At 50.6% G+C, this 212,413-nt stretch carries 196 protein-coding genes, 3 tRNA genes and 2 pseudogenes (1 of these 201 only partly in view); 91 read left to right on the forward strand and 110 right to left on the reverse strand.

The annotated features are described in order from the left end of the window. From K7X24_RS03855 to lrp, 6 genes are all read right to left on the reverse strand, one after another. Positions 1 to 423, reverse strand: partial view of an MFS transporter gene (locus K7X24_RS03855; protein ID WP_224553345.1) — the 5' portion only. 732 nt of this gene lie to the left of the window's left edge; the window shows 423 of its 1,155 coding nt (coding positions 1–423); its start codon is at positions 421 to 423; its stop codon lies off the left edge, out of view. Positions 424 to 738: 315 nt separating this feature from the next. Further along, on the reverse strand, positions 739 to 2,034 hold the full coding sequence (gene serS / locus K7X24_RS03860) for a serine--tRNA ligase (RefSeq protein ID WP_224553090.1): 1,296 nt from the start codon (positions 2,032 to 2,034) through the stop codon (positions 739 to 741). A gap of 103 nt (positions 2,035 to 2,137) precedes the next feature. After that, a complete protein-coding gene (locus tag K7X24_RS03865; RefSeq protein WP_224553346.1) occupies positions 2,138 to 3,481 on the reverse strand; it encodes a replication-associated recombination protein A in 1,344 nt (447 codons plus the stop codon). A gap of 7 nt (positions 3,482 to 3,488) precedes the next feature. Further along, entirely contained in the window at positions 3,489 to 4,100 is a 612-nt protein-coding gene (lolA, locus tag K7X24_RS03870) for an outer membrane lipoprotein chaperone LolA (protein WP_039489875.1), read from the reverse strand. A 247-nt stretch (positions 4,101 to 4,347) separates the two neighbouring features. Continuing rightward, positions 4,348 to 7,836: a DNA translocase FtsK 4TM domain-containing protein gene (locus K7X24_RS03875; RefSeq protein WP_224553092.1), complete on the reverse strand. Its 3,489-nt coding sequence runs from the start codon at positions 7,834 to 7,836 to the stop codon at positions 4,348 to 4,350. 114 nt (positions 7,837 to 7,950) lie between these two features. Continuing rightward, a complete protein-coding gene (lrp, locus tag K7X24_RS03880; RefSeq protein WP_005967536.1) occupies positions 7,951 to 8,445 on the reverse strand; it encodes a leucine-responsive transcriptional regulator Lrp in 495 nt (164 codons plus the stop codon). A gap of 582 nt (positions 8,446 to 9,027) precedes the next feature. Between lrp and trxB the strand changes: the two genes are divergently transcribed. From trxB to K7X24_RS03910, 6 genes are all read left to right on the forward strand, one after another. Further along, positions 9,028 to 9,990 carry a thioredoxin-disulfide reductase gene (gene trxB, locus K7X24_RS03885; protein WP_039276288.1) on the forward strand — a complete coding sequence of 321 codons (963 nt, stop codon included), beginning with the start codon at positions 9,028 to 9,030 and terminating at the stop codon, positions 9,988 to 9,990. 237 nt (positions 9,991 to 10,227) lie between these two features. After that, positions 10,228 to 11,994, forward strand: coding sequence for a heme ABC transporter permease/ATP-binding protein CydD (cydD, locus tag K7X24_RS03890; protein ID WP_224553094.1), 1,767 nt, complete (start codon positions 10,228 to 10,230; stop codon positions 11,992 to 11,994). Further along, the gene (cydC, locus tag K7X24_RS03895) at positions 11,994 to 13,733 is read left to right on the forward strand and encodes a heme ABC transporter ATP-binding protein/permease CydC (RefSeq protein WP_224553096.1); all 1,740 of its coding nucleotides are present in this window, start codon (positions 11,994 to 11,996) and stop codon (positions 13,731 to 13,733) included. The genes cydD and cydC overlap by 1 nt, the downstream gene beginning before the upstream one ends. A 33-nt stretch (positions 13,734 to 13,766) precedes the next feature. Further along, positions 13,767 to 14,471, forward strand: coding sequence for a leucyl/phenylalanyl-tRNA--protein transferase (gene aat / locus K7X24_RS03900; protein WP_224553098.1), 705 nt, complete (start codon positions 13,767 to 13,769; stop codon positions 14,469 to 14,471). Between the two features lie 113 nt (positions 14,472 to 14,584). Then, positions 14,585 to 14,803: a translation initiation factor IF-1 gene (gene infA / locus K7X24_RS03905; protein ID WP_002211347.1), complete on the forward strand. Its 219-nt coding sequence runs from the start codon at positions 14,585 to 14,587 to the stop codon at positions 14,801 to 14,803. Positions 14,804 to 14,938: 135 nt separating this feature from the next. After that, complete coding sequence (locus tag K7X24_RS03910; RefSeq protein WP_224553099.1) at positions 14,939 to 16,384, forward strand: PLP-dependent aminotransferase family protein; 1,446 nt, start codon at positions 14,939 to 14,941, stop codon at positions 16,382 to 16,384. Here K7X24_RS03910 and K7X24_RS03915 read toward each other — a convergent pair whose 3' ends face one another. The 3 genes from K7X24_RS03915 to clpS all read right to left on the reverse strand — a co-directional run bounded on the left by K7X24_RS03915 (position 16,385) and on the right by clpS (position 19,723). Continuing rightward, entirely contained in the window at positions 16,385 to 16,864 is a 480-nt protein-coding gene (locus K7X24_RS03915; protein ID WP_010306367.1) for a carboxymuconolactone decarboxylase family protein, read from the reverse strand. It lies immediately after the preceding gene. A gap of 235 nt (positions 16,865 to 17,099) precedes the next feature. Continuing rightward, positions 17,100 to 19,373 (reverse strand): ATP-dependent Clp protease ATP-binding subunit ClpA, encoded by a 2,274-nt coding sequence (gene clpA, locus K7X24_RS03920; RefSeq protein ID WP_224553101.1) that lies wholly within the window; start codon positions 19,371 to 19,373, stop codon positions 17,100 to 17,102. A gap of 29 nt (positions 19,374 to 19,402) precedes the next feature. Next, positions 19,403 to 19,723 carry an ATP-dependent Clp protease adapter ClpS gene (gene clpS / locus K7X24_RS03925; RefSeq protein ID WP_224553103.1) on the reverse strand — a complete coding sequence of 107 codons (321 nt, stop codon included), beginning with the start codon at positions 19,721 to 19,723 and terminating at the stop codon, positions 19,403 to 19,405. A gap of 545 nt (positions 19,724 to 20,268) precedes the next feature. Between clpS and cspD the strand changes: the two genes are divergently transcribed. Beyond that, positions 20,269 to 20,490, forward strand: coding sequence for a cold shock-like protein CspD (gene cspD, locus K7X24_RS03930; RefSeq protein WP_224553105.1), 222 nt, complete (start codon positions 20,269 to 20,271; stop codon positions 20,488 to 20,490). Between the two features lie 162 nt (positions 20,491 to 20,652). Here cspD and K7X24_RS03935 read toward each other — a convergent pair whose 3' ends face one another. Then, on the reverse strand, positions 20,653 to 22,317 hold the full coding sequence (locus tag K7X24_RS03935) for an ATP-dependent endonuclease (protein ID WP_224553106.1): 1,665 nt from the start codon (positions 22,315 to 22,317) through the stop codon (positions 20,653 to 20,655). Between the two features lie 327 nt (positions 22,318 to 22,644). On the opposite strand from K7X24_RS03935, the gene K7X24_RS03940 reads away from it, so the two are divergent. The 4 genes from K7X24_RS03940 (at position 22,645) to K7X24_RS03955 (ending at position 28,172) form a co-directional block, all read left to right on the forward strand. After that, positions 22,645 to 23,544 (forward strand): lysine exporter LysO family protein, encoded by a 900-nt coding sequence (locus K7X24_RS03940; protein WP_224553348.1) that lies wholly within the window; start codon positions 22,645 to 22,647, stop codon positions 23,542 to 23,544. Between the two features lie 188 nt (positions 23,545 to 23,732). Continuing rightward, positions 23,733 to 25,385: a hydroxylamine reductase gene (hcp, locus tag K7X24_RS03945; RefSeq protein ID WP_224553108.1), complete on the forward strand. Its 1,653-nt coding sequence runs from the start codon at positions 23,733 to 23,735 to the stop codon at positions 25,383 to 25,385. A gap of 138 nt (positions 25,386 to 25,523) precedes the next feature. Further along, entirely contained in the window at positions 25,524 to 26,549 is a 1,026-nt protein-coding gene (gene hcr, locus K7X24_RS03950; protein WP_224553110.1) for an NADH oxidoreductase, read from the forward strand. 186 nt (positions 26,550 to 26,735) lie between these two features. Next, on the forward strand, positions 26,736 to 28,172 hold the full coding sequence (locus tag K7X24_RS03955; protein WP_224553112.1) for a DUF2867 domain-containing protein: 1,437 nt from the start codon (positions 26,736 to 26,738) through the stop codon (positions 28,170 to 28,172). Here K7X24_RS03955 and K7X24_RS03960 read toward each other — a convergent pair. Next, positions 28,169 to 28,999 (reverse strand): N-acetylmuramoyl-L-alanine amidase, encoded by an 831-nt coding sequence (locus K7X24_RS03960; protein ID WP_224553114.1) that lies wholly within the window; start codon positions 28,997 to 28,999, stop codon positions 28,169 to 28,171. The genes K7X24_RS03955 and K7X24_RS03960 overlap by 4 nt on opposite strands. Positions 29,000 to 29,442: 443 nt before the next feature. Between K7X24_RS03960 and K7X24_RS03965 the strand changes: the two genes are divergently transcribed. Continuing rightward, positions 29,443 to 30,903, forward strand: a complete 1,461-nt coding sequence (locus K7X24_RS03965; RefSeq protein ID WP_224553116.1) for an MAC/perforin domain-containing protein — start codon at positions 29,443 to 29,445, stop codon at positions 30,901 to 30,903. A gap of 375 nt (positions 30,904 to 31,278) precedes the next feature. On the opposite strand, the gene K7X24_RS03970 is transcribed toward K7X24_RS03965, so the two are convergent. Next, complete coding sequence (locus tag K7X24_RS03970) at positions 31,279 to 31,602, reverse strand: heavy metal-binding domain-containing protein (RefSeq protein WP_224553118.1); 324 nt, start codon at positions 31,600 to 31,602, stop codon at positions 31,279 to 31,281. A gap of 229 nt (positions 31,603 to 31,831) precedes the next feature. Between K7X24_RS03970 and artP the strand changes: the two genes are divergently transcribed. The 5 genes from artP (at position 31,832) to artJ (K7X24_RS03995) (ending at position 35,768) form a co-directional block, all read left to right on the forward strand. After that, complete coding sequence (gene artP, locus K7X24_RS03975) at positions 31,832 to 32,560, forward strand: arginine ABC transporter ATP-binding protein ArtP (RefSeq protein ID WP_280927623.1); 729 nt, start codon at positions 31,832 to 31,834, stop codon at positions 32,558 to 32,560. A gap of 20 nt (positions 32,561 to 32,580) precedes the next feature. Further along, the gene (gene artJ, locus K7X24_RS03980; protein WP_224553120.1) at positions 32,581 to 33,312 is read left to right on the forward strand and encodes an arginine ABC transporter substrate-binding protein; all 732 of its coding nucleotides are present in this window, start codon (positions 32,581 to 32,583) and stop codon (positions 33,310 to 33,312) included. Positions 33,313 to 33,323: 11 nt separating this feature from the next. After that, positions 33,324 to 34,040 carry an arginine ABC transporter permease ArtQ gene (gene artQ, locus K7X24_RS03985; RefSeq protein ID WP_224553122.1) on the forward strand — a complete coding sequence of 239 codons (717 nt, stop codon included), beginning with the start codon at positions 33,324 to 33,326 and terminating at the stop codon, positions 34,038 to 34,040. Further along, the gene (gene artM / locus K7X24_RS03990; RefSeq protein WP_224553124.1) at positions 34,040 to 34,708 is read left to right on the forward strand and encodes an arginine ABC transporter permease ArtM; all 669 of its coding nucleotides are present in this window, start codon (positions 34,040 to 34,042) and stop codon (positions 34,706 to 34,708) included. The genes artQ and artM overlap by 1 nt, the downstream gene beginning before the upstream one ends. Before the next feature lie 328 nt (positions 34,709 to 35,036). Further along, entirely contained in the window at positions 35,037 to 35,768 is a 732-nt protein-coding gene (gene artJ, locus K7X24_RS03995) for an arginine ABC transporter substrate-binding protein (protein WP_224553126.1), read from the forward strand. 267 nt (positions 35,769 to 36,035) lie between these two features. Here the strand turns inward: artJ (K7X24_RS03995) and rlmC are convergent, their stop codons facing one another. The 9 genes from rlmC to nfsA all read right to left on the reverse strand — a co-directional run bounded on the left by rlmC (position 36,036) and on the right by nfsA (position 45,018). Continuing rightward, a complete protein-coding gene (rlmC, locus tag K7X24_RS04000; protein ID WP_224553128.1) occupies positions 36,036 to 37,169 on the reverse strand; it encodes a 23S rRNA (uracil(747)-C(5))-methyltransferase RlmC in 1,134 nt (377 codons plus the stop codon). A 123-nt stretch (positions 37,170 to 37,292) separates the two neighbouring features. Further along, complete coding sequence (locus K7X24_RS04005; protein WP_224553350.1) at positions 37,293 to 37,745, reverse strand: YbjO family protein; 453 nt, start codon at positions 37,743 to 37,745, stop codon at positions 37,293 to 37,295. Between the two features lie 207 nt (positions 37,746 to 37,952). Continuing rightward, the gene (gene potI, locus K7X24_RS04010; protein WP_039357800.1) at positions 37,953 to 38,798 is read right to left on the reverse strand and encodes a putrescine ABC transporter permease PotI; all 846 of its coding nucleotides are present in this window, start codon (positions 38,796 to 38,798) and stop codon (positions 37,953 to 37,955) included. Further along, positions 38,795 to 39,760, reverse strand: a complete 966-nt coding sequence (gene potH, locus K7X24_RS04015; protein WP_103970993.1) for a putrescine ABC transporter permease PotH — start codon at positions 39,758 to 39,760, stop codon at positions 38,795 to 38,797. Before potH ends, potI begins: the two co-directional genes overlap by 4 nt. A 14-nt stretch (positions 39,761 to 39,774) precedes the next feature. Then, positions 39,775 to 40,908 (reverse strand): putrescine ABC transporter ATP-binding subunit PotG, encoded by a 1,134-nt coding sequence (gene potG / locus K7X24_RS04020; RefSeq protein ID WP_039489921.1) that lies wholly within the window; start codon positions 40,906 to 40,908, stop codon positions 39,775 to 39,777. 205 nt (positions 40,909 to 41,113) lie between these two features. Then, positions 41,114 to 42,223, reverse strand: a complete 1,110-nt coding sequence (gene potF, locus K7X24_RS04025; RefSeq protein WP_224553130.1) for a spermidine/putrescine ABC transporter substrate-binding protein PotF — start codon at positions 42,221 to 42,223, stop codon at positions 41,114 to 41,116. A gap of 372 nt (positions 42,224 to 42,595) precedes the next feature. Next, positions 42,596 to 43,075 carry a YbjN domain-containing protein gene (locus tag K7X24_RS04030; RefSeq protein ID WP_039275494.1) on the reverse strand — a complete coding sequence of 160 codons (480 nt, stop codon included), beginning with the start codon at positions 43,073 to 43,075 and terminating at the stop codon, positions 42,596 to 42,598. Positions 43,076 to 43,370: 295 nt separating this feature from the next. Then, positions 43,371 to 44,282 (reverse strand): 30S ribosomal protein S6--L-glutamate ligase, encoded by a 912-nt coding sequence (gene rimK, locus K7X24_RS04035; RefSeq protein WP_224553131.1) that lies wholly within the window; start codon positions 44,280 to 44,282, stop codon positions 43,371 to 43,373. Between the two features lie 16 nt (positions 44,283 to 44,298). Next, positions 44,299 to 45,018, reverse strand: coding sequence for an oxygen-insensitive NADPH nitroreductase (nfsA, locus tag K7X24_RS04040; protein ID WP_224553133.1), 720 nt, complete (start codon positions 45,016 to 45,018; stop codon positions 44,299 to 44,301). Between the two features lie 425 nt (positions 45,019 to 45,443). Here nfsA and K7X24_RS04045 point away from each other — a divergent pair, with 425 nt between their 5' ends. Then, positions 45,444 to 45,710, forward strand: a complete 267-nt coding sequence (locus K7X24_RS04045; RefSeq protein WP_010277298.1) for a GrxA family glutaredoxin — start codon at positions 45,444 to 45,446, stop codon at positions 45,708 to 45,710. A gap of 74 nt (positions 45,711 to 45,784) precedes the next feature. On the opposite strand, the gene K7X24_RS04050 is transcribed toward K7X24_RS04045, so the two are convergent. Continuing rightward, positions 45,785 to 46,156: an inner membrane protein YbjM gene (locus tag K7X24_RS04050; RefSeq protein ID WP_224553135.1), complete on the reverse strand. Its 372-nt coding sequence runs from the start codon at positions 46,154 to 46,156 to the stop codon at positions 45,785 to 45,787. Between the two features lie 376 nt (positions 46,157 to 46,532). On the opposite strand from K7X24_RS04050, the gene K7X24_RS04055 reads away from it, so the two are divergent. The 3 genes from K7X24_RS04055 (at position 46,533) to deoR (ending at position 50,302) form a co-directional block, all read left to right on the forward strand. After that, the gene (locus K7X24_RS04055) at positions 46,533 to 48,221 is read left to right on the forward strand and encodes an aspartate:alanine antiporter (RefSeq protein WP_224553138.1); all 1,689 of its coding nucleotides are present in this window, start codon (positions 46,533 to 46,535) and stop codon (positions 48,219 to 48,221) included. Between the two features lie 607 nt (positions 48,222 to 48,828). Further along, a complete protein-coding gene (gene deoC / locus K7X24_RS04060; protein ID WP_040030907.1) occupies positions 48,829 to 49,497 on the forward strand; it encodes a deoxyribose-phosphate aldolase in 669 nt (222 codons plus the stop codon). A 31-nt stretch (positions 49,498 to 49,528) separates the two neighbouring features. Continuing rightward, positions 49,529 to 50,302: a DNA-binding transcriptional repressor DeoR gene (gene deoR, locus K7X24_RS04065; RefSeq protein ID WP_039537035.1), complete on the forward strand. Its 774-nt coding sequence runs from the start codon at positions 49,529 to 49,531 to the stop codon at positions 50,300 to 50,302. Here deoR and K7X24_RS04070 read toward each other — a convergent pair. From K7X24_RS04070 to K7X24_RS04085, 4 genes are all read right to left on the reverse strand, one after another. Continuing rightward, positions 50,299 to 51,504, reverse strand: coding sequence for a serine hydrolase (locus K7X24_RS04070; RefSeq protein WP_224553140.1), 1,206 nt, complete (start codon positions 51,502 to 51,504; stop codon positions 50,299 to 50,301). The two genes, deoR and K7X24_RS04070, sit on opposite strands and share 4 nt — an antisense overlap. A 288-nt stretch (positions 51,505 to 51,792) precedes the next feature. Continuing rightward, positions 51,793 to 52,452 (reverse strand): methionine ABC transporter permease, encoded by a 660-nt coding sequence (locus tag K7X24_RS04075; RefSeq protein ID WP_224553141.1) that lies wholly within the window; start codon positions 52,450 to 52,452, stop codon positions 51,793 to 51,795. Next, positions 52,445 to 53,461, reverse strand: coding sequence for a methionine ABC transporter ATP-binding protein (locus K7X24_RS04080; RefSeq protein WP_224553142.1), 1,017 nt, complete (start codon positions 53,459 to 53,461; stop codon positions 52,445 to 52,447). Before K7X24_RS04080 ends, K7X24_RS04075 begins: the two co-directional genes overlap by 8 nt. A gap of 81 nt (positions 53,462 to 53,542) precedes the next feature. Next, positions 53,543 to 54,388: a MetQ/NlpA family ABC transporter substrate-binding protein gene (locus tag K7X24_RS04085; RefSeq protein ID WP_103970998.1), complete on the reverse strand. Its 846-nt coding sequence runs from the start codon at positions 54,386 to 54,388 to the stop codon at positions 53,543 to 53,545. Positions 54,389 to 54,530: 142 nt separating this feature from the next. On the opposite strand from K7X24_RS04085, the gene K7X24_RS04090 reads away from it, so the two are divergent. Together K7X24_RS04090 and K7X24_RS04095 are read left to right on the forward strand one after the other, a co-directional pair. Further along, the gene (locus K7X24_RS04090; RefSeq protein ID WP_103860931.1) at positions 54,531 to 55,148 is read left to right on the forward strand and encodes a glutathione S-transferase family protein; all 618 of its coding nucleotides are present in this window, start codon (positions 54,531 to 54,533) and stop codon (positions 55,146 to 55,148) included. Between the two features lie 868 nt (positions 55,149 to 56,016). Further along, a complete protein-coding gene (locus tag K7X24_RS04095) occupies positions 56,017 to 56,370 on the forward strand; it encodes a hypothetical protein (protein WP_224553143.1) in 354 nt (117 codons plus the stop codon). Between the two features lie 282 nt (positions 56,371 to 56,652). Here the strand turns inward: K7X24_RS04095 and K7X24_RS04100 are convergent, their stop codons facing one another. Next, positions 56,653 to 57,819, reverse strand: a complete 1,167-nt coding sequence (locus K7X24_RS04100; RefSeq protein ID WP_224553144.1) for a PQQ-dependent sugar dehydrogenase — start codon at positions 57,817 to 57,819, stop codon at positions 56,653 to 56,655. Between the two features lie 223 nt (positions 57,820 to 58,042). Between K7X24_RS04100 and rimO the strand changes: the two genes are divergently transcribed. After that, entirely contained in the window at positions 58,043 to 59,356 is a 1,314-nt protein-coding gene (rimO, locus tag K7X24_RS04105) for a 30S ribosomal protein S12 methylthiotransferase RimO (protein ID WP_224553145.1), read from the forward strand. A gap of 182 nt (positions 59,357 to 59,538) precedes the next feature. Then, entirely contained in the window at positions 59,539 to 60,318 is a 780-nt protein-coding gene (sanA, locus tag K7X24_RS04110; RefSeq protein WP_224553146.1) for an outer membrane permeability protein SanA, read from the forward strand. Between the two features lie 9 nt (positions 60,319 to 60,327). Here sanA and yeiB read toward each other — a convergent pair whose 3' ends face one another. From yeiB to K7X24_RS04125, 3 genes are all read right to left on the reverse strand, one after another. Continuing rightward, the gene (yeiB, locus tag K7X24_RS04115; protein ID WP_224553147.1) at positions 60,328 to 61,503 is read right to left on the reverse strand and encodes a DUF418 domain-containing protein YeiB; all 1,176 of its coding nucleotides are present in this window, start codon (positions 61,501 to 61,503) and stop codon (positions 60,328 to 60,330) included. Positions 61,504 to 61,641: 138 nt separating this feature from the next. Further along, the gene (gene folE / locus K7X24_RS04120; protein WP_224553148.1) at positions 61,642 to 62,304 is read right to left on the reverse strand and encodes a GTP cyclohydrolase I FolE; all 663 of its coding nucleotides are present in this window, start codon (positions 62,302 to 62,304) and stop codon (positions 61,642 to 61,644) included. Positions 62,305 to 62,621: 317 nt separating this feature from the next. After that, entirely contained in the window at positions 62,622 to 64,304 is a 1,683-nt protein-coding gene (locus tag K7X24_RS04125) for a methyl-accepting chemotaxis protein (RefSeq protein ID WP_224553149.1), read from the reverse strand. Positions 64,305 to 65,005: 701 nt separating this feature from the next. Between K7X24_RS04125 and ptrR the strand changes: the two genes are divergently transcribed. The 5 genes from ptrR (at position 65,006) to K7X24_RS04150 (ending at position 69,286) form a co-directional block, all read left to right on the forward strand. Continuing rightward, positions 65,006 to 65,896 (forward strand): putrescine utilization regulator PtrR, encoded by an 891-nt coding sequence (gene ptrR / locus K7X24_RS04130; protein WP_224553150.1) that lies wholly within the window; start codon positions 65,006 to 65,008, stop codon positions 65,894 to 65,896. Positions 65,897 to 66,009: 113 nt separating this feature from the next. Next, on the forward strand, positions 66,010 to 67,131 hold the full coding sequence (locus K7X24_RS04135; protein WP_161529211.1) for an S-(hydroxymethyl)glutathione dehydrogenase/class III alcohol dehydrogenase: 1,122 nt from the start codon (positions 66,010 to 66,012) through the stop codon (positions 67,129 to 67,131). A gap of 42 nt (positions 67,132 to 67,173) precedes the next feature. Further along, complete coding sequence (fghA, locus tag K7X24_RS04140) at positions 67,174 to 68,016, forward strand: S-formylglutathione hydrolase (protein WP_318013121.1); 843 nt, start codon at positions 67,174 to 67,176, stop codon at positions 68,014 to 68,016. 181 nt (positions 68,017 to 68,197) lie between these two features. Next, complete coding sequence (locus tag K7X24_RS04145) at positions 68,198 to 68,842, forward strand: glutathione S-transferase (RefSeq protein WP_224553151.1); 645 nt, start codon at positions 68,198 to 68,200, stop codon at positions 68,840 to 68,842. A gap of 231 nt (positions 68,843 to 69,073) precedes the next feature. Then, complete coding sequence (locus tag K7X24_RS04150; protein WP_224553153.1) at positions 69,074 to 69,286, forward strand: KTSC domain-containing protein; 213 nt, start codon at positions 69,074 to 69,076, stop codon at positions 69,284 to 69,286. A gap of 64 nt (positions 69,287 to 69,350) precedes the next feature. Here K7X24_RS04150 and K7X24_RS04155 read toward each other — a convergent pair whose 3' ends face one another. Further along, on the reverse strand, positions 69,351 to 70,439 hold the full coding sequence (locus tag K7X24_RS04155; RefSeq protein ID WP_224553155.1) for an oxidoreductase: 1,089 nt from the start codon (positions 70,437 to 70,439) through the stop codon (positions 69,351 to 69,353). A 266-nt stretch (positions 70,440 to 70,705) separates the two neighbouring features. On the opposite strand from K7X24_RS04155, the gene K7X24_RS04160 reads away from it, so the two are divergent. Both K7X24_RS04160 and K7X24_RS04165 read left to right on the forward strand, forming a co-directional pair. Continuing rightward, on the forward strand, positions 70,706 to 72,217 hold the full coding sequence (locus K7X24_RS04160) for a sugar ABC transporter ATP-binding protein (protein ID WP_224553157.1): 1,512 nt from the start codon (positions 70,706 to 70,708) through the stop codon (positions 72,215 to 72,217). Positions 72,218 to 72,288: 71 nt separating this feature from the next. Further along, positions 72,289 to 73,209, forward strand: a complete 921-nt coding sequence (locus tag K7X24_RS04165) for an ABC transporter permease (protein ID WP_224553354.1) — start codon at positions 72,289 to 72,291, stop codon at positions 73,207 to 73,209. A gap of 586 nt (positions 73,210 to 73,795) precedes the next feature. On the opposite strand, the gene K7X24_RS04170 is transcribed toward K7X24_RS04165, so the two are convergent. The 4 genes from K7X24_RS04170 to yieE all read right to left on the reverse strand — a co-directional run bounded on the left by K7X24_RS04170 (position 73,796) and on the right by yieE (position 79,939). After that, complete coding sequence (locus K7X24_RS04170; protein WP_224553160.1) at positions 73,796 to 74,785, reverse strand: 2-hydroxyacid dehydrogenase; 990 nt, start codon at positions 74,783 to 74,785, stop codon at positions 73,796 to 73,798. 380 nt (positions 74,786 to 75,165) lie between these two features. After that, entirely contained in the window at positions 75,166 to 77,115 is a 1,950-nt protein-coding gene (cirA, locus tag K7X24_RS04175) for a catecholate siderophore receptor CirA (protein WP_224553162.1), read from the reverse strand. A 340-nt stretch (positions 77,116 to 77,455) separates the two neighbouring features. Next, entirely contained in the window at positions 77,456 to 78,931 is a 1,476-nt protein-coding gene (locus tag K7X24_RS04180) for an amino acid permease (protein WP_224553164.1), read from the reverse strand. A gap of 135 nt (positions 78,932 to 79,066) precedes the next feature. After that, positions 79,067 to 79,939, reverse strand: a complete 873-nt coding sequence (gene yieE / locus K7X24_RS04185) for a DNA-binding transcriptional regulator YeiE (RefSeq protein WP_040030890.1) — start codon at positions 79,937 to 79,939, stop codon at positions 79,067 to 79,069. 120 nt (positions 79,940 to 80,059) lie between these two features. Between yieE and K7X24_RS04190 the strand changes: the two genes are divergently transcribed. Together K7X24_RS04190 and nfo are read left to right on the forward strand one after the other, a co-directional pair. Continuing rightward, positions 80,060 to 81,133, forward strand: coding sequence for a YeiH family protein (locus K7X24_RS04190; RefSeq protein ID WP_224553166.1), 1,074 nt, complete (start codon positions 80,060 to 80,062; stop codon positions 81,131 to 81,133). Between the two features lie 68 nt (positions 81,134 to 81,201). Continuing rightward, positions 81,202 to 82,047, forward strand: a complete 846-nt coding sequence (nfo, locus tag K7X24_RS04195; RefSeq protein ID WP_224553169.1) for a deoxyribonuclease IV — start codon at positions 81,202 to 81,204, stop codon at positions 82,045 to 82,047. 114 nt (positions 82,048 to 82,161) lie between these two features. Here the strand turns inward: nfo and fruA are convergent, their stop codons facing one another. Genes fruA through fruB form a run of 3 tightly spaced genes read right to left on the reverse strand, consistent with a single transcriptional unit; the run spans position 82,162 to position 85,940 of the window. After that, positions 82,162 to 83,853 carry a PTS fructose transporter subunit IIBC gene (gene fruA / locus K7X24_RS04200; protein ID WP_224553171.1) on the reverse strand — a complete coding sequence of 564 codons (1,692 nt, stop codon included), beginning with the start codon at positions 83,851 to 83,853 and terminating at the stop codon, positions 82,162 to 82,164. 18 nt (positions 83,854 to 83,871) lie between these two features. Next, positions 83,872 to 84,810: a 1-phosphofructokinase gene (fruK, locus tag K7X24_RS04205; protein ID WP_014699594.1), complete on the reverse strand. Its 939-nt coding sequence runs from the start codon at positions 84,808 to 84,810 to the stop codon at positions 83,872 to 83,874. Further along, positions 84,807 to 85,940 carry a fused PTS fructose transporter subunit IIA/HPr protein gene (gene fruB / locus K7X24_RS04210; protein WP_212768527.1) on the reverse strand — a complete coding sequence of 378 codons (1,134 nt, stop codon included), beginning with the start codon at positions 85,938 to 85,940 and terminating at the stop codon, positions 84,807 to 84,809. Before fruB ends, fruK begins: the two co-directional genes overlap by 4 nt. 334 nt (positions 85,941 to 86,274) lie before the next feature. Here fruB and setB point away from each other — a divergent pair, with 334 nt between their 5' ends. Beyond that, positions 86,275 to 87,453 carry a sugar efflux transporter SetB gene (gene setB / locus K7X24_RS04215; protein ID WP_040030963.1) on the forward strand — a complete coding sequence of 393 codons (1,179 nt, stop codon included), beginning with the start codon at positions 86,275 to 86,277 and terminating at the stop codon, positions 87,451 to 87,453. Between the two features lie 10 nt (positions 87,454 to 87,463). On the opposite strand, the gene K7X24_RS04220 is transcribed toward setB, so the two are convergent. Then, entirely contained in the window at positions 87,464 to 87,718 is a 255-nt protein-coding gene (locus K7X24_RS04220) for a hypothetical protein (RefSeq protein ID WP_107333004.1), read from the reverse strand. 161 nt (positions 87,719 to 87,879) lie between these two features. Between K7X24_RS04220 and yeiP the strand changes: the two genes are divergently transcribed. From yeiP to mepS, 4 genes are all read left to right on the forward strand, one after another. Continuing rightward, positions 87,880 to 88,452, forward strand: a complete 573-nt coding sequence (gene yeiP / locus K7X24_RS04225; RefSeq protein WP_103860948.1) for an elongation factor P-like protein YeiP — start codon at positions 87,880 to 87,882, stop codon at positions 88,450 to 88,452. A gap of 87 nt (positions 88,453 to 88,539) precedes the next feature. Beyond that, complete coding sequence (locus K7X24_RS04230) at positions 88,540 to 89,526, forward strand: CobW family GTP-binding protein (protein WP_103940630.1); 987 nt, start codon at positions 88,540 to 88,542, stop codon at positions 89,524 to 89,526. Positions 89,527 to 89,564: 38 nt separating this feature from the next. After that, positions 89,565 to 90,266, forward strand: a complete 702-nt coding sequence (locus K7X24_RS04235) for a phosphatase PAP2 family protein (RefSeq protein ID WP_103860950.1) — start codon at positions 89,565 to 89,567, stop codon at positions 90,264 to 90,266. Positions 90,267 to 90,582: 316 nt separating this feature from the next. After that, positions 90,583 to 91,164 (forward strand): bifunctional murein DD-endopeptidase/murein LD-carboxypeptidase, encoded by a 582-nt coding sequence (mepS, locus tag K7X24_RS04240; protein ID WP_039357661.1) that lies wholly within the window; start codon positions 90,583 to 90,585, stop codon positions 91,162 to 91,164. 220 nt (positions 91,165 to 91,384) lie between these two features. Here mepS and K7X24_RS04245 read toward each other — a convergent pair whose 3' ends face one another. After that, positions 91,385 to 92,275, reverse strand: coding sequence for a LysR substrate-binding domain-containing protein (locus K7X24_RS04245; protein WP_224553173.1), 891 nt, complete (start codon positions 92,273 to 92,275; stop codon positions 91,385 to 91,387). 129 nt (positions 92,276 to 92,404) lie between these two features. Between K7X24_RS04245 and K7X24_RS04250 the strand changes: the two genes are divergently transcribed. The 7 genes from K7X24_RS04250 to yejF all read left to right on the forward strand — a co-directional run bounded on the left by K7X24_RS04250 (position 92,405) and on the right by yejF (position 100,562). Next, the gene (locus K7X24_RS04250; RefSeq protein ID WP_224553175.1) at positions 92,405 to 93,802 is read left to right on the forward strand and encodes an MFS transporter; all 1,398 of its coding nucleotides are present in this window, start codon (positions 92,405 to 92,407) and stop codon (positions 93,800 to 93,802) included. Further along, positions 93,799 to 94,422 (forward strand): glutathione S-transferase family protein, encoded by a 624-nt coding sequence (locus K7X24_RS04255; RefSeq protein WP_224553176.1) that lies wholly within the window; start codon positions 93,799 to 93,801, stop codon positions 94,420 to 94,422. Before K7X24_RS04250 ends, K7X24_RS04255 begins: the two co-directional genes overlap by 4 nt. A 29-nt stretch (positions 94,423 to 94,451) precedes the next feature. Continuing rightward, positions 94,452 to 94,661 carry a hypothetical protein gene (locus K7X24_RS04260; RefSeq protein WP_224553178.1) on the forward strand — a complete coding sequence of 70 codons (210 nt, stop codon included), beginning with the start codon at positions 94,452 to 94,454 and terminating at the stop codon, positions 94,659 to 94,661. A gap of 345 nt (positions 94,662 to 95,006) precedes the next feature. After that, complete coding sequence (locus K7X24_RS04265) at positions 95,007 to 96,815, forward strand: extracellular solute-binding protein (protein WP_224553179.1); 1,809 nt, start codon at positions 95,007 to 95,009, stop codon at positions 96,813 to 96,815. Positions 96,816 to 96,824: 9 nt separating this feature from the next. Next, positions 96,825 to 97,922 (forward strand): microcin C ABC transporter permease YejB, encoded by a 1,098-nt coding sequence (locus tag K7X24_RS04270; protein ID WP_224553181.1) that lies wholly within the window; start codon positions 96,825 to 96,827, stop codon positions 97,920 to 97,922. Further along, the gene (locus tag K7X24_RS04275) at positions 97,919 to 98,944 is read left to right on the forward strand and encodes an ABC transporter permease (RefSeq protein WP_039489992.1); all 1,026 of its coding nucleotides are present in this window, start codon (positions 97,919 to 97,921) and stop codon (positions 98,942 to 98,944) included. The genes K7X24_RS04270 and K7X24_RS04275 overlap by 4 nt, the downstream gene beginning before the upstream one ends. A gap of 1 nt (position 98,945) precedes the next feature. Further along, entirely contained in the window at positions 98,946 to 100,562 is a 1,617-nt protein-coding gene (yejF, locus tag K7X24_RS04280; RefSeq protein ID WP_010294805.1) for a microcin C ABC transporter ATP-binding protein YejF, read from the forward strand. Between the two features lie 41 nt (positions 100,563 to 100,603). On the opposite strand, the gene K7X24_RS04285 is transcribed toward yejF, so the two are convergent. The 3 genes from K7X24_RS04285 to rsuA form a co-directional block, all read right to left on the reverse strand. Beyond that, entirely contained in the window at positions 100,604 to 100,948 is a 345-nt protein-coding gene (locus K7X24_RS04285) for a YejG family protein (RefSeq protein WP_039485625.1), read from the reverse strand. Between the two features lie 382 nt (positions 100,949 to 101,330). Further along, entirely contained in the window at positions 101,331 to 102,521 is a 1,191-nt protein-coding gene (locus K7X24_RS04290) for a Bcr/CflA family multidrug efflux MFS transporter (protein ID WP_103940650.1), read from the reverse strand. 42 nt (positions 102,522 to 102,563) lie between these two features. Continuing rightward, on the reverse strand, positions 102,564 to 103,259 hold the full coding sequence (gene rsuA, locus K7X24_RS04295) for a 16S rRNA pseudouridine(516) synthase RsuA (RefSeq protein ID WP_224553183.1): 696 nt from the start codon (positions 103,257 to 103,259) through the stop codon (positions 102,564 to 102,566). A gap of 224 nt (positions 103,260 to 103,483) precedes the next feature. Between rsuA and K7X24_RS04300 the strand changes: the two genes are divergently transcribed. The 4 genes from K7X24_RS04300 to K7X24_RS04315 all read left to right on the forward strand — a co-directional run bounded on the left by K7X24_RS04300 (position 103,484) and on the right by K7X24_RS04315 (position 107,444). Further along, positions 103,484 to 103,723: a YecH family metal-binding protein gene (locus K7X24_RS04300; RefSeq protein ID WP_103940654.1), complete on the forward strand. Its 240-nt coding sequence runs from the start codon at positions 103,484 to 103,486 to the stop codon at positions 103,721 to 103,723. 2 nt (positions 103,724 to 103,725) lie between these two features. After that, the gene (locus K7X24_RS04305) at positions 103,726 to 105,504 is read left to right on the forward strand and encodes a DEAD/DEAH box helicase (RefSeq protein WP_130640628.1); all 1,779 of its coding nucleotides are present in this window, start codon (positions 103,726 to 103,728) and stop codon (positions 105,502 to 105,504) included. A 407-nt stretch (positions 105,505 to 105,911) separates the two neighbouring features. Beyond that, the gene (rplY, locus tag K7X24_RS04310; RefSeq protein WP_005967246.1) at positions 105,912 to 106,196 is read left to right on the forward strand and encodes a 50S ribosomal protein L25; all 285 of its coding nucleotides are present in this window, start codon (positions 105,912 to 105,914) and stop codon (positions 106,194 to 106,196) included. A gap of 99 nt (positions 106,197 to 106,295) precedes the next feature. Further along, positions 106,296 to 107,444 carry a DUF1624 domain-containing protein gene (locus K7X24_RS04315; RefSeq protein WP_224553185.1) on the forward strand — a complete coding sequence of 383 codons (1,149 nt, stop codon included), beginning with the start codon at positions 106,296 to 106,298 and terminating at the stop codon, positions 107,442 to 107,444. A gap of 77 nt (positions 107,445 to 107,521) precedes the next feature. Here the strand turns inward: K7X24_RS04315 and yejK are convergent, their stop codons facing one another. Further along, a complete protein-coding gene (gene yejK / locus K7X24_RS04320) occupies positions 107,522 to 108,529 on the reverse strand; it encodes a nucleoid-associated protein YejK (RefSeq protein ID WP_130622043.1) in 1,008 nt (335 codons plus the stop codon). A 220-nt stretch (positions 108,530 to 108,749) separates the two neighbouring features. Here yejK and K7X24_RS04325 point away from each other — a divergent pair, with 220 nt between their 5' ends. The 8 genes from K7X24_RS04325 (at position 108,750) to K7X24_RS04360 (ending at position 116,287) form a co-directional block, all read left to right on the forward strand. Next, positions 108,750 to 108,980 (forward strand): YejL family protein, encoded by a 231-nt coding sequence (locus K7X24_RS04325; protein WP_005967239.1) that lies wholly within the window; start codon positions 108,750 to 108,752, stop codon positions 108,978 to 108,980. Between the two features lie 14 nt (positions 108,981 to 108,994). Next, positions 108,995 to 110,743 (forward strand): LPS biosynthesis-modulating metalloenzyme YejM, encoded by a 1,749-nt coding sequence (gene yejM, locus K7X24_RS04330; protein ID WP_224553187.1) that lies wholly within the window; start codon positions 108,995 to 108,997, stop codon positions 110,741 to 110,743. 78 nt (positions 110,744 to 110,821) lie between these two features. Next, a tRNA-Pro gene (locus K7X24_RS04335) sits at positions 110,822 to 110,898 on the forward strand. Between the two features lie 187 nt (positions 110,899 to 111,085). Next, positions 111,086 to 112,336, forward strand: a complete 1,251-nt coding sequence (locus K7X24_RS04340) for an integrase domain-containing protein (RefSeq protein ID WP_224553190.1) — start codon at positions 111,086 to 111,088, stop codon at positions 112,334 to 112,336. Positions 112,337 to 112,635: 299 nt separating this feature from the next. Next, positions 112,636 to 112,851, forward strand: coding sequence for a helix-turn-helix transcriptional regulator (locus tag K7X24_RS04345; protein ID WP_014915001.1), 216 nt, complete (start codon positions 112,636 to 112,638; stop codon positions 112,849 to 112,851). 475 nt (positions 112,852 to 113,326) lie between these two features. Continuing rightward, positions 113,327 to 113,524, forward strand: a complete 198-nt coding sequence (locus K7X24_RS04355; RefSeq protein WP_224553356.1) for a host cell division inhibitor Icd-like protein — start codon at positions 113,327 to 113,329, stop codon at positions 113,522 to 113,524. Next, a complete protein-coding gene (locus K7X24_RS22140) occupies positions 113,517 to 113,684 on the forward strand; it encodes a hypothetical protein (RefSeq protein ID WP_411961331.1) in 168 nt (55 codons plus the stop codon). The genes K7X24_RS04355 and K7X24_RS22140 overlap by 8 nt, the downstream gene beginning before the upstream one ends. Then, positions 113,681 to 116,287 (forward strand): TOPRIM and DUF927 domain-containing protein, encoded by a 2,607-nt coding sequence (locus K7X24_RS04360; protein ID WP_224553192.1) that lies wholly within the window; start codon positions 113,681 to 113,683, stop codon positions 116,285 to 116,287. The genes K7X24_RS22140 and K7X24_RS04360 overlap by 4 nt, the downstream gene beginning before the upstream one ends. Positions 116,288 to 116,794: 507 nt before the next feature. On the opposite strand, the gene K7X24_RS04365 is transcribed toward K7X24_RS04360, so the two are convergent. Together K7X24_RS04365 and K7X24_RS04370 are read right to left on the reverse strand one after the other, a co-directional pair. Further along, entirely contained in the window at positions 116,795 to 117,568 is a 774-nt protein-coding gene (locus K7X24_RS04365; RefSeq protein ID WP_224553194.1) for a hypothetical protein, read from the reverse strand. Beyond that, on the reverse strand, positions 117,553 to 117,975 hold the full coding sequence (locus K7X24_RS04370; protein WP_224553196.1) for a hypothetical protein: 423 nt from the start codon (positions 117,973 to 117,975) through the stop codon (positions 117,553 to 117,555). The genes K7X24_RS04365 and K7X24_RS04370 overlap by 16 nt, the downstream gene beginning before the upstream one ends. A 452-nt stretch (positions 117,976 to 118,427) precedes the next feature. Between K7X24_RS04370 and K7X24_RS04375 the strand changes: the two genes are divergently transcribed. From K7X24_RS04375 to K7X24_RS04400, 6 genes are all read left to right on the forward strand, one after another. Further along, complete coding sequence (locus K7X24_RS04375; protein WP_224553198.1) at positions 118,428 to 118,673, forward strand: CopG family ribbon-helix-helix protein; 246 nt, start codon at positions 118,428 to 118,430, stop codon at positions 118,671 to 118,673. After that, positions 118,663 to 118,947, forward strand: a complete 285-nt coding sequence (locus tag K7X24_RS04380; RefSeq protein ID WP_224553200.1) for a type II toxin-antitoxin system RelE/ParE family toxin — start codon at positions 118,663 to 118,665, stop codon at positions 118,945 to 118,947. Before K7X24_RS04375 ends, K7X24_RS04380 begins: the two co-directional genes overlap by 11 nt. 58 nt (positions 118,948 to 119,005) lie before the next feature. Continuing rightward, entirely contained in the window at positions 119,006 to 119,365 is a 360-nt protein-coding gene (locus K7X24_RS04385) for a hypothetical protein (protein WP_224553202.1), read from the forward strand. A gap of 326 nt (positions 119,366 to 119,691) precedes the next feature. Beyond that, positions 119,692 to 119,853 (forward strand): hypothetical protein, encoded by a 162-nt coding sequence (locus tag K7X24_RS04390; protein ID WP_411961332.1) that lies wholly within the window; start codon positions 119,692 to 119,694, stop codon positions 119,851 to 119,853. Between the two features lie 172 nt (positions 119,854 to 120,025). Then, a complete protein-coding gene (locus K7X24_RS04395; RefSeq protein WP_224553203.1) occupies positions 120,026 to 120,334 on the forward strand; it encodes a hypothetical protein in 309 nt (102 codons plus the stop codon). A 532-nt stretch (positions 120,335 to 120,866) separates the two neighbouring features. Continuing rightward, positions 120,867 to 121,745 (forward strand): cell envelope biogenesis protein OmpA, encoded by an 879-nt coding sequence (locus K7X24_RS04400; protein WP_224553206.1) that lies wholly within the window; start codon positions 120,867 to 120,869, stop codon positions 121,743 to 121,745. Between the two features lie 168 nt (positions 121,746 to 121,913). Here K7X24_RS04400 and K7X24_RS04405 read toward each other — a convergent pair whose 3' ends face one another. The 4 genes from K7X24_RS04405 to K7X24_RS04420 all read right to left on the reverse strand — a co-directional run bounded on the left by K7X24_RS04405 (position 121,914) and on the right by K7X24_RS04420 (position 124,423). Beyond that, on the reverse strand, positions 121,914 to 122,384 hold the full coding sequence (locus K7X24_RS04405; RefSeq protein ID WP_224553207.1) for a GyrI-like domain-containing protein: 471 nt from the start codon (positions 122,382 to 122,384) through the stop codon (positions 121,914 to 121,916). A 141-nt stretch (positions 122,385 to 122,525) separates the two neighbouring features. Next, on the reverse strand, positions 122,526 to 123,248 hold the full coding sequence (locus K7X24_RS04410) for an alpha/beta fold hydrolase (RefSeq protein ID WP_224553209.1): 723 nt from the start codon (positions 123,246 to 123,248) through the stop codon (positions 122,526 to 122,528). Between the two features lie 241 nt (positions 123,249 to 123,489). Then, on the reverse strand, positions 123,490 to 123,819 hold the full coding sequence (locus tag K7X24_RS04415) for a DHCW motif cupin fold protein (RefSeq protein ID WP_224553211.1): 330 nt from the start codon (positions 123,817 to 123,819) through the stop codon (positions 123,490 to 123,492). Between the two features lie 67 nt (positions 123,820 to 123,886). Beyond that, positions 123,887 to 124,423 carry a rhodanese family protein gene (locus K7X24_RS04420; RefSeq protein ID WP_224553213.1) on the reverse strand — a complete coding sequence of 179 codons (537 nt, stop codon included), beginning with the start codon at positions 124,421 to 124,423 and terminating at the stop codon, positions 123,887 to 123,889. Positions 124,424 to 124,828: 405 nt separating this feature from the next. On the opposite strand from K7X24_RS04420, the gene K7X24_RS04425 reads away from it, so the two are divergent. After that, complete coding sequence (locus tag K7X24_RS04425; protein ID WP_224553215.1) at positions 124,829 to 126,229, forward strand: EmmdR/YeeO family multidrug/toxin efflux MATE transporter; 1,401 nt, start codon at positions 124,829 to 124,831, stop codon at positions 126,227 to 126,229. Positions 126,230 to 126,272: 43 nt separating this feature from the next. Here the strand turns inward: K7X24_RS04425 and K7X24_RS04430 are convergent, their stop codons facing one another. Next, a complete protein-coding gene (locus K7X24_RS04430; RefSeq protein WP_224553217.1) occupies positions 126,273 to 127,442 on the reverse strand; it encodes an MFS transporter in 1,170 nt (389 codons plus the stop codon). A 286-nt stretch (positions 127,443 to 127,728) separates the two neighbouring features. Next, positions 127,729 to 128,244 (reverse strand): outer membrane protein OmpX, encoded by a 516-nt coding sequence (ompX, locus tag K7X24_RS04435; protein WP_224553219.1) that lies wholly within the window; start codon positions 128,242 to 128,244, stop codon positions 127,729 to 127,731. Between the two features lie 377 nt (positions 128,245 to 128,621). Here ompX and rhtA point away from each other — a divergent pair, with 377 nt between their 5' ends. Continuing rightward, complete coding sequence (rhtA, locus tag K7X24_RS04440; RefSeq protein ID WP_224553221.1) at positions 128,622 to 129,509, forward strand: threonine/homoserine exporter RhtA; 888 nt, start codon at positions 128,622 to 128,624, stop codon at positions 129,507 to 129,509. On the opposite strand, the gene K7X24_RS04445 is transcribed toward rhtA, so the two are convergent. Further along, complete coding sequence (locus K7X24_RS04445; RefSeq protein WP_224553223.1) at positions 129,497 to 130,048, reverse strand: shikimate kinase; 552 nt, start codon at positions 130,046 to 130,048, stop codon at positions 129,497 to 129,499. The two genes, rhtA and K7X24_RS04445, sit on opposite strands and share 13 nt — an antisense overlap. A gap of 362 nt (positions 130,049 to 130,410) precedes the next feature. Here K7X24_RS04445 and dps point away from each other — a divergent pair, with 362 nt between their 5' ends. From dps to glnQ, 4 genes are all read left to right on the forward strand, one after another. Beyond that, entirely contained in the window at positions 130,411 to 130,914 is a 504-nt protein-coding gene (dps, locus tag K7X24_RS04450; protein WP_224553225.1) for a DNA starvation/stationary phase protection protein Dps, read from the forward strand. 390 nt (positions 130,915 to 131,304) lie between these two features. After that, the gene (glnH, locus tag K7X24_RS04455; protein WP_103941309.1) at positions 131,305 to 132,051 is read left to right on the forward strand and encodes a glutamine ABC transporter substrate-binding protein GlnH; all 747 of its coding nucleotides are present in this window, start codon (positions 131,305 to 131,307) and stop codon (positions 132,049 to 132,051) included. A gap of 26 nt (positions 132,052 to 132,077) precedes the next feature. Further along, complete coding sequence (glnP, locus tag K7X24_RS04460; RefSeq protein WP_103941307.1) at positions 132,078 to 132,737, forward strand: glutamine ABC transporter permease GlnP; 660 nt, start codon at positions 132,078 to 132,080, stop codon at positions 132,735 to 132,737. Then, positions 132,734 to 133,456, forward strand: a complete 723-nt coding sequence (gene glnQ, locus K7X24_RS04465; RefSeq protein WP_224553227.1) for a glutamine ABC transporter ATP-binding protein GlnQ — start codon at positions 132,734 to 132,736, stop codon at positions 133,454 to 133,456. The genes glnP and glnQ overlap by 4 nt, the downstream gene beginning before the upstream one ends. Before the next feature lie 51 nt (positions 133,457 to 133,507). Here the strand turns inward: glnQ and K7X24_RS04470 are convergent, their stop codons facing one another. The 30 genes from K7X24_RS04470 to dinG all read right to left on the reverse strand — a co-directional run bounded on the left by K7X24_RS04470 (position 133,508) and on the right by dinG (position 161,954). Continuing rightward, entirely contained in the window at positions 133,508 to 135,376 is a 1,869-nt protein-coding gene (locus K7X24_RS04470; RefSeq protein ID WP_224553230.1) for a M3 family metallopeptidase, read from the reverse strand. Between the two features lie 85 nt (positions 135,377 to 135,461). Beyond that, a complete protein-coding gene (gene ybiB / locus K7X24_RS04475) occupies positions 135,462 to 136,430 on the reverse strand; it encodes a DNA-binding protein YbiB (protein ID WP_224553232.1) in 969 nt (322 codons plus the stop codon). A 330-nt stretch (positions 136,431 to 136,760) separates the two neighbouring features. Then, a complete protein-coding gene (locus K7X24_RS04480; RefSeq protein ID WP_103157192.1) occupies positions 136,761 to 137,276 on the reverse strand; it encodes a tail fiber assembly protein in 516 nt (171 codons plus the stop codon). 10 nt (positions 137,277 to 137,286) lie between these two features. Then, positions 137,287 to 139,206 (reverse strand): pyocin knob domain-containing protein, encoded by a 1,920-nt coding sequence (locus K7X24_RS04485; RefSeq protein WP_224553234.1) that lies wholly within the window; start codon positions 139,204 to 139,206, stop codon positions 137,287 to 137,289. 2 nt (positions 139,207 to 139,208) lie between these two features. Beyond that, a complete protein-coding gene (locus K7X24_RS04490) occupies positions 139,209 to 139,790 on the reverse strand; it encodes a phage tail protein I (RefSeq protein ID WP_224553236.1) in 582 nt (193 codons plus the stop codon). Then, positions 139,783 to 140,886 carry a baseplate J/gp47 family protein gene (locus tag K7X24_RS04495; RefSeq protein WP_224553239.1) on the reverse strand — a complete coding sequence of 368 codons (1,104 nt, stop codon included), beginning with the start codon at positions 140,884 to 140,886 and terminating at the stop codon, positions 139,783 to 139,785. Before K7X24_RS04495 ends, K7X24_RS04490 begins: the two co-directional genes overlap by 8 nt. Next, positions 140,877 to 141,224, reverse strand: a complete 348-nt coding sequence (locus K7X24_RS04500; RefSeq protein WP_224553241.1) for a GPW/gp25 family protein — start codon at positions 141,222 to 141,224, stop codon at positions 140,877 to 140,879. Before K7X24_RS04500 ends, K7X24_RS04495 begins: the two co-directional genes overlap by 10 nt. A gap of 58 nt (positions 141,225 to 141,282) precedes the next feature. Then, the gene (locus K7X24_RS04505) at positions 141,283 to 141,864 is read right to left on the reverse strand and encodes a phage baseplate assembly protein V (protein ID WP_224553243.1); all 582 of its coding nucleotides are present in this window, start codon (positions 141,862 to 141,864) and stop codon (positions 141,283 to 141,285) included. Next, positions 141,861 to 143,021 carry a phage late control D family protein gene (locus tag K7X24_RS04510; protein ID WP_211024385.1) on the reverse strand — a complete coding sequence of 387 codons (1,161 nt, stop codon included), beginning with the start codon at positions 143,019 to 143,021 and terminating at the stop codon, positions 141,861 to 141,863. Before K7X24_RS04510 ends, K7X24_RS04505 begins: the two co-directional genes overlap by 4 nt. Beyond that, the gene (locus K7X24_RS04515; RefSeq protein WP_039493503.1) at positions 143,009 to 143,221 is read right to left on the reverse strand and encodes a tail protein X; all 213 of its coding nucleotides are present in this window, start codon (positions 143,219 to 143,221) and stop codon (positions 143,009 to 143,011) included. Before K7X24_RS04515 ends, K7X24_RS04510 begins: the two co-directional genes overlap by 13 nt. Then, complete coding sequence (locus K7X24_RS04520; RefSeq protein WP_224553245.1) at positions 143,211 to 144,140, reverse strand: phage tail protein; 930 nt, start codon at positions 144,138 to 144,140, stop codon at positions 143,211 to 143,213. Before K7X24_RS04520 ends, K7X24_RS04515 begins: the two co-directional genes overlap by 11 nt. Beyond that, positions 144,140 to 146,608 carry a phage tail tape measure protein gene (locus K7X24_RS04525; protein WP_224553359.1) on the reverse strand — a complete coding sequence of 823 codons (2,469 nt, stop codon included), beginning with the start codon at positions 146,606 to 146,608 and terminating at the stop codon, positions 144,140 to 144,142. The genes K7X24_RS04520 and K7X24_RS04525 overlap by 1 nt, the downstream gene beginning before the upstream one ends. 223 nt (positions 146,609 to 146,831) lie before the next feature. Beyond that, a complete protein-coding gene (locus K7X24_RS22075; RefSeq protein ID WP_094431851.1) occupies positions 146,832 to 146,975 on the reverse strand; it encodes a GpE family phage tail protein in 144 nt (47 codons plus the stop codon). Further along, positions 146,920 to 147,240 carry a phage tail assembly protein gene (locus K7X24_RS04530; RefSeq protein ID WP_224553246.1) on the reverse strand — a complete coding sequence of 107 codons (321 nt, stop codon included), beginning with the start codon at positions 147,238 to 147,240 and terminating at the stop codon, positions 146,920 to 146,922. Before K7X24_RS04530 ends, K7X24_RS22075 begins: the two co-directional genes overlap by 56 nt. Positions 147,241 to 147,379: 139 nt before the next feature. After that, entirely contained in the window at positions 147,380 to 147,676 is a 297-nt protein-coding gene (locus K7X24_RS04535) for a 2Fe-2S iron-sulfur cluster-binding protein (RefSeq protein ID WP_103160571.1), read from the reverse strand. Positions 147,677 to 147,732: 56 nt separating this feature from the next. Continuing rightward, entirely contained in the window at positions 147,733 to 148,257 is a 525-nt protein-coding gene (locus K7X24_RS04540) for a phage major tail tube protein (RefSeq protein WP_224553248.1), read from the reverse strand. Further along, complete coding sequence (locus K7X24_RS04545; protein ID WP_103941279.1) at positions 148,257 to 149,684, reverse strand: phage tail sheath subtilisin-like domain-containing protein; 1,428 nt, start codon at positions 149,682 to 149,684, stop codon at positions 148,257 to 148,259. The genes K7X24_RS04540 and K7X24_RS04545 overlap by 1 nt, the downstream gene beginning before the upstream one ends. Beyond that, positions 149,674 to 149,871 (reverse strand): hypothetical protein, encoded by a 198-nt coding sequence (locus K7X24_RS04550; protein WP_095699136.1) that lies wholly within the window; start codon positions 149,869 to 149,871, stop codon positions 149,674 to 149,676. Before K7X24_RS04550 ends, K7X24_RS04545 begins: the two co-directional genes overlap by 11 nt. Beyond that, positions 149,868 to 150,335, reverse strand: coding sequence for a Gp37 family protein (locus K7X24_RS04555; protein ID WP_103941277.1), 468 nt, complete (start codon positions 150,333 to 150,335; stop codon positions 149,868 to 149,870). Before K7X24_RS04555 ends, K7X24_RS04550 begins: the two co-directional genes overlap by 4 nt. 261 nt (positions 150,336 to 150,596) lie before the next feature. Continuing rightward, entirely contained in the window at positions 150,597 to 150,908 is a 312-nt protein-coding gene (locus K7X24_RS04560) for a hypothetical protein (RefSeq protein ID WP_103941275.1), read from the reverse strand. Then, the gene (locus K7X24_RS04565; protein WP_010294923.1) at positions 150,901 to 151,230 is read right to left on the reverse strand and encodes a hypothetical protein; all 330 of its coding nucleotides are present in this window, start codon (positions 151,228 to 151,230) and stop codon (positions 150,901 to 150,903) included. The genes K7X24_RS04560 and K7X24_RS04565 overlap by 8 nt, the downstream gene beginning before the upstream one ends. Next, positions 151,220 to 151,894 (reverse strand): hypothetical protein, encoded by a 675-nt coding sequence (locus tag K7X24_RS04570; RefSeq protein WP_224553249.1) that lies wholly within the window; start codon positions 151,892 to 151,894, stop codon positions 151,220 to 151,222. The genes K7X24_RS04565 and K7X24_RS04570 overlap by 11 nt, the downstream gene beginning before the upstream one ends. Then, positions 151,884 to 152,495, reverse strand: a complete 612-nt coding sequence (locus tag K7X24_RS04575; protein WP_224553251.1) for a transglycosylase SLT domain-containing protein — start codon at positions 152,493 to 152,495, stop codon at positions 151,884 to 151,886. Before K7X24_RS04575 ends, K7X24_RS04570 begins: the two co-directional genes overlap by 11 nt. A gap of 1 nt (position 152,496) precedes the next feature. Next, positions 152,497 to 152,826, reverse strand: coding sequence for a putative holin (locus K7X24_RS04580; RefSeq protein ID WP_210994540.1), 330 nt, complete (start codon positions 152,824 to 152,826; stop codon positions 152,497 to 152,499). Positions 152,827 to 153,045: 219 nt separating this feature from the next. Beyond that, complete coding sequence (locus K7X24_RS04585; RefSeq protein ID WP_224553254.1) at positions 153,046 to 154,413, reverse strand: TolC family outer membrane protein; 1,368 nt, start codon at positions 154,411 to 154,413, stop codon at positions 153,046 to 153,048. Positions 154,414 to 154,415: 2 nt separating this feature from the next. Further along, complete coding sequence (locus tag K7X24_RS04590) at positions 154,416 to 155,744, reverse strand: HlyD family type I secretion periplasmic adaptor subunit (protein WP_224553256.1); 1,329 nt, start codon at positions 155,742 to 155,744, stop codon at positions 154,416 to 154,418. A gap of 27 nt (positions 155,745 to 155,771) precedes the next feature. Further along, entirely contained in the window at positions 155,772 to 157,499 is a 1,728-nt protein-coding gene (locus K7X24_RS04595) for a type I secretion system permease/ATPase (RefSeq protein ID WP_224553258.1), read from the reverse strand. 17 nt (positions 157,500 to 157,516) lie between these two features. Further along, the gene (locus tag K7X24_RS04600) at positions 157,517 to 157,828 is read right to left on the reverse strand and encodes a protease inhibitor Inh/omp19 family protein (RefSeq protein WP_103182903.1); all 312 of its coding nucleotides are present in this window, start codon (positions 157,826 to 157,828) and stop codon (positions 157,517 to 157,519) included. 105 nt (positions 157,829 to 157,933) lie between these two features. After that, complete coding sequence (locus K7X24_RS04605; protein ID WP_224553263.1) at positions 157,934 to 159,346, reverse strand: serralysin family metalloprotease; 1,413 nt, start codon at positions 159,344 to 159,346, stop codon at positions 157,934 to 157,936. Between the two features lie 508 nt (positions 159,347 to 159,854). Beyond that, on the reverse strand, positions 159,855 to 161,954 hold the full coding sequence (gene dinG, locus K7X24_RS04610; protein ID WP_224553265.1) for an ATP-dependent DNA helicase DinG: 2,100 nt from the start codon (positions 161,952 to 161,954) through the stop codon (positions 159,855 to 159,857). Between the two features lie 149 nt (positions 161,955 to 162,103). Between dinG and K7X24_RS04615 the strand changes: the two genes are divergently transcribed. Then, entirely contained in the window at positions 162,104 to 162,949 is an 846-nt protein-coding gene (locus K7X24_RS04615) for a helix-turn-helix domain-containing protein (RefSeq protein ID WP_224553267.1), read from the forward strand. 52 nt (positions 162,950 to 163,001) lie between these two features. Further along, positions 163,002 to 163,649: a LysE family translocator gene (locus K7X24_RS04620; RefSeq protein WP_224553268.1), complete on the forward strand. Its 648-nt coding sequence runs from the start codon at positions 163,002 to 163,004 to the stop codon at positions 163,647 to 163,649. A 368-nt stretch (positions 163,650 to 164,017) separates the two neighbouring features. Here K7X24_RS04620 and idi read toward each other — a convergent pair whose 3' ends face one another. Together idi and bglX are read right to left on the reverse strand one after the other, a co-directional pair. Continuing rightward, a complete protein-coding gene (gene idi / locus K7X24_RS04630; RefSeq protein ID WP_224553269.1) occupies positions 164,018 to 164,575 on the reverse strand; it encodes an isopentenyl-diphosphate Delta-isomerase in 558 nt (185 codons plus the stop codon). A 100-nt stretch (positions 164,576 to 164,675) separates the two neighbouring features. Then, complete coding sequence (gene bglX, locus K7X24_RS04635; protein ID WP_224553271.1) at positions 164,676 to 166,982, reverse strand: beta-glucosidase BglX; 2,307 nt, start codon at positions 166,980 to 166,982, stop codon at positions 164,676 to 164,678. Positions 166,983 to 167,382: 400 nt separating this feature from the next. Here bglX and K7X24_RS04640 point away from each other — a divergent pair, with 400 nt between their 5' ends. Further along, positions 167,383 to 168,069: a glutathione S-transferase family protein gene (locus K7X24_RS04640; RefSeq protein ID WP_224553273.1), complete on the forward strand. Its 687-nt coding sequence runs from the start codon at positions 167,383 to 167,385 to the stop codon at positions 168,067 to 168,069. 75 nt (positions 168,070 to 168,144) lie between these two features. Here K7X24_RS04640 and pbpG read toward each other — a convergent pair whose 3' ends face one another. The 8 genes from pbpG to dusC all read right to left on the reverse strand — a co-directional run bounded on the left by pbpG (position 168,145) and on the right by dusC (position 175,353). Further along, positions 168,145 to 169,092, reverse strand: coding sequence for a D-alanyl-D-alanine endopeptidase (gene pbpG, locus K7X24_RS04645; protein WP_103861011.1), 948 nt, complete (start codon positions 169,090 to 169,092; stop codon positions 168,145 to 168,147). 149 nt (positions 169,093 to 169,241) lie between these two features. Then, entirely contained in the window at positions 169,242 to 169,751 is a 510-nt protein-coding gene (locus K7X24_RS04650) for a DUF6622 family protein (protein WP_103861012.1), read from the reverse strand. A 69-nt stretch (positions 169,752 to 169,820) separates the two neighbouring features. Next, positions 169,821 to 170,177, reverse strand: a complete 357-nt coding sequence (locus K7X24_RS04655) for an FMN-binding protein (protein WP_107333041.1) — start codon at positions 170,175 to 170,177, stop codon at positions 169,821 to 169,823. Between the two features lie 60 nt (positions 170,178 to 170,237). After that, complete coding sequence (cyaB, locus tag K7X24_RS04660) at positions 170,238 to 170,780, reverse strand: class IV adenylate cyclase (protein WP_224553275.1); 543 nt, start codon at positions 170,778 to 170,780, stop codon at positions 170,238 to 170,240. Between the two features lie 375 nt (positions 170,781 to 171,155). Beyond that, complete coding sequence (locus tag K7X24_RS04665) at positions 171,156 to 171,701, reverse strand: hypothetical protein (protein ID WP_224553277.1); 546 nt, start codon at positions 171,699 to 171,701, stop codon at positions 171,156 to 171,158. Positions 171,702 to 171,717: 16 nt separating this feature from the next. After that, positions 171,718 to 172,665, reverse strand: a complete 948-nt coding sequence (gene mmuM, locus K7X24_RS04670) for a homocysteine S-methyltransferase (RefSeq protein ID WP_224553279.1) — start codon at positions 172,663 to 172,665, stop codon at positions 171,718 to 171,720. After that, the gene (gene mmuP / locus K7X24_RS04675) at positions 172,658 to 174,070 is read right to left on the reverse strand and encodes an S-methylmethionine permease (protein ID WP_116585818.1); all 1,413 of its coding nucleotides are present in this window, start codon (positions 174,068 to 174,070) and stop codon (positions 172,658 to 172,660) included. The genes mmuM and mmuP overlap by 8 nt, the downstream gene beginning before the upstream one ends. Positions 174,071 to 174,420: 350 nt before the next feature. Beyond that, entirely contained in the window at positions 174,421 to 175,353 is a 933-nt protein-coding gene (gene dusC / locus K7X24_RS04680; protein ID WP_224553281.1) for a tRNA dihydrouridine(16) synthase DusC, read from the reverse strand. Positions 175,354 to 175,710: 357 nt separating this feature from the next. On the opposite strand from dusC, the gene K7X24_RS04685 reads away from it, so the two are divergent. Next, a complete protein-coding gene (locus K7X24_RS04685; protein WP_103971161.1) occupies positions 175,711 to 176,382 on the forward strand; it encodes an epoxyqueuosine reductase QueH in 672 nt (223 codons plus the stop codon). Between the two features lie 48 nt (positions 176,383 to 176,430). Here the strand turns inward: K7X24_RS04685 and K7X24_RS04690 are convergent, their stop codons facing one another. Continuing rightward, positions 176,431 to 178,026, reverse strand: a complete 1,596-nt coding sequence (locus tag K7X24_RS04690; protein ID WP_224553283.1) for an ABC transporter substrate-binding protein — start codon at positions 178,024 to 178,026, stop codon at positions 176,431 to 176,433. Between the two features lie 194 nt (positions 178,027 to 178,220). On the opposite strand from K7X24_RS04690, the gene pepT reads away from it, so the two are divergent. After that, the gene (pepT, locus tag K7X24_RS04695) at positions 178,221 to 179,450 is read left to right on the forward strand and encodes a peptidase T (RefSeq protein WP_224553285.1); all 1,230 of its coding nucleotides are present in this window, start codon (positions 178,221 to 178,223) and stop codon (positions 179,448 to 179,450) included. A 69-nt stretch (positions 179,451 to 179,519) separates the two neighbouring features. On the opposite strand, the gene gsiD is transcribed toward pepT, so the two are convergent. From gsiD to K7X24_RS04715, 4 genes are all read right to left on the reverse strand, one after another. Then, on the reverse strand, positions 179,520 to 180,431 hold the full coding sequence (gsiD, locus tag K7X24_RS04700) for a glutathione ABC transporter permease GsiD (protein ID WP_224553287.1): 912 nt from the start codon (positions 180,429 to 180,431) through the stop codon (positions 179,520 to 179,522). Positions 180,432 to 180,440: 9 nt separating this feature from the next. Beyond that, positions 180,441 to 181,361: a glutathione ABC transporter permease GsiC gene (gene gsiC / locus K7X24_RS04705; RefSeq protein WP_039480114.1), complete on the reverse strand. Its 921-nt coding sequence runs from the start codon at positions 181,359 to 181,361 to the stop codon at positions 180,441 to 180,443. A 108-nt stretch (positions 181,362 to 181,469) separates the two neighbouring features. Next, positions 181,470 to 183,014, reverse strand: coding sequence for a glutathione ABC transporter substrate-binding protein GsiB (gsiB, locus tag K7X24_RS04710; RefSeq protein WP_224553289.1), 1,545 nt, complete (start codon positions 183,012 to 183,014; stop codon positions 181,470 to 181,472). A 25-nt stretch (positions 183,015 to 183,039) separates the two neighbouring features. Beyond that, positions 183,040 to 184,941: a dipeptide ABC transporter ATP-binding protein gene (locus tag K7X24_RS04715; protein WP_224553291.1), complete on the reverse strand. Its 1,902-nt coding sequence runs from the start codon at positions 184,939 to 184,941 to the stop codon at positions 183,040 to 183,042. 480 nt (positions 184,942 to 185,421) lie between these two features. Here K7X24_RS04715 and moeA point away from each other — a divergent pair, with 480 nt between their 5' ends. The 3 genes from moeA (at position 185,422) to K7X24_RS04730 (ending at position 188,118) form a co-directional block, all read left to right on the forward strand. Beyond that, positions 185,422 to 186,657 carry a molybdopterin molybdotransferase MoeA gene (gene moeA / locus K7X24_RS04720; protein ID WP_224553294.1) on the forward strand — a complete coding sequence of 412 codons (1,236 nt, stop codon included), beginning with the start codon at positions 185,422 to 185,424 and terminating at the stop codon, positions 186,655 to 186,657. 2 nt (positions 186,658 to 186,659) lie between these two features. Further along, positions 186,660 to 187,412 (forward strand): molybdopterin-synthase adenylyltransferase MoeB, encoded by a 753-nt coding sequence (gene moeB, locus K7X24_RS04725; RefSeq protein ID WP_224553295.1) that lies wholly within the window; start codon positions 186,660 to 186,662, stop codon positions 187,410 to 187,412. A 106-nt stretch (positions 187,413 to 187,518) separates the two neighbouring features. Beyond that, positions 187,519 to 188,118: a nitroreductase family protein gene (locus K7X24_RS04730; RefSeq protein WP_103861051.1), complete on the forward strand. Its 600-nt coding sequence runs from the start codon at positions 187,519 to 187,521 to the stop codon at positions 188,116 to 188,118. Between the two features lie 195 nt (positions 188,119 to 188,313). Here the strand turns inward: K7X24_RS04730 and K7X24_RS04735 are convergent, their stop codons facing one another. Beyond that, on the reverse strand, positions 188,314 to 189,228 hold the full coding sequence (locus K7X24_RS04735; protein ID WP_224553298.1) for a lipid kinase: 915 nt from the start codon (positions 189,226 to 189,228) through the stop codon (positions 188,314 to 188,316). Positions 189,229 to 189,501: 273 nt separating this feature from the next. Between K7X24_RS04735 and K7X24_RS04740 the strand changes: the two genes are divergently transcribed. Then, positions 189,502 to 190,974, forward strand: a complete 1,473-nt coding sequence (locus K7X24_RS04740; RefSeq protein ID WP_039506840.1) for a sensor domain-containing diguanylate cyclase — start codon at positions 189,502 to 189,504, stop codon at positions 190,972 to 190,974. A gap of 94 nt (positions 190,975 to 191,068) precedes the next feature. Here K7X24_RS04740 and K7X24_RS04745 read toward each other — a convergent pair whose 3' ends face one another. Beyond that, entirely contained in the window at positions 191,069 to 191,809 is a 741-nt protein-coding gene (locus K7X24_RS04745) for a GntR family transcriptional regulator (RefSeq protein WP_010308003.1), read from the reverse strand. Positions 191,810 to 192,035: 226 nt separating this feature from the next. Here K7X24_RS04745 and K7X24_RS04750 point away from each other — a divergent pair, with 226 nt between their 5' ends. Next, on the forward strand, positions 192,036 to 193,385 hold the full coding sequence (locus tag K7X24_RS04750) for an adenylosuccinate lyase family protein (protein ID WP_039506839.1): 1,350 nt from the start codon (positions 192,036 to 192,038) through the stop codon (positions 193,383 to 193,385). A gap of 143 nt (positions 193,386 to 193,528) precedes the next feature. Beyond that, positions 193,529 to 194,950: a DASS family sodium-coupled anion symporter gene (locus K7X24_RS04755; RefSeq protein WP_010307995.1), complete on the forward strand. Its 1,422-nt coding sequence runs from the start codon at positions 193,529 to 193,531 to the stop codon at positions 194,948 to 194,950. An 86-nt stretch (positions 194,951 to 195,036) separates the two neighbouring features. Here K7X24_RS04755 and K7X24_RS04760 read toward each other — a convergent pair whose 3' ends face one another. Further along, positions 195,037 to 195,204: a YqaE/Pmp3 family membrane protein gene (locus K7X24_RS04760; RefSeq protein ID WP_010280855.1), complete on the reverse strand. Its 168-nt coding sequence runs from the start codon at positions 195,202 to 195,204 to the stop codon at positions 195,037 to 195,039. Between the two features lie 587 nt (positions 195,205 to 195,791). Between K7X24_RS04760 and K7X24_RS04765 the strand changes: the two genes are divergently transcribed. Beyond that, entirely contained in the window at positions 195,792 to 196,388 is a 597-nt protein-coding gene (locus K7X24_RS04765; RefSeq protein ID WP_010307991.1) for a YolA family protein, read from the forward strand. Positions 196,389 to 196,442: 54 nt separating this feature from the next. On the opposite strand, the gene K7X24_RS04770 is transcribed toward K7X24_RS04765, so the two are convergent. Next, entirely contained in the window at positions 196,443 to 196,922 is a 480-nt protein-coding gene (locus K7X24_RS04770) for a hypothetical protein (protein ID WP_224553299.1), read from the reverse strand. Between the two features lie 242 nt (positions 196,923 to 197,164). Between K7X24_RS04770 and K7X24_RS04775 the strand changes: the two genes are divergently transcribed. Continuing rightward, positions 197,165 to 197,551 carry a lysozyme inhibitor LprI family protein gene (locus K7X24_RS04775; RefSeq protein WP_224553301.1) on the forward strand — a complete coding sequence of 129 codons (387 nt, stop codon included), beginning with the start codon at positions 197,165 to 197,167 and terminating at the stop codon, positions 197,549 to 197,551. A gap of 60 nt (positions 197,552 to 197,611) precedes the next feature. Here K7X24_RS04775 and K7X24_RS04780 read toward each other — a convergent pair. Then, positions 197,612 to 197,688, reverse strand: a tRNA-Ser gene (locus K7X24_RS04780). A gap of 101 nt (positions 197,689 to 197,789) precedes the next feature. Between K7X24_RS04780 and mtfA the strand changes: the two genes are divergently transcribed. From mtfA to K7X24_RS04815, 7 genes are all read left to right on the forward strand, one after another. Then, positions 197,790 to 198,587, forward strand: coding sequence for a DgsA anti-repressor MtfA (gene mtfA, locus K7X24_RS04785; RefSeq protein WP_224553303.1), 798 nt, complete (start codon positions 197,790 to 197,792; stop codon positions 198,585 to 198,587). Between the two features lie 110 nt (positions 198,588 to 198,697). Continuing rightward, a tRNA-Asn gene (locus K7X24_RS04790) sits at positions 198,698 to 198,773 on the forward strand. Between the two features lie 179 nt (positions 198,774 to 198,952). Next, positions 198,953 to 200,254 carry a tyrosine-type recombinase/integrase gene (locus tag K7X24_RS04795; RefSeq protein ID WP_224553305.1) on the forward strand — a complete coding sequence of 434 codons (1,302 nt, stop codon included), beginning with the start codon at positions 198,953 to 198,955 and terminating at the stop codon, positions 200,252 to 200,254. Between the two features lie 71 nt (positions 200,255 to 200,325). Continuing rightward, the gene (locus tag K7X24_RS04800; protein WP_224553306.1) at positions 200,326 to 200,688 is read left to right on the forward strand and encodes a hypothetical protein; all 363 of its coding nucleotides are present in this window, start codon (positions 200,326 to 200,328) and stop codon (positions 200,686 to 200,688) included. A gap of 11 nt (positions 200,689 to 200,699) precedes the next feature. Continuing rightward, positions 200,700 to 202,643, forward strand: a complete 1,944-nt coding sequence (locus K7X24_RS04805; RefSeq protein ID WP_411961333.1) for a site-specific DNA-methyltransferase — start codon at positions 200,700 to 200,702, stop codon at positions 202,641 to 202,643. A 2-nt stretch (positions 202,644 to 202,645) separates the two neighbouring features. Beyond that, positions 202,646 to 205,555, forward strand: a complete 2,910-nt coding sequence (locus K7X24_RS04810; RefSeq protein ID WP_224553310.1) for a type III restriction-modification system endonuclease — start codon at positions 202,646 to 202,648, stop codon at positions 205,553 to 205,555. Positions 205,556 to 206,236: 681 nt separating this feature from the next. Beyond that, positions 206,237 to 206,416 carry a hypothetical protein gene (locus K7X24_RS04815; protein ID WP_224553312.1) on the forward strand — a complete coding sequence of 60 codons (180 nt, stop codon included), beginning with the start codon at positions 206,237 to 206,239 and terminating at the stop codon, positions 206,414 to 206,416. 149 nt (positions 206,417 to 206,565) lie between these two features. On the opposite strand, the gene K7X24_RS04820 is transcribed toward K7X24_RS04815, so the two are convergent. The 6 genes and pseudogenes from K7X24_RS04820 to K7X24_RS04845 form a co-directional block, all read right to left on the reverse strand. Continuing rightward, entirely contained in the window at positions 206,566 to 206,775 is a 210-nt protein-coding gene (locus tag K7X24_RS04820) for a DUF4926 domain-containing protein (protein WP_224553314.1), read from the reverse strand. Positions 206,776 to 206,792: 17 nt separating this feature from the next. After that, positions 206,793 to 206,990, reverse strand: a complete 198-nt coding sequence (locus K7X24_RS04825; protein ID WP_072035340.1) for a CPCC family cysteine-rich protein — start codon at positions 206,988 to 206,990, stop codon at positions 206,793 to 206,795. Further along, entirely contained in the window at positions 206,980 to 208,686 is a 1,707-nt protein-coding gene (locus K7X24_RS04830; protein WP_224553315.1) for a type VI secretion system PAAR protein, read from the reverse strand. The genes K7X24_RS04825 and K7X24_RS04830 overlap by 11 nt, the downstream gene beginning before the upstream one ends. Before the next feature lie 189 nt (positions 208,687 to 208,875). Next, positions 208,876 to 209,853 (reverse strand): annotated as a pseudogene (pilV, locus tag K7X24_RS04835) (shufflon system plasmid conjugative transfer pilus tip adhesin PilV); the annotation flags it as partial. Positions 209,854 to 209,983: 130 nt separating this feature from the next. Continuing rightward, positions 209,984 to 210,549: pseudogene (locus tag K7X24_RS04840) on the reverse strand (type 4 pilus major pilin). Positions 210,550 to 210,769: 220 nt separating this feature from the next. Further along, positions 210,770 to 211,009, reverse strand: coding sequence for a hypothetical protein (locus tag K7X24_RS04845; protein ID WP_224553319.1), 240 nt, complete (start codon positions 211,007 to 211,009; stop codon positions 210,770 to 210,772). A 100-nt stretch (positions 211,010 to 211,109) separates the two neighbouring features. Between K7X24_RS04845 and K7X24_RS04850 the strand changes: the two genes are divergently transcribed. Then, positions 211,110 to 211,508 carry an H-NS family nucleoid-associated regulatory protein gene (locus tag K7X24_RS04850; protein WP_224553321.1) on the forward strand — a complete coding sequence of 133 codons (399 nt, stop codon included), beginning with the start codon at positions 211,110 to 211,112 and terminating at the stop codon, positions 211,506 to 211,508. Between the two features lie 312 nt (positions 211,509 to 211,820). On the opposite strand, the gene K7X24_RS04855 is transcribed toward K7X24_RS04850, so the two are convergent. Next, complete coding sequence (locus K7X24_RS04855; protein ID WP_224553323.1) at positions 211,821 to 212,345, reverse strand: hypothetical protein; 525 nt, start codon at positions 212,343 to 212,345, stop codon at positions 211,821 to 211,823. Positions 212,346 to 212,413: the final 68 nt, after the last annotated feature.

Below are 212,413 nucleotides of genomic sequence, written 5' to 3' on the forward strand. Positions count from 1 at the left end.
GAGGTAATAAGCGATCATATAAGCAGCCAGCAGTTGCCCTCTCTGCGTCGGCGTTCCGCTACATAACAAAGCACTTTCGACCACGACCCAGATTAATGCACAGCCAATTCCGGCAAGGAAACGCCATAACAGCCAACTGCTGATATCCGGAGAAATACCGAGGCCAACGATCGCGATACCAAATAATAAAGCCGCGAAATAATAGCTACGGTTAAACCCATAAAGTTTGATTAATTTACCAGCTAGTAGCGTTCCAACCAGATTGCCGCCGAAGTAGGATGAACCAACAAGGCCAACCTGCCAGACAGGAAGAGATTGATAACTCAGCCAAAGTGGTACCAGGGTATTTAATACCGCAATACAAACCGTCAGCAGCAAGAGTCCGCAGAGCAATAACAGCACTGGGCGGGAATAAGCAGACATAGCGAAGTGGATAACCAAACAACCGGAGAAGAGTGAGCGCATCATGCCACTGCGTATATAAAAGTCAATCCGGGCAAAAAGTGCTAAAAGTCCTTTCTCAAATTATGGATTGAAAGAATTAATCAACACGAATAGGAAACCCGCTATGCTTAAAAACAGAAAGCCGCTACACCGCTGATTTTACATCAGTTTTAACTTAAAATTTAACTAATGCAGGTTGTTTAAAGGGGAGTAATTATTTTTACGATGAAAAAATATTACCGAAGCTACGGCATAAAAAAAGCGCCCTTAGGCGCTTGATTCAAATAACTGCGATTAGCCAATAAATTCCAGACCGCCCATATACGGACGCAGCACTTCAGGAACTTCAATACGGCCATCAGCCTGCTGATAGTTTTCCAGAACAGCCACCAGTGTACGACCAACTGCCAGACCAGAACCGTTCAGCGTGTGAACCAGTCGAGTCTTCTTATCGGACTTACTGCGGCAGCGAGCCTGCATACGGCGCGCCTGGAAATCCCACATGTTTGAGCAGGAAGAGATCTCACGGTACGTATCCTGTGCCGGCAGCCAGACTTCCAGATCGTAAGTCTTGGTGGAGCCAAAGCCCATATCACCCGTACACAGCAAGACCTTACGATAAGGTAAATTCAGCAGTTGCAGCACGGTTTCAGCGTGGGTCGTCAATTCTTCCAGCGCCTGCATGGAATCTTCAGGACGGACGATTTGTACCAGTTCAACTTTGTCAAACTGGTGCATACGAATCAACCCACGCGTATCACGACCATACGAGCCAGCTTCTGAACGGAAGCACGGCGTGTGTGCAGTCATTTTCAACGGTAAGGATTCTTCATCAAGAATCTCGTCACGCACCAGGTTGGTCAACGGCACTTCAGCCGTCGGAATCAGCGCATAGCTGCTGCTTTCTGCTTCTTCGCTCAGCGGAGTGGTATGGAACAGGTCTTCACCAAACTTAGGCAGTTGGCCTGTACCGTATAACGTGGCGTGGTTTACCAGATAAGGGACATACGCTTCCTGATAACCATGCTGTTGTGTATGCAAATCCAGCATGAACTGGGCAAGAGCACGATGCAGACGGGCAATCTGTCCTTTCATCACGACAAAACGCGCACCGGTTAATTTCACCGCAGCGGCAAAATCCAGCCCGGCAGCCATCTCACCGAGTTCAACATGATCGCGTACTGGGAAATCGTACTTACGTGGCTCACCCCAGCGAGTCACTTCCTGGTTCTGCGAATCGTCCTTTCCAAGCGGCACGGAGTCGTCCGGCAGGTTCGGGATCGTTAACGCCAAGTCGCGAATTTCATTCTGCAACTGATCCAGCTCGGCTTTCGCGGCATCCAGTTTTTCGCCTAACGTGTTAACTTCACGACGCAAAGGCTCGATATCTTCACCGCGTGCTTTCGCTGCACCAATCTCTTTCGATCGGGAGTTACGCTCTGCCTGCAGGTTTTCGGTTTCTACCTGCAATACTTTACGACGTTCTTCCTGCTTACGCAGGGTCTCAACATCCAGCTTAAAGCCTCTGCGAGCCAGTAACTTTTCGGCGACTGCGTCTAGCTCATTACGCAGTAAATTGGGATCGAGCATGCTAATCCTGTGCTTATGATTATCAAATGAAATGGTGGCGGACACGGCGCGCTACGCGGCCGGTTTCAGAAAATACCGTAATAACCTTACCGCAACGCTTAGTTCAACGGTAGCGTTTTGTCGGGCTATTTTGATCCTGAGTGGCAAGCCAGGCGAGCTTTTCACCAATTTTGCCCTCAAGGCCGCGTGAGGTCGGTGCGTAATAGTGCGTATCGGCCATTTCCGGCGGAAAATAGCTCTCTCCAGCGGCATAGGCATTGGGTTCATTGTGCGCGTAGCGATACTCTGCGCCGAGCCCCATTTCTTTCATCAACCGGGTAGGCGCATTACGCAGATGTTCGGGAACATCATAGTCTGGTTTCTCGCGCGCATCCTGCATCGCGGCTTTAAAGGCGCTATAGACGGCGTTACTTTTAGGGGCACAGGCCAGATAAACAATCGCCTGAGCAATAGCGCGCTCCCCTTCTGCCGGGCCGACGCGAGTGAAGCAATCCCAGGCGGAAATAGCGACCTGCATCGCACGCGGATCCGCATTGCCGACATCTTCCGACGCAATCGCCAACAATCGTCGGGCAACATACAGCGGATCGCCACCGGCGGTGATGATTCTGGCGTACCAATAAAGCGCCGCATCCGGCGAAGAACCTCTTACCGATTTATGCAACGCCGAAATCAGGTCGTAATAGCGGTCACCTTTGTTATCAAAGCGGGCACTACGCTCGCCAGCGATTTCGTTGAGGAGTACCGACGTCAGAACACTCATGCCCTGCGCGTCGATTTCCGCCATATCCGCCATCATTTCCAGGCTATTCAGCGCACGTCTGGCGTCGCCATTGACCAATTCGGCCAGCATTCGCGCGGTTTCGGCAGGCAAGACAATGTTCTGTCCGCCGTATCCTCGCTCGCTGTCGCTCATTGCCTGCTGCAAGACCTGCTCGATATCTTCCGCCGTCAGCGCTTTTAGCAAATAGACGCGGGCGCGAGATAACAAGGCGGAATTGAGTTCGAAAGAGGGGTTTTCCGTTGTCGCACCAATAAAGGTGATCGTTCCATCTTCAATATGTGGCAGAAACGCATCCTGCTGACTTTTGTTGAAACGATGGACTTCATCGACAAACAAAATAGTGCGGCGCCCTGCATTGCGATTTTGCCGGGCACGCTCAATCGCTTCACGAATTTCCTTGATACCGGACGTCACGGCAGAAATACGTTCAACATCCGCCTGCCCGTAATGCCCAATCAGTTCTGCCAGCGTAGTTTTTCCCGTTCCTGGCGGCCCCCAGAGAATCATTGAGTGCAACTGCCCTGCCTCAATGGCCCGTGGTAGAGGCTTACCGGCACCTAACAGGTGCTGTTGACCGATATACTGTGCCAACGTCGCAGGCCGCATACGCGCGGCCAGCGGTTGGAATTCATTATGGGAAAAATCAAGGGACAGATTGCTCACTCTGGCCTCACTGACGCTGGTCATCCAGCGTGACGCCTTTCGGCGGTGTGAACGTGAATTGCGCGGCATCAACAGCACCGTTTTGCTGGTTCTTCAGCACATAAGTGCTTCGCTGCCCATCTTGTTCCGTCGCGGTAAACTGTTTGATTGTGCCGTTTGTCGTCACATTAATCGCGAACTGCTTCAGGTTGCCGCTCGCTGATTTCGGCGTAAGCTCAAAGTCATCACCTTTCTGGCGCACATCGTATTTATTCCAGTCGCTGGTGTCGTTACGCGTGATCAGAATAAACGGCGTATTGCCTGTCGCATCTTTCAGCCACGTTGCCGTGACTTGTTCAACAAACGGATTGTAGAACCAAAGCGTTTTGCCATCAGAAATCAACGCACTTTCGTCGGGTGATGTGGTTTTCCAGTTAAATAGATTAGGACGTTTCAACCACAGTTCGCCTTCCCCCTCCTGCACCGCTGCGCCGTCAGCGCTGGTGACTTTCTGGCTGAAATTGGCGTGGAAACTGTTTACTTTATTGAGGCGACCCTGCAAATCTTTTGCCGCGTCCGCATAGACAGCGGTTGAGGTAACACCTGCAATCAGGCAACTGATTGCTAACCACTTTTTCATACGTATAATCCTTTGAATTTCTTAATATAACGAACCTTCATCTATCAAGGCCAGACGCTTTGCACAGCGCCTGTGTTCTTTACAGATCGGTGTTATTCGTCGAGCTACATTATCTATAGATCTATGTTATCTGAACCCACTCGGACGGTGATAGGTGAATTATCTGCTTATTGCCGCTTTTACGCTTCTTTGCATAAGGGCTGCTTACGCAGCCCTTAGTAGAATGACGTCAATCAGTACGGTATTCTCATTCCATCGATGGCGGTGCCAATACCTCGCGGTTACCGTTGTGTCCTGGAGAGCTGACAATACCCTGCGCCTCCATTTGCTCAACGATTCGCGCAGCGCGGTTATAGCCGATTCGGAACTGACGCTGCACGCCAGAGATGGATGCACGACGCTTATCGACGACAAACTCTACCGCCTGATCGAACAGCGGATCGAGTTCTTCATCGCCATCAAGACCGAGGCTTCCGCCTTCGGCATCGTCGCCACCACTGACAATATTATCGACATATTGAGGGCGGCCACGTGCTTTCCAGTCCTGAACGACGGCGTGAACTTCCTCATCACGCACAAAAGCGCCATGAACACGGACAGGTATCGAAGAGTTAGGCGCCATATACAGCATATCCCCCATCCCCAATAGCGATTCCGCGCCACCTTGATCGAGGATAGTCCGTGAGTCGATTTTGCTGGAAACGGTGAACGCGATACGCGTCGGAATGTTCGCCTTGATCAATCCGGTGATGACATCAACCGAAGGACGCTGCGTCGCCAGCACCAAGTGGATCCCCGCAGCACGCGCTTTTTGCGCCAGTCGGGCAATCAACTCTTCAACTTTCTTACCCACTGCCATCATCAAGTCAGCAAATTCATCGACCATCACGACAATATACGGCAGTTTTTCCAGCACTGGCGGCGTCATATCCATACTGTCAACTGGCTTCCAGAACGGATCGGGAATCGGGCGGCCCATTGCATTTGCCGTCATCACCCGTTCGTTGTATCCCGCCAGATTACGTACGCCAAGCGCCGACATCAGCTTATAGCGACGCTCCATTTCACCGACACACCAGCGCAGCGCATTGGCCGCATCCTTCATGTCGGTCACGACTTCCGTCAACAAATGCGGAATACCTTCGTATACCGAGAGTTCCAGCATTTTCGGGTCAATCATGATGAAGCGTACGTCTTCTGGCGTGGCTTTATACAACATACTGATGATCATGGCGTTAACGCCGACCGATTTACCCGACCCTGTCGTACCCGCAACCAGCAGGTGTGGCATTTTCGCTAAATCGGCAACGACAGGTTCACCCGCAATATCTTTACCCAACACAATCGACAGCGGCGATGGATTATCCCGGAACTGATCGCAGTCCAACACTTCTCGCAGATAAACCGTCTGGCGATGCGCATTCGGCAACTCCAGCCCGACGTACGGTCGGCCGGGGATAACCTCAACAATACGCACCGCGACAACCGACAGTGAACGTGCCAAATCGCGCGACAAATTCGAGATACGAGCCGCTTTAACGCCCGGAGCCAGATCCAATTCAAACCGTGTGATCACTGGCCCGGGAGAGTGATCGACCACATCGGCTTTTACTCGGAAATCAGCCAGACGCGCTTCAATCAGTCGCGCCGTCTGTTCCAGTGCAAAATTATCAACAGGCGCTTCGCTAGCCGGCGGTGGAGTCAACAAATCCAACGTTGGCAGCGGCGTAGTCGGTTTCTGCAACGGCTGTTCGTTACGCATCAGGAACGGGTGAATCAAACCATCCATTGCCGGATGATGCGTTGGTGTTGCCACTGTTTCCTGTTTCACGGCCTCAACAGGCGCTGACACTGGTTGTGATGGCTGACTAAACGTCAACGGGTTGTGCTCATCCTCGTCGTCCTCATCTTCACCAGCATGCATCGGCGGAAGCTCTGGCTCGGTGTTATAGGAAGGCTGTGAATAGGTCGATTCACTGAACGTACGCGGTTCAGGCTCGCGTTCATTCTCCGCACTAAACGGCGAGAATGAAAAAGCGTTGTGTGATGTAACAGGGTTTGGCTGAACGGGATCACTGATCGCAGGCGGTGCTATCGGAGCAGGGATTTCCTCATCGCGCTGCAACGCACTGTCGTCATAACGTGACTGCTGCTGTGCTGCGAAATCTCTGGCTAGCTGCGCTTGCAGAAGCGCGTCTTCATCATCTTCCTGTAACGGGTATTCATCACCATAACGCTGACGTTGCTGATCCAGATACGCTTGCTGCAATGCCGCTTCCTGCTGGGCGATGTCATCTGGTGTCTCTTCCTGATACACACCATTCGCCAATTCCGTTTCTACGCTACCGTTCTGCGCCTGCAACCTTGCTTGCTCTTCAGCCAGCCGCTGCGACGGCAGTTTGATTCCGTATGACGCCAGCTCGCGGCGGGTAGGAATACGTACCGGATTAGGACGCGGCAGCTCGGGCCCTACGCCGCGTTTAATCTGCGGATTATCATCGCCATCGGCACTGAACGCAGGCATAAAGGTGTTATTCGCATTGGAATCCGTATCACGCGCAAACTGTGGTGGCTCAGCAAACGGTTGAACCACTGGTGCCGTGACAATCGGCGGTACGGCACTCTCTCCGTAACTATTTCCGTAAGGTGCATACACACTGCTATGGAGTTCAGGCGAGGTTGCAATCTCTGGCATTGTCGCTGGCGTTTCAGGGACTTCAAACGAATACAGCGGCGGATTTAGCGACGGCGTCGAATCAATCGCGGATGGGGTAACAGGTGGCACAATGTCAGACGATGAACCAGAGAATACTGATTCTGGTAATGCTGAATCAGACACTGCCACACCAGACAATATTGACCCTGCCACTGGCGTTTCTGCGGAAAGGATCGGTTGTGTCGCTGTCGGTGCGTTCTCCGCTAACGGCGATGACACTTCTATCTGATTGTCTGCCGCCGTGTCGTTTACCGCATCAGCAACAGAAGGCGCAGAAAACAGAACATCATCGTCATCACGCTGTTGTGTTACTACCTCACCTGAGGCCTCATCGTGGCGCAGGTTAAGCACATCACGTTCATCCTCTTCACTATCGTTTTCTTCACGATAGTCCTCGTCGCGGCGCGAACGGTTTGACATAAACGTCAGACAGCCCAACACCCCCGCGCCAATTTTTTCAGCGATCGTTAACCATGACCAGCCGGTAAACAGCGTTAACCCTGCCCCCCACACGCACAGCAGAATCAGCGTTGCACCCATGCTGTTGAAACGCGGGATCATTGAGCTGCTCAACAGGCTTCCCAAAACACCACCGGAAGCAAAATAGTAGAGATCGTCAATATTCAACGCAGCCAGACCGCAAGAGGTCAGAATCAGCGCCAACGTCCCAATCAGGCGAAGTGAAAAGGTAAAATATTCAATAGATTGTTGGTTATCACGCTGACGGAAAGCCGCCCAGCACAGGGATAACATAATCGGTGGAATGGCATAGGCCAGTACGCCAAAAATAAAGAACAGCGTATCCGCCAACCAAGCACCCGCCACACCACCAAAGTTGTGGATAGGTTCATGCCACGCAGTTTGTGACCAACTAGGATCGGAAGGGCTGAAACTGAGTAGTGCGACACCGAGATAAACCGCAAAAAGTGCCACAACGATTAAAATCGCTTCAAGCAAGCGACGCGTTCCGCTGAGTTTTTTCAGGGTAACGTCTTTATCTTCTGTATATTCCTGGCTCAAGAGTCTCTCCAGGGGCCTGTAAGGTTTATGACAAAGCGCCGAGAAAACCCGGCGCTGGGACTGTATAAATTCACAGGAGTGTAGCTGAATTTATCGGGTTTTGCACCCACACGTTTACCGGGTCTTAATGACCAGACGGTTGCTTTGTTTCACTTCTTCCATCACCACATAAGTACGGGTGTCGTTTACGCCTGGCAAACGCAGCAGCGTTTCGCCCAGGAGTTTACGATAAGCAGACATGTCCGGCACACGTGTTTTCAACAGGTAGTCAAAATCACCGGAAACCAGATGACATTCCTGAATTTCTTCCAGCTTCTGCACCGCAGAGTTAAACTGTTCAAACACATCAGGCGCACCGCGGTTTAGCGTTATTTCAACAAAAACCAGCAGTGACGCATCCAGATAATGCGGGTTTAGCAGCGCTGTGTAGCCATTAATAAAACCCTGTCTTTCCAGACGACGCACACGTTCCAGACAAGGCGTTGGCGACAGCCCAACACGTTTGGAAAGCTCGACATTGGAAATACGCCCATCTTTTTGCAATTCGTTCAGGATGTTACGATCAATACGATCGAGATCTTTTCCTGGCCGTTTTTTAGTGTCTACCATTATTATTGTCTCTCTTCACTTTTCCCTGCCCCGCTTTACCCCGATAGACCTCATGTATCAGAGCTACCCTTAAAGAAGACACGCTGCCTATTTTGTATATCAACAGTCATTAACTTCTCGTTCTCGCCCCACGTATTGCTTACCCGCGAAGAAGACCATCACGTCATATCCGTGGCCCAAAGGCCTACCTGCGCAAAAACGAATAAAAAGCCGAGCTTTTAACTGTTCACATACAAAAAATTTCCTCTTACCCAGATGTTTTCGCAAATGCACAGCCGATTGTCAAAGCAAAACAACGAAAATCAGAAGAAACTGCCAGATTGGATAAGCCAGAGCCCTTCGCCAAGGTGACTTCAATCATTTTACTTATGAATGTGGCTGATTTTTCAGCGATTTGTCGTCACCATCGTCATTAACGATTAAACAAATAGCCAGCAACTTTTCTGCATACTTTTTTTACTCTTGTAATTTCCTTACAATCATTCGCATTGTCCGTGGTAGAGACTGTTCGTAGTAAAGAAACGTGTTTGTCGTAGGGACCGTTCATATGAACCTTATCCGCCGTCATGAAATGAGGAAAGCATGGGTACTGTTAAACATCACAAGTTATTGATTCTGGGTTCAGGCCCGGCTGGCTACACTGCTGCTGTTTATGCTGCACGGGCGAATTTACAGCCAGTATTAATCACCGGTATGGAAAAAGGCGGTCAGTTGACGACCACGACCGAAGTAGAAAATTGGCCGGGTGATGCCGATGATTTAACTGGCCCGCTGTTAATGGAGCGTATGCACGCACACGCGACTAAATTCAATACCGAAGTGATCTTCGATCATATTGAACGTGTTGATTTGCAGAACCGCCCCTTCCGTTTATTCGGTGATAGCGCCGAATACACCTGTGACGCACTGATCATCGCCACCGGGGCATCAGCACGTTATCTCGGCCTGCCGTCAGAAGAGGCCTTTAAAGGCAAAGGGGTTTCTGCCTGTGCAACCTGTGACGGTTTCTTCTACCGTAACCAGAAAGTCGCCGTGGTTGGCGGCGGGAATACCGCGGTTGAAGAAGCGCTGTATTTGTCTAACATCGCTGCGGAAGTGCATTTAATTCACCGTCGCGAGACATTCCGTTCAGAGAAGATTCTGATTGATCGCCTGATGGACAAAGTTAAAAACGGCAACATCATCCTGCATACCAATCGTACGCTGGACGACGTACTGGGCGATGACATGGGTGTAACCGGCGTTCGTATCCGCGATACGCAGAGCGACGCCGCAGAAGAGCTGGAGTTGGCTGGCGTGTTTATCGCTATCGGCCACAGCCCGAACACGGCCGTATTTGGCGGTCAGTTGGAACTGGAAAACGGTTATATCAAAGTGCAGTCCGGGATTCATGGCAACGCGACACAGACCAGCATTCCTGGCGTCTTTGCCGCAGGCGACGTCATGGATCACATCTACCGTCAGGCCATTACCTCCGCAGGTACCGGTTGTATGGCAGCACTGGATGCTGAACGCTATCTGGATGGGCTGACCGTCAACAAGTAAGAGCATACTCATAACGGAGCGGCAATAGCCGTTCCGTTTCCTTCCTTCTGGTTTGCCTTTCGCAACACAAAAATTGATCGCCTCACCCATTTCCCCTCTCCTTTTCGTTTGCAGCGCGTCCTTGTCGCGGTAACATGGCCTCATTCTGCGTGATAGAAGATGATTTTGTTAACTAACAGTTACATGAGAGTTATTTTCTGTTAAGCCCGTTTCTGCAATATAACGAACTGGTGCCTGATGAAAAAAACCCGACAGCAAGAACTGACCGCCTGGCTGAAACAGCAGAGTAAGCTGGCGCAACGTTGGCTACGGATTTCACTACTGCTTGGATTCCTGAGCGGGGCGTTAATCGTGGCACAAGCCTGGCTGTTAGCGACGCTGCTTCATGCCTTGATCATCGAGCACGCCTCTCGTGAATCCTTGATCTCCCCTTTCCTTCTGCTGATTGCCACATTTATTCTGCGCGCACTCAACAGTGTGCTACGCGAGCGTGTTGGTTTTCTTTGCGGACAAGCCGTTCGACAACAAATTCGTAAGCTGGTACTGGATCGATTGCAGCAGCTTGGCCCTGCCTGGGTACAGGGCAAACCCGCCGGCAGTTGGGCAACGATGATTCTTGAGCAGGTTGATGATATGCAGGATTATTACGCCCGCTATCTGCCACAAATGTATCTTGCCGCGCTGATTCCGCTGCTTATCTTAATCACGATTTTCCCGCTCAATTGGGCTGCTGGCCTGATTCTGTTTCTAACCGCCCCGCTTATCCCGCTTTTTATGGCGCTGGTTGGCATGGGCGCGGCGGATGCTAACCGACGTAACTTTCTGGCGCTGGCACGCCTGAGCGGACACTTCCTCGATCGCCTGCGCGGGATGGAGACTCTGCGTCTGTTCCATCGTGGCAAGGCTGAAATTGAACAAATCCGTCATGCTTCCGAAGATTTCCGTAGTCGCACAATGGAAGTGCTGCGTATGGCGTTTCTCTCCTCGGGTGTGCTGGAATTTTTCGCCTCCATTTCAATCGCCGTGGTCGCCGTCTATTTCGGATTCTCTTATCTCGGGGAACTGGATTTTGGTCATTACGGCATGGGTGTGACGCTCTTCGCTGGCTTTCTCGTATTGATTCTGGCTCCAGAATTCTTTCAGCCTTTACGAGATTTGGGCACCTTCTATCATGCCAAGGCTCAGGCTATCGGCGCAGCAGAATCGCTGGTGACTTTTTTGTCAGAGGAAGGCGAAACGGTCGGCTTTGGCACACAAGAATTCAGCAGCGATAGCGCCATTGCTATCCGAGCGGAAAATCTGGTTGTCCTCGCGCCAAATGGCACACCGCTGACCCAACCGCTGACGTTCGATATTCGCGCAGGTGAACGTATCGCACTGGTCGGCCTCAGCGGAGCAGGAAAAAGCTCACTGCTGAATGTCCTGTTGGGATTCCTACCCTATCGTGGTTCACTCACCGTCAACGGTCAGGCGCTGAACACGCTGACGCCTGAATCATGGCGTCAGCAGTTGAGCTGGGTCGGGCAAAACCCTCATTTACCGGAACAGACGCTCCGCAGCAATATTCTGCTGGGTAACCCGCAGGCCAGTATTGTGGAATTGCAGCAGGCGATTGAGCGTGCGCATGTACAGGAATTTTTACCGCAGCTCCCGCAAGGTCTGGAAACGACGATCGGTGACGGTGCGGCACGCCTTTCCGTCGGACAGGCACAGCGCGTCGCCGTTGCCCGTGCGCTTATTCATCCTTGTAACTTACTGCTGTTGGATGAGCCGTCAGCCAGTCTGGATGCCCATAGCGAAGATCTCGTCATGACGGCGTTGAATGGCGCAGCACGTTCGCAGACCACGCTGCTGGTCACGCATCAGCTCACCGAGATCGCCGAGTATGACGCGATCTGGGTCATGGACGGCGGTCAGTTAGTTCAACAGGGTGATTATCAAACACTCCGAGCCGAAGCGGGCCCCTTCGCGACGTTGCTGGCACAACGACAGGAGGCGCTGTAATGGCTCAGATGAAAACGATGCAGGTATTAAAACCGTTTCTGGCACTTTATCGTCAGCACTTCTGGTATTTGAGTCTGGGCGTGGTATTGGCTATTGCTACGTTGCTGGCCAGTATTGGTCTACTCGCCCTATCCGGCTGGTTTCTGGCGGGTGCCGCACTGGCGGGGATCGTCGGGCTGCTCACCTTTAACTATATGCTGCCCGCCGCTGGCGTGCGCGGTGCGGCTATCGCACGTACGGCCGGGCGCTACGGGGAAAGAGTCGTCAGCCACGATGCCACCTTCCGCGTTCTGCTGCGCTTACGTGTTTTCACTTTTTCTCGCATTCTTCCGCTCTCTCCGGGTGGACTGGCACAATTTCGTCAGGCTGAGCTGCTAAATCGGCTGGTGGCGGACGTCGATACGCTCGACCACCTCTATCTTCGCGTGATTTCCCCCATCGTCAGCGCATTCGCCGTCATTCTTATCGTCTGTTACGGCCTGAGCTTCATTGATGCCTCACTGGCTCTGACGCTGGGTGCCATTATGCTAGTACTGCTACTGTGCCTGCCGATTATCTTTTATCGGGCAGGAAACGGCATCGGGCAGGATTTGACCGCGCTGCGTGCACAATACCGCCTTCAGCTCACGACCTGGCTACAAGGTCAGGCGGAACTCACCGTCTTCGGCGCACTCGGTCGCGTCCGTCAGCAGTTGGCTCTGGTGGAAATCAACTGGCTGCGTCGCCAGCGTCAGCAGGCCAACCTTACCGGCCTGTCTCAGGCGGTGATGATTTTATGCAGCGGACTGACCGTTACTTTGATTCTGTGGCTGGCAGCCGATGGCGTTGGCGGTAATCCGCAGCCCGGTGCGTTGATTGCGCTGTTTGTGTTCGCCTCGCTTGCCGCCTTCGAAGCGCTGGCCCCCGTCACGGTGGCCTTCCAGCATATGGGACAAGTGATTGCCTCCGCGGCTCGGGTCGATCAAATCATTCGCCAGCCCGTTGATGTCACGTTCCCAGAGCATGGGCCAGAAACCTCGCGTGAGGCGTTGCTAGACATCTCACATGTCGGTTTCACGTATCCCGGTCAACCCCAGCCCGTGCTACAGAATATTACCCTTTCCATTCAACCGGGCGAGCATCTGGCGCTGCTGGGGCGTACCGGATGCGGGAAATCGACGCTATTACAATTGCTGACTCGGGCATGGAATTGTGAATACGGGGACATTACGCTGAATGGTCATCCCCTTGCCGAGTGGCGAGAAGAAGATCTCCGCGCCATGATGAGCGTGGTGCCACAACGCGTGCATATTTTCAGCGCCACGCTGCGTGATAACCTACTGCTAGCAGCACCGACCGCACGAGATGAAAAACTGGCCGAGGTATTACAGCAGGTTGGGTTAGAAAAACTGCTGGAAAACGAGGGGCTAAATGCCTGGCTGGGAGAAGGCGGTCGACAACTGTCCGGTGGCGAACAGCGCCGTATCGCGTTGGCACGTGCCTTATTGCACGACGCGCCGCTCGTTCTATTGGATGAACCCACTGAAGGGTTGGATGCAGAAACCGAAAAGCGTATTCTGCAACTGCTCCGCCAGCACTGTGCCGATAAGACGCTGATCGTCATCACTCATCGGCTATACGGCTTAGAGTCGATGGATCGCATCTGTATTTTAGACGATGGCAAAGTGATCGAACAGGGCAGCCATCAGGCTTTAATGGCACAGCAAGGCCGTTATTGGCAATTCCGCCAACATGTTTAAGGCAATTTCAGTGAAACACAACGTTTGAAAAATATGCGCTTATACCAGCTATCGTCTCAATCGCTTCAGTTTCCTGATCCGAATCATGCGCTGGATGACCCCAACGGCCTGCTGGCCGTTGGCGGCGATCTCTCCGTTGCCAGGCTGAAAGCGGCTTACCGACAGGGCATTTTCCCTTGGTACTCCCCCGGTGAACCTATCTTATGGTGGTCTCCGAATCCGCGTGCGGTTCTCTTTCCCGGTGAATTCCATCTCAGCCGCAGCATGAAAAAATTCCTAAAACGTCATACTTTTCATGCCACGCTCAATCAGGCATTTGATGATGTCATCCACGCCTGTGCGCATGAACACCATGATGGCACCTGGATTACGCCAGACATAATTTCAGCTTATCGCCAGCTTCATCAGGTTGGGAAAGCACATTCCGTCGAAGTGTGGCACAATGGCGCACTGGTTGGTGGGTTATATGGTATTGAACAAGGGCGATTATTTTGCGGTGAATCAATGTTCAGCCGCATGGATAACGCCTCAAAATATGCACTGCTGGCGTTCCAGCAGCATTTTATTCGCCACGGCGGTCATTTGATTGATTGCCAGGTGTTAAATTCCCATACGGCGTCACTGGGCGTGAGTGAAATTCCCCGCGAACGCTTTCTGCAACTGCTTTTCCAGTGGCAGGATATTGCCGTCGATGACGGCTGTTGGCTACCACAACAGCTCGCCGAACCGACAAGGTGATAGAGGAAATCGTGTAAATAACGCCCCAAACGTGAACGCTTCTTTACATAATGTCGGTTTTTCGGCATTATCTTGCGGTTAAAAAATAAAGGTAGTTAGACCTAGAGGATTCGATGGCCAAAGAAGACAATATTGAAATGCAAGGCACCGTGCTTGATACGCTGCCCAACACCATGTTCCGCGTTGAATTGGAAAACGGGCACGTGGTTACCGCTCATATCTCCGGTAAAATGCGTAAAAACTATATCCGCATCCTGACGGGTGACAAAGTCACTGTAGAGTTAACCCCGTACGACCTGAGTAAAGGCCGCATTGTCTTCCGCAGCCGTTAACCGGTTCGCTCATCGCTATTATTAGCGATATATGAGGATGTGACTCCCTCCCCAGCCCTTCCCTTCATGGCAAGGGCTTTTGTTTTTGGGGCAACCGTTTTAAGGTCAACAGCCTGCTTGTCATGGATTCCGCCTATGAAGCCTGACTCTCCCCTATTTTTCCCCCTTTCCTTTCAGGAAGGTACGCCGCTTTACCGACAGCTTTACGAGCGGGTGCGTCGAGCCATCAGCGTAGGCCTATTGTCTCCAGGTGACCGTCTACCTTCCGCACGTATGCTTGCGAAAGAGCTCGGCGTCGCACGCGGAACAATAGAACAGGCCTACTCGTTGCTGATTGCCGAAGGTTATCTTCAAGCACGCGGGCAAGCAGGAACGCTTGTGAATCCCGATTTATCCTTAGCACCAACGTCCGTTACCGATGCAACTATCCCCCCCTCAGCACCAGACGATGAACAGAACATACTGTGGCGTCCATCGCAACTGTTGCCTTTTCAAATGGGGGTTCCCGCTTTTGATGCCTTTCCGCGCAAACTCTGGGCTCGACTGGGCGCACGCTACCTTCGCAGCATGCAATTACCGGATTGGGATTACCCTGCACCTTATGGCTTGCCAGTGCTAAGAAACGCTATCGCCTCTTATCTGCAAGTGGCTCGTGGCATTGACTGTACCGCAAATCAGGTATTCATCACCTCGGGTTGGCGCGCTAATTTGCAACTCGCAGCACTAGCCTTACTGAAATCCGGGCAGCGCGTCTGGGTTGAAGATCCCGGCTATCCCCCCACTCGCCAGTTGCTATCGCAATCTGGCTTATGTCCGGTTCCGGTAAGCGTCGATCGCGAAGGACTCAACGTGGAGCGCGGCATCACGCTGGCGAATGACGCCAGTATGGCCGTTGTCACTCCCGCACATCAAAGTCCTCTGTCGATGTCGTTATCGCTCCCTCGGCGACAGGCATTATTGCAGTGGACAACCGAGCAGAACGCCTGGGTAGTGGAAGATGATTATGATGGGGAATATCGTTACGTCAGTCACCCGCTCCCAGCGCTCGCCAGCCTGGATCGCAATGGGCGGGTTCTGTATGCGGGCACCTTCAGCAAGGTGTTATTCCCGGGGATTCGGTTGGCTTATTTGGTTGTACCGCAGGCACAGGTTGCCACCTTTGAACACATCAGCCGAATTTTCTTCGCTTCCGCCTCGCCAACGATGACGCAGTCTATCGTTGCCAGCTTCATCTCTGAAGGCCATTTTGCCCGGCACATTCAGCGCACGCGACGCCTTTATGCAGAACGTCGCACCGCCACCATCGCTGCGCTACAAGGTATTTTGAGGAACCGTATACGCATCGATTCGCAGCCCGGCGGAATGCACTTAGTGTTACGCCTACCAGATCGCATTAGCGATCGGCAGCTTGCCGACCGCCTGCTGGCTCAGGGTATTGCCGTTCAACCGCTATCACGCTGGGCAGTCTCAGGGAATGGTGATAACGCGCTACTCGCCAGTTTCACCAACTGCGCCACGATGGTAGAACCGGAACGGCTTGCCACGTTGATCCTTGCCGAGCTTGAACAGCACAGGGGCTAATTAGCTCAGATTGGCTTTTTCCAAGCCATACAGCTTATCTGCAGAGCCGGGAACGACCTGAAACGCGACGCCCAAACGATTCCAGCCATTAATCGCGATAATCATGAAAGATAAATCAGCCAGATCTTCTTCTGACAGCTGTTCACGAACGCGCGTAAATACCTCGTCAGGCACACCGTGCGGCGGAAGATGAGTCAGCACTTCTGTCCACTCCAGCGCAGCACGCTCACGCGGAGAGAAAAGCGGTGATTCACGCCAGACAGCCACATGATGCAGGCGTAGCTCGCGCTCTCCATTAATCTTGGCTTCTTTAACGTGCATATCAACGCAAAATGCACAGCCGTTAAGTTGAGAAGCGCGTAGCGTAACTAGATGGCCTATTTCAGCCAGAAACGGTTTCTTGTGCAGAATATTATTGAACTCCAGATACTTTTTAGCGGCATCGGGAGACTTGCTGTAGTAATCAAGACGTTGGCTCATAGTGAACTCCAAAACGGGATAGGATGAAAGAGAAGAAAAACGGCCACATGCCAGCGACAATGCACAGGGCCGACTACTCGGTAGTCACGATTGTGCAAAATTTTGGCCTATCCGAAAAGATCCAAGAATCGTACTTTTAACTGGGCCATGATGAGAAATAGCGCACCAAAAGCGGTCGGCGCACCAGTAAAAAAGGGATGCCTCAGCATCCCTCTTAGATAACACACGATATTGATTAATTAATGCTTTCTGCTTTTCGCTTCTGCGCACTCACGAAGCCATACGTCAGCTGTTGCGTTTCTTTATCCAGTTCCACCGTCACAGAACCCCCATCCACCAGCGAACCAAACAGCAGTTCGTTGGCCAGCGGTTTCTTGAGGCTTTCCTGCATCACGCGTGCCATTGGTCGAGCACCCATTGCTTTGTCATAGCCTTTCTCTGCCAGCCAGTCGCGCGCTTCATCGCTCACTTCCAGCGACACGCCTTTCGCATCCAGCTGCGCCTGAAGTTCTACGATAAACTTATCGACAACCTGCTGAATGACATCGGTCGACAGATGGTTGAACCAGATAATGCCGTCCAGACGGTTACGGAACTCCGGCGTAAACACCTTCTTAATTTCTTCCATCGCATCAGTACTGTTGTCCTGATGGATGATGCCGATGGATTTACGCTGTGTTTCCCGCACGCCTGCGTTGGTGGTCATGACGACAATAACATTGCGGAAATCCGCTTTACGACCATTGTTGTCCGTCAGCGTACCGTTATCCATCACCTGCAACAGCAGGTTAAAGACGTCAGGATGCGCTTTTTCGATCTCATCCAACAGCAGCACCGCATGAGGATGCTTAATCACCGCATCCGTCAGCAGCCCGCCCTGATCGTAGCCCACATAGCCGGGAGGCGCGCCAATCAAGCGGCTAACCGTATGGCGCTCCATGTATTCGGACATATCAAAGCGCAGCAGTTCAATATCCAGCGCTTTGGCCAGTTGTAACGTCACTTCCGTCTTACCGACACCGGTAGGACCCGCGAACAGGAAGGAACCGACCGGTTTACGCTCCTGACCCAGCCCTGCTCGACTCATCTTGATAGACTCAGACAGGGCTTCGATTGCTTTGTCCTGCCCAAACACCAGCATTTTCAGGCGGTCACTGAGATTTTTCAACACATCGCGATCGCTGGCGGAGACGGTTTTCTCTGGAATACGGGCGATACGAGCGACAACCGATTCAATGTCACTCACATTGACCGTTTTCTTACGTTTGCTGACCGGCATCAGACGGCTGCGCGCACCAGCCTCATCGATCACATCAATCGCTTTATCCGGCAGATGACGATCGTTGATATATTTCACAGCCAGCTCTACTGCGGCACGAACCGCTTTCGACGTATAGCGAACATCATGGTGAGCCTCATATTTCGGCTTCAGACCATTAATGATTTGTACGGTTTCTTCCACGCTCGGTTCAGTGATATCGATTTTCTGGAAACGACGCGCCAACGCCCGATCCTTTTCAAAGATATTGCTGAATTCCTGATAGGTGGTAGAGCCAATAACGCGAATCTTGCCGCTGGAAAGCAGTGGTTTAATCAGATTAGCGGCATCGACCTGACCACCGGACGCCGCGCCAGCGCCGATAATCGTGTGGATTTCATCAATGAACAGAATACTATTTTTATCCTGCTCCAACTGCTTCAACAGCGCCTTGAAGCGTTTTTCAAAATCACCACGGTATTTGGTGCCTGCCAGCAGCGCGCCGATGTCCAGCGAGTACAGGGTGCACTCCGCCATCACTTCCGGTACATCGCCCTGCACAATACGCCAGGCCAGCCCTTCAGCAATCGCGGTTTTACCGACGCCGGATTCGCCGACCAGCAGCGGGTTATTTTTACGGCGACGGCACAATACCTGAACCGTGCGCTCCAGTTCCTTATCCCGGCCAATGAGCGGATCGATACCGCCAACGCGAGCCAGTTGATTCAGATTGGTGGTGAAGTTTTCCATACGGTCTTCCCCTCCTGCCTGTTCTTCATTGACGGGACTTTCAGGGTTTGGCGCCTGATCGGATTCTTCTTTACGCGTGCCGTGAGAAATAAAATTCACCACATCCAGACGGCTGACGTCATGCTTGCGCAGCAGGTAGGCGGCCTGAGATTCCTGCTCGCTAAAAATCGCAACCAGAACGTTGGCGCCAGACACTTCACTCCGACCGGAGGACTGCACATGAAAGACGGCGCGTTGCAATACGCGCTGGAAGCTGAGCGTCGGCTGCGTTTCTCGCTCATCGTCACTTTTCGGTAATGTTGGTGTGGTCTGTTCAATGAAGGCTTCCAGCTCTTGACGCAGCGCGGCTAAATCTACCGTACAGGCCTCCAGTGCTTCACGGGCGGCTGGGTTGCTGAGCAGAGCCAACAGCAGGTGCTCCACGGTCATAAACTCATGTCGGTGCTCACGCGCTTTGGCGAAAGCCATGTTGAGACTGAGTTCCAGTTCTTGATTGAGCATAGGCACCTCTCCCAATAAATCGCCTGACTTCAGGCTTTTTCCAGCGTACAGAGCAGCGGGTGCTCATTCTCTCTGGCATAACGATTGACTTGTACAACCTTGGTCTCAGCCACTTCAGCGCTGAATACGCCACAAATTGCTTTACCCTGATAATGCACCGTTAACATAAGCTGTGTGGCACGTTCAATATCATAAGAAAAGAACTTTTGCAGAACGTCAATAACAAATTCCATCGGGGTGTAATCATCGTTATTCAACACCACGTTATACATGGATGGCGGCTGCAATTTTTCTTTCTGTTGATCGACAGTCAAGCTTTCCGATTGTGACCACGTACTGTTGTTTCCCATTCTCTATCCACATCATGTAACGAATATCGCGATTCGCGACATTGGTCTATTTATTCCCAATAGATTCGAGAAGCAGGAAATGAACGCCTGCGACTTGAAAGATGACGGGTTATACCCTAAATAATTCAAGTTGTGTGAAGGCGGCAACCCCACGAGTCTCCAGGAGTTTACTCAAGTAAGTGCCTGGAGTGGGTAAGGGCAGTCAACGCACAAGCAGCTTGAAGTATGCCGAGTATTTCTACATTTAAAGTAGCACGTCTACTTTTTATTTTACCACCTGAGGAATGAAATGGTTCCCAGAAAGCAAAATTCAAGACCGATACCCGAGATCTTGATTACGCCACGCGGTTGCTGGCTCATCAATAGCGTTATCTGCATCAAACTTTAACAAACTCCCTTCCCCATCACGCGGTAGATCGCTTGACGCTGGAATCGATTTCACTAAAGTGTACGAATGAATTGATGGGGTTTTAATCAATTCGTATTCGTAGTAACCAAATAACCACACCTTACTGAAAAAATACTCTTGCGAAGGATGTCAATGCATGGAGACAGGTACTGTTAAATGGTTCAATAATGCCAAAGGGTTTGGTTTTATCTGTCCAGAAAGAGGGGGTGACGATATCTTCGCACACTACTCAACGATTCAAATGGATGGCTACCGGACTCTGAAAGCCGGACAGGTTGTCAGGTTTGATGTACATCAAGGGCCGAAAGGCAATCACGCCTGCCTGATCGTCCCGCACATTGTCGAGGCCGTACCCTGATCCCTTCTACACCCTACATTTTTACTCAGAACACGCGGCACTAAACAGTAAAAATTAATACAATGTGACAAATGCCGTTCATTACACTGAACGGCATTTTTTATCACGGCCGCAGCTGCGTTACTCTGCACAGTTACTTGTGAAACTCATCTACTTATGAAATTAATCTGCACGCCCGCGAGCCAGCCACAGCACGCGCGAGAACATGCCACGAATGAGCGGAGGGATCGCATCGGTGCCTATCGCTGCGGCCTCCATCGCCACTTCAATCGCCAGATCAGGTTTGGATGAACGATGGGTAGCCTTGATAATGACTTTGTGCATCGATAACGGCACTTTCTCCGGCAATTGTGCGATGCGGTGATAAACGTGGCTGAATCCCTCACGATACATGTAGTGCTCCATGTCTGATGCGGGCAAGACGGTCAGATGATCTCGCTCACTTTCATCCTGTACGATTAGTTGGCTCCTCGCCATTGCAGCATATTTTTTCCCCGCATCGTCACCATCAACCAACACATGCCATTCAATCCCCATACGACGTGCGAATTTCAGCAATGGCCGGAGGCCCGATTGGGCAAACTCAATCACTTTTACCCCTTCTGCCTCAAAATGATGGCCGCACTGGCGCGCCAGTTCATTCAGCATCCAGACTTCGGTCTCCCCTTCCACCAGCAGCCAACAGCGGGCAAAGAGCGAAGCTGGCCGATTCAACCGAATGTGAAACGCAATGCGTCGGCTATCTTCAGCATTCATCCCCTGACGGCCAATACGGAATGTCGCAACCCGTGAGGATTCGCGCACCAGACGGCACACCTGCTCCATCGGCACTAGCGACAGCAGCTCTCCTGAATTCGTGGTTGTGATCTTCTGGAGTGGCAACTGCACCAGAAGCCCCCAGGCGACGGATAGCATAATCGGGTGCAGCCGGGTTTCCGGGTCTTCAATCAGCAAAAGCGGACGCGCATGGGGATCCAACGCCACCGATCCTTTCGCCTGTAACAGCGTAGAAAACAATTCCAACAAGATAATTCGGCGACTACGGCTATTGGGATCGGCAATCAGGCGGTTGATGTTATCCAGCGATCGCCACGATTTACCGTTGTGCGTTCGCGCATGCCGATGATGGCGTCGGTCGTTACCCGTGGCGTTCTGCTCGGAAAAATAGTGCTCCAGCAGTTGCCGCATCGCCACTAACCCCTGACGCAACTCTTTATCCGTCAGCTTCTGCGGATTTTGCACCAGCTCGCGCATCAGTTGCTCAAACTGCTGGGCCAGCTTTTCATTGCTGTTATCTAACGTTGCTGCCAGCGTCCCAGACCGCAGGCGCCGCATAAAACGCGCGTCTCGCAGCCGCAACACTGGGTGCAGGCGGATAATCTCTCTGGCCAGTTCATCAATATCATCCAGCGGTATCGGGTGCCCGTCAGCATCCAGAAAGCTGCGCCAGGTGAAGACTGACTGGCTTTCGTCCACCTCACCTTCCAGCCGATAAAAAACGCGGTATAGCGACTCATTTCCCTCTATCCAAACGGGGCTTAACGAACGGTAGCGAGGGGATAGATGATGGCTGGGTGCTGTCTCGCAAAACGTGAAAATAACTTGAAGATGCTTTTCCCGGCTATTTTCATCTCCCGGTGTGAAGTGGAAATCCTGCATATCAAAATGATAAAGCGGCAACGTCGGTGCCAGCAGCAGCGAAAGCGCATCCAGCAGGCTTGATTTCCCCCAGGCATTCTCACCAATCAGTACATTGTTCTCGTCCAACGTCAGCGACAGACGATTGATTCCCCGAAATCCCAGGATTTCAATACTTTCCAGATGCATTCTTCTCTCCTGTAGCAGCAGCCTGCGAGTTTCTGCTGAAAAAACGCTCACCGTATAGAATATCCTGCCAGACAGCGCTTTACTCACCGCGATAATTTGTTTAATTTTAATAGATTATCGTTTTTCTTCCCGCCAAGTGTAGCCGATGAATCCCACGATGTTGTTAATGACAATATTGTTAACGCACGGTTTTGTGTTTCCGCCGTGCCGATATCTATCGGGGTAGAAATGAAGAAGAAAAGCCTCATTGTTTGACTACGGCAACCCTCGTCAATCCTAAAATACGGGTTAGCGCCGTTTTTCTCGCGTAAGGACATCAATTCTGTGATGTATTCAGGATTATTAATTATTTTATTACCGCTCATCATTGGCTATCTGGTACCGCTGCGCGGCAAAAAAGCATTACAGCTGATTAACCAACTGCTGAGCTGGATGGTGTACATTATTCTGTTTTTGATGGGCATAAGCCTAGCCTTTCTGGAAAATCTCAGCAGCAATTTGTTACTGATCTTCCGCTACACTGCCGTCTTCGCCTTCTGTATTGTCGCGGCAAACGGCATTGCTCTGTGGCTGTGGGAAAAACGCAACGCGTGGCGTAGCAAGTACAGAGATGAGGCGCCACCTTCCCGACTGCGAATGATCCTTGAATCGTGCAAACTCTGCGGCGTGGTATTCGGTGGTTTTCTGCTGGGCTTAACGCAATGGCCGGGATTCACCTACGCCAGCAAAGGCAGCGAATATGCACTGATCTTCCTGCTCTTTTTGGTCGGCGTTCAACTGCGTAACAGCGGGATGACGTTGCGCCAAATTGTTTTAAACCGTCGCGGTCTGGTCATTGCGCTTATCGTCGGTATCAGTGCGCTCGGTGGTGGCCTGCTGGCTGCGTGGATTCTGGGGCTGCCGCTGAAAACCGGTCTGGCGATGGCATCCGGCTATGGATGGTATTCACTGTCAGGCATTCTGCTGACCGATGCACTCGGGCCCGTCATCGGCAGCACCGCGTTTTTCAACGATCTGACTCGCGAGCTACTGGCGATTATGCTGGTTCCCGTGTTGGCACAGCGTAATCGCTCCTGTGCGTTAGGCCTTTGCGGTGCAACATCGATGGATTTCACGCTGCCCGTTTTGCAGCGCAGTGCGGGTATCGACGTCGTGCCTGCTGCTATCGTACATGGTTTCTTATTAAGCCTCGCGGCGCCAATACTGATGGCGCTATTTTCTTCATAAGCGCACACTAAACACCGTTTTCCCCCTCGTTTATGGGCTGTGATTGAGAGTGATTTTCATTGCCCATCACCAAACTTGCGCTAAATCAAATTTACCTAAAGTTGCAGTAAAAAAGCCTTTTTACCTGCCTCGGCTAACACTATGCTTTAAACAAGCATTTAAAATGCAACTTAAAAAAGGAAGTCATTATGTTTTGTGTGCAATGTGAACAAACGATTCGTACCCCTGTTGGAAACGGCTGCTCTTACGCGCAGGGCATGTGCGGCAAAACCGCAGAAACCTCCGATCTGCAAGACCTGCTGGTCGCTGTGCTGCAAGGGCTTTCTGCCTGGGCGCTGAAAGCGCGCGAGCTGGATATCATCGATCACGATGTCGACAACTTTGCGCCACGCGCCTTCTTCTCGACGTTGACCAACGTTAACTTCGATTCCCAACGCATTATTGGCTACGCACAGGAAGCCATTACACTGCGTGAGTCTCTGGCTGTTCGCTGCCGTCTGCACGATGCCACCGCGACCGTGGATCACCCAATGGCAGCCATGCAACTGGCTGGCAACGATATTCCGACCTTATTGCAACAGGCAGCGGATTTTGCGCTGGACAGCGATAAAGCCAGCGTGGGTGACGACGTTCACGGCTTGCGCATGCTCAACCTTTACGGCCTGAAAGGCGCGGCGGCCTATATGGAACACGCCCACGTTCTCGGTCAGTATGACAACGCGATTTATGCCGAATATCATGCTTTCATGGCATGGCTGGGCACGCAGCCATCCGATGTTGACACCCTGCTGAACAACGCAATGGGCATCGGTAAAATGAACTTCAACGTTATGGCAATCCTCGACCATGGCGAAACCAATGCTTACGGTCATCCACAGCCGACCTCCGTTAACGTCCGCCCGATTGCGGGTAAAGCAATTCTGATTTCAGGTCATGACCTGAAAGACCTGCGCATGCTGCTAGAGCAAACCGAAGGCACCGGCGTGAATATTTATACCCACGGTGAGATGCTGCCTGCGCACGGTTACCCAGAGCTGAAAAAATTCACGCATCTGGCGGGTAACTACGGCAGCGGCTGGCAGAACCAGCAGACTGAATTTGCCAAATTCCCTGGCGCGATCGTCATGACCTCTAACTGCATTATCGATCCAAACGTGGGTAACTATGGCGACCGCATCTGGACGCGCAGCATCGTTGGCTGGCCGGGCGTGAACCACCTCGAAGGCGACGATTTCAGCCCAGTTATCGAACAGGCACAAGGTCTGGCTGGTTTCCCATACAGCGAAATCGAGCACATGATCACCGTCGGCTTTGGTCGTGAAACGCTGCTGAGCGCTGCTGATACCGTCATCGATTTAGTAGCACAGAAAAAACTGCGCCACGTCTTCCTGGTTGGCGGATGTGACGGTAGCCGTGAAGAACGTAGCTACTTCACTGACTTTACGCTGAACGTTCCGCAAGACTGCCTGATCATGACGCTGGCCTGCGGTAAATACCGTTTCAACAAACTGGACTTCGGTACGCTGGAAGGCCTGCCACGTTTGCTGGATGTCGGCCAATGTAATGACGCCTACGCGGCAATTATTCTGGCTGTGAAACTGGCGGAAAAATTGGGCTGTGGCGTGAACGACCTGCCGCTGAGTCTGGTGCTGTCCTGGTTTGAACAGAAAGCGATTGTCATCCTGCTCACCCTGCTGTCCCTCGGCGTGAAGAATATCTACACCGGGCCGACGGCTCCAGGCTTCCTGACAGACAACCTGCTTGCCATTCTGAACGACAAATTCGGTATGCGAGCGATTACCACCGTTGAACAGGATATGAACACCATTCTGGCCGCTTGATGAATCAATGCGGACGGCGGAGCGCGTTCCTCGTCACGCAGCGTGAGGTGTCGGCATTGATGCCTCACGCTAAGCCTACTGTCTTATGGGCCGCCATTTTACACGCTTCACCGTACCCGTTTGTTATGGAGATTGATTATGACCATGCCCGCACTACAGATTGGGCCGACGCTGCTTTGTTCTAACCGCATGCAGGTACACTCGATTACTCAGGAAACGCCTGATGTTTGGACGATTTCACTGGTTAATCATGATTTTTATCCGTATCAGCCGGGTCAGTATGCGTTAGTCAGCATTGCCAACAGCGCGGAGACGCTACGAGCTTATACGATTTCGTCTTCACCGGGCCTCAGCCGTTTTATCACGTTGACGGTAAGAAGACTGGACGACGGTGTCGGCTCCCGCTGGCTGACCCAAGCGCTGAAAGTCGGTGACTATCTGTGGCTGTCCGATGCACAGGGCGAGTTTACCTGTGCCAACGCCGTCAGCGATCGCTACCTGATGGCAGCGGCAGGCTGCGGCGTCACGCCGATTATGTCGATGTGCCGCTGGCTGCTGGCAAACAAATCACAAACCGATATCCACGTTATTTTCAACGTGCGCAATCCGCTGCAGGTGATCTTCGCCAAAGAATGGCAGGATCTGGTGCAGCGTTATCCACAGCAGCTGCATCTGACGCTGATGGCAGAATTTGACGCTGCGCCCGGCTTCCTCTCTGGACGAATCAGCGGCGACCGGCTGGTCGAACACGTACCGGATATCGCCAGCCGCACCGTGATGACCTGCGGCCCAGCGCCGTACATGAACCAGATTAAGACCCTGAGTCAGCAGCTTGGCGTTGCCTCAAACCGCATCTTCAAAGAACAGTTCCGCCCAGCAGATGACGTGCTGGATGACGACGCCGATCAGCTCACGCTGACCATCAGTCGTCCGCTGAAAAATCTGCGCGTTCCGGTAGGAATCAGTCTGCTGGCAGCGTTGGAAGCCAATAAGGTGCCGGTTGTCGCCGCCTGCCGTGCCGGTGTTTGCGGAAGCTGCAAAACCCGCGTGCTATCCGGAAATTACACCACCAGTAGTACCATGACGCTAACACCAGCCGAGATCGAACAGGGCTATGTTTTGGCCTGTAGTTGCCAGCTGCAAGGCGACACCGTTCTGGCCTGATACGCCCGCGTTTTACCCCCTTCTGTCCGGTAGCCTTTGCTATCGGGCAGGTAGGCCGTGTTAAATTGCGCTTGGTTCCAGGCGAGTATTAATCCCATACTTTTCATCGCTTTTTGCCCTTTCCCGATTTGCCTTTTCGCGATTATAGTAAGCCATGGTTATATTTTGCTGTGGAGCCGCTGGCACATGACATCCCCCTCAGCCCCGATCCTGATTCTGGGCGCAACTGGCTACATTGGTCGCCATTTAACCGAACGATTGAGCAAACAAGGCAACCGAGTCATCGCTGCTGGTCGGAATACCGAATCCCTCGCGTCACGGAATTGGCCGGGCGTCGATTGCCAACAGGTTGATCTCGCTAAGCCAGAAAGCCTGCCTGAGGGTCTGTGGGGAGCGGAAACACTCTATTATCTGGTGCACAGCATGGGCGACGGCGCGGACTTCGTGGCAAGGGAGCGGATGACCGCCATGAATCTGTTGTTGGCACTGGCCTCCAGCCGCGTAAAACAGATTATCTATCTGGGATCGCTTCAGGCGAAAGACGATACCTCGCCGCATATGCAGGCGCGCCAGATCACGGGAGATGTTTTACGCAGTAGCGGCATTCCCGTCACAGAGTTGCGTGCAGGTATTATTATCGGTACCGGTTCGGCGGCGTTCGAGATCATGCGCGATATGGTCTATAACCTGCCGATACTGACGCCGCCCCGCTGGGTGCGATCTAAATCGTCCCCCATTGCGCTGGAAAATCTGCTGGTGTATCTGATCAATATCGCGCAGCACCCCACCACAGAAAACCGCATCATGGATGCCGCAGGCCCCGAATACATCAGCTACCAGACCATGTTCGAGCGTTTCATTCAGATCAGCGGCAAGCGCAGATTACTGATACCCGTTCCCATGCCAACGCATCTGGTGTCCGTCTGGTTCTTGCATTTGGTGACATCGGTTCCCCCGTCTATCGCCCGCGCGCTGATTCAGGGGTTAAAACACGATTTACAGGCCGATGGCCGCGAACTCCAGGCATTGATCCCACAAACGCTGATTAGCTTTGATGACGCCGTGCGCTTCACGTTGCAAAGCGAAATGGAGAGCGTACAGCAGGCAGACTGGGGCGATGACACCGAGGTCCGCGCACGCTGGAAGCCCAATTACGGCTTTTATCCTAAACAGGCGGGCCATACGATGGAGACGTCCGCTTCCAGTCCGGCGCTCTGGCAGGTCATCCAGCAGGTCGGCGGGAAAGAAGGCTATTTTTACGCGAATACACTCTGGAATATCCGAGCCCGGCTGGACGATCTCTGCAGCAACGGCGTGACTTACGGACGCCCCGAGCGTCCGACGCTGGAAGTGGGCGACAAGATTGACGGCTGGAAGGTTATTTCGATCAAGCCACAGCGTCAGCTAGTGCTGTTATTCGGCATGAAAGCTCCGGGGCTGGGTAAACTCAACTTTACCATCACCGATAAGGGCACTCACCGAACGGTGGATGTCCGCGCCCGCTGGCACCCTTCTGGGTTCAACGGGCTGGTCTACTGGTTTCTAATGATGCCTGCTCATCTGTTTATCTTCCGTGGTATGGCGGCGCGTATTGCGAAACTGGCAGAGAAGGAAACGATTTAGCGGCTGCCGTATTTTTCCAGCAGCGCATCAACGATCGCTTCGCTCTGTGCATCTGGCTGGCCTTGATAATTCTCAGGACGGAAATGCATCTGGAAAGCGGCAATCACCTGCCGCTTTTCGCGCGCCGTCATTATGTCTTGCACCGAGTAACCATAGCGCCCCAGTTTCTCCAGCAGAACCGCTTCATCCACCGGCTGCATCGGTAGTCGTTCGTTCAAATAGAATGCTACCCGCTGCGCATCCGGCCAGGCACCAATGCCTGCTTGCGCCAGCGCCTGCCAGGGGAACAGCGGCCCGGGGTCTTGTTTGCGCTGTGGAGCAATATCGCTGTGCGCCACCACGTTCTGCGGGGCAATCTGATAGCGGTCGACAATATCGCGGGCGATCGCAGTCACGAGCTGAATCTGCAAGGCGGTAAACGGCTCCCACGTATAGCCTGTTAGCGTGCGCTGATAGCCCGCGTTTTCGATCTCAATACCAATCGAAGAATTATTCAGTCGACTAAATCCGCGCCAGCTACTGGCTCCCGCATGCCAGGCAGCCTGAGATTCAGGTACCAGTTGCCAGGCAAGCGGCTTGCCGCGCTGCAAAGGTGGATGTGCTGGAATCAGATAATGGGCGCTGACATGCTCATCCGTCAGAATATTCAGCGAGGTGGCAAAGTCTTCCGCCGTATAGTGAATCACCAGAAAGCGGATACGCGATTCCTGCGCCCGCGACTGCAACCCGGTCTCCAGCACATAATTATTCTGTTCCTGCAACAAGGAAGGTGCTGACTGGCAACCCGCTAACAGCCCCAATACTATACAGAGCATCCATTTCAACATCGTTATTCCTCCACAGGCCTTTGTCACCCCATCGTTTGTTTATATCATTCATGTATCTGTCCCCATCGCTGGAGTGAACATATCAAAAACAGGCAATTACACAATTTAATTTACGCGCTACCAAGCAACTCTTTTGATACTTGCTGTTTATGCAGTCCTCAGCGTTGCCTGCTATAGGATTGAAATAGATCTCTGCCGCCCCTCGTAAAACACGAAAATTTATCATTTCGCCGAAAAAAAAATTAAATAAGAACACTCATTCACAGTTAAAAATATTCAGAACAGTAATATTATTCACACTATTTATTTAGTGGGTAAACTATAAAACACAAACATTAAACACACATAAAACAAAAAAACATATTTTTAAAAACAAACTAATATAAATAAACACCACGCTACAGTATTGGCGAACATTAATATTTTTAAATCAGGAGATTGATATGGATAACATTGCTTTTCCTAAAGGAAATATGAAGTATACAAACGACCACAGTCTAAAACTTCTACGACTACAATCATCATTAGGTGAAAATATTCTTCTCGGTGTCGAAGCGATTGGCCTAGGATATAATCCATTTATCCCGAATGCTGGATATGCAACCGTAAGCAGTGGAACTGTCCAACTGTTTGATTGGGCTCATGCAAACATGAAGAAGGTTTCCTTCATGCCAGAATTTGAGGTGCCAGAAGTGGTAGATGTGCAACAGGAAGATCGCTCAAGTTATAGAAATATCACAGGTAAAACGATTACAGAGTACCAAAGTAAACTGGCAACAAACGTTGCCATGAAAGGGAGCTACCATTTCTTTAGCGGATCATTGTCAATCGATTATGAAGAAAATTCATTGCGTAATGCCGAAAATGAATTCACCCGTATCCAGCAAACGATCAACCTCTGGTCTCTTCGATTGTACATTATTAAATCCTTGCGGAGTCTTATGAAAGCAGAGATAAGAGAACAGTTAGATGAGCTGGATACCAATAACCCTGATGCGATTAGTGTGTTTTTCAATAGGTTCGGCAGCCATTTTTTAACAGGTATAGTGATGGGCGCGCGCGCCACACTCGCCTCATCAACAGATAAACTCAGTGTCAAGCGAGATTACTCTATTTCCACAGTCGCCCAAGCCAGCTATGAAGGGTTAACCGGCCAATTAAGTGCAGAAAATCACACAAAATACGGTGAATCCATCTCCAGTTTTTCGCAGTATTCGACATCGCATCAGGAGGTACTTGGTGGTAATGGCAGTTTAGCAAGTGGGGTTTTTACTGGCAAAGAAGGCTATCAGAAATGGGTGGACAGTGTGGGTTCATCACCAGACTTTGTGGATTTCGTTCCTACAATGCCAATGGAAGAAATTTGGCTACTGTGTGAGAATGAGCAGCAAGCCAATGCAATGGCATCACACTACAATACCGTTTGGGCACCAGAACAATCCGCTAAATATAAAATAAACCCAAACTATATTAATGAGCTGATAGTCATTACTGGTGGCAGTTCAACGATCACCCCACCGTCTGGCTATACTAAAATCCCCTATGATTTGAACAAAGGCTCTGACGGAGATTTTATTTATCTTTGCTATCATGAACAAGAATGGATTTCTGATAACCCTAAACAAGCCATCACGAATATTCAGATCATTTACAATGATGAAAAAACACCCACAGGTTATATAAAGTTACCGCAAGATCTTAATAAAGGCGCAGATGGCGCTTATGTTTACCTTTGCTATAAAAAAGAGGATTATCATCTTGATACAGCAATCAAAAAAATCACCGTCATAGGCGGAAATAATGCCGACATCAATGCCCCCTACGGGTATAACAAAATACCTGGCGATTTAAACAAGGGGGCAGACGGTCAATACATCTATGTTTGTACATTTGTAGAAGTCTAAAACAGACTCGCTGCATTTTTGATTTCTCACGATAGTGGTTTCAATCTACGAATATAGCATTCATGTTCACCGTATCACACTCTCCCGAAGGGGAGAGTGTGATACGGTGAACTCACATGCCATCATCCACTTTCCTGTGCTTGATCTTTCAGCAACACGCCACTTCACGACAGAACGAACCCTTTTCACCTTTACCTATTGAGGTTCATCACGTCTTAGCGTACATCAATAGAAAACGGCAGTGAAAGACCCGATTAGCACCCTGCCAACAGCCCCACAGAGCATCCATTTCAACATCGTTATTCCACTATTATGTATTTTTTCCACACCACCTCTTTGCCAACTCACCATGTTATATCCAGGCGATTCTCATCACTAGCGGCGAACTTTTACCGCAGTACCGCTAACGGTCACCATCAGCATGCTGCCATCCTTCCCGACGGTTTCATAGTCAAGATCAATGCCCACAATGGCGTTCGCCCCTAAATCTTCGGCTTGCTCCTGTAACTCTTTGAACGCAATTTGCCGGGCCTTACGCAACTCTTTCTCATAGGCGCCGGAACGGCCGCCGACCACATCGCGAATGCTGGCAAAAAAGTCACGAAAGATGTTTGCTCCAAGAATAGCTTCGCCGGTTACGACGCCACAATATTCAGTGACGGTGAAACCTTCCAGACTTGGCGTGGTGGATAATTGCATGTCGTCTCCTTTCACTGCTTTTCTAATGAATGTTAAGCACACGTAAATATAAGTCGGCGGTACTGTTAGCACCCGCGATGAGAAAGCGAGCGCCCAGATTGTAAGCCGCTATTTTGTGCTATTATTTAATCAACAAATCGCTTATTGGCAAATTTTAACCCACGGTGATTGCATAACTATTCTGCCGACGTTAACATTCGCCGCATCAATGTCTATTCAATTCTTACGCATGAGTATTCAACTAAACGGCATTAACTGTTTCTACGGCACATACCAGGCACTATTTGATATCACCCTCGATTGTCCTGCGGGTGAAACGCTGGTTCTTCTTGGTCCCAGCGGTGCGGGAAAGAGCTCGCTGATACGCGTTCTTAATCTGTTGGAAATGCCGCGTTCTGGCAAGCTTTCCATCGCCGGTAATCAGTTTGATTTTCAGCGCACGCCATCCGACAGCGCGATCCGTGAATTGCGTCAGAACGTCGGAATGGTGTTCCAACAATATAATTTGTGGCCGCATTTGACCGTGGTGCAGAATCTTATCGAAGCGCCCTGCCGCGTGCTGGGGCTGAGTAAAGAAGAAGCGAAAGCGCGGGCGGACAAGCTGCTCACGCGCCTGCGCCTCAATGACTTTGCCGATCGCTTCCCTCTCCATCTTTCTGGCGGACAACAACAGCGTGTCGCGATTGCCCGTGCGCTGATGATGGAACCTCAGGTTCTGTTATTTGATGAACCGACTGCCGCGCTGGATCCAGAAATTACCGCTCAGGTCGTCAACATCATCCGTGAATTGGCAGAAACTGGGATTACGCAGGTGATTGTGACCCACGAAGTTGAATTTGCCCGTAAAACGGCCAGCCGTGTGGTGTATATGGAAAACGGCCGCATCGTTGAACAAGGGGATGCGACGCACTTTACCCAGCCGCAGACGCCTGAATTCGCTGGTTATTTGTCACATTGATTACTATCAGGAAAATGATAATGAAAAAATTGATTGTTGCAGCCTTATTCGCCGTTGGTGCCGCCTCTGCTAACGCCGCAGATACCATCCGTTTCGCGACTGAAGCCTCCTACCCTCCGTTCGAATTTGTCGATGCCAATAACCAGATCCAAGGTTTTGATATCGATCTGGCGAATGCACTGTGCAAAGAAATGCAGGCGACCTGTACGTTCAGCAATCAGGCCTTCGACAGTCTGATTCCCGGATTGAAATTCCGTCGCTTCGAAGCCGTCATCGCGGGAATGGATATTACGCCGGAACGTCAGCAGCAGGTGTCATTCACTCAGCCTTACTATGACAACTCCGCTCAGTTTATTGCCCAGAAAGGGAAAGTTGCCGATATCGCCGCGCTGACAGGCAAGCGCGTTGGCGTACAGAATGGCACTACCCACCAGAAATACCTGATGGAAAGACATAGCGATATCAAAACCGTGCCTTACGACAGCTACCAGAATGCCGTGCTGGATCTGAAAAATGGTCGTCTGGATGCCGTGTTCGGTGATACTGCCGTGGTTAACGAATGGCTGAAACAGAACGATGCGCTGGCAACCGTTGGTCAGAACGTGACGGATAAAGGTTACTTCGGTATCGGTCTGGGCATCGCCGTGCGTCAGAACAACGATGAGCTGCTGAAAAAATTCGACACTGCGCTCAACAAAATCAAGCAGGATGGCACTTACGAGACCATCTACAAAAAATGGTTCCAGCAGTAATCTGACGCTAAATGATTGAATTTCAACCTCTTGCAAGCGCCGCTGGGATGACCATCGGCCTTGCCGTTTGTGCACTGATGCTCGGCCTCGCGCTGGCGATGCTGTTTGCCGTTTGGGAAACTGTCCGCTGGAAAGCCGTTAGCTGGACGGGAACCGCGATCGTGACGCTGTTGCGTGGCCTGCCAGAAATTCTGGTCGTGCTGTTCATCTATTTCGGCTCTTCTCAACTGCTGATGATGCTGGCAGACGGGTTTACCCTGAATCTCTTCATCGTGCAGATTCCGGTAAAACTGGATATCGGCATGTTTGAAATCAGCCCATTCCTGTGCGGCGTGATTGCGCTGGCGCTGCTGTATGCGGCCTACGCCTCCCAAACGCTGCGCGGCGCGCTGAAAGCCGTCCCGCAAGGGCAATGGGAATCGGGTCAGGCGCTGGGGCTCAGTAAATCCGCGATCTTTTTCCGTCTGATCATGCCGCAGATGTGGCGTCACGCCCTGCCGGGATTAGGCAATCAGTGGCTGGTATTGCTGAAAGATACCGCGCTGGTATCGCTGATCAGCGTGAACGATTTGATGCTGCAAACCAAAAGTATTGCGACACGGACGCAAGAGCCCTTCACTTGGTACGTTGTCGCGGCGGCGATCTATTTGATTATTACGCTGTTAAGTCAGTATGTGCTGAAACGCATTGAACTGCGCACCACGCGTTTTGAGCGGAGGCCTTCCTGATGCTCGCTTATTTACCTGAGCTAGTAAAAGGCCTGCATACCAGCCTGACCTTAACTGCCGTTTCCATCGTCATAGCGCTGGTGTTATCACTGCTGCTGACTGTGGTGCTGACGCTCAAAACGCCTGTCATATCGCTGTTGGCGAAAGGCTACATTACGCTGTTTACCGGTACGCCGCTGCTGGTGCAAATCTTCCTGATTTACTATGGGCCCGGACAGTTTACTTCTATCCAGCAAATCCCCTGGCTGTGGAGCCTGCTTTCACAGCCGTGGCTGTGTGCAATGGTGGCACTGGCGCTCAATAGTGCAGCGTATACTACGCAGCTGTTCTATGGTGCGGTAAAAGCGATTCCCGCCGGACAGTGGCAGTCCTGTGCCGCGTTGGGCATGGATCAGAAGCAAACATTACGTATTTTGCTGCCGTTTGCGTTTAAACGCGCGCTGTCTTCTTATTCAAATGAAGTGGTGCTGGTGTTTAAGAGTACCTCACTGGCTTACACCATCACGCTGATGGAAGTCATGGGCTACAGCCAACTAATGTACGGTCGGACGTATGATGTGATGGTGTTTGGTGCCGCTGGGATTATCTACCTGTGCGTCAACGGGTTACTGACGCTGCTGATGCGCTGGGTCGAGCGTCGTTCGCTGGCATTCGAACGCCGTAATTAATCCTTATCGCATTTATCCACTTAGAAAGCAGGCTTTGATAGCCTGCTTTTTTTATGGCGTGCTGATGTAAAAACATGCAATAAATCGACTCGTTAATCATTTTAATTGCATATAAATTCAATCAATGGCATGGTAATCGCCATGACGTCGGAATCTTTCCGCACATATATTCATACCCTAAATAATTCGAGTTTCAGGAAGGCGGCAAGAGAAGGCATCCCGATGAGCTTACATAAGTAAGTGATTCGGGTGCGTGAACGCAGCCAACGCACATGCAACTTGAAGTATGACGGGTATGAACTATAAGAAAAACAGACAGGAGTAGGTAATGAAAAAATTAGTGCTCGCCACGTTACTGGCAGGAATCGCCTTCAGCGCCACCGCCGCAGACACCATCCGTTTTGCGTCATCAGCCACCTACCCGCCATTTGAGTCACTGGATGCCAGTAACGAAATCGTCGGTTTCGATATGGATCTGGCGAAAGCGCTGTGTAAGCAAATGCAGGCGACTTGTACGTTCACCAATCAGGCGTTTGACAGCCTGATCCCTGCGCTGAAATTCCGCCGCTATGACGCAGTGATTTCCGGTATGGACATCACGCCAGAGCGCAGCAAGCAGGTCGCGTTTACGCAGCCTTACTATGCCAACTCCGCCGTGGTTATCGCGCAGAAAGGCAAATTCAGCGACTTTGCCGCGATGAAAGGCAAACGTATCGGGATGGAAAACGGCACGACGCACCAGAAATACATGCACAACAAGCACCCGGAAGTGCAAACCGTTTCTTATGACAGCTATCAGAACGCGGTGCTGGATCTGAAGAATGGCCGTATTGATGGCGTATTCGGTGATACCGCTGTCGTCAACGAGTGGATCAAGACGAACCCTGAACTGGCAACGGTTGGCGAACATGTGACTGACGCAGAATACTTCGGTACCGGACTGGGCATCGCCGTTCGTCCTGACGACAAAGCGCTGCTGGAGAAGTTAAATAAAGCGCTGGATGCCATCAAAGCTGACGGCACTTACAAAACCATTAACGACAAGTGGTTCCCGCAATAAGGTTCACTTAGTTTAACGCGGTGTGATACACCGCGTTAAACTGTAGATAAAGTGTGTAGAGCGGTGATAATGGATAGATCGTAAAGACGCTGTAAATACGTCCCTGTACGCTCGGATTGCGCCATCCATGGCGCAAACGCTTTACTCTTCTATTCCATTATCACCGTTCTCGTTCCGTAAATGGTTTTATCAATACGGTTCTACGCTTCCACTTTTTACGCCTTTTATAGCAAATCCCACAAAGCATTCAGATGTCCTGACTTTGCCTTAGCCATCCTCACGCTTCAATAACGTCAGCACTTCATAGTGCGCTGTATGCGGGAACATATCGAACAGCTGTACGCGCAGCGCACGGTAATTCGCCAATTCCGTCATATCTTTCGCCATGCTTTCAGAGTTACAGCTGGAATAGAGAATATAGTCTGGTGCCATGCGGCTCAGGTAGGCACACAGTTCGCTGCCGATACCGCGGCGCGGCGGATTGACCAACACCAGATCGGGGATTTCCGCTTTAGCTGTCGCGAACTGTGTTGAATCCAGCGCCTGAAACTCCACCTGCTTCAACCCTAACTGTTCCGCAGAGCGACGCGCGCAGGCTATCGCCTCAGCGCTGATTTCAATGCCCGTCAGACGCATCTCAGGTGACGCACAGTGCAGGCCAAAACCCCCTACCCCGCAAAACAGATCCCACATGCTAGTAATATTCAGCTCTGCAACCCAATCGCGTGCCGTCGCATACAGCGCGGCTGCCACCTGCGGGTTCGTCTGGAAAAAGCTTTGCGGACGGATATACAGCGGCACCTGATTGAATTGTTCAGCCAACGCGGCAGCGTCACTCAGGATAATCTCCGTTTTCCCTTCCATAATCGCCTGATGTACAGGCTGGATATTGGCGGATATCACCTCAAGCTGAGGTAATTGCTGCTGTAGCCACGGCAATGCGGCACGCAACTGCGCAAGCTTCGTTTCTGAGCGCAAGACAAAACGCAGCATGAACGTACCGTGCTGCGTACTTTCCGTCAGCAGCAGGTATTTCAGTTCCCCGCGACGTCGAGCCACGTTATAAGGCGTCAGCCCTGCCCGAGCAATGAAGACCTTAAGCACATCGAAAACCGGCGCGAAGCTGGGCGGATAAAGCGGGCAATCGCAGAGATCCACCGTCGTTCCGTCACGATGCAGCATCCCCAGCAGCGGGCGTTCTACGCTGCCGCTCACCACCATTTTGGCTTTATTACGAAATGCAGACTGCGCGGAAGGTTGCACGGGCAACCAGCGCTGCACGGCGTGAGGGTGCAGCAAACCTTCAAGATGCTGCTGCTTATCAGACAATTGCTGCGGGTAGGCTTTTTCCAACCATTGGCAGGAACGACAGGTTCCCATGCTGTAGCGGGCACAATGCATAAAATCTAACTATTAAAATAATACGGAATGCGAGGATTATATCACTCTGGCGGCGTCACCCTGCGACCTTTTACTGATTCATGGTGACGCCAGCAGCCAGATTAGCTCATAAGAGAGAAATGCCTATTTCTGCCGCGTAAAAAAACGCTTACTGCGTCGTGGCAAAAACAATAAAACAATCACCAGAAGATCTGGGATCTTTTGCAACAGGAGCTGATGCAGCACAGCAGCATTGTTCTCTCCTGAGATATGAAATATCGCCGGCATAAGCTCACTGAGTGACGCCAGCAGCAGGTAACAAACCACGACGGCCTGGCAGGCCACATAACCCCATCGCCCCCAGTTCACTCCGGCCAAAGCGGCAAAGCCACAGCGAATTTCAACACTGACGATAATCAGCGATAGCAGTAACACCAGCGTTGAATCCCAGGCTTCCGCGTTGCTGCCAATCCAGCCGCTCAAATCGCTGAGTCCTAGCTCCCAGACAAGCAGCAGAATCCCCAAAACACGAGTAGCAATAATCGCAATCCCCGCCACCATCACGGGCACCGGGGCATAAACTTTGCGTTGTGTTATTTCCTTCTTCATATATAGAATTTCAACGCTCTCCCTTCATGCGGTATTTACCCGCCAAAAATACAGCATCAATATAAAGTCTGATGCCAATATAGAACTTGCTAGTCATACAAAACTTGATTGCCATACAAAACAGCAACGCCCCCATACTCTGGCGGCGTTGCTGGAAATCTTCGCTAGGCTAACAAATTACGATGAGAAATCGAATCAGCCGCGTCTCGCTTTTTGCATATCGCGATAGCGCTGCTTCTCTGCTCTCGCCATAAACCACCAGGCGATAAACCCAATAATACCAACGACTAGTAATATCAGGGAAGCCAAGGCGTTAATTTGTGGATTAACGCCCATTCTGACGCTGGAGAACACCAGCATTGGCAACGTTGTCGAGCCAGGCCCTGCGACAAAGCTGGCGATAACCAGATCGTCCAGCGACAGCGTAAACGCCAGCAGCCAGCCGGAAAGCAGTGCGGGAGCAATCATCGGTACCGTGATAATGAAGAATACCTTGAGCGGATTCGCCCCCAGATCCATCGCCGCTTCTTCAATCGAACGATCAAGCTCACGCAGACGAGCGCTGATCACCACGGTGACATACGCGGTACAGAACGTGACATGCGCCAACCAGATGGTGAACATCCCCCGCTCTGCTGGCCACCCAATGGCATGCCCTAATGCGACAAAGAGCAACAGCAGCGACAGACCGGTAATCACATCTGGCATGACCAGCGGTGCCGTCAGCATAAAAGCAAACCCATTGGAGCCACGGAAACGACCAAAACGCACCATGACCACGGCGGCAATCGTCCCAAGAATCACGGCCATTGTGGCCGACGCGGCAGCAATCGTCAGGCTCAGGAGCACCGCACTGATCATCGCCGTATTGTGGAACAGCTCGACGTACCAACGTGCTGACCAGCCAGCCCATACGGTCACCAGCTTGGAGCTGTTGAACGAGTAGATCACCAGCATCAGCATCGGCGCATAGAGGAACGTAAAGCACAGCACCAAAATCACAATACGCCACGGTGAGCGAACAACAGGTAAATTATTCACGCCTCACCCTCCGCCGTTTTACTCTGATGTTTGTGGAACCAGATAATCGGCATAATCAACAGCAGCAGCATGACGACGGCAACGGCAGATGCCACCGGCCAATCGCGGTTATTGAAGAACTCCTGCCACAGAATACGGCCAATCATGATGCTATCCGGCCCGCCGAGCAGTTCTGGAATCACGTACTCCCCTACCGCAGGGATGAAGACCAGCATCGAACCCGCAATAATTCCGCCTTTCGTTAAGGGGACGATCACGCTGAAGAAGGTTCTCAGCGGTCGCGCGCCCAGATCCAACGACGCTTCCACTAACGAATAGTCCAGCCGCATCAACGCGGTATAGATCGGCAACACCATAAACGGCAGATAGGAATACACGACGCCGATATAAACCGCCAAATTGGTGTGCAGAATGACCAGCGGTTCATCAATCACACCTAGCCACAGCAGGAAGTTATTCAGGATTCCGTTATTTTTCAGAATCCCCATCCAGGCGTAGACGCGAATCAGGAATGATGTCCACGATGGAAGAATCACCAGCAACAACAGGATATTACGCGTTGACGGTTTACTGTGCGCCACCGCCCAGGCCAACGGGTAGCCGATGAGCAGACAGCACAGCGTCGACACAGCAGCAACCTGAAGCGATTGCATATAGGCATCGAAATACAGCGGATCGTCCAACAAATGCAGGTAGTTCCCAAGGTTCAGGGAAATATCCAGTTTGCCGTCCAGCCACGAAACCAGATCGGTATAAGGCGGGATCGCCCGCGCCATCTCTGCAAGACTGATTTTGAACACGATCAGGAATGGCAGCATGAACAGCAGCAGCAGCCACAGATACGGCAGCGCGATGACCAGCTTGCGCCCGTGTTTTTGACGCCAACGCGCCATCAGTACACGAAGCCAGAGTCTGGCCTTGCCCGGTGGTTCCGCCGTGTTATGTTCGGGAAATGAAGTCATGGTATTCTTCCTCGCTACACCGTCAGAACGACACAGCTATCCGCATCCCAGCACAACCGGACCTCATCTCCCCAGGTCGGCATGCCTTTGCGATAGCGGTAGGCATTTTGTAACTGCGCGCTGATAGTTTGCCCGCTGTTGAGCCTGACGTGGTAAATCGACAAGTCGCCCAGATAGGCGATGTGGACCACTTCCCCTACCGCGAAGTTACAACCGTCGGCCGGAACCTCTTCGCACAACATGATTTTCTCAGGACGCAACGCGATGTAGACCGGAACACCATCGACCACCGAGACATCAGAATCCACCTTCAGCGGATGCACCAGTCCGGGGCTTTTGATGATCAGCGCATCGTCCTGACGTTCCTGCAAGATCCCTTCAAACATATTTACTGAGCCGATGAACTCCGCGCTGAAACGCGTGTTCGGGTGCTCATAAATCTCTTCTGGTTCGCCAATCTGTACGAATTTACCGCGATTCATAATGGCAATGCGACCCGCCATGGTCATGGCTTCTTCCTGATCGTGCGTCACCATCACGCAGGTCACGCCCACGCGTTCCAGAATATCGACGACTTCAAGCTGCATACGGTCGCGTAATTTTTTGTCCAGCGCTCCCATTGGTTCGTCCAGCAGCAGCAGTTTGGGACGCTTCGCCAGACTACGAGCCAACGCAACACGCTGACGCTGGCCGCCGGAAAGCTGATGCGGTTTACGATTGGCAAACTCCTGCATGTGCACCAGCGACAGCATCTCTTCCACACGATCTTTAATTTCTGCGCGCGGTAGCTTGTCCTGCTTCAGACCAAACGCGATATTCTTTTCCACCGTCATATGTGGGAACAGAGCATAAGACTGGAACATCATATTGATAGGACGCTGGTAAGGCGGCACCAATGACAAATCCTGACCATCCAGAACAATCTGCCCCTGTGTGGGAAGCTCAAAACCTGCCAGCATGCGCAGCAGCGTGGATTTCCCACAGCCAGAGGCACCCAGCAGAGCAAAAATTTCACCTTTATAAATCGTCAGGCTGACATCATCGACGGCGGCCTGACCATCGAACGACTTCGTCAGGTTGCGCACTTCCAGCAGCGGCGTGGCCGCTTTTTGAGGTTTTGATTGAGGGCGGGGGATCGCGTCATTCACTTCGCATTGCTCTCCGGCAAAAGCAGAACAAGTCACACCGTGGATGCCGCCATTCAGGGCTTTTGCATTCAGTAGTGTGACACAATATAGAGCGCGAACAGGCGGATTATCCGCCTGTTCTTTGCCACATTTTATACCCATCCATTCTCTGGTTGCTGAAACCAGCAACCGTCAAGCGCGTGGGTAACGATTCAGATCCAAGAGGCTATTTGCCGCTTTTAACCTTAGTCCATGCGCGAGTACGCGTACGGTCAATCTGAGGAGATTGCACTTTAAGCGTAAACAGTTTGGCACGCACATCCGCCGGCGGATAAACGCCTGGGTTATTACGAATTTCTTCGTTCACCAACGGTAAGGAGGCCAGATTACCGCTCGCGTAATACACGTGGTTACTGATTTCAGCCATCACTTCTGGCTTCATCAGGTAATCCAGAAACGCATAGGTTTCATCCAGATTTTTAGCATCTTTCGGAATGGCAAGAACGTCAAAGAATGCCAGCGCGCCTTCTTTCGGAATGCTGTACTGAATATTCACCCCGTTTTTCGCTTCTTTCGCACGGTTTCCTGCTTGCAAAATATCACCCGCCCAGCCTACCGCGACACAGATATCGCCGTTCGCCAGATCGTTAATGTATTGCGACGAATGGAAGTAGCGAATGCTCGGACGCAGTTTCAGCAGCAGATCGGTCGCAGAGGTGGTGTAATCACCCGGCTTGGTGCTGTTCGGATCTTTACCCTGATAGTTCAGCACGGTTGCAAAGATCTCTTCTGGCGCATCCAGGAAAGAGACACCACAACTTTTCAACTTTTCCAAATTTTCTGGCTTCAGCACCAAATCCCAGCTGTTAACCGGTGCATCAGCACCTAGTGCGGCTTTCACTTTCTCAACGTTATAGCCGATTCCCGTGGTCGCCCACAGGTAAGGCAGGGCATATTTATTGTCTGGATCGTGCTGTGCGATCAACTTCATCAGCTCAGGATCCAGATTTTTGTAATTCGGCAGTTTGCTCTTGTCTAATGGCTGAAACACTCCCGCAGAGAGCTGGCGCTCCAGGAAGCTAGCAGAAGGCACGACCAGATCAAAACCCGTGCTGCCCGCCATGAGCTTGCCTTCCAACACTTCGTTGGAGTCAAACACGTCATAGACGACCTTAATACCGGTTTCTTTCTGGAAATTGGCTAACGTGTTCGGTGCGATATAGTCGGACCAGTTATAAACATGCAGCGTTTTCTCTTCCGCAGATGCGGCGACGGACGCGGCCATCAGCAAGCCAGTAACAACACCCGATAGCCATTTTTTACGTTGGGTGAACATCCGTTCCTTCCTCCATACAAGGGGGTAATTCATGGGAGTTAATCTGTATCGTTCCGATACAAAATATGTCCTGCCACGCTATCCAACCGGTGAATGAGTATGCACCGATTTTTATTCGCTCAGACACAGACATAGCCCTGATTTCGCTGTCTGTGTCTTACAGGAATAAAGCATAACCCCACAACATCGTGCGCACCATACTTGAACGTAAAAAATGGGTTTTAACGATTATTTATTCACATTTTATCGATGTGATGAAGGCGTTTAGCGGTAAACAAAGAGAAATATCTGGCAATAATGCGAAATAACCAGAATAAATGGCGGTGAAAGGAAAATAAGTAAAACCAATTGCTGCCGTTGGCAGCAACCGTATCAATGCAGATGAGAGGTGGTGACTCTGGCAGCAGAGCCCTCTTCTTCCTCACCGATAAACAGCAGATTATTAGCGCCGGCCTCAAGGATCACCATTGAGATTTGTTCTTCGGACTGCTGCATGAAATGTCTGAATTGTTCCAACGTCATGCCAGCGGCCACGCTGAATGACTGGCAGACAATCAACTTCGGCAGGTTATCGTCCTGAACGTCGATAAATGCCTTGACGGTCAACGAGCTGGCATTGATTTGGCTCAGGTCGCCGACCAGAGGAATTAGCGCGCTGGGCTTCACTTCGGCAAGGGCAGAAAACAGGATTACGTTATCTACCAGATCAACTTTCGCATCGAACACGCCATCAAAATTTTGCATATGAGGAAGATGGAGCGCCTGACAGGAATCACATTCGAAATACAGAATGTTCAGTTGATCCAGCCACCGCCGTAGCATAGCCAAATCCGGTACGATGAGTGAATCCATCATGTTTGCCTCATACCTGCTGCCGTAAAGACCGCGTTATTGAAAAGAGAACACTGCTCACGCAGAAGCAATGTTAAAACAGAAACCACATTAAGCTAGGAGCCGCATTAAAACTGAAACAACGTTAAAAGCGGCACATAGCTTACGGAATATTACGCAACGATGCCATGATAAAAGTGCTTCATCGCCCGCTTTCTTCGTTCCGTTGTACGGCGGTGCAGTTTCAGTCTTAGCCCAATGCTCACGCCCCAAGGAGTAATACCCTATTTTAGGGTGCAGCCTTTGTTTCAGAAAGCTAACTTTTGATGATTGTTGCAGAGGTTGCGACACGCCTCTGAGTATTTTGTTCAATAAACTCAACCATCATACCAGCAATATCGAGTCCGGTTGTCGTCTCAATCCCTTCCAGCCCAGGGGAAGCATTCACTTCCATCACCAGAGGCCCTCTATCGGCACGTAAAATATCGACACCCGCCACATTCAGGCCCAGCGTTTTCGTCGCCTTGATGGCAATCGCACGTTCCTGCGCCGTAATTCTCACGTTATTCGCCGAACCACCGCGGTGCAGATTTGAACGGAACTCCCCAGCCTTCGCCTGCCGCTCAATAGCCGCGACAACCCGATTGCCGATCACAAGACAGCGGATATCTTTACCCTGTGCTTCATGCACATATTCCTGTACCAGAATATGCGCATTTAGCCCACGAAACGCATCAATCACGCTTTCCGCAGCCTGACGCGTTTCCGCCAAAACGACACCGATCCCCTGCGTGCCTTCCACCAGCTTGACAACCAGCGGTGCACCGCCCACCATCGCAATCAGGTCACCCGTATCATCCGGCGAGTGAGCAAATCCAGTGATCGGCAGATCAATCCCCTCACGGGCAAGTAGTTGCAGCGAATGAAGCTTGTCACGGGCACGAATCACCGCGACAGAATTATTCAGCGGGTAGCTTCCCAGCATTTCAAACTGGCGCAATACAGCCGTACCGTAAAACGTGATCTGTGAACCGATACGCGGAATAACCGCATCGAATCTATCCAACTGACGCCCGCGGTAATGCACCGACGGTGCTGCCGAATTGATATTCATATAGCAGGAGAGTGGATCAATAATCTCAACGCTGTGCTTGCGCGACTCGGCCGCTTCACGCAGACGTTTACAGGAATATAACGCCCCATCACGAGACAGAATGGCTATCTTCATAAATATCCTACAGATACTAACGTATCGCCCATCCTTGTTGATGTAAGTAGCCCAGCATGAAAGGACGTAACTCTTTTTTCAGCGTCCGTTCAACGTGCTCACTCCAGCTTTCACGGCGACTGCCGATACGTTGCAGGTAATATTCCACCATTTGCTGGTCATATTGTACCAGCACATCGAGGTCGAGCGGCTGATAAACATTTTCATGTAGCATCATAGCGGTTGGCATGCGTGGTTTCAGCAGCGGATCGGCGTCTGGATGGCCCAGACACAGACCGAATAGCGGCAAAACCTGCGGCGGCAGTTGCAGTAACTGCGTCACATCAGCAATGCGATTGCGGATGCCACCAATAAATACCCCGCCCAACCCCAGAGATTCGGCGGCAACCAGCGCATTTTGCGCCATGATAGCGGTATCGACACAGCCAATCAGTAATTGCTCCACCAGCCCAGTTTCCGCCTGTGGGAAAATTTCCACATGCCGGTGAAAATCGGCGCAAAAGACCCAAAACTCTGCCGCTTGCGCTATATAGGCTTGCTCGCCGGTATAGTGAACGAGCGTTTCACGCACGGCAGAATCGGTAATACGGATAATCGACGTACATTGTAAAAAACTGGAGCTGGACGCGCTTTGTGCGGAATTAATGATGGCGTGGCGTTGCTCATCCGTCACGGCCTGAGAGGTAAACGCGCGAATAGAACGGTGGCGTAGTAGCAAATCAATAGTCGGTGTCACACTGGCATCCTTCAGTCAGTAAAATTATTTCGTTATATCTATACCCTAAATAATTCGTGTTGCAGGACAAAATGTTAGCGTTTTGAACAACGCAAAGCGTTGGCCCTTTAGGGCGAGGCTCATCTATGGGCCTCGTAACGCGGCAAGAGAAGGACAAATTCGTCGGGAACGAATTTGTCCAGCCAACGCGCATGCAGCTTGAACTATGACGGGTATAATAGCTTCAGCAAATCGTTGTAACAGGTAATGACTACTTTTTTTCATCAATGAATGCGGGCATAGTATTGATAAATTTCGGTATAGTAGCGCAATTGGCAGTAACCTCATTAACCGTAATATCTTTAGCCGTGACCTTGTCTGCAACAGGCGTCACGCTATGAGGTTCAAGAATGAGAACATTTTTTTAATTTTACTAAGGAGTTTACATGTTCGCTGTAATTTTCGGGCGCCCAGCTTGCCCTTATTGTGTACGTGCGAAAGAACTGGCAGAAAAACTGGCCGAGCAACGTGATGACTTCAGCTTCCGCTATGTAGACATTCACGCAGAAGGCATTTCGAAAGAAGATTTGTCCAAAACGGTAGGAAAGCCGGTTGAAACCGTACCGCAGATTTTCCTGGATGAAAAACACATCGGCGGCTGCACCGATTTTGAAGCCTATGCCAAAGAGCATCTGGCTCTGTTCCAGTCATAATCATCAAACTGGCAGCATAAGAGCGCGGCGAAAGTCCGCGCTTTTTTATTTATGAGCTCAGAATAGAACCCCACTTAGCGAAGATAGCGTCGATACAGACTGCGCAAACATAGCACGCCCAAAGCACCCAGCACACACCAAAAGACCGCACTCATCACATAGGCCAATTCTTGCCAGAAAGAGCGCATCGGCGTATTCCACAAATGGAGCACCAGTAAACATACAGGCATTGCCGCCAATGCGCCAAACAGCGGATAAAGCAAACGACCACGAGCGGAAAGAAAGCAGGCAACCATACCGGGTAACAGAAAAAGCAACATCCCCGGGCTGCCGCGCAAACTATCATTTATAGTGACATCTGCCGTTTCAATTTTTTGACTCAAAAAAACCACGGTGAACAATAAAAAACAGCAGGTTGACCCCACCCAACCTTTACTTCTTGCCATAAATCGCCCCCTATCAACATGCCTCCCAACCTACATCAACCAGATACCGAAAACGTGCGGCCTGGTAAAAAGGATTGGTATCTCTATTCCCCGATATAAAAAACATGAGGCTTTGCTACGATTTATTCGACACACAGGTTGTCCGTAGGAAAAGACGACGACCTGCCGAATTTCTTCAACAGCGAGACCACAATCATTAAATTAAACAATAATTACACTGAACAATTTTTATCGGATAAATTATACTGAATGAGGCTGACTCCTTTCAGCTGACGCGCATTGATACCGTCACGGGAATTCATGCATTTCATGGCTAAATCTAGCCGCTATAATGAATAACATCAAGAACTTACTGGTAAACAACAAGTTACATTCCATGAATATAAACGTCGCTAATTTGTTAAACGGGAATTACATTCTGCTTTTATTCGTGGTTCTTTCATTAGGGCTCTGTCTGGGGAAATTTCGCCTCGGGCCAGTACAACTCGGTAATTCTATTGGCGTTTTAGTGGTTTCTTTATTACTTGGTCAACAACACTTTTCGATTAATACCGAAGCACTGAGCCTCGGTTTTATGTTATTTATTTTTTGCGTGGGCGTGGAAGCTGGGCCTAATTTCTTTTCTATTTTCTTCCGTGACGGGAAAAATTATTTCATGCTGGCGCTGGTGATGGTCGGCAGTGCCATGCTACTGGCGTTAGGTTTAGGCAAACTTTTCGGCTGGGGAATCGGCCTGACGGCGGGGATGCTGGCCGGATCCATGACATCAACGCCGGTACTGGTCGGTGCAGGCGACACGCTGCGTAATACTGCCAGTTTAGGTAGCCAGCTCGGTATTGAACAAGATTACCTGAGCCTGGGCTATGCGCTGACGTATCTGGTCGGGCTGGTCAGTCTCATTTTTGGTGCACGCTATCTGCCTAAACTCCAGCATCAGGATCTTCCTACCAGTGCACAGCAGATTGCACGCGAGCGCGGGCTAGATACGGACAGCCAGAGGAAAGTGTATCTGCCAGTCATTCGCGCCTATCGCGTTGGGCCTGAGCTGGTTGACTGGGCGGCAGGCAAGAATTTGCGCGAGCTGGGAATCTATCGCCAGACCGGTTGTTACATTGAACGCATCCGACGTAATGGAATTTTGGCCAGCCCCGACGGCGACGCCGTCTTGCAAATCGGCGACGAAATCGCACTGGTAGGTTATCCCGATGCGCACTCTCGCCTGAACTCCAATTTCCGCGATGGTAAGGAAGTTTTCGACCGCGATTTGCTGGACATGCGCATCGTGACGGAAGAGATCGTCGTCAAGAATCACAATGCTGTCGGCAAGCGCCTTAGCCAATTGAAGCTGACCGATCACGGCTGTTTTCTTAACCGCATCATCCGCAGCCAGATCGAAATGCCGATTGACGACAATGTCGTACTGAATAAAGGCGATATCTTGCAGGTCAGCGGTGACGCCCGCCGCGTAAAAAGCATTGCTGACAGAATCGGGTTCATTTCTATTCACAGTCAGGTCACCGACCTGCTGGCCTTCTGTGCTTTTTTTGTTATCGGCGTGATGGTCGGACTGATCACAATCCAGTTCAGCAACTTCACTTTTGGCATCGGTAACGCTGCCGGGTTGCTCTTCGCCGGTATCATGCTCGGGTTCCTGCGCGCCAACCATCCGACCTTCGGCTATATTCCGCAAGGTGCGCTTAACATGGTCAAAGAATTTGGCCTAATGGTCTTTATGGCGGGGGTAGGACTGAGTGCTGGTAGCACAATTAACCGTAGCCTGGGAGAAATCGGTATCCAAATGCTAGCTTCGGGGCTGATTGTTAGCCTGCTGCCGGTGGTGATTTGCTTTCTGTTTGGTGCGTATGTGCTGAAAATGAACCGAGCGCTGCTGTTTGGCGCCATGATGGGCGCACGAACCTGTGCACCCGCCATGGAGATCATCAGCGATACGGCACGCAGCAACATCCCTGCACTCGGCTATGCGGGGACCTATGCCATCGCTAACGTACTGCTCACCTTAGCGGGTTCACTTATCGTGGTTATCTGGCCTGAGCTGCCCGGCTGAAAAAATGTAAAAAATCGTCAATATTATTTTTTAAAAGCCAGAACTTTTTCTTTGCCCTAAAGTCTGAATAAGTGCCACTGCTTTTCTTTGATTCCCCTTATTGAGGAGCCCATCGTTCCCGCCTTTCAGGTTCAAGAACGATGGGCGTTTTCTTTTCTGCTTATACTCGTCATACTTCAAATTGCATGTGCGTTGGCTACGCTACTCGGCACACTTACGTGTACCTCGCCCCGTTGGGGCCGCTGCAAGCAGCGTTCAAATCTGCCCTTGGCAGATTTGTCACTCACCAGAGGCCAGCCGTTGGCTGGTCAAATTCGTTCCGACGAATTTGTCCTTCGCTTGCCGCATTATTCGGCCTTGTGGCCTCACCCCTTCGGGGTCAGCGCAAGCGCTGTTCAAAACGTTAACGTTTTGTCCTGAAATTTGAATTATTTAGAGTATACCTCTTCCCTATTTCCCGATATTCGCACATTTGGTATCACATTTACTTCATTTTTTGTTATTAAAATAACAAAATTTAATTTTGTTGTTATTTTTGTGACATTAAAATTATTGAGTGTCATAATTACGCTATCTGATTTCTTATCGATATCACCGAGGATTTACCATGACTGACTACGCACGCTACATCGACCACACCCTGTTGGCGGCCAATGCAACCGAACAGCAAATCGCCACCCTGTGCGATGAAGCGATCGCTCACCGTTTTTATGCTGTCTGTGTTAACTCAGGTTACGTTCCTTTAGTGGCCGAGAAGCTGAAAGGCACTGAAGTACAGGTATGCTCTGTTATCGGCTTCCCTCTTGGTGCAGGCCTGACATCCAGCAAGGCTTTTGAAGCGAAAGCGGCAATTGATGCCGGTGCCCAAGAAATCGATATGGTGATTAACGTTGGCTGGCTGAAAAGCGGGAATATTGCCGCCGTCAAAGCAGATATTCAGGCCGTGCGTGAGGTTTGCGCCGCTATACCGTTGAAGGTAATATTGGAAACCTGTCTGCTTGATGACGAACAGATTGTCCTGGTGTGTGAGATGTGTCGTCAGTTGGATGTCGCGTTCGTCAAAACGTCTACCGGTTTCAGTACGGGTGGCGCACGTGAAGAACACGTTCGACTGATGCGTAGCACCGTCGGCAGCGAGATGGGTGTCAAAGCATCCGGCGCGGTTCGCGATCGCCAAACGGCACAGCGTATGATTGAAGCAGGCGCCACGCGTATCGGCACTAGCTCAGGCGTCGCTATCGTTTCAGGTGAAACGGCCGCAGCAGGAAACTACTAACAACAAAAATAGCTTACTAGCAGGGAATTTTATGGAAACGCGGCGCGACGAACGAATCGGCAGACTGGCTCAGGCATTAAAGAAAACCGATAAACTCCATCTTAAAGACGCCGCACAACTACTCGGCGTGTCCGAGATGACCGTGCGCCGCGATCTGAATGCAGATTCCACCAGCGTCATGCTGCTCGGCGGCTACGTCGTTAGCGACCTGAAGAATAACGGTGTCACGAATTATTTTGTCTCCGACCAGCAGAGCAAGCACGTAAGAGAGAAGCAGGCTATCGGTACCGCCGCTGCCTATCTGGTGGAAGCAAACGATACCGTTTTTTTCGACTGTGGCACCACAATCCCCTTCATCATTGACGCCATTCCTGACGAGTTGCCCTTTACCGCGATTTGTTATTCCCTGAACACGTTTTTAGCGCTACAGGAAAAAAAGGCGTGCAGAGTGATTTTGTGCGGCGGGGAATACCATCCTGATAACGCGATTTTTACCCCGCTCAACCAGCGAAGCGAGCTGGACAACATCTGCCCGAATAAAGCCTTTATCTCTGCGGCAGGTATCGAACTGACTGCTGGTGCCACCTGCTTTAACTTTGCCGAACTGGGCATGAAGCAACGCGCGATGGCGACCGCGCAGCGAATTATTATGGTGGCGGATAGCAGCAAATTCGGTCAGATCAAACGCGCCTGTATCGGCCCGATGACGCTATTTGATACGGTCATTTCCGACAGCGCCCCGAGCGAATCCTACTTACGCTATTTTTCTAACAACGACATTCAGTTTATCCACCCAGGGAATTAACCGAATAACCCACCGAACCACTGCTGCACCTTCATCATCACCGTATCCCAGAGGCGGCTAAAGAAACCGGCCTCTGGAATATCATCCATCGCGACCAGTTCGCGCTGTCCGATGCTCTTGCCGTCCAGTTGGAAGTCGATAGTGCCGACAACCTGATTCTTGGTTAGCGGTGCGGAAAGCTGCGGCTGATTGAGCGTAAAGCTGGCTTTCAGGTTCTTCATTTGTCCTTTCGGGATGGTCAGCGCAGCATTCTGTGCGACGCCAAGCCGTGCCTCTTTCTCAGTACCAAACCAGACCCGCTGCGTGGTAAAAGGCGCATCCGTCTTGATAGGCGTTACCGTTTCGAAAAAGCGGAAGCCCCAGGTGAGCAGTTTTTCACTTTCACGGAAGCGAATGGCATCCGTTTGCGCCCCCAACACCACGGAAATCAGGCGCATATTACCTTCGGTGGCCGAGGCCACCAGATTGTGTCCCGCTCCGTTGGTATGGCCAGTTTTCACACCGTCTACATTCAGGTTAGTGCTCCACAGCAGACGGTTACGGTTAGGCTGCCGAATGTTATTGAAGGTGAACTCTTTTTCCTTGTGCAACGCGTATTCTTCCGGCACATCGCGAATTAGCGCCTGCCCTAATAGAGCCATGTCGCGCGCGGTGCTGTACTGTCCCGGCGCATCGAGACCGTGCACAGTCAGAAAATGCGTATTCGTCAGGTTAAGTGCCTTCGCATAATTGTTCATCAGGCTAACGAACGCATCCTGACTACCCGCGACGTAATCTGCCAGCGCGATGCTGGCATCATTGCCTGACTGAATGACAATGCCTTTATTTAACTCAGAAACGGGGATGCGGTCGCCAGGCTTAAGGAACATCAGCGACGAGCCACGCAGCGCCGGATTGCCCGTTGCCCAGGCATCTTTTCCGACGGTCACTTCATCCGTCGGACGAATTTTACCGGATTTGATCGCCTGTCCAATCACATAACTCGCCATAATTTTTGTCAGGCTGGCAGGGTCAAGGCGCTCATCGGCATTACTTTCTGCCAGCACTTTACCGCTGTGGTGATCGATCAAGATATAAGCTTTAGCATCAATCTGCGGCACCGCTGGCAACTGTTCCGCATAGGTGAATGGCACTAAACCAACAAGCAATACCGTACCTACAGAGAAAGACGTGAGTCTGGTCAGGAAAGGAGTTGTTTTCATGAGTTCGCCGCGATATCCATCAGTCGTTAAAAATTCTTAATTTTCAATATGTTTTGAAAACTTTAGTAACATACAAAGGTAACGCGTCATCTCTGGGATGAAAACCGTTCATTCTGTAAAGATAGTCAAAGAAATGAAAGCTTCTAAAAAAACGCAGATAAAAAAAGCACTTAGAAGAAAGTAAGGAATGTCTGAAAATGCAGACGGCAGGGCCGCCAGAAAAAATAGCGGATAGCACGAGGGACATGGCAGCACAGACGCCCTCGTGCCCAGCGGTTAGAAATACCCTTAGCGGCGTTCGCGCTTATCGGCACGTTTTGACAGCAAGTCACCCAGCGTCTGTACCACCTGCACCAGAATAACCAGCGCAATAACGGTAATCACCATCACCTCGGTTTCATAGCGGTAATAGCCGAAGCGGATCGCCAAATCACCCACCCCGCCGCCGCCGACAATGCCCGCCATCGCCGAATAACCGATGAGGCTCACCAGTGTAATCGTCAAGCCACGCAATAGTCCCGCTTTCGCCTCTGGCAACAGCACCGTGCCGATAATACGCATCGGGCTGGCTCCAAACGCTTCGGCCGCTTCCACGATACCGGGATCGATTTCACGCAGCGCGCTATCCACCAGACGTGCATAGAATGCGATCGCGGCGACCGACATCGGCACCGCCGCCGCTACAGGCCCAATCGTATTCCCCAACAGGATCTGCGTCAGCGGTAACAGCAGGACCAACAGAATCACGAAAGGAATAGAACGGATAATATTCACCAGCACCGTGCCAAACAGATAGACGGCGCGGTTTTGCCAGAACAGGTTCCTGTCGGTGACGTAAATCAGCAGCCCCAGCGGTAAACCGCCAATCACGGCAAATAGCGTGGAAATCCCCACCATTTGAAATGTCTCACCGAACGCTGCGACCAGATCGATCCATAAATCAGCCATGCAGCACCTCCACGTTCGCCGTTCTGACCTGAATATGCTCCACTGCTTCAGTCACTTTTCCGGGATCGGAAGGATGAGTCAGTAGTGCGACGAGTATGCCTAGCGCACGATTGCCGATGTATTCGATCTTGCCGTGCAGGATATTGACGGACACGCCAAAACGCGTCGCAACGTCCGACAGCACGGGTTGATCCGCCGATTCACCAACGAACAGAATCTTCAGTAGTGTGCCCTGTAAATCCACCAGCAAGCGAGGCGGCAATGCAAGATCGAGCGTGTGGGATACCAGTTGACGCGTAAAGGCGTGCTGCGGCGTCGCAAAAATATCGAAAACATCGCCCTCTTCCACAACCCGACCGCCCGTCATCACCGCCACCCGATCGCAGACCGCCTTAATCACGCTCATTTCATGAGAAATCAGCACGATGGTAATGCCCAGTTTCTCGTTAATCTCTTTCAGCAGCGCCAGAATAGCGGCAGAGGTTTCCAGATCGAGTGCCGAGGTCGGCTCATCACACAACAACACTTCGGGATCGTTGGCAATGGCTCTGGCAATACCTACACGCTGTTTCTGACCGCCGCTGAGCTGCGCCGGATAAGACGACGCTTTATCCGTCAGTCCCACCAGAGTCAGAATTTCCGGCACCCGGGCAGCAATCACCGCGCTGGATTTCCCAGCAGCTTTCAGGCTGAACGCCACGTTTTCTGCCACGGTACGCGTCTGCATCAGGTTGAAATGCTGAAATATCATGCCGATTTTTTGCCGCTGTTCTCGCAGCGGTTGCCCAGCTAATTCGCTGATGAGCACGCCATTGACGAGCACGCGGCCGGCAGTCGGTCGCTGCAAGAGATTGATGGTCCGCAGCAGCGTGCTTTTCCCTGCGCCGCTGGTGCCGACAATCCCGTAAACCTCGCCACGTTGAATGTGCAACGACACGTTGTCTACCGCGAGATTTTCTGGTTGCTTCCCTTGCAAGAAGTCAACGCTTACCCCTTCTAACTGAATCATTATCCGCAAACTCCTGACCTGAGCGGAAAAGAAGAAAGCCGGTCATAGACCGGCCAAAAGAGATTCTGTATAGCCTGAAAGTTACTGTGCGGGCGCTGGCGTTTTCGCCTGCATCCACTCAGGTTTCTGGAATTGGCTATACATCAACGCAGGATCGTTGATCACCGCGGCATACGCAGGTGATTCCACAATCGCTTTGGTATCTTTAACAAAGGGCTTATCGAGATCGTCGGTACGCACGGCAATAACATTTTTCAGGTTCTCATCCAGCGTTTCCAGCTTGATGGCCGATGACAGTTTCATACCGGACGCCAGCGCAAAATTACCGTTCACCAGCGATGCCGTCACGCTATCCAGCGTACGGGGTAACTGCGCCGCTTCCATCGGTTTGAAGACCAAGCCGCGCGGGTTTTCAAGAATATCTTTCTCAGATGCTTTGGTCGGATCGATATCAGCTTTGATCGTAATCAGCCCCATCGATTGTAGGAAACGCAGACCGCGTGCCAGATTGGTGGCATCGTTAGAGAGCGTGACTACGTCTCCTTTTTTCAGCTCATCCAGCGATTTGATCTTCTTCGAATAGAAGCCCATGCTGGCAGTAGGTACGATAATCAGTGGGGAAATTTTTAACCCTTTATCGGCAGCGAATTTCTCCAGATACAGCGTATGCTGGAAGAGGTTTGCATCAATGCTGCCGTTGGCCAGCGCCAGATTGGGCTGAACGTAATCGCTGAATTCACGCACGACGACCTTGTAGCCTTTTTTTACCAGCTCAGGTTTGATCGCCAGATTCACCATGTCGCCATACGGCCCGGGTGCCACGCCAAACGTGATCGTCTGTGGATCGCTGCTGGCCAGCGCCAGTTGCATCCCGGCAGCAAGCAGTGTGATGCCGAGAGCGGCGCGAACAGAATGCGTCAATTTCATTGTGTAACTTTCCTGTCTGAATGTAGCTTGCTGTCATTATTAAGAATGAAAAGTTAAATCATAAAGACTAAAAAGGCATATCATTATTTCTCATCGGCTGTCGCGGATAATCGGGACAGGCTTCACGAAGAAAGGGGCAACTATGATAACGATTTGGGGTCGTGATAACTCGACCAACGTAAAGAAAGTCCTGTGGTGTGCGGAAGAACTTGCACTGCCTTATCAGCATATTGCGGCGGGCGGACAATTCGGTCTTAACCATGAGGTCGATTATCTGGCGATGAACCCTAATGGCCTCATCCCGTGTTTGCGGGACGACGATCTGGTGCTGTGGGAATCCAATACCATCGTCCGTTATCTGGCGGCACAGTATGGTCAGGATTCGCTGTATATTGCCGATGCGGGCAAACGCGCCAGTGCCGAGAAGTGGATGGACTGGGCCACCTCCTTCGCCGTGTCTTTCGGGCCGGTATTCATTAATATAGTCCGCGTCGCGCCGGAAAAACGCGATATGGCATTGGTCCAGAAAGGCATCGCCGAATGCGAACGTCTTTTCGATATTGTCGATACCGTTCTGGCTAATCAGCCGTGGCTATCCGGCGATAAATTTGGCGTTGGCGACATTCCTTTAGGCTGTATTGCTTACGGCTGGCTGAATATGCCGATTGAGCAACAGTCGCATCCTCATCTGGAACGCTGGTATGAGCAACTCACCGAACGCCCGGCGTATCAGAAACACGTCATGATTCCGCTGTCTTAATCTAATGAACACCTTCCTGCTGTACGCTCGGCTTGCTTAAACACTTTACGGTTCTATTCTGTTGCTGCCGTTTCCGTTCTGCGAGTAGGTTGATCAACGGTTTGATAGGCACTTCGTAGTATAATGCCAGTAAGTTAAATAACTGACTGGCTTTTTCCTTAGCTTTTCGTATTTATAAAGTATTTCCTCCATATTATTTAGCGTAGTCAATGATTTTAACTGGGAAATGCTGGCAATCGAAATTGGCTTGTATATACCCACTCACCATGTTCTTTGCATTTTGCTGAAAATGAATATCCTGCTTTATACGAAGCGACAACGCGCAAGGACACACAGAACATAGCGAGGAAAAAACTGAGGAACTACTCTCGGAACGTAATGATAAGATATTATTTCTCTTGTTGAACATTAATTATATTCATTAACTCCGATTAATTTACAACCTCAATATTCATTGAATTACCCATATTATTATTTTGCTAAGTGTGCCATCACTACATTTTAAAACAATAAATACACTCAATCACCACTCATTATTTCAATAATTATCAAATCAGTGTAAATAATTTCATAGTAATTTTAAATTCCCACTTCAATATTCTTAAAAAAAAATAAAAATCATTGACAAATTTACATCCGGAAACTTAACTAAACATTAACCCTTGGGTTTTAAATATAATACATTTGTTCAACTAATTATTTATTGAAAATAAACTAGATACTACGATAAATCCATTACGCTCAGGTATTTCAGTCGTAACAATGTTTGCTGCACTATTGGCATGCGCGTTAGGACATGAAAATTGGGAAGTGAATAATAGTAATTTGATAATTAACATCATTACTCCATTATAGAGGAAGTCAAAATATGAATACTACGACCTTAGTTCATGACAAAAAAAAAGATAATCGCACAGTGCATTACCCTGTAAAAAACGGTATTGAAATCACTGCGGAAGATTTAAGTGAGTTACTTGAAAATCACATTACTGTGATAATTTTTATAAAAGATGGAGAATGGACACCCGCAATTCATGCGCCTATCCCTTCAGGATATGAATTAGCTAAAGTCATTACTATTAATAACGTGACCTCCGCTTCAACGCCCCCCGTTGAATTACATGTGAATGGAGAAACGATATTAATAGGACCCAATAAAGGCGGCTTTCTTTTCGCTTATTCTAAAGATGATAAATGGGAGATACACGGACTAGATTCGTAAATAACTTACAATAGAGTGCCATGTCATTTTTCAAAAACAGCGTGCTAATAGGACTTTAGCAACGCTGTTTTTACTTTTTCAGTATATAGAATATTCGTAAAGCTTGTGCTATCCCACCATTTTTCGACCCACTTTGTTTGACCCTATATTCTTCCTCACTGTACACTTTCAGCTCGATAGCATAGATGACCAGATATACAATTTCACTGCGAGTCGGTATTTTGGCCTTGATGTTAACACTTTTTACCCACTTGCTACCGAGACAGTTCGGTACCTGATGTTTTACTCCAGTCCGACTTTCAGCAGTTTACCATTGTCGTGATCGGTCAACAAATAGAGATAGCCGTCCGGCCCCAACCTTACGTCACGGATGCGTTCACCGCGGTCGCCTAGCAAGCGCTCTTGGGACGTGACCTTGTCACCATCAAGCGTCAGGCGAATCAGGTTCTTCTCTGCCAGCGCGCCGATGAAGACCGAATTTTTCCACTGCGGGAAACGATCGCTGTTATAGAACGCCATTCCGCTAATTCCTGGTGATTTTTCCCAGTAAAAATCAGGATTCACCATCCCCGCGATCTCTTTTCCTTTCGCTTCTGGAATTTTCAGCCCAGAATAGTTAATCCCATGCGTGGCAATCGGCCAGCCGTAATTTCCCCCTGCTTTAGGGATGTTGATTTCATCGCCGCCTTTCGGGCCATGCTCGTTTTCCCACAGCACACCAGACCACGGATTAATCGCCAATCCCTGTGGGTTGCGGTGGCCGTAAGACCAGATTTCCGGTCGCGCGTTAGGCGTATTCACAAACGGGTTATCGGACGGCACTTTACCCTCCGCAGTCAGGCGAACAATTTTGCCCTGTAATTTATCCAGATCTTGTGCAGTCGGGCGTTCGTTGTTTTCGCCCAGTGCAATAAACAGATGCCCTTGTCGATCAAAGGCCAGCTTGCCGCCGAAATGGTTACCCGTTGACAGTTTCGGTTCCTGACGGAAGAAGACCGTGAAACTCTCTAACCGTTTATTATCTTCAGAGAGCTTACCGTAGCCGACAGCGGTTCCCGCTTTACCCTCGCTCCCCTCTTCAGCGAAGCTCAGATAGATGCGCCGATTCTGTGCAAAATCCGGCGATAGCGCGACTTCCAGCAATCCGCCCTGTGATTTAGCGAAGACTTTCGGTACACCGGCTATCGGCGCAGACAGCGCACTACCCGCTTTCCATAAGCGTAAATTCCCGGCGCGTTCCGTAATCAGAATCCCCTGTTCTTCCGGCAAAAACGCTAATGACCACGGATGATCCAGCTTATCCTGCAATTCCGTCACCTTCGGTTCCGCCGCCAAGATCTGGCTGGAAAACAGCAACGTTGCGCTAAGCAGCAACCAATGCGGTGCAGCAGAAAATCGTCGTAACACGGTGTGTGAAGCAGAATCGCGAGGCATCAGGCGATAGGGCATAGCGTTGTCTCCATCCAACAAAAGTCCTGTAAATTTAGGCGGCAGGCGATGTTTGTGCAAAAAAACGGGGCAAGGTTTACATTTATTGAAGAAATTCAGCCGTTAAAAGCACCATCGCCGCAGTGATAAAATGCTGAGTTTTACACCACTGACTATAAGGATAATCAACTATGGTGTAGAATCCTCCGGTTTTTATTTTCTGTTTATTTTGTGAGCGAATAATATGCAACAACCACGTATCGGCTTTGTTTCCCTCGGTTGCCCGAAAAACCTCGTCGACTCCGAGAGGATTCTGACCGAACTGCGTACTGAAGGTTATCAGGTCGTCCCACGTTATGACGACGCTGAGCTGGTGATCGTCAATACCTGTGGTTTTATTGACAGCGCCGTACAAGAGTCACTGGAAGCCATCGGCGAAGCGCTGAATGAAAACGGTAAAGTCATCGTAACGGGCTGTCTGGGTGCCAAAGAAAACCAAATACGCGAAGTGCATCCAAAAGTTCTGGAAATTACCGGCCCGCACAGCTACGAGCAGGTGCTGTCACACGTCCATCAATATGTCCCTAAACCGGCGCACAACCCGTTTACCAGTCTGGTTCCCGAGCAAGGTGTGAAACTCACGCCGCGCCATTATGCTTATCTGAAAATTTCAGAAGGCTGTAACCACCGCTGTACGTTCTGCATCATCCCTTCTATGCGTGGCGATTTGGACAGCCGTCCAATCGGCTCGGTGTTGGATGAAGCAAAACGTCTGGTTGATGCTGGGGTAAAAGAGCTGCTGGTGATTTCTCAGGATACCTCAGCGTACGGTGCGGATGTGAAGCAGCGTATGGGATTCTGGAATGGTCAACCGGTCAAAACCAGTATGGCCAGCCTGTGTGAGCAACTGGCGTCGCTGGGCGTGTGGGTACGCCTGCACTATGTCTACCCTTACCCACATGTAGACGATGTCATTCCATTAATGGCGGAAGGCAAAATCCTGCCTTATCTGGACATCCCGCTCCAGCACGCCAGCCCGAAAATTCTCAAGCTGATGAAGCGTCCGGGTGCGGTAGAAAGAACGCTGGAGCGCATTAAGCGCTGGCGTGAAATCTGCCCGGACTTAACGCTGCGTTCTACCTTTATTGTCGGCTTCCCTGGCGAAACGGAAGAAGACTTCCAGATGCTGCTCGACTTCCTGAAAGAAGCCAAGCTTGACCGCGTAGGCTGCTTTAAATTCAGTCCGGTCGAAGGCGCAGCGGCAAATGAATTGCCAGATCAGGTGCCGGAAGAGGTCAAAGAAGAGCGTTTCCACCGCTTCATGCAGCTTCAGCAGGCGATTTCCACCCAGCGTTTGCAGGATAAAATTGGCCGTGAAGTGCTGGTGCTGATCGATGAAATCGACGAAGAAGGCGCGATTGGCCGCAGCATGGCTGACGCCCCTGAAATTGACGGCGCAGTTTACCTGAACGGCGAAACCGGCGTGAAAGTCGGTGACATCGTCAAGGTGAAGGTCGAACACGCAGACGAGTACGATCTGTGGGGTAGCCGCGTTTAATACGCTTATCACGCCAGCTCTTCCGCCCGAAAAGCTGGCGTTTTATTTTTACACCATCTCGCCCCGAACGCTGAAAATTCAATCAATAAACCGCCCATTCCTCGCCTGCGTCTTGCGTCACCCTGTCAGGTAAAGTAGCCTTGAGGCATGATTAGTCTACTCGCCTTACCTGAGGCATAAGCATGTGGAAACGCCTGACATTCGGTTTGTTAGCCCTCATTGGCGTGCTGCTGCTCTCTGCTTTTGCCCTCGATCGTTGGATCAGTTGGAAAACCGCGCCATTTATTTACGATGAGCTTCAGACCTTGCCGAAACGTCAGGTCGGCGTCGTACTGGGAACGGCAAAGTACTACCGTACCGGCGTGATCAACCAGTATTACCTGTTCCGTATGCAAGGGACGATTAACGCTTATAACAGCGGTAAAGTCAGCTATCTGCTATTAAGCGGTGATAACGCGCTACAAAGTTACAATGAACCGATGACGATGCGTCGTGATTTGATCGCCGCAGGCGTTCCGCCTTCGGATATCGTGCTGGACTATGCAGGGTTCCGCACGCTGGATTCCATCGTCAGAACGCGCAAGGTGTTTGATACCAACGATTTCACCATCATCACCCAGCGTTTTCACTGCGAACGGGCGCTCTTCATCGCGCTGCATCTCGGTATTCAGGCACAGTGTTACGCCGTGCCTTCCCCGAAAAATATGATGACGGTGCGGGTTCGTGAATTTGGCGCTCGTCTGGGCGCGCTGTTCGACCTGTATATCCTTAAACGCGAGCCGCGCTTTTTAGGGCCACAGGTGCCGATTCCTGCCGAGCATACCATTCCAGAAGATGCTCCGGATTATCCTGCTGTCCTGCCGGAACAGGTGCTTCCCGCGCCAGCGCAGCAGGTTAAACCGGAGCAACTGGCAAAACCCGAGCCCGAATCTGAACCTCACCACGAGCAGGCCGCACCGTAACGTCTTTCTCTACGCCGTTTTCCCTATCGCATTGGTGAGTTTGCGCCATAGCCATTCGAGCGGCCCCTGACGAAAAGAGCGCAGCCAGTAGTGAGAAAAGACCAGATTGACGATCCAAATAGCGGGAACCAGTGCCAGCAGTTGCAGGCGGCTGAACGCCATAAACAGGCCAAGCTGATTAAACAACACCACACAAATCAGCGTTTGCAGCAAATAGTTGGTTAACGCCATGCGCCCGACATCCGTAATCCAATACGTGATGCGCCATTGGCACAGCATGGCCCAAAAGCCGTAGCACAGCGCCAGATACCCTATCGCCTGCAAAGGTGAACTCAATTCACGCGGAATCTGCAATAACAGCCCGCTCCAGCGATATTCCCAACCCACCAGCCACTGACCCACCACGCCAATACTGTTAATTGCCACACCGAGCGGAATCAGCCACAGCGCAACCTTACGATAATGTGCCGTACTAAACTCACCTTTCAGCCAGCCGCTGCGCATCAACCCTGCACCTAGCAGCATCGACCCTGCCAGCAGCCAGCCGTACTGCACGCCCAGCGATAACAGACTTTCAATGAGCAGATCGACACGGTTCCCCCACGCTTCCGGGCCACCTAACGCCCGCCAGTAGGCTTCATAAGTGATATCTGCCATGTCTGGTAGCCAGAAGTGCCCCGGCTGCAAACTCAGAATCTGGCTCAGTACAAACAGCACACCAATCCCCACCAGATAGAGGATTGCCCCCATTCGCATTAACAATCGGCTGCTCTCCGCGTGACGAATCATGCCGTAACACACCAGTCCAATCAGCGCATAGTCGAGCAAAATGTCCCCATCCCACAGGAAAATGGCATGAATCACCCCGATAATCATCAGCCAGAACAGGCGTGCGTGTACCCAGTGTTTCCCGCGTGACAGCAGCAGCTGTAGTCCCGCACCAAAAAGAAGGGAGAAAAGCGTCAGAAATTTCGCCTGCGCAACCAGATCCATCGCTGCCCATGTTAAAGCATCAGATAATGTGGTTTGTCCCTGCCAGGCCGGGTTCAGGTATGCCGCATGCGGTAAGCCAAACGCCATAATATTCAGCAGTAAAATACCCAAAATAGCGATGCCGCGCGCGAAGTCCAGCGCCACGATCCGCGAGGATGGTGAATGAGGTGACGGTATAGTGTGAGAAGGCATACAAATTACATTTTCAAATCATCGAAGTCGCGATTGTATGCACAGATGGGAGAAAAGCGAAGAGGCTTGCTGATTTGGCGATGACCGATTTGACGATGACGAAGTGTATTTTCTTCATCATCGCCAATAAGAGATAGCTTAATTATGGTGGCGTACCGCGCGCAAGAATTCCTGACGCGTGTTCTGGCTGGATTTAAACAGCCCGCCTAACGATGTCGTAGTCGTGGCGCTGGTCGCATCACGAATGCCGCGCGCCTTCACGCAGTAGTGCACCGCATCAATCGAGACCGCGACATTGTTTGTTCCCAACAACGTTTGCAGCGCGACCAAAATCTGCTGAGTTAAGCGCTCCTGCACCTGAGGGCGCTGAGAGAAAAACTGGACGATTCGGTTGAGCTTCGACAAGCCGATAACGCCCTCTTTCGGAATATACGCCACAGTGGCTTTCCCATCGATCGTCACGAAGTGGTGCTCGCAGGTGCTGGTCAGGGTGATGTCCCGCACGGTAACCATTTCATCAACCTTCATTTTGTTTTCAATGATGGTGATTTTGGGGAAGTTGGCGTAGTCCAAACCGGAGAATATTTCATCAACGTACATTTTGGCGATACGAGTCGGTGTTTCAGCCAAGCTGTCATCGCCCAGATCGAGACTCAGCAAATTCATAATTTCCGTCATGTGCTCGGCAATACGTTGCTTACGCGTATCTCGATCCAGCAACGCCCCGCGCAGCGGCGTTTCTAGACCGCGTGCCAGCAGCGCTTCATGCACCATAACGGCTTCTTTACTTAGTGATGACATTATTATTCTCCTGCAGGTGTCACTATATCTATCGCACTGTCATGGCCTTGGTCAGACCCTAGCGCCGTCAACACTCTAGTTGAGAGAGTCACGATTATCCAGCGATTGTATGTCATGATTGTTGAAATAGATTCAAGTTATCAGGTGCAGCAGCTGTGCCTGTGTGCGGTCACAGAGCGAATAGAAAAGTCGATATTCAGTAATAAATATTCAGCGATAAACAAAAAAGCACTGAGAAAACAGCCCCAGTGCTTTTAACGATAAATCACCCGATTTTTACGGCCATCTCTATTCCGACGCCGCTTGTCATGAAATTATCAGAAGGTTTCCCAGTTGTCGTTAGCATTGCCCTTCTTACCGCCAGCGGCCGCTAATAGCATCGGCTTTTGCGTTGCTGGCGCTTTCTCCGCCAGACGCTGCTGAGGACGACGAAGTGCCTCTGAACCCGACAGTTGGAACACCGATACCGCTTCAGTTAACTGACGAGCCTGATCTTCCAGCGATGCGGCAGCAGCGGCAGATTCCTGTACCAGTGCGGAGTTCTGCTGTGTGACACCATCCATTTCGGTCACGGCCTGACCAATCTGGGTAATACCGCGGCTCTGTTCATCCGATGCCGATGCGATTTCGCCCATTAGATCGTTCACACGAGTAATGGCAGAAATGATGGAATCCATCGCTTCGCCGGTTTGTGTGACCTGATTTGACCCCATGTTGACGCGGGTAACCGATTCGGTGATCAGACTTTCAATTTCTTTCGCCGCCTGAGCACTGCGCTGTGCCAGATTACGAACTTCACCCGCGACGACCGCAAAGCCACGGCCTTGCTCACCGGCTCTGGCGGCTTCGACTGCCGCATTCAGTGCCAGAATGTTGGTCTGGAAAGCAATACCGTTGATCACGCTGGTGATGTCGGCAATTTTCTTCGAACTGGTCGTAATACTCGCCATTGTTGCCATCACATCTGCCGTGACGTCGCCGCCTTTCTTCGCCGCAACGGAGGCTTCCTGCGCCAGTTTAGTGGCTTGATGGACGTTATCGGCATTCTGTTTCACCGTCGCGCTCAACTCTTCCATGCTAGCGGCTGTCTGCTCTAGGGCGGCAGCCTGCTGCTCGGTGCGCGCAGACAGATCGTTATTACCGCTTCTGATTTCACTTGAACCTTGATGAATCGATGCCGAACTGTCACGAATGATGGAAACGGTATTCACCAGGCTCCCCTGAACCTCTTTCAGGTAAGGAATCAACTGTCCAGCACAGTTGCGGCCAAACTCTTCAAGCGGGTGACCAAGCTGCCCAGCAGCCAGCACTTGAAAATACCCTTTGATCATATTCAACGGCTTGACCAGATAGTGGACCAGGTAGCGATCCGTCAATAGTAGGATAAGCAACCCAAGAACCGCCGCCCCCAGCAGGATATAATTACTCCAGTCAACCAGACTGTAGACCTCATTCATTGATATCTCTGATGACGAGAAGATCGCAGTCTGGTATTTCTCCATACTACTGCCAAACGCTACGCTCAGTGGCGGGTACGTTTTACGGAAAAGCTGACGGAATTCTTCATGACGATTATCACGCGCGGCACTCAGCATCGGCGTTAACCCATTATCCAGAAGTTGGGTCCACGTCGCGATCATATTGTCTGCCGTTTCTTTATCGACACCGATATGCCCAACGGCTTTAAACGCGGCCAGTTGTTCTGACGTATTTTTAAACGCCGCTGTCGCAGACGTGAATACTTTTTCTGCTTCCGCAGTTTCACCGGTTTGCTGGAAATCCATAGAACGTAACAAGCGAGTAACCGTACGAAAATACTGGTCATTGCCTTTCACCAGCATCTCTACGTTTTTACGCTGAGTTTCGCCGGACTCCAATAGTGTAGTCATGCTGCTTAGTGAGGTAGTGGTAAAGAAAGACGCCCCCCCCCATACAGCCAGAAACAGACCCAATATTGTTAAAAGCATTGCCCTGATGGTGATATTTTTTAAAAAATTCACAGAAGACTCCTATAAATTATCTGGCGATTTTCCTCTGCGCTTTCTGCAAGATAGCCGCACATTTTTAATTGGAAATACGCCGGGTGTTACGTCATTTAATGAAGAGCAGAGGCTCTCATTAGTTAGAGTTATTTTCCTTTAATGACCAAAAGATACACTTCCTTACAATAACGATAAGATATTCCTACCATACATTAACATTATCGGCACTTTAGGCGGGCACTTTACGCCGTTACATCAACAAATGCGATAAAAATGAAGAATTGCGATAGTTTTTGGCTATTGCTCTGATACAACAATTTACATGTACATTTAACTGTTTATTTTAATTATCTATTTATTTTTACGCCTTCGCTATTGCGTCAGGGAAAATACGGATTTATTTTTCTGTGATTATTCTTATTTTTTTCATTCTGCCCTATTCATTAGAAAATATGTCCTATTCACAGCAATAGTTGATTGTGATGCTATTAATTCCGGCCGCGATCATTTTATCGCTTTTTTCTCTTTTTCCGTTCGAATATTAATCCTGATGATAATTACGCCCGTCATTTTCATCATTCCGAGCACATCTCATCGCGCTGGGTTTATGTTGCGTTCACGTTAGTGTGGCGTAAGCCAGTTGCGAAATGCGCAGCTTGCCGCTACACTTCACAAAAAATGAATAATCGAACACCAGTTCATTACGAAAAGAGAAAAATATGGATTTGACCCAGCTCCGCATGTTCTGTCTCGTCGCCGAAACGGGCTCCGTCGCGCGCGCCGCAGAGCAGCTTCATCGGGTACCCTCCAATCTGACCACGCGGTTGCGCCAGTTGGAACTGGAACTGGGCACCGATCTGTTCATCCGTGAGAAACAGCGCCTGCGCCTGTCCCCTATTGGGCACAATTTCTTATGTTATGCGCAGCGCATTCTGGCACTTAGCGAAGAAGCGATCAGCATGACGCGCACGGGTGAACCCGCCGGTAATTTCGCGCTCGGTTCGATGGAAAGCACCGCAGCAACCCGTTTGCCTACGCTATTGGCAGCTTATCATCAGCGTTACCCCAACGTTTCGCTGTCCCTGAATACTGGTACATCAGGGGAAATCATTGAACGCGTGCGGGCGGGAACGCTGGCAGCCGCGTTAGTGGACGGCCCCGTTGTTTACGATGAGCTGAATGGGTGTTCGTGTTTTGCTGAACGGTTAGTGCTGATATCTGACCCTGCACACGCCCCGATTACCCATGCACGGGATGCCAGCAATGATACCCTGTTTGCTTTCCGCCCCAGCTGTTCTTATAGAAAGCGCCTTGAGAACTGGTTCCGGCAGGATGGCGTCGTACCCAGTACCATCATGGAAATCCACTCATACCATGCCATGCTTGCCTGTGTCGCCAGCGGCGCCGGGCTGGCCATGCTCCCGTATGCCGTCCTCGAATCACTGCCCGCAGGCACGCGTGTTCAGGTACATGAATTACCGTCCGATATCGCCGCCGCGTCCACCTGGCTCGTCTGGCGACGCGATGCCTTCGGCCCTAATGTCGAGGCGCTTAAAAAGCTCATTATTGAACAGTGCAGCATTATTGAACCACCCGATCAGTCGGAATGAGCCCATTATTTTCCATGAACGACCCTTTTCAAGAGAGGACGACACAGCGATCAATGCCACGTCCTGTCATTCAATTTACTACCCATAACGGAATGCCATTAGGAGTCACCACCATGCAAATGATTAAAACCCGCGCCGCCATCGCTTGGGGTCCAAACCAGCCACTGTCGGTTGAAGAAGTGGATCTGATGCCACCGCAGAAAGGTGAAGTGTTGGTGCGCATCGTCGCAACCGGCGTATGCCACACGGATGCCTATACGCTGTCTGGCAAAGATCCTGAAGGCGTGTTCCCAGCGATTCTTGGCCATGAAGGCGGCGGGATTGTGGAAGCAATTGGGGAAGGCGTAACCAGCGTTGCCGTCGGCGATCACGTTATTCCGCTTTACACCCCAGAATGTGGCGAATGTAAATTCTGTCGCTCTGGCAAAACCAACCTGTGTCAGGCTATTCGCTCCACGCAGGGCAAAGGCCTGATGCCGGACGGCACCACTCGCTTCTCTAAAAACGGCCAGCCGATTTTCCATTACATGGGCACATCCACCTTCGCAGAGCACACCGTCGTGCCTGAAATTTCGCTGGCGAAAGTGAATAAAGAAGCGCCGCTGGAAGAGGTCTGCCTATTGGGCTGTGGCGTCACCACCGGGATGGGTGCCGTGCTGAATACCGCAAAAGTGAAAGCGGGCGATACGGTTGCGATTTTCGGCCTCGGCGGCATTGGTTTGTCAGCGATTATCGGTGCACAAATGGCAGGTGCCGGACGCATCATCGGTATCGATCTCAACACCAGCAAATTCGACCTGGCACGTAAACTGGGTGCGACCGATCTGATCAACCCGAAAGATTACGATAAGCCGATTCAGGACGTCATCGTTGAATTGACCGATGGCGGCGTGGACTTTTCCTTCGAGTGTATCGGTAACGTCAATGTCATGCGTTCCGCGCTAGAGTGCTGTCATAAAGGCTGGGGTGAATCCATCATTATCGGTGTGGCAGGCGCTGGCGAAGAAATCGCAACCCGTCCGTTCCAACTGGTCACTGGTCGCGTATGGCGCGGTTCTGCCTTCGGCGGCGTGAAAGGCCGTAGCGAGCTGCCAGGTATTGTCGATCGTTACCTGAAAGGCGAATTCCCGCTGAATGACTTCATCACCCACACCATGGGACTGGACGACATCAACACGGCATTCGATTTAATGCATGAAGGCAAATCGATTCGCTCAGTGATTCATTTCGGTTAATTGCACCACTGTCAGGAACAGAATAAAGGAGGCTGTACAGCGATGAATTCATCACTGGAACTGCTGGAAGAACACCGTATGTTTGGCGGCTGGCAACAGCGCTACCGCCATGTGTCAGAAACGCTGAACACCACCATGACGTTCAGCATTTATCTGCCACCGACACAGGATGACACGCCGCCGCCCGTGCTTTACTGGCTGTCTGGGTTAACCTGCAATGACGAAAATTTTACGACGAAAGCCGGTGCGCAGCGCGTTGCCTCCGAGCTAGGTCTGGTGCTGGTCATGCCGGACACCAGCCCGCGCGGCGATGGCGTAGCAGACGATGCAGGGTACGATCTGGGTCAGGGTGCGGGATTCTACGTGAATGCCACGCAGGCACCTTGGGCGGCACACTACCGGATGTATGACTATATCAGCAGCGAATTACCCGCGCTGATCCAGCAACATTTTAACGTGAATAGCCGTCAGTCCATCAGTGGGCATTCAATGGGCGGGCACGGCGCACTGATGCTGGCGCTACGCAACCCAGACCAATTCCTGTCTGCGTCGGCGTTCGCACCGATCACTAACCCCAGTCAGGTTCCGTGGGGGCGCAAGGCGCTTACCGCCTACCTCGGCGAGGATGAAACACAGTGGTTGCAGTATGACAGCTGCCATTTGCTGGCGAATAGCCAGAAGAAGCTGCCCATGCTGGTCGATCAGGGCGATTGCGATCAGTTCCTCCCCGATCAGCTGCAACCGGCGAAACTGGAAGCGTTGGCAAGCCAGTATGACTGGCCGCTGACGCTGCGGACACAGTCCGGCTATGACCACAGCTATTCCTTCATTGCTAGCTTCATCGAAGATCACCTGCGCTTCCACGCCCACTATTTGTACGCATAAATAGTTGTATGCATAATCGCGATACGAATAATGGGCTATGCTCATCTAGCTGATAACCGCACTCGGGGGATATCTCCCGAGTGCGGTTATCACTTCCCTGTTACAGCAAATCTCAGTAAAACAATCACACACCTGCACCGTACTGAATAACGGAACCAAGACAAATAAAAAGGAAATCTTGATGATATACGTTCATCACCTCGAAAAATCTCGCTCAACCCGCGCGACCTGGCTACTGGAAGAACTGGGCGTTGACTATGAAATCATTCGCTACGCCCGTGACCCAAAAACGTTTAGCGCCCCTGCGTCGCTCAAGCAGATTCACCCGCTAGGGAAATCGCCGGTGATTACCGATGGCGAGCTGACGATTGCCGAATCCGGAGCCATTGTGGAATACCTGATTGAGACTTACGGCAACGGTAGGCTCCGTCCACAGAGCGGGCAAGCCCTGCTGGATTATCGCTTCTGGCTGCATTTTGCCGAAGGTTCCCTCATGCCGCTGCTGGTGATGCGTTTAGTATTGGCGAAGACAGAGTCCGCACCGATGCCGTTTTTCATCCGCCCTGTCGCGCGCAAAATTGTACAACGTATCGAGCAGGCCTTTATTGTGCCGCGGCTGACGACACAACTTCAGTTCATCGAACAGCATTTAACTAAACAAGATTGGTTTGCGGGAGAGTCGCTCAGCGGTGCCGATATACAAATGGCTGTGCCGCTGATTTTGGCGAAAGCGCGTCTGGACCTCAGCCACTACCCGCATATTCAGCAATACATTGCACGGGCAGAAAGTCAGCCGAGTTATCAACAGGCTCTCACACAGGACTAAGGGGCTCAGAGCATCCTTCAACGTCAGTAGACTGTCGAGGATGTATGACAAAACCGCTTGATAAGCGACAGAGCAGGAATTCTGTGAGCGTTTACTGATTATTCATGATCGAATAAAGATATGCTGCTGTTTAACCCCGATATATTTCGAACCATAACACGATATGGGTAGAAAACTCGAAAAGTGGTATATCGTCAGGATGCGGTATTGATACGTTGGGAGTGATTAATTTTGCAGAGAAAACGAGTTTCATCAACAGAGTTGTTTTCCGTCGGATACGATGCAGAAAAAAGTCAGTTAGAAATCGAGTTGCTGAACGGGAGCATCTATCTCTACAGCGGCGTAGCACGCATGATTTATGAAGAGCTGATGGCAAGCAAGACGAAGTACCGTTACTACGCCAGCTTTATCAAAAATTCATTCCCCTACGAGAAAACGCAGTAGTCCTTAAAGATAAAAAACCGTGTTTAGGGCGGAGAATACTCTCCGCTCTTCTCTTTCCATTCGTTTATTTCTCGGTAGACTCAACGGCGTTAAACGCCGCCAGCAAGACCTCTTCATTGAGTGTCAGCGGCAGATAATGAATAGATTCTCCCGCCTGCAAGGTGCGAGCAATCACGGCCTGAAGCGCAGCGCGATCGTGAATATCCACATCCAACTCAGCCAGCGATGTAGGTAAACCAAACGCCTTGAACGCCGCTTTCAACTGGATCAATGTGTCGTTGTCACCCAGTAAGGCACTTTGCACCAGAATGCCATAAGCCACTTTGGTGCCGTGCAGGAAGCGTTCGGTTTGCGGCAACACCGTTAAACCGTTATGAACCGTATGCGCCGCGGCCACGCGGGTATAGCGCTCACCCAACCCGCCAACCATGCCACCGCCAGCAATGATCGCATCCACCACATCCAGAAAATCCTGCGTCAATTCACCACGCTCGACAGCTTCCAGCGCAGCGGCACTTTGTTGCAGCAATACGTTGCGGATATCCAGCGCGGCCTGTAAGCCCAGACGAACAGAAAGCGGCAGCGTTTCTGGCTGTGGGCTGAGAACGACAGCTTCATACCACTTCGCCAGCGTATCACCGACGCCAGCCAGCAGATATTCCACCGGTGCCGCCAAAATAATCCGTGGTTCCACCAGCACCAGATGGTTAGCATCAGTGAAAATCTCGAAACGCAACGCCTGCCCGGCATCGTTATACCACACGGACAGCGGCGTCCAGGCCGCACAGGTCGCTGCAATAGTCGGAATCGCCACCAGCGGCACGCCAATATGACGCGCGGCGACCTTCGCGGTATCCAACACCGCTCCGCCGCCGACGCCAATGACAACCTGGCACTCATCACCCGCTTGCGCCACCAGTTTTGCAACTTCTCCTTCGCTACAATGCGCGCCAAACTGAACGCGGCGGGCTGAAGGTGCATCAAATTCTGCCGGTAAATACGGTCGCGCCGCAGCAATTGCCCGCTCGCCGTAGATCCACAGCGCGTTTTTCAGCACGTCCGGTGGATAAAATTCCAGCAGCTTATCGATAGCGCCAGAGAAAGAGAAATAGTTGGCAGGGCCAACCTGTACGCGGACTGTCGTTGTATGCATGTTTGAATCTTCCTCGCCGCGCCCTCTCTTGAACACGGCTCTTATACTATGTTTGTCTGATAGATGAATCTGCTGCGCTACCCTATTGATAAACCCATCTTATTCACTTGCCGGCACCAGCTTAAGAACTTTTTTATTTAATTTATGCCTTTTCGTTCATAGCCAATAACTCTCAAACACTTGAAGCTGTATTAAATTCTCTGGGATATGTGCTACCTTTCTTTTCCGTTATTTCATGACCTTGACCGCCAAGAGCGTTACCGACCATGATTCCTACCTCCCAAAGCCGACTGGAAATGCACAACATTTCCATCTCCTTTTCTGGTTTCCACGCCCTCAAGCAGGTTAATTTCACACTGGAAGGTGGTTCGATTCATGCCCTGACTGGCGCAAACGGCGCGGGTAAATCCACGCTCATGACGATCTTATCAGGCGCTTACGATCACTATCAGGGCGATATTCTGATTAATGGTAAGCAGGTCGACGTTCATTCACCGCGTGATGCCAAGCGATACGGCATTCATCTGGTGCAACAGGAAGTCGATGTCGCGCTGGTTCCTACGCTGTCCGTGGCGGAAAACATTATGTTGGATACGCTGGCGCAGGACGGACATCTGCTGAGTTGGCCGCAGATCTATCGTCAGGCGCAGGCGCTACTTGATCAGCTTGGCGTTCACCTCAATGTTCGCCAACGGCTAGATACCTGCTCGCTCGCGGAGAAACAGCAAATTCTGCTCGCCCGCGCGTTATCCCACGAATGTCGCTTCCTGATTTTAGATGAACCCACCGCCCCGTTGGATCAGGCCGAAAGCGCGCGCCTCTTTGAGGTGGTACGCCGTTTACAGGCTGATGGCATCGGGATCGTGTTTATTTCCCACCGTATTCATGAGCTGAGCGAAATCTGCGATACGTTGACCGTTCTGCGTGACGGCGAGTTTGTCAGCAGCGGTGCGATGCAGGGGCTCAGCGGCGAAGAGATTGTAGAGAGAATGCTGGGGCATCGGCTCGACGATATCTTCCCGCCACGCCGAACAACCCCTTCCGCAGAAACGCTGCTTCAGGTCACCGGTTTACACGACGAAACGCTGCTGCACAATATTTCTCTCACGCTGCGCAAAGGGGAAATCCTGGGCATTGCCGGGCTGGCTGGCGCGGGGAAAACCGAGCTGTGTAAAGCGCTGTTCGGCGCAGAGCCCTGCCAGATCGCACAGGGTGAATACCGTGGTAAACCCTGGCGGCCGCATTCACCGCACCAGTCCGTCGAACAGGGTCTGGCGCTGGTTCCTGAAGAGCGGCGCAAAGAAGGCATTTTTATTGATGAATCCGTCACCATGAATCTCAGTATCACCGCCACCGATAGCTTTTCACGCTGGGGCCTGTTCAGCCGTCGCAAGGCTTTGGGCTGGGCAAAACAGATCGTTGAACGGCTGGCGGTTCGCACCACCGGTCCGGTGCAAAAGCTGGCGCGTCTGTCGGGCGGGAATCAGCAGAAAGTGGCTATCGGCAAGTGGCTACGCAGCGAAGCACAGGTTTTGATTTTTGACGAACCCACCAAAGGCGTTGATATCAAGGCCAAACAGGACTTGTTCACCCTGATTGACGGCCTCGCTCGTCAGGGTAAAGGCATTATTTATGCGTCGGGCGAGTTCTCTGAACTGGTCGGGCTCTGCGATCGCATCTGCGTGCTATGGGATGGCCGCATTGTCGCAGAGCTGAATGCCGCTGAGATTGACGAAGAAACCCTACTTTTATATTCAACTGGAGGAACTCCCGCGTGAGTCACCCACTTTCATCTAACGGGGCGCTCCCCTTCCGTCACCACGTTTTCGAGTTTCTCTATAAGTGGGGCATGCTGCTCACGGTTGTTGCGTTGATTGCTCTCTTTGGGCTGGCGTCGGACAACTTTCTCGACCCGTATAACATCATCAATATTCTGCGTTCTATCGCCATCGTTACGGTGATTGCCATTGGCGTCTCTATTTCGCTGTCAGTGGGCGGATTCGACCTTTCCGTAGGATCGACGGCCTCGTTAGCTAATGCGTTGGTTATCTCGCTTTTCGTCTGGCATGGATTTGGCACTACTGGCGCGATTGTCCTGACGCTGCTGCTATGTACGTTGGTCGGGCTATTCAACGCCTTCCTCATCGTCGTGCTGAAGATTCCCGATATGCTGGCGACGCTCGCCAGTTTGTTCGTCATTCAGGGCGTGGCGATGACCTACAGCTACGGCGGTTCCATCACGCAGAACATGGTGCTGCCGAGTGGCGAAATGGCGGAAGGCATCATTCCTGAATTCTTTGCCACGCTGGGCCAGGTGCCGGTTATTGTTGTCATCATGCTGGCTGTTACGGTACTGGTGCAGCTGTATCTGTCCCTCACCAAGCACGGCCGCCGGATGTATGCCATCGGCGGCAACCCAGAAGCCGCGCGGCTGGCGGGCATTCGCACGGCACGTTATCGGGTACAGGCGTACGTGTTTTCCTCACTGCTCGCGGCGTTAGGCGGTATCTTACTGGCATCACGCATCGGCTCTTCGCAGGTCAATGCCGGGGGCGGCTATTTGATGGATGCCGTTGCCGCGGCCTACATCGGTTTCTCGCTGGCGGGATCTGGCAAGCCGAACGCGCTGGGTACGCTGCTCGGTGCCGTTATTCTTGGTGTCTTGCAGAATGGGCTGGTGATGCTCTCCGTGCCTTATTACGCGATGGATATCATCAAAGGTCTGGTTCTGGCACTCGCGCTAGCCATGACGTATATCCAGAAACGCTAATAGCTATAGTTTTCAGTAACGTCTCACCTCCGCCCCGTCCAACTGATTCGGGGCGGATTTACAATACCGTCCATCTATACCCTAAATAATTCGAGTTTCAGGACAAACGTTAACGTTTGAACAACGCAGAGCTCGGGTGACAAATCTGCCGGGAGCAGATTTGAACGCTGCTTGCAGCGGCCCTTTAGGGCGAGGCCCACTATGGGCCGAGTATTTGAGCGCAGCCAACGCACATGCAACTTGAAGTATGACGGGTATATGCCTTTTCTCATTCATCGACGTCTTACTGCCGAAAAATATCACTGCATTCACTCTATTATTTACTTCCGTTATTATTAAGAAATAAATATTCCCTCACATAACCAAGAGGGCATTCGGAACAATCACAAATAATAATGTTTTCGCTTTAGGTCTGACATGCGCCGTGCTCATTCCCTGTCGATATAGCGAGAACGGAATAGATAATCGACCATGAAAGACTCAACCCGATGAAACATTCAATTTTGATAATCAATTAAAATTGATGAATATCATAATACCTCTGCCGGGCAATATTCCTTCATACCCGGCGAAATCAAATTACAGCTTATTTGTATCCATTCTGCTGAGCATACTCATCAATATTTTCAATCGTCTTTTCCATCAACAACTGCAACGATGAGGCGGAAGTCCAGGAGATATGCGGAGTAATCAGAAGATTAGGCAGGGTTTTCGCCGCAACCATTAATGGGTTGTCTTTTGCTGGCGGTTCCTGTGTCAGGCAGTCTAGCGCGGCACCGGCAATGGCGCGCTGCTGTAATGCCTCTGCCAGTGCGCGCTCATCAATCAACCCGCCTCTGGCGGTGTTAATAATAAACGCGGTGGGCTTACACAGGGCAAGCGTCTCTGCATTAATCAGATGCTGCGTGCTCTCATTCAGTGGGCAGTTGAGTGAAATCACATTCGCTAACCGCAGAACCTCTTCAAATGGCAGATACCCAGCGCGACACTGTGAGACACCTCTGCGCTCGGCAAAAATCACCTTCATCCCCAGCGCCTGCGCCAGCCGCGCGACTTCTCGCCCAATCGTCCCCGCGCCGATGATGCCCAGTGTAGCGCCTGCAATGTCCTTAACTGGATGATCAAAATAAGCAAATTGCGACTGGCTGGCCCAGCGGTCACTCAGTTGATCGCGATACCACGCCATCAGGCTGTGCTTTAGCGCAAAAATCATGGCAATCACGTGCTCGGATACGGCTTGCGTCGAGTAGCCCGGTACATTTTTGACCGTGATACCCAGTTCTTTAGCAGCAACAAGATCGATATTGTCAGTGCCTGTTGCCGTTACAGCAATCAACTTCAACGCAGGCAACGCAGCCAAGGTGTCTCGCGTTAATAGGGCTTTATTCGTGATGATAATGTGGGTGTCTTTTGCTCGGGCGATAACGTGATCAGGCGAGGTATAGTTATATTCAACCCATTCATGGTGGCACTGTGGACGCCTAAAACTCGTCTTTTTCAGGAAAATGGTTTCAGGCAGTGAGCCTTTATCCAAAAAGGTAATTTTTAACATCATCGTGCCCTGGTTGCTATTCATACACTGATTTCCGCTTGCAGATATCAAAGGCTCTGCGGTCGGCAATCACGACAGGTATTCTCATACAAAAATAATGAATTAAATTCTCTGTATGACACAAGACAACGAACGTATTAATAACGTTACACTTCCTGCCTCATTGGAAATCCATCACTCCGTAACGTGAAGCGTAGTCAGCATTAAAGCAATTAACAATACCTAATATAATGAATTTCATTCATCGACATTGTTAGCCACGATATTCAGAAATATCACAAAAACAATATGGCTGAATGACTAATTCATTTTTACCAAGGTTTTTAATCACGAAGCAGCACAGGAAGGAACAATGAAGAAAAGAGAAAATGATACGGGCGGTAAGCCCGTATCAAGAGCAGCTATCAGAAAGTATAATCCATAGCTATAAAGTAACGGCGACCTTCTTCGTTAAAGCTGTAGTCGTCATAGTTTAAATCTTTGTCCATAAGGTTCTGAACGCCCGCACGCCATTTGATCGCTTTCGTCATTTGGTAAGCAGTGCCAATGTCCCATAGAGTGTATCCACCCGAGGTTTTACTGGTGCTGGTTGTCGCTCTGCGCTGACCTGAATAGTTCGCCGACAGATAGAAAGACCAATCGTCAACAGGCTTCCAATCAAGTGAGCTATTGGCAGTATGCAGCGGCAGTGAACTTAATGGCTTGCTAGCCCCACTACTTAAATCGCGCCCATCGTTATAAGTGTAATTCAGCGTCAGATTTACCTGCTCACTAACGGGTACTTTTAGCTCGGTTTCCACTCCTCTCACGCGTGCTTTATTAACGTTGTAATAACGGAAAATAGGTTTACCATCGCTCGTTAAACCCGCATAGTTCGGGTAGGATTGTGCTTCAGTGACGCTACGTGTGCGATTAACTGTAATCATGTCGTTAACATCATTTTGGAACACAGTCAGGCTGGCATTAATGCCTTCAAGCCACCCCTCTTCACCTGCGTAATAAATGCCTAGTTCAACATTTTCGCTGGTCTCAGGCTTGAGGTTCGGATTCCCAATGACCTGGCAATCACCTCGGCATGACCCAGTCTGCCACTCAGGGCTAAGCTGTAATAAGGAAGGGGCTTTGAATGCATTAGCCCACCCCCCTTTCAGCGTAACGGTATCCGTCGCGTTATAAACCAGATAAACACGCGGGCTCCAGTGATCGCCATACTTTTGGTGATCGTCCATACGGATCCCTGTCGTTAACGCCAACGGTTCAAAGATTCTCCACTCATTTTCAACGAACAACGCACGCTGTGTGGCTGCGCTGTGCCCCGAACCCGTCAGGTTTACGCTATCCTGCAGTTTCTCTTGCCGCCATTCTCCGCCGAATGTCAGCATCTGGTTAATACTGCTCAGCGGTAGCACGACTTTACCATCGACGGAATTATTCTTCGCCGTAATCAGTCTTTCATTATAATTGTCGATTTTATCGCCATACAGACGTATTTCGGTATTCCCAAAATCCCACTTTCCGTTATGCCCAACCGAATAGTTTTTACGATCCAATCGGTTTTTATTCAGAGAGTCAGAATCGCGATCTTGGCGATCGTAGCCGTAACCCAAAGTCATATCTTGATTTTCAGCGGGCACTAACGCAAATTCTACGTTGCCATTACGATTGGTATAGCCTTCAATTCGGCCTGCCGTTCCACCTTGCGCGGTTGATGAACGCTGTGCATCATCTTTCTCTCGTTTCCCGAGATTGCCATACATTTTCACGCCCAACACATCGTCAACCAGCGGCCCGCTGGTAAAAAAATTACCGTTATAGCTATCTCCACGATCGCGATGTTCCTGAACAGTGCTGTCAACGCTGACGGTTCCATGCCAAGCTTTTCCAACTTTACGTGTGATAATATTCACTACGCCGCCGAGCGCATCTGAACCATAGAGTGATGACATAGGCCCACGCACAACCTCAATACGTTCAATAGCATCAACCGGTATCCAGTTGAGATCGAAGTCGTTATGACGGAATACCGCTGTTCGCGAACTAACGCGTTTACCATCAATTAAAATTAACGTGTATTCGCTACCCAGCCCACGAATGCTTACACCTTTACGATTATCCGCTTCATTAGTTAGCTGTATGCCGGGCACATCCTTCAGCACATCTTTCAGGTTCTGCACCGGTTTCTTTTTTAAATCGTCTTGGGTAATTACGCTGATGCTCGCTGGTGCATCTTTTAGATTTTGCTCGGTTGCAGAAGCAGTTACGACAACAACATCTTCTTGACCAGCAGCTATTGCCGATGAAGACGCGATCGATACCAGCGCCCATGCCACCGATTTTCTTATATTTATTGCCATGCGTCAGTGTCCTCAAAACGAATTATTTACATTGAATTTTTTTGTCTAACACATTGTAATGGGCAAGAGTAAATTGTAAATGAAAATTAAAATCATTTACATACGCAATAAAAATAAGAGAATTTTATTATTTATCCATATAAAACAACATATTAAATTTAAAAAATAATTATCAAATCGAGTTAATGGGAAATGACCCGACAAATAAAGGTGAATAAATTTGATTTAAATAAACATATCAAGATGAGGGGAAACATGGAGAGCAGCGCTGAAACAGAAAAAAACCAATAAAAAAAGCGACACCCGTCAGGGAGTCGCCCGTTAACCGCATTCTTACGATTTAGTCTTTATGATCGGGGTACGTCATATCCTGATACTTAACGAAACGCGTTCCACGATACAGCTTATAACCGAACCAAATCAGCAGGAACAGCGGGATACCGATGTACGTCGCCGTCACACCATACCAGTCGATTTTATCTTCCAGAAACGCCTGATAGTTTTGCCCCAGCGTGATGATCAGACAGAGCACAAACGCGAAGATCGGCCCGAGCGGGAAGAAACGCGATTGATAAGGCAAACGGTTCAGATCATGTCCTTGCATGACATAGCCACGACGGAAACGGTAATGGCTAATCGCGATCCCCAGCCAGGCAATAAAGCCTGTCATACCGGAGGTATTCAGCAGCCACAGGTAAACGGTTTGGTTGCCATATAAAGAAGACAGGAAACACAGCGCCGCTACCACGGTAGTGGCGTACAGTGCATTACGCGGCACACCGCCTTTTGACAGCCTGGCGAAAATGCGCGGCGCTTTACCTTCCGATGCCAGCGTAAACAGCATACGTGTAGAGGCGTACATCCCGGAGTTACCCGCCGACAGCACCGCCGTCAGGATGACCGCATTCATCACCGCCGCCGCAGACAGCAGGCCCGCATTCTCAAACACCAGCGTGAACGGGCTTACCGTAATGTCTTTTACATCATTACGCAGCAGGTTCGGATCGGTATACGGAATGATTAAGCTGATAATCAGAATCGCGAAGATGTAGAACAACAGAATGCGCCAGAAAACCTGACGGATGGCACGTGGAATATTTTTACTCGGCTCCTGAGATTCCCCAGCAGCTATCCCGATCAGTTCCGTCCCCTGAAAAGAGAAGCCGACGATCATCGCCACACCGATCATGGCAGAGAAGCCGCCAGCAAACGGCGCATCGCCAATTTCCCAGTTGTGGAATCCAGCATTTTCCGCACCGCTCATGATGCCCGTAATCATCATCACGCCAACGGCAATGAAAACGACGACCGTGACCACTTTAATCAGTGAGAACCAGTATTCCGCTTCGCCAAATCCTTTCACGGAAATGTAGTTAAGCAGGAACATCAGCGCCAGGAACAACGCACTCCAGATCCAGCCGGAGACGTCAGGGAACCAATATCCCATCACCAGTTGCGCCGCCACCAGATCGACCGCGATGGTCACCGCCCAGTTGTACCAGTAGTTCCAACCCAGCGCGAAACCGAACCCTTCTTCTACATAGCGGGAACCGTAGCTGGAGAACGAACCAGAAACCGGCATAAACGCCGCCAGCTCACCCAGACTGGTCATCAAGAAGTAAACCATCAGCCCAATCAAGGCATAAGACAGAAGTGCGCCACCCGGGCCTGCTTGTGAAACCGTCGCACCAGACGCGACAAATAACCCAGTGCCAATCGATCCGCCAATGGCGATCATCGTTAAATGCCGTGCTTTCAGTTCACGGCGCAGGGTCGGTGCGCCCTGTGTAGTTTGTTGAATATCGTGCTGAGCCATTGTTATCCTGCGTGCTCGTGCTAAAAATCGAGGCGGGATTGTAGCAAATAGCGTTGTGCTGAATAGTTAAGATCGTCGAGTTATAAGAGAGCTTAATAACTCGCGTCCGATTATTAGCAGCAGAAAATATTTTCGCTATGGCGTTTCGCAGCAATAACTCAAGAAACGCTGCAGCACATTTGAAAGATGCTTCTGTCGGTGATGAACCAGATACAGCGTCCGCGTGAGTTTAGGCAGCGGCACCTTCAACTCCACCAGCGAACCGGACGCCAACTGCTCGGCAATGACATGCCGCGACAGGCAGCTGATGCCAATCCCGTGGCGAACCGCATGCTTAATCGCCTCTGAATTACCTAATTCCATCACCAGATGGAAATGCGACAGGTGCGTCAGCAGCAGGTGATCCAGCACTTCGCGCGTGCCTGAGCCACGTTCACGCAGGATCCAGTGCGCATCCGCCAGCGCCGTTAATGAGGCAGAACCGCGGCTGAGCGGATGTTCGGGAGAACAAAACACCACCAGCTCATCTTCCAGCCAGGGCTGTGTAATCAAATCGGGGTGATGGCAAGGCCCTTCGATCAAGCCCAAATCGACACTGAATTCAGATACGCGGGTGATCACATCTTTCGTATTGCCAACATGCAGCTCCAGCGGAATGTCAGGGTAGTCATGACGATAGCGGGCAATCATCGCAGGCAATAAATAGTTGCCGATGGTGCTGCTGGCATAGACACGTAGCGCTCCGTTATCACGCCGGAACAGTTGCTCAATTTCCATCGACTGTTCAAGCAGTGCCAGTGCCTTGGGATACAGCAGGCGGCCATGTTCATTAACCACCAGACGTTTACCCACGCGGTCGAAAAGTTGAACACCCAACTGCCCTTCTAAATCCGCCAGAGCCGCGCTGACAGCCGATTGAGACAGGGCAAGCACAACGGAGGCCTGTGTCGTTGAACCACTTTTCAGGACTTCGGCAAAGACTTCCAGTTGACGTAACGTGATATGCATAGTGCGCTCTTTATCTAAAATACTTATAGGTTATAAATATATAATCAATTTCTCTTTTAATCTCATGGATTATAAGCTGGCTTCTCAATTTTCGGTACGGTCAGAATAGGCACCAAACCCATGGCTCTTCCTGCGACATTACACACGATAGACCCGCCCGATGGAGCAAAAGCGCGATTACCCGGTCTGCTGTTAGTAAGTTTAATTACTTTTTCGCTCCTCTGGCTGGCAAATATTCCGAAAATCGCCCATTGGGGACCGGGTTCGCTGACATTGGCGATCTTGAGTGGGATCGTGCTGGGAAATAGCGTTTATCCGCGTCTTCATCCGCTGTGTGACCCAGGCGTGCAGTGGGCCAAACAGCATTTACTCCGTTGGGGCATCATACTTTATGGTTTTCGCCTCAGCTTTCAGCAGGTTGCGGCCGTTGGCTTTACCGGTATTGCAGTCGATCTTACCGTCGTCACGTTGACGTTTTTACTCGCCTGCTGGATAGGCAAGCGCTGGCTGAAACTCGACAATGAGACCGTGATGCTCATCGGTGCTGGCAGCAGCATCTGCGGTGCGGCGGCGATCATGGCAACCGCGCCCGTGGTCAAAGCGTCCAGCAATGCGATTGCCGTCTCCGTTTCCACCGTGGTGATTTTCGGTACGACGGCGATGTTTTTGTATCCGTGGCTCTATCAGCTTAATCTCGAACATCACTGGATTGACGTCACACCGCAGATCGTAGGTCTGTACTTCGGCTCGACGATACATGAAGTTGCTCAGGTCGTTGCCGCCGGGCATGCCATCGATGGCGCGACGGAAAACATCGCCGTCATCAGCAAGATGCTGCGCGTGATGATGCTGGCTCCTTTCCTTCTCATTCTTGGGTTTTACCTGAAAAGAACGGCGCAAAAAAATGACGCGCAAGACGCGATTCCACTGATGTTCCCGTGGTTTGCGCTGGGGTTTATCGCCGTAGCCGCCTTCAATTCTTTCCAGCTACTTTCTCCCACACTCGTCACACAGCTGGTACAACTCGATAATGTACTGTTGACCATGGCGATGGTGGCGCTAGGGCTCACAACCCGATTCAGCGCCATCCAGCAGGCAGGTGCAAAGCCGCTGCTGCTGGCACTCGTTCTGTTTCTCTGGCTGGTCGTTGGCGGTGCGGGCATTAATCTGTTCTTCGAACATTTATTCGGCTAACGATAAATTATTTACCTGTTAACGTCTCATTAACCTGCATAATGTCTCCGTTACCAGAGGAGACCAACATGAAATACATCGGGGCGCACGTTAGCGCATCTGGCGGGGTCGATCAGGCCGTGATTCGCGCACATGAGATACAGGCGACGGCTTTCGCTTTATTTACCAAGAATCAGCGCCAATGGCAGGCCGCGTCGCTCAGCACAGAGGTCATCGACCGTTTTAAAGCCGCCTGTGAACAGTACGCCTATACGCCAGCACAGATTTTGCCGCACGATAGCTATCTGATTAATCTAGGTCACCCGGACGCCGAGGCGCTGGAGAAATCTCGCATCGCGTTTATTGATGAAATGTCGCGCTGCCAGCAGCTTGGGCTAAGCCTGCTGAATTTTCACCCCGGCAGCCATCTGAAACAGATAGAGGAAGCGGACTGTCTGGCACGTATCGCCGAGTCTATCAACATCGCGCTGGCGGAAACGGATGGCGTCACCGCCGTGATTGAGAATACCGCCGGGCAAGGCAGTAATTTGGGTTTCCGCTTTGAGCATCTGGCGGCCATCATCGACGACGTAGAAGATAAAAGCCGCGTCGGCGTCTGTATCGATACCTGCCACGCCTTCGCCGGTGGCTACGACCTGCGGACAGAAGCCGATTGCGAAGCCACCTTCTCTGAATTCGATCGTATTGTTGGTTTTCGCTATCTGCGCGGAATGCATTTGAATGATGCCAAAAGCGCGTTCGCCAGTCGCGTTGACCGACACCATAGCCTGGGGGAAGGCAATATTGGCAAAACCGCTTTCAGCTACATCATGAAAGATGCCCGTTTTGACGGTATCCCGATGATTCTGGAAACGATCAACCCCGATATCTGGGCCGACGAAATTGCCTGGCTCAAATCCGAAGCGCAGCGCTAACTAGCTTCTTGACTCCATAATAGTAAAAAGCGCCAGTTGGTTTACCCAACTGGCGCTCTCTCATTCACATCCTTGTGTTATGGCATTACTTTTTATTCACGATGATAATCAGACTTACGCGACTTTCGCCAGTTGTTCATCAGAACGTTTCAGCAGCGCGTACAGCACACCAGCCACTGCGGTTCCCGCAATGATCGCTAACAGGTAGCCAATAACTGGGGTAATCGCACCAGGAATCAACAGCACGAACAGACCACCGTGTGGTGCCATCAGCTTAGCGCCCACCGCCATTGACAGCGCACCAGTCAGTGCCCCACCGATGATGCAGCAAGGCAGAACGCGCATTGGATCACGCGCCGCGTAAGGAATCGCCCCTTCGGAAATAAAGCATAGGCCCAGTACAAATGCCGCTTTACCACCTTCACGCTCGGTCGGGTTGAATTTCTTGCTTGCCAGCACGGTCGCCAGACCCATTGCCAACGGTGGCACCATACCAGCTGCCATAACGGCGGCCATCGGCGCGTAAATCTGGCTACTGAGCAAGGTCGTACCGAAGACGTAAGCCACTTTGTTAACCGGCCCGCCCATATCCGTACACATCATCGCACCCAGGATTGCACCCAGAATCACCGCATTCGCCGTACCCATGGATTGCAGCCAGCCTGTCAGGCCAGTCAGGATTTTCGCCACTGGCGTACCAACGACGTAAATCATGATAAGACCCGTCGCCAACGTGGCGAACAGCGGGATAATCAGGATCGGTTTTAGCGCAGTCAAACTTTGCGGCAGAATCAGTTTATTGTTGATCGCTCTGGCAATATAACCCGCCAGGAAACCGGCAATGATCCCACCGAGGAAGCCCGCCCCCGTACTCACCGCCAACATCCCGCCAACCAGACCCGGCGTTAAGCCCGGACGATCCGCAATGGAGAATGCGATGTAGCCTGCCAGCACTGGCACCATCAGCGCAAAAGCAGAACCGCCGCCGATCTTCATCAGCGCCGCTGCCAGCGTACCTTCCTGTTTAAAGGCTTCAATACCGAAGACAAACGAGAGTGCGATACACAGACCGCCCGCCACCACCATCGGCAGCATGTAAGACACGCCGGTCAACAGGTGACGATACGGGCCTGCCCCGCCTTTCTGACCAGACTCGCTAGCGCTTGACGCACTGGCTTGCCCGGATGGCTGATATACTTTAGCTTCAGCCTGCGCTTTATCTAACTCCTGCGCCGTCTTCTTCAGTGCCAGTCCGGTCGACGTGCGATACATTTTCTTACCGGCAAACTTCGCCAGATCGACTTCAATGTCCGCAGCGACGATCACCAGATCGGCCTGTTCAACTTCTTCAGGGGTAATCGCATTGCCCGCGCCAACGGAGCCACGCGTTTCCACTTTGACCCACCAGCCGCGTTTTTTTGCTTCGCTTTCAATCGCTTCTGCCGCCATAAACGTATGCGCGACGCCAGTCGGGCACGCCGTTATTGCAACAATACGCTTGGCAGCTGCGGGCTGCTGAACAGGAGCTGACGCAGCGGCCTGATAGACCGTGGCTTCAGCCTGCGCTTTCGCCAAGAAGGCTTCCGGCTGCGAAACAGCCAGTTCGATATCACCGACATAAACCTGCTTGCCATTCAGTGCGCTATCTGCCGCAGCGGATGCACCCAGAACGATCGCCAGTTCAGCGTCGTTAGCTTGTTCTGTAAACGTCACCCCTGCTTTCGCAGCGGCAGCGCCGAGTAGGTTCTTCACCAGTTGGCTTCTCGCCAGGCCCAGTGATTTATCCAAAATCAGCAGCGTTTTCATTGTTTATCTCCTGCTGTATCAGTTAAAGGGTTTGAGGTCGACACGCGCCATCATTGCGGCCAACTGAGGACGATCGGTAATACCAACATTACTTTGGCTGACGGCCAGCGCTGAAACCGCCGTAGCCAAACGCAGAGTGTGCTCACTGGACTCACGCATTAATAAGCCATAAATCAACCCCCCAACCATGGAGTCGCCCGCACCTACCGTACTTACCACATCACAAGCCGGTGGCAATGCCCGCCACGCACCCGATGCGTTCACCCACAGCGCGCCTTCCGCGCCCAGTGAGATCACAACATGCGCGATACCCTGCTCACGCAGCGCGTGGGCGGCATCCACCACATCAGCCAGCGTAGGTAATTTACGCCCAGCCCATATCTCCAGCTCCCGGCGGTTTGGTTTCACCAACCAAGGAGAGGCTTTCAGTCCCGCCACCAGCGCTTCACGGCTGCTGTCGAAAATAATACAAGGACACTGCGTGCGCAGACGCGACATCCAGTCGGTAAACGCATCAGGATCGACGCCAGCAGGCAAGCTGCCGCTCACCGCGACCATGTCGAACTGCCCAAGCCAGCTCAGCGAGTCATTGACGAAACGCTGCCAATCCTGCTGTGTCACTTCAAAACCGGAAAAGTTGAAGTCGGTTACGTCGCCATCTTTTTCGGTTAATTTGACATTAATACGCGTACGTCCTGGCACAACCTGGAAACGGTTGGCAATGCCCAGCTCGCTGAACAATTGCTGAAAACCATCCTGATTGTCTTTACCCAGAAAGCCACCTACCGTGACATCAATCCCGAGATCTTTCAGCACCTTGGCAACGTTGATACCTTTGCCTGCGGCGTGCAGACCCGCAGTCTGAACCAGATTGACTTCGCCTTTCTCAACTTCTGGGCAATAGCCAACCAGGTCATAAGCTGGATTCAGGGTGATTGTGGCTACTCTCCTGCTCATGCTGCCCCCTCGCCCAAACCGGACGTAATCGCTTCGCCAATCGCGGCCAATGCTTGTTCTGCATCGCTACCGCTCGCGGTGAAACGCAATTTGTGACCTTTCTTCACGCCCAGCGCGACGACTTTCATCAGGCTGCGGCCATTTGCCGGTTTGCCTGTGCCGTCCAGATTGGTGACGGTGATGTCACTGCTGAACTGCTTGATCACGTTCACCAGCATGGTGCCCGGACGCGCGTGCAGGCCGTGTTCGTTGCGAATGCTAAATTCTGCCGTCAGCACTTCGCTCTCTTCCGGTACGTCGCTGGTCAAAAGGGCCAGCAGCGTCGGTGCGTCAGCCGTCAGCAGACGTTCCGCTTTTTGCGCAATCAGCAGGTTGCTCAGGTAATCAATCGGCGCAAAAGCCTGATCGTCAGCCGCAGCTACCGTCACCAGTAAAGCGACGTTTTCGCCGTCAACGCTGAAAGGCGTAGCCGGACGTGCCACCGCAGCCGCGCTGTTGAGGTTGCCGACAGCGCTATCGCTGAACCACACACCTTGCCCCAAATTCAGCGGCTTATTGCTGACTGCGGTGCTGACAAAGCTGGCGTCTGCTGCACCAACCTGCTGAAGACGGCCGGCGTTCAGTGCCTGAAGCGTCAACAGATTATCGGTCGCCACATCCAGCGCAATCAGTGAGGTATCAAAGCGGAACTCCGCCAGTTGCTGCTCGCCCATCAGCAGGCTACGCAATTCTTCTGCTGACGTTGTGCTTGCCAAACGTGCCGCTACGCGATCGTCGCTCAGGACGTGGGTCAGTTGACGCAGCAACGCAAGGTGTTCATCAGAACGGGCTGCAATCCCCAACACCACGTAGGCGGTTTGATCTTCACCCCAGGAAATACCCTGAGGAAATTGAAATACTTGAACCCCGGTCTTCAATACCAGATCGCGGGTATCGGTTGTGCCGTGAGGGATAGCAATGCCGCTTCCCAAATAGGTGGATGTTTGCTGTTCGCGCTGTAGCATGCCGTCGACATACCCTGCGTTAACGCACCCGGCCTCGGTCAGTGCTGAAGCAACAAGCTGGATAGCTTCCTGCTTATTACTGGCCGCTGCGCCCAAATGAATATCTTGCTGTGACAACTGGAACATGGCACTCCTCTCTTGCTGAAAGTTGAATCGTTTCAGCTTTTATGAGAAAAAAATGTGTCGATTGTTAGGGCGTTTCAAAAAAAATTCCGCTGAAACGTTTCAAAAGTCTCATTCTATTACGTCATTTATGCAAGCTTTCTACGCTGCTGACGTAACAGAACTTTGACATCACGCACATTTTAACGTGGATAACGCACAGCCCGCCAACAAAAATCACCGAATGGCTGAAGTCGTGCTGACGAAAAATAATGAAACAAGATTTCTGTTTCATTATAAACCCGAGTACTATGTCGCGCTCGACAGCCTCTGCCTATTTTCCAAGCGCTATCAATTTATGTTCACTCCTGCAAATACAACGCGACGTCCGCTCGACCTGACATCGTCAGCATTTTTAGTTATAGCCTTCCTGACCGGAACGGCCGGTGCCCTGCAACTTCCTACGCTCAGCCTCTTTCTTTCCAGCGAAGTACAGGTTCGTCCTTTCTTAGTCGGGATGTTTTATACCGGCAGCGCGGTTATCGGTATTGTCGTCAGCCAAATGCTGGCCACGCGTTCGGACCGTCAGGGCGATCGCAAATCGCTGATTTTCGTCTGCTGCCTGCTGGGCGCCCTCGCCTGCATGCTGTTTGCATGGAACCGAAACTACTTTATTCTGCTCTTTATCGGCGTGTTGCTGAGCAGCTTTGGCTCGACCGCGAATCCACAGCTTTTTGCGCTGGCGCGGGAGCACGCGGATAAAACTGGGCGTGAAGCGGCGATGTTCAGCTCCATCCTCCGCGCGCAAATTTCTCTCGCCTGGGTTGTCGGCCCGCCCATCGCCTTTGCGCTGGCACTGGGATTCGGCTTCACGACGATGTATCTGACCGCCGCGGTCGTCTTTATCTTGTGCGGCATTCTGGTCAAACTCTTTCTGCCTTCCATGCCCAAAGCCGTGGAAAAGACCACTTCCACACTGGAATCACCGCGCCGCAACCGCCGTGATACGCTCTTGCTATTCGTGGCGTGTACCTTGATGTGGACCTGCAACGGCATTTACCTCATTAATATGCCGCTGTATCTGGTGCATGAGTTGCATCTGCCAGAGAAACTAGCGGGCATCATGATGGGCGTAGCTGCCGGGCTGGAGATTCCGGTGATGCTGATTGCTGGCTACGTTGCCAAACGCTTCGGTAAACGCTTCCTGATGCGGCTTGCCGTTGCCTCCGGTTTACTGTTCTTCGGCGGCTTGCTGGTTCTCAATGGCGAAATAGCGCTGCTGGCGTTACAGGTACTGAACGCGATCTTTATTGGCATTCTGGCCGGAATCGGCATGCTTTACTTTCAGGATTTGATGCCAGGACAGGCAGGTGCGGCAACCACGCTGTTTACCAATACGACACGCGTTGGCTGGATCATCTCTGGCTCACTAGCTGGGATTGTTGCTGAAATCTGGAACTATCACGCCGTCTTCTTCTTCGCGCTGCTGATGATCACCGGCTCCATCTATTGTATGTGGCGCATCAAAGACGCCTGATCGCTGCACATTAAGGGGCGGTGTCGGCTTCCAGTTTCAGCAGGTAAATCATCGCCTCATCACGATGGCTGAAACACATATCCGCGCGCGGTTTTAGCCCCGCGCAAACCGCAGGCCGCAATGGCGAATAGAACAGCCCGCAACGCATCGCGTCATCAAGATGAATACAGGGCGTGTTTGCAGGTTTGCCGTGCGGCAGGCCCGGCATTGGCGTTGAAATCGATGCCGCAATACAGCAGGCACCGCAATGGGGGCGACAGTCCATCAGCAAGCTCTCCGGTGGGCTGACAAGAAGTAGAGAGCGCCACCATAACAGCCCTTCTACCAAAAACCAATATCAGCCCCTTCATCTTATACTTGCCTGAACTCTCCGGCGCGAGTAACGTGTCGCCACAAAAATCACACTCCTTATAGCAGGTAATTTTTATGGCAAGAGCGAACGAAGTTAAACGCGGAATGGTCGTTAACTATAACGACAAGTTATTGCTGGTAAAGGACATCGACGTCCAGAGCCCTAGCGCCCGCGGAGCCAGTACGCTGTACAAAATGCGTTTTTCTGATGTCCGTACAGGTTTGAAAGTGGAAGAGCGCTTTAAAGGCGACGACATTATCGATACCATCACGCTGACGCGCCGCACGGTCACCTTCTCTTATATTGACGGCGACGAATACGTCTTTATGGATGATGAGGATTACACACCTTACCTCTTCAAAAAAGATCAAATAGAAGAAGAGTTGCTGTTTATCCCTGAAGGCGGGATGCCGGGAATTCAAGTATTGAGCTGGGACGGCCAAATCATCGCGCTGGAACTGCCACAAACGGTCGATCTGGAAATTGTTGAGACGGCACCGGGCATTAAAGGCGCCTCTGCCAGTTCACGCAACAAACCTGCTACCATGAGCACCGGTCTGGTTATCCCCGTTCCAGAATATCTGAGCGCGGGTGAAAAGATCCGTATTCATATTCCAGAACGTCGCTACATGGGTCGCGCAGACTAACATTCTACATTGTGCTTCACGCACAATACTTGTCGCCGGATGACCTATCCGGCACACGTCAACCTTCCCCCGCATTAGGAGCCTACCGTGCTAACAAAAGTCAATTTGATTACAGGGTTTCTGGGTAGTGGAAAAACCACCACGATTCGGCATCTTCTGTCGCAAAAGCCTGAGGACGAAGTCTGGGCGGTGCTAGTCAATGAATTCGGTGAAGTGGGCATTGACGGTGCGCTACTGGCGGACAGCGGCGCGGTGTTGAAAGAGATTCCCGGTGGCTGCATGTGCTGCGTAAACGGCTTGCCGATGCAGGTTGGCCTGAATATGTTGCTGCAACAGAAGAAGCCCCATCGGTTGCTCATCGAGCCTACGGGACTCGGCCACCCGAAACAAATTCTCTCCTTGCTGACGAGTGATATCTATCAGCCCTGGCTGACATTACAGGCTACGCTGTGTCTGCTGGATGCGCGTCAATTGAGTGATGCTCGCTATACGGAAAATGAGAACTTCCGCGATCAGCTTGCCGCCGCTGACATTATTATCGCCAACAAGCGCGATACTTATACCGCCGACGATCTCGCGGCCTTACAGCAGTGGCAGCAGACAAGCGGCGCTGGTCGGCAAATTATCGAGGCTAATCAGGGAAACGTTGACAGGCAGCAACTCGATCAGCCTCGACACAACATACGTGAACTGCCGGATGGCACCCACCACCACGCGCATAAGCCAAAAAATAACTTGGCCGCGTTGCAATTACCGAGTGGACAATCCTGGCGACGCTCTCTCAATCAGGGACAGGGATACCACGCCTGTGGCTGGATATTCGCACCTGAAACCGCTTTTGATACCGCCGCTCTGCTGGACTGGGTCCGTCTTTCTCCCGTAAGCCGGGTTAAAGGGGTGATGCGTATAAAAGAAGGGACGCTCGTTGTGAACCGTCAGGGACACGATCTTCATATAGAAACCCGATCGGCGGCACCGATTGATAGCCGTATCGAAGTCATTAATGAAACACCAGCAGAATGGAATACGTTACAAGCCTCGCTGTTAAAGGCTCGTTTAGCTAACGTGGACTAAACTGGAGTTTTTTCGTCTTTGTTTGGATTTTTTGCCTTATGTCATTTGTTCGTTTTTCTTCTATTTTAATGCTCAATGTATTGGGCATCGGCCTGTTTTTATCCTGGTATCTACCGGAAAATCATGGTTTTTGGCTCACGCTCGACAGCCATATTTTTTTCTATTTCAACCGCCTCTTGGTTGATAGCCCGACGTTTTTACATCTGGTTGCTATTACTAATAACCGTGCGTTTGACGGCTGTGCGCTCGTTGCGATGGGGTTGCTGTATCTGTCGTTTTATCTAAAAGCTACGCCCACAGAGCGTCGCCGTTTGTTGATCCTCGGTGTTGTCATGCTGTTAACTGCCGTCGTGCTGAATCAGGCAGGACATTTATTACCGGTGCAACACGCCAGCCCGACCCTCTATTTTAGTGACGTCAACCGCGTATCAGATTTAACCGGCATTCCGACCAAAGATGCTTCATCTGACAGCTTCCCCGGCGACCACGGCATGATGCTGATGATCTTTGCTGCGTTTATGCTGCGTTATTTTACCCGCACCGCTTTCGCTATCGGTCTGGCCATCATGGTGATTTTCTCATTGCCTCGCATCATGATTGGTGCACATTGGTTTACCGATATTGCCGTCGGTTCGCTCTCCGTTGTTCTGGTCGGGCTAAGCTGGTGGCTATTAACGCCAGCAAGTGATGCCGCTATTGCCCTGTTAAACCGACTATTACCTAAAAAATCGACAGTATAAATTCACATGGTTTCAGATTTTTTACATCGACTTTTTTTAGCTGAATACATCATTAAATCTTATAAATAAAATAGTTAAAACTGCTCGCAATCCTGCTTCTGTTGCGGTAGTCTCGTTCAAGTTTGCTTTTTAGCGCATACTGAACTAGCGGCGGCAAGAGAAATAATGTGCATTCCGGCACACTTTCGCCGATGAGTGTTTGGCTAAGAAGAAACTCTGATTTAGTCTCGTTTTCGTTTGGCATTTATACCCCAATGAAATGGGGATACTACATAGCGATATTTATCGTTAAGGACAGCAAGGGAACATAACAACAATGGTCAAGTCTCAACCGATTCTGAGATATATCTGGCGGGCAGTGCCTGCCGTCGCGGTAGCAATGATGCTCTCCGCATGTGGAAGTAATAGTGCATACAACAATAAAGCTCAAACTGATATGCATGCAGTTAATGATAAAGATGGTCTTTTACTGCAAGCCTCTCAGGATGAATTTGAAGCACTGGTTCGTAACGTGGATATCAAATCCAAGTTACTTAACCAATATGCCAGTTGGAAAGGTGTTCGTTACCGTTTAGGCGGTGATAGTCGCCGTGGCATTGACTGCTCAGCTTTCGTTCAGCGCACCTTCCGCGAACAGTTTGGTATGGATTTACCGCGTTCAACTTATGAACAGCAAGAAATGGGCCAGCAAATTCAGCGCAGCAAACTGCGTGTTGGCGATCTTGTTCTGTTCCGTGCAGGTTCAACCGGCCGCCACGTTGGCATTTATCTCGGCAACGATCAGTTCGTCCACGCGTCAACCAGCAGTGGTGTCATCATTTCCAAGATGACCGAAGACTACTGGAATAAGCGTTATCAAGAAGGACGCCGTGTCCTGAGTAAAGGAAAAACCAGCTAAACAATATCTCTCCCTTGCTGTGATATTGTTCTGTTAATAAAAGACCTTTGCTGTTAGCCAACGAAACCAGACGACATCAACGCCGCTTATCACCATAAGCGGCGTTTTTTTATTTCACCATGACCCATTTCCGAAATTCGCTTGACCCTATCTGGACTTGCCCCAGCAGGATTATCAAAATCTTAGAGCGATACCTGACCACGCGGTCGGGCGGCTCGCGTCATGCAATACCCTGAGCTTCTTCCAAGATCCAGTCCACAAACGCCTTGACCTCTTGCCGCTGCATGGCACCCGGTTTCGTCACCACATAATAGGCGAACCGTGCGGGCCACGGTTTGTCGAGCACCTGCACCAAGCGTCCCGCAGCAATTTCATCTTCCGCATACTCTAACGGCACTAACGCAAGTCCCTGGCCAGCTTCCGCCGCACGGATCAACAGGAAGTCATCCTCAAACGCTGTACCTCGCTCGGCGCGAGGGTCTTCGGCAACCCCATGCGCTGCAAGCCAAAGCGGCCAGTCTGCACGATCGCTATCGTGTAACAACGGGTAAGCCAGGCAATCTTCAGGTTCTTTGAGTGTCGCATCCGTAGTAACCAATCCAGGGCAAGCCACCGGCACCAGTACAGGGGCCATCAGCCGAGTAACATCCAGACCTGGGTAGACACCCAACCCATGCCGCAGTGCTACATCGACACGATCTCGCCGCATGTCTACCACGGCAGAGGTCGCCTCGACCCGTACCTCAATATGCGGATGGCGATGGTTGAATCGGCCCAGACGCGGCACCAGCCATGATGCCGCAAAAGTGGCAACCGTGCTGACTGTCAGGGTCTGGCGGGCCTTAATCTGATCTAAAGTCTGCACTGCTTTTTCGATTTGCTCAAAAGCCTGAAGCAGCGAGGGATGAACATCAGCCCCCGCCTCAGTGAGCCGCAGCCCCTGGCGCTCTCGTGTGAAAAGCACCACCCCAACCCGCTCTTCCAGCACCCGAATCTGTTGGCTAACTGCGCCAGACGTCACGTTCAGTGCTTCAGCCGCAGCCTTGATGCTACCTCGCTGCCCAACCTCAACAAAGGTGCGCAACGCCAACAGTGGGAGCGATATTACCATCAGATTTAGTTTTCCTAAATTTCAAGAGAAGAAATGATCGTTTCCGATAACGGAGCCTAGCGCCCATCATACCGTCTGTTTAGAAGTAATAGATAGGTTTAGATAAAGTATATTAACTTGGGAGCTTATATGAACAATCCACGCTGGCGACTTTGCCTGATTCTGCTTTGCACGACGCAGTTCGTCGCCTTACTCGACTTCTCCATCACCATGATTCCCTTGCCGCAGATTCAGGACAGCCTAGGCTTCACACCGGGCGCATTGCAATGGGTCATCAATGCCTATGGTGTAGCCATTGCAGGGTTCCTACTGCTGGGTGGGCGTGCCGCCGATATGTTTGGCCGTCGGCGCATGTTCCTGATTGGGCTGGCAATTTTTACTGTCGGTTCTTTGCTCGGCGGTTTCTCACAGAGCCCTATGATGCTGATCGCCACCCGCGCCTTACAGGGATTTGGCGCTGCATTGTTTTCACCCTCTGCATTTTCATTACTTCTGGCCGTGTTTCCCGAACAGAGGCAGCGTAATCGTGCGCTTGGGGCCTGGACAGCCGTAGCTGCCAGTGGGTTTGTCGCGGGTCTGATTCTGGGCGGTATCATTACCGACTTGATGGGCTGGCGCTGGGTGTTGTGGATCAACGTCCCTGTCGGCCTGTTGGTCATCGCCTTGGCTGGTGCCTTACCGCATGGTAAGCCCGAGACCAAGACAATTGCCCGACAATTGGACATTGGGGGTGCGCTGCTGGTCGCCGCAGGTGCTGCAACATTGGTCTATGCCTTTGCCAATAGCGAACATGTCGGTCTGTCTTCTCCTGCCACATTCGGGCTAATCGGTCTGGCTCTGGGATTGCTGGCGCTGTTCATCTGGGTGGAAAGTAAGGTTGAAGCTCCGTTGATGCCTCTCTCTATCTTCTGGCGGCGTATGACGGGAGGTGCCAATCTGGTGTCATTGCTGGCGAATACCGCTCTAGGCCCGACCTTCGTGGTCATTGCGCTCTACATGCAGGAAATCCTAGGCTTCACCGCCACGCAGACAGGGCTGGGGCTGCTCCCGATGGCAACGGCCTTCACGTTGGCAAGTGCCTGGGCTGGCCCAGCACTGATCGCCAAGATGGACACCAAACCCGTCATTCTGGGCGGCCTGACGTTGTTCATCGGCGGGCTAGCTTTGCTGGGCGCATCACTGACGTCTGATGCCTCATGGAGCACATCCATCCTGCCCGGCACCCTGCTGGCTGGCATCGGTTACGGCATCGCGTTCCCCGCTTGGACGGTGGCTGGTATCGAAGGGATTGATGCCGTCGATCACGGTGTAGCTGGCGGCATGCTCACGACAACACAAGAGGTCGGTTCCGCCATCGGCTTGGCAGTTGGCGTCGCAGTCAGCATCGCGGTGCTCGCTAATGGGGGCAGCGCTGCGCAAGGCTTCAGCTATGCCGTCTTAGTGTCTGCTAGCTTGGTAGTGGTCGGTTTAGCCTGCGCGGCGCTTGTCCTGCCGAGTAAGACGGCCGTTGTGGAGATCGCACGATGATTCAGCTTTACACCGACAGCTCGCCCAACGGCTTCAAGATCACCATTGCTTTGGAAGAACTAGGCTTACTGTACACCTTGCACCACATCCACATCGACAATGGGGAACATAGGCAACCCGAGTTCCTGCGTCTCAATCCGCACGGGCGCATTCCTGTGATCAAAGACAACGAGACGGGAATCACATTGTTCGAGTCAGCAGCCATCCTACTGTACTTGGCAGAGAAAACGGGGCAACTACTCCCAGCAGAGCCCAGGAAGCGCTGGGAGGCCATCCAATGGCTGGTGTTTCATGCCGCAAGCGTTGGGCCGATCATGGGTCAGAGGGTGCATTTTGAGCTGTTCGCCCAAGATAGGCAGCCCGCCAACATCGCACGCTATCGTCACCTGACCCATGACGCGTTTGCCACATTAGATGCCCGACTGGCCGAACACCCTTATCTGGCTGGCGATGACTATTCCATCGCAGATATCGCCCACTTCGGTTGGACGCACATTGCGCGAGTCATCGATTTTGACTTCAGTGCATATCAGCACCTGACTGACTGGCATGAGCGTGTGGCGGCAAGACCCGCTGTGTGCAAGGGCATCACGCTCCCCACCCCTGCAACGGGCGCATGAATCAGAGACTACTCAAGGACATACTAATCATGACTGCTATCCAGGTTTCAGGCGGTGCTTCTTTTGCCACGTTTTCCACACATCCGGATTATCGGCGGATGTTAGCCCCTGACCGATTGACCATCGGAATATTCTTGCCGCTACGTTTCTACAAAGGCGATATGCGTGTGTTGGCTGAAGACGTGCTGCCACATTTCCCATCGCACGAGGAGTCGCCAGTGCTCGCAACTCCGTGGTGATAGCCTGAATGAGGGGGGCCTTTGCGCCCCCCTTAAACTGACATTTGTAGACGAATCCTTCCGATTTAAAGCCCCCAAATACCGCTGCTTCCCCCTCTTCTGCGGCATACTGCGCAAAATATGACTGACTCAACAACCTGAAACATTAGCAGGCCGTGATTAAGGTAGGATTATCACCTGATTTCATGATAAAAAGAAAACACGTAACTTCCCGATGGGAATGTTAATTATTTCAAGAACTTTATGCCGAGAAAATCGGCATTGTTGACGTTACGGTATGGCATGTCTGTCTGCATCAGACGATAACCAACCAGAGAACGTCCACTCGCAGGAGATTACCGTCAGATGTTAAAGCGCGTTATCGCTGCCGTATTGCTTTGCACGGCCCATCTTGGGGCGCATGCCGAGACGACTGAGAACAGCACCAGCTTTGCACTTTTGGGGGAACCCAAATATGCCAAGAACTTCAGCCATTTTGATTACGTCAATCCTGATGCTCCCAAAGGCGGTAGCATCACTCTCAGCTCACTGGGTACCTTTGACAATTTCAACCGTTACGCGCTACGTGGCGTGGCAGCGGCACGTACTGAACGCCTCTACGATTCGCTCTTTGTTTCCTCTGATGACGAACCCGGCAGCTATTATCCGCTGGTCGCCCTGACAACACGCCATTCGGCGGATTTCCGCTGGATTGAAATCGAGATGAATCCCAAAGCCCGCTTTCATGACGGCACACCAATCATGGCAGCTGACGTCGCGTTTACCTACAATATGTTTATGACGCAGGGCGTGCCGCAGTTTCGCATCTACTTTAAAGATGTCACCGCCAAGGCCGTTGCACCGCTGACTGTGCGCTTCGATTTTCCCGTATCCGACAAAAACCGCATATTCAGTCTGATGACATTGCCCATCATGCCGGAGAAATTCTGGAAGAATCATAAACTCAGCGATCCGCTATCGTATCCGCCACCCGCCAGCGGCCCTTACCGCATCACCGCCTATCGTACCGGCCAATATGTCACCTATTCACGCGTGAAAGATTATTGGGGTGCCGACTTGCCAGTAAATAAAGGCCAGTACAATTTCGATAAAATCCGCTACGACTACTATCTCGACGACAGCGTTGCACTGGAAGCCTTTAAAGCTGGAGCTTTCGATCTGCGTGAAGAAGGCTCGCCAAAGCATTGGGCGACGCAATATCAGGGCGGCAACTTTGCGCGCGGCTACATCATCAAACAGGATCAGGTCAATCAATCCGCTCAGTCTACGCGCTGGCTGGTATTCAATATCCAGCGACCGCTGTTTCAGGATAGACGCGTGCGTCAGGCGCTAGCGCTGGCATTTGACTTCAACTGGATGAACAAGGCGCTGTATTACAACGCCTATCAGCGTACCGACAGCTATTTCCAGAATACGGAGTATGCCGCTAAAGGCGAACCCAGTGCAGAGGAACTGGCATGGTTGACACCGCTGAAGGACAAGGTGCCGGCCGAGGTCTTTGGCCCCAGTTATCAACCGCCCTTCTCCGACGGCAGCGGCTATGATCGACAAAACTGGCTGAAGGCACTCAAACTGCTGGAAGAGGCTGGCTGGGAATTGAAAGATCAAAAGCTGGTCAATAGCAAAACCGGACAGCCGTTTACGTTTGAATTGCTGCTGCCAAGCGCCGGCAACTCGCAGTATGTCCTGCCTTTTCAACAGAGCCTGAAAAAACTCGGTATCACCATGAACGTGCGTAACATCGACAGCACGCAGTTCAACAGTCGCCTGCGCAAACGCGATTTAGATATGACGGCAACGGTGTACCCCGCGTTCATCTACCCCGATGACAGCCTGCAAATGCGCTGGAGCTCGCAGTATATCGACTCAACCTACAATACTTCTGGCGTCAGCGATCCCGCGATTGATTCGCTCATCGCGGAAATCGTTAAGCATCAGGGGCAGAAAGTCCCGTTGCTGTCATTAGGCCGCGCGCTGGACAGAGTCTTGACTTGGAATCAGCTCATGATCCCGATGTGGTATTCCAATCATGACCGTTTCGCCTATTGGAACAAGTTTGCTATGCCTGCTGTACGCCCGGCCTATTCGCTTGGTTTTGATGGCTGGTGGTTCGATACCAAACAGGCGGCTACGCTGCCCGCAGAGCGACGTTAAGGAATCAAAATGGGAACGTATCTGTTACGCCGCCTCTTGCTGGTCATTCCAACCCTGTGGGCGATCATCACAATTAATTTCTTCATTGTGCAAATTGCCCCCGGCGGCCCGGTAGATCAAGCCATCGCGGCAATTGAAATGGGCCACGGCAGTGGTTATACCGCCAGTAGCGGAATGGATGCCGGAATGGCACGAACAGGCACCAGCGGCGCGCCCAACATCGAGAATGCTTATCGGGGTTCGCGCGGGCTTGACCCGGAAGTTATCGAGGAAATCACCAAGCGCTATGGTTTCGATAAACCGATCCATGAGCGCTACTTTACCCTGCTGTGGGATTACGTGCGTTTTGACTTCGGCGACAGCCTGTTCCGTGGCTCTTCGGTGATGCAACTCATTAAAGAGAGCATGCCGGTTTCGATCACGCTGGGGCTGTGGAGTACGCTGATCGTCTACCTGATCTCCATTCCGCTTGGCATCAAAAAAGCCGTGAAGAACGGCACACCGTTCGATACCTGGAGCAGCACGTTAATCATTATCGGCTATGCCATTCCGGCGTTTTTGTTTGCGATCATTTTGATTGTGCTGTTCGCAGGCGGCAGTTATCTGGACTGGTTCCCGCTTCGAGGGCTGGTTTCCAGCAATTTTGACACCCTACCGTGGCACAGCAAGATTACCGATTACTTGTGGCATATCGCGCTACCGGTTCTGGCTTCCGTCATTGGCGGTTTCGCCACGCTAACGATGCTCACCAAGAACTCCTTTATGGATGAAATTCGCAAGCAGTACGTGGTTACCGCGCGCGCTAAAGGGCTGGATGAGAAGAGCATTCTCTACCGTCACGTATTCCGTAATGCCATGCTGCTGGTAATTGCCGGCTTCCCCGCCACGTTTATCAGTATGTTTTTCACCGGTTCGCTGCTGATTGAGGTGATGTTCTCGCTCAACGGGCTGGGTTTGTTGGGCTATGACGCCACGCTGCAACGTGACTATCCTGTCATGTTCGGCACGCTGTACATTTTCACGCTGATCGGCTTATTGCTGAATATCGTCAGCGACATCACCTATACGCTGGTGGATCCGCGTATCGATTTTGAGGGACGCCAATGAGCCGCTTAAGCCCGATTAATCAAGCGCGCTGGGCGCGTTTTAAAAGTAATCGTCGCGGTTACTGGTCGCTGTGGATTTTCATGGTGCTGTTTATCGTCAGTCTGTTTTCCGAATTAATCGCCAATGACAAACCGCTGCTGGTGAAGTATGACGGCCAGTTCTATACGCCGGTGCTTGTTGACCACAGCGAGCGGACATTCGGCGGACAGTTGGATACCACCGCTGACTTCCGCGATCCTTATATCGCCGAGCGTATTAGCAGCCACGGCTGGGCTATTTGGCCGCTGATTCACTACAGCTACGACACCATAAACTACGCCACGACAGCGTCCTTCCCGTCTGCGCCAGACTGGCAAAACTGGCTGGGCACAGACAGCCAGGGGAAAGACGTGGTCGCCCAGGTAATGTACGGCTTCCGTATCTCACTGCTGTTCGGTCTGGCGCTCACGATCCTGTCCAGCGTGATTGGTATCGTCGTCGGGGCGACACAGGGCTATTACGGCGGACGTTTCGACCTATGGGGGCAACGCTTTATCGAAGTTTGGTCCGGCATGCCGACGCTATTTCTCATTATCTTGCTGTCCAGCGTGATTCAGCCGGATTTCTGGTGGTTATTAGGCATTACTGTGCTTTTCGGCTGGATGAGTCTGGTTGGCGTGGTACGGGCGGAATTTCTGCGTACCCGAAATTTTGACTATATTCGTGCGGCGCAGGCGATGGGCGTCAGCGACCGCGCCATTATGTTCCGCTGCATGCTGCCAAACGCGATGGTCGCTACGCTGACCTACCTGCCCTTTATTCTTTGCGGCTCGATTACCACGCTGACATCGCTGGATTTTCTCGGCTTTGGTCTGCCGATGGGCTCGCCATCACTAGGCACCTTATTGTTGGAAGGGAAAAATAACCTTCAGGCACCGTGGCTGGGCATTACCGTATTTATGGTGCTTTCCATCGTGCTTTCCTTACTCATTTTTATCGGCGAAGCGGTGCGCGACGCCTTTGACCCCAGCAAGGCGCATTAATATGTCCAGTTCACCTTTATTGCAGATAGATAATCTCAGCATTGCCTTCCGCAAAGGCGATCAGGAGCAGCGCGTTGTCGACCAGCTTTCACTGGCAGTAAACGCAGGTGAGACGCTGGCGCTGGTCGGTGAATCAGGTTCGGGGAAAAGCGTCACCGCACTATCGGTGTTGCGCTTACTCCCCTCTCCGCCCGTGGTTTATCCGCAGGGGGATATCCGCTTTGCGGGGCAATCGTTGCTGCACGCCGATGAAAAAACACTGCGTCAGATACGCGGCAATCGGATTGCGATGATCTTTCAGGAACCAATGGTGTCGCTTAACCCTTTGCAAAGCATTGAGAAACAGCTGATTGAAGTGCTTTCGCTCCATCGGGGCATGCGCACCGAGGCAGCCCGCAGCGAAGTCATCACCTGTCTGGATCGCGTGGGTATTCGGCAGGCTAAAAGCCGATTGAATGATTTCCCGCACCAGCTTTCTGGCGGGGAACGCCAGCGTGTCATGATTGCGATGGCGTTGCTGACACAGCCGGATTTGCTGATTGCCGACGAACCCACAACGGCGCTAGACGTGACCGTTCAGGCGCAAATATTAAAATTGCTGAACGAGCTGAAGCAGGAGCTGGGGATGAGTTTACTGTTCATCACCCACAACCTGAATATTGTCCGTCAGTTGGCAGATAACGTGTCGGTCATGAAAGCGGGTCAGGCGGTGGAACACAATAGCTGCCAGCAGCTTTTCAGCGCACCGCAGCACCCCTACACGCGCCAGTTGCTGGATGCAGAGCCGTCAGGCGAGCCGCTTCCGGTAACGGATGACGGCGAACCTCTTTTGCGGGTGGAAAAACTGCACGTTTCGTTTCCCATCAAACGTGGTCTTTTGCGCCGTACCGTTGACGAAAAGCAGGTAGTGAACAATATCAACTTCACCTTGAGACGCGGCGAAAGCCTAGGTCTGGTGGGGGAATCCGGCTCAGGAAAAAGCACGACTGGATTAGCGTTGCTGCGCCTGATTCAATCACGCGGTGATATCTGGTTTGACGGCCAGCCCTTGCAAGGACTAACCCGCAAGCAAATGCTACCTTTCCGCCACCGGATTCAGGTTGTCTTTCAGGATCCGAACTCTGCGCTGAACCCGCGACTGAATGTGGAGCAAATTATTGCGGAGGGATTGACCGTCCATCATAAGTTAAGCAAAGAGGCGCTCGACCAGCGTGTGATTGAGGCGATGCAGGAAGTCGGGCTGGATCCCACGACTCGCTACCGCTATCCATCCGAGTTTTCCGGCGGCCAACGCCAGCGTATCGCTATCGCTCGTGCGCTGATACTGCAACCCGAGCTGCTGATCCTCGATGAACCCACGTCGTCGCTGGACAGAACGGTTCAGGCGCAAATTCTGGCGCTGCTGAAATCATTACAGGAAAAGCACAAAATAGCCTACCTGTTTATCAGCCATGACTTACAGGTTATCCGTTCTCTGTGCCATCAGGTTATTGTGTTGCGACAAGGCGAAGTGGTCGAACAGGGAGAATGCAAACAGGTATTCGCGCACCCTGCCGAACATTACACGCGGGAACTGCTACAGTTCTCATCCTATACGGCAGAAACGCAGTCGGCATAAAATGAGAGAATACCGCAGCGCCAATCTGCTGACGCTGCGGTTTAAAAGGGATATTGTGCCGATACGGACTCAGCGATAGCGACACCGACATTCTTCAGACGGCACATTGCTGTGCTTTCATCATTGCGATGCAAAAACAGACACGGTTCGCCTTCCCATTCCAGAACGGCGCATTCAACCTGTATTTCAGACAGGGATTGATTCAGCTGGCGCATGATGTTCCATGCGATATCGCCATCGTGGCTCAACAGTTTGAGGCCAATCAGGTTGTTGTCTTCTTCTCTGCCGCTCAGCGGAATCGGTTCAACATTGATACCTGCAAAACCCGATAACCAGCGATAACTTTGCGGCAAACGATGAACTACCGAAAGTTGGAAACTGTCCACTACTGTTTTCCTCAGGTAATAATTCACAAAATAGTAACATATTTATCATAGTAGCGTGTTCACACCATTTCTTGCCACTTTTAGCGAACAAAAAAACAACAAACACGCTTTTTCATATCGTGATAGTGGCTAACAGATCTGATTGCAAGGACTATTAATGCCAAATCGATCACGAATTTTTCTTCTTTTCCGGCTATATGTAACCTTTTCCATTTAATATCTCAACCCTTTTCAGCCTACTTGTTCACTTTTGGGTCAAATATTTTACATTAGCAAAACAAAAAATTATGCCTAGGTATCGCCTGAAGAAGGACAATCAGGAATAAGAGAGAACAGACTCAGATGCAGGAACATCTTTCCTGCATCTGAGAAGAAGGGAAAATCAGGACGCGGGAGAACGGGTTGCGTACAGATACAGCATAAAGGCACCTATCGAACAGATTGCCATCGATAGCACCATCGGCCAGGCGCTATTGAATGAGGCTAGCGATAGGATAACGCCTACAATCGCGCCCAGACCAAAGCGCAGCGTGCCAGCCAACGACGAGGCCGTCCCTGCCATATGCGGGAAATCATCGAGAATTACCGCCATCGCATTCGACGCCACCATCGCAATACAGCCGACAAACAGTGCCACGCCAAACACCAGCGGTAAGAAGCCGAGATCGAACAGGCAGACGATCACCAGCCATATTCCCATCACAAACTGAATGACCAGCCCCGTGCGGAACATTGCCATCGCACCCAGCCGTCGTACATTACGGCTGTTAAACAGCGTCACCACAAACAGAAAGACGACGTTCAGGGCAAAATAGTAGCCAAAATTCTGAGGAGAAACGCCATACAGATTGATATACACAAACGGCCCGGCACTCAGGAAGGAGAACATGCCGCAAAACGAAAGCCCGCTTGCCACCATATAGCTGAACACCCGCTTGTGGCGGAACAGGATGGCAAAGTTCCCGATGGTGGTGCGCAGATGAAATTTCTGCCGCTTAGCGGGTGGTAAAGTTTCTTTGATAAAAAAGAAAATCAGCGCTGACGCCAGAAAAGCCGCACCAGAGATCGTCCAGAAAATGGAATGCCAGCTAAACCACAGCAGCAGCCAGCCACCAGCAATGGGCGCAATGAGCGGTGCGACGGTCATCACCAACACGACAAATGACATCATGCGAGAAAAATCATCCCGCGAGAACATATCGCGCATCAGGGCATTGATCACCACTGCAGCCGCAGCAGCAGAGACACCGTGCAAAAAACGCATGTAGATCAGCTGCTCTACCGTTTGTGCCAGCGCACAGGCCACGCCTGCAAACGCAAAAACCAGCGTACCGCCGAGAATCACAGGCTTACGTCCCAGACTGTCCGCCATCGGCCCGTAGAACATCTGGCCAATCGCAAAACCCAGCACATAGGTGCTGAGCGTCATTTGGACATGCCCGTCCCCCACGCCAAACTCGTTAGCAATGGTCGGCAACGCAGGTAAATACATATCGATAGCTAACGGCATTAGCATCGAAATCAGGCCAAGAATAAAAATCAGCCCGAAATGAGAAGAGCGGCGTAATTGCACTAATAACTCCAGATTTAGAAAAAAGGTCATGCTATGCATGCATTATTTTACGCTGGCGACCTCCTCAGCACTTAACTCCCGGTATTCCCCCGGCTCCAGTTCGCTATCCAGACAGATGCCACCGATACGTTCGCGATGCAGCTCAACGACCCGATTCCCCACCGCAGCAAACATCCTTTTCACCTGATGATAGCGACCTTCGCTAATCGTCAGTCGAACAACATAATCCGTTATCTTCTCAAGCGTAGCGGGTTTGGTGAGGTTCTTCTCGTTATGCAGTTGCACGCCCGCCGTAAATTGCGTGGCGGTGTCCTCGGCCAGCGGCTGTTCGAGCGTCACCAGATACGTTTTTTCACACTGGTGCTTAGGCGAGGTAATGCGATGCGACCATTGTCCGTCGTCAGTTAGCAGTACCAGTCCAGTGGTATCAATATCCAGACGCCCCGCCGCGTGCAGTTTGTACGCCACCGGGACATCCATGAAATACAGAATGGTAGGATGATCGGGATCGTCCGTTGAACAGACGTAGCCCTGAGGCTTATTCAACATGAAATAGCGCGGGCCACTCTGTTGTTTCAACGGTTCACCATCAAACTCAACATTATGCTCAGGGGATAACTTGAACGCGCCGCTTTTTACCACTTCACCATCAACGGTAACACGCTGTGCGTGGAGTTCACGCGCTACCAGTGAGCGGCTAATTTCCAATTGCTGGGATAAAAATTTGTCCAATCGCATTAAAACTCACTACCTATCTCAAATAACTGCCAGTCTCAAATCGTGAGACCCTAAATTGTGAGACCGTAGTATAACGGGGCTTTACCCACTCGTCCTGCAATTCACCGCCCATAACTTGCTCTTTTTAGCCTGCCTTCAGGCTGTGTCCCCTTTGCTTATCTCTCGCGCCAGGTATTATCAACAGGCATAATAGGGGCAATTTTCTATCTTTTGAGGGCAACCGCATGTCATCTATCCACGGTCATGAAGTTTTGCAAATGATGCTCGCGTCCGGTGAGTCGTTTACCACTGAACAGCTGATTACTACCATAGAAGATCGCTTCGGCCGCGCAGCGCGTTTTCATACCTGCTCCGCCGAAAATATGACGGCCTCAATGCTGGTGCAATTTCTGTCTGAACGCGGGAAATTCATCCCGCACGATGCAGGCTTTACCACCAGCGCCAGTAAAATCTGCCAGCACTAGTTATGTCGTTCACACAGTCTGCCTCGTTCACACTACGGCCTTACCAGCGTGAGGCAGTTTCCGCCACACTCGACTATTTTCGCCATCATACCCAACCGGCCGTTATCGTTTTGCCTACCGGCGCGGGGAAAAGTCTGGTGATCGCCGAACTGGCGCGGCTTGCTCGTGGTCGTGTACTGGTGCTTGCACACGTCAAGGAACTGGTTGCGCAAAACCATGCCAAATACTGCGCCTTGAACTTGGAAGCGGATATCTTCGCGGCGGGGTTACAGCAGCGAGAGAGTCAGGGAAAGGTGGTCTTTGGCAGCGTGCAGTCCGTCGCGCGTAATCTCGACCAGTTCGATAATGCCTTCTCCCTTCTGATCATTGATGAATGTCACCGTATTAGCGACGACGATAACAGCCAATATCAACAAATTATCCAGCACCTGCAAAAAACTAACCCACAGCTGCGGCTGCTCGGCTTAACGGCGACGCCCTATCGACTTGGTAAAGGCTGGATATATCAGTATCACTATCACGGCATGATCCGTGGCGACGAACGCAGTTTGTTCCGCGACTGCATCTATGAGCTGCCGCTGCGTTACATGATCAAGCATGGCTTTCTGGTGCCGCCTGACAGATTAGACATGCCAGTAGTGCAATATGATTTCAGTAAGCTCGTCGCCCGCAGCAACGGGCTATTCAGTGAAGCCGACCTGAACCTCGAACTCAAGCGTCAGCAGCGTATTACGCCGCACATCATCAGCCAGGTCATCGATTATGCGCAAACGCGGCGCGGCGTGATGATTTTTGCGTCCACCGTCGAACATGCCAAAGAAATTACGGCCTTGCTACCGACTGGTCAGGCTGCGCTGGTCAGCGCCGATACGCCAGCAGCGGAACGTGATGCGCTGATTGAGGCTTTTAAACAGCAGTCGCTACGATATCTGGTCAACGTGGCGGTACTGACAACCGGATTTGATGCCCCGCATGTCGATCTCATCGCCATCCTTCGCCCAACAGAATCCGTCAGCCTGTATCAGCAAATCGTCGGGCGCGGTTTACGTTTGTATCCGGGGAAAACGGACTGCCTGATTCTGGATTACGCTGGTAATCCGCACGATCTCTATACGCCAGAAGTCGGTAACAGTAAACCGCATGCTGGTAGCCAACCGGTACAGGTCTTCTGCCCTGAATGTGGCTTTGCCAATCTATTCTGGGGAAAAACCACCCCAGATGGCGACATCATCGAACACTATGGCCGCCGCTGTCAGGGTTGGGAAATGGCGGAGAGCGGCCAACGCAAGCAGTGTAATTTCCGGTTTCGGTTTAAAGTGTGTCCACACTGCGGTGCGGAAAATGATATTGCCGCACGGCGCTGCCACCAGTGTGACGAAGTATTGGTCGATCCTGACGATATGCTGAAAGCGGCGCTGAAACTGAAAGATGCGCTAGTTCTGCGCTGTAGCGGCATGAGTTTCGAGCAGGGGCAGGATGCGAAAGGAGAATGGCTGAAGATTACCTACCACGATGAGGAAGGTGCCGAAGTTAGCGAACGTTTTCGTCTGCACACTACCGCTCAGCGTCACGTCTTCCTGCAACAATTTTTGCGTGTTCACCAACGCGCACCGGGAACCCCGTTTAACTGGCAAAATGCCGCTGACGTCATCGCACAGCAACCTTTATTACGCGCGCCTGATTTTGTCGTCGCCCGCAAACACGGAAAATTCTGGCAAATACGCGAAAAGCTCTTTGATTATCAGGGGCGCTTCCGCCGCGCCAACGAGCTCCGCGGCTAAGGCATACTCTAAATAATTCGAGTTTCAGGCAGGCGGCAAGTGAGGGACAAATTCGTCGGGAACGAATTTGACCAGCCAGCGGCTGGCCTTCGGTGAGAGACAGGATGTCTCTCATTTCATCCCGATGAGCTTACTCAGGTAAGTGATTCGGGTGACTGACAAATCTGCCAGAGGCAGGTTTGAACGCTGCTTGCAGCGGCCCCAACGGGGCGAGGTCCACGTAAGTGGGCCGAGTAGCGCTGCCAACGCACATGAAACTTGAAGTATGACGAGTAATTTTGGGATTCATTTGCCCGCAGAGCCATATTCCGCTAGAATTCAGCCCGCTTTTGTTCGCAAAAGCTGAATAGTCCCACCTGTTGCTGGGTCGCCTGTAGCAGGAATACTTTATATAAGTAGAGAAGAAAATGATTACTATCAAAGCAGAAGCACGTCAAGGTCAGGGTAAGGGTGCGAGCCGCCGCCTGCGTTCAGCTGGTAAATTCCCAGCCATCGTTTACGGTGGTTCAGAAGCACCAGTATCTATCGAACTGGATCACGATTCAGTAAAAAACCAAGAAGTGAAAGATGGCTTCTACGGTGAAACACTGATCCTGTCTATCGATGGCAAAGAAGTTCAAGTTAAAGTTCAGGCTGTACAACGTCACGTTTACAAGCCAAAACTGACTCACATCGACTTCGTTCGCGTTTAGTTTGCGCTGAAGTTGTTTTCCGGGACGCCGGAAAAGAAGAACGCCGCTTATGCGGCGTTTTTTTTATAAAAATTTATTCATTCACAAAGGAATGTGAACATGTCTCGTGATATCTCACAGCGACTTATCGCTATCGATGCCCTGCGCGGTCTGGTTATGGTACTTATGTTACTGGACCATGTACGGGAAACCTTTTATCTGCACCTGCAACTCGCCGATCCGATTGATGTAGCCAGCACCGACCCCATGCTATTCATCAACCGTACGCTGGCGCATTTGTGTGCTCCCGTATTTGTCTTTTTAACCGGACTTTCTGCCGCGCTTTATCATCAGAAAGTGCAAGATCGCCGACAAACCGCCCTCTTCCTGTTCCAGCGCGGCTTAATTCTCATTCTTCTTGAGCTCACGTTGATCAACTTCGCGTGGACGTTCCAATTCCCGCCACAGGTCATTTATTTACAGGTCATTTGGGCCATCGGCATGAGCATGCTGGCTCTCAGCGCGCTGATCTGGTTACCCTCTGGGCTGGTTTTGATACTGGCCATCGTTATCGTGGGCGGACATAACCTGCTGGACCCTCTGCAGGTTTCCGCAGACTCCATCTGGTCCATTCCCTGGGCAATTTTGCACGATCGCGGTTGGATAGACATCGGCGACACATTCCGTATGCGTACTTCATACCCGGTATTGCCTTGGATTGGCGTCATTTCACTTGGCTACGTGGCTGGGGCGCTATACCGAAAAGAGGTATTTCCACTTCAGCGCCAGAAAGCCCTGCTCACTCTGGCTGGGATCACGCTCGCGCTGTTCTTCGTTCTGCGTAGCCTCAATCGGTATGGCGAAAAACCCTGGCAGCAGGGCGATGTCATCACGCAGACACTCATGAGTTATTTCAACATCACGAAATACCCGCCATCGCTGCTGTTCCTCTGTCTGACGCTTAGCATCGGGCTTTGCCTGCTTGCCGTATTCGAACGTCAGCAGCAAAAGCGCTGGCTGGTGATGCTGGCGAGCTTCGGTGCCGCGCCGATGTTTTTCTATCTACTGCATCTGTATGTTTTAAAAGGGATGTATTTAACCGCTGTCGCGATCTGGGGGAAAAATCAGGGAGAATGGTTCGGCTTTTCCGCCGTCTGGCAATTGTGGGTGTGCACTGTGATACTGATGGTCGTGTTATTTTCGCCCGTTCGCGCGTTTGCCCGCTTAAAAGCCCGCCGCAGAGACATCCGCTGGCTTAAATACTTCTAATCACTATCGTTTCAAACCGTCATCAGCTACTGCCCTTTTCCTGAAGTAAGAAAAAGGGCAGCGTCTTCTGGTGCCGACTACTTACCGCTGCTCGTCCGACGCTGTAACTGATCGCGCAGATTCGGCGGCGTGCCTTTAATCGTCAACGTATCCGTCGCCGGATCCCAGAAAATTCGCTCACCGAGCAATAGCGCATCAAAATTCAGACTGATGCCGCCGCCGCTGCCAGCAAATTTGGTCAGTTGGCGCAGCGTCCCACGATCGGCAGGGAAACTTTCTTCCAGCTCATAGCCCTGATCGGCTGAAAACTGCTGAAAGGTCTTTTCGCCAAGCGGTGGCAATTCCTGCGACAGCGACGCCAGCTCGATTTCTTCGCCGGACTGCAATTGCTCATTGCAGTAGCTATATACCTGCTGACGATAATTCTGGCGCTCGTTTTTATCTAACTGTGCCTCATCACAATACTCATCGACCGCTTTCAGCAAGCCACGGTTTTGTGCTTTGGTGTCCAGCCCTTCTGACGCGGCCAGAAAATCCATGAAGAAGTCAGATACTTTGCGCCCGACGCGGCCTTTGAGGAACGTCAGATAGCGAGTGGATTCTGGATTAACTTCCCATTCCGTCAAATCGATACGCGCAACGATATCGGCATGATTGATATCCAGATAGTGCGTGGTGCTGATATCCAGCTGTTCATTAACTCGCATGCTGTTGCAGCTATTGAGCACCGAGATCAGCAAATACTCGACCGCCAGATAACGATACTGGCAGAACAACACGATACCGCCTTCAGCAAACGGGTACTTCGCCAGCTCGTCACGCAAGCGTCCGGTCGCAGCGCGTGAGAAACTTAGAAAATCCTCATCCCCTTTGCGACAAGCTCGCAGCGCATCCGCCAGCTCGCTTTGCTCATTAAACAGCCCATAGGCCTTACTCTTGGCGCTGTAGACGCGATGCAGTTCAGCCATCATCTCTTCTACTGCCGCATTGGTTGGCAATAGGGAATCACGTAACACCATTTCCAGCGTTTGTTCGTCACGTTTAATTAGCTGATGCAGGGCAATCTGGGCGATATCCAGACTCATGATAAACTCTCCTTTTGGCAAGGCGCGTATTCAAACACTGATACGAACGACCCGCAACACATTAAAGCTGGCCCTTTACATCTGTACGCGCGCTAAGCGTCTACACTACTTATTGATAAAAGCACGCCAGTGATAAAAGTACGTTAATGATAAAAGTGCAGAAAAGCATAAGCCTATACGGTAAGATAAGCGACTTTACCAGCTTGAGATACGCCATTTTATGCCACAATCATCCCGTTATAGTGACGAACACGTTGAACAACTGCTTTCTGAGATGGTCAATGTTCTGGAAAAGCACCACGCCCCAACCGATCTTGCTTTGATGGTGCTCGGTAACATGGTGACGAACCTGATTAACACCAGCATCGCACCTGCACAACGTCAGGTTCTGGCGCGTTCTTTCGCTGAAGCCCTACAGGCTTCGATTAAAAAAGCCGATAAAGCTCACTAAGTTTTGACCAACGTATGGTAACCAACCGTCAGCGCTACCGCGAAAAAGTCTCCCAGATGATCAGTTGGGGACACTGGTTCGCCTTATTCAACATTTTGCTCACTTTGGGGCTGGGTAGCCGCTACCTGTTTGTTGCCGATTGGCCGACATCCCTGTTCGGTCGACTTTACGCACTGGTTAGCTGGCTTGGTCATTTTAGCTTCATCGTCTTTGCTGCCTATCTGCTGGTTATCTTCCCGCTCACATTTATTGTGATGTCGCAGCGCCTGCTACGGTTCCTGTCTGCGGCGTTGGCAACGGCTGGGCTGACGATACTGCTAGTGGATGTTGAAGTCTTTACACGCTTTCACTTGCACCTCAACAGCACCGTTTGGGAACTCGTCGTCAATCCGGGACAGGGTGAAATTGCCCGCGACTGGCAGTGGATGTTTATCGGCATTCCGTTGATTTTCATGGCAGAAATGCTGTTCGGCACTTGGTGCTGGCAAAAACTCCGCAGCCTGAACCGTCGCCATTTTGGCAAACCGTTAGCGGGCGTTTTCATCTCGGCGTTCTTCGCGTCACATCTGATGTACATCTGGGCCGATGCGAATTTCTATCGCCTGATTACCATGCAGCGCGCCAACCTGCCGCTGTCTTATCCGATGACGGCGCGTCGTTTTCTGGAAAAACACGGCCTGCTGGATGCACAGGAATATCAGCGTCGGCTGATGCAACAAGGCAATCCTGAAGCCATGACAGTGGAGTATCCGCTCAGTCACATCTCCTTCCGCGATAGCGGCAGCGGCTACAACCTGCTGATGGTGATGATTGACGATACGCCCCCCGACGCCATACAAAACCGGATGCCGAATCTTTCGCGTTTCGCCGCAGAAAACGTGCGTTTTAGCGATCATTACGATTCAGGTTCTCAGCCAGACGCCGCCTTGTTTAACCTGTTTTACGGCCTCTCGACGACCTATATGGACGGTATTTTGAGTGCGCGTAAACCTTCTGCCCTGATCACCGCGTTGAGCCAGCAGGGCTATCAGTTTGGGCTATTTTCAGCAAACGGCTTCAACAGCCCGCTTTATCGTCAGGCGCTGCTTTCTGATTTCTCCTTACCTGCGCCACAGCAGCAAGGCAGCGATGCCATCATTACGCAATGGCAGGAATGGCTCAACCGCGATAATAACCCGGCGCCTTGGTTCTCTTACGTTGAACTGAGCAGCTCACCAAAAACCACAGATGGCAAAGGTGCTGAGCCTAACGGTCGCATGAATATTCAGGACGTTGACCGCCAGATTGGGAAAATCATTAGTACCCTGCAGGAAAAAAACATTCTGAATAACACGGTCGTCATCGTGACAACTGCACAAAACCAGAATGCCAATACCAGCAACGCGACACGTTTTGCCCGTACCCAGTGGCAAACACCGCTCATTGTTCACTGGCCGAACACACCTGCACAAACCATTACGAAAATGACGGACAACAAAGACGTCATGACCACGCTAATGCAGCGCCTGCTCCACGTTAAAAACAGCACGGATGATTATTCGCAGGGCGAAGACCTGTTCTCTGCCCAGCGGCGCTACCCGTGGTTGATTAACGGCAACGGCAGCACGCTGCTCATCACAACGCCGGATCAGCTCATCGTGTTGGAAAGCAACGGCAACTACCGAGCTTACGACATGAAGGGAAATCGGTTGAATGATGAGAAACCGCAGCTTGCCCTACTCTTGCAGGTACTAACGAACGAAAGGCGCTTTATTGCCAACTAACTGCCTAAATCTAAAGCAGTCGTTCCATCAGGCTATTGCAATAAGGTCAGGAAAAGGTAGTATAAATGCTCATAGCATCGGCACGTAGCGCAGCCTGGTAGCGCACCGTCATGGGGTGTCGGGGGTCGGAGGTTCAAATCCTCTCGTGCCGACCAAATACAACTTCGGTTAGTATCGTTTACTACCGGAAACCCCACAAGAACCCGCATTCTCACTGAGTTTGCGGGTTTTTTGTTGCCTGTTATCTATCGGCATACCCCGTTTACAGCCGGAAAATTTGGGACTACATTTGGGACTAAATCAACGTAGTCCCATAAAACCGTAGTCCCAAAGGTAACGATCATGGCAATTCAGGCAAAGCCCCTCACAAACACGGAAGTCAAAGCTGCTAAAGCAATAGACAAAGAATTGTCGCTACATGATGGTGGCGGGCTGCTATTGTTCGTCAAACCTTCCGGCACAAAGACATGGCGTTTTCGCTATTACCACCCACAGACTAAAAAGCGCACTACGTTGACGTTTGGCAGCTATCCGGCAATTTCTTTGGCTGATGCCAGACAAATGCGGGAAGCAGCCAAAGCTCTCTTAGAAAAAAGCATCGATCCACAATTCCACCAGCAACAGCAGCGTGAACAAGAACAAGCCATCAACCTAAACACGTTCGCCAAAGTTTCCGCCGACTGGTACGAAGTGAAAAAGTCTCAACCGCTGGCCGAGAACACCATTAAAGATATCTGGCGCTCGTTAGAAAAATACGTGTTCCCGTTCATTGGAACCTTACCGATCACCCAGCTTACCGCTCGTCACTTCATCACCGCGTTGGAACCGATACAGGCCAGCGGCAAACTGGAAACCGTCAAGCGGGTAAGCCAGCGAATTAACGAGGTGATGGATTATGCGGTTAACTCTGGGCTGATTCCTGCTAACCCCGCCGCCAAGATCCGCAAAGCGTTTCAGACGCCGGTGAAAACCCATATGCCGACCATTCGGCCAGAGGCATTACCTGGCTTGATGAAAACGCTATCGGTCGCCAGCATTGAGTTACAGACCCGCTTATTGATTGAATGGCAGCTACTCACCGTTACCCACCCTGCCGAAGCCGCTGAAACCCGCTGGAGCGAAATAAACCTCACAGAGAAAACCTGGACGATCCCCGTTGGCCGAATGAAGATGCGTCGTGATCACGCTATTCCCCTACCCCCGCAGGCATTAGCTATTCTGGACGCCATGAAGCCCATCAGCGGACACCGTGAATATCTGTTTCCTTCCAGTAAAGACCCTAAGCAGCCGATGAACAGCCAGACCGCTAACGCCGCATTGCGCCGTATGGGTTACAAAGGCGTACTGGTATCCCACGGCCTACGTGCCATATTCAGCACTGCCGCCAATGAAGAAGGCTTCCCGCCAGACGTGATCGAAGCCGCCCTCGCCCACGTTGATACTAACGAAGTACGCCGCGCCTATAACCGATCCACTTATCTGGAACAGCGCAAAATATTGATGTGCTGGTGGGGTGAATTTGTCGAAAAAGCAGCAACGGGAAAAGTGATGGCGTCAGAAGGAGCCAGAGGATTGCGCGCAGTTAATGGCTGACACTGTATTTACATATGGGGCAATAAACGGAACCAGAAAAACACACGGAATAAGAATGAATTTTTTCATAAACTGATTGCAAAACAGCGTTCAATCACCAGAATCATTTATTTGAGTAAGTGATTCTGGATTTTTTCACTTTATCTATCCCTGAAACTCGAATTATTTAGCTCATATCATTATTCCAAAAATTTACTTACCTTCCAATTTTAAACCTTAATTATCATACACCTCCCTCTAGAACCGTTTAACTATCTGCACTGACCGGACAACGCCGGTTTCATTGGAGATAAACACGTATGAACCTGTTAGACAGAAAAATCCTGTTAAAGAAAGAAGTGAAAGCCATTCTGCGCGTTAGTTCAGACAGCAGCTTTCAGGAAATGATCAATGCCGGAGAATTCCCCAAAGGGTTTCGGGTTGGCTTACGGCGCGTAGGCTGGTTCGAGGATGAAGTTAGCGACTGGTTGAAGCAACGTATTGCAGAACGTGACCAGCAAACCGAAACCGCATAAGCCGACACCTTCATTTTTATTGCCGCGATAGCGGCATATCGGAATCACAAAATATGATGATCCAAAAATCTGGCACTGGCTGGAACGGGCATTGTTACGCCAAAAATCAGGAAACAGCCTTTTTTATACACAATAGCGAGTCCATTTTTCTCTCTCTGAAAAATGCGCAACGCTTAGCAAACCCAATACAAAACGTATTGACGCTGGCGGGGCATCTGGCTTATCGTTTCACCGTTGCCGCAAAATCGGCGACCAGGTTTGACAGCCTGAATGTACAAGCGGACGACCGCTTTAGTTTCATGCGGTTTTTTTACGTCCGTAAACCAAGTTATGCCCAAATTATGGTGGGGCGTAATGGGGGAGCCTTCGGGCTCGCCGGTTTCTTGTACGCCGGTCTGTCAACCCTGTTACGTCTCACCACCCCGATTGACAGCGGAGTGGTGGGGTTTTCAATCCCGTACAAGAAGCCGCCGCTATGGTTGCTACCCCTACCCCGTTTCACCCTCATTTCACCTTTCTCTTTCTGGCGGTCTACCGCACAGCGCCGCACGACAAACCGCACCGTAAAGCCATTATTGCGCAGAATGAGCGATCCGCTCGTCAGCATTTTGAGCCCGATTTTATTCTGTTCTTTGCTGGCCGCCTTCCCGTCCAGGAGGTGCGCCATGTTTGATAACACGCCGCTGGAACAGGAAGAACTGATCGACCAGTATCGTGCGCTGGCTTATGCCATCGTGGAGTTAAGGGAACCGCAGGCAAAAGAGATCCTGATGTTCATTCTTGCCGAACGGCTCGATGCGCTCCACCGCGCGCAGGAGGACGAGGCCGCATGAGCAACACGTTCATTCAAGACGTGCGGACAAAAGCCAACGGCCATTGGGAGGGAATTTTGCAGCGATTAGGCATCCCAACCAATCGGCAGGAAAGCGAATGCCCCAACTGTGGCGGGAATACCCGCTACCGTTTTGACGATAAAGAAGGTCGTGGCACCTATTTTTGTTCTCACTGCGGCGCAGGAACCGGACTGGATCTGGTGATGAAAGTGAACAAATGTGATGCGTGGCAAGCAGCGGAACAGGTCGCCGAAGTGCTGGCGCTTACGTTGCCCGTCATTACTCCCGCCAGTGAAAAGCCTGATCATCGTCTAGTTACCGAACAGGTGAATTCGCTGGTGGCGAAAGCGGTATCCGGACAATCTGAATATCTGCGGAATAAGGGGCTGCAACGCCCCTCACTACTGCTGGATGAGGGTTCCCTGTTGCTGGCACTGCAAGACATGGACGGCACCACCACTGGCGCACAGCTTATCAAACCTAATGGTGAGAAAAAGTTGATTGCCGGTAGCCGCAAGAAAGGCGCATTCATTCCCGTTAGTACCCTACCCAAACACACGGACACCGTAATCATTGCCGAAGGTTACGCCACGGCGATTACGGCATCGTTACTGATACAGGGTGTCGCTATCAGCGCGTTAGATAGCGGGAATCTGATTCACGTTGCGCGGTCTTGCCGTGCTGTCTGGCCGGACGCCAAAATCGTCCTTGCAGCGGACAATGACAACAAACCTGATGGTAGTAACACCGGAAAAATCGCGGCTGAAAAAGCGGCACTAGCGGTAAACGGTTGGGTGGCGCTCCCGCCGACAACTGAAAAAGCCGACTGGAATGATTACTACCAGCAGCATGGCGCGGCGGTATCCATATCGGCCTTTGCTGCCTCACTTTATCTTCCTGGACAAAAACAGCAGTCGTCTTCCGGTTCCCCCTTAAAACCTTACGCAGATATTCGTCATGGCGGACTGTATTGGGTAGAGCCGAAGACTGACCATGACAGCGGCGACATTATCGAGCGTGAAAGCTGGCTGTCTGATCCTATTACGGTGTCGGGGATTGGATCGGATGAGTCAGAGCGTTATCTGGTTTTAAGCTGGACGCCAAGCGGTGAAAGCCAGCCCCGCACCGAAGCCATTCCAATGCGCGATATTGGCGAACGTGAAGGCTGGGCGCGATTACGTGCGGGTGGATTGGCAGTCACGGCCAAAGGCGGGTTACGGGCAATACTGGCCGATCACTTGTGTCGCAGTCATGCCGGTTGCCGCTGGGCAATTGCCAGCGCGACAGGCTGGCAGCATGGCGCTTACCTGATGCCGGACGGTTCAGTGATCGGCACGCCAAACATTCCCGTCTTATTCAACGGTAAATCAGGTGCCGCCAAAGGTTATGCCACCAGCGGAACGGCGCAAAGCTGGCGTGAAAACGTCGCGGCGCTAGCACAAGGTAATCCCTCCATGATGTTGGGGATCGCCTGCTCCTTTGCTGCGCCGCTTATTGGGCTGGTAAATGCGGACGGGTTCGGCGTCCATCTGTTTGGCGGTTCCTCTGCGGATAAAACCACCACCGGCAATATCGCCTCTTCTGTCTATGGCGATCCTAACGCACTTAAACTGACGTGGTATTCCACCGCATTGGGGCTGGTGAACGAAGCCGCCGCCCACAATGACGGCTTTATGCCGCTGGATGAAATCGGGCAAGGCAGCAATCGCAAAGCCGTGGCCGATGCCGCCTATGCGCTATTTAACGGCGTGGGTAAAATTCAGGGAGCCAGAGAAGGCGGCAACCGAGAGCTAAAACGCTGGCGAGCAATGGCGTTCAGTACCGGCGAGATCGATCTGGAAAGCTATATCCGCGCTGACGGTGGACGGGTAAATGCTGGTCAATTGGTGCGCCTGCTGAATGTCCCGATCACCAAAGCGACGGTATTTCATGGCTATCAGGACGGCAAAGCCCATGCCGACGCGATCCGTGATGCCAGTAACGCCCATTATGGCGCGGTTGGTCGGGCGTGGATCGCTCACCTTGCCAGCCAGAAAGAAAACGCGCTGGCAACCTACCGCGAAACAGAACGTCGCTGGTTATCACTCTTGCCCGATGATGCCAGCGAACAAGTGCGGCGTGTAGCATCACGTTTTGCCGTGTTGGAAGCCGCTTTATTACTTTCTGCCTCTTTTACTGGCTGGACGGCGCAGGAATGTCACGATGCGTTACAGCATAGCTTCTATGCCTGGGTAAATGAATTTGGCATGGGCAACCGTGAAGCCAAAGCCTGGGTAGAACAGGCCGATGCCTTTTTGCACCAGTTCGGCTACAGCCGTTATTTACCACACCCCAATCCTGATCCACGCGATTTACCCATCAAGGATTTGGCAGGGTATCGGGTGAAAAAACCTGGAGCCGATACGCTGGTGTTTCACACCTTCCCCGCCGTGTTCAATAACGAAATTGCCACTGGTGCCAATGCCGCTGCGTTTGCGCAGGTGTTGGCCGATGCTGGAATGCTGGACAAACCCGCCAAAGGCATCACGCGCAAATCACTGCGTATTGACGGCAAGCAGCCACGCTTTGTGGTGCTCATGACACTCGACGACGAGGAAGAGTAAATCACGCGTAAGGTAAAATAAGGTCGGTTCGGTAGGTTCAGTCGGTTCATTAATTTAATACATTGATTTATCGTTATTTTTATTTGAATAGTGAACCGACCCTGAACCGACTTTAGCCATTTTGAACCGACCTAACCAAACGCCCCTTTTCTGGCTGGCTTGGTGAACCGACTTTCACACCGCGTGAACCTACCCCTAGGTCGGTTCAATTCTGAAAATAATTACCCTATCTATCAATCAGTTGACTACGTGAACCGACTGAACCTACCGAACCGACCCACTTTTGCTTATCTATAAGAATTTGCGCACACAAAAATCATGCAGTGTTAATACATTGCCAGCGAGCAAGTACGCAAAATGAAACGGAGCTGCTACGATAAAATTCGCAATGTGGTTCGCAGTTGTGCGCATTACTATGCGAACTGCGTACCACGCTGCAACCCGCACCACGCCTCATTTCATTCAATTTGAAATCAATTTTTTGGTCGGTACGCATGTATAGAAATGCTATGGTTTTTGCGAAGTCGGCGCTGCGGGAGGTTGGGGAAGAGAAATGATGTTGACGATATGCGTACAAGAACCTTTATCAAAACGTAGCTCTCGGTCACCCCATTCCTCAAACACTCGGTTAGGCGACAACCCACCAATATCCCAAGGAATAAAGCCAGTACACACACCTTTTGCACGATCACCAAGTTTTTCGATGAAACATTTTTTCACTGTATCGTAAATCATAACATCCCCGTGCTTACGCATAGTACCAGACCACATAGAAGCTCCGAGGATCGTCTGTAGATTATCGCAAACAAGATGTTGGTATTTTTCTAACAAGAATCGATAGGCTGTAACACCTATTCTGGCAGAGTCATATGGAGGCTCAAGGTAAGCACCTTTGATCTGTTTTCCAAGACACTCTTTAGCATCCAAGCCTACGAACGGGAAATTATTATATGCAAACCGCCCGACAATACACGAATTGTCCGTATCATCAACAATCTGAATTTTGATGATATGTTCGGCAGCTTCAAATGCATTTGCACCTTCTTCATCCATTACACGCTCAATTTCTGCGATTTGATAATCTACGTTGTAAGAAGGTAAAAGGTACACAACAAGCAAATTATCGAACTCACCACCATTGGCACACAATTCAACGTAGCGGACGACATCGCCATCTTCAGTTGCGAAATTAAAGTTGTCTATAATCGAATAGCCGCCCAGAGAGAGCGGCATAATGTTCAACTGCTTGCTATAGTGTTCATCAATTAAAGAAGGTGCCATTGTTCTTTTTTGCGTTCCGATAGAACGTTTTCCTTGAGTTCATTGAACCTATTATTCATGAATTGTACAACAGCAGACTCAATTTTAGGAACTACTGACTCTTTAATGTTCGCAATCTCTGGATACTGCTCTTGTGGCTTTAGGACGAAGCGCAACTTATTGTTGCGAACAACCACTTCTGCCAACGGAGTAACAAGAGAGGTACTATTAGAAATTTGTTCTGCACGAGCTACATCACTTTTGAACGTGACGATGAAGTGCTGGCGGTCAGCTGTTTTACGGGACAACATACGGCGCACTTCGACAGCATCTTCATTATTGTGAAAACGCATCGGAAAGCTGTCGATAACCGCAGTATTGGTACGGATCGTTTGCATTGAACGCGTATTGTCATGATAGTTGAGCATGTTTCCACCTTAGCCGTTAACACAAATGTCATTACAGCGACCCCATCGGGGTTGAGAGGCTACGATAATGCCGTCGCAGCTTATAAATTAACGGATGATTCTCTTGACACCTGTTGATTAAATCTACATCAGACGTAAGATAATTGCAACCAACGTAACCGGCGAGAAGCCCTTGTAGCAAAGGCTTCTCGGTATTTCAGCCCTCTTTTTTTATCGTGCCATTCATACACCTCTCAGTGTCAGTAGCTGCGTTTCAATAACGCAACCACTTCTTACAATGCAGTTCATCGATCCGCTAAACTCATAGCTCTTAGCAGACAGCCAAATTAAATAACGAATAATCGACTTCAGAATTGGAAGCAACATCCCAAACACCATTAAGTAGCCACTTGCCTCTCTCTTCTCACCTCACTACAATGTATACAAAACGCACAATGTAGTGAGGTGGCAGTATGGGTGTCATGTCCGTTCGATTAAATGATGAAACAACTGCGCAGCTTGATGCGCTGGCTAAAGCTACGGGACATACTCGCTCTTTTCTGGCTGGACAAGCTATTGAAGACTATCTTGCGCGGGAAGCCTGGCAGATAGCGGAGATCGAGCAAGCCATTAAAGAAGCCGATGCGGGCGATTTTGTCTCATCAGATGAGATGAACAATCTGTTTAAAAAGTTAGGTACGGTAAGACATGGAAATTAAATGGCTGCGTAAAGCTGCGGCCAATTTGGAAGCCGAGTACCTCTACATCGCGCAGGACGATCCACAAGCCGCCAGCCAATTCGTAGATGAAGTCCAAAGGTTGACAGAATTACTACCGCAACAGCCAGCAATGGGAAGACCTGGCCGTGTACCTGGAACGCGTGAACTGGTGTTAACGCACTATCCCTACATCATCCCCTACCGTGTGAAAAATAATATGCTCCAGATTCTACGCGTCTTTCATACGCATAGACGTTTACCATCAAAATGGTGAACTACCGCCTTTTTGAATTTTAGCGCGCGCACATCCACCAACTAACCACCACTCAGCCATGAAAGACAACAAAAAACACGACCAACAATCAAGATCGTCCGGTTGGGGCGGGAAACGTGCTGGTGCAGGTGCTCCCGTTGGCAACACCAATGCGGTGAAACATGGAGAACGCAGCCGCCAGGCATTCTTTCCTTTGGCTGGTGATAATGGACAGTTCACGCCGTTGCAATTGCTACGTGTAAGAAACTTGCTCCTTGCTGAACGTGTCGGCGAATTGATGCACAGATCTCTTTCTTTGGGTACAGCCGAGTGGCGCGAGTTTATGTTGCTCGATGGGATTCTATGGCAACACACCCGAAAAATGATGGTATTGGAGCGTCGTAAAGCAAAATTAAATTTACAGCACAGACAGCGCTAAAAACCAGCGTATACAACGGGCGAGAGATAGCCATTTTAAACTGACTTTTCTCTATGGGACTACGATTGGGACTATGAAGTAAAAATCAAAAACACAAATTATCTAAAAATCATAATATTGAATAACAAATTCAATTTCTCTCGTGGTATCGTTTACTACCGGAAACCCCACAAGAACCCGCATTCTCACTGAGTTTGCGGGTTTTTTGTTGCCTGTTATCTATCGGCATACCCCGTTTACAGCCGGAAAGTTTAGGCATACGATTGGGCATACAATGCCTATATGCCTAAACCATGTATGCCTAAACCGGATTGTGGGGATGAATCATGGCACGACAAACCAGACCATTAACCAATACTGAAGTTAAAGCAGCCAAAACGGACGACAAGCCAGTAGTGCTTTACGATGGTGACGGACTAGAGCTACTGATTAAACCTAGGCAATGTGAAGCTCTGGCATTTTCGCTGAAAAATACGAGTTCCCGTTGATTGAAAGCCCACCGACTACACAACTTGTCGCTCGTCATTTTGTAATTATCCCGATAAACCAAATTTTTTACTAAGCTTTAGCAGCAGATTTATAATAAATATCAAAATCTTACTTCGCCATGTTAGAGACTTTTATCAATCGATAAAACATTTACTACCCAAGAGAAGTCAAATGAAATACATGATTAAAAATGGAGATAATGTTATTGGTACCACTGAATTAGAGTTAGGTGATCCTCCTATGGGCTTTGTGTTTGGTATTCTTGAGCCAACACATTTTTATACACCAGATGTCGATATAACTGGCTGTAGAGTGTACATTAATGAAACAAACGAAGAAATTGCCAGTAAATTCATTACTATCGAAGATCATTCAGAAGAGTTTGGCGAACAGTGTATAGAGATCACTATTTTAGTCAGATCAGCAGAAGTGTATGAAAAATTCTTCAAAAACCACTTGGAAAATTATGAAAAAATTTAGCCAAGCAGTCATTAACAAATAAGGTATGACTACCACAGCAGCTTGTAATAGAAATATTCTCCAGATTCTGTGCGTTCTTAATACACAGGCGTTTACCATCGAAACGGTAAACCATAACCCCACCAGCAATCATCAAGAATATCCGTATCCTTCCGATAATAAATATCCCAAACAGCCAAACCAATAACAGCACATTACGCAAAACTGATTGAGAATCTCAGTACAATTACAGGACTCACTCTGGCTTTTCATCGCTATAACAGGTTCATTTATCAGGAAAATCCACCTCGCATAAATACTAAAACGAATTTAAATGAAAAACCGAGGGTTTGCGAGATCATTGCCCAACGTGAATCGGTCATCAGCACTATTAGGTTTTTCCGCTTATCGGTTCGATTACACGCGCCGTTTACGTACTAACACAATATCCCGCCGATACAGCGTCAGGTTAATTGTCAGAATATTGGGATACGTAAAACGAAATCAACTCATTCCCCATAACCGTGGGGATTTTATATCAAGAGAAAGCGAAATGAAAAAATATGCAATTGCATTAATGTGCCTATTCTCAGCCTCGGCCTTTGCAGAAACCTATAAAGGCTATCCCGATATTCCAGGTACCGCAGTTGGCTTTGCCACGGAAATCGTAAGCTATACGCCAGGCCCCAATGTATCTTCGAGTTATAAAGTGCCGGAAAGAATACTTGGCGAACCTAACCGCTACAGCGCGAATGAAAATATACTTTCTCTCGGTGCAGCAGGTAGTGTTGTTGTACGTTTTACCCCATATGCAATTAAAAAGAGCGGCACTGCCGATGCAGATTTCTACGTTTATGAAGCAGGTACCTACGAATCGTGGGATGCCTACGTATCCAATGACGGCAGTGAATGGATCAAGGCCGCACCCGTGTTTCAGGCAATTAATCCTGCATCCGCTCAGACGACAACCAATCGTGGTTCTGTAATCGGATATGACGTTGACGTCATTGATTCCGAGTCTGATTCATTTACCTATCTAAAAATTATCGACACCAGTCTGTCGAAATATGCCGATTCACCGGGTGCCGATCTTGACGCAATCGTTTTGACGAGTGCAAAGGCGTTGGGAACGGAGGTATTTATTGATACCGACTCTCGTAATGGAAAAGTTTATAACCTGTATCAGAACGATATTACTGGCGCTGTAGGTGTCAAAACGATCAGCAAAGACAATACTGTCTCGTATGTTCCCTTCTCTACCGATGATTCGCTGAAGGCCATCGCGCTATCGTTACAAGGTGATTTCAATTGCGATGATGAAAAGGATATTAATGTTTTAGCAACGCGCAAGTCTGACGGGATTCAGTTAAACATCATCAAACAGCAGAATGGGACAACCATTAAGACTATCGATAACTCAGTGACTAAGTGATGCATTACAACAGGCATTCATTGAGTGCCTGTGATAATGCTAAATAACCTAACCATACTAGTGACATATAACGACCAAATATTTTCACAGCGCATTCACAGTAACTATGCAGGTGGCTCCGATATTCGTTATTTTTACTGGATGTCTAATTAGTCCCTATGAACAGGCTTAATTCGCCGCTTCAACAGACTGCCATATTTCAATTTCCCAGTTACCGTTGCTTCCACCGCACAAATAGCTTTCATAACATATCTCGCCAGCCGGTCTATACCCTTCGGCATGGATAGCTTTATAAAAATCATCCCAGGCTTTCGCAAAGTCACCATTCTCAACGATGGTATGCGTCACGGCATAAAGCCCACCGGGAATGATTTCCCTACGAATTCCCGTGCCTTCCGGCAATGTTGACGGCATCTCTTTGCACGTAATTGCCACATCTGCCCGTAATTTATCCGCTTCAACGCTGCTGGGGTCATCCCAGTAAAATGCCAGAGATTTATCGATGAAAAGATGGTGTTCCCTTGCCCACGAGAGTATCTCATCAAATCCCTGCGGTATTTTCTCGTAATAGGGGCCGACAACCCGAAGACTCAGCACTTCCATAGGTTCTGCCAGTTCAACTCTGATAGACACGTTCATGTTCTCCTGTATAGATAACGTTCGACACACGCTTAACCAGACTAACTGTAGTGTTATTAAGCGATATCAACAACAGGTTTCAAAACGAGCGACTTGCCATCGATAGTCGAATTGAACAGGGTAAATATTGACCTTTCCCCGTCACGCTTTCAGCAGGAACTCACTCAACTTTTCAACCTGAGAGAAGAAAGGTTCATGCCCAGCATCAAGGGTGTAAATGGTGCCGACATTCGCTTTTTCAGCCATTTGCTGCTGAAGTTTGGGAGAGATAGCTAGGTCTTTCGTGCAAACAATGTAAACCTTTGGCAAACTGATGAATCTTTCCGTCAATGTGACGGTTTCCATCAGAGGCTGGATGGGTTGCGGTTTAAATTGTGCAAGAAGAGTATCAACATCGCTTTCTGCGTAATCATTAAGGAACGTAGGCGCAATTTTTTCAGGAACCAGCGCCAAAACGCCTTTATCAAGGAGAGGCTGCGCAGCTGGCCCTTCAATACCCAGCTTCTGGCTTTGTTCGCCCAGAATAGCTACAGACTCGCCGTTTTGCGGGAGGATGCCGCAGACATAGATGAGTTTTTCAAACAGCTCTGGTGCAATCGACGCAGCTAGCGTGATAGCCGCGCCCCCCATACTGTGGCCAACCAGAGTCACTTTCCCCTGAGCAGACAGTAAGCTGGCAGCATCAATAATCTTACGGGCATAGGCATCGAGTGACACCGTAGCCACTGGTGTCTGATCATCACCACTTCCAGGAAGATCAATGGCTTTTACTGTATTACCTTCAGCCTTTAGCTTCGGTTGTATTTTGTTCCAGACCCATGCGCCCTGCCATGCTCCGTGTACCAGCAAAAAATTTTTAGACATTTTTACCCGCCTTAAATAGGTATAAGTGGAACTATTAAGAACCAGAGTAATGTCAAAAAACAGATACAGTTAATACTGATAAAGCCATAACAGAGGCTCTCAGTATAAAACCAACACAGAAAAATGATTTGAGCCAGATGGTGGCCTTTGTTGTAGACGGCAAATTGTTATGGAATCAGATCATAGTGAGATTAACTAAATCGAGGGCTACTCTCCGTCATTCCGAGTTAGCCCTCTAGCATCAATCAACAACGAACAGTTTAGCGCCAGTCTCGGTGTAGGAACGGTGGGCTTCCGCGTTATCTGCAACCTGATAGCTCATTCCCGGTTTGAGGACAAAAACACAACCATCATCTAATTCCGTATGAAGTTCACCTTCAAGGCACAGCAGAATATGCCCTTTAGAGCACCAGTGATCGGCCAGATAGCCTGGCGTGTACTCAACAATACGAACCCGAATATTATCAAAACGCTGTGTTCGCCAGTAGGCAATCCCCGTTTCCCCCGGATGTTCGGTGGGTTCTATTTGCGACCAGTCAGTCGTACCAAACGGAATGTTTTTCATGTCCATATTACTGCCCCCTGTTCTTTAACGTTATCGGTTAACACTCCGCTTACCGGCAAGCCATCCCGGCACATCAGCGTTTGGCGGTACGGTTCCACGGCATTTTCATCAACAGCCTTGCCATGCCACAAAAACCCGTCACACCAGCAAACAGCAGTCCTGCCCCGACAAAACCAGAGAACAGGAAGAAAGCGCTGTTTACGCTGTAACCCAGTAATACACCACCCAGAATTAGTACGCCAGCGGCGATTTGAACCTGCCGCATGAGTTCAATCGGCTGTTTACGATTCACTTCCGTCGGAAATCCTGCCTTTTTCCATGCGGCCATTCCCCCTTCCAGAAGCAATACCGTTGCGGGTGAAACCGCCTGCGCCAGCAAGTCGGCATTCTGCTCCGAACGCATGCCAGACAAACAATGAAAAATGACAACCTTCCCCTCCCTCTCATCAGCAGGAAGAACATACCCGACAGAGGAATTCAGTGGGTGCAATTTTGCCTGTGCGATGTGCTCGCGGGCATATTCTTCCGGCTGGCGAATATCAATGAGTACCGCCCCTTCATCTAACAATTTGCGAACCTGAGCGGGTGAGATAGAAACTGGTGTTGGCATGATCGTGATCCTCTTTTGAGCCGTTGAAACTCGTCATAATGCACTCGTTAAACACGGCATTCAGTCGACAAGGAAGGTGATATCGCCGATTGTTTGCGTCTCACCTTTAATTTAGAAAAATCTAATTAAGTAAAATCTAAATTAAATAATGGACACACGCAACAACTTTCCACGCAGGGAAAGCAATCCAGACTGGACATCGATTTAGCGACTGATACTCTGTAAATAGAAACGCTATTTTAAAAAACGACCATGCTGCCGCGATCGCACAAAATGGATCCGTAACGGTATGGATAAGTCACTGTATGAGTAAGTACCGTGCAAAAATAATGCTATTTACGAGCCACCTTGTGGCTCTGTTTACCGTGCCGACTGGGAAACTTGAGATACCGCCAAGATCGTTTCATGAAAAAATTAAAAGACACAGACTGGTATAAAAAGCGTTACTCCAACCGCGTTCTCTTCTGGAGAGAAATCTCACCGCTAGCCTTCCCGATCTTTATTGAAGGCCTTTGCGTCGTGTTGATGGGGGTTTTCAGCACCTTCCTGGTCAGTTGGCTGGGGAAAGAGGCCATGGCGGCCGTCGGTCTGGCCGATAGCTTCAATATGGTCATCATCGCGTTCTTTACCGCTGTCGCATTAGGGACCGCCGTTGTTGTCGCGTTCAGCCTGGGACAGCGCAATAGAAAGCAGGCGCGATCTGCCGCTCGTCAATCGATGTCATTACTGGTTCTGTCATCGTTTCTGTTGGTCGCGCTGGTTGAATTCGCCGGTTCAGCGATTATCGATCTGATCGCAGGACAGGCCGACGTTCAGGTTAAAGAGCTTGCCCTCACGTTCCTTCGCTGGACGGTGTGGGGCTATCCGGCTGTCGCCATCGCGCTGGTAGGCTGTGGTGCGTTACGGGGCGCGGGCAATACCAAGTTGCCCATGGTCATCAACATTGGGATGAACATTCTCAATATTGGCATCAGTAGCCTGCTGATTTACGGTGCATTTTCCTGGGATGGTCTTGGCTTTGTTGGTGCGGGTATTGGTATTACCATTTCGCGCTATATCGGCGCGGTATTCGTGATTCTGACGCTGATGCACGGATTTAACGGTGCGCTGCGTATTCCCTTCAAGTCTTACTTTGCGCCTTTTACCCTAACGATCCTCTATGAAGTGCTCAGTATTGGTATTCCCGCCAGTATTGAATCCGTGATGTTTAACATCGGCAAGCTCATCACCCAGCGTTTTGTGGCAGATATGGGAACCGAGGTCATTGCCGGAAACTTTATTGCTTTCTCCATCTCAACGCTGATCAACCTTCCCGGTAATTCACTCGGTGCCGCCGCCACGATTATCGTTGGCACACGTCTGGGGAAAGGCCAGATCATGCAGTCCACCCGCCAGTTGAAGCACATCTTCTGGCTGTCCAATATCGGTCTATGCGTACTTGCCGTCCTGTCGGTGCCGAGCGCCAGCTTTTTGGCATCGTTTTACACTAATGAACCGGAAGTTATTGAAGTGGCAAAACATCTCCTGTGGCTCAACGCGCTATTTATGCCCATCTGGGCGGCGTCCTGGGTGCTTCCCGCTGGTTTAAAAGGCGCGAAAGACGCCAGCTATACCATGTGGGTGGCAATGGCGGGGATGTGGGGATGTCGGGTCATCGCGGGATATATCCTCGGCGTGATGCTCGGTTTTGGCGTGATCGGCGTGTGGATGGGGATGTTCTTTGACTGGATTGTTCGCGGGTTCTTCTATTACCGTCGCCTGATGAGCGGGCGCTGGCTATGGCGCTATCGTCCACCGAAAAATTAATGATAGCGAGCGGGTTTCCGCTCGCTTATAACACAACAAACGGCTAGCGATTCGGGCTCTTCACCGGAGCAAAACGGGTCGCCATGATAATCAACACGACCACACCGACGGTCATAATCATCCAGGCCTGCTCCAGACCCGCCGTATGCTGACGTATAAAACCAGCCAGCAAAGGCATCAGGCTGGCAAGGATGTAACCACCGCCCTGTACAAAGCCCATCAGTGAACCAGTCTTATGCGATTCAGTCACCTGATCCAACGCCACGATGAGCGATAGCGGGAACAGCGCACCAATACCAACACCCAGCATGATAATGATGGGATACGTGAACGTCAGTGGAGCCACAATCAACCCAATCATCCCCACCAGCATCACGATCAGGATAGGAAGCAGCAGTTTACGTCGATCGGGAAAACGATTAATGAACGTTGACACCAACAGGCCAGAAATCACTTCTGTCAGCGTTAATCCGCCCAACATCAGGCCGCTTTGCATCGCATCTAACCCCAGTTGAATGTAATACGGCGGCAACCATGCCAGCACCAGCGTATACGCGCCCGTACCAATGCCGAAGAACACCATCAGCAGCCAGTCCATTCCGCTTCGGCGCGTTGCTACGACAGCCACCGCATCCTGTTTCGCGGTATACGCTTTAGGGATACACCGCCAGGCTACCGCAGCAACTAGCGCTACAATCCCCCAGCAGGCCAGCGCACTTTGCCAGCCCCACGCATTCGCCAGCGGAGAAACCGATGAAGCCGCAAACGCCGCTCCGGTCATAATCGCCGTGGTATAAAAACCCATGAGGAGACTGCTATGGCGACCAAAATGGAGTTTGATAAACGACGGCACCAGCGCCTGAATCAAGGCAATCCCGATTCCAGCCAGTGCGGCACTAGCCAGCAGCGCAATACCGCTATTCAGCCACCAGCGTGCGCTACACGCCAAGGCAATCACCACAATGCCCAGCGTGATCCCCCGATATTCACCGAGACGCGCCTGTAACTGACCGCCATATAACGCACACCATCCCATAGCGAACACCGGGAGCGTGGTTAACATCCCCGCCATGCTGTCATCCAGACCCGTTGCAGCCTGAATCTGATTCAGCAGTGGACCAATCCCCGCCAGAACAGGACGCAAATTCAGCCCCAACAGGATAATCGTGAAGAACAGAAAAGCCCGCGTGCGGGCCGTTGATGTCACTACCATGCATAACCTCAATAGCTTGAGCAAATCACTACGACTTGATGAACATTATCTTCACATAAAGAATCTTAACGTCAAGATAAAATCTTATGACAGACTGATACCGCATGTATTTGATCAACGCTGGCAAGAACGACGGGATATCGACCGACTGGAAAGTGACTGGATAAATGACTGGCGAAACTCGCCGTTGATTTAGCGCCATAAAAAAATCCGCCCTGAAAAGAGCGGATTCTTCCGACACAGCTAACAACCAACGCTGAGGGTAAGTAAACCCTACAGGGTTAGATTAGAAGCGGTAACCTACGCCAACAGCCCAGGCACCAACATCAACACTGCGGATACGGCTTTGTTCGTAACCAACATCCAGCGCAACGTCCTGAACTGGGTTGAACTGAACACCCGCACCGTAGGTGAAGCCGTAATCGTCGTTGCTGCTGTTGTTCAGACCGTTGGTAGCGTTATTCGTTACTTTACCGTGGCTGAAACCAACAACGCCGTACAGGCTTGCCCAGTCATTCAGACGATAAGCAGGACCAGCAGTAAAGCCCATATACTGGCCTTTATTGTAGTCGCTACCATCGCTGTTATTTTTTTCCAGGTAGGTGAATGAGCTAATAACACCCAAGGGGTTATTATCTTGCTCGTAACGATATTTCAGGTTAAAACCTTTAACTTTATTTTGTACGCCCTGAGCATCACCTTGAGCATAGCCTGCTGTTACAGTGCTTTGACCAGCGAATGCAGAACCTGCGCCAACGGCTAATACACAAGCCAGAGCGGAAAGACACGCGATTTTTTTCATATTTACAGCCCCAAATTCATTTTATGAAAGACTAACTAACGGAGTAAATATAACAAATAAATTCGGAACTTGCCGCCCTATAAATATTTACCAATTAGACTTTAGATGTAACAAACATTGTCAAAATCAACCTATCACACTAATTATATTGAGTTTTTTATTGTGACAGTTAGATTAAAAATAAATTCACCACACAGCAGTAAAACAGATAATTCCGAATTCCCCGCTCAGTTTGCATGCTAATTGTCTTGCGCAAAAACACACCAGTTAAATGATGCGTAAATAAAGGTCAATAAAAGTCAATTAACACCAGACAAGTTGTTTACAATTGGATATAATAACGACAGGAATGTTATGCTTGTTTTAAGGCCAAAAGAATGACCTTATTTTCCCGCCGTTCGACATCATTAGTCCCTGTATTGCTTATCGTTATCTCAATGCTTTCTATCCAAAGTGGAGCCGCTCTGGCAAAAAGCCTATTTCCGCTCATTGGGGCCACAGGCGTCACCGCACTTCGTCTGGGAATTGGTACGATCATTCTGTGCATCATCTTCAAGCCGTGGCATATGCGCTTTAGCAGTAACCGCCTGCCGCTGTTAGTTTATGGCATTACGCTGGGCGGGATGAATTTTCTGTTCTATCTCTCATTGCAGACGGTGCCGCTCGGCATTGCTGTCGCATTGGAGTTCACCGGCCCGCTAGCTGTTGCTATGTTAGCCTCACGCAGACCGATTGATTTTCTATGGGTTTTTCTGGCCGTTGCTGGGCTGTGGTTCTTATTACCACTGGGTCACAATATCGGCAATGTTGACTTGACGGGTGCGGCTTACGCCGTGGGTGCAGGTGCCTGCTGGGCGCTCTATATTCTATTTGGGCAAAAGGCAGGAGCAAATCATGGGCCGGGAACCGTCGCCGTCGGCTCTTGCATTGCCGCACTGATATTCTGCCCTATCGGTGCATATTATGCCGAGAGCACGCTATTTTCGCTCTCGATACTCCCGATCGGCATTGCCGTCGCCATCCTGTCCACTGCACTCCCCTATTCTCTGGAAATGGTGGCACTAACCCGCCTGCCTGCCAGAACGTTCAGCACGCTGATGAGTATGGAACCCGCTATTGCCGCCCTCTCCGGGATCCTTTTTCTCGGTGAACATTTATCGTTCATACAATGGGTGGCACTTATCTTTATTATCATCGCGTCAATCGGCGCAACGCTGACAATAAAACCTGCGGGCGCAGCCAAAGTGACGACTCAAGCAGAATGAGTGCGTATTTCCTTGGGGACGTGTTGCAGAAAAGTTTCACATTCCCGAGGAGAACGCAAAGTCATAAAACGGATATGGTGATAGCGAGGATCGGCTAAATCCGCCAAATACCGTTTCCGGTTTCTTGAATAGGTTTTCATTGTCCAGAGGATAATTGAATCCCGACTAAAGAAATTGCGGAGAAAAGACTCTCTATTACCCGTGCCGCTCCAGAGTTCCTCTTTGCGCCATGCACGAAGATAGGCACGCCGTACCGCCTGAAAAAGCGTGCGGGTAAAACAGTAGTCAACCCAAATCACGACATCAACATTGCGCCATTTGATATCTCGCGTTCGATTATAGTTGCCATCCAATACCCAGCTTTCAGGCTCCAGCGCACTTTCAAGCCGTTGAAAAAAATCGGCATCAGCCCGTTCTTGCCAGTCCTCCAGCCAAAACAATGCATCCATCTCAATGTACGGAATAGCCAGCTTTTCAGACAAGCGGCGAGCGAGCGTAGATTTGCCGCTTCCACTGGTGCCAATAATATTCACTCTCATTCGCCACAACTCCCTTTACTCGCACACACTATATTTAAGAAGAAAACGATATATTTTAAGAGGAAAACGATGCTGTCATTTTATTTAAGCAACAGCAGAGAATAATAATTATTTTCATCTAACCGATGATGATATTTATCAATATATGACATGATGTTTCAGTGGCAATTGAAATATTACGCTTACATCACCATTACCACATTATTGATATCAGATAAATCCTGACTACAAATACCCACACCATCGTTATGCTATAGCTATCCATTTGATAGGTGATTCTTTTCAATATTAATTTTTATCACTGCTATAATTAATCACATTGAACAGCAAGACTATCAATAATTAAAGAGAGGATAACTATTATGTCTACCGCCAAACTCGTGAAATCAGCACCGTCCGCACTGCTTTACACTCGCAATGATTTGGATGATAGCGTGAAGACCTCGACGATCGCGCTGTTAAACCAACTGGTTGTTGATTTCATCGACCTGTCATTGATTACCAAACAGGCACACTGGAACATGCGTGGTGCAAATTTCATCGCCGTCCATGAAATGTTGGATGGCTTCCGCACCTCGATTATTGACCATCAGGACACCATCGCCGAGCGCGTGGTGCAGATAGGTGGCGTTGCGCTGGGTACCGTGCAAATTGTGGGGAAACAAACCTCGCTGAAAAGCTACCCAACCAATATCCATAGCGTTCAGGATCATCTGAAAGCGCTGGCCGAACGTTATGCGACTGTCGCCAACAATGTACGCAAAGCAATTGGTAAAACAGAAGATGAAGCCTCTGCGGATATTCTGACTGCCGCATCACGCGATCTGGATCAGTTCCTGTGGTTCATTGAATCAAACATCGAATAATCGGCGTTATCGTCCCGCAAACGCGTCCAAGGCTGCTTAGGCAGCCTTTTTTCTGCCAGTCTCCCGACTCAAGCCGCCCTCTTTTCTGGCATAACCCGCACAAACCACGCATTTTATCCGTTAAGACGCTCAAAAAATTAGCTTTTGCCCGTATTAATTGGCCATAACGCTAATCAACGGTTGTTTCCCTTCTGTAAATCAGTTAATCATAGCAGCGCCTTGCCTGAGCGAATCGGAGGTGAAAATTTCACCGCTAGCAAGGCAATAAATAAAGCAACAGGTTAAGCACAGCGCAGGGTAACTGACTCAGGTTTCACTTTTGTACGATGTACTATGCTTAAAACGCCTGTAAAACAAAAAGCTCCCACAACTGCTAATAGGAAGGGTTTGATGAAATCACTACTTAAGGCCTCTTTGGCTGCACTGACGCTGATGATGAGCGTATCTAGCTATGCTGCTGAGAAAGAACTGATTGTCGCTACAGACACCGCTTTCGTCCCTTTTGAATTCAAACAAGGCGACAAGTACGTCGGTTTTGACATCGACCTCTGGGATGCCATAGCTAAACAGCTCAACCTGAAGTACACCCTGAAGCCAATGGACTTCGGCGGCATTATTCCTGCACTGCAAACGCGTAACATCGATCTGGCGCTTGCAGGTATTACGATTACCGAAGAGCGTAAAAAAGCAATCGATTTCTCTGATGGCTACTACAACAGCGGCCTGCTGGTGATGGTCAAAGCAGACAACAACGACATCAAAGGCGAGCAGGATTTGGCGGGTAAAGTGCTTGCGGTGAAGAGCGGCACAGGTTCCGTTGATTACGCAAAAGCCAATATCAAAACCAAAGATCTGCGCCAGTTCCCGAACATCGACAACGCCTACATGGAACTGGGCACCAGCCGTGCTGACGCCGTGCTGCACGACACGCCAAATATCCTCTACTTCATCAAAACCGCAGGCAACGGCCAGTTTAAAGCGGTAGGTGATTCTATTAAAGCCCAGCAATACGGCATCGCGTTCCCGAAAGGCAGCAACGAGCTGCGTGAAAAAGTGAATGGCGCCCTGAAAACACTGCGTGAAAACGGCACTTATGCTGAGATCTACAAGAAGTGGTTTGGCGTAGAACCTAAGTAATTGCCGATTTAATCTGGAGATATTCCATGCAGTTTGACTGGAGCGCCATTTGGCCTTCTCTGCCCCTCCTGATGGAAGGGGCAAAAATGACGTTGTTGATTTCTGTTCTGGGTCTGCTTGGCGGCCTGGTGATTGGCGTAGTCGCGGGTTTTGCCCGCGCCTACGGCGGCTGGTTTTCCAGCCGCATTTCGCTCGTTTTTATTGAAATTATTCGCGGCACCCCGATTGTTGTGCAGGTGATGTTTATCTACTTCGCCTTGCCGATGATGTTCACGTCCGTGCGGATTGACCCTTTTGCCGCCGCCGTGGTGACCATCATGATTAACTCCGGTGCCTATATCGCGGAAATTACCCGTGGTTCGGTATTATCCATTCATAACGGCTTCCGTGAAGCGGGCCTGGCGCTTGGGCTGTCTCGCAGCGCGACGTTACGTCACGTAATTGCCCCGCTCGCCCTGCGCCGCATGCTGCCACCGCTGGGTAATCAGTGGATTATCAGCATCAAAGATACGTCACTGTTTATTGTTATCGGCGTGGCCGAACTCACGCGTTCGGGCCAGGAAATCATCGCGGGCAATTTCCGTGCGCTGGAAATCTGGACTGCGGTTGCCATTATTTACCTGTGCATCACGCTGGTCCTCAGCTTTATTCTTCGTCGTCTGGAAAGAAGACTTAAGATTATATGATTGAATTTAAAAACGTATCCAAACACTTTGGCAAGACACAGGTCTTACACAATATCGATCTCACCATCGGTCAGGGTGAAGTTGTGGTCATCATCGGGCCTTCAGGTTCGGGTAAATCCACGCTACTACGCTGCATCAACAAGCTGGAAGAGATTACCAGCGGCGAGTTGATTGTTGACGGCCTTAAAGTGAACGATCCGCGCGTTGACGAGCGTTTAATCCGTCAGGAAGCCGGAATGGTATTCCAGCAGTTTTATCTGTTCCCGCATCTTACCGCGCTGGAAAACGTCGCGTTCGGCCCTATTCGGGTACGCGGCGTGAGTAAAGCCGATGCCGAGAAGCTGGCGCTGGAATTGCTGGCGAAAGTGGGCCTGTCAGAACGCGCTCACCACTACCCTTCCGAGCTTTCCGGTGGTCAACAGCAGCGTGTGGCCATCGCCCGTGCTTTAGCGGTTAAACCGAAACTGATGCTGTTTGATGAGCCGACATCGGCACTCGACCCAGAACTGCGCCATGAAGTGCTGACCGTCATGAAAGATCTGGCCGAAGAAGGCATGACGATGGTGATCGTCACCCATGAAGTGGGCTTTGCCCATAAAGTAGCTTCACGTCTGATCTTTATTGATAAAGGCCGCATTGCAGAAGATGGCGACCCGGAAACGCTGATTACGAATCCACCCAGCGACCGTCTACGTGAGTTCCTGCAACACGTCTCTTGATCAACAAGGGGGCTTTCGCCCCCTTTCTCTTACTCGCAATGTCAGCGAACGTTATGCCTGCGAACGCGGATATTCTCGTTCAATAAACGCTGCAAAATCCAGACACATCTTCTCGTCGCCCTGTTCATTATCCGCCAGCACGCGACTGCCATCGACCACGCGAATACGCGCAGACAGATCAAAATCAGCGGCAGGCTGAGGACGACCCGCCGCCTGCGCCATCGTGCTTTCCGCCTGTTGCCAGGCTTCATCGACCGTGAGATTGCAGGCATGCGCCAGATAAGCAGGATTGAAGCCCTCACCGGTCAGGCTACGCAGCGTATCGTCATGACTTACGCTATTGCCCGGATGCCAATAGTGTTGTGCCAAATCAGGGCCGATGGCCGGGTTATCCGTTAGGTAACCGTCACGTTGTAGGAAATAGCTGCGCGTCTGCTCCACCGCCATCAACGCCAGCAGGTATCCCTGATAAGAGCATGCCGACTCCATCGACAGCAAATGAGGAATCGCCAACGTTGGGCGCGGGCTACCGCTAATACCTAAAATACGCTGTTCGGTGTCGCGCGCCAGTTTCGTCATCGCCTCTGGCGTACGCGCGTCGTCATCCCACGAATAGAGCTGCCACTCAAAATACGGCACCAGCAGAATGTGTCGCTCACTAAAGGCTCGCATTGGCTGCTGCGTACTGATATCCGCACGGATCAATTCATCAGGAATCGTCTCTCCCTGCGCATTCTTTGCATAGCGTTTTAGCCAGTCAGCATCACCCAACAGGCTGTCGCAGAACATAGACTGCGTTTCCGCATAAGCCATTGAGGTTGGCGGGAATTCCTGTGAAAAACAGGGTGCGTTCTGCCGGATATTGGCAAAATGCGCGGCGTGCCCACCTTCATGGAACAGCGTATTAATGCCGCTGGCACCGCTGCCAATTTGATCCGGTTTTGCCAGACTGGTGAAATTAATCCGTGCCGGCACCCATTTTCCTTCCTGCACAAACGGCGGCACTGGGCCATGCATAAAACCGTTCTCGTACTTACCTTTGCGCACCAGTAAATCGAGCTGCATTTCTGCACCGTTAAATCCAATGCGCAGACGCTTAAAGCTATTGATCCAACGCTCCAGCGACGCAGAGAAAGGGAAGTAGGGATCGAGCTGGCGCGTCACATCGCCCGCGCTGGCATAGCGAATATTCCACGGCTGCAGAGCCTCTTCGCCCTTTTCATCCGCCAGATTTTTCAGGCTACGAGCATTCGCCTCACGCGTCTGTTCTTCAAAAGGATCGAGGATGGCAAAAAGCTGCTCCGGCGTCATCCGCTCCGTCTTGTTGACCTTATAGTCAAAATAGTTGCGGTAGCCCATCTGACGGGCGAAGCGGTTGCGCAGTGAAATCAGCTCAGGGAAGCCATTCTGTAACAGCCACTGCTCAAGATCGCGCAGCGCCTGCTGGGAACTTTGGCGATAAGCTTCGGTATCATTGGTCGTCTGATTGGTCAGCAGTTCTCCGAGCGAGGCTGAAACCCGTTTCCCCTTGGCATCCAGATGCGTCATTTCATAGGATTTACGCTTAGCGTATAACGCACTTTCGGCGGTGATGATTTCATCCATCAGCGCCTGAGCCTGCGGATCTTCAATCACATTGCAGTCAAAAAACCGATACCAGCCTTGCAAACCGTGTGACAGCGCCTGCTGTTGCTCATCACGCGGACTGTTTTCCAATGTCGCAAGATGGGTTCTGAGTTCAGCCAGACGCTGCGGCTGCGAAATAAAACGCTTATAGGCACTTTCTGCGGCGGAGAAACGCTCAGACACCTCATCGTTGCCCGTTCCCATATACAGTTGCCAAAACAGTTCTTCTTTCGCCTGATGAACCGCAAGATAGTCGCGATTCAAGGCGTTAAAATAGTCCGCTACCTGTTGCATGCTATTCCTTCTCTCTTCAAATGACAGCCGTCTGGCTGCGTGAAGTGGCGCGATAAACGCGTCCGAATCCGCTCCGGCAAACCGATCAGCCAAGGCGTTTCTTAATCGTGGCGACAGCCTGTTCCATTGTCGCCGCTTCACCGGCAGCAACCAAACAGCACGCCAGTTGCAGACGGATCGCCTGCGGTATGGCAATTTCACCCGTCAGGCACTGTACCGTCCAGCGTGCCGTGGTTGCGGCATCCTTCGCAATCGGCAATGCATCGGGTGCGACGCTGATCTCCTGCCGAAGTTGCAGCACGTTGGTATTTTGCTGATGGATAAAATGAATTTCCGGGCAGCGCTGCGGGTTGGCGTAAACCTCCCCTTCCGTGCCGTGCATCAGAAGCGCACGCCCGTTGATGTCATTAAAAAACGTCCCCACGCGGGAAACATACTCAGGGTGGGAAACGCTGGCAATGCGCAGCGCGTCGCTTTCACCAAACGGCGTCGCCACCTTAGCCAGCGTGTGGCTACTGTTACGCACCCCCATCCGCCAGCGCAGCTGTAACTGACGATCGATGGCTGAGCACAGCGTCGAGACAGGGATAAAGACCGGGCTGCCGTTATCCAACTCCTGCTGAGCCTGCCCGGCATTCTCCGCAATCGTCACGCCGAGATTACGCAAAATTTCGGCACTGGTAACACGGGTAGGATCGTCGCTGACACCGTGAACCACAACCGGAAAACCCAGTTTTGCCAACAGTAGCGCCAACAGCGGCGTCAGATTTGCCTGCTTCCGCGCCCCGTTATAGCTAGGAAGCACGATGGGTATAGGGAAGCCCGCAGGCGGGGTCAGGCGCAACACATGTTCATTCATCGCCTGATAAAAACCCAGCATCTCCGCTTCCGATTCACCTTTGATGCGAAACGCAATCAGCAACCCACCGAGCTCCAGCTCCGGCACATCACCACACAGCATTGCGCTATACAGTTCATAAGCCGTTGCCTGATCGACATCACGCGCATGATTTTTCCCGCGCCCCACTTCTTTGATAATTTTGGTGTAATCCATGTTGGCCTCTCATTTGCGGCGACACAGTAAAGAACTTATCAATGAAAATAACATGTTTACCGAGTTTCTGGTCACTCTGGCGCAGAGGAAATTGCTATTGCGCGGCTTGGTCGGTGGCGGGAACACGGTCTCTACTCCGTGCGGGGAAGTATTTAGTGAGTGCGTTCAGGTAATCAATGATGCAGTTGAGTTAAATTTTTCAACTGTAAGCTTGGCAACTGAATAAGGAAAAATGAGCTGAAAGTTTGGAAAACTTACCACTTACAGCTCAGTCGAGTTGATATTAATTCAGAGGAACTTGTTTTTCTGATTTACCATCCTTAGTATAATTTAACTAACAGGTTCTTCTGGCCATTCAACGTCGGGCGCTTTTGATGTATCAAGACGCATAATCAGCACCCGATATTTTTTCCATGCATTTAATGTGTTTTTTTCTTCTTCACTTACAATTCCTAAATCCACGGCATCTTGCAGGGGGGCAATCACTGCACCTGCGTTCCTTAGTAAACTTTCCTTTTTAATTTCAGCATTAACAACCTCATCATTTCGTGTTGTTTTTATTTTCTTCACAACATCATCTATAAATATAAAATTATTATTAATAGAAAAATCCCTAGGTAATTCATTGATTTCGACCACTGTAAAACCAGCTGGATATAATTGTGAAACATCTTCAGATATGGAATGGATAACACCATTATCTGAATCAATACACAGCTTGTATTTTTTCTTAAAAAAATTTAGTGATTCATAGAAATCATTCCCGCCTTCATCAATAAAATACTGTACAGACTCACCGTATGGCATTTCATTAGGGAAATATCTTTTGACTCTTTTTAATTCCATATTTCTATCCTCAGCCTGTAATCGTGCGCCATGCGCCATTGATATAAACTTGTAAAGGTCGATAGGTAAATTCAAGACCATAAGCCGTTCCTGGATGATGTAGAACACGCGTTACAACGCATCCTGTAGGAGCCTCATCCGGCCCATATTCACTAGTCCTCGGTGGGTTTACCGCTGCACCGCGCTGTACACTTTGCACATATCGGGAATCAGCTTCTATTTTTGTATAAGAACCTAAAATATTAGCAGTCAACGTAATATCTTTTGACCCATCAAACTCAACACCGTTAATTTTTCGCGGTGTCGCCAGCTTGGTAGCCGACACCGCGGTTCCTGCGACGGGTAATGCCCCAATATCAGCAGCGGTCGGTTTATCTTGATCGGTATAAATACGCGCCCATGGCCTTTCAAAACCGTGATTATCGCGAGCACTTCGGTATTTCAACCCACCATTCGCATAGTTGAAGTGAAACTGGGCGGCTGATGTTGAACCGGTATTTAACCCTATATGCCAAATAAGAGAGGCATCCCCTCCATTATCTTTTAAATAAGCACCTGTGGGGCTATTCCATGCAAGATCATCATTTTTATAAACGACACCTGATGAGCCCTTTCGGACATAATGATTATCGGCATCTGCTTTTGTTATAGCTCCAACATCTGCTGCGGTAGGCTTATTTGCCGTATCGTAATCCAACACCCAGGCAGACCATGCTCCTGAATATTGGGTTCGTTTGTAACAGCGGGAGTTGTTGTAAATACGGTAAACCTGAGTAATGCCAGCATGTTTCAGCACTTCCAGCGAACCGGCCTGCGCTTCTGGATAATTTTTGCCCGATGCTGCCTGCGCATTTACCGCCTGATGGTATAGCCCCGGTGTGGTATAGGTATTCAAATCAACAGCATTGCCGATAGATAACGATGCCGAGAAAATACCCTGAGAATTCACATCGATATCTGCCGTGCCGTCAAATGCCACACCAGCAATCTTTCTCGCGACGGCCAATTTTGTCGCGGCTGCCGCCGTTCCCGCCACTGGCAACGCACCAATATTTGCTGGCGTCAGGGCAATATTCGCCGTGCCATCAAACGGTACGCCGTTGATGGTGCGAGGCGTTGCAAGTTTTGCCGCCGCCTGAGCAACTGCCTTCTCTGGTAACGCACCTACATCAGCTGCGGTAGGTTTGTTTTTCGTATTGTAATCACGTCGCCAGCCAGGAGAATAATCAACCCCGTTATAGATATAAGTGAATTGTGCATTCGCTGAGTCACTAAGCCCAGTTGGCGTTGTTGAAGGCGTAGTTATCCTGATTGTCGTGGCATCGTGTTGTCCCATAACCTCAACCACGGAGCCAGCCAGTGGTATCTGACCACACTCTGTATCAGAAATGATTTTATTGTGGGTGTACGACCACGAACCACGACAAGCCCAATAGGCATGGACAAAAGCGCCCTGACTTTCTAACCAGCCAATAAACTCAGCCGTTGTCCATAAACCGGCACTTCCTCCAATAGGGATCGAGGAACTGTATGCACGCGATGAACCAAGATTGCGGTTAAACAGTTCTCTATCCAGAATATCCGCCCCGTTTTGGTCTTTCGCCAATTTCGTTGCACTAACGGATTTAACAAACGCCGTAGTAGCAACCTGCTGACTATTACTGTCGGTCGCAGGCGTTGGCGCTTTCGGCGCGCCTGTGAAGGTCGGGTTCTCCTTCGGCGCATATTGCGTATGCGGATCGGCGGCGGCGGCGTGTGTCGCCAGATCGCTGCCCGTTTTTTCCTGCTCTTTTTTCAAATAGCGGGTACGACTGGCCAATTCTTTAGCCTGTCGGTTTGAAACGCCGTCCGGTCCACCCACGACCGGATCCGACGTTTCGATTTGGTAAATGCCGTCAACCCATTGTGGGTTCTCTGACAAATTCGCCATGTTTAAGCGCTCCCATGATTGTAGTTACTGTCATATATTGCCGTCCGGTTGTAGCGGATAGGCACTTCCCAATATTCGATACTGGCCAAGTGGCACCGTGCCGGGGCAAACATCCCAATGGCATTGCGCAGCATCCTGGCCTGATCGTTGGTAATCGGTTGTTTTAGCAACACGCGATAGACCGCCCACGCTGCTTTATCGCCGTGCACATAAAGGTTGTTGTAAGTGGTTTCACCGTCGTAACTCAGCCGACCGATGTTCTCGATCAACGTGCTCTCGCCGAAGCCGAAACGACGGATGATCTCTTTAATGCTCCACGGCGTACCTTTACTGCGATGCAGATCGATAGCGGCCTTGATCAGCGCACGTTTAGAGTCATCCGATTCCGCCAGTTCCCAGCCGCCACCAAATAACGAGAACTGTTCTGCCAGCCAGGGCAACACGCTGCCGTCAGTGATATCGATCAGATAAACCAGCAAAGCATTCAGATCGATGTCATCGAAGCGGTCGGCCAATTCCGCCAGCGAACGAAAGCTGGCGTCAGCCGCCAACGGCGGTGGCAGCAGTTGTAGTGAATCAGCCATTAGACACCCCGACGACGCTGACATTGATGCCCGTACAGTTCGCCCATTCACTGTCATCAAGCACCATCAATGACGGCGAAACGAGCTCCACCTGATACACGCCGGGAATGGAAAGCGTGGCGATAATCTGGCTTGGGACAATGTCACGCCCCAGCGTGGCGGTGCGGGTTTCCACCCAGGCTTGTACCGCTTTTTCTGCGGTGGCCTGAACGACGCCAGCCTGTTCGCCGTTAAATAGCGTCAATTTGGCGCTGATGGCGTAATCAACCCGCGCGGGGGATTTGGCGGAAACAAAATCCGTCAGTGGACGCACCTGTTCGTCGGAGCAAAAACTTTCCACCAGCGAGAGCATGCTGCTGTCCGGCAAGCCAGTGCTGAGCAACGGATACAGCACCACCTCACCCGGTTCAGGTGACATCACCGCGACATCAACAATGTTTTGGTGTGCTCGCATTGCATGGAAGCGATACGCCAGTCTCGATCCCGCCGTACTGAACGATTCCGGTGCCAGTTGAATCCGTTCACGCAGGCGATCGTCATCTTCCTCGGCGGAACCGCCGCTGCTTTTGGTGATATTGATGACGCTTAAATCGCTGTCGCCAATCTCATCCAGCAGCGTACTGATCTGAGCAGGCAGCCAGTCATTGCCCACATCGCCACTTTCGGTACAGGTCGCCAGCACGGTGACACCGCTGCCGCTCGCTCTCAGCAGCGCATCGCTGTCGGTGGTGAAAATCACGCTGTCTGATGCACTAACGCGAGTGCCCGCAGGAATCAGCAGATCGCTGACTAACGGCGTTTCAGGGGTAAAGCGAAGTTCTGCACGCGCCGGCTGCGCCGCCAAACGGTAGACGCCAACCAGTTCTGCCAGATAATCCAGCATCGGTGCACGAGCAAACGCAACCAGGTTCTGCTTGGCGGCTTCCTGGACCGCACTACGCAATAAAGTTTCCCGGTAGGCAAAGAGGTTAATCAGCAGGCGTTCAGCCTGCGCCGGATAGAGCGTTTTCCCCGAATCAGCTTCATATTTCGCGATCATTTCGGCTGTAATCTTCGCCGCATCGCGTTCAATAAAATTGGGTTCTGTCAGCGCCATAACAACTCCGTGGTCTGTGTCGCGCCGTTAGCGGTTTTCCAGCTAACGTGCAGCGTCAGGTGAGCCCCATTCACAGAAGGTTTAACCGCCAGTAGCTGGCAGCGAGGTTCCCATTGTTTGATCGCTTCTACCGATTCCCGAACGACATGCGGGATCGCACGATCGATCGGATAATCGAGATACAGATGTAGATTGCTACCAAAGTCAGGCCGATGTGGGTCGCTGCCGCAGGGTGTCCGCAGGATGATGTGAATCGCCTGCATGATATCTGCCGTTCCTTCGACGATGTCGCCGGGACGTTGCAGCGCCGGTTGCCAAAAAACAGATTGAGTTTTCATAGGGGGCTATTGTCGCCCCCGGTGAGAGAAAGGAATATTAAAGCGGTTTAGGGAAACGTTAGTGCGAGTGGTGATTGGAGTTGCCGCCAGCGTCCATGACGCTGCCGCTGGCACTGACGTTGCCGGAGATACTGACATCACCGCTGAGGCTGGCACCGCCGGAACCGGACATCCCGCTCTCGTAGGTGAGTTGTCCTTGCACCAGTAGCTTGCCCGTCACCGTCGTTTCTGGCGCATTAATAGTGACACGCTGAGCGTTAACTACCACGTCAGTCCCGCTGCTAATCGCAATATGCTGCACGCCGCCGTTGATCGTTAACGTATGCGTTCGACGATCGTATTCAATATGTGCGCCGTCAGCGAACGTTACCGCCCTTTTGTCCTTATTTGCCAGTATTGGCACATCAACGGCGGAGTAAATCGCCCCCAGTACCAGGCCATCTTCGCCGTTGCCGTCCAGCAGAACTTCGACCTGCTCGCCAATATCCGGCAACCAATAATCCTTATTATTCTGCGTATTCCGCTGTAATACCGGCAGCCAAGCCGTACGTAGATTGTCACACTCAGGTAAACGAACACGCACCATGACGCGAGCCTCATCCACCGCGCTTATCGTGCCAATTCGACGAGATAAACTCATGGCAACACCTCCTTTTTACTCTTGACTGTCCGTGTTGTCTGGCTGCCATCCGGGTGGTATGTCACCAGCGTTTTTCCGCTATCCGACTTTCGCTTGCCCGCCGTAATCGGCCCGCGAATCAGCCCAATATCCGTGGTGTAACCACTGCCACGTTCCAGAACATGGCGAGCCGATTCGATCAACCAATGGCCAGAAAGTTGGCCGAACGACACCAGCTCAACTTTATTCCCCGCCGCCAACTGCGGGCTGCCCATCAATGTCATCGACCCCTTTTGTTGCTTTTCGTTGTGCGCATCCAATGCAGCATCCGTTTTCATCTTCGCTCCAGAAGCATCCGCCGCGCGCACGTTAACTTTCAATGTATCCGCACTGGTCTCAGCACCAGCAGACTTCATTTCGTTGTTCACGCCACCATTCGCTTCACAAACCACCAGTTTCTTTTCACTCCCTTTCTGATATTTCGTCTTAGCATTTTTATAGACGTGGCTGATCGTGTCGCTCAATGAAAAACGCGCGACGTCCGTTGGCTTAATTTGTCGAACAGACGCCTGATTACGCAGCGTTGCCAGATGGGAAAAAATCAGCTGGTCGCTGACCACTTTCACGACATAGCCATATTCACTGGCGAGCCGCTTTAGAAAAGCGACATCGGTTTCCGCATATTGCGTAACGCGATCGATCTTGATGATCTGAATCATCCCCACGAGCATCAACTGATGCTTTTTCGCGATGCGCGTCGCAATGGCAGCTAACGTCGTATCTTCAAAACCGCAGTTTGATTTGGTTCGCAACGCACGATTGACCGATGTCGCGACGCCGCGAATCATCACTTCGCTAGGCGGTGCGCTAACCTCAATTTCATCAATCGAGAAAGTACCGCAGTCAAACAGCATTTCACCGAGATAGCCTAGCTTGAGCGATAATGTATCGCCCGTACCGGGATACCACTTATCCATCCAGCGGCCATCGGTATCATCGAGCCTGACCTCGATCGAATCCGATTCATTCTTGATGCTATCGCTATACGTCACGCTGGTGACATACGGTGCGATATCATTGGTGATGTCTTTTTGCTGATACCACAGGGTGAACGCCGGTTGCAGTACTTCCGACACGGCGGGAGAGATCAGATTGAATTCTTCCGTTAACGCAGCCATGGTGGGGTGTCCTCCGCTTTACTGGCCTCAGCCTGTGCAATAATCGGAATCAGCACCACAATACCCGATGGCAACAGCGGCACAATGGGGACATGCGGGTTAGCGGCAATAATACGTGGGTAGCCAAGCGGATCGCCGTAATACCGATAGGACAAGGTATCCCACCGTTCACCCTGTGTGGTGATATGTTCAAGGTGCATATTGTTTAACCCTCTTCACGATTTCCGCAGTCAGTTTGCTTAGCGCAGGTTCAGCGCCTTTAAATGTGTCGCTCGCGGCATCAACATGTTTGCTGATGGCCTCCAGCTTCTCGATAACATTTTTGCTGTCGACGCCCTGCAACAAGTTGGCAACTTGCTTGACCTGTTTCAGCATTTCATTCGCCGCGTTATTAACCGCTGTCATTTCAGGCATCATCTTCTCTGCCTGAACCGCCGCATCAGAAATGGCCTCCGCCGCTTTTTTAAACGCCGGTTCCACCTCACTTAACGGGGTCAATACATTTCCGACTTGCGTTAGCAGCCCAGGAATTTGCAACAACGCGGTTTCGGGATTTTTCTTCATCCGTTTCACAATCTGTACGGTGGTTTTCACCGCCTTAAAGGCAGACTGCGCCTTCTTGGCATACGTGACGGCCGTGCGTAGCGAGGTCGCAAAATCGCTCACTTTCTCGACCGCCTTAGTGATTGCACTGACGTTGGGAACAGGCGTTTGTATCGCCGATGGCTTGAGCGGATTCTTCGGATCGCCAATATATTCTCGCAGCGTAAGCTCGGCATTCATTGCCAACACGTTGCCTTTCGCGTCGGTATGCTGGCTGGTCGAGGTCAGTGCCGTAATCACAAACCAGCCGCGATAATCCCCATTACCGAAGACCAACGCCATCGCCTGATGCGCCCGCATCGCCTCAGTCAACCGCTTCAACTCCACATCCGGCGTGCAGTACTGTTTGTGAAACACCAGGCTAATGCGAATCTCGTCCAGCTTCGCACCGATGAACTGCAGACCGGGTTTACCCTCAATGCGGCCATGCTCGGCATAATCTGCCCCGAATGACGTATTAAAGCCGTCCCAGTAGGCGGTCACTTTAAATTCAATATTTCCTAATACCGCAAACATCAGGCGTACCCCCTGCGCTCACGCTGAGCGAGCAGCTTGTTCAACATATTTTCCAGTTCATTCATGCTAAGCGTCAGCGTCTTCGTCATTTCAGGCGTTGGCGCAGCCTTCTGGCCGTTAAGATAAATGGTGGGTGAGAAAGCAACCTGAACACGCTCGGAAGGGGCTGCGGTGACTAACTTACCTTTCGCCCCACCGACAGTTGGTGTCAGTGCAACACGCTGTTGCGGCGTTGGCATTGTGGCCTCAGCCTTAGGTGATTCAACACGCGGTGTCGGCGGTAGTGACAATGCAGATACCGAGGTAGGTTTTAGAACTTGCGGAGCTACAGTACTGGCAGCCACAGATTGACCGCTAGCGTCGATAGACACGGTTTTCGAACCGATGCCCAGAAAATCTTTAACGCTATCGGGAATCAATTCGTCGATCGTTTTCAGGACGTTTTTTAGCTCAGGGAAAGCACTCGTCAGGCCATTGACTAATGCGTCGATAATCACGCCACCGAGGGCACTTAAACTGCCGGGAAGTTGAATGCCCAACTCGCTGACGGTATCGGCGAAAATGGAATACAGCACGCCGAATGGTGACCAATTGAGCAGTAAAGCGGTAATACCGACAACGCCGCCGGATACCGCATTATTGAGCACTTCCCATCCTGCATTAAAAACCTGACTGACTTGTGACCAGAGGTTTTTAAAGAATGCACTAATCGGTTCCCAATATCGGTAAATCAGATAAGCGGCTCCCGCGATTGCCGTTATTGCCAAGCCAATCGGATTCATCAGCAGCATACGGCCTAGAAACAATACTGCTCGACCCGCCATCATCAAGCCGCTACGTAACACACCGCCAAGCATGCGTGCTAATGTTCCGGCTCCGCCAACCAGCCAGTTCAATGCCGCGCCAAGCCCCTGCAAAAATCCCGTTGTTCTTAGCCCTGCGGAAAATAGTTGCCAGCCCGTCTTAATCTGTAAAATACCGTCCTTGAATGCCTGAAACGAAGATAACAGCGTGCGAATCCCCTGCCTCGCGCCACTCACCGCTTTCCCGAACATAAAGAAACTCGCAACGGTCACCACAATGCCGCGAACCAGTTCAGGGTTCTCGGCTGTCCAGGTCACCAACTGCTCCAAAATGGGGATCAACGCATCACTCAGGGAAACCAATACCGGCACCAGCGCTTCACCCACGTTGAGCGCAATATTCAGCAATGACGTTGTCATTTTCTGCCAGCGCCCAGTCAATGTGTCGTTTTTTTGGGCAAAATCGATATTCAACGTTTGGGTTGCGGCGGGGCTGTTCATCACCTGCTGGTTAGATTGATAGCTCGCCCAGTTTTGTTTCATCGACAGCGCATGATTGACGGCTTCTGGCGTGCGGAACACCTCCTGCAATCCATAACGCTGCATTAAATTTTGCTGCGCCCCCACATTTCCCGTATTGCTGGCCATCTCCCACTGTTTCCTGAATTGGCTACCCTTACTGTCGATAAGCTCAGTACCAATCAGAACCGAAGCGTCGTACTGTGAATACCCACCTTTCATATAGCTTTTTAGTGACGCGTTATAATCTACGCCCGCGTTGTAGTAGCTGTCAGCAATGTCGGTTCGTCCTACCGAATTCATGAAACTCCCCAGTCGGGCAGCCGTATTCGCTTCTGTATCCGCGCCTTTTGTCGCGCTCAGGCTGGCAACCAACTGGCTCAACGCCTGATTACCCGTCGCCCCCATCGTCATAAATCCTGGAGCCAGCTCGGTTGCATATTGCGTCATCGATGCCATAGAGAAACCCTGCTTGGTGCCCGCCAGCATGCGGGAGAAGGATTCCTCCAGTGCCTTCGCACCTTTCAGGTTAAACGCGTCATCAAGCGTGGTCGCGAGCGCGGTAAGATCGGGCAACGCCGTACCGGATGCCGTTGAGATTTTCCCCAACACTGCCGCAACATCCGTTGCCTGCTGCTGCGACATCCCGTTATCAAGCAGTTGTCCGGCACTGCTGAGCAACGCATCCGGCGTTTGGTTCACCTGTTGAGAATATTGACGCAGGCGCTGCCCCATCTCTTTTTCTTGCTCGCTCGACATCCCATGTGCAACTCTGATATCACGCAATTGCGCCTCAAATGACGCATAGCGTGTGACCGACGCCACAATAGGTGCCATCACTGAACCAAATGTCTCCTTTATTTCCTGGAAGCTTTCGATGCGCTCGGCATGGCTCTCACGTAGCGTTTCCTGACGTGACTGACTGCTCGCCAGCCGCTCCTGATTGATTTCCAGTTCAAGCCGCGACTGATTTAATTGGGATACGGTTTGTGTGCAAACAGCACCGAAACGCTCCAGCGACTGATTAAACTGCCGCTGCCGCTCCTGCGCTTGTTTGAGGCTATCGCTAAGTGACTGCAGCGATTTTTTTGTGTCATCCAGCGTGGCTCCAAACGCCCTGCCCAGCATGACACCGTTTAAAAGCATATCCACGGTTCACTCTCATTCAGAAAAGCCCCTTGTGGGGCGGATCGGAGACGGCGGCTTGCGCCGCTCCAGTTTGGTTTCCCCATCACAAACAGGGAGTAAAACGAGGAAAAGGACGGGTGATAAGCGGGATAAGAAGACAGGTGGTGAGGGAGAAAATGACCAGCGTCCTTATCGCTGGCCGGGTTAGGGTGGATGGTGGACTCATTAATCCTGTCAGTAATCAGTCTTCCTCACCGTTCTCACGTTTTATCTGTTCGCTGGCTTCATCCAGCCAGCGTTCAAAGTCGTCCAGTTCCAGCGCATCAATCTCACTCGGCTGAAAGCGAAACCACCTCGCCAGCAGGGCCTGTGCTTTCCACAGCAGCGCCGGCTGCGTTATCCAACCCAAGTAACTGCTGAAATCGTTTTTGCAGCACCATGTAGTCCTGCGCGTCCATCTCATCGATGTCTTCCGGCACCAGACCGGTCATGCGCGACAGCAGCGCGTCATCCCAGTTGCTTGGGTCATCGCTGATTTTTTTCACCGCTTTGATGTCTTTGACTTTCAGACGCTTGAGCGAAATGGATTCCACGCGTTGACCGGCAGAGGTGGTGTAAGGGAATTGCAGAGAATAGGTTTCAGTGTGCATAACGGCTCCTTAGTAAATGTCGGAAGCAGTATCGCGTGCGGCGAGGAATAACGATTTTAAAGTGAATTAGGAAACGAAACTGCCGGGTGTAAAAAAGGGGCCGAAGCCCCTTTCATTACGATAACGTGAACATAGGTAATTAACGTCGCAACTCTTCTTCTGCAAAGAAGCGAACAAAACAGTCGCTCAGTGGATAAGAGGTATCTGTCAGAAAGAACCCCGCGGCCTTCTGGTTATCATCTAAAAATGAACCATCGCTCTGATCAACCTGACCAGAGATCAATCGAGCCACAGATGACGAGTCTGATCCAGCTCGGCCAGAATACGGCAGAGAAATACTGGCTTCTTCTGCTGCATCCAAAATGTAAACATCTTCACGGCACTGGAAATGAATATTATTTTCCAAGTCGATAATATCAAATACTTTTGCTGACATAGTCACCTCACTGATTGATAGAAACGCCCGCCCCACAGGCGGATTTGAAAGACAAATTAACCGCCGATATTGGTACGATAGCTGTTCAGTTGATCCACACCGCCCACCATGAAGATGTTGGACATATAATCCAGCTCCAGCAGATCTTCATTGTTCATCACCTGCTTGATGTAGGTGCAGTTGAACGCGCTGCTAAAATCTGGGTTTTCGTGCTGTTTGAACGTGCCCAGCGGATTTTTTTTGAACATGATGGTCATGTACGTCACCAGCGGCACTTCTTCGATACGGCCTTGAGAGCCGTAGCGTTCCACGCTGGAACGGCACTGCAACGCCAATGATTGGTACGGGTTTGCCGCTGCCAGCATCGCTTCGCGGTAGAAGGAGTTCCATTTGATCTCGCCTTCCAATTTATCGAAACCCGCAGGCAATTCGATCTTGCCGACCATCCCCAGCGCTTTGTGCTCCTGCATGATCATGGAGACATCCGGCAGTTTGATTTCCTGCGCACGCCCCAGCAGGTTGGTGCCGTTGATGTAGATATTGGCGTTGGTAATACGGTTTACTTCAATTTTCCCGGCCATCAGTTAGTGCCCTCCAGCGTTACCAGGTATTCCGAGGTGATCTCCGTCTCAAAGGTCAGACGCTCAAGCGGCGGCGGCGGAGTGAATTTGTAGTTAAGCAACAGGTGCCCTGCCGCCAGTTCGGTTTGCTCGTTACGCGCAGCATCGAACCAGCATTTGAAGCCCAGCAATGCGCCGTCACCGATCAGCTTGCGACCGTAGGCGTTGACGGATTCCACCAGAGCGTCGATCAGCGCCTGATTGATCGGCATGTCGATATACTGCTGACTGAAATAACGGATGGATTCGTTAATCACATCGCCAGTACGACGCACGTTTTCGAAGTTCTTCATGTGCGTCACGGTTGGCCAGGCAGCGGTGCGATTGCCCCACAGGCGCAGGCCGGAACCATAGCTGTTGAAAATGGTGCTGATGCCCTGCTCGTTCAGCAGGTTCACTTCACTCTGTGGATCGTCAATCATCGCGGACAACTGGCGCTCTACGCCGGTGATCCCTTTGATTTCCTGATTGGATGACGACCACCAGAAACCTTTTTCCAGATCGACTTTGGCACGCAGACCCGCAGCACGCGCCGACAGCGGCTCCAGACGTTCACTGTTGGTTTCCGCGTCGTACACTTTTACATGCGGATAGCACAGACGAGCACGTTCAGAACTGGTGTTGAAGTTGATCGTGCCTTCCGGGCCACGGCCGCTCAGCGCCTGCGCAAACGTGGTGCCGATTGGCGCATCGATATAGGCAATCGCGCCCAGTTTATCGGCCAGCGAGATCAGCTCGGTCGTTACACTATTTTGCGTACAGAACACCGGTGAAATCAGAATCTTGGCAAAGAAGCCGTACAGGTTGTAGGTATCGTTCAGCAGCTTCATACCGGTGCGTTTGCCCGCGGCATTGATGCTGCCGATGATGTCGGCGGCAGTCACTTTCGTGACATCAGCAAAGTCATAAGACGCGCTAACTACGGCAGCAACATCAATATTTTTACCCAGATTTTTCAGGACGCCGGTTTGCGCATCCAGCGTATAGTCCTGACCTTCGATAAACGGCTGACCGCCTTCTGCCGCTGTCAGCACCAGCTTGGCAACCACACGGTTTACCAGTTGTGCCGTACCAGTCGCTTTGTCAAACGTGACTTTTTCTGCGCTCACAGACGATTTGTGTTTCGCCGGATCCAGCACGTTGATGACCAGAACCGTACCCGCACCATGATCGTAAATCGCATCCAGCGCCTGCGGGATGGTATAGCCGCCGAACTGGCTACCAAACTGTGCTGCGTCTTTTTCGGACAGGCACAGCGTAATGTCATTTACCGCACCCTGCGGCGCCGTACCAATCAGCCCAATCACCGCAGATTTGACGGTTTTCACCGGACGAGCACCGGTTTCAACTTCAATTGTTTCTACACCATGTAAATAATTAGCGGCCAAGGGTCACCTCCGTTGCGCTATCAGCCAGAATCTGATCCGCGACAGGCAGCAAATAGCCCAGCGCGACCAGCGTTTTCACGTACTCATGATCTGCCGGCAGTTCAGTCACCTGAGCGGGCCAAAGCAGAATTTCCTGACCATCTGCCAGCGTGACGCCGCTGGCGGGGCCGGTGTAGCGGTATTTCATGCGTCTTTCTCCTCATAATTAACCGTGGTAAGCAGCGGACCATCCGTCTGCTCGCGGTCTTCGATAAAAAGGGTTTCTGTGGTGCAATCGATGGCGTAATGCCAGCGTCCTTCGGTGTGACCAACGTAACGGTCACGTACTAGCCGAATACCGCGATGACAGTCAGGCAGTCGGTATCCTCCCAGCGCCTGACGGACGGTATCGAGTGTGGCCAGTACGCCGTCTTCGCCATCCAGCTCCGGTAACAGCACGGCAACCATCAGTTGTGGTCGTTGCGTCTGAACCGGAGAATCCACATCTTCCGGTGCGGAAAATTCGGAACCGCGATACCCCACCAGCACATCGCCAACAGTCAGAAGGTCTGGCCCGATCAGAATGTTTTCTGGACAGGACGCAATCCGCCGTGCCGGTAAGTGCTGTTGGAGGCGGGCTATCACCGCATCGATAATTGGTCTGGTATTCATATCCGTTCACCCGCTGTGTTGATGGCACACTGTTTTGGTGGCGCATCGTGTTGATGGCGTTAGTATCCGGATAAGGGTTGGCTGCGGCTTTTAATCTGTTTTAGAAAAAATAGCGAAGTGATTTATTTGAGAAAAAACGACTAATACACTGAATAATAAAAATTATTTCGATAAAAAAACGCCAGCACAACCGTGCTGGCGTAAAGGAATATGACAATATCGATAACGTGCAAAGACAGAAAAGAAACCAATGCAATGGGATTACCGATCCCAATATTTTTCCGGCCGGGCGATGCCAACCATACAGTCAACCGCATATTCCACGACATCTATACCAAGGCGGGTAAGATTCGCCAACCAGACGCCACCTACCTCTTTGGTCAATACGGCCATCTTGCGATCGGCCAGATAATCCAGTGCATGACGCAGCTCCGGCTCTGAAGCATCGGCATACAGCCGCTGCATCAGCGCTAGCAGGAACATTTCATTCGCGGTGTAAGGCCGCGTTTTATTTAATGCGATGAGCAAGTGCCAACGCATCGATTCCTGTCGGATACGCTGCGTATCAGCCATGATTGCCTCCCGAATACCGCTGCTGCACCAATTCCAGCTTGTTATAAAGCGCATCCAGTTTGGCTTCGATGACCGTCTGACCACGGATGTAATCCTCACGTCTTACATAAACCAGTGGTAAATCGGCGCGGAATTCCAGAAATTCACGCTCCAGCCGCGTCCATCCCTGCTCGCTCTTCTGGCGAGCATTCTCCAGGGCGGCGAAACGCTCGTTCAGCCGCTTTTCAATCTGCGTGAGCAAAATCCGACCAGCGGCAAACAGGAAGCTCATAAACGACAACAACAGGCCGACCAACGACCAGAATTCCACTTCAATCTTCACGTGTTACCTCCCCTGCCTGTTGTAACGTTTCGATGTAATCCAGCAGCGCGTTAACCTGCGCACTCAGCGCTTGATAGCGCTCTCCGTTGTCGCTGATGTTGGCGAGAATATCGCGCTGGGAGACACCTGAACGTTGTAATTCGGCGTCAGCGGTTGCGCTGGCACCGGACGCTGCGCCAGTGCGGCGGGCAGCGGCGGTAGCGTCTGAGGTACTGTCGGTGGACAGACCGAAAGCGGCGTTGTAGTGCTGCACGAAGCCACGAGTAAACACGCACTGCACAGGCTGAACTTTGCCTTTTTCGTCAATGTATTGCTGAGTAACATGGTCAATTTTCCGTTGTAGAGCGGCGTTATCCGCCGACAGTTTTTGACGCGCTGCGACATAGCGCTGTTCGAGTTGATTCCCACGCTCTACCTGTTGCTGGTATTGCTCCGCCGCCGCACGTAATAGCTGGTTCTGGGTTTCAGCCTGCTGCTGCTGTAGCAAGTTGAATGCCGCCTGCTGTTTCGCCAGCGCGGCATCCCCCAGTGCCTGCGCCAGTTGATAACCCTGATTACGACCGGTCAGATAGACCGCGAGTAGCAACACCACGACAAGCAGGACGGCGACCATACGTGGCGAAAGAAAGGATTTCAGACTATTGATAAACAGACTATTCCACACAGCTCGCCCTCCCCCAGCTCAAATACCGTGGCGCCAACTGATGCAAAATACGATCGGGATAATGGCGGTTTTCACGCCAGTTGGCGGCACTGCGTCCGGCATTGACGGTTTCCACATGATCGAACCAGCGGAGTATGTCCTTCTCAGCGATCTTCGCGCGTTGCTTATCACGCTGTAACCAGCCAAGCCCGCCGTTGTAGGACGACAAGGTCATCGCCATACGTTCGCAGTCGTTGCTGGCGCTGATTCGTGTCCACAGCCAGCGATCGTAGCCCGTCAGAGCACGGATAGCCCAGGCAGGATTAAACGGTTGATTAGCGCGAAGTTCAGGAACGATACCGCTAAACCAGTCGGCGGTGGTCGGCATAAACTGCGCCAGCCCTTGTGCACCGACGGGTGAAACGGCTCGAGGATTCCAACCGCTTTCCTGATGCAACTGCGCCGCAAAGTCAGCAATCGGGGCATTCATACCCCAATCCAATCGTGCACTGCGTATCACATCACTGCGATACGCCTGCGCAGCACGAGGGATCGTGTCGGCGCAGACCGTAGCGCTAAAAAGCAGCGGGCTAAGAAACAGCGTGATGAGAAGGTGTCGCATATCACAGCCCCATCGCTACGCCGATGCAAACGGCTGACACAATCAGCGCACGTCGTAACATCGCGGCGGCAAATACGGTGTGGTGGCCGTCCCGAACCGGGAAACGTCCACGCGGTACAGATTCATCACCTTGTTCGAGGAACAGACCGGGACGCGCTTTAGGAAACAGCGAGCGATCCAGCCAATAGCCTAATACCGCAGCGAGTGAAATAAGCGAGAGCTTATAGACGGTGACGGGAAGCTGTTGCGGTGAAATCAGCCCGATAACAGCAAAGAGAAAAGCGGATGTCACAATCCAGCCGGTAAGACGCGGTTTTTTGATTTTTTTCACGATAAAGCCTCCTGATAAGAATGGAGGCCATTATGCAAAATGCAGGGGTTTGATGATTTTAAAGGAGTTTAAGTATTACTAAGACGCAAGATCCCACAGAATTGAACCATTTCTATTCGTCATCTCTTTCTAGTCTTCATCCTTCACATTGCCCATACATGGGCTTCCTGCTGATAAAAATCATAACCGATTATCCGTATATGATTTTTATCATCTGTTTTAGTTTCTGCTGATCTTGTTGTTGGCTAATGACGTTGTTGCTGGCTGAAACCAGGCTGCCAGTTCCAGAATATCTTTCTCGTTCAGCGTACCTGCGGTATAGCGCAGTAATAGCCACGCCTGAAGCCAGCTGTATTTCGCTTCCGCCAGCTCTCGTCGAGCGTTATACCAATCCTGCTCGGCCAGCAAAATATCCAGATTGATACGTTCTCCGCCTGCGACACTCAACCGTGTGGCATTAACGGCTTCTTGGGCAGATGAGGCCGTCATTTGCCAAGCCTTAATTTTCGCCGATCCGTTATTGTACAGGTTGTAGTACTTTTTCAATTCCGCCAGCGTTTTCTTGGTTTGGTCGTCCAGCTCCGCCTGACTTTGCTGATATTCCGCCGCGGCCTGCCGCATCGATGCCGAGACGGAGCCACCAGAGTAAAGCGGGACATTCAGTTGCAAACCGACGCTCTGCGTGTCGTATTTCTGGTTGTAGTTGTATTCACTTTCCGAACGACTATTGCGCGACGATGCCACCAGCGACAGCGTAGGTAAATGCCCAGCACGGCTGCGTTCGATTTCATAGCGGCTGACCGCCAGCCCCTCGCGCTGAGTGGCCAGTTTGGCATTGTGCTGCACGGCAAGATCGCGCCACTGCGCCAGCGTCTGCTTACCTGATTCCGCTGATGGCAGTTGGGTAAGCGCCATAGGATACAGCGTCGTGATATCCAGCACCGTCCCCGTCATATTTTCCAGATCGGTGATCGCTGCATCCAGATTGTCCTGTTGCTCAATCCGTTGCGCTTCGATCAGCGTAAAACGCGCCTCCGTTTCCCGCACATCCGTTAGTGTGCCTTCACCCGCCAGCAGCAGGCGTTTATTCAGCGCCAGCTGTTCCTGATACGCACGCTGCTGCGCATCCAGCAATTGCAGCTTTTCCTGCGCCAGCAGCGCATTACTCCAAGCTTGATATAATCGCACCATCAAATCCTGACTGCGATCGCGAAAACGCTGATCGGCCATCAGCGTGCGGGCAACGCCCTGCTGATAACGCGCCCAAGCCGCATAGTCCAGCAGCGGCTGGCGCAGCGACAGCGTTGACGTGTAGCTGTCATAATCGCGTTTTAATGTGTTACCCGTGAAGCTATCCGTTTGGGTGACTTTGGAATGGCTATGGTTAGCGTTATAGCCATACTGGAGATTGGGAAGCAGATTGGCACGCCCGATCGTCTCCTCTTCCTGACCCGCGGCATGCTCAAACCCCGCCGCGCGAAACTGCGCGTCATTACGCAGCGCCAATTCCCATGCATCAAGCAGCCCTAATGCGTTGGCCCCTGAAGAAAGCAGCCCAAACAGCACGATTATCGCGATCCTTTGCATGATTATTCTTCCGTTAATGCCAGATGCAGGCGATCCATTAAAGGCTTAAAGAGATAATTGACGAACGACCGCTCTCCGGTACGAACAAACCCTTGCACCGGCATACCGGGCTTGACTTCCAGCCCCTCCAGCGCACGTTTCCCTGCCTCATCCACCTGAACGCGCAGGCTGTAATAAGGTGAACCGTCCCGCTCATCCAGCAGACGGTCGGCGGACAGTAGTTCGACCGTTCCCGCCACGCGTGGCGTCGTACTTTGATTAAACGCGACGAACTGAAGTTCAACGGGTAATCCCGGCCAGACTTTATCCACCAGCTCAACGGGAAGACGCGCATCCACGAATAAAGGCTGATCGTCCGGTACGATCTCCAGAAGCGTCTGACCCGGCGCAATCACTCCGCCTTCCGTAAACACTTTCAGCCCGACCACCGTGCCGGAAACCGGGGCGCGCATCTGGATATTCGCCAGATTGAAATCAGCTTTTTCCTTCTTGCTGCCCACATCGCTCAGCAGCGCCCGCACGTCCGCCAGCTCGCTGTTCACTTCTTTGTCGTATTCCTGCTGGCGCTGGGCGATCAGCAGCGTTTGTTGTTCAATATCACGACGGGTACGGTTAATATCCCCCGCCAGCTGGGCGATATCGCCGTTAAGCTGCGCCAGCAGACGTTCGTTCTCCAGCATTTTGTTGCGCGGGACATAGTTTTCCGCCGCCAGTGAACGCAGCCCTTGCAGCTGTTGTTCCAGCGTCTCCCGCTGCTTCTGCTTACTGGTCATTACCTGACGCTGGGCGCTGAGTGACGCCTCCATCCCCGCGATGCTCGAGCGCATTCCTTCGGCTTCAAGCTTGAGCGACTGCTGACGACTGTGCAGTAAATCGCGCTGTAATGCCGTAATCACGCGCATCTCCGATTTTTCCGCTAGCGGTTGCAGGCGAGGCGTCATCACCATGTCACTCAGGCGCTGCTGCTCAGCAAGCAGCCGACCTTCCCGCGCGACCAGTTGTAAATACTGACCATCCAGCCCTTCACTCGCCGAACGCGCATCGACTTCATTTAGCGTGAGCAGAATCTGACCAGCCTCGACCCTGTCGCCATCTTTCACCTGGATTTTATCGACAATACCGCCCTGATTGTGCTGCACAACCTTCCGGTTGCCGGAAATCACGACGCTACCATTCACCATGACGCCCTTATCCAACGGTGCAAACAGTGCCCACAGAAGAAAACCGCCGAACCCAGCGAGCACCAGCAACCATCCCAGACGCACAGCACGTTTTTCATCGCGTCGCGCCGTCTGGTTCATACTCTCTTCACTTATTTCTGATGCGGACATGTCTTTCCCTGTATTCGTCATTCCCTGTTACGGCTGGACCGCGGCAGCAGGTGTCATTTGTGCTTGATTGGCGGCACGACGCGGCTGCAATTCGTTCAGAATGTCGCGCGCTGGCCCAAAGCGCTGTTGTTTACCCTGATTGAGCACCAGAATTTTATGCGCCAGCGTGGTTAATGCGGGACGATGCGTAATCAGTACCACCGTCGCTCCCCGCTTCTGAAGATGCGAGATCGCCTGCGCCAATGCCATTTCACCTTCGTTATCGAGGCTGGAGTTCGGTTCATCGAGTACCAGCAGGCAGGGATCGCCATACACCGCACGCGCCAGAGCAATACGCTGCCGCTGTCCGCCCGACAGCCCGTTGCCGTTAGCGCCAAGAGGCGTGTCATATCCCTGCGGCTGGCTAAGAATCATTTCGTGGACGCCAGCCAGCTTCGCCGCTGCGACAATTTTTTCCGCGTCATGCTCGCCAAAGCGGGAAATATTCTCCGCCAGCGTGCCTTTAAAGAGCTGCACATCCTGTGGTAGATAGCCCATTGCTGGGCCAAATGCCGTTTTATCTACCTGACTAAGATCGGCCCCATCCAGTCGAACCTTGCCACGCGTCGGTGTTTGCGTCGCAACCAGCAGACGTGCCAGCGTAGATTTACCTGAACCCGATGCGCCCAGAATCGCCAGCGTTTCTCCCGCCTGAAGCGAGAAATGAATATCCTGTAATCGTGATGCCCCTTGCGGCGTCTGCAATAACACATTCTCGACGCTCAGTTGGCCAACCGGCGCAGGCAGCGCCATCGCCTCCGCCTTGGGCGGATATGCCGTCATGATACGGCTGAGTCGATACCAGGCCTGCCGCGCGCTGCTCAGCGGTTTCCAAATACCGATAAACTGATCGATAGGGCTCAATACGCGCCCGACAAGAATCGATCCCGCAATCATCATCCCTGGTGTGATTTCGCCCTTAATCGCTAACATGGCCCCCACGCCAAGCATCAGCGATTGCAGAAAAATACGCGCATGTTTTGATGCAGCCCCGACAACCGCTGCCCGCTCACTTGCCAGATTTTGCAGCGTAATAAAACGGTAGTGTTGCCCCAGCCAACGGCGGCGCAAATTAGGCAGCATCCCCATCGATTCAATGACTTCGGCATTACGCAGTTGGGTATCTGCAAGATGGGTAGCCTGTAGCGCTTCATGGTTTGCCTCTTCCAAAGGCGACGTGGTGAGATACTGATTCAGCCATGCCAGCAGCACCAGCACCACAGTTCCTCCCAGAGCCAGAAGGCCGAGCACGGGATGGATCAGGAACAGCACTAATAAAAAGAAGGGAAACCAGGGAATATCGAAGAAGGCAAACAGCGAGTTGCCCGTAATAAACTGCCGCAATAACGTGAGATCATTCAGCGCCTGACCGGCTTTGGCCTCACCCGCTTCCAGATTGCGCTCAAATGCGGCGTTGAAAACCTGTTGATTCAGCTGTAGGTCGATACGGGTGCCGAGTCTCACGACCACCAGACTTCGCACCCATTCGAGTGCCGCCATGAATATCCCCAGACCGGCAATCAACAGGGTGAGCATCAGCAACGTGGTGCCATTTCCCGAAGCCAGTACGCGATCGTAAACCTGAAGCATATAAATCGAAGGCGACAGCATCAGTAGATTAACGATGGCGCTGAAAATCCCAATGCTCCAAAAGCTGCGCCGGAAAGGACGCAGTATACTCAACAACGAACGTTCCTTATTTGCTAGTTGACTCACTGCGTTTGCCTCTCCTGTCAGGGCTGTTTATGCAACGTACGTGCACTGCCATCAGGCAATATCAGCGTATAGCCCTCTTTTTCCTTGCTAAAGAACGCCACGGACTGACCCTGCTCTTTCGTCAGCGTGATACCGTCCGGCGTCGGCCGCCATCCGGCGGGCACATCCGGCAGCAGCGCTTTTAAACACGCTGCATCACCCTCAAGACGCCAGGTATTCTCCACTAACGACGTATTGTACAGAACCACTTCGCACTGCTGTTCCCCGCCACGCAATTGCCATACGCCGCTTAGTTCACTTGCTGAAGGCAATTTCAGACTACTTGCCATACATCCTCCGCTTATTGCACTTAACAACGCCGCGATGATTAACTTTTTCATAGTGGCCCCTAGTCGATAACAGAAAAGGACGGGGAAACCCCGTCCTTCATTTATTTACACGATAAAATCAGTTTCTATGGATGGGCGACCGACGATCTCTATCAGGAAATCCGTGGTGCTCTGGCCCTCAAAATGCACCCACAGGTTGCTGATATTACTACTCGCGTCCCAGTCAAGGATTGCTTCTGTGCCACGGCCGCTAAAAGAACCTTCAACAAAATGAAAATCACCTTTAGTATTCAGTGCAGACAGATCGATTTTGTCGATACCGCGCTCAAAGTCAGTAATCGTATCGTACCCGAGCTTCAATGAAGAATCGCTCGCTTTGGTGTAGACGAAAGTATCGCTGCCAGCCCCCCCCGTCAACGTATCGGCACCTGCACCACCTTGCAAACTATTATCCGCGCTGTTGCCGATAATAATATCGTTGCCAGAGCCGCCAATCGCGTTTTCAATTGTGACGCCATGAGCAATAGACACGTTACCTTTCAGGCCGCCAACATCAGAAAAACGACCTTCATTCAGATCGATAGTCTGATTGTCTCTGTAACCAGAGAAATCAAACGTATCGTTACCGCCGGCATCCCAGACGGAGAAGATCAGTTTCTGGCTATTGCTGTTGGTGGTATAGAAATCACGACCGGTGTTGGAGTTGAAACCATAAACCGTATTGCCGGTACGCGTGTCCATATTTGCGCCGTACAGCTGTTGGATCGCCGTGATGTCGTCAATCAACGGACCAGCAGCATAGTGCCCCTTGAAGTCACCACCAGTATTGCGCTCACTCCAGTAGCTCATCAGGCTATATTGACGTGTATCTTCCGCATAAGTCACATCGTTGTAGGTCGGGTTACCTTCACCCGCATTGTAATCACCAGGGTGATTCAGCCCCAGCGCATGGCCGATTTCATGTGTCAGCGTCTGCTTGCCATACTCCGTCGTTGGGTCACGCACCGTGTCAGCGTTGTAGTTATACCAAGTCGAGCCCGCTGCCGAGTACTTACCCGGCATATAAGCGTAAGCCTGAGTATCGTAGTCCATTCGACCGCTTGAATCACGCGTATAGTTACCAAACGTGATGGTAGCTTTTTCGGTAGGGCTAATCGGAGTAAACGTAATGTTGGCAACATCTGACCACGATTGCAGAGACAGCTTAGCTTGTTTTTCCTGGGCTGCGCTGAATTTCACAAAGCCCTGATCGCCAGAAGGGATAGACCGCACGTTCTGCAAGAACGAATAGGTCAGATTAGCGGATTTACCGAATACGTCCGTACCATTCCACGTCAGACCGTCGCGAACAATTTGCCCGCCAGCCTCTTCACTGGTGAAAGAAGGTTTACCCGACAAAACGACATCACCACCACGAACATGGTTATAAAACAGTGGAGCCACATCGTTCAATCCCGTACCAGTCGCATCCAATGCGGATGTTACCGTGTCTTCATCTTGTAAATCTCGTAAAGCCATCTTTTCTTCTCCATAAGTCTGATCGGGATGATCAGAATCCTAAATCCCTTCATGCAATCGAGGTATTGCATGTACCGCACATAGCCGCGGTCTAATCCTCTCCTGGGTAGACAAAGCTCACTAAAAATATTTATATCCAAAAAACGCATATAAATAAAAATTATCTCTATAAGGAAATAATTAAAAAATAACGCCAATTACTTTCGTTATTATCAAATGATAAAGTCACGGTGACTAATTTTTATTATTGGTATGGACAGCAAGAGAAACGGATGCCAGACAGCATTCGTTTTTGAAAAGGAAGGAAATTTTATTCACTGCGTTAATTTTCATCATGGTACCTGTCCCTGGTTGATAAAAACCGCACTGCGTAATGACACATTTTATCATACGTATTAACGGCATCCTTGCTGTTCCGAGACAAATCTAACAAATAAGAATAAAAAAATATAGCGCTAAATAGGGACTAATTACCCCTTTATTCTGCAAACGAATATATAGGAATTTGCTATGGCATATCCCGCTGCTCAATCGGGAAAACGGGCAGCGCCGCCAGCAGCTGTGCGCCATAGCCTTTGGTCAGCAAACGACGATCGTAAATGACGATTTCACCAAAGCAGTCATGGCTACGAATAAGGCGTCCAACCTGTTGGATGAGGTTAAACGAGGCGCTGGGCAAACTTTGTACGATAAACGGATGCCGTTTGAGGCTTTTTAACCATTCGCCTTCCGTCAGGATCACCGGGCTGTCGATAGGCGGAAACGCGATTTTATGGATATGCACCTGAGAAAGGAGATCCCCTTTCAGATCCAACCCTTCCGCAAAGGACTGTAAGCCAATCAACACGCTGGTCTGGCCTTCCTGTACGCGCTGACGATGTAGCTCGACCAGCCTGTAGCGCGGCTTATCTCCCTGGACCAGCAGCATCAGGCGTAAATCGGTAACCTGCGTCAGAAAGAGCTGCATCGCACGCTGGCTGGCAAACAGCATCAGCATCCCTTTATGCTTATTCTGCTTTAGCTCCGCGCGGAAAAATTGAGCCATTTCAGCAATATGCTGCGCTTCAGATTCCATCAGCGGTTCATAACGCATTTTGGGAATCACCAGACGCCCCTGCTCACGGTGGTTGAACGGTGAGTCCAGCGCGATAAAGGAGTCCCCCTCCTGCTCGCTCAGACCAGAAAGCTCCTGTATACGCGCAAAACTGTTCAACGAGCGCAGCGTTGCCGAGGTCATCACGACGTGCGACACCTTCCCCCACAGTAGCCTTTCAAGCTGATCGCAGACGCGAATCCCCGCACAGTGCAGGTGAAGATGCGGCTGGTTATCGCGCATTTCCCGCGTGATCCATTTGGAAACTGGCGCGTTCGACGATTTCTCCATCTCCGCCAGCCGCCACAGCTTGCTCATGGACTCAAGATAACCCTGTTGGCGACTCATTTTCAGCAGTGCCTGATAGACCCGCACCACGTCATGCTTGCCGGTTTTCTCGCTGAGATCGTTAAGCATATACTCTGCCAGCGCACGCAACGTGTCGGTTAGCTTGAACAACCGCACGCAGAGTTCACGCATTTCATCCGGCATTTTGCCCATCGCAAAACGGTACTCGGTTTCCTGCCTGTCATGCGGGAGAAACAGCCCGCACATTTGTGAGAAAGACAGCACGCACTCACGGATCTCCTCACAATGACTGGTTAACCGTTCGCTGTTAGCGAGTCGCGGTGGCGATTTAGGGGCAAACTGCGCCATGCACTGGCCGACAAGCTGCACCAGCTGTTCCAGTTGCGCCATCATATAAGCTGGATGAATATCGCCAGACATCTCCAGCGTATCGCGGGCAACATCGGGAATGTGGTGCCCTTCGTCGAGCACCAGCAGGAGATTTTTAGGGGGAGGAAGTACCGATTCGCTTTCCATCGCCGCCATCACCAGCGCATGGTTGGTGACGACAACATCGGCCTGTTCGATCTCACGCCGTGCGATAAAGAACGGGCACTCGCGGTAGTAATGGCAGTTGTGCGCAAGACAGTTCACTTTGTCCGTACACAATTTCTGCCACAGGCTATCGTCAATTGAATCCTGATAATGATCGCGCAGCCCATCCCAGGCGTGACCTTGCAGCGCTTTTTCAAGCCGCACACAGGTACGTTTTTCCTCCTTGCTGGCGGACATCAGTTCATCATCCAGAAAGAGTGGTAAATCCCCCTGCGCATCGGGATCGGTTGCCAACATCGCCAGATTACGTGGGCAAATATAACGACGACGGCCAAATGCAGCGGTGAATTTCAGTTCGGGAATAAACTTCTGCAACAGTGGCAAATCTTTGCTGTAAATCTGATCCTGCAACGCCACATTCGCGGTGCTGATCACCAGCGTTTTGTCCTCCGCACGCCCTACCGCAATACCCGGAATCAGGTAAGAAAGCGTTTTCCCGACGCCGGTTGGCGCTTCAATAGCCAAATGGCGCGGGTAATCACCCGCTAGCGTTTTCGCCACTTCGGCAATCATCTGTCGCTGGGGAACGCGGGAAATAAAATCTGGGATTTGCTCTTGCAGGGCCTTATACCATTGACCAATCTGCAATTTTATTGCGGGGGACAGCGTCATGCATACTCTATATCTGTGTAATCTGATCGCCATTGTCCCACAGACGCCCGGCGACGTCAGCCGATATCACGTTCGCGACAATTCCGACCTCGACAATCGTCTGTCCAGCGATTAGGGTTAAGCCCCATATTTGTCACGAGCGGTAAATTATGTCTTCAGCCCACACAATTAACCAATCGTACTGGTTTTCGCCACAATTACCGCATGTCGAAAGCCGCAGCACGCGCAACAGCAGCCACGCCTATAAAACACACAGCCATGCGCAATTCTCGATTGGCGCGATAGAACACGGCGAAACGCTTTGCCATTACCGCAATGAAATGCATCACTTGCAGGTTGGCGATCTGATCTTCATCGATCCTCAACAGCCGCACAGCTGTAACCCGCTGCCCGGAAAAACACGCAGTTATCACATGCTTTATCTGGATACCAAATGGTGTCTCGATCAGATAGCAGCTCACTGTGGTTATCAGGCGGAGACCTTGCATTGCAACCGCGTTGTTCTGCGCGATCCCGCGCTGTTTATACGTTATCAACACGTGGTTGCCCTGCTGTATCGAGGAGACATTGCGTCGGCAGATCATCACCTCAAAGCGATGCTGGAACCGATTTGGCGGCAATATTGCCTGCCTGCGCCGTCCTGTTTGCCCGCCTTACCCCATCATGCTTCGCAAACCACGACGCGACACGTACGCGAGCGTCTGTTGAATAATTTGCAAGAATCGCCCTCGCTGGAAACACTGGCGGAAGAGCTGAACCTGCGGCGTGAAACCATCGTGCGACAGTTTCGTCACGATACTGGCATTACACCGATGGCCTTCCTGAATAATGCTCGTATTGAGTATGCTAAATCGCTACTGAAACAGGGCACGCCATTGGTTGATGCCAGCTATCAAAGCGGCTTCTGCGATCAAAGCCATTTCCACAAAACGTTTGTGCAATACACCGCCGCGACACCGGGTCAGTACGCACGATCAATATTTGACAATAAATAGCCGAACACCTTGTCTAGACTGACCTCGATTACTTATCGAGGTCAGAAATAGCATGTTCATCAATACCCTTTTTTCCACCGATTCTCTCTTTCCCACCCACTTTCCTGCTCTGGCGCTGGCGCATTTTGTGGCGCTACTGAGCCCAGGCCCAGACTTCTTTCTGCTGACGGCCTACGCCATTCGCTACCGACTGCGCGGTAGTGCGGGAATTTGTCTGGGCATCGCGCTGGGCAACGGCATTTACATTCTGCTGGCGGTGATAGGCTGGGCAGGTATTCAACATTCGCCCACGTTATTCACCCTCATCGAGTTAGGCGGTGCCGCTTATCTGCTCTGGGTTGGCTATCAGTTAGTGAAAAGTCGTTCTGTGCTATCGCTACAGGCAGAACAGCAGTCCGACCGTTGCCCGACGCTGCGTAAACAAATCCTATTGGGGCTCGGTTCAGCACTGTTGAACCCCAAGAATATGCTGTTCTACATCAGTCTGATGACCAGTATCCTTGGGCAAGATGTGACACCTACGCAGCAATTCGTCAGCGGTAGCTGGATGTTTTCTGTCGTTCTGGTGTGGGATCTGCTGATCGCCGCGCTGATCGCTCGCCCGCTGATTCAGCAGCGTTTAACCCGCTGGCTTAACCCGATTGAGCGCGGAGCCGGCGTCATCCTGATGTCTTTCGGCCTGCTGTTGTTATTTCGATAATTGTTATTGCGGTAATTACTATTTCGGCAATGAAGGGCATTTAAAAAGCAAGGTGCGTTTCGACCTTGTTTCATGGGCGGAAGGCTTTATAATTCGGGGCAATTAACAAAAGGATAACCTGATGACTCTTCAAAAAATCGGTATTATCGGTCTCTTTGCCCTGCTTGCCTTAGGTGGCATTTCCGGCATGATGCTGGTGGGTTACATTATTATCGTGCACTCGGGCTGAGGCTTTCGGCCCGCAGCGCTCCCCCTATCTTACAGCACAAATTTACGGTAAGAATGCACGAACAGTGCCGCACGGAAACGCGGCAATTAACGCGGTTATTTAGGCTAACGTGGTTGTTCGGGCTAGCGTGACTTTTTAACTAATGCGACTGTTTTGACGCATGCGATTGCTCAGACTGAAACGTCTGCCAGTACTCAGGAATACGCGCGAAGGTCAATTGGAACCAAGCCGTAAACTGGTCGGGCGTCGCCACCATCTGCTGGGCAATCTCGTCTATCGACTGGTATGCATAGTTCGACACTTCATCGGGATTCATCTGCGGCACATCGTCCGTCACGCCAAAATACACATGCCCCAGTTCATGCTCAATCAGCCCGTTATCCAGCGGCAAACGATAGGTCAGTGTGAACATCGGCGTCAGCGCACAGCGTAGCCCCATTTCTTCATACAAGCGGCGATGTGCTGCCCGCAACGTCTCTTCACCGGGCGCAGGGTGGCTACAGCAGGTATTACTCCATAAACCGCCGCTGTGATATTTCCCCTCTGCGCGCTGCTGCAATAACAACTGCTGGCGAGAGTTGAAAACATAGACGGTAATCGCACGATGTAATGCTCCTTTTACATGCGCTTCCTGCTTTTCCATTACGCCCGTTGGCCTGTCATTTTCATCAACCAGCACCACTTCAGTCAACGGCATACTTTTCTCCTGCAATCCCTGATTCTCCGACGATTACACTGTATTACGATCAGTAAAATTCGTCTCGCCGCCGACGTTTTCGACGGCAAGACAAACATCATTATAGCAAGGTAAAGCTATCGCTTTTCACACGCTGCGAATCCAGACCAATCATCACGTCGAATTTACCGGGTTCCACCACCTGCTGCATGCGGGCATTGTAGAACTTCAGCGCTTCCTGATCGAGCGTGAAGGTGACCGTGCGGGATTCTCCCGGCTGTAGCATCACTTTCTCAAAGCCGCGCAGCTCTTTCAGCGGACGGCTGATGGAAGCCACCACATCATGGAGATACAGCTGTACGACCGTTTCCCCTGCGCGGTTGCCGGTGTTTTTCACCGTGACGCTGGCGTTGATCGTCCCGTTACGCTTCATCGTCTGGCTGGATAAACGCACGTCTGACACGCTGAAGGTGGTGTAGCTCAGGCCGTAACCGAACGGATAGAGCGGCCCATTAGCTTCATCGTAGTAGTGAGAGGTATATTTGCCTGGATTTTCCGGCGTGTAAGGACGACCTGATGGCAGGTGATTGTAATAAATCGGGATCTGACCGACGGAGCGTGGGAAGGACATCGGCAGTTTGCCAGATGGGTTATAGTCGCCAAACAGCACATCGGCGATCGCATTGCCGCCTTCCGTGCCGCTGAACCAGGTTTCCAGTAACGCATCGGCCTGCTGATCTTCACGCACCAACGCCAGAGGACGTCCGTTCATCAGCACCAGAACCAGCGGTTTACCCGTGGCTTTCAGCGCCGTAATCAGATCGCGCTGACCTTGCGGCAGGTCGATGTTCGAACGGCTGGATGCTTCATGCGCCATCCCGGCCGCTTCACCAACAACGGCGACCACCACATCCGCCTTCTTCGCTGCAGCTACGGCTTCATCGATCATCACCTGCGGAGGACGTTTATCTACCTGAACGGCATCTTCATACTGATTCAGGAAATCAATAATCCCTTTGTGATTACTGACGTTGGCACCTTTGGCATAGAGAATGGTGGCTTTATCGCCGACGGCATTCTTCAGGCCCTGATAAACGGTAATCGTCTGTTTCGTGACGCCTGCGGCAGACCAGCTACCCATCGTATCGCGCTGGCTGTCAGCCAATGGCCCCACCACGGCAATCGTGCCTTCTTTCTTCAACGGCAGCGTTTGCAGGCGATTTTTCAACAGCACCAGACTTTTACGCGCCACGTCACGTGCATCCAGACGGTGTAAGCGACTTTCCGCGTTAGTATCTACTGGATCGGAACCGATCGGCCCCAAGTGACGATAGGGATCTTCAAACAACCCCATATCGTATTTCACGTTCAGCACCTGACGGCTGGCATCGTCAATCTCCTGCATGCTCACCGCCCCGCTTTTCACCAACTCAGGCAGATAGCGCACGAAATACTCGTCGCTCATGCTCATGCCAATACCGGATTTAATCGCCAGACGCGATGCATCACGCGGATCGCTGGCCACGCCGTGCTTAATCAGCTCTTTAATCGCGCCGTGATCGGTAATGGTGATGCCTTTGAAATTCCACTGATCGCGCAGAACCTCTTTCAGCAACCAGCTGTTGGAGGTGGCTGGCGTACCGTTGATTGAGTTCAGTGCAACCATCACGCCGCTGCTGCCCGCGTCAATCGCCGCTTTGTAAGGCGGCATATAGTCCTGGAACATGCGCTGAGGGCTCATGTCCACGGTGTTATAATCGCGTCCACCTTCCACCGCACCGTAGAGCGCGTAGTGTTTTACGCTGGTCATCAGCGAGTGGCGTCCGGTTACGTTATCGCCCTGAAAGGATTTGACGACCACACCAGCAATTTTGCTGGTCAGCCAGGTATCTTCTCCGAAGCCCTCTGACACACGACCCCAGCGTGGATCGCGGGTGATATCCACCATCGGTGCCCAAGTCATGTTCAGACCGTCTTCCGTTGCTTCATACGCCGCTACGCGCGCACTTTTCGCAATCGCGTCCATATCCCAGCTAGAAGCCAGCCCCAGTGCGATAGGAAAAATAGTGCGCTGGCCGTGTACCACATCGTAGGCAAAAAACAGTGGAATCTTCAGGCGACTGAGCTGCATGACCTGATCTTGCATCGCACGAATATCCGAGCGGGTCACCGTATTAAAAATCGCGCCAACCTGGCCGTTTCTGATCATTTCCCGAATAGCTTCTTTCGGGTTATCCGTCCCGACGCTGATTAATCGGAGCTGGCCGATTTTCTCTTCCAGCGTCATTTTCTTCAGCAGATCCGTGACAAACGCATCACGTTGCTGATGTGAAGGCGATATTGAGGCTGGCGCAGACGTCAGCTCCTGCGCAAACGCCGGATTACAGGCAAGTCCAATTGCTATAGTCAGTGAAGTAAGCCATTTCATTCGTTATAAAGACCCAGTCAATCTAGGCGTCAGAGCGTCAGGTCAGAGCAAAGCGCTGAAGCACAAGACAGGTTGAAGATTCCGACGGTCACATCCCTTCTCTGACAAGGCAAAAAATACCTTCTCCTGCCTTAAGCGAATAAGGCTTCCCGATAGTGGTTGCTGCACCGACGCACTCAAATGCACAGCGCGTAATATAGTGCATTTATTGAGGTTTCATTTACTAAAAACTGCAAGAATAATGCTAAACGATACGCATAATTCACATTCCCTACCTTCCGTTTGCATCATCGTCCTGATAGCAATGCGCAAAACCGATAGATAAGCCACGGAGAGGAGGATGATTTCTCCCACCTTTCGTGCTAATGCTAAGGCTTCGTTAACACAAGGAGCCTCAGACATGTATCAGCTGTATATCGCCAATAAAAACTATTCCTCTTGGTCACTGCGTCCGTGGGTGCTGTTGAAAGCACTGTCGATTCCTTTCGAAGAGAAACTGGTTGCTTTTGCGCCGGGCATGGCACAGCCGGCATTTAAGGCCTTTTCGCCGACGGCAAAAGTCCCCTGCCTGATCGATGGCGAAACCACTGTCTGGGATTCGTTGGCGATTACCGAATATCTGGCCGAACAACATCCCAGCGTCTGGCCTGCTGATGCCAAAACCCGCGCCTGGGCACGCTGTGCCGCTGCCGAAATGCATTCTGGCTTTACCGCACTGCGTAACATCTGCTCCATGAGCTGCGGCGTGCGTGTTAAAATGAACGAAATATCACCGGCCCTCAGTAACGACATTAACCGCATCTACGAACTGTGGCAGGAAGGATTGACGCGCTTTGGCGGACCGTTTCTGGCAGGAAAACAGTTTTCGGCGGTAGACGCCTTCTTTGCGCCGATTGTCTTTCGTATCAAAACCTATCAGCTTCCCGTTTCGCCGGAAGCCGCAGCCTATTGCGACCATCTCTTAGCGCAGCCCGCCATGCAGCGTTGGCTAAAGGAGGCATTAGCGGAAACCTGGCGTGAGGCCGAGCATGACGAAGAAGTGAAAAAAGCGGGGGAAGTGATAGAAGATTTGCGCGCTCGCGCCTAACGCCACCGCAGGCGGTGACCTGTTTAACCACCGTCAAAACGCCCCCCTCCCCCAGCATTGGGAAGGGGGAACCTGTTATTCAGTTTCGATGTTCGCCATACTCTGCGGTTGGCGAGAAGCCAGCGATTTTTGTTTCTTATAGCTCAACGCGGCGGCAGGCACCTCGCTGACCTTACCGGTTTCAATCCACTTACGCAGGCGGTTAGCATCCGCAAAGTGCGTATATTTACCGAAGGCATCCAACACCACCAGCGCAACAGGCCGCTGATTAATGACCGTACGCATCACCAGACAGTGTCCCGCCTGATTCGTGAAGCCTGTTTTAGTCAGTTGAATGCTCCAGTCCTCTTTATAGACCAGATGATTCGTGTTTCTGAACGGCTGGCTGTACGCTGGGTGGGAGAACGTCGCCGTTTTCTCCTGCGTGGTACTAAGCTGGCCCAGCAGCGGATATTGCTTGCTGGCAATCAAGAGCTTGGTGAGATCGCGGGCGGTCGAGACATTATTAATGGACAAGCCGGTCGGCTCTACATAGCGCGTGTGGGTCATCCCCAACGCACGGGCTTTAGCATTCATCGCGCGGATAAACGCCTGATAGCCGCCCGGATAGTGGTGCGCCAGACTGGCCGCCGCACGGTTTTCTGATGACATCAGGGCCAGTAGCAGCATGTCTCGGCGGCTGATCTCACTGTTCAGACGAACGCGCGAGTAGACCCCTTTCATTTCTTTCGTCTGGCTAATATCGACAGAGATGATTTCATCCAGCGGTTGATTGGCATCCAGCACCACCAGCGCCGTCATCAGTTTCGTCACCGAAGCAATCGGCACCACCACGTCAGGATTGCTGGAATAAAGGATGTGGTTATCACGTAGATCCACCACCATGGCACTACCGGAAGCAATTTCCTGATGCGCAGTGCCAGCGGAGTACGTCGGCGCTTTCGCCACAGCCTGAGGCAACATCACAGCATGGGTTGATAGCACCAACAGGCCAAAAAGAGAAAGCTTAAAATTTTTAGTCATTCTTCAATAACTTAAACAGTATTCTGTTAAATGAAAGGGATGGGCATCGGCATTATAATTTACCGCCCTTCCCTGCGCACTCATACAGCAGAAAAGCTTTGTGACAAATGTTGACAGACGGTTTGAGTAACTTACTGTTTTTTATCATGTTACGTCAGAGACGGTCTTATTTTGCGCATGTGGTTGAGCAGACGCAGGCTGACGCCGCTGAATATCCCTGCGGTAATCCCACTTGCCGCACCGGACAGTAGGCAGAATACAGGGTCATGCGCCAACGCGGGAAACAGAGCCAACTGGACGGAAAAGTAGAAATGAGAACAAAACGTCAGCAGCATCAAGACCAGCGACCACCACGAACCTGTGCGTTGAAAACGTCGCGATTCCAGCAAGTAAATGCCTGACGTCTTCCCCCACGCCCATCCGATGCCCAGCCCAATGATCAACGCCAGCAGAAATCCGCCCGCCGCTGCAAGCGGGAGCCGCAGCGTATGAAAAATCGCACTGATGCCCCACACCATGAAAATCATCGGCACAACCAACATCCGCATCAACGATTGCTGCCGTGGCTGACTAGCTTTTACGCCGGCATAAATCAGATAACCCAAAACGATCCACACCCAATAAGGCGTGTGACGCAAAATAATCAGCAGGTTTTCCACGGCAGTACTATTCCCTCATCACTAAGGCCTTCATTAATTAAGCCTTCATCAGCCAACAAACCTGTGCGACTATGGCGTGATTTTGGCCTGTTCCAGCGCTTGTTTCACCGCGTTAATCACGCCCTGACTCGATAACGTTGCCCCCGTTACCGCATCCACCTTGTTAATATCCTGCTTCTCAATGAGCTCCGGCACAATTTGATCCGTCGCGCTCAGCATCATCGCTTCGGTATCGCCATGCTTCAGCACTTCAGCATTGGCAATCTTCCCGTCTTTAATGCTGACCGTGACCTCAACTTCTGCCGCCTTCCCCTGCGCTTTACCGATGTAGGCACCGTCTTTATAGTGCGCCACATCGCTACCATGAACGGACAGAGAAAAAGCCATCACTAACGTGGCCAGCACTGCCGAAATAGATTTTTTCATCATTTCCCCGTGTGTAAATCGAACAATAAAAACAACAATTCAATAACCAGAATAGAACAATTAATTAAAACCTAATAATTGATAATAAGATTTCGTTTCAATATTATCCAACGACAATTTAAGCCGTAGCGCACACTCTATACACCGATCCCTGAGTGCTTTCAACTGGGTTTCATCATCGGTCATCACCGATATTTCGACGAAATAACCCAGTGATTCAATATAATCGAGCGTAATATGGAAGGCGTTTAAAAAGTAGATACTGCGGATTTTATGAATTTCAAAAAGGGGCCGATACCCCAAAGTCTGTAGAATGCTGTCAGTTTTTTCAAAGTCTTCGACATTAACCGCTTCACAGCGATCGACGCCCGGCCCTTTCACAATCCAGAGCTTAATCCCCGACGGCTCCATGCGGCGCACCTGCATTTTGATATTCTGCTGTTGCAGGCGATTCTCTGCATCATCGTAATAAATATCATGTTCTTTATTTTCAAAGACGAAAGCCTCGGGATGAAGGCTAAAAAGTGTATTCCTGAAAACAGCTATATCGTCGATGCGAAATTTAAGCTCAACTTCATATTTCCCTATGAAATGTTCAACCATGTTCTTTCCCTCACTGGATTCCCTGAAATAAAATTGACTTTCCGTCATATAGAACAGCGTTTTATTACTCTGTCATACGGAAATTCAAGATAATAATGGTTCAGTCATCCGCAAAATAGATCATACAGGTAACATAATATGGCCGAATGGCCGTCCTCTCACCCTCCTTGATTAACACCTTACGTCCTGTCACATCTTGGCACCGCGATAATCATGCCGCATTATTACCTTACAACGTCAGATATTCCGATCGCAATTTCCTGACAATGAATATCTGTTGACGAATGCTATCGGTGATTTCCCAGCAAAAAAATGCGGTCAGAATCCTTGCTGGACGCTGACCGCCGTTAATAGTAGCTGAGAAGGGAAAAACCGCTAGTTCTTCACGCTGCAACGGTAGGTAATAGCAGAATCGAAGCCGTGATGGTGCATAAACTCACGCAAAATCAGCAATCGGGCGGAGAAGGTGTTCTCTAGCGGAATCCCTTCCCAGGCCGCTGGGCTCCCCAGCATGACGCGTTCCAGACGTTTAAATGTCCGCTCCATATCATCCTGTGGCAAACGCCAGCCTGCGTCCTCTTCTTCTGCTCCCGAAATCTGTGCGAGGGCCACCAATGCGGGGTCGAAAGAAAACAGAGCGGAATCCGCAGGGATATCGTGGCGAATACGCGTCACTTCATCCTCAACCGCCATGATCGCCAGCTCCATTTCGTCCGGCGTTGGGGGGAGATGCTTGAAAAATGCCGCTGCCGTTTTGTCAAAACCGATGGTTAATTGCAGGATTGCCGACGGTTGTGATGCCGTCCCACAGACGACAGTCGTCAACTGTTCGCCAATATACAGTACTGTTACCGGCACATTCGGCGCGACGCGCTGTCTGGCAAGCGAGTACGCCTGTTGCAGGTTCACATCATTTTCCATCACGGCATCCCCTTATTTAGTGCTGACTCTCGTGTTGGCAGCAGCGAGCAATACCGGCGATATCCGCAGGTGTGGTTCGGCAACAGCCGCCAATCAGACGTGCGCCTGCTACCTGCCACTCGGGCAAATACGCTGTCAACGAGCAGGCGTCATCGTGAGCGCTGCTCCAGGTTTTCGTTACCGCATCATACTGCTCGCCGGAATTGGGATAAACCACCAACGGCAAATCCGTCAGCGAGGACAGGTGCGTCAGCGCGGGCGTCACGTTTTCCAGCGCAATACAGTTGATACCCGCAGCGACCACCTGAGAGCAGGCGTTGACCCGCGCCAGCACCGTGCGCAATGGCGTGCCGTCGCTGAGGTGTTCGCTGTCACGCAGCGTGAAGGAGAACCAGGCCTGCGCCTGAGGGAACTCGGCCAGTAGCGCGATCAGCGCCTCTATTTCGGCGAAAGACGGCAGCGTCTCGCAGGCCAACAGATCGGCACCCGCCTCATGCAGCGCCGCCATACGCGGCCGATGAAACGCCATCATCTCAGCCTGTGGCAGTTGGTAATCGCCACGATACTCCGAACCATCCGCCAGATAGGCACCGTACGGCCCCACCGATCCCGCCACCAGCAGCGTCCCAGCCTGCGGATTATCGCGACGGTAATCATCCCGCGCCTGCGCCGCCAGCTGTACGCTCTTGGCAATCAGCGCCAGTGATTCTGCTTCACTATACCCGCGCGCCTCAAACCCTTGCGGCGTCGCCTGATAGCTAGCCGTAATCGCACACTGCGCCCCGGCGTTGAAATAATCGAGGTGCACCTGATAAATCAGCGCCGGATTTTCAACCAGCACTTTCGCCGACCACAGCGGATCCGTTAAATCACAGCCGCGCGCTTCCAGTTCGGTTGCCAACGCACCGTCCAGCACAATCGTTGATGCCGTCGCCAGCATTTCGGTAACCGTATTTTTACGCAATGTCTTCCACTCCCGTTAATCTACGTTTCTTCATTGACTGCGTGAAATAATAAGCACCGTAGCACAGCGCGACAAACGGAATTCCACACCACAGTGCAATCCGCTGGCTTGGGTCAAACGCCAGCCCGACACAGGCCAGCAGGCAGAGCAGGAAGCCAAGAATCGGCGTGATCGGGAACCAAGGGGCGCGATATTGCAGGTCGGAAAGCGGTTTTCCCGTACGGACATGGTGACGACGGAACATGTAGTGCGAGGCGCAGATGCTCAGCCACACCGCCACGACGGCAAAGCCGGAAATTGCGGACAGCGCCACGTAAACGGTATCCGGTGCAACCACGCTGGAAAACAGCGCCAACAGCCCACCCAGCATACTGACGGAAATAGCAAAGAGCGGAATGCCGCGGCGCGTCAGACGAGAAAAACGGCGCGGCAACGTGCCTTCGTTGGACAGCGACCACAGCATACGCCCCGAGGCATACAGCCCTGAGTTAGCAGCGGACAGGATCGCCGTCAAAATCACGAAATTAAAAATGTCGGCGGCGTAAGGAATACCAATCTTCTCAAACACCAGCACAAACGGGCTTTTAGCAATACCGGCCTCTTCCATCGGAATGATCGCCGCCAACACCAGCACCGTCCCCAGAAAGAAAATCACCAGCCGCGCGACAGTAGTACGAATCGCCATCGGCACCACCTTCTGCGGATTCTCGGTTTCGCCAGCCGCGATGCCGATCAGCTCCGTACCGGAGAAAGCAAAGTTCACCGCCACCATCGTCATCAGAATAGGCAGGCCGCCGTGTGGAAACCAGCCAGACGCGGTAATGTTCTGGAAGAACGGCGCGGGTGAACCGTCCTGCATCGGAATAAAGCCAAACATCGCGCCAGCGCCGAGCACAATAAAGGCAAGAATCGTGACGACTTTAATGATAGAGAACCAGAATTCCCCTTCGGCAAAGAAGCGGGACGACACAATATTCAGCAAATAGATCAGCACACAAAACAGCAAGCACCAGGTCCAGACCGGCACCTGCGGGAACCAATACTGCATGCAAAAGCCGGCAGCGGTCAGGCTGGAACCCAACGCAACCGTCCACGTCAGCCAATACAGCCACGCCACGGTATAGCCCGTTGCGGGACTGAGATAGCGGGAAGCATACACATGGAACGCGCCAGTTTCCGGCATGGCAACGGACAGCTCACCCAGACTCAGCATCACCAGATACACCACCAGCGCGCCGATCAGATACGCCAATAGTGTTCCAGCCGCGCCCGTCGTCGAAATAATGTAGCCCGTATTGAAAAACAGGCCAGTACCGATGACACCGCCGAGCGAAAGCATCACCAAATGGCGAGCTTTCATCGTGCGCTTAAACTGCCCTTCCGTGCCTGATGCGTGTTGTTCCATGATGACCTTTCTTTATCAATGTATCCGCCCTGCTTTATGCAGCTGAACGGTATAGACCCTAAATAATTCGAGTTGCATGAAGGCGGCAAGTGAGAGAATCCCGATGAGCTTACACAGGTAAGTGATTCGGGTGAGTGAGCACAGCCAACGCACAGGCAACTTGAAGCATGACGGGTATAGACGTCTAAACTTCCAGATAGATAGAGTGTTATACCGTCAACCGATTCGTAAAGTAAAGTACAGACCAGCGGGAGAGCGATGAGGTGCGTTAAATCTGAACAGACATTGTCAGGAAACCAAGAACGGGAAATCCAGTGCGGGGAAACAGAGAACGGAAAAGCGGTGAGCGCTTATGGCTCACCAATCACACGGGCGATGTCCGCCGAGGTCTTCAAGGTGCGGATCTCGCTGAATAATTCGGTGGCGTCGTCATACTCTTTACGCAAATAGCCGAGCCACTGTTTGATGCGTGCGACGTGATACAGTCCCGTGTCGCCCTGCTTTTCCAACTGCACATATTTTTGTAGCAACAGCATGACCTCCGGCCACGGCATACGCGGTTCGTTGTACTTAATCACGCGGCTCAGGTTCGGCACATTCAGTGCGCCCCGCCCCAGCATGATCGCATCACAGCCCGTTGTCACCATACAGTCCTGCGCACTCTGCCAGTCCCAGATTTCACCGTTGGCGATCACCGGAATACGCAGACGCTGGCGGATTTCCCCTATCGCCTGCCAGTTGATGCATTCGGCCTTGTAGCCGTCTTCCTTCGTGCGGCCATGCACGGCCAGTTCGCTTGCGCCCGCCTGCTGCACCGCGTCGGCAATCTCAAACTGGCGAGCGCCCGAATCCCAGCCCAGCCGGATTTTCACCGTGACAGGCAAGTGTGCGGGCACCGCCTCACGCATCGCTTTTGCGCCTTGATAAATCAGCTCGGGATCTTTTAACAGCGTCGCCCCGCCCCCGCTGCCGTTCACCAGCTTCGACGGGCAGCCGCAGTTGAGATCGACACCATACGAGCCCAGCTCTACCGCCCGTGCCGCATTTTCCGCCAGCCACTGTGGATATTGCCCCAGTAGCTGCACACGCACCAGCGTGCCCGACGGCGTGCGGCTGGCATGCTGTAGCTCTGGGCAAAGGCGATAAAAGGATTTAACCGGCAGGCACTGATCCACCACGCGTAAAAATTCGGTGATGCACAGATCATAATCATTTACTTCAGTCAGCAGTTCTCGCACTAATGAATCGAGAACCCCTTCCATCGGGGCAAGCAGAACACGCATAACGCTACTCGGTAACCATTCGATCGTTAATCACAGCCAGTCAGGCAAAAAAAAGCAGGCAATCTTAGGGTAATGCTGTTCACTTAAGCGTGGATTTAGGAGGAAACACGGTGATGAGGTTCCCGCAGGGATACCTCGCACCGTGGTAGCCTCCGGTATCTCGATCCTTAAACGATCGGCATTAAACAATGTTAATGGGTATTGTACGGGGAACGCAACGGGAAAGATAACGCTGGACGGGCCATGAGGTTGCCTCTTGTGAACATATCATCAATAATTCGTGACGAATTTGTGCCGACACCGTCCTTGCGGACCACAACGAAGTATGACGAGTCTATTATGTCAAATGCCCAAACTATGTCGAATATCAAAACAGGCGCGCTGCAACGCCCACAGCTTTCTCTGCCGAATAATGCCGACAAGCTGCTGCTGCACTCCTGCTGTGCGCCCTGCTCGGGTGAAGTCATGGAAGCCATCACCGCTTCAGGCATCGACTACACCATTTTCTTTTATAATCCCAATATCCACCCGCAGCGTGAATACCTGATCCGTAAAGAAGAAAATATCCGTTTCGCCGAACAGCATAACGTGCCTTTCATCGACGCAGATTACGACTCGGATAACTGGTTTGAACGCGCCAAAGGAATGGAATGGGAACCTGAACGCGGCGTTCGCTGCACCATGTGTTTTGATATGCGTTTCGAGCGCACGGCGCTGTACGCCGCAGAAAATGGCTTTAGCGTCATTTCGAGTTCGCTGGGGATTTCACGCTGGAAAAACATGCAGCAGATTACCGAGTGTGGGCATAACGCCGCGCAGAAATATCCCGGCGTCACCTACTGGGATTACAACTGGCGCAAAGGCGGTGGCTCGTCGCGCATGATCGAAATCAGCAAACGCGAACGTTTCTATCAACAGGAGTATTGCGGCTGCATTTATTCCCTGCGCGATTCCAATAAGCATCGCAAATCACAGGGGCGCGATATTATCCGCATCGGTAAGCTGTATTACGGCGATGAAACCGAGTAACCGCATCACACCAGAGTCCGGCACAGCGCGTGCCGGACTTTCTACGTATTACTTCTTCACGTCTACCTGATAGAAAATATGCTTACCGAACGGGTCAACCTCATACCCAGTCACTTCTTTGCGCACCGGCTCAAAGAGGGTGGAATGCGCAATCATGACAGCCGGTGCCTGCTCGTGCATCATCTGCTGCGCCTGCTTGTACAGGACAATACGCTGCTCGTGATCCTGTGAAGCGCGCGCGTCGATAATGATTTTATCAAACGGCGCATAACACCATTTTGCCGAGTTAGAACCGCCGTTGGCTGCCGTACAGGTAAAGAGCGGCCCGAAGAAGTTATCAGGATCGCCCGTCGCCGTTGTCCAGCCCATCAATGCCGCCTGATGCTCACCGCCTTTCACCCTTTTCAGGTATTCGCCCCACTCGAAAGTGACAATTTTGGCCTGCACACCGACTTTAGCCCAGTCAGCCTGAATCATCTCCGACATACGGCGGGCGTTCGGGTTATACGGACGCTGCACCGGCATCGCCCACAGCTCAATGGCAGTGCCTTCCGCCAAACCCGCTTCTTTCAGTAACGCCTTCGCCTTCTCGGGATCGTAGTCATAATCTTTCAGGTCGCTATCAGCACTCCAGACACCTGGCGGCAGCAGGTTTTTCGCCGCCGTTCCGGTTCCCTGAAAAACGGCTTCGATAATCGCCGGCTTGTTAATCGCCATCGTTAACGCCTGCCGCACTTTCACATTATCCGTCGGTGCCTTCTGGGTATTGAACGACAGGAAGCCGGTGTTCAGTCCGGCCTTTTGCATCAGCACGATGTCCTTGTTCTCTTTCATACGCGGCAGGTCGGCAGGATTAGGGAACGGCATCACCTGACACTCATTCTTTTCCAGCTTGGCGTACCGCACGGAGGCATCCGGCGTGATGGTGAAAATCAACCGATCCAGCTTGGCCTTGCCTTCCCAATAAGCGGGGAATGCCTTAAACAGAATGCGAGAATCTTTCTGATACTGCGCTAACTCAAACGGTCCGGTGCCAATCGGATCCATATCCACGCGCTCCGGCGTCCCGGCTTTGAGCATCGCATCGGCATATTCCGCAGAGAGGATAGACGCGAAGTACCAGGCTAAATCAGCCAGAAACGGGGCTTCCGCATGGGAGAGCGTAAAACGCACCGTGTGGTCATCTACTTTCTCGATGCTCTGGATCAGCGAGCCAAAGGACAAGCTTTCAAAATTGGCATAGGTCCCTTTCGAGACGCTGTGGTAAGGATGCTGCGGATCTTTTTGCCGCATGAAGGAGAAAATAACGTCGTCAGCGGTAAAATCACGCGACGGTTTGAAGTATTTATTACTCTGGAATTTCACGCCTTTGCGCAAATGGAAGGTATAGATGCGCCCATCAGCGCTGATGTCCCAGCGTTCCGCCAGACTCGGCACCAGCTCCGTGGTGCCCACTTTGAAATCCACCAGACGGTTATAAATCGGTACGGCGCTGGCATCCACGCTGGTACCCGAGGTATAAAGTTGCGGGTTAAAGTTTTCTGGCGATCCTTCCGAGCAGTACACCAGCGTATTCGCCGAGGCCGCTGAGGCGACCGCCAGCGTCAACGCTGCCAGAGTCAATCGTATTCCTGCTTTTTTCATTCCAGTCCTCGCTTATTGTGTTATTCGTGTCCCATTTAGTGTTATTCGTGTCCCATTTACTGCGTTTACTTTCTGACTTCCGCTGTCTGAAATATAAAAATCATGACGATAAAATGACAAATAAAACCATCGAATGAAATAATTTCTACGTTAGGATAACTGTCATAGCTATTACTGAATAAAAAGGATTCGTTATGACAGACCGTTTGGCTCATCAGCTCAGCACGCGTTTTTACCGTTACCTCGCCGTCACCAGCCAAAGCGATGCCAGTTCGACAACATTGCCTAGCACGCCGGAACAGCATGAAATGGCGCGATTGCTGGCGGACGAGCTGCGTGTACTGGGCCTACAGGATGTGGTCATTGATGAGCACGCCACCGTGACAGCCGTGAAGCCGGGCAACTGTCCGTCCGCACCGCGCATCGGTTTTATTACCCATATCGATACGGTTGACGTCGGCCTGTCGCCGCATATTCACCCGCAAACGTTGCGCTTTACCGGTGAAGACCTGTGTCTGAATGCCGAGCAGGACATCTGGCTGCGCACGGCGGAACACCCGGAAATTCTGCCGTATGTTGGGCAGGACATCATTTTTAGCGACGGCACCAGCGTACTCGGCGCGGACAACAAGGCTGCTGTTACCGTAGTGATGACGCTCATGGAGAACCTGACCGACGCGACGCCGCACGGCGATATCGTGGTGGCCTTCGTGCCGGATGAAGAGATTGGGCTGCGCGGTGCCAAAGCGCTCGATCTCAAACGCTTTGATGTCGATTTCGCCTACACCATCGACTGCTGTGAACTGGGTGAAGTGGTGTATGAGAACTTCAATGCGGCTTCCGCGGAAATTCGCTTTACCGGTGTGCCCGCGCACCCGATGTCGGCAAAAGGCGTGCTGGTTAACCCGTTGCTCATGGCACATGATTTTATCAGCCAGTTCGATCGCCAGCAGACGCCGGAGCACACGGAGGGACGCGAGGGCTATGTCTGGTTTAACGATCTGACGGCGAACGCCAATGAAGCGAAGCTCAAAGCGTCTATCCGCGATTTTGATTTAGCCACGTTTGAACAGCGGAAGCAGCAGATCGCCGCGATCGCCGACAAGATTGCTGCACAGTACCCGACTGGCAGCGTGACCTACACCCTCACCGATATCTACAGCAATATCAGCAACGCCATCACTGACGATCGCCGGGCTATCGACCTGCTGTTTGCCGCACTGGACACGCTGGGCATTGAACCCAAGGTGACACCAATGCGTGGCGGCACGGACGGTGCGGCGCTGTCTGCCAAAGGGTTGCTCACGCCGAACTTCTTCACCGGCGCGCACAATTTCCATTCGCGCTTTGAATTTTTACCCGTACCGTCGTTTGTAAAATCGTATGAAGTGGCGCTGAATTTATGCCTGCTGGCGGCGAAGTAATCGCGTCCAGAAAAGAGAAAGGCAGACAAACGCGGTAAAAACCCGCCTTCCACGAAGACGGATTTTTATTCAGCGTTTCAATTTCGGGTCGAGCGCATCGCGCAGACCGTCTCCCAATAAATTAAACGCTAAAACCGTCAGAAAGATCGCCAGACTAGGGAAAATCGCGACGTGCGGGGCAATCACCATATCCGATCGCGCTTCGTTCAGCATCGCTCCCCACTCCGGCATCGGTGGCTGCGCGCCAAGCCCTAAGAATGACAGGCTGGCTGCGGTGATGATCGACATTCCAATGCGCATCGAGAAAAACACCACGATGGAAGATACCGAGCCCGGCAGGATATGTCGAAAAAGGATCGTCCCGTCACTGGCACCAATGCTGCGGGCCGATTCGATGTAGGTAAGCTGCTTTAGCACCAGCGTATTCCCCCGCACCAGACGGGCGAAAGCTGGGATGCTAAAAATCGCGACGGCGACAATCACATTCGCCATACCGCTCCCCATAATCGCCACAACGGCAATCGCCAGCAGAATGCCGGGGAAGGCAAACAGTACATCGCAAATACGCATAATGATTCTGTCCGCCCATCCTTCGTAGTAGCCCGCCACCAGACCGAATGTCGTACCGATAATCATCCCTACCAGCACCGAGAGAATACCCGCCGTCAGAGAAATGCGCGTTCCCATCAGGATCCGGCTGAAAATATCACGTCCTAATGAATCCACGCCCAGCCAGTGTGCCGCCGACGGGCCTTCATTCAGGCGTTCATAATCGAAATAGTTCTCGGCATCATAGGGCATCAGATATGGTGCCAGAAACGCGACCACAATCAGCAGCAGTACAAACACGCCTGCGGTGACCGCAACGTGCTGTCGAAGAAAGCGCCGCCAGAATTCACGCCACGGCGTGCGAACGGGTTTATCCCTATCCCTAATGACAGGGAGCGTCGCCAGCATAGCTTTACGTCGCCAGTGTCTCATTCCCTTTCCTTATTTATAACGAATGGCTGGATTAATCGCGGCATACAGCATATCCACCAGTAGATTGATCAGAATAAACTCCAGTGAGAACAGCAGTACCTCGGCCTGAATCACTGGATAGTCGCGCATCTCCACCGCATCCACTAGCAGCCGTCCTAGTCCAGGCCAGTTAAAGACCTTCTCCACGACGATTGAGCCACCGAGCAAGAAACCAAATTGCAGCCCCATCATCGTAACCACCGGAATCAGCGCATTGCGCAGCCCGTGCTTCACCACCACCAGCGATTCACGCACGCCTTTTGCTCGCGCCGTACGCATATAATCTTCCTGCAAGACATCGACAAACGACGCACGAGTAAAACGCGCCATCACCGCCGCCACCGCCGCGCCCAGCGTCAGAGAGGGCAAAATGTAGTGCAGCCAAGTGTCCGCCCCCACCGTCGGCAGCCACCCCAGTTCGACGGAAAAAACCTGCATTAGCAGCATTCCGAGTGCAAACGCGGGGAAAGAGAGGCCGGATACCGCCAGCGTCATCCCGATTCTGTCCGGCCAGCCGTTGCGCCACACTGCGGACACGATACCGATCGCCATGCCAAAAATCACCGCCCACACCATGCTGCACACCGTCAGCCAAAACGTCGGCATAAAGCGCATGGCGATCTCTTCGGTGACGGGGCGTTTCGATACGATCGACGTACCAAAATCCCCTTGTAGGACATTGGTAAAGAAGTGCCAGAACTGATGCGGCAGCGGTTTATCCAACCCCAAATCCTGCCGGACCATCTCGATAACGGCAGCATCCGCTTCCCGCCCGGCGGCTAAACGCGCTGGATCGCCGGGTAGCAGATGAACGAACAGGAACACCAGCACCATCACAATCAGGAGCGTAGGAATCAGTCCCAGTAGTCGTTTAATAAAATAATTCAGCATGAACGGTTTTCCACAGACATGCGTCGGACTCCCTATGAGTGAACGAGTGTTGACCACTGCGGGCAGCCTAACGGCCACCCGACTCCTTGGTCATTCTTTTACGGCGAGTTATTCTTTCAGGTCGGCCTCTTCAAAACTGAACAAGGTATCTGGCATCACGTAGAACCCGGTCAGTTTTTTGCTATTAGCCGACACCAAACGCTCTGTCGCCAGGAAAATCCACGGCGCATCCGCCCAGATTTTGTCCTGCGCATCTTTGTACAGTTTCTGTTTTTCCGTCCGATCCGTCGTTTTCAGCGCATTCGCCAGATCCACATCCACCTGCGGATTGCTGTAAAAGGCCGTGTTGAATTGCGCCGGTGGCCAGGCGGCCGTGGCAAACAGTGGTGACAGTGCCCAGTCCGCTTCCCCCGTCGAGGCTGACCAGCCGGTGTAGAACAGGCGAACGCCCGTTTCCTTAACGCCCTTACCTTCCACTTCGGCGGCGCGTTGCCCCGCATCCATCGCGGTCACCTGCACTTTCACACCAACCTGCGCCAGCTGTTGCTGCGTGAACTGCAAAACTTTCTGCGCCGTGCTGTGGTTATGTGACGACCAAAGCGTGGTGGTGAAACCGTCTGGGTAGCCCGCTTCTTTCAGCAGTTCACGCGCTTTGGCCGGATCGTAAGGCCATGGGTGATATTTTACCGAGTAATCAATGCTGCTCGGCAGTGGCCCTTCGGCTGGTGTCGCATAGCCGGAGAACGCCACTTTAATCAGCGCCTCTTTGTTGATCGCGTAGTTCAACGCCTCGCGTACTTTCGGGTTATCAAACGGTTTCTGCGTGACATTCATACTGATGTAGCGGTGCAGAATCGACGGCGACGCCACCAGCGCCAGCTTGTCATTTTTCTCCAACACCTTGGCCTGCTCGAACGGTATCGGATAAGCAAACTGCGCTTCACCCGTTTGCAGCAGGGCCGCGCGCGTATTGTTATCCACCACCGGACGCCAGGTAATGCTGTCCAGTTTCGGCAACCCCGCCTTCCAGTAGCCGCTGAATTTCTCGACTTTGACAAAATCGGTCTGATTCCAGGCCACAAAGCGGTATGGGCCGGTGCCTACCGGATGGAAGCCAATATCCTTGCCGTACTGCTTTAATGCCGCCGGAGAGATCATCACCGCCGCTGGGTGCGCCAGATTATTAACGAAGGCTGAGAACGGCGTCTTCAACGTGATTTTCACCGTCAGGTCGTCCACCACCTCGGTTTTGTCAATCATCTTGAACAGGTTATATCGCTTCAGGCGATTGTCGGGATTACTGGCGCGATCCAGATTCACTTTCACTGCGGCGGCGTTAAACGCCGATCCATCGTGAAATTTGACACCTGGGTGCAGCTTGATGGTGTACATCAGACCATCTGGGCTCGCGTCATAGCTGTCCGCCAGTACGTTCACCAGCTTCATCTCTTTATCGAAGCCAAAGAGTCCCTGATAGAATGACTTCGCCACCGTCTGCGATAGCGAATCGTTGGCATCATACGGGTCCAGGCTGGTAAACGTGGAACCCACGGCGATAACCGCATCTTTGGCTGCCCAGACGGGTGAAGTCGCCATGGCAGCGGTTACTCCTGCGGCCACTAACCAGCGCCGCTTTATCGTCATTACGCTCATGCTACGTTCTCCTTGTGAATCCCTGTCAATACGCGCCGGCTATCGGATGGTGCGCAACAAAGTGCCGCTCACCGACCTGAACCAGAGGCGCCGTGATCGGCTCATCGCCAAGCGCCCGAATCGGGCTGGGTATTTCATCAACCAGCAGCACCTGCTCACGCTGGCGGCGTGAGGGATCGGCAACGGGTACTGCCGACATCAGCTTGCGGGTATAAGGGTGCCGAGGCCGCTCGAATACATCCTGCCTTGAGCCGATCTCGACAATCTGCCCCATGTACATCACCGCCACACGATGGCTAATACGCTCAACCACCGCCATATCATGTGAAATAAACAAAAATGCGATGCCGAATTCACGTTGCAGTTCCAGCATCAGGTTGATGATTTGTGCCTGAATCGACACGTCCAACGCGGATACGGCTTCATCCGCAATCACCACTTTAGGGTTCAGCGCCAACGCTCTGGCGATGCAAACTCGCTGGCGCTGGCCGCCGGAAAACTCATGCGGGTAGCGCCTCGCGTGCTCTGGCTCCAGCCCTACGCGCGACAACAGCCACTCAACGCGCTTTTCTGCCTCCTGTCGGCGGCAAATGTTGTGCACCAGCAGCGGTTCCATAATCGAGAATCCAACCGTCAAACGGGGATCCAATGAGGCGTACGGATCCTGAAAAATCAGTTGGATATCACGCCGCAAGTGCTGCAACGCCGCCCCTTTCAACTGCTGGATACGTTGACCATTAAAGGTAATTTCGCCCTTCTGGCTTTCAACCAGTTGAAGCAACGCGCGGCCAGTGGTTGACTTACCACACCCTGATTCCCCCACCAGTGAGAGCGTTTCGCCCGGCCAGAGATCGAAGCTGACGTTTTCCACCGCATGTACCTGGCGTGTCACGCAGTTCAGTAAACCGCTGCGAATCGGAAAACGCGTCACCAGATTGCTGACTTGCAAGATCGGCTCCGCATCCACGGGAACGGTATCCTGCGGTACATTGTCCGCAATGCGTACCGTGTTTTGATCCAGCAGCGGAAATTTTGCTGGGAACGGTTGCCCACGCATCGAGCCTAACGCCGGTACTGCCGCCAAAAGCCCCTGCGTGTAAGGATGCTGCGGCGCAGTAAAGATCTGCCCTACGCTTGCCGCTTCGACGCTTTCCCCACGGTGCATGACCAATACGCGTTCAGCCACTTCTGCCACTACGCCCATGTCATGGGTGATGAAAATCACGGCCATGTCCATTTCACGTTGCAGCACACGGATAAGTTGCAGAATTTGCGCCTGAATGGTGACATCCAGCGCGGTCGTCGGCTCATCGGCAATCAGTAGCGACGGTTTACAGGAAAGCGCCATCGCAATCATCACCCGCTGGCGCATACCGCCAGAGAGCTGATGAGGATAGCGATCCAGCACATTGCGCGCTTCCGGTATTCTGACCAAATCCAGCATACGCAAGGTCTCTGCCCGTGCGGCGCGTCTGTCCATTCTCTGATGCAAACGAATAGACTCGGCTATCTGTTCGCCGACGGGGAAAACCGGATTCAGCGATGTCATCGGCTCTTGAAAAATCATCGCCAGATCCGCACCACGCAACGTTCGCATCACCCGCTGACGGGCACCGCGAAGATCCAGCACGTGCCCATCGCGACGACGAAATAGCATGTCTCCTTGATGAATCACCCCGCCCGCATGTTCGACCAGCCGCATCAGCGCCAGCGACGTGACCGACTTACCCGACCCCGATTCCCCGACGATAGCCAGCGTTTCGCCCCGATCGACAGAGAACGTTAAATTACGCACAGCGTCCGCCCGCTGCCCCTGCTGCTCGAAATAGACACTCAGGTTACGTACCTCCACCACCCGTTTTTCAGGCAAAACCAGCCCCGTGATAGGGGGAGACAGTGAGGCATAATGATCCTGTGTGGGCGACATGAACGGCGAATCTCCATATAAATGCGGCTGAAATCAGCGCAGCGCGGTCGGGGACAAATTATCAGCGGTTTTCGACTATATTTAGCACAAGGTATGATGTAAAGCGGAAACTGATATCAATGCAGCGAAAAATTCTTTTTATAACATTGGGTTAATTATCTCAAAGGCATACTATAAGACACGATATCATCCGCAGATGCGCCCATTTTCACCCAAAATGGTTCGAGTTGCGGTAAAAGACTGTTGTTTTAGATAATACACATCGTGATCGTGCTTAATGCCTAACGAGGATCCACACACCAAAAACTGCATTCCTTGACCTGTATACATTCACCCATGTTACGAACTCTGACATAATTAATATTGGCATAGGAAACAGGTTTTTGCCCATGAACGACGTGTTGGCGGAACACTATTCTTATTGATGTAATGAGCCGTGATGTAATAAGTCGTATTGATGAAACACACTGTGGAGTGAAGATGGAAAGCGTTAACGCAGGTTTACTGACTCTTGAACAAGCTCTGGAAAATATGTTTTCTCAGGTTCCTTCCCTTACCGAGACAGAGCGCGTATCCCTGTTCGACGCCGCAGGACGGATCACCGCCCATGCGATTGCCTCTCCGATTAACGTCCCGCCTTTCGCCAATTCCGCGATGGATGGCTATGCCATACGCTGCGCCGATTTGTCCGCTGCTGCACCGCTGCCGCTGGCAGGTAAAGCCTTCGCTGGCACGCCCTTCACTGGCGACTGGCCTGCCGGAACCTGCATTCGCATCATGACTGGTGCGCCGATTCCCGCAGGAGCCGATACGGTGATCATGCAGGAAGAAGCTGAAGTCAGCGAGGACGGTATCCGCTTTCCCCATGAGGTAAAACCCGGCCAGAATATTCGTCTGGCGGGAGAAGATATTCAGGCGGGTGCCAGCGTGTTACCCGCAGGCACCAAGCTGGGCGTGGCTGAGCTGCCGCTGCTGGCATCACTGGGGATTGCGCAGATTGATGTGATACGCCGCCTGAAAGTCGCAGTGTTTTCAACCGGTGATGAACTGCAACTCGTCGGCGAACCGCTGGCAGACGGCCAGATTTATGACACCAACCGTTTCGCCGTGCGTTTGATGCTGGAACAGTTGGGCTGCGATGTGCACGATCTGGGCATCATCCGCGACGATCCAGCCGCGCTGCGTGCCGCATTCCATGAGGCAGACCAGCTTGCCGACCTGGTGATTAGCAGCGGCGGCGTTTCCGTTGGTGAAGCGGATTACACCAAGCAAATGCTGGATGAGCTGGGCGATATCCACTTCTGGAAGCTGGCGATCAAACCCGGTAAACCCTTCGCCTTTGGCAAGCTGAAACACGCCTGGTTCTGCGGCCTGCCGGGGAATCCGGTTTCTGCTGCGCTGACGTTCTATCAGTTGGTTCAGCCGCTGCTGGCCCGCCTGTCTGGCTATACACAATGGCACCTGCCACCACGTGTTCGCGTCAAAACCACCAGCGCACTGAAAAAGACACCAGGGCGCACCGATTTCCAACGCGGCATTTTCAGCCGTAACGCACAGGGTGAACAGGAAGTGAGAACCACTGGGCATCAGGGGTCACACGTTTTCAGCTCATTCAGCCTCGGTAACTGCTTCATCGTACTGGAGCAAGATCGCGGTCGCGTCGCCGCTGGCGAATGGGTCGAAATCGAGCCCTTCAACGCGCTGCTGGGACACTGAGTATGCTGCCGGAGCTGAGCGATGAAGAGATGCTGCGCTACAATCGACAGATTGTGCTGCGCGGCTTTGATTTTGACGGACAGGAAAAACTGAAGGCATCACGCCTGCTGATTGTCGGGCTGGGTGGGCTAGGCTGTGCTGCCGCGCAGTATCTGGCCGCGGCGGGCGTCGGCCATTTAACGCTGCTGGATTTTGATACCGTCTCTCTGTCTAACCTGCAACGCCAGGTTCTGCACCGCGATGCCCGTATCGGAATGGCGAAAGTTGAATCGGCACGTCTGACGTTATCCGACATGAATCCGCATCTTTCGCTCGATACAATTGATGGCGATCTCGATGACGAGGCGTTGAGCGAACAGGTCAGCAAACACGATGCGGTGCTGGACTGTACCGACAATGTCGCCATTCGCAACCGCCTAAACCGCATTGGCTTTCAGCTCCAGAAGCCGCTGATCTCTGGGGCAGCGATTCGGATGGAAGGCCAAGTCAGCGTCTTTACCTATCAGCCCGATGAGCCTTGCTATCATTGTCTCAGCCGCCTATTCGGTGTCAATGCGCTGACCTGCGTCGAGGCTGGCGTGATGTCGCCGCTGGTAGGCACTATCGGGAGCCTGCTGGCGATGGAAGCCATTAAGCTGCTGACGGGATATGGCAAGCTGACCACAGGTCGATTGCTGATGTTCGATGCGATGACGCTGCAATTTCGTGAAATGATGCTGCCGAAAAACCCGCACTGTGATGTCTGCGGCGGATAAGGCAGAAAGAGGAAAGATTGGTATCCGGCACGATAAGCCATTGAATACGGCGAAAATCAGTGACACAGTATCAAGGTAAATCATCACGTAAACTGAGGAACACACCATGAGTAATGCTTTTTTGCAGTCAATCAAGGCCCGTCGTTCAATCTATGCCATCGGCAATAAGTTACCGATATCAGAAGATCAGGTTACCGCCCTCATTACCGCAGCCGTTAATGAAAGCCCCTCCTCTTTTAATTCACAAAGCTCACGCGTTGTGATTCTGTTCGGTGAGCAGCATCACAAACTGTGGGATATTGTTAAGCAGCAGTTGAAGAAAATTGTACCGGCGGACGCCTTTGCCGCAACAGAAAACAAACTGGCTTCCTTTGCCGCTGGCGCGGGTACTGTCCTGTTCTTTGAAGACACCGCCGTAATTGAATCACTACAGGAAAAATTCGCGCTTTATGCCGATAACTTCCCGGTCTGGTCTGAACATTCAACCGGTATTGCTCAATTTGCCGTGTGGTCTACGCTGGCGCAGGAAAAAATTGGCGCCACGCTCCAGCACTACAATCCCCTGATCGACGATGATGTTAAAGCACAGTGGGATCTGCCAGCCAGTTGGAAGTTGCGTGCTCAAATGCCATTTGGCTCAATCGAGCAGCCGGCCGGTGAGAAAACCTATATTTCCTTTGAAGAACGTTTCCGCGTATTTAAATAATCCGCTGACTCATTCTTTATACCCTAAATAATTCGAGTTGCGTGAAGGCGGCAAGAGAGCGAATCCCGATGAGCTTACTCAGGTAAGTGATTCGGGTGAGTGAACGTAGCCAACGCACATGCGGCTTGAAGTATGACGGGTATATAAACAAACAGGGACACCATGCGGTGTCCCTGTTTGTTTTACGTTCAGATTTTAATCAGGTATCGGTGGCGCAAAAACCTGAATCGCCTTTTCTCTGATCCCGAATACCGCTGGCGTTTTGCCAATCAGCTCGCCGTCGGCATTGATATCGTGCGGCTTCGAGGTACTCAACGTCAGTTCTCTGGCAGAAAAAGCGCGGACTTTGCGCCAGCGGCCATGCGTTCCTTTGCGGATAAAGGGAATCAGTGCCACCATTTCCCACCAGTGGGAAACCTCCAGGCTATACACATCCAGCCGACCATCATCAGGCGCGGCACTGTCAGCTACCGCCATGCCACCGCCGTAGAAACGCCCGTTCCCCACCGACACCTGTACCGTTCTCACTCGCTCTTTGATGCCGTCATGCTCAATCTGCACGCGGAAAGGACGACTTTGTTTCAAGAGCTTAAAGGCCGCCAGCGCATAGCCTAATGTTCCCCACCGTTTCTTGGATTTCGCTGACAGCCCGCGCGCCAATGCAGCAGAAAACCCAATACTGGAAACATTAAAGAACAGATGCCCGTTGACCTCACCCAAATCAACAGCGCGCCGCTGCCCGTTAGCGATAACCTGCACGGCCTGCCGAATCTCTCTGGGGATCCCCACCGTACGGGCAAAGTCATTCGCCGTCCCTAATGGCAGCACGCCCAGCGGTAATCCGGTATCCACCAGGCCGGGCGCGGCTGAATTCAACGTGCCATCGCCACCGCCGATAATCACAAAATCCACCCGATCCGCATACGCACGTATAATATCGCTGCACGAACCCGTGTCTTTTTCATCCGGTTCGACGATGCCGATCTGGCTTTGTTGTAATAATTCTTTTACATAGCGTGCGGAGGAATCACCGTTCCGCGCCTGTTTATTAATAAATAAAAGCGCTGTTGGGCCTGATTCCTTCGCTGCTGAATAATGGCTCATCGTCATCCACCCAACATCATTGATTGATTAGATCTAACCACAGGGATAATCAAACCGACAAGGGAGCTTTAACAAGCCCACAATACAATACAAAACATTACGTTCCAGCAATCTGTGCTAATACTTCCACACTGAAACCACTATACTAAACCCTACGAGTCAGCGATTCCTTTGCCTGCTTTGTTACACTGTTATTCCAGTAGCACGCGCACCGCTATTTTTAGGTGAAAACAGAGACTTATTCACCTATACCATCAATGCTTCTCTGGGGAGATTACTTTGCAGACTGGATTCATCAATAACGCCCGCTGGCTGGATAAAACACGCGCAATCATAATATTTGGTTCCATGCTGCTCGCCGCCTTTCTGGTGATTAGTTGGACCAGCTATGAAGTCGCTAAAGAGTCGCTGGAAGAAGAGATCGAAGAAAATACCCTACCGCTGACCAGCGATAACGTCTATTCGGAAATCCAGCAGGATTTGTTAAAACCTATCTTTATTTCGTCGTTAATGGCGCACGACACTTTTTTACGCGACTGGGTGCTGAAAAATGAAAACGATCCGCAGGCCCTATTCCGCTATCTGAAAGAGATCGATCGCCGTTTCAACACCGTATTTTCGTTTTTCATTTCTGATAAAACCGGGCTCTATTACGATCAGCAACGCATCCTGAAAACTGTCTCGGAATCATCTCCCGACGATCAATGGTATTTCCAGCACAGAGCGCTATCGGATGACATGCCTTACGTTGTCGATCTCCGCGTCGATCCTGAAGAGCGCACTCGTCTGGATATTTTCATCAACCATAAAGTCATGGATTATGAAGACAATTTTATTGGCATTACTGGCGTAGGCATCCCGGTTGAGCGTGTTAAGCACCTGATTGAAAAATACGAACAGCGCTATAACCGGACCATCTATTTCATTGATAAAGAAGGCAACATTACGCTACACGGGGAAACCTACACCCGTCCGCTGCAAATTCAGGAACAGCCGGGACTGAACCGGATCGCGACCACGATTTTGACCTCTCCTGGCGGTGCTTATGAGTATCAGTTAGACGGAGAGCGTATCTTCCTCAACACCCGGCTAATCCCTGAATTCGGCTGGTATTTGATGGTTGAGCAAATCAGCCATCCCAGTGAAAAACGGCTGTTCGCCACGTTGCTAAAGAATCTGGGCATCAGCACGTTCGTCAGCGTCCTCTTCTTGTTACTGCTGTGGTTGACCATTGGCGGCTATCAGCGCCGACTGGAACAAATGGCCACAACCGATAAATTAACGGGCCTCATGAACCGTCAGGCATTTGATTATTTATTCCGCCGTCTCGGTGCGAAGAATGCCTTACAGCACAAATCACTCTCCATTCTTCTCATTGATATTGACCACTTTAAGAGAATCAATGACCAGTATGGCCACAACGTCGGTGATTTTGTCCTGCAAGGGGTCTCTGCCCTCTTATCGAGCAATACCCGTTCTAGCGATCAATCCTGCCGTTGGGGAGGCGAGGAGTTCGTTATTCTACTCGACGACTGTGATATCAACGCTGCGCAACAGCGTGCCGAAGCGCTACGTCACAGTATTGAGATAGCCCAGATTCCCCACCGTGAAGGAACTATTCAGGTAACGGTCAGCTGCGGTGTCGCTGAATATCGAGCAGGCGAGACGCTAAGTATGCTGATAAACCGCGCCGATATCGCGCTTTATCAGGCCAAACAACAAGGGCGCAATCGAGTGGTACGCGCACAGTAGGGACAAGGGAAAAGATCGTGCCTACATTAATCATGCAGGCACATTTCGATAGAAAACCAGCGGGCTGCAATGCTGCAATAAGGTATCAAACGGATTACGTTCGATTTCCCGTTTGGCGTTTCAGCGTAATAGAACAGGTGTACCGGTCTGCCGGATGGATCGATACCGTGGTTTCAAAGACGTTTCCCGAGCGGTCAAGATAATGGCGGATGATTTTTAATGCCGGATAGCCGACATCAACGCCCAGCGTTTTCGCTATTTTGGCCGGAACACCCACGGCAGAGATCGTCTGGCGCACTTCTTCCCCCTGTACGCCGTAGTGCTTTTCAATCAAATCGCTAATTAAAGCAAACGGATCGCTGCGCACCAGACTTTTGACCTTGGCATAATCCGGGCTAACGTAGCTATCAGTCCAGCAGATCGGAGAATCCTTTTTCTCGCTGTCTTCACGAATACTGGCAATATGCAGCCAGCGATCGCCCGGCTTGCCGCCGATAATCTGTGCCAGTTCAACATCCGCCACGATTTCATCAATCTTCTTCACGACGCGCAGATTGGTTTTTGCCAGTACGAACAGATCCTCAAGGCTAGCCAGAGGATGGTTGCGCTCGCGCTTTTCATCATTATCGACAACAACCGAGCCCACGCCCTTGCGACGGGATAGCAACCCCGCCTCCGTTAGATCGCGCAGCGCCTCCCTGACGGTATGTCGACTGACCTGATACTGCTCACAGAGCTCCAGCTCGGAGGGGATTAACGACCCCGCCGGATACTGGCCTAGCGTAATATTTTGGCTGAGTTCACGGGCAATACGCTTATACAAGGGTTCTTTCATCGGCTCACGCTCTTAATCAATATTGATGCCCTGCATCACAAAATGACACTCATCTGCTTCCCTAACTTGTCCGTACATGTTGTCATAAGCATAACATGTACGGACATTTAAACCTGTCCGTATATTTACTCTTTCAGGTCATATCCGTTATCAAGGGAAACACGCTTCATTTTATTGCGAATATGGCCTGCATCTTATCACTAATACACTCGCTTCAGGAGGCGTTATGGCTTCGAATGTGCTTGATTCAGTCCTATTCCGTGATTCATTTGGTACCCCGGAAATGCGGGCGATCTTCGATGATCGGGAACTCATCCGTAAGTATGTAGAAGTAGAGATCGCACTGGCCAATGCGCAGGCGCGCTGTGGCGTAATTCCAGAAGGCGCTGCCGCAGAAATTACGGCCAGCTGTAACGCCGACACGCTCGATTTTGAGTTGCTGCGCCACGAAACAGAAATTGTGGGCTACCCTATCCTGCCGCTGGTACACCAGATTTCCAAACAGGCCGGTCAATCTGGCGGTTATGTACACTGGGGCGCAACAACACAGGACATTATGGATACCGCCGTGGTGCTGCAAATCCGTGATGCCTTCGCGTTAATTGAAGCGGACATCGACGCCCTGCGCTCTATTTTGGCCGGGCTGGCCGCGCGTTACCGTAATACGCCAATGGCTGGACGAACCCATTTACAACAGGCATTACCGATTACATTCGGCTACAAAGCCGCCATCTGGCTGGATATGTTCGACCGTCATGCCGAGCGCCTTGCCCAGATGCGTCCTCGCGTACTGGTAGGCGAATTCGCGGGTGCTGCGGGGACATTGGCTTCGTTGGGCGACAAAGGGCTGGCGGTACAAAAAGCGCTGATGGCCGAGCTTGGTCTGGGCGTACCGACCTCAACCTGGCATGTTGCTCGTGATGGATTTGCCGAAGCCGTCAACCTGCTGGCAGTAATCACGGGTTCGTTGGGGAAAATTGGCTATGACGTCATGCTGATGGCCTCCAACGAATTCGGCGAACTGTATGAACCGTTTGTCAAAGGCCGCGGAGCCAGCAGCACCATGCCGCAAAAACGTAACCCTATTTCCAGCGAACTGATGCTGGCCTGTTCCAAGGGCGTTCGCCAACAGGCTGGGTTAATGCTGGATGCGATGGTGCAAGATCTGGAACGCGCCACAGGCCCATGGCACGCGGAATGGATCGCTATTCCAGAAAGTTTCATTCTTTCTGCGGGCGCACTTCATCAGGCCAAGTTCATGCTAAACGGTCTTATTGTTGATGAGAAAATGATGCTGAAAAACCTCAATATGACCAACGGCCTGATTGTGGCAGAAGCCGTTATGATGGGGCTGGCACCGTATATTGGGCGTCAGGAAGCTCATGACATCGTTTACGATGCTTGCCGTATCGTGAATGAGAAAGGCGGCACGCTGGCCGATGTGCTCAATGCCATGCCTGGCGTCTCCAGCCGACTCGATCCCAAATTAATCGAAGACCTGACTAATCCCGTCAATTATTTGGGCAGCGCGCCTGAAATGGTTGATCAGGTATTAAATAAAACGGAAAGAAAATAGTCATCACCGGCGATTATCCGGTATCACCCTAATTAACAGACTGAGATCGATACGTCCCAGACGCAAAATAACGCGTCTGGGCAGGCTCTCTGTTGCCGGGAATGATGGCGGATAATAATGGCTTGCACGATTAAGGAGACGTTATGTCATCCGAATCATCCACCAAGAAAAAAATAGTCGCAGTTATTATTCCTCTCCTGCTGGGCCTGATTATCTGGTTTTCTCCGGTGCCCGATGGCCTTACGCCGCAGGCATGGCATATGTTCGCGATTTTTGCCGCCACCATCGCAGCAATATTGACGCAGCCTCTGCCGTCGGGCGCGATTATGCTGCTTGTCCTTTGTATCACTATTTTCACTGGAACATTAACAGAAGCGAAAGCGCTAGCCGGTTTTTCCAGCGGCACCGTCTGGCTCATCTTTTGTGCCTATATTCTTTCTCTGGGTTTTGTGACATCCGGATTAGGAAAACGCATCGCCTACAAAATGCTGTCGCTATTCGGCGGAAGCAGCTTGGGGATCGCGTATTCACTGGGCGTTTCCGATCTCATCATGGCGCCCGCCATGCCATCCGTCACGGCGCGTTCAGGGGGAATTATCTTTCCTATCGTGCGTTCCATTAATGAAGTATTAGGCTCAACACCCGGCGTTAGCGGTAAAAAGATCGGGGACTTTCTGATCATGGTCTGCTTTCAGTTTACTCCGATCACCGGCGCGATCTTCCTCACCGGCATGGCCGCCAACCCACTCGTCGGCAGCCTGGCGAAAACCTCATTAGGCGTAGATATTACCTGGGGCGGCTGGTTTATTGCCGCTGTCGTACCCGCCATGTGCTGCTTCTGCCTGATGCCGTTGCTGGTGTACAAAATACTGAACCCGGAACTGAAAAAAACACCAGAAGCCAAAGAGATGGGACGCCGGTCGCTGGCGGAATTGGGCAACATGAAATCGGCAGAGAAAAAAGTCGCGTTTGGCTTTGTTCTCGCGCTGCTTGGCTGGGGCACCAGCCTGATCACCGGCTTTTCTGCCACCTCCGTCGGGTTGGCATTGGTTGCCTATCTGTTTGTCACTCAGGCCGTCCAGTGGAAAGACGTACTTAGCGATCGCGCAGCCTGGGATACGGTCATCTGGTTCAGCGTCATTATCAGCCTCGCCGCAGGATTGTCTGACCTCGGCTTCATCAAGTGGATGACCGTTAAGCTGGGTAATTCCATACAGGGTTTCGGCGCGATGGAAACCTTCGTTATTCTCGGCATCCTCTATATCTATGTGCATTATCTGTTTGCAACCGCCTCTGGTCACGTAGCCGCGCTCTATGCGCCCTTCGCCGCCACCGCCATAGCCGCTGGCGCGCCGCCCATGATGGTTGCCATCTGTTTTGGGATTTTTAGCAACCTGATGTGGGGAAATACCGAATACGGCGGTGGCCCCGGCCCGATCTATTTTGCTCAGGGATATTTTGAACGGCACCGTTTCTATAAAATCAATTTCTGCATCGTCACGTTTAACGTCGCCCTGATTTTTATCGTCGGCTTAGCGTGGTGGAAACTGATTGGCTATTACTGATCGCCTGTCTTATACGTCCACAAAAATAACGGGAGGCCATTTGCCTCCCGTTATTTCGTCATGACCGTTATTCAGCTTTTCAGCCACTAAATGCCATCATCTTTCGTTTGCACCCAAAACGCATGCACCAACCCAGGAAAATAACCTAACAGCGTCAGAATAATATTCAGAATAAATGCCCCACCGATGCCTTTCCCCAGTAACACGCCCAACGGTGGCAGAAGAATAGTCAGTACAATACGCCAAAATCCCATATCAACCTCCGTAACGTGATGATTCCTTATGAAAGTAGTTCAGCACATGGGATTTGTCAGTACGGGATGAGATGATTGAGAGTAATCTTTGCAGAGAAAATGAAAGCATGGGTTACAACGCCTCCAGAGCCGCACCGTTCTCCATCAGAGCATGTACCATGACGCTCACTCGTGACTGTGCCCGATTGATAAGATGACCGAGGTGTATTTCACTCGCCACCAGATTGCTACATTTGACTGAGAGTTACGCAAGGCCATTCATGAAGCAAGGCCACATCTTGTATAGCGAATGGAAACTTGTATAGCGCATAGAAACGCCTGTTCTTACCGCCTTCCCGTAATGTGCGTTATGCAGCGTATTAAATTCACCCTAATTATTAATCCGATTAAATATTCACGGGAATAAGAAAAAACCATCAAAACATATTATTTGAAACATATAGCAGAAGAAAAACAACCATGTTAATAATTAAATACATCTTGGGTTTATATTTTTTTAACACCTTGCAAACCAAATTTAATTTTCTAAACTTAATCGCGATGCAAGGACTTGCATCTAAAAACAGCGATTAACATTGGAGATTGTTATGAAAAAGAAATTCGCATTCCCTTTATTATTGTCACTGACTACGATTTTCAGCGCATATGCCTATTCAGAAACATCAAGTCTTAATGATAAAGAAGGCCCGCCAGTTAAATTCACCGAAACAGCCTTCGCCCAACTGGATGGAAGCAACAGCGTATTATCCGCTTCTGAAACGGGAGAAGCAGCGACACAAACTGGTGCGCTGCGAGCACCTGCACCACCGCTTAGTAGACTTGCTATCTATGCTGTCGGTTCATCAAACTGTAATTGGGAATATATGACCACTGTTGGACAATTTTCAACAACGTGCGATCACGGAGGAGCACAACTCCGCGTTGCCGTACAGGAAATTGGCTATGGTGGTAATGCGATTGCCTGGATGAACTCAGGCCAATTAGCAAATTCTAAGAATTATCAGAATGATTCTATTTGCGTGGTAGGGACATCCTACGTTTTCCCGTGCCCCGTCGGTGGCACGGTTGTTGGATGGATGAAATATTACAACCTTGACGGTTCGCAGAACGGTATATTTAAATTCCAGGACACTTCAATCAATGCCCCCTGGAATACACTGTACACTCAGATCAGCATTAAATAATATCGTTTCATCCCTATAGATAAATAAAGGCCAATTTATATTTGGCCTTTTTCATTATACAGAAATATTAGCCTTTATTGCTTTATCCTGAAAACGAAGCAACGCATCAGCAGCACGTTGCAGATTTTCTGCGCTCGACCTTTCATTACGCGATAACGCCCCATCAATCCCTTCCTGAATTTTGGAGAACACGTTCATAGGCTGGCGCGATGAAGCGGGTGCGGTGCCATCGTAAACGACTTTAGACAAAGCGGTAGGAGCCATGAAACCCAACAATGATGACGATTCGTCGAGATCCATCTGTCCACTTTGGATCAGGCTATTTACGGCTTCGGTTAACGCTTGTGGCGTCATATTCGTGAAATCGTATTTCTTAATCTGAGTCGCGGAGGTAGAAACGTTATTTGCACTCACCTCCTGCGTTTTCCCAGCTAAAACAGCTGCAAATGAGGCTTGATTACCAGCCCGAGCCGTTGAGTTAGCGCTCGAAGCACGATGTGCAAAAAGGCCGTTCTCTCCAGTCTCAATTTTCATATCCTTCTCTCCTAGTCGTTGTGAATACTCAATGCATCCAAGCAAACGATATGTCAGCGCTTTCAGTATAGGATTCTCGATGAAAATGTCCCTATTTAATTGGAGGAATAGCGCCGTAAACGTCAACTTGCTCACATGTTCAGCGACATAAAAGCGCCCTCCCCGCACAGTTTATGTGCACCTGAACGCATGGCAGGTATAATAAATACTCATACCTAGCGCCTACTTACAGAGGATCAATAATGAAAAAGCTAGCGATTGCTCTTTTTGCTCTACAGCCCATCACGCAAGCCGCCGCCACAGATTGTGGCAACGCCAACACGCAGTTGGAGATGAGCCAGTGTGCTGCTGATGAATATAAAAAAGTGGATGGCGAGCTGAATCGGCTTTATCAGGATGTCGTAAAGCGGGTCGTTATTGAAGAACACAAAGCGTTGCTCAAGTCAGCCCAGAGAAAATGGATCGCGTATCGCGACGCTGACTGTGAGTTTCAGACTTTCCCGACAACCGGAGGATCGGTGCATGGCATGGTGTATTCCCAGTGCCTGACGCAGAAAACCGCCGAGCGCGTAGAAGAATTCAAAAGCATGCTACGTTGTGAAGAAGGGGATTTAAGCTGTCCGCTTTAAGCCACTGCCAAGTGTGGAAAGCATCACAGACTACATGCGGGGTAAGTGTTTGAATAGCGGTGGAGAGACGGGGGGATTTGAACCCGCGGCCGCGTTGCCCTAAGCCAGTTTTCGAGACTGGCCCGCTCCGGCGTCTCTCCCTTTACTTTAGCAGTTGCCATGATGCCTATTTTTACGGCATGTTAACAGCACCCGCCCTCGCCTTTAAATTCAAGTGACGACTGAACGAGCAATAACAATGATTAAATGGCCGTGGAAAAACACTCAACCTCAGGTGCAGACGCTTGAACACTGGCAAGCTGCGATTTCCATCCCGCTTCTCGCGCCTTTAAGCGACGAAGATCTCCAGCAACTGGTCGCCCTTGCCGATCAGTTTTTGAAGCAAAAGCGCCTGATTCCGTTGCAGGAGTTGGTGTTGACGGACATCATGCAGCAGCGCATCGCCCTGCTGTTTTCCCTGCCGGTGCTGTCGCTGGAAATGGATGCGCTGGATGGCTTCCATGAAGTTCTGATTTACCCCGGCCCGTTTATTGTTGAGGAAGAATGGCAGGATGACATCGGGCTCGTGCATAAGGGGAAGATGGTGCAGTCCGGCCAAAGCTGGGATCAGGGGCCGATTATCCTCAACTGGCAGGAAGTGCAGGATTCCTTCGACCTCTCCGGTTTCAACCTCATCATTCATGAAGTCGCGCACAAGCTGGACATCCGCAGCAGCGGCGAGGCGACGGGCGTTCCCCTGATTCCGCTGCGTGAGATTGCTGCGTGGGAACAGCACCTGCACAGCGCGATGGATGCCTTACAGGAAGAAATCGATCTGGTAGGCGAAGAGGCCGCCAGCATGGATCCCTACGCCGTCCACGATCCGGCAGAGTGCTTTGCGGTGTTGTCGGAATATTTCTTCAGCGCCCCCGAACTTCTCGAAGAGCGTTTCCCCGATCTATACCGCTGCTTCCAAAAGTTCTATCGACAGGATCCGCTCGCCCGTCTAAAAAGCTGGCAAAGCAGCACCAATTACCGTGCGCCATCCATTTACTAACTCATAAAAAAACAGCGAATTGTACACAGCCTAAACAGTCAGACGATAAAGCTGATTTTGCCGTTGACAGTACCGCGGGTGGCGGATATCATGCGCCCCGTTCACACGATTCCTCTGTAGTTCAGTCGGTAGAACGGCGGACTGTTAATCCGTATGTCACTGGTTCGAGTCCAGTCAGAGGAGCCAATTTAGAGAAAGCAGACGTTCACTGACGTCTGCTTTTTTGCTTTATATCAATTGGTTATCCCCTTCTTCAGGTTCGCCCTCGTTCACCAAAAAACGCTCGAAGCCATACCCTTTTGCTGGTAAAAATACTGGTAAAGCTGGTTCGATTTCGTTTTTACCAGCAATCGGAGGGAACCGTCATGTCACTTACTGATACTAAAGTAAAAAATGCCAAGCCGTCAGAAAAGGCGGTGAAGCTCACTGACGGGTTCGGCCTCTACTTGCTGGTTCATCCCAATGGTTCCAAATACTGGCAGTTAGGCTATCGCTTCGAAGGAAAACAGAAGGTGTTTTCCATCGGCGTCTATCCTGCTGTTTCACTGGCAGATGCCAGACAACGGCGGGATGAAGCGAAAAAGCTGTTAGCCGCTGGTATTGACCCCAGCGCTAAAAAGCAGGCTGACAACAAAACTATTCAAGAGAAGCGTAACAACACCCGCGCTTTCAAAACTGTTGCCAAAAGCTGGTTTGCCACCAAAACCACATGGTCGGAAGATTATCAGCGTTCTGTCTGGACACGACTGGAAACTTATCTGTTCCCTGATATTGGCAACAAAGATATTGCTGAACTGGATACAGGCGATCTGCTGGTTCCCATCAAAAAGATAGAGAAGCTGGGTTATCTGGAAATCGCCATGCGGGTGAAGCAGTACGCCACCGCCATCATGCGTTATGCCGTCCAGCAAAAGATGATCCGTTTCAATCCAGCCTATGACTTGGAAGGTGCAGTTCAGAAGCCACAGACGGAACACCGCCCCGCTATTGAACTGGAAGAGATACCTACCCTACTGGAACGTATTAAATTTTATAAAGGCCGTAGCAGACTGACCCAATTGGCGATAAAACTCAATTTGCTGATTTTTGTGCGTTCCAGTGAACTCCGCTTTGCCCGATGGTCAGAGATCGATTTCAAAAGCGCCTTGTGGGTTATCCCTGAACAACGTGAAGCCATTGAAGGGATCAAGCATTCAGGCCGTGGTGCCAAAATGCGCAGGAAACATTATGTTCCTCTATGCGATCAAGCACTGGCAATTTTGGAAGAGCTTAAAGACCTCACCTATGACGTTAACGGTGATCACGGTTTTATCCTGACTGGCTGTTATGATGCGATGAAGCCGATGAGTGAAAACACCATCAACAAGGCACTACGCAAAATGGGCTATGACACCAAAACCGATCTGTGCGGTCATGGTTTCCGAACATTAGCGTGTAGTGCCTTGATTGAATCGGGTATCTGGCCTGAAGATGTGGTTGAACTTCAGATGAGCCACATGGAAAAAAACAACGTTCGCGCTGCCTACACTCACAAGGCCAAACATCTTGAACAACGTCGCCTCATGTTGCAATGGTGGGCTGATTTTCTGGATGCTAACAGCAACGGGATGGTTAGGCCGTTTGAGTTTGCCACAGATGCTCGTTTTGGGTTAGAAAATCAAGGCTAACTACTTGATAACCGATCACATAAAAGAGTGTAACTCTCTGTTTTGAATATTTGAGTAGCCATCATTGGTTGATGGCTACTACACCATTCTATTATGATTTTTCAGCAATATTTGATATCGTGGCAATATTAAATACCGAGGAAATAACCATGATATCAGGTCTTAATGGTGGAAATTTCATCCTTAGCTCGATGGCTAAGGAAAGAGTCAAATCAGGTCTACTTGATAGAGCAACAATAGAAGGCTCTAAAGGCGAGTATACCGTGATTTTTGATGGTTCAGAGTGGGAAGGTAAGCCATTAGTATTATGTAGCTCCAGACAGCCATACGAATCACGACTCTTCAAAAGCATAGATGGTGCGGCGGCAGAACTACTACGTATAGGCTTAAGTGAAGCTTCAATCAAAAACACCACCAAATCGAACGCTAAATAATCAGGTTTAACATGGATATGCAAAAAGAAACGATTTTTTCAGAAGTTGAAACAGCTAACAGCAAGCAGCTTGCTGTTTTGAAGGCTAACTTTCCACAGTGTTTTGATAAAAACGGGGCTTTCATTCAAGAGAAGCTGCTTGAGATCGTCAAATCATCGGATGTTGAACTCTCTAAAGAGTCATACAGCTTAAACTGGCTGGGTAAGTCCTATGCCCGGCTGTTGGCTAACCTACCACCCAAGACCTTGTTGGCAGAAGATAAAAATCATAACCAACGTGTAGAGAACAAAAACAGCCAGAATCTGTTAATCAAAGGGGATAATCTCGAAGTATTAAAGCACATGGTTAATGCTTATTCTGAAAAGATTAAAATGATTTATATTGATCCTCCATATAATACTGGTTCAGATGGATTTGTATATAATGATGAGCGTAATTTCACGGCAGAACAGCTTTGTGAATTGGCAGGAATCGATCTTGATGAGGCTACACGAATCCTCAATTTTACCGTCAAAGGTTCAAGTAGTCATAGTGCATGGCTGACATTCATTTACCCCCGTCTTTATATTGCTCGTGAACTTCTCCGCGAAGATGGCGTTATCTTTATTTCAATAGATGATAATGAAATCGCGCAATTAAAACTTTTATGTGATGAAATATTCGGAGAAGAAAACTTTCTATCTCAGATAATAGTACAATCAAATAAGCGTGGCCAAACTTACAAGGAAATAGCTAAATGCCATGAGTATATTTTAGTTTACTATAAATCAAATAAATCAAATCTCGGAGAGTTGGAGAAGGTGGGCGGGACGCTTCCCTTTGAAGATTTTTATGGGCCTTATGATCTTTGGGAGCTTCGAAATCGTAATCCTAAGTTTGGAAGGCATAATCGACCAAATCTTTTCTATCCAATATATGTCGATGAAAATCATATAAACGATGAAGGTCTTTCACGAATCTCCTTAACCAAAACGGCAGAATGTACAACTCCTGTCTATCCAATGAACAGTGAAGGAGGAGAGAGCTGCTGGAGGTGGGGAAAAGATAAACTTCAAAAAGAAGGTATTAATAGTGAACCGCGTATAGTATGGGCAAAAAAGAAACGTGATGGTGGCTGGAATATTTATGAAAAATCAAGAAAAAGCACTACCAAAGCAAAATCTATTTGGCTTGATACTAAATTTATAAATGAGCAAGGCACTATCGAATCAGGTAAACTACAAATGAGTGGTGTTCTTCAATTTCCTAAGCCGTTAGAATTAATGAAGCAATGTATTCTTTTAGGGACTGAAGAAGACGACATTATTCTTGATTTTTTTGCTGGTTCCGGCACGACTGCCCATGCCGTTATGGAGCTGAATGCTCAGGAAAACTCTGAAAGAAAATTCATAACAGTTCAGATCCCAGAAAAATGCTCTAAAGATAGCATTGCATTTAAATCAGGTTTTGAAACGATTTTTGATATTACAAAAGAACGACTGAAAAGAGCTTGTGAAAAAATAGGCTTAGAGCATATTGATTACAAGGGTAATTTAGGGTTCAAATCATTTGAAACAGTTGATGATTTTCGGATGAAAGATGAATCTGAGCTAACGCTTTCCAACCATACATTCTTTGATGATGTTGTACTGACTCCTGAACAGTATAACACCCTATTGACTACATGGTGTGTATATGATGGTAGCTTGTTAACAACGCCAATTGAAGATGTTGATCTCAATGGCTACAAAGCGCACTTGTGCGATGGTCATCTGTATCTGATTGCGCCTAATTTCACTAGCGAAGCACTGAAAGCTTTACTTCAAAAGCTGGATTCAGACAAAGACTTTGCTCCTAACAAAGTTGTGTTTTATGGCAGCAACTTTGAAAGTGCGAAACAGATGGAACTTAATGAAGCACTAAAAAGTTATGCTAATAAAAAATCTATTGATTTAGATTTGGTGGTAAGGAACTAATCATGTTCAAAGGGTTTACATTCGAAAAAAACTTACCCCATCAAAAAGCTGGCGTTGATGCGGTCATGAATGTTTTTGTTTCCGCCATGCCTCATCAGACGGATCATGTTGCTATCCGCCTGTTAGCTAATCCAGAACTGAATCTATCTGAACAACAATACTACAACAACATAAAAAATGTTCAGGAGTTCAATGGCATTGAGCATTCAAAAGATAATTACGATGCCAAAAGCAATGTTATTGATGTTTCAATGGAAACAGGGACAGGTAAAACCTATACCTACACAAAAACAATTTTTGATCTGAACAAATCTTTTGGCATTAATAAATTTATTATTATTGTTCCTACACTTTCAATTAAAGCTGGAACAGTTAACTTTTTAAAAAGTGATGCTTTAAAAGAACACTTCCGAGATGATTACGAGCGTGAACTTAAGACTTATGTAGTTGAGAGTCAGAAAAACTCTGGTAAAAATACAAAATCGTATATGCCTCAAGCTATCCATGATTTTGTTGAAGCTAGTAATTTCAATAAGAAATATATACACGTTCTTGTGATCAACTCAGGGATGATCAACTCCAAGTCTTTAACTGACACTTATGATGTTGGTTTGCTTGATAATCAGTTTGATACGCCATTTGCTGCTCTTAGTGCGGTTAAACCATTTATTATTATTGATGAACCTCATAAGTTCCCTACAGCTAAAAAAACATGGGAAAATATTGAGAAATTCAATGCTCAATATATTATTCGTTATGGCGCAACCTTTAGTGAAGGCTATAAAAACTTAGTTTATCACCTGACAGCCGTAGATGCATTTAATGAAGATCTTGTTAAAGGTATTGATGCTTACATTGAAGATATTGTTGGTGATGGTAGCGCCAACCTCAAGTTCGTAAAATCTGACGGTAAAGAAGCCATTTTTGAGCTTACCGAAAATGGTAACAAAAAAACGTTCAAATTAGCAAAAGATGAATCGCTATCGAAAACACATAGCGCAATTCATGATTTAACACTCGATGCGTTAAATAAAAGTACTGCAGTGTTGAGTAATGGTATTGAACTAAAAATTGGTAGTTCAATAAACCCCTACTCTTACGATCAGACGCTCGCTGATAACATGATGCTTAAAGCTGTCAAAGAACACTTTAAGTTAGAAAAAGAGTATCTGACACAAAGACCACGTATAAAGCCTCTTACTCTTTTCTTCATTGATGACATTGAAGGCTATCGTGATGGTAATGATATTGCCGGAAGCCTGAAAACTAAGTTCGAAGAATACGTTTTGGCAGAAGCTAATAAACTGTTAAAAACAGAAAAAGACGAATTTTATAGAAACTACCTTGAAAAAACTGTTCAGGATGTCTCTTCTGTTCATGGGGGCTATTTTTCAAAAGATAACAGTGATAAAGATGATAAAATTGAGCAGGAAATCAACGAAATCCTTCATGACAAAGAGCTTCTTTTATCTTTAGAAAATCCTCGCCGTTTCATTTTCTCTAAGTGGACGTTGCGTGAGGGGTGGGATAACCCAAATGTCTTTCAGATTTGTAAGCTCCGTTCGAGCGGTAGCACCACATCTAAACTTCAAGAGGTAGGGCGCGGTTTACGTCTTCCCGTGAATGAATACATGTGCCGTGTTAAAGACCGCAACTTTACACTTAACTATTATGTTGATTTTACAGAAAAAGATTTTGTCGATTCTCTTGTCAAAGAGGTTAACGATAGCTCTTTCAAAGAAACTATACCAAGTAAGTTTACTCAAGAGCTTAAGGATAAAATCTTATCTCAGTATCCTGAACTTTCATCCAGAACACTAATGAATGAAATTTTTGATGCTGAAATCATCGATGAGAATGAAAACTTTAAAGATTCTGGTGCCTATACTCGCTTAAAAGATAAATATCCAGCAGCATTTCCTACCGGAGTTAAACCAAACAAAATCAAAAAATCCACTGATGGTAAAAAACGTACTAAAATGCGTGTTGGCAAGTTCAGTGAACTGAAAGAACTGTGGGATTTGATCAATCAAAAAGCTGTGATTGAATATAAAATAAATAGCGAGAGTGAATTCTTATCAATATTCAAGTCGTTCATGCTCGAAGAAAAAAATAGATTTACTAAATCAGGCGTTCATACTCGCATTGATAGGATTTATATCCATAATGATACGGCAATGTCGAAAAGCATAATTAGTGATGATGATAACTTTGCTAAACTCAACACAATGAGTTATCGAGAATTTCTTGATAACTTATCACAAACTATGTTTGCTAAACACGATACCTTACATAAGGTTTTTTGTGATATAAAAGACACTATCAATATCACTGAATACCTGAACATTCAAACAATCAGAAAGATTAAATCTGGTTTTAGCAAGTATTTGTTGAACAATTCGTTTAACAAATTCAGTCTTGGATATAATGTGATTTCAGGTTCAATTCATCCTACAAAGTTCACTAATGCAGACGGTGAGCCTGTGAATGAGGTATTGTCAAGTGATCTTGGTGTATTGCAGGATAATATAAAACCACCATTGGATACTTATCTTTTTGAAGAAGTCTTTTATGACTCAGAGCTTGAAAGGCTCAACATAACAGATGGAGAGATCCAGTCTGTAGCTGTTTTTACAAAGATACCGAAAAATTCCATTAAGATCCCAGTTGCGGGTGGTTATACGTATTCTCCTGACTTTGCTTATGTTGTAAAAACAACAAACGGCGATTACTTAAACTTTATTATCGAAACAAAAAATGTAGATGGGAAGGATAGCTTAAGACTTGAAGAAGAGCGTAAGATAAAACATGCACAAGTACTATTCAATCAGATAAGTAAATCTATTAAGGTAGAATTCAAAACTCAATTTTCTGACGATACAATATATAATCTGATCAAACAAGCTGGTTGATTTAATGTTAAAAGGGTCTCAGGCCCTTTTAATACCGTCAAGAAAACTTAATAAATAGAACACATATCCCATATATGAAAAATAAAACATACCTATAGAGTGAAACCTGTAATATGTAAAAAAGAATTGTTAATTTAATAAAAATCAAAGAAACAATCACCAAGTTAAATTATTTATTCATAGTCAAAAACAATCCCACACTGACCTATAGTTCAGCTTTTCAATTGACTATGTGAGGTACATTTAATTTATTAAATATAGGAAAAAAAAAATTAAAAAAACGGCATCAATATTATTTATGTTTCTAAAATCAAGTATAAATAACTCCTCATATGCGTATGCACAGCTACTTAATCTAACTATTCACACAGCGCTGGGACTATATGAATTTGAAAGTTAGGGAACTTACCCGCCGTAGATTTCATTGTATCGCGTTTAGCAATTGACTAGTACAAATCCTAGCCTTACATTGCAGCCAAGTAAGAACACAACTTAACACAAAGCTATTCATGAATATAATCGCCCCTGAAAGGTACTCGCAATACCAAACAAGGGCTAACCTCAACGTTAGAAGGACTAACGCTATGGCTGTCTGTCAGTTTACCTATTCCCTTCCTGAAAATCTGCATCTGGCTACTGCTTTTTTTGCCACATCTCAGTATCCAGCAACGGAGGCTTATCATGTTCGATAACACCCCGCTAGAGTTGGAAGAAATCATCGATCAGTGTCGGGCATTAATTTACGTCGTTGTTGAACTGGATGAACCCAGAGCAAAAGAGATTTTGATCTTCATGCTCTGGGAACGACTTGATCTGTTATTCCGTACTTTTCATACGCCAGAAATGATCCCAGTAGACTAAGGAAATGGCATGAGGATAACACATTAAGGCCACAGCTTTAATTATGCAGAAAAGTGAGCAGCACACACCGATTGTTGTGCTGCTATTTAATTTTTTTTGATTACAGTTCATCGTTATGAGATTTTTATCTCAATAGCTAAATCATCAGACTATTTTTTAAAATCAACCTTACTGAAACAGTCTGGTGTTAATGTGATACAAGCCAGTGCCTCACCATTATCATCACAAAACTCAATCTCATATGCAGGGGATGGGTCGTTATAAATGTGAACAATAGCCCCTTGCATTCCTTTTTTCAACCCTTCCTCTGGAAGATCATTTTTTAAAGAAATAACATCAAATAAAGAATAACTCGCCATTTATTCATACCATTACACTATTTAACTTTTTGGCCATTTTTAAAAGCTTCTCTAGCCTCATTTAAACTCATCTTGTTTGCTCCACTTCTATCAGGATTCTTAGACTGAAAAGGATCATCCTCCCATCCACAATTAGAGCAAATATCATATTCACCTAACACTTCAAATTCATCCTTGCCGCAGCATGGACAGGGGTAATCATATTCATTGGTCATTCCAGTAATCCATTTTGTCTGTGGGCTTAAACATTGTCCGAGGCGCGTTATCTTTAGATTTTGAAGCAAATATATTAGTTTCTGGATGATAGAAAAGTTCATCACCGTTGTCACGAGTTTTAGTTAACGTTCCATCGGGAGGGTTATTCATAAAATCATGAGCGGTATCAACATATTGCTTTGCATTCTTTAATTCAGGAAACTCATGCCCATGTTTTTCCCAATGTTTGTAAGCATTTCTAACCTCCGTAATTTTCTTTCTTCGAGTCCAGATTGGATCAAGCGGATTCTTACTCAAATAGATATAAATCGGTGGAAACGCATTCTCCGGGAACACCAGAATGTAATCCCGAAAATCCTTCTCGTCCGGCATTGGTGTCGCAAGAATGCTGACATCATCCATTTCTGGAATTTCAAATCCCGGCACTGCTGATGGGATAACAGGCTGTTCACCGTGTGACGTATCTGTGGGTAATTCCATGCCCGGATTGTCCGGTGTCCATAGAATCGTTGGTCCTGTTGCACCCTCTTCCCAGAACTCGTAACGGTTATTGGGGAAATCATGTTTCAGTAATCTGACGCGCACCTGATCGCGACCACTTTCCATACTGGTGTGGTAGCCAACCGCCTTCAGCCTGCCCGTTTCCTCATCTTCAACCCACTGATAGCGAACACGACTGGGGACGGTTCCCTGCTTATTAGCTACTTCAAGCAATTTTTCAGGTGTCAGTAAATCTGCTTTTTCGCCTTTCAGATGGTGCTGAATCAATGCTCCCATCAGCAGCAAACTTTGCGCCATCTGCAACTGGCCTTGCCAGATTGATGGGCCAGAAAGGCGTTTCATCTGATGCGACAGTGCTTTCGCTGCATCCTGATTTGCCTGAGCTACAGCGCCACCCGCAGCAGCAGTCGTCCCCGCCTGTGCTGCCGTCCCTGCCATCACCACTTGTTGAGGTGGTGGCAACATCGCCGCATCAGCTTTCCCCACTAACAGATCAAAAACCGTTTTATACCACGGCTCCATCGGGGGTATTTGAGGCTTGTTAATCACACCGGGCGAGGTCTTGGATAACGGGTCGTTTTTTCCGACAAATGATTGAGGAGAAACAGCAGAAGACGTGTTTTTCTTTTTCGCTGCCTGCGCATACTGTTTTACTTCACCCGATTTATCAGTCGGAGCGATGGATTCACCAACAGGCTCAGAGAAATAGACACTCATTTCCCCTATGTTGTCCTGTGGTTCCTCTTCTTTTCCCGCATCGGTACAACCCGCGCCACGTAAGCAGGATTTGGCAAAAACAGGCTCTACAGCCAGCATCGGTGTTAATGCCAGCAATGGCGCACGGCTTAACGCTGCCTGCCTTGCACATTCCTGAACCGGAGAACGATGTGGTGTATCACCAATGATGACGTTGCCACTACCGGACGTGATGACTCCACCACAATTGATGCTATCTCCAATACGCGCAGCAGGTTTACCGTTAATAATGACGGTCGATGAACCTTCGGCGATTTTTCGGGAATGCACACCATGTGGTGCATTGGGACAGGGACAACCATGAGGCAGAACGGTATCGCCTTTACGAGCCGCAGGCTGACCATTAATGATAACGTCAGGACTGCCTTCGGTTATCGGGGTTTCAGGGAAGCAGTCGTGACCACTTCCGATATCGTTAAGACGGGCTGCACCCGGCATTGTCATTTTCCTTTGACAGTAAGCTATTCCTTTTGAGGACTGGATTTTGGGCGCTTTTTATAGATGGTTCAATACCGAAACCCGTATCAGGCGTCGATACAGAGATGATGAATAAGATTTTTATTTAGGGTCAGATATTATTTCTTATTAAGTCATAAACCTGTCAAAAAATCCCTATTCTCCCTACGCTTACTGAGATAATGAAACGCTGATATCACTGCTGCTATGAAATCCAGAACTTGCCATAACCACCTGAACAACATCGCCCTGCTTTACTGCCGTCGTAAACATACGCAATGTCGCACCCGTATTTTCATAACCCCAGTAATGTCCACGGCTTCCCGCTTTCCAGACCGTAATGGAAGTCGTGATTTGTCCCACCGTCTTGCCCGCTACCAGAACATTAAACGTGGCTGAACCCGTGTGTGTACCATCTGCCGGATAAAATTTTGACGCCACAAAAACATTGAGATAATTAAAATCCCCCGTGGACTGAAAACGTAAACTGTCAGTGGCAGTTCGGGTGATACTGCCGCCACCTGTTCCTTTCCATTCCCCATTCTGGCAGGATAATATCGCGCCAGTCTGATCTCTGCTTATCAGACCATCAGGCGAACAAATCTCACCTGCAATTGATATTGAAGTCGGCTGCAAATATTTACCTGTAATATTTCCTGATGCAGAAATCGCTCCTGTCGTTTTGCCATCATTTGAACCCGATAATGTGAGGTCGCCTCTCACTCTTTGGCTTCCCCATATATCCAGCTTCACTGAGGAGTTGTTATTCCCATTCAGAGAGAGATAGCCATCCCCCGCACCGCCTGATACGTTCAATAACACCATATTCGGATCGCTGGTGCCACCGCCACCAATCTGAAGTTTGCTGGCTTGGGTTTTGGCTGAAACGTAGCTTTCAGAGTTGATACCATTTTTTACCGTAAGCTGGCTATTCATCGATACGTTCTTACCAAAGGTGGAAAACCCATTTACTGTCAAGTCTTCTGAAATACCCACGTTCTTGGCAAAACGACCATAGGTACCATTAAACGAGGTCGCGTTAACATCACCCGATGCGGTAATGTCTTTGGCGTTATTAATACTTTGGCCGCCCATATTCAGATCACCTGTCATAGGCAGGGTTCCATCACGACGCAGGTAAACGGAATACCCTTTTTGATTTGTTATTTTCATTCCTCACCGTCTTTTTTATTTTCACGTAATATCTAATTAGCAAAAATAAAAAAGTGGTCAAGATATCCACAAGGAATAAATGACAAAATGTAAACCGTTCTTTTATTTATAATGATGTAAATGAAACAGTGTTATTTTCTCCACCACGACTACAAGATGATGTTACACTAGCAATATCAAGAGAACCGTTGGAATTTTTTACCGTATCCGCTCCTATTTCAATAGAATAAAATGAAGCAGATAGTGAAGATACAAGTTTAGCACATTCCACTGCTGGAACACTTCTATATGTTATAATGAATGAGCTTCCAATTGCTCCAGAAGGTCCTGTATCAGCAGAAGAAACACTAATATTTCCTTTCCAAACATTCACCATACTAGAAGCTGCACCAGATGTTTTTTGCATAGATTCAGGTAATACTTTGGCTTTAACAAGAGTTGTTATAGCTAATCCAGAATAAGAGGATACTGCTGAATACAAGCTTTTTGTCCCAACCTGTATTAATGCAATATTTTTTACTTCTGCTTCTGCTTCTGCTCTTTGAGATGCTTGAACTTTAGGATATACAATAAACACTGCAACAACCAATGCTGCTATAACCCCATAACTAAAATTAATTCTAAAAGGGAAAAACCTTTTTTGTTTTTTCTTTCTTTCAACAAAATCATCATTATCTCCTTTATCATTTAAATGATAAAAAAGAGATAACAACCACATCAAAAATAGACAATAGCGACCTAATATCAATTAACAGAATAATAGATAAACGGATGACTTTAACGCATGTAGATCATATCACCATGAGAATAAATATCATTACTTTTTCTTTAGTGGCAATAAAAAAGGTTAAATACTAAAATAGTATTTTTATCTTGGATGAGCATTATTTCATTATTCAGTGCACTTTCCACAGAACACCTTTAATGAATAATCGGATAGATCCTCATACTCTTTAACACACTCTTTTCTTCCATCAGGATACGCTTTTATCAGTTTCCCCTCTGAAATATAGTGGATAGCCATTCCTGCCGCGAACACCTCTTTAATCGCTTTCTGTGATGCCCTTTGGGCAATTCGACTTAACACTGCCGTATCCTCAAGTGGATTTTTCTTTGATTTTTTCTTTTTCATTATTTCCTCCGTATCCATATTGATATACAATTTATTTCTGACATATGTCAAATTCAGACACCCTATCGATGATTTTTTATCACCATCAGGATAATAAGCTATGAGTGAAGTACTTAAAGTATTAAACAATATCCGCACCCTACGTGCTCAGGCGCGTGAAACCGATTTGGCAACATTGGAAGAAATGCTGGAGAAGCTAAGGACTATCGTTGAAGATCGTCGTGAAGAAGAAGCCAGCGCACAGCAACAAAACACTGAACGTCAGGCCAAAATCGAAGCCTTACGTGCAAAACTGTTAGAAGATGGTATTGATCCATCAGAGCTACTTGGCGGTGCATCATCCAAGTCTGTAAAATCTAAACGTGAACCTCGTCCTGCCAAATATAAATACATCGATGAAAATGGCAACGAAAAGTTATGGACGGGTCAGGGTCGTACACCTAAAGCCATTGCTGCTGAGCTAGAGAATGGTAAGACTCTGGAAGATTTTGAGATCTGATAAATTTACTCCTTGTTGTATTCGATACAATGAGGAGTAATTTAATCGGGCAGGCTGTTCTGTGTCAAAAGCTGACGTTGCAAACTACGTAATGGCCCAAGTAATGATGACTAATACAGTACAGGGATAGATGATGGTTATGGTGGATATCGGGATTATTGCAGCTCGACAGGTGTAATACCCGACTTTTCACCCTTACATTGTAATCGTGCTTACTTCTGCTGAAGATAGTGTCAAATAATGCCTCGAATCATTCGCATCTAGTCCATCAGACATTGAGCCCCTCTAATACCACTTCACTAACACACTGGTTTACTGGCAATATTTTCTATTCAGTTCATTAAATGATCTGAGCTGTGAGCGATATTCATCAACTAAGAAATCATCATCCGTTGTGTAAGCAATGGGGCGCCGTGAATACTTGATGCCTAATATCAGATGATAAGGCTCTGCTGAAATAAATCGAGCGCCTATTTTACGACCAAGCTTTGTTTCTCCTGATATGATGCCACACACATAAGAATACCTCTCAAATTCATGTGTATACATTTCAGAGAATAAGATTGGCTTTGATAAATCAATATCGCTATCACAGAACCCTACCATCATTTTTCTTGTTTTCTCATTTTTAGGATCTTTGTTCAGGGCATCCCTGAACAAATCACAACTAACTGAAGAGCCAGTTCCCCGTTTAAAAAACTCAATTACGGATAACTTAACTTGTCCATATGGACCTTTTTCCTGAGCATAAAACATTGGAACTAAAACCAAGAAAGTAACGGTAAGTGTCAAGGTAGTTGGCACCCCCGGTTTATTTAGGCTGCCTGTTTTTCCCATTCCGGATTCAGCATTACCTTGCCTACCTGATGCCAGTTTCGTGTTCTGCCAGACCAGCGTTCAGGCCA

Origin of the sequence: Pectobacterium versatile, from assembly GCF_020166435.1 — a bacterium.
Classification (GTDB): domain Bacteria; phylum Pseudomonadota; class Gammaproteobacteria; order Enterobacterales; family Enterobacteriaceae; genus Pectobacterium; species Pectobacterium versatile.

What these genes read in the sequence shown, in the direction of transcription:
- serS (WP_224553090.1), bottom strand. Translation starts at nt 2,034, where the DNA reads ATGCTCGATCCCAATTTACTGCGTAATGAGCTAGACGCAGTCGCCGAA.
- lolA (WP_039489875.1), bottom strand. Translation starts at nt 4,100, where the DNA reads ATGAAAAAGTGGTTAGCAATCAGTTGCCTGATTGCAGGTGTTACCTCA.
- lrp (WP_005967536.1), bottom strand. Translation starts at nt 8,445, where the DNA reads ATGGTAGACACTAAAAAACGGCCAGGAAAAGATCTCGATCGTATTGAT.
- trxB (WP_039276288.1), top strand. Translation starts at nt 9,028, where the DNA reads ATGGGTACTGTTAAACATCACAAGTTATTGATTCTGGGTTCAGGCCCG.
- cydD (WP_224553094.1), top strand. Translation starts at nt 10,228, where the DNA reads ATGAAAAAAACCCGACAGCAAGAACTGACCGCCTGGCTGAAACAGCAG.
- cydC (WP_224553096.1), top strand. Translation starts at nt 11,994, where the DNA reads ATGGCTCAGATGAAAACGATGCAGGTATTAAAACCGTTTCTGGCACTT.
- aat (WP_224553098.1), top strand. Translation starts at nt 13,767, where the DNA reads ATGCGCTTATACCAGCTATCGTCTCAATCGCTTCAGTTTCCTGATCCG.
- infA (WP_002211347.1), top strand. Translation starts at nt 14,585, where the DNA reads ATGGCCAAAGAAGACAATATTGAAATGCAAGGCACCGTGCTTGATACG.
- K7X24_RS03910 (WP_224553099.1), top strand. Translation starts at nt 14,939, where the DNA reads ATGAAGCCTGACTCTCCCCTATTTTTCCCCCTTTCCTTTCAGGAAGGT.
- K7X24_RS03915 (WP_010306367.1), bottom strand. Translation starts at nt 16,864, where the DNA reads ATGAGCCAACGTCTTGATTACTACAGCAAGTCTCCCGATGCCGCTAAA.
- clpA (WP_224553101.1), bottom strand. Translation starts at nt 19,373, where the DNA reads ATGCTCAATCAAGAACTGGAACTCAGTCTCAACATGGCTTTCGCCAAA.
- clpS (WP_224553103.1), bottom strand. Translation starts at nt 19,723, where the DNA reads ATGGGAAACAACAGTACGTGGTCACAATCGGAAAGCTTGACTGTCGAT.
- cspD (WP_224553105.1), top strand. Translation starts at nt 20,269, where the DNA reads ATGGAGACAGGTACTGTTAAATGGTTCAATAATGCCAAAGGGTTTGGT.
- K7X24_RS03935 (WP_224553106.1), bottom strand. Translation starts at nt 22,317, where the DNA reads ATGCATCTGGAAAGTATTGAAATCCTGGGATTTCGGGGAATCAATCGT.
- K7X24_RS03940 (WP_224553348.1), top strand. Translation starts at nt 22,645, where the DNA reads ATGTATTCAGGATTATTAATTATTTTATTACCGCTCATCATTGGCTAT.
- hcp (WP_224553108.1), top strand. Translation starts at nt 23,733, where the DNA reads ATGTTTTGTGTGCAATGTGAACAAACGATTCGTACCCCTGTTGGAAAC.
- hcr (WP_224553110.1), top strand. Translation starts at nt 25,524, where the DNA reads ATGACCATGCCCGCACTACAGATTGGGCCGACGCTGCTTTGTTCTAAC.
- K7X24_RS03955 (WP_224553112.1), top strand. Translation starts at nt 26,736, where the DNA reads ATGACATCCCCCTCAGCCCCGATCCTGATTCTGGGCGCAACTGGCTAC.
- K7X24_RS03960 (WP_224553114.1), bottom strand. Translation starts at nt 28,999, where the DNA reads ATGTTGAAATGGATGCTCTGTATAGTATTGGGGCTGTTAGCGGGTTGC.
- K7X24_RS03965 (WP_224553116.1), top strand. Translation starts at nt 29,443, where the DNA reads ATGGATAACATTGCTTTTCCTAAAGGAAATATGAAGTATACAAACGAC.
- K7X24_RS03970 (WP_224553118.1), bottom strand. Translation starts at nt 31,602, where the DNA reads ATGCAATTATCCACCACGCCAAGTCTGGAAGGTTTCACCGTCACTGAA.
- artP (WP_280927623.1), top strand. Translation starts at nt 31,832, where the DNA reads ATGAGTATTCAACTAAACGGCATTAACTGTTTCTACGGCACATACCAG.
- artJ (WP_224553120.1), top strand. Translation starts at nt 32,581, where the DNA reads ATGAAAAAATTGATTGTTGCAGCCTTATTCGCCGTTGGTGCCGCCTCT.
- artQ (WP_224553122.1), top strand. Translation starts at nt 33,324, where the DNA reads ATGATTGAATTTCAACCTCTTGCAAGCGCCGCTGGGATGACCATCGGC.
- artM (WP_224553124.1), top strand. Translation starts at nt 34,040, where the DNA reads ATGCTCGCTTATTTACCTGAGCTAGTAAAAGGCCTGCATACCAGCCTG.
- artJ (WP_224553126.1), top strand. Translation starts at nt 35,037, where the DNA reads ATGAAAAAATTAGTGCTCGCCACGTTACTGGCAGGAATCGCCTTCAGC.
- rlmC (WP_224553128.1), bottom strand. Translation starts at nt 37,169, where the DNA reads ATGCATTGTGCCCGCTACAGCATGGGAACCTGTCGTTCCTGCCAATGG.
- potH (WP_103970993.1), bottom strand. Translation starts at nt 39,760, where the DNA reads ATGACTTCATTTCCCGAACATAACACGGCGGAACCACCGGGCAAGGCC.
- potF (WP_224553130.1), bottom strand. Translation starts at nt 42,223, where the DNA reads ATGTTCACCCAACGTAAAAAATGGCTATCGGGTGTTGTTACTGGCTTG.
- K7X24_RS04030 (WP_039275494.1), bottom strand. Translation starts at nt 43,075, where the DNA reads ATGGATTCACTCATCGTACCGGATTTGGCTATGCTACGGCGGTGGCTG.
- rimK (WP_224553131.1), bottom strand. Translation starts at nt 44,282, where the DNA reads ATGAAGATAGCCATTCTGTCTCGTGATGGGGCGTTATATTCCTGTAAA.
- K7X24_RS04045 (WP_010277298.1), top strand. Translation starts at nt 45,444, where the DNA reads ATGTTCGCTGTAATTTTCGGGCGCCCAGCTTGCCCTTATTGTGTACGT.
- K7X24_RS04050 (WP_224553135.1), bottom strand. Translation starts at nt 46,156, where the DNA reads ATGGCAAGAAGTAAAGGTTGGGTGGGGTCAACCTGCTGTTTTTTATTG.
- K7X24_RS04055 (WP_224553138.1), top strand. Translation starts at nt 46,533, where the DNA reads ATGAATATAAACGTCGCTAATTTGTTAAACGGGAATTACATTCTGCTT.
- deoC (WP_040030907.1), top strand. Translation starts at nt 48,829, where the DNA reads ATGACTGACTACGCACGCTACATCGACCACACCCTGTTGGCGGCCAAT.
- deoR (WP_039537035.1), top strand. Translation starts at nt 49,529, where the DNA reads ATGGAAACGCGGCGCGACGAACGAATCGGCAGACTGGCTCAGGCATTA.
- K7X24_RS04070 (WP_224553140.1), bottom strand. Translation starts at nt 51,504, where the DNA reads ATGAAAACAACTCCTTTCCTGACCAGACTCACGTCTTTCTCTGTAGGT.
- K7X24_RS04075 (WP_224553141.1), bottom strand. Translation starts at nt 52,452, where the DNA reads ATGGCTGATTTATGGATCGATCTGGTCGCAGCGTTCGGTGAGACATTT.
- K7X24_RS04080 (WP_224553142.1), bottom strand. Translation starts at nt 53,461, where the DNA reads ATGATTCAGTTAGAAGGGGTAAGCGTTGACTTCTTGCAAGGGAAGCAA.
- K7X24_RS04085 (WP_103970998.1), bottom strand. Translation starts at nt 54,388, where the DNA reads ATGAAATTGACGCATTCTGTTCGCGCCGCTCTCGGCATCACACTGCTT.
- K7X24_RS04090 (WP_103860931.1), top strand. Translation starts at nt 54,531, where the DNA reads ATGATAACGATTTGGGGTCGTGATAACTCGACCAACGTAAAGAAAGTC.
- K7X24_RS04095 (WP_224553143.1), top strand. Translation starts at nt 56,017, where the DNA reads ATGAATACTACGACCTTAGTTCATGACAAAAAAAAAGATAATCGCACA.
- K7X24_RS04100 (WP_224553144.1), bottom strand. Translation starts at nt 57,819, where the DNA reads ATGCCCTATCGCCTGATGCCTCGCGATTCTGCTTCACACACCGTGTTA.
- rimO (WP_224553145.1), top strand. Translation starts at nt 58,043, where the DNA reads ATGCAACAACCACGTATCGGCTTTGTTTCCCTCGGTTGCCCGAAAAAC.
- sanA (WP_224553146.1), top strand. Translation starts at nt 59,539, where the DNA reads ATGTGGAAACGCCTGACATTCGGTTTGTTAGCCCTCATTGGCGTGCTG.
- yeiB (WP_224553147.1), bottom strand. Translation starts at nt 61,503, where the DNA reads ATGCCTTCTCACACTATACCGTCACCTCATTCACCATCCTCGCGGATC.
- folE (WP_224553148.1), bottom strand. Translation starts at nt 62,304, where the DNA reads ATGTCATCACTAAGTAAAGAAGCCGTTATGGTGCATGAAGCGCTGCTG.
- ptrR (WP_224553150.1), top strand. Translation starts at nt 65,006, where the DNA reads ATGGATTTGACCCAGCTCCGCATGTTCTGTCTCGTCGCCGAAACGGGC.
- K7X24_RS04135 (WP_161529211.1), top strand. Translation starts at nt 66,010, where the DNA reads ATGCAAATGATTAAAACCCGCGCCGCCATCGCTTGGGGTCCAAACCAG.
- fghA (WP_318013121.1), top strand. Translation starts at nt 67,174, where the DNA reads ATGAATTCATCACTGGAACTGCTGGAAGAACACCGTATGTTTGGCGGC.
- K7X24_RS04145 (WP_224553151.1), top strand. Translation starts at nt 68,198, where the DNA reads ATGATATACGTTCATCACCTCGAAAAATCTCGCTCAACCCGCGCGACC.
- K7X24_RS04155 (WP_224553155.1), bottom strand. Translation starts at nt 70,439, where the DNA reads ATGCATACAACGACAGTCCGCGTACAGGTTGGCCCTGCCAACTATTTC.
- K7X24_RS04160 (WP_224553157.1), top strand. Translation starts at nt 70,706, where the DNA reads ATGATTCCTACCTCCCAAAGCCGACTGGAAATGCACAACATTTCCATC.
- K7X24_RS04165 (WP_224553354.1), top strand. Translation starts at nt 72,289, where the DNA reads ATGCTGCTCACGGTTGTTGCGTTGATTGCTCTCTTTGGGCTGGCGTCG.
- K7X24_RS04170 (WP_224553160.1), bottom strand. Translation starts at nt 74,785, where the DNA reads ATGAATAGCAACCAGGGCACGATGATGTTAAAAATTACCTTTTTGGAT.
- cirA (WP_224553162.1), bottom strand. Translation starts at nt 77,115, where the DNA reads ATGGCAATAAATATAAGAAAATCGGTGGCATGGGCGCTGGTATCGATC.
- K7X24_RS04180 (WP_224553164.1), bottom strand. Translation starts at nt 78,931, where the DNA reads ATGGCTCAGCACGATATTCAACAAACTACACAGGGCGCACCGACCCTG.
- yieE (WP_040030890.1), bottom strand. Translation starts at nt 79,939, where the DNA reads ATGCATATCACGTTACGTCAACTGGAAGTCTTTGCCGAAGTCCTGAAA.
- K7X24_RS04190 (WP_224553166.1), top strand. Translation starts at nt 80,060, where the DNA reads ATGGCTCTTCCTGCGACATTACACACGATAGACCCGCCCGATGGAGCA.
- nfo (WP_224553169.1), top strand. Translation starts at nt 81,202, where the DNA reads ATGAAATACATCGGGGCGCACGTTAGCGCATCTGGCGGGGTCGATCAG.
- fruA (WP_224553171.1), bottom strand. Translation starts at nt 83,853, where the DNA reads ATGAAAACGCTGCTGATTTTGGATAAATCACTGGGCCTGGCGAGAAGC.
- fruK (WP_014699594.1), bottom strand. Translation starts at nt 84,810, where the DNA reads ATGAGCAGGAGAGTAGCCACAATCACCCTGAATCCAGCTTATGACCTG.
- fruB (WP_212768527.1), bottom strand. Translation starts at nt 85,940, where the DNA reads ATGTTCCAGTTGTCACAGCAAGATATTCATTTGGGCGCAGCGGCCAGT.
- setB (WP_040030963.1), top strand. Translation starts at nt 86,275, where the DNA reads ATGTTCACTCCTGCAAATACAACGCGACGTCCGCTCGACCTGACATCG.
- K7X24_RS04220 (WP_107333004.1), bottom strand. Translation starts at nt 87,718, where the DNA reads ATGGACTGTCGCCCCCATTGCGGTGCCTGCTGTATTGCGGCATCGATT.
- yeiP (WP_103860948.1), top strand. Translation starts at nt 87,880, where the DNA reads ATGGCAAGAGCGAACGAAGTTAAACGCGGAATGGTCGTTAACTATAAC.
- K7X24_RS04235 (WP_103860950.1), top strand. Translation starts at nt 89,565, where the DNA reads ATGTCATTTGTTCGTTTTTCTTCTATTTTAATGCTCAATGTATTGGGC.
- mepS (WP_039357661.1), top strand. Translation starts at nt 90,583, where the DNA reads ATGGTCAAGTCTCAACCGATTCTGAGATATATCTGGCGGGCAGTGCCT.
- K7X24_RS04245 (WP_224553173.1), bottom strand. Translation starts at nt 92,275, where the DNA reads ATGGTAATATCGCTCCCACTGTTGGCGTTGCGCACCTTTGTTGAGGTT.
- K7X24_RS04250 (WP_224553175.1), top strand. Translation starts at nt 92,405, where the DNA reads ATGAACAATCCACGCTGGCGACTTTGCCTGATTCTGCTTTGCACGACG.
- K7X24_RS04255 (WP_224553176.1), top strand. Translation starts at nt 93,799, where the DNA reads ATGATTCAGCTTTACACCGACAGCTCGCCCAACGGCTTCAAGATCACC.
- K7X24_RS04260 (WP_224553178.1), top strand. Translation starts at nt 94,452, where the DNA reads ATGACTGCTATCCAGGTTTCAGGCGGTGCTTCTTTTGCCACGTTTTCC.
- K7X24_RS04265 (WP_224553179.1), top strand. Translation starts at nt 95,007, where the DNA reads ATGTTAAAGCGCGTTATCGCTGCCGTATTGCTTTGCACGGCCCATCTT.
- K7X24_RS04270 (WP_224553181.1), top strand. Translation starts at nt 96,825, where the DNA reads ATGGGAACGTATCTGTTACGCCGCCTCTTGCTGGTCATTCCAACCCTG.
- K7X24_RS04275 (WP_039489992.1), top strand. Translation starts at nt 97,919, where the DNA reads ATGAGCCGCTTAAGCCCGATTAATCAAGCGCGCTGGGCGCGTTTTAAA.
- yejF (WP_010294805.1), top strand. Translation starts at nt 98,946, where the DNA reads ATGTCCAGTTCACCTTTATTGCAGATAGATAATCTCAGCATTGCCTTC.
- rsuA (WP_224553183.1), bottom strand. Translation starts at nt 103,259, where the DNA reads ATGCGATTGGACAAATTTTTATCCCAGCAATTGGAAATTAGCCGCTCA.
- K7X24_RS04300 (WP_103940654.1), top strand. Translation starts at nt 103,484, where the DNA reads ATGTCATCTATCCACGGTCATGAAGTTTTGCAAATGATGCTCGCGTCC.
- K7X24_RS04305 (WP_130640628.1), top strand. Translation starts at nt 103,726, where the DNA reads ATGTCGTTCACACAGTCTGCCTCGTTCACACTACGGCCTTACCAGCGT.
- rplY (WP_005967246.1), top strand. Translation starts at nt 105,912, where the DNA reads ATGATTACTATCAAAGCAGAAGCACGTCAAGGTCAGGGTAAGGGTGCG.
- K7X24_RS04315 (WP_224553185.1), top strand. Translation starts at nt 106,296, where the DNA reads ATGTCTCGTGATATCTCACAGCGACTTATCGCTATCGATGCCCTGCGC.
- yejK (WP_130622043.1), bottom strand. Translation starts at nt 108,529, where the DNA reads ATGAGTCTGGATATCGCCCAGATTGCCCTGCATCAGCTAATTAAACGT.
- K7X24_RS04325 (WP_005967239.1), top strand. Translation starts at nt 108,750, where the DNA reads ATGCCACAATCATCCCGTTATAGTGACGAACACGTTGAACAACTGCTT.
- yejM (WP_224553187.1), top strand. Translation starts at nt 108,995, where the DNA reads ATGGTAACCAACCGTCAGCGCTACCGCGAAAAAGTCTCCCAGATGATC.
- K7X24_RS04340 (WP_224553190.1), top strand. Translation starts at nt 111,086, where the DNA reads ATGGCAATTCAGGCAAAGCCCCTCACAAACACGGAAGTCAAAGCTGCT.
- K7X24_RS04345 (WP_014915001.1), top strand. Translation starts at nt 112,636, where the DNA reads ATGAACCTGTTAGACAGAAAAATCCTGTTAAAGAAAGAAGTGAAAGCC.
- K7X24_RS04355 (WP_224553356.1), top strand. Translation starts at nt 113,327, where the DNA reads ATGGTTGCTACCCCTACCCCGTTTCACCCTCATTTCACCTTTCTCTTT.
- K7X24_RS22140 (WP_411961331.1), top strand. Translation starts at nt 113,517, where the DNA reads ATGTTTGATAACACGCCGCTGGAACAGGAAGAACTGATCGACCAGTAT.
- K7X24_RS04360 (WP_224553192.1), top strand. Translation starts at nt 113,681, where the DNA reads ATGAGCAACACGTTCATTCAAGACGTGCGGACAAAAGCCAACGGCCAT.
- K7X24_RS04365 (WP_224553194.1), bottom strand. Translation starts at nt 117,568, where the DNA reads ATGGCACCTTCTTTAATTGATGAACACTATAGCAAGCAGTTGAACATT.
- K7X24_RS04370 (WP_224553196.1), bottom strand. Translation starts at nt 117,975, where the DNA reads ATGCTCAACTATCATGACAATACGCGTTCAATGCAAACGATCCGTACC.
- K7X24_RS04375 (WP_224553198.1), top strand. Translation starts at nt 118,428, where the DNA reads ATGGGTGTCATGTCCGTTCGATTAAATGATGAAACAACTGCGCAGCTT.
- K7X24_RS04380 (WP_224553200.1), top strand. Translation starts at nt 118,663, where the DNA reads ATGGAAATTAAATGGCTGCGTAAAGCTGCGGCCAATTTGGAAGCCGAG.
- K7X24_RS04385 (WP_224553202.1), top strand. Translation starts at nt 119,006, where the DNA reads ATGAAAGACAACAAAAAACACGACCAACAATCAAGATCGTCCGGTTGG.
- K7X24_RS04390 (WP_411961332.1), top strand. Translation starts at nt 119,692, where the DNA reads ATGGCACGACAAACCAGACCATTAACCAATACTGAAGTTAAAGCAGCC.
- K7X24_RS04395 (WP_224553203.1), top strand. Translation starts at nt 120,026, where the DNA reads ATGAAATACATGATTAAAAATGGAGATAATGTTATTGGTACCACTGAA.
- K7X24_RS04400 (WP_224553206.1), top strand. Translation starts at nt 120,867, where the DNA reads ATGAAAAAATATGCAATTGCATTAATGTGCCTATTCTCAGCCTCGGCC.
- K7X24_RS04405 (WP_224553207.1), bottom strand. Translation starts at nt 122,384, where the DNA reads ATGAACGTGTCTATCAGAGTTGAACTGGCAGAACCTATGGAAGTGCTG.
- K7X24_RS04410 (WP_224553209.1), bottom strand. Translation starts at nt 123,248, where the DNA reads ATGTCTAAAAATTTTTTGCTGGTACACGGAGCATGGCAGGGCGCATGG.
- K7X24_RS04415 (WP_224553211.1), bottom strand. Translation starts at nt 123,819, where the DNA reads ATGGACATGAAAAACATTCCGTTTGGTACGACTGACTGGTCGCAAATA.
- K7X24_RS04420 (WP_224553213.1), bottom strand. Translation starts at nt 124,423, where the DNA reads ATGCCAACACCAGTTTCTATCTCACCCGCTCAGGTTCGCAAATTGTTA.
- K7X24_RS04425 (WP_224553215.1), top strand. Translation starts at nt 124,829, where the DNA reads ATGAAAAAATTAAAAGACACAGACTGGTATAAAAAGCGTTACTCCAAC.
- K7X24_RS04430 (WP_224553217.1), bottom strand. Translation starts at nt 127,442, where the DNA reads ATGGTAGTGACATCAACGGCCCGCACGCGGGCTTTTCTGTTCTTCACG.
- ompX (WP_224553219.1), bottom strand. Translation starts at nt 128,244, where the DNA reads ATGAAAAAAATCGCGTGTCTTTCCGCTCTGGCTTGTGTATTAGCCGTT.
- rhtA (WP_224553221.1), top strand. Translation starts at nt 128,622, where the DNA reads ATGACCTTATTTTCCCGCCGTTCGACATCATTAGTCCCTGTATTGCTT.
- K7X24_RS04445 (WP_224553223.1), bottom strand. Translation starts at nt 130,048, where the DNA reads ATGAGAGTGAATATTATTGGCACCAGTGGAAGCGGCAAATCTACGCTC.
- dps (WP_224553225.1), top strand. Translation starts at nt 130,411, where the DNA reads ATGTCTACCGCCAAACTCGTGAAATCAGCACCGTCCGCACTGCTTTAC.
- glnH (WP_103941309.1), top strand. Translation starts at nt 131,305, where the DNA reads ATGAAATCACTACTTAAGGCCTCTTTGGCTGCACTGACGCTGATGATG.
- glnP (WP_103941307.1), top strand. Translation starts at nt 132,078, where the DNA reads ATGCAGTTTGACTGGAGCGCCATTTGGCCTTCTCTGCCCCTCCTGATG.
- glnQ (WP_224553227.1), top strand. Translation starts at nt 132,734, where the DNA reads ATGATTGAATTTAAAAACGTATCCAAACACTTTGGCAAGACACAGGTC.
- K7X24_RS04470 (WP_224553230.1), bottom strand. Translation starts at nt 135,376, where the DNA reads ATGCAACAGGTAGCGGACTATTTTAACGCCTTGAATCGCGACTATCTT.
- ybiB (WP_224553232.1), bottom strand. Translation starts at nt 136,430, where the DNA reads ATGGATTACACCAAAATTATCAAAGAAGTGGGGCGCGGGAAAAATCAT.
- K7X24_RS04480 (WP_103157192.1), bottom strand. Translation starts at nt 137,276, where the DNA reads ATGGAATTAAAAAGAGTCAAAAGATATTTCCCTAATGAAATGCCATAC.
- K7X24_RS04485 (WP_224553234.1), bottom strand. Translation starts at nt 139,206, where the DNA reads ATGGCGAATTTGTCAGAGAACCCACAATGGGTTGACGGCATTTACCAA.
- K7X24_RS04490 (WP_224553236.1), bottom strand. Translation starts at nt 139,790, where the DNA reads ATGGCTGATTCACTACAACTGCTGCCACCGCCGTTGGCGGCTGACGCC.
- K7X24_RS04495 (WP_224553239.1), bottom strand. Translation starts at nt 140,886, where the DNA reads ATGGCGCTGACAGAACCCAATTTTATTGAACGCGATGCGGCGAAGATT.
- K7X24_RS04500 (WP_224553241.1), bottom strand. Translation starts at nt 141,224, where the DNA reads ATGAAAACTCAATCTGTTTTTTGGCAACCGGCGCTGCAACGTCCCGGC.
- K7X24_RS04505 (WP_224553243.1), bottom strand. Translation starts at nt 141,864, where the DNA reads ATGAGTTTATCTCGTCGAATTGGCACGATAAGCGCGGTGGATGAGGCT.
- K7X24_RS04510 (WP_211024385.1), bottom strand. Translation starts at nt 143,021, where the DNA reads ATGGCTGCGTTAACGGAAGAATTCAATCTGATCTCTCCCGCCGTGTCG.
- K7X24_RS04515 (WP_039493503.1), bottom strand. Translation starts at nt 143,221, where the DNA reads ATGCACCTTGAACATATCACCACACAGGGTGAACGGTGGGATACCTTG.
- K7X24_RS04520 (WP_224553245.1), bottom strand. Translation starts at nt 144,140, where the DNA reads ATGTTTGCGGTATTAGGAAATATTGAATTTAAAGTGACCGCCTACTGG.
- K7X24_RS04525 (WP_224553359.1), bottom strand. Translation starts at nt 146,608, where the DNA reads ATGCTTTTAAACGGTGTCATGCTGGGCAGGGCGTTTGGAGCCACGCTG.
- K7X24_RS04530 (WP_224553246.1), bottom strand. Translation starts at nt 147,240, where the DNA reads ATGCACACTGAAACCTATTCTCTGCAATTCCCTTACACCACCTCTGCC.
- K7X24_RS04535 (WP_103160571.1), bottom strand. Translation starts at nt 147,676, where the DNA reads ATGTCAGCAAAAGTATTTGATATTATCGACTTGGAAAATAATATTCAT.
- K7X24_RS04540 (WP_224553248.1), bottom strand. Translation starts at nt 148,257, where the DNA reads ATGGCCGGGAAAATTGAAGTAAACCGTATTACCAACGCCAATATCTAC.
- K7X24_RS04550 (WP_095699136.1), bottom strand. Translation starts at nt 149,871, where the DNA reads ATGAAATACCGCTACACCGGCCCCGCCAGCGGCGTCACGCTGGCAGAT.
- K7X24_RS04555 (WP_103941277.1), bottom strand. Translation starts at nt 150,335, where the DNA reads ATGAATACCAGACCAATTATCGATGCGGTGATAGCCCGCCTCCAACAG.
- K7X24_RS04560 (WP_103941275.1), bottom strand. Translation starts at nt 150,908, where the DNA reads ATGGCTGATACGCAGCGTATCCGACAGGAATCGATGCGTTGGCACTTG.
- K7X24_RS04575 (WP_224553251.1), bottom strand. Translation starts at nt 152,495, where the DNA reads ATGCGACACCTTCTCATCACGCTGTTTCTTAGCCCGCTGCTTTTTAGC.
- K7X24_RS04585 (WP_224553254.1), bottom strand. Translation starts at nt 154,413, where the DNA reads ATGCAAAGGATCGCGATAATCGTGCTGTTTGGGCTGCTTTCTTCAGGG.
- K7X24_RS04590 (WP_224553256.1), bottom strand. Translation starts at nt 155,744, where the DNA reads ATGTCCGCATCAGAAATAAGTGAAGAGAGTATGAACCAGACGGCGCGA.
- K7X24_RS04600 (WP_103182903.1), bottom strand. Translation starts at nt 157,828, where the DNA reads ATGGCAAGTAGTCTGAAATTGCCTTCAGCAAGTGAACTAAGCGGCGTA.
- K7X24_RS04605 (WP_224553263.1), bottom strand. Translation starts at nt 159,346, where the DNA reads ATGGCTTTACGAGATTTACAAGATGAAGACACGGTAACATCCGCATTG.
- dinG (WP_224553265.1), bottom strand. Translation starts at nt 161,954, where the DNA reads ATGACGCTGTCCCCCGCAATAAAATTGCAGATTGGTCAATGGTATAAG.
- K7X24_RS04615 (WP_224553267.1), top strand. Translation starts at nt 162,104, where the DNA reads ATGTCTTCAGCCCACACAATTAACCAATCGTACTGGTTTTCGCCACAA.
- K7X24_RS04620 (WP_224553268.1), top strand. Translation starts at nt 163,002, where the DNA reads ATGTTCATCAATACCCTTTTTTCCACCGATTCTCTCTTTCCCACCCAC.
- idi (WP_224553269.1), bottom strand. Translation starts at nt 164,575, where the DNA reads ATGCCGTTGACTGAAGTGGTGCTGGTTGATGAAAATGACAGGCCAACG.
- bglX (WP_224553271.1), bottom strand. Translation starts at nt 166,982, where the DNA reads ATGAAATGGCTTACTTCACTGACTATAGCAATTGGACTTGCCTGTAAT.
- K7X24_RS04640 (WP_224553273.1), top strand. Translation starts at nt 167,383, where the DNA reads ATGTATCAGCTGTATATCGCCAATAAAAACTATTCCTCTTGGTCACTG.
- pbpG (WP_103861011.1), bottom strand. Translation starts at nt 169,092, where the DNA reads ATGACTAAAAATTTTAAGCTTTCTCTTTTTGGCCTGTTGGTGCTATCA.
- K7X24_RS04655 (WP_107333041.1), bottom strand. Translation starts at nt 170,177, where the DNA reads ATGAAAAAATCTATTTCGGCAGTGCTGGCCACGTTAGTGATGGCTTTT.
- cyaB (WP_224553275.1), bottom strand. Translation starts at nt 170,780, where the DNA reads ATGGTTGAACATTTCATAGGGAAATATGAAGTTGAGCTTAAATTTCGC.
- K7X24_RS04665 (WP_224553277.1), bottom strand. Translation starts at nt 171,701, where the DNA reads ATGGAAAATGATGTGAACCTGCAACAGGCGTACTCGCTTGCCAGACAG.
- mmuP (WP_116585818.1), bottom strand. Translation starts at nt 174,070, where the DNA reads ATGGAACAACACGCATCAGGCACGGAAGGGCAGTTTAAGCGCACGATG.
- dusC (WP_224553281.1), bottom strand. Translation starts at nt 175,353, where the DNA reads ATGCGTGTTCTGCTTGCCCCGATGGAAGGGGTTCTCGATTCATTAGTG.
- K7X24_RS04685 (WP_103971161.1), top strand. Translation starts at nt 175,711, where the DNA reads ATGTCGAATATCAAAACAGGCGCGCTGCAACGCCCACAGCTTTCTCTG.
- K7X24_RS04690 (WP_224553283.1), bottom strand. Translation starts at nt 178,026, where the DNA reads ATGAAAAAAGCAGGAATACGATTGACTCTGGCAGCGTTGACGCTGGCG.
- pepT (WP_224553285.1), top strand. Translation starts at nt 178,221, where the DNA reads ATGACAGACCGTTTGGCTCATCAGCTCAGCACGCGTTTTTACCGTTAC.
- gsiD (WP_224553287.1), bottom strand. Translation starts at nt 180,431, where the DNA reads ATGAGACACTGGCGACGTAAAGCTATGCTGGCGACGCTCCCTGTCATT.
- gsiC (WP_039480114.1), bottom strand. Translation starts at nt 181,361, where the DNA reads ATGCTGAATTATTTTATTAAACGACTACTGGGACTGATTCCTACGCTC.
- gsiB (WP_224553289.1), bottom strand. Translation starts at nt 183,014, where the DNA reads ATGAGCGTAATGACGATAAAGCGGCGCTGGTTAGTGGCCGCAGGAGTA.
- K7X24_RS04715 (WP_224553291.1), bottom strand. Translation starts at nt 184,941, where the DNA reads ATGTCGCCCACACAGGATCATTATGCCTCACTGTCTCCCCCTATCACG.
- moeA (WP_224553294.1), top strand. Translation starts at nt 185,422, where the DNA reads ATGGAAAGCGTTAACGCAGGTTTACTGACTCTTGAACAAGCTCTGGAA.
- moeB (WP_224553295.1), top strand. Translation starts at nt 186,660, where the DNA reads ATGCTGCCGGAGCTGAGCGATGAAGAGATGCTGCGCTACAATCGACAG.
- K7X24_RS04730 (WP_103861051.1), top strand. Translation starts at nt 187,519, where the DNA reads ATGAGTAATGCTTTTTTGCAGTCAATCAAGGCCCGTCGTTCAATCTAT.
- K7X24_RS04735 (WP_224553298.1), bottom strand. Translation starts at nt 189,228, where the DNA reads ATGACGATGAGCCATTATTCAGCAGCGAAGGAATCAGGCCCAACAGCG.
- K7X24_RS04745 (WP_010308003.1), bottom strand. Translation starts at nt 191,809, where the DNA reads ATGAAAGAACCCTTGTATAAGCGTATTGCCCGTGAACTCAGCCAAAAT.
- K7X24_RS04750 (WP_039506839.1), top strand. Translation starts at nt 192,036, where the DNA reads ATGGCTTCGAATGTGCTTGATTCAGTCCTATTCCGTGATTCATTTGGT.
- K7X24_RS04755 (WP_010307995.1), top strand. Translation starts at nt 193,529, where the DNA reads ATGTCATCCGAATCATCCACCAAGAAAAAAATAGTCGCAGTTATTATT.
- K7X24_RS04760 (WP_010280855.1), bottom strand. Translation starts at nt 195,204, where the DNA reads ATGGGATTTTGGCGTATTGTACTGACTATTCTTCTGCCACCGTTGGGC.
- K7X24_RS04765 (WP_010307991.1), top strand. Translation starts at nt 195,792, where the DNA reads ATGAAAAAGAAATTCGCATTCCCTTTATTATTGTCACTGACTACGATT.
- K7X24_RS04770 (WP_224553299.1), bottom strand. Translation starts at nt 196,922, where the DNA reads ATGAAAATTGAGACTGGAGAGAACGGCCTTTTTGCACATCGTGCTTCG.
- K7X24_RS04775 (WP_224553301.1), top strand. Translation starts at nt 197,165, where the DNA reads ATGAAAAAGCTAGCGATTGCTCTTTTTGCTCTACAGCCCATCACGCAA.
- mtfA (WP_224553303.1), top strand. Translation starts at nt 197,790, where the DNA reads ATGATTAAATGGCCGTGGAAAAACACTCAACCTCAGGTGCAGACGCTT.
- K7X24_RS04795 (WP_224553305.1), top strand. Translation starts at nt 198,953, where the DNA reads ATGTCACTTACTGATACTAAAGTAAAAAATGCCAAGCCGTCAGAAAAG.
- K7X24_RS04800 (WP_224553306.1), top strand. Translation starts at nt 200,326, where the DNA reads ATGGCTACTACACCATTCTATTATGATTTTTCAGCAATATTTGATATC.
- K7X24_RS04805 (WP_411961333.1), top strand. Translation starts at nt 200,700, where the DNA reads ATGGATATGCAAAAAGAAACGATTTTTTCAGAAGTTGAAACAGCTAAC.
- K7X24_RS04810 (WP_224553310.1), top strand. Translation starts at nt 202,646, where the DNA reads ATGTTCAAAGGGTTTACATTCGAAAAAAACTTACCCCATCAAAAAGCT.
- K7X24_RS04815 (WP_224553312.1), top strand. Translation starts at nt 206,237, where the DNA reads ATGTTCGATAACACCCCGCTAGAGTTGGAAGAAATCATCGATCAGTGT.
- K7X24_RS04820 (WP_224553314.1), bottom strand. Translation starts at nt 206,775, where the DNA reads ATGGCGAGTTATTCTTTATTTGATGTTATTTCTTTAAAAAATGATCTT.
- K7X24_RS04825 (WP_072035340.1), bottom strand. Translation starts at nt 206,990, where the DNA reads ATGACCAATGAATATGATTACCCCTGTCCATGCTGCGGCAAGGATGAA.
- K7X24_RS04830 (WP_224553315.1), bottom strand. Translation starts at nt 208,686, where the DNA reads ATGCCGGGTGCAGCCCGTCTTAACGATATCGGAAGTGGTCACGACTGC.
- K7X24_RS04845 (WP_224553319.1), bottom strand. Translation starts at nt 211,009, where the DNA reads ATGAAAAAGAAAAAATCAAAGAAAAATCCACTTGAGGATACGGCAGTG.
- K7X24_RS04850 (WP_224553321.1), top strand. Translation starts at nt 211,110, where the DNA reads ATGAGTGAAGTACTTAAAGTATTAAACAATATCCGCACCCTACGTGCT.
- K7X24_RS04855 (WP_224553323.1), bottom strand. Translation starts at nt 212,345, where the DNA reads ATGGGAAAAACAGGCAGCCTAAATAAACCGGGGGTGCCAACTACCTTG.